This window comes from Planktothrix agardhii (assembly GCF_904830935.1).
In the GTDB taxonomy this organism is placed as follows: Bacteria; Cyanobacteriota; Cyanobacteriia; order Cyanobacteriales; family Microcoleaceae; genus Planktothrix; species Planktothrix agardhii.
In genome coordinates, this window is the sequence record NZ_LR882952.1 from 2,870,589 (window position 1) to 3,101,274 (window position 230,686).

The following is a 230,686-nucleotide window of genomic DNA, read 5'->3' on the forward strand; positions in this document are numbered from 1 at the left end:
AAGCCCTGCGTAACGGCCTAGAGATTCATGGCATGGCCCATATTACCGGAGGGGGTTTACCGGAAAACTTACCGCGCTGTCTGAGTTCGGGACAATCAATTAAGATTCATCCCGACAGTTGGCCGATTCTCCCGATTTTTCACTGGTTAGCTCAAGAGGGTGAAATTAGCTCTGTGGCGATGTTTGATACTTTTAATATGGGGATCGGTTTTGTGGTTTTGGTTCCGCCCCAACAAGCTGAAAGTACAAAAGAATGGTTTAAAACCCAAGGAATTGCCGCCTATTCTATTGGGGAAGTGGTGTCAGGAACGGGGGATTTAATCGGATTACCAACCAATTAATTGATAGAATGAAAGCCTGTTTTCTGATTTTCAACCCCTAATTAATTACCCATAATGTCAGTTGCATGGCAAATTGCCAAAACCTACGAAGATATTTTGTATCACAAAGCCGACGGTATCGCTAAAATTACGATTAACCGTCCAGAAAAACGCAATGCTTTTCGACCTAAAACTGTTTTTGAACTCTACGATGCCTTTTTTGATGCCCGGGAAGACCTGAATATTGGTGTGGTATTGTTTACAGGAGCCGGGCCCCATACCGACGGAAAATATGCCTTTTGTTCCGGCGGGGATCAAAGCGTGCGGGGGGATGGAGGATATATTGATGATACGGGTATCCCTCGATTAAACGTTTTAGATTTACAACGGTTAATCCGAAGTATGCCGAAAGTTGTGATTGCTTTGGTAGCAGGATATGCGATCGGGGGCGGTCATGTACTGCATTTAATTTGCGATTTAACTCTAGCTGCGGATAATGCAATTTTTGGACAAACCGGGCCGAAAGTTGGCAGTTTTGATGGGGGATTTGGAGCTAGTTATTTAGCTCGAATTGTCGGTCAAAAGAAAGCCCGAGAAATTTGGTATTTGTGTCGTCAATATAATGCTCAACAAGCCCTAGATATGGGGTTAATTAATCATGTTGTTCCTGTAGAACAATTGGAATTAGAAGGAATAGAATGGGCTCAGGAAATTCTGGAGAAAAGCCCAATTGCGATTCGCTGTTTAAAGGCGGCGTTTAATGCCGATTGTGATGGTCAAGCGGGTCTACAGGAACTCGCCGGAAATGCCACCCTACTATATTATATGACCGAGGAAGGAACGGAAGGGAAACAGGCTTTCTTGGAGAAGCGATCGCCTAATTTCCGTCAATATCCCTGGCTTCCTTAGTCTAGGATATGATGTTTGCGGGGACTAGGAATTCCTAGCCCCCAAATTTTTCAATTAAGCCAATAAGGATTCTACTTCGTCTAGCTCTTGAACCTGATGGGATGGCAACGGGATCACATCCCCCTTGCGAGGCGTTTCTTGGGGGAAGTGGATCAGGTTTTCTAGGGTTTCCCAAGATGGAGCAAAGGCGGGAAGTGCTAATTGACAAGACTTCCAACTGCCTTTGACTGAAACTTGAAGCAACTGACAATGCCCCCCACGATGGCCTTCGGGGGTGTATTTTTGGCAGTTACGGCAGACCGATATCAAGTTCCCAGACTCCATACTTTTAAATTCCCCAAGAAAATTACCTATCTATAATTATCGGGGATCATCAAATTCAGGTTTTTTATCGTCAAACTTCGATTCTGTATGGTTTTGAGTTAAATTTTTATGGACTAAGAACTTAACACTTATTTTATATTTTGTTTAAAATCAGATTCAAAATATTAAGAAATGTAAATTTGATAGACTGTACCTGAAACAAAGTAAAATATATAGGGATCAAGGATTAATTTAGATTAAGGGATTAATAAACTCAGTATAAATCCCGTTTAAAACGAGTTAATAGATCAATTTGTAATTACTCTCCGTTTTGGATTGAACAAAAGCCACAAACTGACCAACGAGACAATTCCCCTGGAGGTGTTGGACAGTGACATTGGGGACATAAGGGGAGAGGTTGTGATCGCTGCTTTAAACGATTAGCCCAACCTTCAAAGGCCGTTAACGGAGTCAGGGAGGAACGCCCGGGTACCTCGTCCACTGCTTTTGGAGTTGGAATCTCAACCCGACTGGGATGTTCTTGCCACATTTGAGAGAACTCATCGGTCGAAAAATCGAGAGAAACCGATTGATCTCCCTGGAGTTGATAGCGCCACCCCGCCGAGGAAAATCTGATATCCTGAACTGGAAATAACAGTTTTTGATGCAATTTATGGATAATTTGCACCCGTCTTAAGGTTAAATCCTGAGACCAAGTGGCACTAGAGGTGGCAACATTCAACACCCCTCGATGCCAAGTGACTGGACGGGTATGACGACTCGCTACAGTCCCCACAATTTCAGACCAACATTGACAGAGATCTTGAAATTGTTGCTGTTCTGGGGTAAGAATCTGAGATTGAAGGCGACCTAAAATACGATGGAGGGATTGCATTAATCACAAACACGGGTTCTAACCGATAGAGATTTTTGGACTAACTTGCCACAATTAAAACATAACAAACACAGTATTCCTGACAGAATCGTAAGCCTGAATTCATCAGTTAGTTAATCATTCTTTTCCTTTTCTGTTACTTTTTCAGCAAGCCCTAATTAAATTTAACAAGCGATCGCATCTTCAAAACCCATTGAGAATTTCCTAGTTTTTCAAGGGAATAGTTAAAGGAGAATACGGAATACTAGGCTCTATTCCATCGTTAGGTGCTGAGTTTATCGGGACGGTTTCTTCTGAAAGAATGCGAGATTGTGGTTCTACGGGAATGGTCGGTTCTGTGTAGTAATTAGGAGCAGATTCTTCAGAAACATAACCCCCTCCTTCGGGGGGTGGAACCTGTGGCGGTAGAGTTTCAGCCCCAGATTGAGAGTAATTGGGGTCAGTTGGAATATCGGGTTGAACCGTTGGATCACCAGAATAGCTATTGACAGGGGTAGAAACCGAGTAATCTGTAGTAGGAGTAGGAGGTTCCGATTCTACCTCGGAAGGTGGGAGTAAATATTGATCGATTTTAGATTCATCCGTTGACGGACTTTTTTCCAGGGTTTCAGCAACAACACCAGAATTACTATATTGATCAACGGGGGATTGTTCTTCGGTTTTCGCTTCTAAGTCCGCAGGTTTTGGTATGGAGTAATCTCCATCTTCTAATGGTTCTTCAACCGAACGTTGAGGGGCTACTTCACTCGGAGCTTGAGTTTGAATAGAGGGATTTTCAAACATTGGTTCCGTCGAATCTAAATTAGCAAAGGGATGATTGATCTGAATCTTGGTTTTCTGACTAACAATATATCCATAACGACGGGTCAAATCAAACCCAACCCAACCAAAAAATAAAGAGGTGACTAAGAATAAAATCGGAACTAAAAAACCCAAGGAAGGGTTATATTCTATGGTTTCCCAGTCAGGAATCTGGACAGGAACAGGTTGAATTTTAGGTTGGGGATGGGGCTGGGGAACGGTTACAAATACTGGAGTTTCAACAACAGGTTTCACCGCCACAGGTTTAGGGGGAATAACAACTGGATTAGGTTGAATCAAAGTATTAGGAGATTGAATTACCGTAGTAGTTGTTTCAATCGGTAAAAAAGCGATCCACTGATCAACATTTTGAGGCCGTCGTCCGGGTTCAATTTCTAATCCCCAATAGATCAACCGTTCCACCACGACACTGAGGGTAGGTTGAATTCGTCTTAAATTTGGTTTAGTGGCGTTTAGTAACTCCTGTGTGGCTTCATTGACTCTTAGGGGGGCTTCTAAGGGCGGTTCACCTGTTAATAAATAATAGAGTATGGCTGACAAACCATAAATATCCGTTGCTGGGGTCAATTGTTGATGGGGAAGATAATGTTCTAGGGACGCATAACCCACGGATAAAACGCGGTTACGAATAGGAAACTCCGGGTGATGTTGGATGAAGCCATTGGTTAAGCCAAAATCAACTAAGGTGAGGGTATTTCCGTGGAGTCGGATATTTCTGGGTTGGAGATGACAGTGGAGTAAACCTTGTTGATGGAGTTTCCGCAACGCTGAAGAAATCTGACTAATATAGTTTAGGGCTTGACCCACCGATAGCCTGGGACTCGATTTTAGTGTTTCTTCTAAGGTTTCCCCTGGAATATAATTCATCACCATATAGGGTAAACCCTGTTCTTCAAATAAGTCGAGGACACGCACAATATTTGGATGGTGACACTGACTTAAACCCTGAGCAAAGGTGATAAATTGTCGCTTAATTTTGGGAAAATCAACGGAGGTCATGAATTTCGGATGGAGGGTTTTAATCACCACCGTTTGATTCGTTAGAGGGTGAGTCCCTTGGTAAGTTACACCAAACTCCCCACGACCAAGAACCGCATCAATCCGATATTTGCCGTTCTGGAGAACCATTTCCTGCGTTAGATTCATTGCTTGATCACCAACTCCCCACCGTTTACTTATCTGCCCATACCATAACGAAACTATCGTTTTAGCATAGTCTACCTTTAGTTCCGGGATTGTAGCGCCTCTGTGGGACGAGCGCCAACTCTCCCAACGGTTAGACCTAGAAGTCCTCCACCATCCATTCCGAAGATCTCCCCCCTAAATCCAGGGGAATACTCACAGCTTTTCCTAAACGGGGTTTTTCTCGAGTATTTAGAATATAATGTCTTACCTGTTCCGTACTTCCCCAACTATTTAGATAGTTAGTGATCGCATTCAAATGGGCAATATAATCGGCTTCATTCAGGGGAAAGGATAATTGTTCTAAATATTTCCACATAATTTGCAGAAATATTTTACCCCTTGTCCGTCGCAGTTGAATATCGTAGGACACTCCCCATTTATTTAATAACAATTGACGCAGATCTTCACCAGTCATAGTTACGATTCACTCCCTAGATACGGCTCGATCCATTAACTACCAATTCCTAACCCGGTGGCCAAGGCAGGGGTGAGGGGAAATAGGGTTAAAATCATGAACAAGAAAACCAATAATCCCCAGGCGGCACGGGTATCATTGGGTTCAGTTAATTCATTTAAACTCGGTCGTTCTAAATTCCGTTGTAAAATCAAAATTACTAAAGCCCAATACAGGGCTAACGGATTAGAGAAAGAAGCGATCGCTAAAACAATAAATGTAGCAATGGTGGAACGTCCGGCAATTTTCCGGCCATAAATCGCCTGCATCATCCGTCCCCCATCTAACTGTCCGGCTGGCATTAAATTCAAAGCCGTAATCACTAATCCAAACCAACCGATTAAAGTTAGAAGATGCACGTCAACGCTGGTTTGATGGAGTTGGGAACCTAAAATTAATCGAGATAACATCCCGACTAAAACCGAGCCTTGAAAAAATTCCGTTGGTACTTGAAAAGCACTCCCCTGATGGGATAAAAATAACCCCATAATTAACAGGAATAACGATAATCCGCCAGCAGCTACCGGGCCAGCAAAAGCCACATCAAATAATACCGTCCGGTTAGGTAATACGGATTCAAACCGATTAAATGCTCCAAAACTTCCAATTTGAACCGTTGGGATAAAAAACGGCCAACTAAACTTAATATTATAGTGTTTGGCTATAACTTGATGGGCAATTTCATGGATGAATAAAACCGCTAAAATTCCGAGGGCGATCGGGATAATTTCCGGGTAGCGGGTTAAATTTTCAGAAAAATCGAATCCTAATAATAAACCTCCCGCTTCAAAAATTGTTCCTAGCGTCATTAAAAATAAAATAATCGCTAAAATTTTTTGAGGAATTGAAGTGCTTAAGGGTTCATTATTCTGGGGTAAAACAATAACAACGGGTTTGCCTTCGGGATTATCAACTAAAAATAATCGTAAGCGATCGCCAATGCTTTTTTTTAAATTTGTCGATAATTGTTGATAGGCAATTTCCGGGTCACTGCGAAGATTTCCTTTAAAAATCACCCCATCTTGATAGGGAATGGTTTCCGTGGCAAAAAAGGTATCAATACCAAAAATACCCTGAATAATTTTCAGGTCTTCTGGAGATAACGGAACCGATCCCAAGTTCAAAACCGGATCGGGGGTTGGGGGAATAATATTGAGTTCCGGTGGCAGGGGGGGTGGACTTCCTAACAGATCGGGTTTAAGCTCAGAGACCGAATCTTGATTCGCCACTTCCCTGAGTCGTCGGCCAATCATAATATATAATCCCGTCGAAGCCACGAATAAAAATAAAAGACTGACCAAATTTAGGTAAATTCCCGCCGCCGCCAAGCAGAAAAACAGAAATCCTGGAGACATTAAAGCCACGGATTGTAACCAGGACAACAAACCCAGTTTCCCATAGGGTAAGGCACGATAATACCCCCAACCCAGGATACCCAGGGTAATCAGGAGGACGAGAATAGTGGTGTTATCAGATGCAGTAAACATTATAGACCTTAATTTTGAACTAGAAAGGCGATCACCTTGAGAATTCATTGTAGCCCAGTCCATTCCCCCCTAATTCAATCAAGGCATTGTCGGAATGCTATCCAGGTCTTTAGGATGGGTCTTGATATCTGCCTGGGAAATGAAATCGGGATTGGTCGCCAAAATCGCTTTCGCTTCTGCCATATCTCGGCGGGTCGCTTCCCGTAGTTGTTCTCGCAGGGCGGGCATAGCAGCCAAAGCCCTTGTCCAGTCAGGAATTTGAGCCGTGACCGGATTTTGAAAAAATTCTTCACCCGCTTCCGCGATCACTTTTTCAAAGACATCAATGATCGCTTCTTCGTGGTGACGGTCATACTGCATATTATTAAACCGAGCATCGACAAAATATTGGCGGGTAAAATCCTGGGCCTCCCGTTTGAATTTAATTCGTAAGGTATGAATTTGTTCCCGGTTCACCACCACCCGTTCGGTTTCGATTAAGGTACGCAAAATCGACCTAAGAATATCAGCGCACATTTTCCGTAATCCTTCGGTGGGAGATTGACCAATATTTTGATGTTTATGGTCGAAGTTTCCTAAATCAATTTGAGCAATTCTTTGGGGAACAACATTGCGATAAACCTCCGCTAATAAACCAATTTCTAAGCCCCAATTGCTGGGAATTCGAGTATTGAGGGCGATATCATTGGTTAGGGCAAATTCCCCAGATAGGGGATAACGATAGGCACTTAAATAGCGCAGATAATTGTTATAGCCATATAAATCCATCAATGCCACCAGTAACGGGGTGACAAATAGACGCATTACCCGACCATGGAAACTTCTAGGTTCGCCGCCCAATCGGGCATAATAGGCTTTATTAAAGGAAATTCCGAGTTCTTTTTCTAGGAGGGGGAATAATAGTTTCAGGGGATAGGATTTATCGTAGGTAATAATATCGGCATCGTGCAGTGCGATCGCTTCTGCTTGCAGGGATGCTACCCCCAAACCAATCCAAACAGCCCGACCTTTGCCATTGAAGCTCATCAGGTCTAAGCCTTTTTCCCGCAATTTTTCTAAAAGTTGGTTGACTCTTGGGCTATTTTCCCAAATCACCAGGGTCGGTTGGGGTAAAACACTAAAAAAATGAACCGCTTTTGTATATTCCTCAAGGGTCTTTGCATACAGACAGACCACGATGGTATTGACGAAATGACAGTCCTTGAGGCAATCTCGAATCCGGGTTAAAGCGGGTCGTTCCAGTTCCTCGTATAAGGCGGGAATCAAGACAGCCGTGGGGCAAGTTTCACACAGTTGGGTGATTCTGGCTTCTAATAAGTCAAGATCGCAACCAAAGTCATGAATCGTGGTAATTAATTCTTGTTTATAGTCCATTATGGTGACCCAATTCCCAAGATAGCCAGTGCCTTATAGAGTCCATCCATCCTAACACTCAAGGAACAAATTGGACTAGCTCAACTGCTGCACATATATGGCGCTACGCATTACACTTAGGGTACTTCTAAATCCAGCAAACTCATTCACTGCTTACTGTTCCGGTGTTCCCTTGTTCCCTAGTGCGTAGCCCTATAGATCTTGCTGGTACATATAGCAGTTTTTTCTACCAATCAGTGCAGAGATCCCCCTAACAGTTTAGAGATCAATACCTCAAAATTACGCACAGAATTAGCCGATGGCATGATTTCTGGATCAACCATGGGTTCCACCAAAATTGTAAACATTCCCAAACGGTTCCCCGCCAATACATCGGTAAATAAGCGATCGCCCACCATCGCTACTTGTTCTATGGGCAAATTCATCGCTTCAACAGCCCGCTTGAGTTTCCGACGGGAGGGTTTACCCGCGCCGCTAATATAGGGCAAGTTCAAGGTTTCAGCAATATTGCCAATCCGAGTTTGACTAATATTGTTACTCACTAACCATAGACTCAAATGAGGTTTGAGGGTATCAATCCAACCTTTGAGATCTTCGGAAACCGACTTTTCTGTAATCGGAACTAAGGTTTCATCCACATCTAGCACCATTCCCCTAATCTGATGCCGTTGCAATAACTCTGGCGTCAAGTGCAAAACGCAATCCCCAAGGACTAAATCAGGCTGTAAGAGTTTCCCCCAAGACATAATAACCGTAGAATTTTAGCCCTTTTATCTTAACGGAAAACTGGGCAATATAGAGAAATTTTTTCCTGAAATCGTTGGATCACCAAGCAATAGGGGGCAAGGAAATCAGAATACTGCGATCAGAAATTTCCACTTCCGAGCGATTTCTTCCCCACTGTTCCAATCCCACCACAATTGTACTTGAAAGAATAGCATCTTCAGTCAAACGACGCTCAATTTTACCCTCGGCAATTAACCGTTCAAAAATAGCTTTAAAGGGAATATAAACATCCTGAAAAGGTAAATCTTTTAAAGGTAAATTACAATCCGACGATTTATCAACAGTAAACTTTAAATCCTTGGGGGTAACATTCCATGACTTGCCATTAACATGAATTTGAGACAAAGAATATTCAGCCACTTCAGGTTCACGAAATAACTCAGGTAAGGTGGATATTTTGCCCTGATTAATTACATAATCCATTAAATTAACAGAAACTCCAAACCCTTGACGGCTGTTTAAACTATAAAAAGTCATATCCGTATGCACCCTAATTTTCCGGTATAGATCTTCAGTTTTATCCGCAAAACACACCTTAGCCCGAAGTTTTAAACGGACACCCTGCACCCATTCATACAAGGGTGTCATGACTCGATTTCGGTGATCTAACCCGCCATAAGTCCCTGGATAGGTTTTCAGGTTTTCTTGTAGTCCAATATAGAAACTACCATAACCAAAGGGAATTTGTGGCAAGCTGGAACTGTCATTAATCAAATAAGCTGAGGGACTTTCTCCTACACCGTTGTTTTTCCAGTAAAAAAAGTAAGGACAGCGACCCTTTACTGGGGGAGTTCCAACAGGTTCAGAAGGGTGAGATTCCATTAAAACTCGATTATTCGGGGCGTTGGGGTTTTCAGCTTCATTGGGAATACAACTTAATTTTCCGGTTGGCCCTACTTTATCCTTGTAACTAAAAGATCCATAGGCTAGGGTATAAAACCCAGAACGATTCGGAATTGACCCATAACATTTTCCCCCAATTCCATCAGGACAACTCTCAAAATAAACAGGACTTTTAGGATAATAGCCAGCCACTCGGCGAATTTTCAACCCAGAATCCCAACCCCAAGGGATTAGAGAAGATGGGGAAATTGCCGCATGAGAATCAATAGCTGAATGCTCCGAAGATGGTAACGAAATTGAAGAATTTGGGGCCGTTAAGGAAAGATTAGATAGTCCAAACAAAATGGCTAAATACACAGCTTTTGTTTTCGATAAAAGACTGGGTTTTAGACTATAAAAATAATCACTAAAGCGCACGTTCTCTGGTTGTAGATGTAGATACAGGTTCAAAAAGCAATTATTTTCTATTTAGAAGAAAGATTGCGTTCAACTTCAGCAATCGCCGCTTGATGTTCCGCTTCCGTCCGGCTAAAAATATGGGTTCCGTCGTATCGCGCCATAAAATACAAATAATCCGTTTTTTCAGGAGTTAAAGTTGCTTTTAAACTGGCTAAACCAGGACTGGCGATCGCCGTTGGAGGTAATCCCACATTAATATAAGTATTGTAGGGAGATGGCGTTTCCACTTGTTTAAAGGTTAGGGGTTGTTCAACAGTTTGACGAATCCCCAAAGCATATTCTACTGTTGGATCAGATCCTAGTTGAATTCCTTTTTGTAAACGGTTATGAAATACCCCAGAAATTCGATTTCTTTCTTCATGAACAACCGCTTCTTTTTCCACAATACTCGCTAATGTTACCCATTCATTTAAACTCAAATTCTTTTGAGATTGAGCTTGTTGATAAATGGGTAAAGCCTGTTCTTGGAATCGATTTAACATCTGACGGACAACCGCCCGGGGAGTAACTTCCGTTGCTTCGACTTGATAGGTGTCGGGAAATAAAAAGCCTTCTAATAAGGGTAAATTCTGCGGAAGCCAAGGATAATCCTGATAGGGAATTTGACGACTAGCCGCGATAAATTCCTCCGCCGAGAAAAATCCCTGTTGCTCAAAATATTCGGCCATCTGTTGAATTGACCAACCTTCAGGAATGGTGAAACTCAGAGTCATTACCTCCCCATTCCAAATGGTAGACGCCACTTGACTCAGGGACTGGGTAGGAGCTAGGGAATAGCTTCCCGCTTTAAAATCTCCTTGGGGGTTTTGGAAGATTAACCACCGCGCCCATAGTCTCCAAGCCAAATCAGAACGAATTAATCCCGCCGCCTTCAAATCTTCACCAATTTGCTGACTGGAAGTTCCGGCTGGAATCAGGATTTTGACGCTGTTTCCCTGACCATGGGGCGCGGCACTGGCCCAACTCCACCAAGCCCAACCTTGCCATCCTAAGAATCCCCAAATAATCGGCAGAATCAGAAGGTAAAAAAATCCCTTAGAAAACCTTTTCATAGTTTGTTTATCTTGAGGTTTTTTCTGTTTTGTGTTTGCAATTCCCAAGCTAATTCTCCATAATTAAAATTTTAATAAAAACTGAAGTTATGTGAATTAAATTATTAGAAAAGATCTGCTCACAAAAAAGTAGAAACAGATCTAAATCCTTTAATCTAAAGCATCAAAAAGTTGATCTTCAATTAGGGGTAAAAGAGGTTCTAACCTTTTAAATTCTTCGGGGGATAGTTGTTTATATTCTCCTCCTTCATTGGTTTTAGCCAGAATAAAAAATGGATCGGCTGGGGTATAAATACCATATTCCTGTTCCTCATGGTAAAAACTGGCTAACCAGAGCAGTTCCTCATATTCTTGTTCATCGGGTTCAGCAGAATCGAGATCCAGATTCGAGTCTCCATCATCGGGAAAATCCGGTAATTCTCCGGCTGCGGTTAGGGTAATTCCTGTTCGCTTTAGATCCAAATTGTGTTCTGCTAAAACCGCTTTAGCCGTTTTAAAAATACTGTCAATTTCTTCTTCTGATTCCACCGGAACTGCGGATTCATCATCATCCTCATCGTCATTCCAAGTTAGAATTTCGATTGGTGAGTCCACAGGTAGCAGTAATCCATAATCTTGACCTTCTAACTCAATTGAGGATTGTAAGACGCAAACCAGCGATCGCCCCTGTTCATCCGTCAGGGTCACGGTCACTTGTTCTTCCTCAGAACGTCCATTTCCTTCAGAAAATTTAGGTGGGAACATCATTTATATCGTACTATTTTTAACCATATTAAACGTTACTGGTAACAAGTGTCAGTCATCAGTTCATTACCCATTACCCATTACCCATTCCCTTGTCTCCTCTGGTCTAACCATTGTTGCAAAATCAAGGCGGCGGCTTTGCGGTCAATCATGCTTTTATTACGAGAGAGAGAAATATTGTCCGCAATCATTAATTGTTCGGCTTGATAGGAGGTCAGACGTTCATCTACATATTCCAGGGGTAAATTCAAGCCATGGGCTAACCTTTGAGCATAGTTTTGGGTATATTTAGCCTGAGAACCCAAGGAACCGTCGAGATGATAGGGTAAACCTGCCACTAATAACTGTACTTGTCTGTGCTCTACCAGGTCTTGAAATTGAGCGATATCATGGGTAAAAGAACGCCGCAGAATTGTAGTGAGTCCGGTGGCAATTAAGCCCGTACCATCACAACCGGCGACTCCAATGCGTTTGCGACCAATATCTAATCCCAAGGCGGAAATAAACAGGGATTTTCCCATAATTACACAGGATCAGACGGTAAATCTAAGGACTTTTGGGTTGAGTTTTTCGGGTCTAATTCCGGTGTTTCCGAGATCCCCTCCACCGTAGATTTTTGCACGGGAGAAGGCTGTTTTACCGTTGGCCCCAACCAAGAGATATGCGTGGGTACGGGTTTATGGGCGGGTTGCCAACTAGGTAGGACATCGGATAATTGCAACCCTTCCAGGGAAGATTTAGATTCCCGTAATTTATGCCAAACGGAACGGGACATTAATAAGGTATGTTCCACCCGCGCGGCCCCAATTTTTTCTAAATAGGCTTCTCTTTCGGGTTGATAGTCAGCCGATGCTAATTTTAGGGACGCAGGGCCAAATTCCTGGGCTAAATGGGCCATCTGGGATAGCAATTCGGGGTAAAGCCAGGTATAGGCCGGATGCACGGTTAACTCAGCAACATGGGGTTGGCGACCATCACGGGATAACTGGACTTGAAAATAACCAATTGCCGCTTTGCGTTGGGGTTCAAACACATAACCACTAACCTGTTCACTCCGACTAAACCATTGTTTGATCCCATCTACAATTGCCTGAACAAAACTGGTTTTAAAATCTAAAATATGACGGTCAAATACTTGTCGCAACAACGGAGGCATGGAAACCGTATCTAGTTGATATAGTAGTTGAGCATCTGCATTACTAACGGGTAAGAGGTTGGGTAAATCGGGTTGAGAATTCGCCAAGGTTTGTAGCAATTCCGGTTCCACTACCCAATAGGTGATTTGAGCTAAGGGTTGAAACCCATTTTGCCGATAGAGAGCCATCAAACTGCTATCATTAACATTAACTTCTAATAGCCAGGTTCGTGCTTCCCAAAGGGTTTCAAAACAATAACGTAATAGTTGTGAACCGATACTACTGTGATTATTTAATCGATCTACAAATATTCGATCAATTCGCCAAGTGCTGCGGGTGGTGTTGAAAGGAGACACTTTAATCATCCCTAAAACTTGCCCGAACTGTTCAGCAATATAGGCATTAAATAAATTTTGACAGGGGTTAGGAAACCAACTTAAAAATTTTAGCAACCCATACCACCGACGCAGGTATTCTAACTCCTGGGCTAACACCGTATCATCAGCTTGGTCATATAGCTTTTCAACCGCCTCTAAGTCCCGGTATTGAAACGGGCGAATATTAAACTGGTTTTGATTTTGGGAAAGAAATAAATTCATTGGATGAAGTCGGGTAAAGAATCACCGTTCGCTTATCTTGGTTATCTATAAAGGGCGAATTAGCACCAGTGGGGTTTGCTCATCGGCATTTCCGGCGGGATTACCCCTTAAAGCTTGCTCGATCAAAGCCGTGGAAAGACCGGAGGTTGCCGCTAATATTTTAACCGCTTTTAAATCGTTTACGTCTACAATTGCCGCTCCTAACCCCGTTTCTTTTTGTAGGGTGTTAACCACGTTTTGAGGATCATCTGGCCCTAAGACAATAAATTGATCATAAGGTGGTAAAGTTCCGGTGACATCATCAATCAATCGGGCCTGCTCACCCGCTAATTGATAGAATACCCCTGGTTTCCCTAGAAGTTTGGCTATAGTTCCCACCACAATAGCAAATAATACCCGGACTGATCCGACCTGATTGACTAAGGTTTGCATTCCGCAGGCTGTGGCTAAACTGGAAGTAGGCATGAAGAAATAACAAACCCGTTGGGCTACCCATCCCGGCTTGATTTGGCTAGGATGGTAAAATCGCCCCTGCATTAAAGCGACCGGGGTTTCTCCCAAGGTGACAATATCCCCGGCTTGAGCATGGGGAAGCACATACCTTTTAATCACCTCGACGGGATCATCAATATGGGTTAATAAATGGGTACGAATCGGATAAACTTCGGCAACTCCTTCTACAACTCGTTTATTGGGGATAACTGCCGGATCGGGATATTGTAGAGGTAGGACAAGGTGGCGAACTTTGGGGATACGTCCCTGTGGCCCGTAGGTCATGTACTTAACTTTCACCCAGGCCGATTGTAAGGCTTTTAGATCAGTCCCTTCGATTTCAATTAAAACTTTAATTCTGGTGGTTTTTTGGGCTTTAACAATATAGCCAAACCAATAGTTATCTTCCCTAACACCTGCATCAATATGGGCGGGAATGACTTTAATTGTATGGTTAATCCCGTCTAAACTCGCTTTAGACAAAAGGGTTAATTGGGCACTGACTTCCGGTATCATGATCTCCAGATTTGATGTCAGATTCTGGAATTCCATTTCTCCCCGCAAGACATAATGGCGGTTGTCGGATAAATCCAGATTCCATTCTCCCCGCGTCAGTTCGAGTTGATTCCCCGGACGCAGACGATATTGAATTTCTAGCCCCAATGTTCCTAAACCCAGTAAAACCAATGCGGCTGTTGTTACCAGGCTCAAACCTCCTGCCATTACACCACTTCCCCTTTTAAATGTGCGTAGTTGATGCAAACCGATATCGGATTTGCACTCCCATCCTACCGCAGCAAGTCTATTCTAAAATTCTTAAGTTAAATTACAAAAACAACCTATAGGTGAACCAAAGTATTAATAAGACTTATCCCATAGGGATATCAGGGGGAGAGTACAACTAATCTAGCACAAAAGGGTATATCCTTATTTAAAGATTTGTAAAATTCACCCAAAACGCTTGACGTATCTTAATACTTTTTCAAGGAGTCCCATGAAGCACGAGTCAATTGCGGAAAGATTTTGCCTCACGGCTCACGTTGTGTCAACCCTATTTGGATTAGCGGGGTTATTGTTTATTCTCCCTAACCCTGAACTGGTCGCTAATTTACCTCCGATGGGGATGAATATTTTCGTCTGGAGTATGGCGACCGGAGGCGTAGCCTATATTGTGTTTGGGGCGGCGACCCTGGCATTATATGGCTATAGGACTTTAGGGTTAGGAACAACCTTAGCCTTTATGATTCCATCCCTATTCTTATCCCTATCCAGTGAACTTTTAGGAACTAGCACCGGATTTCCCTTTGGTCATTATCAATATTTGAGTGGTTTAGGTTATAAAATCGCCGGACTGGTTCCCTTCACCATTCCCTTATCTTGGTTCTATATGGGCTTAACTTGCTATTTGTTAGCCCGGGCAGGTTTAAAATTAAAAATGGGAGATAGTTGGGTACGTCAACTTTCAGCCTTGGCATTAGGGGCTATATTACTAACAGCTTGGGACTTAGTATTAGACCCAGCCATGAGTCAAGCTACTTTTCCTTTTTGGCAATTTCAAGAAGTTGGTGAATTTTTTGGAATGCCCTATCGTAATTTAGCTGGATGGATGGGAACGGGCTTTATTTTTATGAGCGTTGGGGCATTTTTATGGCGCAGAACTCCGATTGCTTTATCTCGCTCCCAATTAACTTTACCCCTAATTGTTTATATCACTAATTTCTTCTTTGGAGCGGCGATTACCGTTGTCGAATTAGATACCCGCTTCCTATTTCCCGTGGCTTTAAGTATTCTATTTGGAGTAGTTCCAGCGATCATTTTCTGGTGGAATGCTAAACCCTCTTTAGATACTATGGAAAGTTTATTATCTAGTGATAATATTACTACTCCCTCAGCCGTTGAAGTGGTTGCAAAGTAAGCATTAAGATTTAAAGAGGATGGGTAAAGCCCATCCTTTTTTATGGGAATATATTTAATTATCCTGCTTTGTGTCTTTGTACCTTTGTGTTTCCTATTCCCTTTTATACTAATTTTAATGTTGAATCTAACTTTATTAACAATTCCTGATTTTTTACAGACTAATTCCTGGGTTATATTATTTTTTGGGGTGATATTACTGTTACAAATCCCCGCCACAATAATTTTATTATCTCGGTTATTAAAAGGAGCGATTCGGGTTCCCCCTCTACAACCACAAAACCCGACTTTAGAACTCTTTGGAACGGTGAGTATTGTGGTTCCTACCTTGAATGAAGCCGTCCGGGTAACGCCCTGTTTAGAAGGGCTAACACGGCAAAGTTATGAAGTCCGAGAAATCTTAATTGTTGATAGTCATTCCCAGGATGGAACCCAGGATATTATTAAACAATTCGCTAAATCAGATCCGAGATTTAGACTGATTTTAGATGATCCTTTACCTCCCGAATGGGTGGGTCGTCCTTGGGCTTTAAATACGGGTTTTTTAAATAGTTCTGAAAAAAGTGAATGGATTTTAGGCATTGATGCGGATACTATACCACAACCGGGTTTAGTGGCGAGTGTGGTGAAAACTGCGATCGCAAATCAATATGATTTATTATCATTATCCTGTAAGTTTATTCTCAAATATCCGGGGGAATTGTGGTTACAACCTGCCCTATTAATGACTTTAGTTTATCGGTTTGGATCACCGGATTTATCGCCACAAAAACCCGAACGGGTGATGGCAAATGGTCAGTGTTTTTTATGTCGGCGTTCAGTATTAGAAAAAGTGGGAGGATATTCTAGTGCTAAAAATTCCTTTTGTGATGATGTAACTTTAGCTAGAAATATTGCTCAACAGGGTTTTAAAGTCGGGTTTTTAGATGGCGCCAATGTGTTAACGGTTAGAATGTATGATGGATTAAAAGATACTTGGGAAGGTTGGGGGCGATCGCTCGATCTCAAAGATGCTTGTTCTAAAACTCAACTCTGGGGAGATTTATTTCTCTTATTAGCAGTTCAGGCTTTACCCTTACCATTATTACTAATTAATATAATCTTTTCCTCTCATCTATCCTTACCCGGTTTTTTGAGTTCAACGCTATTAGGATTAAACGGTTTTTTAGTATTTCTACGGATAATATTAACCGCCGCAATTTCCTTATCTTATGATTTGAGTCAAGCTAAAATGCCTTGGGTATTTTGGTTATCTCCCCTAGCTGATCCGGTCGCTGTATTAAGATTATGGATATCCGCAACCCAGACTCAAATTCAATGGCGAGGGAGAACTTATGAAAAGAATTAAAACCCCAAAATTGATGATAAATTCTTGATTATCTGGATTTTTTTCCAAGTCTAATTTTGTGTTTGCAAATAATTGTTAAGTCTTAGAAAACTGTCCTTGCATCGTGTTTCTAAAGTTTTATATTTTGCAGATAAGGAACACTTAGAAAGATATGGGAGACTTATTTTTGGCGATATAGCAGTTGCCGCATCTATTAGGACATTCTTGAAAACTAAAAGCTGCTCATAGTAAGTATTTACAAGAGTGCCCATTGCCTATTCCCTATTGCCTCTTGCTATAGCTATTACGCCATGAAACATGGCCCCGTACCAAGTCGGATTTATGATTTACTGAAATTAGTGCGTGGAGATTTGTCTCCTAGCTTTCAGCCGCCGAGAGAAATATCTGAACAGGTTCTTCATGCTTTCAAGATAGTTGATAAGCATGACATCAAAAAACTAAACAGTGGAAAATATTTTATGTGCAATCTTGTCGCCATACAGCGAATACATAAAAACAGAATTTTAAAATAGGGCGATCGCTAAATATTGAACTTTGGACAAAATTAAAACCATATAAAATTCTCCCCCATTATGAGGAAGAACTTTACTAAATCAGCGCTTGATAATAAACAATCAACGGTCAGCAAACTGCTAGTTAACTCGTTCCAACTGCCAGAGAATTTGATTACCTTCTCGCCGCACTCTGGATACTTCCCAATTGCGCCAGGCCCAGTTATCCCCTCGACTGGTCACAGCACTAGCATTAATATCCATGAGATCGGCCAGTTCGGAACTACTGATTAAGTAGCCCTTGGTAGCAATTTCATCAGCAATATGCAGGGTTTCGATCAAATTGCGAAGTTGGTTCACCCTAACCTCGCGCGGTAGGTTTTCTAGTGAATCATTAATTAAGTCAGTCATGGCAAGATCTCAGACAGCAAGATTAGAGTCTATCACACAGCCTGTTAAGAAAAGGTTTAGTTCACACGGTTTCCTCAATTAACCCAGGGGGCGGGGTAATTTCAATCCGTTTTTGTTCTAAATCCACAATGGGAACAATCTCTTTAACAAAGGGAATTAAAACCGTAGGTAGGGGTTTAGGTTTACGTTTCTTTTTAGATTTACGATGAATTCCCTCTGGAATTGGTTCAGAAACGAGAGTATCTTGGGTGGAAGTTGGGGAATTTAACTCGACTTCGAGTAAATCATTCCCGGCTGAAATCACATCTATGACTTTTCCAATCACTTCCGCCTTTCTTTGGTCGAAGACTTCCAACCCAATTAAATCTAAAACATAAAATTCGCCTTCCTCTAAATAGGGACGATCTTGATCAGTAATCAACAAGGGACAGCCCTGTAACGCCTCCGCCTGATTTCGATCTTCAATTCCTTCAATTTCCACCACATAAATGCCTTTACTGGGCATTAAATAGCCGCCCAAAAATTCCACGGGTTCAGGTTCAGTTTGTCCGGGATGTAATAACCAGCGCTGTCCAGGTTCAATAAATCGTTCAGGAAAATCCGAATTGGGATAAACCCGCACTTCTCCTCTTAACCCATGAGCCGCAACAATAGTCCCGATCTCTATCCACTCAGACATGATAGTATTTCTTAATTCTTGCTGTTCTTTATTGATTTTATCCTGGGGATCTCCAATTTGGATTTCTTCGATTAACGCGCTTGGATGATATGAAAAACAAAAACAAATTTGCTCTTAGCTTCGCCTTTTGTCTATTTGGGACAGTCGGGAAGCTCACACCTAAGCTATTTGATCAACGGAGCTCGATTGCTGCCGCTACTATTTTACTATTTTTTACCACCTTATCCACATCTTCCCTGGCTCAGAATCCCACTTTATCAGAATCTTCTGTCCAAGAACAGGAGATTAAAAATCAAGTAGAAAATCAGGTTGATAATACCTTCCGTCGCTATCTGGCATTATTAAGTTTAATTTTACTATTGTTATTGCTGTTGAATACGATCGCAGCCTGTGGAGTTTGGTTTTTACTGAAAAAATTAGCCCAACAAACGGCATCCGCAGAACAGGAAATTGAAAGTCTTAAAACCGATACGCTGACGGAAATGGAACGGGTACTCACCGAAGCTAGACAAATTTTATATCAATTGCAAAATAAAAATGATTTAGCCCATGAAACCTTACAAACTCTAACGACTCAAACTCCTTTACCTGTGATTGAAGCGGTTTGGGTGGAACAGCCAGAAAACAATAAATCGGGTGCAGAGATTGGGGAATTATTACCCGAAACCCATGATCAATCTGTAACCAATGAAACAACAATCCCGGTAAATCTGGATCAGGCAGTCTTAGTCCCGATTATATTACCTATTACCACTGAAAACGACAAAAATCAAACTCTGTCTGCGGTTGAAGTTGAAGAAAAATCTTCGGAGACAACGGAAACAGAAACTCCAGCCGCAGAAGTTGAACCGGAAGAACAACTTAGACAAGCGATTAGTTTAGCCAAACAGGGAGATAAATTATTTTTAGAGGGGGATTTAGAAGGGGCTGTTCAAAGTTATGATGAGGGGTTAAAATTCAAACCGGATTTGGCAGAAGTTTGGAATAATCGAGGGGTAGCACTGACACGGTTACAACGGTATCATGAGGCGATTGTCTCCTATGAAAGTGCGATTCAATTGCGATATAATTATGCCGATGCTTGGAATAATCGCGGAGTGGCTTTAGGAAAACTCAATCATTATGAAGCTGCGATTTTATCCTACCAACGGGCTATTGATTTAAAGTCTAATTATATGGATGCCTGGAATAATCAGGGCTTTGCTTTAGCTAAACTGCAAAAGTATGATGATGCGATTTCATCATATAATCAAGCTGCAAAAATTCGTCCTGATTTTTACCGAATTTGGTATAATAAAGCCCGATGTTATGCGGTTCAAGGGCAAGTAGAGTTAGCCTTGGAAAATTTAAAACGGGCAATACGGTTGAATCCCGAAGCCTGTAAAAAGTTGGTTAAACGGGAAACGGATTTTGACCCGATTCGAGAGGATAAAAACTTTAAAAAGTTAAATTTTGATTCCTAATTATTGAAATTAAATGAATATAATTGAATTAATTTTGGTTGGTTTTTCTGCTTGTTTTAGTATTTTTTATCCAGATTTATTTGATTATAAATCTTCTAAATATCAAGATTTAATTAGTCAGGATTCTGACAATTTCTTGGCAATATCCTATACTAGCGGCAATGGCGTAGATGCTACCAGGCTGGATCGCATGGTAATTAGAGATTTAGTTCAAACTGAAATTTCTCAGAGTTTCAGGCGGGTTCACCCTTTATTATCAACTTGGATTTTAGTCGCTGTTTTGGTTCCCAGTGCTAGTGTGTTAAGTATTTTAATTTTGTTTTTTAAAATTACGCGAGATAGCCGGAAATTCTCTCAACATTTAGAGACTTTAAAAGATTATTTTATTCCTGAATTTTATGCTAGAATTGGCGAAGCCCAGGATATTGTTTATGATCTCCAAGATTCTTTTCAAGTCACTGAAGAAGCAATTCAAGGAATACAAGCAAGGCTAGACTCTCTTTCAACTCAAGATGATGATTTGGAAGAATATACGGTAGAAGATGATAAAAAAAGACTCAGAAATCGACGAGTTAACTCATCAAAAACTTAAATTTTTATAAATAACGAGAAATGTTTTTTGAAGACCAAAAAGAGTCTATTCTTAAAGGCATAGAAGATGGCAGAATCCTAGGAATTAAGCAAGGAATTATTGAAGGTAAATTATCATTAATTTTACGTCAAATTTCTCGATTATTGGGTGAAATATCATCAGAAACTAAGGCAAGTATCCGACAGTTAAACTCTGACCAATTAGAGAATTTAGCAGAAGCGGTTTTAGACTTTAAAACGGTAGAAGATTTGTTAGTTTGGCTGTCAAAAGTTAGATAAAGAAACTGTTATAGCCCCCCCTAACCCCCCGTGCACGGGGGGCTAGGGGGGGAGGGAATAGGGAATAGCCGCGTCGTGAGCCGTGAGCCTGTCCCTTTTGGTTCTGAGTTAATTAAATAAACACATATTGATCACTGTCTAATGTTGATGAAATATTGCCCTGAACAACTGCTAATAACTGTTGTGACCCATCACCATTCAGTTTGAAAATTGCCACTCCTGCGGGTACATTGGAGGGCAAATTACCAATAGTATATAAATCGGGAGTACCACCTAACAGTAACTTATCTTCATCCCCATTAAAATCCGTAATCAAGGTATAGCCCAAATTATCATTAGAAATGCCCACCAGGGTATCATTACCTCGGTCGCCTAAGAGCAAATCGTTTCCCGTCCCACCAATTAAACTATCATTACCCTGACCGCCATAAATGGAATCATCTCCACCATCACCAAACAGTGTATCCTCGTCGTTATTCCCAAATACGATATCGGGGTCTGGCCCCCCATAAACCGTATCAATTCCGATATCACCAAATAGAGTATCAATTCCTTCACTGCCTATGAGTAAATCATTCCCTTGACCGGAAAATAGAATATCATTTCCATTTTGTCCTTCAAGAAAATCATCCCCCTGGAAACCAATAATAGTGTCGTTTCCATCTCGAGCCGGGATGACATCACGAACATTAGTTCCTTCTAAAATATCATCATTTTTTGTCCCAATCAGCGATGCAGCCGGGGTTAAGGGTGCGATTTGATCTCCATTACGTCGTAAAAAGAAAGAGTCTGCACCCTCACCGCCGATGAGGGTATCCACTTCATCATTAAAGACAATTACGGCTGGGGTCGCAGGGATCGTTTCTCTGGAAACTGGGACAGATACAAATGGAAAGTTTGACATTGTACTTCGGGGTAAACAACAAGCGATGGTGTGAATAAAAAAAACATTTTACACTCAATTCACTATTTTTTATACCTTATAAACTTCTCTATAAATGGTTGTGTTGTTTTTTTGCTCTGCTCCTCTGAATCAATAGACTCCGATTAGTATACAAAATCAGGATTGTTTTTGACAATATTTGGGATAGGGAGTTTAAAGGGGTAAGGGCTGATAGGATCGAGGGATTTAATTATGGTATAGTATAGGACTGAATTAAATTTTCTAGGGTTGTTGTTTCAAAAACCCATTCTAATTCTTGATTGTTGATCGCTTTAATTAAGATAATATCTTGCGGTGAAATTTCCCCTAGGGGAAGTTGATAAGACCAAGAAGATTGAGTATCGGAATCAGTAGGTTTAAAAGCAAATAAACCGTTTTGAATGAACTTACCATTAATTGAAACCAGAATAGAGTCTAATTGACCGTTGGGATTAATTTCTGATAGTCTTCCGGTTAATAAAAGATTTCCCTCTAGGGTTAATTCACACCTTTCTATTTTTCCCTGGGGATGGTGACTAAATTTTAGGGAAGATAGGGGGTTTTGAGGTGTACGAGTAACTAAATATAAATCTTGATAGCCACAAATTCCTTGGGGAATGCGGGAATAAACTGCTTCCCCTTGACTAATGGTTTTTAAACTCTGGGCTACGAAACTTTCACCGACATAACTGGTGCCATATTCATTCACATCTAAACTGCGACTTTCACTATTGGGAATAAATAAAATATCTGAGGTAGAAATATTGAAATGGGGGGGTAATAATTCCCGGTCATGAACACTAAACATTAATATTCCTTGGGGAGATAATAAAGAATAGAGTTTTTGTAACCAAGTTAAAAAGGTGGATTCAGGAAGATGACTAAAAAACGAACAGGCTAAAATACCATCAAAGGATTGTTGGATCGGATAGTCCTGGGGATAGGTGGTAGAGATAATTCCCTGCACCCCAAATTGTTCGGTTTGAAACTGTACCGCCTGGGCATAAATATCAGAAATCCAAAGGTTTTGGGGCGGGATTTCTTGAACTAAAAAACGGGTAAACCGACCATAACCACTGGCAAAATCCAAGAAGGACGAAATCCGATCTAATTCTCCAAAATGCCACTGTAAAACCTGTCTGACGGTATCTAAAATTCGATGTCCATTAAAATAATAACGAATACAAGCGCGATCGGTTGTGCCGTGATTTGCCAAGGCAAATAAATACATTTCATCCTGATCACAAATTGCAGCATTAAAGGTATCAGGAAATCGAGTTTGATCTTGAATAAACTGTTTTAGAGCTAAGGATTGAGAAGATAAATTAACAAGCTGCATTGATTGTTTTAAAAAATATAAGTTTTCCGATCTAGTTCATCTTACCTAAGACTGGGAATCGAAACAATCTGATCCCCTTGTCAAAAATTTCCCCCTTTGGCAGTAAAATGGTAAAGCAATAGTGATCACAACTTCATCCAAAGCTATGCGAGTTTATGTACTACTGTTCAACGCCGGAACAGAAAATGAAGGAATTCATACGATTCAAATGGGCGATCGCAATAAGGTGTTAATATTTGAAGACGAGGATGATGCCACCCGTTTTGGCATACTTCTGGAAGCCCAGGATTTCCCCACGGCTACGGTTGAGGCGATTGATAAAGAGGAAATCGAAGAATTTTGCGTTTCGGTTGACTATGACTGGGAACTGGTGGGGTCTGGAGAGTTAGCTATTCCTCCCGAAAATAACGTTGATCAAACGGATTGGCAAATCGAGGAAGACCAACCCCCAGAGAAAGAGTCTGATAAAGAGTCTGATTTTGTCTCACCGGAACTTGATGATATTCGCAAACGGCTAGAAGGTTTATTATAGTTGGGTCTAAATAGTACAGATCGCAGGTTGAGTGAAATATGGAACAGTGGGAATCCCGGGGACATTTATTAACTGAACAAATCAACGTCAGCAGTCAAAACCTAGACCAGATGAGTTCCTTGGAGTTGGTGGATTTGTTCAATCGGGAAGATGTCCAAACTTTGTTGGCCATTGCCCGTTCCCGTGAATCCTTGGCTGCAGCCATTGACCTAACCACGGTGGCACTGCGTCAGGGGGGGCGTCTATTTTACGTTGGGGCGGGCACCAGTGGCCGTTTAGGGGTTCTGGATGCGGCCGAATGTCCCCCCACCTTCTGTACCCCTCCAGAACTGGTTCAGGGCATTATTGCCGGGGGTGCGGGGGCTTTAGTCCGCAGTTCGGAAGATTTGGAAGATCGAGCCGAAGATGGGGCTGGGGTGGTGGCCCTGCGTCAAATTACCCATTTAGATGTGGTGGTTGGAATTACGGCCGGAGGGACGACTCCCTTTGTCCAGGGGGCGTTACAAGCGGCTTGTCAACGGGGTGCCAAAACCGTATTTATTGCTTGTGTTCCGGTGGAGCAGGTGGAATTTGAGGCGGACGTGGATATTCGTCTGTTAGTCGGGCCAGAAATATTAGCGGGTTCGACAAGATTAAAGGCCGGAACGGTGACTAAAATGGCGTTAAATATTCTCTCGACTAGCGTTATGGTGAAGTTGGGGAAAGTCTATGGGAATCGGATGATTGATGTGGCGGTGACTAATAAAAAATTACAGGATCGTTCCTTAAGAATATTAATGGATTTGACCGAAATTGATCGAGCAGAGGCGGAAATTTTATTAGAAAAAAGTGGAAAATCTGTTAAGTTAGCTCTATTGATGCAGTGGACGGGACTAGATGCGGTATCCGGTCAAGACTTATTAAATCAGCATCAAGGACAATTAAGACAGGCGGTATTGAGTTGGAATTTGCCATATTAGATATAATTTAGGTATTTCCAAACAAGCCAAAGATGAACTAATCAGTCGGGGTGCAATATTTTAGGATGCTAATTTTAGGCTTTTGCCAGTTTCCTGATAGTGCTGAATATAGGCGTTTAAGGCAAAATTCCAATACCACCTTGCACAGCCAAATGACTTGGCTAATGCCAATTCCTGTTCTGATGTTGGATAGAGCCTGACCTTTGTTGCCTTCAGCACTTTAAATCACCTCCTTTTCAATTATATTAACACTCAAACAATCATAGTCCCTGACCGCAATTCATCCCACGCTGCCCTAGCGGGTCAGACGTGGGGCTTCGGCGCGGAGAAGCTAAATAGGTTGTATTCCCTATTCCCTACAAATTTTTACGCGAGAAAAGAATAAGTGCATCTGCCAAACTAACCAAGACCCCACCCGCCAAGCTCCCATAGAAAGGTTTTCTGTCGATGCTTGGGCAGATAATTCAAACTTCGGGTCATAGTGTAACCATTGGGCAGGTAAGTGTCCCATGGGTGTCATCGGGGACAATTTAAACGTTAGGGCTTCGTAGTCTAACCACTTGCCCTGTTTTCGCCACCCCAGGCGCTCGCCGAGTCTCTTTTCCGTTTCATAATCAACTTGACCTCCCATTTCACTCCAAATTGTTTGCTGAATACTAAAGCCAAAATAACCATAACTATATTGTTCCCAAAGTTGATCAATTGTCTGGAGATCTTGACTAGAAAAGTTATCAATATCTTCCTTATAAACTTCATTCCAATACTTCTTACCCATGACTTTTAGCATTAATTGAGTGGTCTCCATATCAGCTTCTTTCCAGCTATGTTGGGCAAGGAGATCCCGCAATTGGGTATAATCAATATTTCGATCACTGCGAAATTCTTGGGTTAATATAACAGGATGATTACTCAGTCCCATTGATCTTGTTTCTTCAACAGTCGATAGAGGGACTGTTGAAACAAACGTTACTTCTGTAATGCCTAGCATTTTTCTTTGATCAGTTAGTTGGTTAGAGATATAGTTAGAGATTAAATCAATACCCTGGTCTAAAAATATGCCATTTTCACTGCCATCAAAATGATGAATTTGCCAATCTAATAATTGAGATTGGATAAAAGCATCTTTTAATCGAGCTTTTTTCTCATAACTGGTCACCATAAAATCAAGAAAAGTTTCAGAAATCACCCCATTATCTTCAAGGTTTACTGAATTTTCATTATACTTTAAAATATTATCCCCTAAATTTTTAATATCTCCGACCGTTGCATAAAAATATTCATCTACTTTGACAATTTCATCAATTAAAGATTGAAAAGGACTAAAATAATCTTGTAAAGAATTATCAAAATTAATTGCATTATGGGCAATTTTTGCTATTTTTTGACGAACTTTATAGGCTTTGCTTTGATATTCATAAATCTCTTGATAGACTTCTAAATCTTTGACGATTTGCTTAACAATTTCTTTCTGATTTTTGGTGTCTTCTGCAAGTTTTTGGATTCCTTCACTAATCAATCTGATTTTTTCTAACATCAAAAAATAAGCATTGCTCAACAATAAAACTGCTTTGAAGTTTTCTTGTTTTTCCCACTTTAGTTCCCCCAATATTTTCGGGTTATTAGTGTTTTTTAACTCTAATTTTCTTCTCTCGTTTTCCAAGATTTTTATTTCAGAATATTTTTTTTTAAATAATTTTTTTAAGTCATCAGCCAGGGTGACTAAAAATTTATAATAACTATCCCTATATTTTTCTAATAAATCAATAATATGACTATAATTCTGAATAAATAATTGAATTTCATTAAAAATTTCTCCTTGGCTAATTTCTTCTTTTCGCTTAATGATTCCTCCCAAATAATAATGATATCGAACTCCCTCTTTAATTAATTTTTGATGTGTTCTAATTTTTTTCTGAACTGCTTTTACACCTTGATTTTTGAGAACGGGTAATCTATAGGTTTGTTCATAAATTAAGATAGTTTCGTAAGTAATGAGTTGTCTTTGCTGTTTAGTTAACATGATCTTAATTTTTATAGTTATACTGATTAGTGGAATCCATTTTAGCCCCTCGTGACGCTCCTTAGATGCACAGTGAAATTATAGCTACCATACAATTGTGCTATTATGACGAAGAAATTCGTCGGATTGCCTGCAAACTGATTGCTAATAACTAATTATTAAAATCAATGGATGAAATCGCAAAGAAAATCGCTGGCCTCGGTCTTCCCGGTATAGTTCTCCTGATTATAGCAGTCTCATCAGCCGGAAGTAATACCGCCATTGCTGCTGCTCTCACCGCCATGGGAGGGCCTTTTGGCATCGTTGGTGGCATAGGAATACTGGGTCTAATGACGGTGTTAGGAGATACTGTCTCAGGATATGGAATTGAAGCTGTTCTTCATGCTGTCTATGCGGAACGGAGTAAAACCGAATCTGTCATATATCTCCTCAAAGAAATCCAAGATTTACCCATTTCAGACGAGCTCAAACTCAAACTCACAAATCACCTTAGCTCAGAATCAAGCTATGGTGCTGAAGTATCTGAAGCACCAAGGACAGTTGAAATTATGGAAGATTAATTTCCTCTCAACTTCAACTAGATTTTAGAGTGAATAGCCCCAACTATACGATTCCCTAAGTTGTAAATTTTTTCGACTGGAAAATATTATCCTAGGCACAAAGAGGTTATAAAATTTCGGGTAAACCAACTTCTTTGGGTTTAACGAATTTACCGTCAAAACTGACGGCTTTATTTTCAAATGTCCTAGCATCGGCTAAGGCTTTGCGTAACTCGGCGCATTCCATGGGTTGCTGCATTCCCCCTAATAAATAGATGAGTAATTTGGCGGCTAAGTCTTTTCCGGCGACTCTGACCCGGCGTTTATTGGGGTCATATAATATTCCATACCAGAGGGAGTCGGGATATTCCATGCCGCTAAACCCTCCAGACCCATCAAAATTTTGCAATTTCTGAAAAATTTCTGTTAGGGGTTGTTGTTGATAAAAGACTAAGACTCCCAAGGCTGCGGCTACGGCTACTTGTCCGACGGGGCGAAATAATATATTTCCTTCTCCTGGGGGTTTCTCAAAACTAAACCTGCGCAGGTCGGGGGTTTCCCAACTGTCTTCTAAGCGTTGATAACTGGGTAAGGTTGCCAGGGCATCAAAAAGTTGTTGTAATTCCTGAATACCTGTTTCTAACTCTTGGGTTGTGGGGCGTCGGGGGACTAACCCGGGTTTGGCGGCTTTCCAGTGGGGAAATTTGGGGGTTAAGTAGCGTTGACCCATATCCGTTAGGGCTTGCAGGGTGGTTAATACGGTTGACTTGGAGGCGACGGTGGCGCTATCCCAATTAATTCTAGGGTTGCGTCCGGGTTTATCGACAAATAGAGGATGGGAAACGACGACCTGGCGAGTAACAATAGAAAACCCATCATCTTCGTCTAATAGGGCTAACTGGCCTTTACTGAGTTTAACGGCCATTAAGTTAACGTGAACAAAAATAGACCTCACCCGTTGTCTGGCTTGGGCGCGGGTTTCTCCTTTGACAACGGCGGGAATAAATTCTACTCCGATGGTTTCTTGGGATAACTGTTGTAACTGTTGGGGTGTGATACCGAATTTTTGGGTTAACTCCTTAACGGTAATAGCATCCCCGACGGGTTTTTTCTGTTTGCTATAGGGTTGTAAACGCCCTGTCCGTAGGAGTTGCATTAACCCTTGTATCCCCATGAGGCGATGTTGTCCATCTAGGGCAAATACGGATATATCCCCAGACATTTGCAATAGTCCGAGTTTTCCCTGACTATCCAGGGGTAAAAATTCAATGGCGGACTGGGTAGCTTGGCCCTGTTTATCCCATTGAGATGCTTGGGGGTTATCGACCCAGGCGGGACTGAGGACTACTAACACGGCGGGGAATTTATGGTCTTTGTGGTTGGTGAGATATTGGGTTAAGGTGGCTTGACGTGACCAGTCGAGGGGACGTTGCAGGATATCGTCAACGGTTTCGGTGTCTCTTTCGACGTTTCCTGTGGGGTCTAAATGGGGTTGAAATAGGGGCAGTTGGGAGGCAAAACCGACTCTTGCTGCTATCCATTCTAGGGTGACGGAGGTGATAAAGGTTTCGGTTTCGGCCATTTGGGTTTTGTGGGCCAGGATGCGATCGTCTTGTTGTAGATGGGGTTTGAGGAGATCGGCGATCGCTTCTAAGTCTTGTTTGAGTTGGGCGGGGGTGTTATTTTCCATTCTGGTTGCCAAGGAGTGCAATAGGCGTTAAACTGTTCTAAAACGGTTTTTAAAAACTTATTATTAATTTTTAAAAACTTATTCCTAGTCCTATTTTACCTAATTAGTGGGGTTTAGGGAATATCTGTAATTTCTGAAAAGAGGGCAAGGGGAAAATATGGAGAACACAGAAGAAACCCAAAATAAGCGCACCCTTGCAGATTATTGTAAACGCTTTGCTGAATTAAGGGTTAATAAAATTTGTCAACGAGGGGATGCTCCTTATAAACCTATCTTATTGTTGTCTGTTATTGATCTGATTTCACAAGGTATTATTGAGCAAAACGAAATTACGGTATCAGATCAATTAATTGCTACCTTCAAAAAGTATTGGCAACTTTTGGGAAATGAAGAATACCTAGGGGGGTTACACTATCCTTTTTTTCACTTGAAAAGGGAAAATTTTTGGCATTTGAAGTTAAGACCTGATTTTGATGGGTTTCAACCTAAGAGTATCAATAAATTGAAACAAGCAGTAGAATATGCTAAGTTAGATGAGCAACTATTTGAATTTATCAAAAATGGAGAAACGAGAAAAGAATTGGTAGATATTTTGATATCAGTTTGGTTTTCTGATACTCAAAAAGAAATCGAAGATATTTTAGGAGTGAATCAAACTTTACAAAATGAAGCCGAACAAGAACTAACACAGTTAGATCAATTAATCGAAAAAAAACTTAGAATCTATAAATCAGTTGTTAGAGATGCTTTTTTTAGAAAATCAATTGTTCATATTTATGATTATAAATGTGCATTTTGTGGTTTAAGGGTAACTCGTTCTATTAATCAAACTATTGTTGATGGAGCGCATATCAAACCGATGTCTTTATTTTATGATAATAAAATTGATAATGGAATTTCCTTCTGTAAAAATCATCATTGGGCATTTGATCGAGGTTGGTTTACACTAGATAATGATTATAAAATTGTTGTTGCAGAAGATTTACAAGAAATATCACCTCATGCTAGACCCATGACGGATTTTAATGGAGATTCTATATTTCTCCCCAACACTAAACAATTTTATCCAAGGCTTGATGCTATTCATTGGCATAGAAACAATGTTTTTAAATCTGAATTAGGGTGATATAAAAATGGCAATTGATCAACAAATATCTTTATTTCCATCTCGAAATATTGAAGCATTTATCAATGATCTCGAAATTCTTAACCAAGAAGTTCAGGATCTGTACTGTTTAGATGAAATTCCTTGGGTTATTGGCTATTCTGGAGGTAAAGACAGCACAGCCAGTTTACAACTTATTTGGAATGCGATCGCAACACTACCACCCGAAAAACTCAATAAAAAAATTTATGTTATCAGTACAGATACTTTGGTAGAAAATCCTATTGTTTCTGCTTGGGTTAATAATTCTTTAAATAGAATGAAATTAGTTGCACAGAAAAATAATCTTCCCATTGAGCCTCATTTGTTAACACCTGAAGTAACACAAACTTATTGGGTAGGTTTAATAGGAAAAGGTTATCCTGCACCCCGTCATAGGTTTAGATGGTGTACTGGACGATTAAAAATCGATCCTTCTAACCGTTTTATTCGTGATGTTGTACGGTCAAATGGTGAAGCTATTGTGATTTTAGGAACTCGTAAAACCGAAAGTTCTAACCGTGCAATGATCATGGCCAAACGGGAAATAAACAGAGTTCGTGATCATCTTTGTCCTCATCCTCATTTACCCAGTTCTCTACTTTATACGCCTATTGAAAGTTGGCGAACTGATGAAGTTTGGATGTATTTAATGCAATGGGAAAACCCTTGGGGTCTGGATAATAAAGAATTATTTGCGATGTATCGAGGTGCAACGGCTGATAATGACTGTCCGCTTGTTGTAGATACTTCTACCCCTAGCTGTGGAAGTTCTCGGTTTGGCTGTTGGGTTTGTACTTTGGTTGATAGTGATAAATCATTAACCGCAATGATACAAAATGATCAAGAAAAAGAATGGTTACAACCTCTGATTGATATTCGTTTAGAATTAGATATCCAAAATGATCGAGATAAACGAGATTTTAGACGACTTGTGGGAAAAGTTCAACTATTTGAACGTAATATTGATGGGGAAATATCCGTTGAACCTATTCCTGGGCCCTATACCAAAAAATGGCGAGAACATTGGTTAAGACGGGTATTAGAAGCGCAACAACAAATTAGAAAAACAGCACCCGAAGAATATCGAGATATAACCTTAATTACCATAGGAGAACTTAGCGAAATCAGGAGAATATGGTTAGAAGAAAAACACGAATTTGATGATAGTGTACCTAAAATTTTTACCGAAGTTATGGGAGAAACCTTTGAAGACCCCCGTTTGGGTGCAGGAAATACCGTTCTGGGTGTAGATGAATGGGAATTATTAGAAGAACTTAGTCAAGGAGATACAATGTATATGGAATTAATGGCAAAACTGATTGATACAGAACGTCAATATAAAACTATGGCCAGACGAAATGGCATTTATGATGATTTAGAAAAGTGTTTGGAAACCAGTTCTCGACCTCAAGAGCAAGCTATTAATAACGCTCATTATGAACGCAACTTAAAAGAAGCCGCCAAAACCGGAAATGTTGAACAAGTTAAGCACGCCATAGAAGACAAAAACCCCGAACCTCCACAACAGTTAAGTTGGGGAAGTTTGAAATTTCAAAACCCTACCTAACCCTCGTTCCCAGGCTCCCGCCTGGGAATGAATGATGCAGGCGGGAGCCTGCTATTATTGGAGGCGGAGCCTCTTTAAGAGCATTTCTAGGTAGAACCTAGAAACGAGATAAACGGGATAAAAATTAACCTTTAAACTTTTAATTTTATGATTTTCTTAGAATTAACCTTAGAAAACTTTGGCCCCTATCGAGGTAAACAAGTTATTGATTTACGTCCTAAAATTCATGATAATGTGATTAGTCCCATTATCTTATTTGGAGGTATGAATGGAGGCGGAAAAACTACCCTAATGGATGCGATGCGCCTCGCACTTTATGGACAACGCGCCCAATGTTCTACCCGGGGAAATTTAAGTTATCCCGACTTTCTTAAACAAGCAGTTAATAAACAGACCTTAGCCCATGAAGAAACCAGTGTAGAATTATTATTTGAACATATTGTTAAAAATATGCAAGTAGAATTTCGGGTCAAACGTCGCTGGACAAAAAACCCGAAAAATGGTAAGGATATTTTAGGCATATTAATTGATGATTGGCCGGACTCCGCTTGGGTAGAAACCTGGGATGAACGCATTGAAGATTTTTTCCCGATAGGAATTTCTAACTTGTTTTTATTTGATGGTGAACAGGTCAAAGAATTAGCAGATTTAGACAGTCCTCCTAATGTTGTGGTACAAGCAATTCAATCTTTATTAGGATTAGAATTATCAGAACGTTTAGCCGTAGATTTAGATATTCTAGCTAACCGCAAACGCCGACAGTTAGCCGACTCAAAAGAGTTAGCGTATTTAGAAGAAATTGAAACCAAATTAAATCAGTATAAATCCGAAAAAGATGCGGCGGAAATAGCGGTAGAAGAATTAAAAATCAAGGCTGGAATTGCTAAAAAAAAGTTAAATCAAGCTAAGGAAAAATTTAAACTAGAAGGGGGTAAAATAGCCGGAGAACGGAGTCAATTAGAAAAAAAATTAGAAGATGAGAAAGAAAAAGCCAAACAACAACGGGAACGTCTTTGTGAATTAGCAGCCGAAGGTTTACCTTTAAGTTTAATTCAACCTTTATTAATTCAAGCTCAAAAGCAAGGAAAACAGGAGTTAAACTGGGAAAAAGCCAAGGTAGCCCAGGATTTTATTAAAGATCGAGATCAACGATTATTTGAATATTTAGAAGAACTTAATATTGCCAAAAAACAGTTAGAAAGTGTTAAAATATATCTGGAAACCGATTATCAAAACTTAACCGAAAATCATCATAATCCCGAAAAGATATTTTTAGAAATTGATGATAAAATATTCAGTCAATTAGGAACATTTTTAGACCATCAACTTCCCAGTCAAATTCAACAATCTCAGGACGTTTTAGAAGCCCTAATAATAATTGAAGATACCCTATCTAGTCTGGATAGACAATTGGCTATTGCTGCACCTCCAGAGGTCTATGAACAACTGTTAGAAACGGTATCCCAAGCCCAAACAGAATACACCAAAATTGAAACTGCTATTGAAGACGCAGAACAGCGATCTAAAAAGTGTTATACTGAATATGAAAAAGCTAAAAAACACTTAGAAAAATATAGTCAAAATACCATTGATCGAAAAAATGCTAATCATATTATTGAGACTATTAGTAAAGTTCAAGACTCCTTAAAAATATTTAAAGAAAAATTAACTCTGAAAAAATTGAATAAATTAGAAGTAGAAGTGACCGAATGTTTCCGCTATTTATTACACAAATCAGACTTAGTGCATCGAGTGGTAATTGCTACCGAAGACTTTAGTTTATCCCTGTACGATCCCCAAGGACAACCCGTGGAGAAACATCGCCTATCTGCGGGAGAAAAACAACTCTTAGCGATCGCTTTTTTATGGGGTTTAGCCAGGGTTTCAGGACTAAACCTACCCATCGCCATTGATACTCCCCTAGGTCGTTTAGACTCCTCCCACCGTCAAAACCTAATTGAACGGTATTTTCCCGCAGCTAGTCATCAAGTTATTTTACTCTCAACCGATACGGAAATTGCGGAAAAGGAAATTAATAGTTTACGAGAACAAGATGCGATCGCCCGTGAATACTTACTCAAATATGATCCCAAACAACGCCAAACCTGCATAGAAATAGGTTACTTCTTTTAACAACAACTTCCATATTTCTTTGTGTCTTCGTGTCTTCGTGGTTAAATTAAACCTCAAAAAAAAATTAATCTGGAAAAAAATTTCGTTTTTTGGCTAGGGGGGGTTGACAAAACCCGCCACCTGGGAGACAATATCGTAGGGGGGAACACGCCCATACTCTTGACTAATTAGTCAACGAATCCTCACAGGACTTGATTTACCGCAGCAGCCCCTTCGTGTCTTTGTGCCTTTGTGGTTAAACCAGGAACATTTCTTTACCAAAATTTAATAAAAGTGGGTTATTTATGAAGATTTTGTAAAAAAGTCTTAACACTGGGAGCAATTCCTAAGTATTTAGGTATAAAATGTTTAATATATCAATCTGAAATCCACTGATAACGGATCACTGATCACTGGTCACTGAACAAATGGAACCCCCCGTAGAGCGAATTCGCCTATCCCAAGCAGCGAAGGAGCAACTAACCAAACTCAAACGAATTACCAAAATAGACAACTGGAATGTTCTGTGCCGTTGGGCGTTGTGCCGTTCCCTAGCCGAGTCAACCATTCCCTCCCCGGTTCCCATCCCCGCCGATAGCAACGTGGAAATGACTTGGCAAGTCTTTGGGGGAGAAGTGGGTGATTTATTCACCCTTGCCCTGAAGCAACGTTGCCATAACGACCATTTAGGAACCGATCCAGAAACCCTCGCCACCCAGTTTCGCCTACACCTGCACCGAGGAATTAGTTACCTAGCAGGTGATCCCAATCTCAAACAGATTGAAGATTTCATCGCCCTCACCCCCGCCCAAAACCCAGTTACCGCGTAAATGGTAGAGGAAAGCACTGTCACGCTCTCCCCCTAGAAAATCTAGGGGAACTCACCGCGCCGAACAAAATTGTTAAACCAGAAACTAGAGGATAATCTCCGTGATCACACTGAATGAAGAATCTGGAACGGTGAATACCATGACTATAGATTCTAAGCGCAGATATCATAATGTGATGGAAGACTTAGTTGCCCAGGAAGTCAAGATTCAATTAGCTACCCTAGCTCCTCGACTCTGCCAATACATTAAACGGTTTGAAGTCGAAACCTACGCCCTAAACCGTTTACCGCCCCTTTATGCTTCTTCCAAAGAAGGTTGGATGCAGCAACTCAAAAGGGGAAGGGATGAATTTTATACCCCGATTAAAACCGCCGTCCGACAGGCGATCGCAGCCGTTCAAAGGGACTTACTGCGGCACTCAACCCCATTATCCCCAGAAGAATCAACCCCTGTGAAGGAGGAGAGTCCAAAACCAGAGGCTGCACAGCAAATGTTACCCCGTCATGCTGCTGAGCCCTCTGTGCCTCCTCCCCCTGGGCTGGATCAGAAAGTTGTCAACCGTCACCGAGCTTTTGCCGATAATTACTCCCGCAAGGAAGGCTCAATTCGGGATGGATGGAACGGTTAACGGTTGGGAGGACGTCGCCGCCGTAAGAAGTCAGGAATATCGGGTTGTTGACCAGGATTAGCCGGGGTTGGGGGTTGGTTGGGGTTAGCTGGAGCCGGAATAACTGGAATATTACCCTGGGGTACGCCAGTATTCCGGGCCACGGGGATACCACTTTTGTTTTCTCCTGAGAACCCGGTGGCAATCACAGTAATTTTCACCTCTCCCTGCATCCGTTCATCAATTACCGCCCCAAAAATAATATTGGCATTGGGATCAACCACTTCATAGATAGTTTCGGCTGCCGCGTTCACTTCATGTAAGGTTAAATCCGTGCCTCCGGTAATATTAAATACAACACCCTTGGCTCCATCAATAGAAGATTCTAATAAAGGAGAGGCGATCGCAGCCACGGCGGCTTCTCTAGCCCGGGATTTTCCCGAAGCAATCCCAATCCCTAATAAGGCAGACCCAGCATCAGCCATCACCGCCCGCACGTCGGCAAAATCGACGTTTACTAACCCCGGAATCGTAATAATATCCGAAATCCCCTGTACCCCTTGACGGAGAACATCATCGGCATAACGAAAGGCTTCCTGTACGGGGGTTTGTTCAGCAATCACCTCTAATAACTTATTATTCGGAATCACAATTAAGGTATCAACCCGGGATTGTAATGCCAGGATTCCATCATCGGCTTGGGAAATTCGCCGTCTACCTTCAAAGTGGAAGGGACGAGTCACCACCCCAATAGTTAAAGCTCCGAGTTCCTTCGCCACCTCCGCCACAACAGGCGCTCCACCTGTCCCGGTTCCGCCTCCTAGTCCGGCGGTAATAAAAACTAAATCAGCCCCTTCCAAGGCTTTCTGAATTTCTTCCCGGGATTCCTCGGCGGCTTTTTGACCGATGGCAGGGTTTCCACCGGCTCCTAACCCCTTAGTTAATTTCTGACCCACTTGTAGACGTTTCTGGGCTTTGGATAGGGTTAAAGCCTGGGCATCGGTATTCATTGACCAAAACTCAATTCCGGCAACCTGGCTATCAATCATGCGGTTAACGGCATTACCGCCACTGCCACCCACACCAATCACCTTGATCTTTGCAGCATTGCTCGGAATAATATCGCTACTCCAAGAATCTTCACGGGGCATATCTTTAGAATCGTTATTAGGGTTAACTATTAGTTCTTTTCTACGGAATGGATTGGCTGAATCGTCTGTCAACCAGGGATTCGCTTTTCCTTCAGCATCAGAATTGCCAAGGGCAGACCCCAGATTATTCTTAACTGTCATTTTAATAGGGGGAGTAGATGAATAACGGTTCTATCACTTTAAACCAAATAAACACAAATACTATAGGGTAAGTTGGATTAGAAACCAAGTCCTTGAGGAGAGTGATTCTTCCTACAGCGATCCGTCTGTTAGTTCGAGGTAGACTCGTCCTCGGATAATCTGCTTTTATCCGTACTTTCCGGTTGCATTTGGAGTAAGGGTTGGTTGGGATTTTTCAGATCAAAATACATCATCTGAGTCCGATCTACCTGTTCTGGGATATTCCTCATTCGATCAATCACCCGCAACTGTTCCGGGAATTTGGAGGTATAGGCGCCCAAATGAACTGTACCAATTTCCGTCTCCAGAATCAGATTATTCGGATCTTCCCAATTAATTTGGGAGATTTTCACCGGACTGTGACTGATGGCTTGATAAACTGAGGGCCAGTAAGAATGATACTGCTTGAAGTTGCCAATCACCTTGAGGGTCGGGAGTTTCTGGGATTTTTCTAATTCCGTATAGTTTTCTAACGGCATCCAGTCCCCGGTAGCATCTAACCATCCGATGGCGTTATTGGCTTCAACAGGCGAAGGTGTGGCGGCGGGATGAGCGATCGCTACGGGCTGTCGTTCTCGAATATTCACCGTTAAACTGGGGGGGAATAACTCACGGGTGACGGAGGCAGAGGCAATCTGACCCCGTGATTCTAGGCTCGAGGCTAAGACCTGGGGCTGAATTTTCCATAAAGACTGAGGATAGGATAGCGGTAGTAAGGAACGAACCGCTTGATCGGATAATAGCTGATTGCCTTCGACTTTGATTTGTTCAGGTTCGCGAATCAACCAGAAGGGTTGGTTAATCAGCCAAAACAGACCTCCTGTCAAAGTCCCCAGTGCTATTGTTTGCCATAACAGTTGAACTAACTTTAGACGACGTTGACGTCGTAACTGCTGGCGGCGACGTCCTAATTGACGGGTTGAAAGAGAGTCAATATTGGTCAGATTGCCCATACGCGACAGGATTTTCCTCCTCACCACTGGTCACCGCCAACAATTTAGCATATTCTGTATCCCCCTATTTCTAATTGCTTTAGGGATTTTTTTACTGATAACTGATAACTGATAACTGATAATTGATAACTGATTATTCCCCCCTATCCCCGATACCCCCCATCCTGAAACTCAGCTTCCGCAGATAGAATAATACCCAGATTATCTATCCATTCAATTGATACAGAGGTTAAGAGTCTAATTGTGATCGAGCTTAACTTAAGCAGATTTTATAAAGCCTGTAACCCCAGTAAAACTATCGACATGGCGAACCCGGAAGATCGAAAGTATTATATCGATTTTTCTTCCGTCCGGGGTAGCGATATTATTCGAGAATTGAGTCGCACCATTACTTTACTGTCCCATGATGAACCCACCTGTCAATTATTTAGTGGTCATATAGGCTGTGGGAAATCGACTGAATTATTTCGTCTCAAAGATTTATTAGAACATCAAGGATATCATGTCGTTTACTTTGAATCCTCTCAAAACCTGGATATGGCGGATGTCGATATCAGTGATGTTTTATTAATGATTGCTCGTCAGGTAAGTGAAAGTTTAGAAGCGGATCAAATTCGTCTCAAACCCGGATATTTTTCTAACTTATTTACCGAAATTTCCGAGTTGATGCAAACCCCCATCCAACTCGCAGCCGAAGCCGAATTATCCGTAGGAATTGCTAGAATTACAGCTAAAACCAAGGATTCTCCCAAATTACGTTCCCAGTTACGACAATATTTAGAACCGCGTACCAGTAATATTTTAGATGCCATTAATGATGAAATATTAGGACGGGCTAATACTGCGTTACAAGCCAAAGGTAAAAAAGGCATTGTCGTGATTGTCGATAACTTAGATCGAATTGATAACTCTCCTAAACCCTGGGGAAGAACTCAACCGGAATATCTATTTGTCGATCGCGGTGAACAACTCAAACGCCTCAATTGTCATGTAGTTTTTACTATTCCCTTGACCCTGATGTTTTCTAATGATTATGATCGGCTATCAAGTCGATTTGGAGTCAAACCCAAAGTTTTACCTATGGTTCCAGTCTGCCTGCGTGATGGCACAGAAAACCCATCGGGGATGCTAAAATTACAACAAATGGTATTAGCCCGAGCCTTTCCTGATCTCCCTCCCGAAGATCGTTTTCAGTTGATATCCACTTTATTTGATAGTCCCGAAACCTTGGATCGTTTGTGTTTAATTAGTGGTGGCCATATTCGACGTTTATTAATGTTGATGTACAGTTGTTTACAACAAGAAGATCCACCATTTACCCGGGCTTGTTTGGATCAGGTGATTCAAGAATATCGAGATGATCTTTTGGGGGCAATTAGTCAGGAAGAATGGGAGTTATTGTTACGAGTAGTTAAAACACAAAAAGTTACCGGGGAAGATGAATGTCAAACCCTACTCCGCAGTATGTTTGTATTTGAATATCGGGATCAAGAGGGTCGTTGGTTTGGAATTAATCCGGCCTTGACTGAGAGTAGTCAATACAAACTATTGGTCAATTCCCTGAGTAAAAATATTTAACAGGAGCAGGGGGAGCAGGGGATGTAATTTTTTTGTTTATTTTCTTGTCAATTATAACCTGATGAGTTAGATTTATATAAGGGGAATAAAAGATATAAAGATATTAAAGATATTAAAGATTTAATATCTTCTAGGCACTCAACTACTTTTGGAAGTGTTCAAATTTTTTCTGGGATCAGATGCCCAATTTCTTAAATCTGAAATATTGGCTTTTGGGAACAGAAGCGAATGAGAGTATTTATGCTCGAAAACACTTATTACAATTATCATTAGTGTGCCGTTTTCCTATGGATAAACTTGTTGACCCCAAAATAGTAGCCTCTGTGAATGAACGAAGTTTGAATCGCTTGTTACGCGGTGTATCCTTGTCCCAAGGTCAGTTTTCCTTAGTGTTAGTTCGCTGTAATTCCAGTCAACTCAGACAAAAAGTTCTACAGGCCCTACAGGTTGATTCAGAAATCAAGATTGAGTCTTTAATTTTATCTCCTTATACCAAAACTCTCTATACAACCCTATTAGAAAACGTCGAGAAAAATTCTCCTTCAGCACTAATGATTTTAGGGTTAGAAACTTTGGAAAATCTGGATATTATTCTGAGTTCAACTAATCAGGTTCGGGATGAATTTAGAAAACAATTTAATTTTCCGATTATTATATGGATTACCGATGATATCGTTACGGGTCTAATTCGTTTAGCCCCTGACTTTAAAAGTTGGGCCGCCGCCACAATTAAATTTGAATTAACCACCACTGAATTATTAGATTACTTAAAATTACAAGCCAATACCCTATTTACCCTAGCAGAATTAAAAATTAAAGTCTGGGAACCCAAAACACAACGACCGTTTAAATCGACCGTATCCCGTAGTTTTCCATCTGATTTTGGTATGGGTTGCAACCGACGACGAGAATTAGAACTGCATTGGCAGGATTTACAAAATCGAGGTTATGAGTTAGACCCCGCTTTAGAAGCCAGTCGTCAGTTTATTTTCGGTCAAGATGGCGATGCCCATGACCAGATCGAAATTGCCCGCCAACATTATCAACAGAGTTTAGCCCTCCTCCAACACGAGGCGGGTTTACGAGGCTATACCGCCCAAGGTGAACTCCCAGGTCAAGTCTCCAGTGTCGATGTGATGACTCCCCCCACTTCGGGCCCCCTTGTATTTTGTTTAAGAGAACGTCAGGGAATTGTATTGTTTCATATTGCTTTAACCTATTGTATTCAAGCCACTCGAAATCCCAACTTAGTTCAGATTTTATTAACAGAAGCCAAACGCTATTTTGAGCAAAGTCAGCAAATTTTTCAACAAGCTGGACGTCCTGATTTAGTTGCAGGAGTGATTTCCCCTTTAGGTGAAGTATTGCAACGCTTACAATTATGGGAAATGTTGCAAGAATTAGCCCTGGGGGGCGTAAAAATGCACTTGGTTTATGGCACATCAAGTCAATTAGCTCAAGATTATGTGTTTATGGCGGAAGTGGCTCTAAAACGTTCGGAATGGCGTCGGGCTCTGATGTTAGCAAAATTAGCTTTAACTATTTTACCAGAGTCAAAACCAACGGTTAGTCAAGCACAGTGTTTATTATTATTAGCCCGATGTTATCAATATCAGGGAGAATGGCAACAAGCAAAGCAGAAATTAGAATTAGCTCTGACCCAAATACAACCCCAATATAATCCTCAGTTATATCTGAATATTTTGGAAGAATTACGCGATATTGACTATCAGCAAGGTCAGTATCGTCAAGCCTTTAGAATTAAGAAAAAACAACGGGAAATTGAGCATCAATATGGGTTGCGAGCCTTTATTGGAGCAGCCCAACTGCAACCTCCAAAACAAGCAATTAATCCCTCTAGTAACCAAGGCGAAAATATGGTTACAATTGCGGAAGAAATGATGGCATCCTGTCGCCAACATGATATTCAGAATTTGCTGCATCGCTTGAGTCGTGATGATCATAAATTAATTATTATTCATGGCCGTTCTGGGGTCGGTAAAAGTTCTTTAGTGAATGCGGGTTTAGTTCCAGCTTTAAAGAATACGGCAATTAGTGCGCGGGATTGTTTGCCCGTAGTGATTCAATCTTATATGGATTGGACTCGGGAATTAGAACAGAGTTTAGCGAGTGCATTATTAAATTGTGCTTCCTTTAAATATCCCGATGAGTCAATCAAAAAACTTTGGTATAAAGTGATTGCTCAATCCTCTATTCAAGATTGGAATAATCGCAATCCCAATCAAAGTTATGAAGAAATTCCGGTAGATTGTATTCTAAATTCGTCCTCTTTTGTGTTGAAACAACTCACCCAAAATGCCGAACAAAATTTACTCACAGTTTTAATTTTTGATCAGTTTGAGGAATTCTTTTTTATCTCCCATTGTCATCAAGAAAAGCGCAAAATATTTTATGATTTTCTAAAAATTTGCCTGGATTTACCCTTTGTAAAAATAGTTTTCTCTCTGAGGGAAGATTATTTGCATCATCTCTTAGAATGGGATCATTTATTGAACCTAGATGCCATTAATAATAATATTCTCGATAAAAAAATTCGCTATCATTTGCGAGATTTTACTTTAGCAGAAGCAAAAACGGTGATTGAGCGTTTAACCCAACGGTCTAAACTCCAATTAGAGCCAGGTTTAATTGATGCTTTAGTAACAGATTTAGCCGATGAACGGCAGGAAGTTCGTCCAATTGAATTGCAAGTTGTCGGGGCGCAACTTCAGGAAGAAGGAGAACATGGAATTACCACCTTAACGGCCTATAAACAATTAGGAATTAATCCCAAAACTGAATTAATTAAACATTCCATTGAACAGGTTATTAAAGATTGTGGGAATATCAATGAAGATGCAGCTTGGGAAGTTTTATTTACCCTAACGGATGAAAAATTTACTCGTCCGATTAAAACTAAAGCGGAATTAATTACGGCGGCAAGGAGAGCAGGGGGAGTAGGAGAGGCAGGGGAGGTAAACTCTTTCTGTTACCCATTACCCAAAACCCATTACCCAAAACCCATTACCCAAAACCCATTACCCAAAACCCATTACCCATTACCCAAAGGAGGAGAGGAAGCGGAGGCTTTTATTGATATCATTTTAGAATCAGGGTTACTATTAAGAAGACGGGAAGAACCTGAAGATCGATATCAACTGTTACATGATTATTTAGTTTTGCCAATTCGACAGCGCTACGGACTACAGGAAAAACAGCGCCAGCATGATATTAAGCAACGTTTACAGAAAGCCCAATCTGAAAAATCCAAGGCGGAAGCAGCCTTAAAAAAAATGAGTCGAGAGCAACTTTTGCAGCGTAATCAACGGTTAAAACAGTTGTTAGGGTTGTCGATAATTGTTGCCCTGTTATTGGGTTTTACCACAAAACTAGCCACCTATCAACAACAACGGGCCGACGAACAAAAGCAAATCGCCGATTTAGCCACCTTAACTGCCGCTTCCGACGCCCTATTCTTCTCCCAATATAAATTTGATGCTCTCCTCGAAAGTTTAAGGGCGGCTCGACAATTTCAACGCTTAAAAGCGACGACCCCAGATGGGTCGGAACTCAAAACCATGGAAACTAGAATTGCAGCCACCTTGCAACAGGCAGTATATGGGACAACTGAACATAACCGTTTAGAAGGACATCAGGATGTAGTTTGGGATGTTTCCTTTAGTCCCGACGGCAATTATATTGTTTCTGGGAGTGTGGATAAAACGGTGAAATTGTGGACACCCGAAGGTCAACTACTGCGAACCTTAGTCGGTCATCGGGGAAGTGTCACCAGTGTAAGTTTCAGTCCCGATAGTCAGATGATCGCGTCATCTTCTCAAGATGGGACGATTAAACTTTGGCCCGTCGCAGCCTTGTCTACAATAAAACGGCTGGTCACTCCCGTTACTATCCAAGCCCATCGCCAGGGTGTTTCCGCAGTCACTTTTTCACCCAATGGCCGTTTGATCGCTTCGGTGTCCGATGATCGTCGATTAAAATTATGGAGTCGAGAGGGGACTTTATTGCGAACTGTCTATCGGGCTGTGGCTCCTTTAACCTGGGTGGCTTTTAGCCCCGATGGTCAGGTGTTAGCGATCGCGGTGGCCGATGGGACGGTAAAACTGCTAAAACTAGATGGAACAATACTCCACACCTTGGATCACACTGCTAATCCGAATAAAACGGTTTATAAGGTGAGTTTTTCTCCCAATGGTCAACTAATTGCTACGGTGGGACAAGATCAAACGGTGAAATTGTGGACTCCTCAATGTCAACTTTTAAAAACTTTAAAAGCGGATCGTTCTAATATATATGGGGTGAATTTTTCTCCTGATAGTAAACTGTTGGCAACTTCTACGGACAATAAAAATATCTATTTATGGACGGTGGATGGAACTCTATTAAAGCAGTGGCAAGGACATGGGGATAAGGTGACAAATATTCAATTTTCCCCCGACGGCAAGACTTTAGTATCCTCAAGTTATGACAAAACAGTAAAACTTTGGAGTTCAGATTTAATTCCTCTAAAAACCCTAACGGGGCATCAACATCGGGTCTTAGGGGTGAATTTTAGCCCCAATGGTGAGATGTTTGCCTCGGCGAGTCAGGACAAAACGGTGAAACTTTGGAGCCGTACAGGGGCATTATTGACGACCTTAGCGGGGTATAAAGACCGGGTGACGACGGTGAGTTTTAGTACCGATGGAGAATTTTTAGCGACGGCGGGCTATGACCGGACGGTGAAATTGTGGAAACTGAGTCCTGATTTAGAAAGCTCAGAAAAATCCCAGGGGAGTTTGTTTAAATTCCCTGATAATTTTAGTCTTTGGGGTGTAGCAAAATTAAAATCAGCTTTGCCCTTAACAAAAAACCGGGTTTCGGTGGAATCTATTCAACTGCTTCAAAGTTGGATTGGTCATGACGATAGTATTCTGAATATTGCTTTTAGTCCTAATGCTGAACAAATTGCTACGGCGAGTAAGGATAAAACGGTGAAATTATGGAGTCGCCAGGGTCAATTATTGCATACTTTAATCGGACATGATTCCTGGGTTAATAGTGTTACCTTTAGTCCGAATGGGGAGATGATTGTAACTTCTAGTGATGATGGGACGATTAAACTTTGGGATGATCAAGGAAAGTTATTAAAGACAATTATCGCTGATCAGGGTTATGTTCTGAGTATCAGTTTTAGTCCCGATGGTAAATTTATTGCTTCTGCTGGCTATGATAATACGGTTAAACTTTGGGATAGTCGAGGGAACTATCTGAAGACGCTGTTAAAGGGATCTAGTGATAGTGTAACCAGTGTGGTGTTTAGTCCTGACAGTCAGTTAATTGCTTCGGCTAGTTACGATAGTACGGTGAAGTTATGGAGTCGTGATGACGGCACTTTGCTCAAAACCTTGGTGGGACATCGGGATAGTGTAATGGGGATTAGTTTTAGTCCCGATGGTCGGGTTTTGGTTTCTGCTAGTCGGGATCATACTTTAATTATGTGGAATCTGGATTTAGATAATTTGATTGATCGCGCTTGTGATTGGGTTCACGATTATTTACGAACTAATCCTAAAGTTCAAACGAGCGATCGCGATCTTTGTAATCAGTAAACAGTAATCAGTTATCAGCTATTTGACTTGACACAGAGCCAAAAATTAGTGTATTATCCTTGCTCTTTTTTGTTCCATTTCTTTAAAGCTCGAAACTTTTTAGCTTCTTGTGGAGATTGATAGATGGTTTCCCATTTGAGTACAGAAGCCGACACTGTACTTGGTACTCTAAGTCAGTGTGGGTAGTTCACTCTTTCGTCTGCAATCACCGCATCCATTTTTCCGTAATCCTAACTATTAATGGACTTAGTAGGAAGATCGTTTTTTATCCGTCAGCTTAGGAAGGGGAGAACGGGCAGAACTTGGGGGAAGAGCATATTCTGGGGCAGTTTCAGCTTGTTGTAGTTTAGACTTTTGCCACATCCACCACCGCAAAACCAAGATTACCCCAACGCTGGAAAGGCCAAAACTTAATAAGGATACACTGGAACTAACTCCACCAATCACAGCATCTACGGTTCCAACCGTTACCACAAAACTAACAATAGGTTCTCGACGATAGGCAGACCTGAGAACACGGGGCCATAAAGCATTCATCACAATTTTACTCTAAATTTTTAAGGGTTAACTTAAGTACAATCTTTCGGATTGGGAGCCGATAGCATTATCTTATAATCTTCTTCACTTGAAAGTTTATCTAATCCTAATTTAACCTAATTTATCGGGATTGACTGGATTTTGGTGATTGGTCATCCCTTCGATAGAGGGAAAACTTAGGATTGTGTTTAGCCCGGATTTGAGTTAATCATAAAAACTACTGCTAAACCCTGGAAATCCTAAATTACCCCTCACTCCTAAACGGAAGACTGATCACCAATAATCAATCAATTTGGTAAGATTAACTCAGCCCTAGCCAGGATAATAAACCTTGTCCGCTAAAATATTCAATTGCCAAGGTGATCAAAAAACCAATCATGGCGGCTCGACCATTTAATCGTTCAGTATATTGATTGAATCCAAATTTGGGTTCGTTGAGGTTGGGGGTTGTCGTAGGTTGTGGTTGGCTCATATTTGAATTCCTAGGATTTTTTCGGCTTTCCCATTTGATTTTAACCCCTGATTGTTTAAAAAATGTCCTATCTACCTGACCAATCACCAATTCCGAATTCGGTTCAACAAGTTGCCTCTGCCCTTCGTACCACAGGCTGGATTTGCTTTTGGATACAACTGGTTTTAGGGGTGATTTCGGCTGTGATTCAGCTTTTTGCCATTTTAGTCTTTAGTCGTGGGACGACAGGAACAACGGCCCCATCATCGGGAATTGGTGGGGGTTTGGTCTTTGCCCTCATCGGACTGGGGATTTTGGGATTTAGTATTTTTCAGGCTTTTGGTTATACTCGTTTGGCCCGTAGACTTAAAGCACCGGGCATTACCCGTCCCAGTCGAGGAGAAACCTTCAAACGTATCCGTACAGGCTTAACCAGTAATTTAACTGGAATGACGGTGACTTTAATAGCTTCGGAAGCAATTAATGGGATTCTCTTGGCAAAAGCCATCTCTCAGCCCCGTGGTTTGTTTAATGCTCCTGGCAACCTACAGGATTTTGTCCAACCCCTTGATTTTTTTGTAGTTCTGGCTAATACCCATACAATTGTGGCCCATTTTGTTGGGATCGCAGGTGGTTTGTGGCTGATCAATCGAATTTATAAGAATTAGGGAACACCGGAACACCGGAACAGGAAACAGAAAGAATGTACTTATAGACAAGGGTTTTGGGTTTTTGTCAATCTTTCTTAACAAAAAGTTGCAAACTTCTGGAAACTGTGTTAACTTTTATGTAGTTAGCTCAAGCAAGCAGGAGATTTTTTGATTATGGAAAGCAAAGATACCAAGTTTGGGTTTACAGAATTCGCGGAGACTTGGAATGGCCGTTTGGCCATGTTAGGGTTCGCTATCGGTTTAGCCACGGAACTTCTAACTGGTCAAGGGATTTTGTCCCAACTCGGCTTAATGTAATTTTTTTGTTAGTTTTCAACGCATTCAAGGGTTCTAGGACTTAACCTGAGAACCCCATTTACCCACTAAATAGTAAAAAATCCCTCAAATTTGTTTGTAGTGTTTGGGGGATTTTTGTGATTAGAAATAGGGCTTGATGAAAAAGTAACAGAAACAGAATTAGCTGAAATTGTTGGTCTGCCTGCAATTCGTTTTTTAGGTTTTTTTCTTTGGCGGTTATGGATTGTTTGGGAGGGGGGGATTTTTCCCAAGTTAAGGATTTTTGCGAGAAGGTTGGGGGCTGGAAGTTAGGCAGGGTAGGGGTTTAGTGGATTTTATGGAATTTTTCCTTAAGTTTTGTAAACTTTGGTTATGTTGACGGTAGGAAAACCTATATTATTGAGTTGTAACCCATTTTGAAAGGTAGAAAATTATGAGTACGAGAGTGAAACTTGTCGTTAAGAACAACACTGGGGTGGTGGTAAAGTGTACCAATATCCAATGTGAGAGGTTCGAGAATTTGTCTGAGGGCAACATGATAGCGCCCGGTGGAGAAAACGAATTCACGACTGAGACCAGTGATCGCATTTTTTGTACGTTCACTGAACAATCGCCTGGCGCTGGCAGCTGGCAGCTGGCCATGACATGTCCGAGATCGAGTCGGAACAGTGCTTGTGGTAGCTATAATGCGGGATTGCAACCCTATGAACGACGTGGAACTCCTGTGACGTTTACATTTATACTCGGGCAACCGAATGAAGCAGACTGGAATCACGGAGACATTAATGTGCTTGATGTGATCAGATATGGGGATTGCTCATAAATTGACGATCTCCATGATTTGCTGTTAGCCTTTGAAGTGCGATCGCTTACGAGTGTAGTGTGATCGTGGTCTTCTTGTTGATTAAACTTTAAGATTGTGATAGTTTTGGCTGTTGAAAGTGCGATCATTTTGGGCTGTTGAAAGTGCGATCGCCGATCTTGTAGGTTGGGTTGAGGTTACGAAACCCAACATTGCTTTTTCCCAAATTACCACCCAATATCTGAGTTATAATCAATACTATCAATTTTACCCCTTAATCAAATAATTTAACTTATGTCTGCTACAATTCGTGAAGAACTTCACCAACAGATTGACCGATTACCTGATGACATTGTTGAAAAAATTGCCAACTTTACCCGATTAATTTCCCCTGATCCAAATAACATTTCAGAATATACTAATTGGCAAGATGAAGACTGGCAAAAATTTTCATTAGAGCAATTTTTCAAAGAAGAAGATGAAATTGAATATTCCCTAGCAGATGCTCAAGAAATTTATCAACCATGAAACCTGGTGATATTGTTCTAATTCGTTTTCCTCAAGCAGACTTGAAATCAGGAAAACTACGTCCAGCCTTAATTATTGCTATTTCACCAAGTCGCCATCGTGATTTATTACTTGCTTTAATTTCTTCTCGTCTCCATCAAGCTACTCTAGGATTTGACGAAATTATTAATACCTCAGATTCTGACTATATTAATACTGGAATTAAAGTGGCTTCTTTAATTCGGCTAGGACGATTAACAAGTGTCGAATCATCTGTAATCAATGCACGTTTAGGAAATATCTCACCAGAAAGACTAATACGCATTAAAAATCTTTTAATCAATTGGCTAAGAAAATAAAATTAGTGAGATCGCCGTCATCTTGTTGATTAAACTTTAAAATTTCGATCATTTTGGCTTTTGAAAGTGCGATTACTTTGGCTGTTTAAGGTGCGATCACGGTATAATAAGGGAAATACTCTTTAAACACCTTAACCGATGAAAATCAAAGTCATTGTTCACACAGAAGAAACGGGTTATTGGGCTGAAGTTCCTGCTCTTCCTGGCTGTGCTACCCAAGGTAATACCTTTGAAGAACTCTTACAAAACTTATATGAAGCGGTTGAAGGTTGTTTGTTAGTAGATACGGAGCAACTACAACTTGATGAATCTTCCCAAATTTTAGAAATTGCCGTATGAAGTCTATTTCAGGCAAAGAGTTTGCAAAAATATTAGAACAAAATGGTTGGCAACTACTACGCATAAATGGTAGCCATCATATCTATGGGAAACCAAATAATCCAGCCCGAATTTCCGTACCGATTCATGGCAATCAAGCCCTAAAACCTGGATTATTAAGATATTTTCTAAAAGTTGCTAATCTCACTGATAATGATTTGTAACTTTTGGCGGCGATCGCCGATCTTGTTGATTAAGGCTTAAAAACGTGATCGCTTTAGCTTCTGAAAGTGCGATCGCTTTTATTGTCATCAGTGCGATCGCTGATCTTGTAGGGTGCGTTAATGAAATATAACGCACATTATTTGTTCGAGATTTGTTGTACAATAGGTAAATGAAGACTTTAGGGGTAATCAAAATGTTAAGTATTGATACTATTAATGAAAATATTGCTCAATCTTCTTTGCCTTCATTACAAGAAATTGCTCAACTTTCTCTATCAGAAAGATATAAACTTTTACGTCCTCTTATTCAAGAAATAGCTGAAGATGTCAATAATGATCCTGAACTAGATTTCTTTTCAGAAATTGAGGGAGAAGGATTAGAAAACGATGACGATTAACCAAAAACGCGGCGAAATCTGGCAAGTTAACCTTGAGCCAACCATCGGACAAGAAATTAGGAAAAAACGTCCTGTTGTTGTTATTAGTTCAGATTTATATAGTCCGATTGCTTTAAGAATTGTGATTCCATTAACAACTTAGTATTGATTATTCGATAGACAATTAAATAGTGCGATCGCCATCATCTTGTTGATTAAACCTTAAAACCGCGACATTTTGGCTTTTAAAAATGCGATCGCCGTTACCTTGTCGATGATGGAGCGAAGCGAACGCTTACAATAGAGGGCAACCTTTATTGCTATTCTTAGCTTATGCCCACTCTATCAAGCTTCTTTAGTATGGGAATGGCTTGATCTGCACCAATCTGAACTATTGGAGAACTGGGAAAATGCGCGTCAAAGAAAACCTCTTAACAGAATCGATCCCCTTCCCTAAAAAGGATATCTTGCTTAATGTTGTCTCTGTGGAATATCTGGATAACTATCAATTAAAGCTAACGTTTAATAATGGAATAGAAGGGATTGTAGATTTAGAACAAGAATTGTATGGAGAAATCTTTGAACCCTTGAAAGCTAAAAGTTTATTTCAAAAGGTATTTGTAACCAGTCGGACTATAGAATGGCCAAACGGAGCAGACTTTGCCCCTGAGTTTTTATTTGAAATTGCTTTTGACAAGCAATCTATTGGTAATATTAAAATTAACCCAAGTTAACTTCTTCAGGCATATAAACTTTATATAAACGCCACAACCCCAGTACAATCAGAATTTGAAGGCTCCAGTGGGCGAAGGCAAACCCCCAGACTAAGCAGATGAGTCCAATTACTCCAGCTAACACGAAGGGAATATCATTAGAGGTTTGTGTATAGATCCAGATAGAACCCAGGGCAAAAGTCAGAAGCATAAGATAGACTGAGGGCATAATCTCCACCTCCTAGGTGAGTTGCGTTGAGTCTTGCTGCAAGTGCAGTGGACTACACTATTCAGGATAGGAGGGAAATATGAAGATTCTGTGAAGAAAAGAAAAATAGTGATAGAAATTCGTTTTTTTTACAAAACTTTATATTATTGAAAATCAATATCTTCTGCAACTTCCGATGCTACAGGTAAACGCACAAAAAAGGTGCTTCCCTGGCCTAATTGACTTTCTGCCCAAATGTGACCCCCATGTTGCTGCACAATACTGCGACAAATAGCTAGTCCCAGTCCAGTCCCTCCTTTCTGGCGGGAGTCGGAGGCGTCCACCTGTTGAAAACGACCAAAAATGGTTTCTAGTTTATCGGTGGGAATTCCCCGTCCTTGGTCTTGGAGGGTAATCAAAACTTCTAAGCAGGAACGGGATAGACTGGAATGGTGGAGTGTGGCATCAAACCAAATGCAACTATCAACATCAGAAAATCTGATCGCATTACTTAATAAATTAGTGAATACTTGAATAATTCGGTCTGGGGCGACCCAAAGATGAACTTCTAGGGGTTTTATTGATAAATTTACACCGGATTTTTCCGCCATTCCGATCATTTCATTATTGGCTTGAACCATTAAATCGGCTAAATTACAGTATTTTTTATCGAGGGTAATTTGCCCGGCTTGCATCCGTTCTAAATCAAGAATATCGTTAATCAAACGGACTAAACGGGTTGTATTGGTAACGGCAATTTCAAACATTCGTTTAGCGCGTTCGGGTTGGGTATCTAATAATCCACTGGCTAATAATCCTAAAGCACCATGAATTGAGGTTAAAGGAGTCCTAAGTTCATGACTGACAACGGAGATAAATTCATCTTTCATTTTTTCCATGGCTTGCCTTTCGGTAATATCTTTAAAGATGACCACAGCCCCAATAATTTCCCCTTGATTTTGAATGGGAGTGCTAACATATTCGACGGGAAAATAAGACCCATTTCGATGCCAAAAAACTTCGTTATCAACATGACGAACTAAACCATTTTTTAGGGTAGAAAAAATTTGGGAACTTTGTTGATTAGTTAATGATTGATAACCAGAATAGACGTTTTTTTTGGGGAGAGTCTCGGACGCAGAAACAGCGATAACTTCTGCGGTGATTTTTTGCCAATTACTCATCAGTAATTCTCGGACAGTGTATCCGGTGATTCTGGCGGCGGCCGGATTAGCAAAAGTGATTTTTCCCTCTTGGTTTAAACCACAAATTCCTTCTCCGGCTGAATCTAAAATTAATTCATTTTGATGACGGAGTTGTTCTAGGGTTTTTTCGATTCTTTTTTGATAACTAATATCCCTAGAAATTGTAGAAATTCCCGTAATATTTCCCAGTTCATCTTTCATCGGAGAAATGGTTAAAGAAACATCAATATGTTGTCCATCTTTGCGAATATGAACGGTTTCATAATGATCAATACTGCCCCCGGATTGAATACTGGCTAAAATTTGAGGAACTTCGCTGGCTCTTTCAGGTAAGGTTAATAAACCAAAGGGAAAGTCTTTAACTTCAGTTTCGGAGTAACCATAAATTTGTTCCGCCCCTTTATTCCAGCTAATAATTTTTCCTTCTAAGGTTTTGCCAATAATTCCATCTTCGGAAGATTCTACAATGGCAGCTAATTGTTTATAAGCATTTTCAGCTTTTTGGTGTTCGGTAATATCTCTCCCCAATATAACTAATCCTTTACGTTCGCCATTGGGATGAAATAAAGGAACTTTAATCAGATCAAAAATTCTGGGGTTGCCATTAACATCGGGAATAATTTCTTGTTGTTGGGAAGGTTGTTGATTTTCCCAAACTTCTTGATCGGATTTTTGAAAATTAATTAAGGCATTTCTATAGAAATTTTTACCATGAATCTGTCCTACTAATTCTACTAATTCAGGATCGGATTTTCCTTGATAATCTAAAGTCTGGATTTGAAATAGTTCTAAGGTTGCTTGATTGGCTTCTAACCAACGTCCTGAAGCGTCTTTAAAGCAGACTAAATCCGGCATGGCATTAATTAAGGTTTTCAACCTTTCTGAACTCTCTCGCAATGCTTCTTCTACCCGTTGTCGTTCTTGCATTTCTTGAATTAATCGTTGATTAATTGCTTGTAGGGAAGCAATCAATTGAGTTTCAGTTTCGGAATTTTGATTAATCATTTAAGCTACGGTTTTGACTAAAGGTATCGATCATGAGTTTAATCATTTGTTCTGAAGTGATGGGTTTTTCCAAGAATCCTTGGCGTCCCAATTGAGCAACTTTTACCCGTTGATTTGGGTTCTTTTGTTGAGTTATAACAATCACAGGAATTGGCGGGGTCTGTTGAGTAAGTTTGGTTAATAAATCGTAGGAGGAATATAAGTCAAAATCTAAAAATACTAGGGGAGAATATTGTTGTTTTTTGGATGATAATTTGAGTTCTGTAATTAATGATAAATCCGTGAGAATTTTGGTTTCAACTCCCAAACTTAAACTCGCTTTTTGTCCAGCTTCAATTAATAATTTATCTTGACTGATTATCCAAACTTGATGGTCGGATTTAATCGAGGTCGGTTGAGGGTTTTGTATTGTGGAAGGGGGAGAATATTGTTCAACTTCTTTTCTAAGTTTAAAGACTAATTCTTGCAATAGGGTAATTTCTGCTAAATTTAAGGTTTGATTTTGACAGAGTTGTTCGATTTCTTTAGCGATAATCGAGCCTCCTCCTAGGCCAAATGTTCCTAAAGATCCGGCAAGTTTATGAGCTTCTTGTTGAGCTTTTTGTTTGATATTTTGATCGGGTTTTCCCTGTTGGTTGGCGAGAGAAAATTCTTCTAAAATGGTAATGCGATCGCAAATTTTGCCTTGATATCTATGCCAAATTTCAACAATAGCTTGATCCAGTTTGTTTTGATCGAGTTCGGGTTTTTTACTGGTTTTTTTAGGTTCAATTTTAGGGTGAGATTGCTGTTTAAGACGATAACCTAAGCCATATACTGTTTCAATCAAATCTGCGTGGGCACCGGCATTTTTAAGTTTATTTCTTAATCCTTTAATATGCGCCCGGACAGTATTTTCCGTTGGTGGGTCTTCAAATGTCCAGAGTTGCTCTAGGATTAGGTCTAAACTAAAAATTTGTTGATGATGTTTGAGAAATAGTTCTAATAATCCATACTCTTTAGGGGTTAAATTGAGGAGCATTTCCCGATACATAACTTCACAGGTTTTCGTATTCAAATGCAGATCTTCCCATTCCAAAAGAATTGAAACCGTGGGTTGACGTCGGCGAAATATAGCCCGAATTCTGGCTAATAATTCCTGCACATCAAAGGGTTTAACCACATAATCATCCGCGCCCGCATCCAAGCCTTTAACTTTATCTTCTTGATGATTGTAAGCGGTTAATAAAATAATCGGATTTGTAATATTTTGCGATCGCAGTTTTTTACATAAATTTATCCCATCTAATTGAGGTAATTCCACCTCTAAAATCATCAAATCGTAGGTCAATTTTTGTGCTTTTTCCCACCCGGCTATGCCATCTGTCACCCTGTCAACAGTATACCCTTGGTGAACTAAAGCCACCACCAAAGTCTCAGCCAGATCCTGATCATCTTCTACCAATAAAACACGCATGGAGGGGACGGAATTTAGGGAAGGGGAAAAGAAAGTTAAATCCAGTCCAAAGTTGATAATTTTTAATTATTAAACTTTGGACAATCTGTTAGGAAAAAAATCCCCTAAGCAACGGATTGAACTTCGGAAATTTCAGGAATTCTTTCGCGCAAACGGCGTTCAATTCCCATTTTTAAGGTCATCGTAGAACTAGGACAAGAACCACAGGCTCCTTGTAGTCGGACTCGAACAATCGGGCCATCGAGTTCAACGATTTCTACATTTCCCCCATCCGACATTAGATAAGGACGGAGTTCATCTAAAACAATCTCTACGTTTTTTTCAGTTAGTGCTAGTGTATCCATAATTTACCTTGATTTGAGAGTACAGAAATCGAGTTGGGATAGTTTCATCCTAACGTTATTTTTGGATCAATTCATCCCCCTTTAGGCGTCACTGATTGCGATTAAACCGCAACGGGCTCAAGAAGTTTGACTTGGGAATAGTTAAACTCCGTGATCATCACTTTATCGGCTTCTTTAGAATGAACTACTTGGTGAGTCATAATGTAATAGTTGCCAAATTTTTCAAAGGTATCTTCAAACTCAAGTTCTTTAATAATTTCTTGAGTTTGAGGGTTACGGAATACCGCATCATAACGGGCTGCTGCGTAACCTTTTCCGGTGTCCAAACTTTCATGGGTATTAATCACAAATGCCATCCGACCCATGACGCGGCTAACCCGAGAAATTTGATCGCCACGCACGGAATAATTTGATCCCATGGCATCACCTTCGACTAGGATTTGTAAAGCCCCGGTATCGTCAATTTCTCCTAAACTAAATTTATTTTTTCCATGGGCTTGTTCAAAAGAACTGCGTTTACGGTGGGTAACTACATCCCGCAGTTGGGTATAGACGCTTTGCTTGACTTCTTCGTCAGCAATTTGGCTAACTTCCACCGTCAAGTCTGGGTTAATTTGAATCTGTCCGGTGTAGACTTCATCCCCCTGTTTAAGTTCAATCTCAGCCTGATAACCGGGGAAGTTAGAGTCCCAGGTATAACGATTTTCATAGGCATTCCGAAATAAATCTAAAGCGTTTTTTGATTCGGTCATAAAATAGCTAGGGATGAACAGCACTATAATCTCTATTATAGAATATTAAGGGGTTCCTGAGTTCAGTCTCGAAAAAAATAGACTAAACTTAAGGATTAGAGATTAAAACTCACCTATTTTTATTGGCAATAATTATGTCTAAACGTCCAATTTATCTGGATTGTAACGCTACAACCCCCGTTGATCCCTTGGTTTTAGAAGCAATGTCACCCTATTTTACGGAATATTTTGGTAATGCCGCCAGTATTAATCATATTTATGGGTGGGAGGCTGAAGCCGCTGTTAAACAGGCTAGAGAAATTATTGCTAATGGAATTAACTGCTCTCCCGAAGAAATTATTTTCACCAGTGGAGCTACGGAATCTAATAATTTAGCCTTAAAAGGAGTAGCTGAAGCCTATTTTAATAAAGGTAGACATATTATTACTGTCATAACCGAACATAATGCTGTTCTTGATCCTTGTCATTATTTAGAATCTTTGGGGTTTGAAGTTACTTATCTGGGGGTAAAATCCGATGGACTGATTGATTTATCTGACCTAAAAATAGCCCTGCGTCCCGATACTATTTTAGTTTCGATTATGGCAGCTAATAATGAAATTGGAGTGCTGCAACCCTTAGCTGAAATTGGAGAACTTTGTCATAATCATGAGGTTTTATTTCATACTGATGCCGCCCAAGCTATTGGTAAAATCCCTCTGGATGTTCAGCAATTAAATATTGATTTAATTTCTTTAACCGCCCATAAAATTTATGGCCCTAAAGGAATCGGAGTATTATATGTACGGCGGAGAAATCCTAGGGTGAAATTAGCACCTCAACTTCATGGTGGGGGCCATGAACGTGGAATGCGTTCAGGAACTTTATGTACCCCCCAAATTGTCGGATTTGCTAAAGCAATTGAAATTGCCTTATCCCAAAGGTTAATTGAAACTCAAAGGTTAATTCAACTCAGAGAAAACCTCTGGAATAAATTATCAACCCTAGAAGGAATTTATTTGAATGGTCATCCAACCCAACGGTTAGCTGGAAATTTAAACATTAGTATTGACGGCGTTGATGGTCAAGCATTACTATTAGGATTACAAACTATGATGGCGGTATCTTCTGGTTCTGCTTGTACCTCGACAAAAATTGAACCCTCCCACGTTTTAAAAGCATTGGGTCATTCGGATAATTTAGCCTATGCTTCGATTCGTTTTGGTTTGGGTCGATTCACTACAGAATCAGAAATTAACCAAGTAGCAGAGCATACGATAAACACTATTCAAGCCTTGAGAAAAGTCGCATCTCGCTCAACAAATATTTCAATTTTGCCTAATTAGAATTCTGTTTTTCCAGCCAACTTAAAACATCTTCCTCCGAGTGTAAATCATAGGTTAGACCACTTTTGGGATCATAAATATGCCATTGGGCGGAACCTAACAAATTAGAACTTTTCCAAACATAAGGTTCTGATTTTGTTGAGAGATTAGAGAATTGAATGGGTTGATTTAAAATCAGCCAAAGGGTTCGGAATAAATGAAATCTTTTTGTTGAATTAGGATCGGAAAAATCGAGTTTAAAACAGTCCTCGATAATGCCATATTTTACCTTGATAAAATCCCGATATTCCCTGTTCATTTGAAGGAAATAAAACCGTATCAGGAATTAATTCTAATTTGCGATAAATTTCCCATTGAGTTTTCATAATAAACACTCCTTTTTAAAAAAGTTTAGGTGCTACAAAAGACCCTGAATTTTTGAGTCGGAGTATCAAGTCTTTTATAGCAGGGAACAGCCCCCCAAACCCCCCGTGCACAGGGGGCTAGGGGGGGAGGGAACAGGGGGGAAATACTTCACCGTCTGGGTTTTAAGATCCGTCTGGTGTCTTAATGTATTTATTGTTACAGAAATTTCTGAACTTATCAAGGAAATGTCAAGGTTTCTTGAATAATTCTGGGCTACCGACTGCTACCGGGAAGGTAACCTCCCTCCTCAAACACTGGTATCGTCACTGGATTACTGGATTGTCACTGGATTGTCACTTTTTAGATTTATCCCCAAGTTTAGATAAAAATGGCTTTAAATAATCCTGAAGCTTTGGCATTTCAAAAATGCGATCGCACTATTTTAGTAGAGGATGTGTAATTAATTTTGTTTAGGTACTTATAAGCTATTGTCCCTAAATCAATAGGACAACCCAAAATATCCTCTTACCACCGAACCTGGTTTCTTCGTGTAAAATTGTAAAATCACCCTTTCTCCCTATGATTAACCTTCTATGAAAAGCGCATTTTTAGACCGTCTGCATAGTCCTGAACGTCCCGTTATCGTGTTTGATGGGGGAATGGGAACTAACCTACAAACCCAAAATCTCACCGCCGAAGACTTTGGCGGGAAAGACTACGAAGGTTGTAATGAATATTTAATATATACCAAACCCGAAGCCGTTGCTAATGTTCATCGAGGCTTTTTAGAAGCGGGTGCAGATGTTATTGAAACCGATACTTTTGGCGCCACTTCTATTGTTTTAGCTGAATATGATTTAGCTGATAAAGCTTATGATTTAAACAAAACCGCCGCCGAATTAGCTAAAGGTTTAACAGCAGAATATTCTACACCAGAAAAACCCCGATTTGTTGCGGGTTCAATTGGGCCAGGAACAAAATTACCTACCCTCGGACATATTGATTTTGACACCTTACATCATGCTTTTGCAGAACAAGCGGAGGGATTATTTGATGGAGGTGTGGATTTATTCATCGTTGAAACTTGCCAAGATGTGCTGCAAATTAAAGCCGCATTAAACGGAATTGAAGACGTTTTTACTAAAAAAGGAGAACGTCGTCCGATTATGGTTTCCGTCACAATGGAAGCCTTTGGAACCATGTTAGTCGGGTCAGAAATGAGCGCGGCATTAACAATTTTAGCCCCCTATAATATTGATATTTTAGGTTTGAATTGTGCCACTGGCCCCGATTTAATGAAAGAACATATTCGTTATTTATCGGAAAATTCCCCGTTTATTGTTTCCTGTATTCCTAATGCTGGTTTACCGGAAAATGTTGGTGGAAAAGCCCATTATAAACTTACGCCACTTGAACTAAAAATGGCGTTAATGCACTTCGTTGAAGATTTGGGAGTTCAGGTGATTGGCGGCTGTTGTGGAACCCGTTATGAGCATATTCAAGCCTTAGCTGAAATTTCTCAAACCCTGAAACCCAAACAACGGGAACCGCAATTTATTCCCTCGGCGGCTTCAATTTATAGTCCCCAAAGTTATGAACAAGAAAACTCGTTTTTAATTATTGGTGAACGTCTCAATGCTAGTGGGTCTAAAAAATGCCGAGATTTACTTAATTTAGAAGACTGGGATGGGTTAGTTTCCTTAGCAAAATCTCAGATAAAAGAAGGGGCGCAAATTTTAGATGTTAACGTCGATTATGTTGGGCGAGATGGCGTAAGAGATATGAAAGAATTAGTCTCTCGCGTTGTGACTAATGTTAATTTACCCTTGATGTTAGACTCGACAGAATGGCAAAAAATGGAAGCGGGGTTAAAGGTATCTGGGGGAAAATGTTTACTCAATTCTACTAACTATGAAGATGGGGAAGAACGCTTTTATAAAGTGTTAGAAATTGCTAAAAAATATGGTGCTGCTATTGTGGTGGGAACCATCGATGAGGAAGGAATGGGAAGAACCGCCGAGAAGAAATTTGAAATTGCTCAACGGGCTTATAATGCGGCCGTTAATTATGGTATTCCTGCTTATGAAATCTTTTTTGACCCCTTAGCATTACCGATTTCTACGGGTATTGAAGAAGACCGAAATAATGGCAAAGCCACGATAGATTCTATTCGTCAAATTCGTCAAGAATTGCCCGGATGTCATATTGTTTTAGGGGTTTCTAATATTTCCTTTGGTTTAAATCCGGTGGCGCGGCAAGTCTTAAATTCGGTGTTTCTGCATGAAGCTATGCAAGTGGGGTTAGATGCGGCTATTGTTAGCGCCAATAAGATTTTACCCTTGGCAAAAATTGACCCCGAACATCAAGAAGTTTGTCGCAAATTAATTTATGACCAGCGAGGATTTGATGGGGATGTTTGTGTTTATGACCCATTAGGAGAACTGACCAATTTATTTCAGGGTAAAACCACAAAACGAGATCGTTCTGGAGATATTAACCTTCCGATAGAAGAACGTTTAAAACGTCATATTATTGATGGAGAAAGAATTGGATTAGATGATGCTTTAGCCGCAGGTTTAAAACAATATCCTCCCCTAGAGATTATTAATAATATTCTTTTGGATGGGATGAAAGTGGTGGGAGAATTGTTCGGGTCTGGACAAATGCAGTTACCTTTTGTATTACAATCAGCCCAAACTATGAAAGCCGCCGTTGCCTATTTGGAACCGTATATGGAGAAGTCAGAAACGGGGAATAATGGCAAAGGAATGTTTTTAATTGCTACCGTTAAAGGGGATGTGCATGATATTGGTAAAAATTTAGTTGATATTATTTTATCAAATAATGGCTATCGGGTGCTTAATTTAGGGATTAAACAACCCGTGGAAAATATTATCAATGCTTACAAAGAACATGGCGCGGACTGTATTGCCATGAGTGGATTATTAGTTAAATCCACTGCTTTTATGAAGGAAAATTTGGAAGCATTCAACAAAGAAGGTATTACAGTTCCGGTGATTTTAGGCGGTGCAGCATTAACTCCGAAATTTGTCTATGAAGATTGTCAAAATGCCTATCAAGGTCAAGTTATTTATGGCAAAGATGCTTTTTCTGACTTGAATTTTATGGATAAATTAATGCTTGCAAAAATAGCGGGAAAATGGGATGATTCCCAGGGATTTTTAGGGGAATATGCAGAAGTCAAGAAAATTAAAGTTAAGTCAGAAACAGTTAAAAATGCTTCAGAAAATCCTGAAGAAATTGTGATTGATACCAGACCTTCTGAAGCCGTTGATGTTAATATTGAACGTCCCACCCCTCCTTTTTGGGGAACGAAAATTTTACAACCGCAAGATATTCCTATAGAGGATATTTGGTGGTATTTAGATATACAAGCGTTAGTTGTAGGTCAATGGCAATTTCGCAAACCCAGGGAACAATCAAAGGAAGAATATAATCAATTTTTAGCTGAAAAAGTCTATCCGGTTTTAGACGAATGGAAAATCAAGATTTTAGCGGAAAATTTATTACATCCTACGGTGATTTATGGATATTTCCCCTGTCAGTCGGAGGGAAATTCGCTATTAATTTTTGACCCAGAAAATTATCAAAAACAGGTTGCCCGATTTGAATTTCCTCGACAAAAATCAGGAAAACGCTTGTGTATTGCGGACTTTTTTGCCTCTAAAGAAAGTGGCAAAATTGATGTTTTCCCGATGCAAGCGGTAACTGTTGGAGAAATTGCTACGGAATACGCGCAAAAATTGTTTGCTGAGAATGACTATAAGAATTATTTGTATTTCCATGGAATGGCGGTGCAAACGGCTGAAGCGTTGGCAGAATGGACTCATGCAAAAATTCGTCGGGAGTTAGGATTTGGAAATGAAGAACCGGATAATGTGCGGGATGTTTTAGCCCAACGTCATCGGGGTTCTCGCTATAGTTTTGGATATCCGGCTTGTCCGAATATTCAAGACCAATATAAGCAGGTGGAGTTATTACAAACTGACCGAATTAAGATGTATATGGATGAAAGTGAACAGATTTATCCAGAACAGTCTACAACGGCTTTTATTACCTATCATCCTGTTTCTAAATATTTCAATCTTTAACCCCATCTTTCATTTTTACTAACCCATTATGGGTTAGATGTGTTAAGATGAGTGTAGAGTGTCCCTGAGAAGGTAGATTTATTTTTAAGTTCTACCTTTTCGGAGTATTCATTTGACCATCAATTTACAATATCTTTCGCCCTTTTTGGAGGCAAAAAAAGATTCCTTATGAAAACTACAGTAATTGATGTAACTGGACTCAGCGACAAGCAAATTGCTCTTGTCGAAGAAATTGTAACAGCACTTCGGTCTGTTCCTGACAATCAACAAATTAATCAAGGAGGTAATGATGACGTAACCGTAACTCCAGAAGATGATGAACTCAGGCAACTTCATGAAGAATTTAGTTGGCTGATTGCCAATATTGGCGTTAAAGAACCCATCAACAGAGCAAACATATGTGACACAGGATAAAATGCAAAAAAGCTTCCTAGATACAAATATATGGGTCTATTCTGTAGACACCCAGAGTGGGGATAAACACAGAGCATCATTAAAGATTTTAAGACCCAGTGAACGTGAAATATTGTGCGTTTCAGATCAAATTCTTTCAGAATTTTATTCTGTTATGACCAGTAGTAGCCAAGTCAAAAAACCCCTTACACCAGTAGACACAATATGGAGAATAAAAAGACTGATTCAAATGCCCAATATCCAACTGTTACCAAAACCCTCAAACTTGACTAATCGTTTGCTGGAATTGTTGGAAAATCATCCGGTAACTGGTGCAACCGTTTTTGATGTTATGCACGTTGCTACAATGATGTCACACGGAATCAGGCGAATATATACTTTTAATGTTGATGATTTTGCTTGGTGTAGAGACATGGATATTGAAGTGATTGTCCCAGAGTAACTAATGTATTCCTGATGACTAGGTTGAACCTAGTCATCAGACGACGATGCTCTGCCTCATCGTTATATTGAAAAACTAGAGATGGAATTTCACTCGTCTAAAGGGGGTGTTGTATCCTTAATTTTTTGACCTTGTTTTTCTTCAATAATTTGTTTAAATCTTTCAATTTGCTCTTGTTTTTCCTGCTGATTTTTAGCAGGATAGAATGTTAAATCTTGGGCATAGGGTTTCCGACGGCGGAATAACACGCGCAACGCTTCAACATCTTCCTCGCCACGATGTTCTAAAGCATAAGCTTTGAGTTCAGCATTGGTCATTTTTTCAAAATCTGATATCATAAAAACTCCCAAATTCCAGTGCTTAAAACAATAATTTCTATGTCCTCACCTGCTAGAATATAAACTTCTCCAGTTTGGGATTATGACATAAATACTATACTAAAGATTAAGCCCTGAAGGGCTTACTACGGGTTTAGTTTTTTAGGCGTTTTCCTTCTCCTTGAATGCGTAAATATTCGCCAAATAATGCTAAGAATCCAGATGCTAAAATTAGGATGACGCTCAAGGCATTAATATCGGGTTTGACTCCAGTTCTAATTCGACTAAATATTTCCATGGGTAGGGTATTTGCCCCACTTCCGGCGGTGAAACTAGCGATTAAAAAATCATCCATACTTAATACAAAAGCTAGTAAACAACCTGATATAATTCCGGGCATTAATTGGGGTAATAAGACTTGAATAAAAGCCTCTATGGGTGTTGCTCCGAGATCTAAGGCGGCTTCTTCTAAATGGGGGTCTAAATCGGCTAAACGGGTGGAAACAACTAAGGCAACGTAGGCTAAACAAAAGACAACATGGGCGGATACAATTGTCCATAAACTGAGGGGAATGGCAACGGCGGCTAAAAATACTAGGGTTGCCACCGCCATGGCAATATCAGGAATAATTAATGGTAAATAGGACGCTCCTTGATATAATCCTTTTCCTGGGAAATGATAACGGGCTAATCCTACGGCCATTAATGTACCAATAATCGCGGCAATTCCTACCGCACAAATTCCCACGATTAAACTATTATTTAAAGCGGTTAAAATTCTGGTATCTTGGAATAATTTGACATACCATTCTAATGTAAATCCTTCCCAGCCTGCACTATATCGAGATTTATTAAAACTAAAAAATGTTAATACAAAAATCGGCAGGTACATATAAAAAAACATCAAACAGACAAAAACTACCTGCCAAGAAATTCTAAACTTTGGTTTAGCAGCCATATCAAGGATCTCCTCTGGTTGTTGTTGGATTTCTTCCATAAATTTTTCCTAATTTATTTTAATTAACGAGACGGTTTAGGATCTCCATATTTAATTAAAAGTGCGATCGCAATACTCACCCCCAAAATTAATACCATACTCAAGGCTGAACCAAAACCCCAATTTTGAGTCGAGCCTAAAAATTGGTTATAAATTAATCGAGAAACCGTCATACTTGAGGCTCCTCCTAATAGTTCAGGATCGACAAAATCCCCCATTGAACTAATAAAAACTAGCAGAGATCCGGCGGCAATTCCGGGCAATGTTTGGGGGACGGTGACTTTCCAAAATGTTTCTACAGGTCTCGCTCCTAGGTCGGCGGAGGCTTCTAATAATCGTCGATCTAATTTTTCTAAAGACGCATATAAAACCGTGACCATATAGGGTAAATAACTATAGGCCATGCCAATTAAAACCGCCGGAGTTCGATTTAATAGTTCTAAGGCGGGTAATCCAATTAATCCTAAAACGGAGTTTAATACTCCGGTTGGTCTTAATATAGTAATCCAAGCATAGGTTCTTAATAAAGAAGATGTCCACAGGGGTAAAATAAAGGCTAATAGTATTATATTTCGCCACTGTTTCGGGGCTAATTGAGCAATCCAATAGGCGACGGGAAATCCGAGAAGTAAACAAATTGTGGTAGTCCCAAAGGCATAAAATAGCGATCGCCAAATCACTAATAAATTAATCGGTTCAAATACTCTTAAATAATTATAAATGCCATTGGGAATTACCAAATCCCCAGGGCGAATATCCTTAACTAAACTGAGTTGAAAAATCAATAAAGTTGGTAGGATTAATAAGAGTAATAACCATAAACCCGACGGCCCTAATAATGCCAGTGGGCCAATTAATTGAGAACCCAGTTGTCGCCAGCCTTTTTTAATCGGGGGTGGAGAAGAAGTTATCGGAGTTTTTGTTGAAATAGTCATAGATCAGGGAATTACGAATTACGAATTAAGAATGAGGAAAAAAATCATTTTTCTCTGAGAGTTTGACCCTGGTTGAATATTCTAATTACCTTAACAATTGCTATAGATTAGTTAAGGGTTAGCAGTTAACAATTAACTGGTTAGCCGTGTCCAATACCGTTCATAAATTTCATTGGCTTCACCCAAATCATGAATCATTTCACTGCGAGCTAGGATTGATTCTGGAGGAAATAAAGTTGGATCATTTCTCAAAACATCGGGTAATTTTTCATAAGCTAATCTCGAAGGAGTGGCAAATTTTAACCGATCTACTAAGGTGGCGGCGACATCGGGTCGCAACATAAAATCAATCCATTTATAGGCACCTTCGGGGTTAGGAGCACTTTTAGGAATGACCATTGTATCAATCCATACAGATGATCCACTATCAGGAGTAATATATCTTAAATCCTCATTTTCCTCCCGAATTTCCGCCGCATCGGAGGAATAACACATTGCTATTGATAAATCCCCGACAATCATTTGAGGTCGCCAAGAATCCGTGGTAAAAGAAGCGATTTTTGGTCGTAATTCTACTAATTTCTCATAGGCTTGTCGAATTTGATTGGGGTCAGTAGAATTATAGGAATAGCCTAACATAATTAACGCTGCTCCCATGACTTCCCGCACATCATTAAGTAACGTGAACCGCTTTGATAACTTATCTTTATTTTCCCATAAATAACTCCAATCTTTCGGGAGAGTTTCTAATTTATTCGGGTTATAAATTAACCCCGTTGTTCCCCAACTAATTGGCACACTATGAAGACCGCCCGGATCATAAATCGGGTTTTGAAATTGGGGAAATAAATCCTCTAATCCCACTAATAAAGAGTGATCGAGTTGCGCCAATAACCCTATTTGGATCATTTTTTCTACCATATATCCCGAAGGATAGATGACACTATAAGCACCTGCTCCTCCGGCTTGGAGTCGGGCTAACATGGCTTCATTAGAATCGAAGACATCCGCCACAACTTTTAACCCAGTTTCCTCTCTAAAATGATCTAACAAATCTTGATCCGTGTAGCCAGACCAAGTGTAAATGTACAGAGTATCGGAGGAAATCTGAGTGTTTGGGGTGGTTTTGACCTCAGCTAATGTCCAACCACAGCTTGATAGGGACGATGCTACCATCGCAGTAACGGAAGTTTGCAAAAACTGACGTCGTGTTTGAGCAACCCTAAAATTCCGATGTTTTTGTGGATAAGTCGGAGACACTGTTTTTTCTCAGTGGAAGTTTAACAAATTCAACAATTGATGTAATTTTCCCATAGGATAGGGAAAAAATGTACATCAATTGAGAATAATATCCCGCAACTGGGCTAACTCATACAACCAAATTAACTGAGCTTCTGAATTTGATCTAGGAAATAAAACCTAGACTTGAGCTTCAGAAACCCGTTTTCTCAAAAGACTGAGTTTCTCAGTTATGGCGTCACACTTGATAGTTGACGTAGACTTTCTACTTGTTGTTCTTTGAGTTGCTGTTCAATTTGATCCTTAACAATTTGGCGGTATTCATAGAAATGTTCTACCTGTCCACAAACCACTAAATAATGATCTAAAACCCTGGGTTTGTGTCGTAAAATATTCCATAAATATCGCCAAAACGTCGAGCGAGTTTCCCGCACAACCCCTTGATACCAACATAAAATAAAGAGCGCTCGCATTGTTTTCATATCCACTAATTTCCGTCCGATAGAATTAGTTTTTGGCTCTCCAATCATCATAAAATGACGGTAAGTGCGATCCAAATATCGTTGAGGATCATATAATTCATAAAATCCATTGACATATTCTAGGGCGATTTCTTCAATTGGTCGAGTGGGCAGAAAATTCATTAAGGTAGTTTGATTCGCATTCCCAGTTTCCTTAATTAATCGTCCTTCTTTTTCTAAACGATGCCAAAGGGCGGTATTAGGTAAAACCTGCAACATACTAAACATAGCAATGGGAATGGTGGTTTTTTCCACAAACCGGACAATTCGATCGCCCGCCCCGGTTTCTTCCCCATCAAAACCAATAATAAATCCCGCCATCACCCGTAACCCAGATCGGATAATTTTTTCCACGGAATCACTCAAAGATCCGCGAGTATTTTGGAATTTTTTAGTTAAATTTAAGCTATCTTCATCGGGAGTTTCAATTCCCAAAAAGACAGCCCGAAAATTACACTCAACCATCAAATCCATTAATTCTTGATCCTGGGCTAAATCAATGGAAGCCTCCGTGGTTAAACGGAAAGGATAATTATTATCCTTCATCCAAACTTTTAATTCATGCAGCAATAACTTAACGTTGCGTTTATTGCCGATAAAATTATCATCCACTAAGAAAACACCCTGACTAAAATTTAACTCTTTTAACCGATCCAATTCTGCTAAAAGTTGAGCCGGAGTTTTAGTTCGAGATTTCCGTCCATATAATACAATAATATCGCAAAACTCACACTGAAACGGACAGCCGCGGGAGTATTGCAAAGAAATCATATCGTATGCTTCTTTCTCCAATAAATCAAAGCGAGGGATAGGAGATGTCGTAACATCGGGTTTGTCTCCTTCTATGCGAAAAACCCCTTTTTCATCCCCTCTTTCAATCGCTTCTACTAATAACGGTAAAGTAATTTCTCCTTCATCTAAAACCAAATAATCCGCCCCGGCAATTTCTGCCGATTCGGGTGTGGATGTGGGATAGGGGCCCCCTACAGCCACTTTTTTACCCCGTCGTTTTGCCTCGCGAATTTGCTCCAAAAAATCATCTTTTTGGACAATCATGGCCGAAACCATCACCAATTCTGCCCAATTCCATTCGGCTTCGGTGATCTCTCGAACATTACGGTCTACTAATTTAAACTCCCATTTTTGGGGTAAAATAGCCGCTACCGTAATTAAACCTAAAGGCGGAAGTAAGGCTTTTCGGTTGACTAAGGCAAGGGCTTTTTCAAATGACCAGAAACTTTGGGGGAAAATGGGATAAATTAAAAGAACACGCATTATAATTAACCCTGTAAAAGATCAGACTCCTAAGTTTAAAAACTCTATGAAAATCATTGATTTTCCTATAGTTTTGCCACTTCTTCAGCAAGAGTATCTACAGTATAACGAATTTGTTCTTCCCTGTGGTTACAAGTAATAAAAAATCGCAAACGCGCCGCGTTTTTAGGCACTGAGGGATAAAACATAAAAGGTACATTAATTCCCCGCTTGAACAAATTTTGAGAGAGTTGTACTGATTTCCAAGAATCTCCAACAATAATAGGAATCACGGGAGAATCTTGACTTAACCCGGTATTTAAGCCTTGATCTTTCGCTAAAGTTAAAAATAATTTAGCTCTTTGATGTAACTTTTCTACCCGTTGAGGTTCATTTTTTAATACCTGAATTGCCGCGATCACAGAAGCCGCATTAGGTGGAGAAATTCCCACACTAAAAACAAATCCGGGGGCGGTATATTTCAGATATTCAACTAATGATTTAGATCCGGCAATATATCCTCCACAACTGGCAAAGGATTTGCTTAAAGTTCCCATCCATAAATCTACATCATGGGGATTAATTTCAAAATGTTCTCCAATTCCCCGACCGTGTTTTCCTAATACCCCTATAGAGTGGGCTTCATCCACCATTAAAAAGGCTTTATGATGTTTTTTAATCTGAATAAATTCGGGTAAATTGGGAATATCTCCATCGGTACTATAGACCCCTTCGACAATAATTAAAACCCGTTGATAACGAGGGCGCCGTTCTCGTAATATTTGATCTAAAGCTTGCCAATTATTATGGGGAAAGGCGATCGCCGTAGCCCCAGATAATAAAGCTCCTTGCAATAAACTATTATGACTCAGGGCATCATGTAAAATCAGATCATGTTGTCCGAATAAATGCCCCACGGTGGTCACATTAGTCGCATGACCGCCAACAAAAACAATACTATCTTCTACCCCAACAAAATCAGCGATCGCCCGTTCTAATTCTTGGTGAATTACCTTTTCACCCGATAATAAACGACTGGCACAGGCTGAGGTTCCATAGCGATCAATTGCCTCTTTTACAAACTGAGAAATAATCGGATCACCACACATTCCTAAATAATTATAGGTGGCATAATTAATATAGTCTTGACCGCGAATTCTAGCCCGATCATTGGCAATTCCCTCCTGGGGTGTAAAAAAGGGATTTCCTAATCCTAAATCTGCCAGTTCTTGCTGTTGTTGTTTCAGATGTAGATATTCAGGAAAGTATTCAATTTGATAATATTCGGCTGGAATTTCAGGCAGAGGGGCAGATTTCGCTTTTTTTTCCAGTAATTCTGCGAGAAGCGATCGCTTTTCTTGACAAGATAACTGACTAACAGAAGGTAATAAACTAATCATTGATTTCTTCCTGTTCTGATAATAAAATATTTAATAACGTATCGACATCCGTATCCGACAATTGATCTAAATGTTGTAAAAGATGTTCCGCATCTTTCGGGGAAATCCCGTTTTGATATTGGGTAATATCCAAGGTGTTGTGATCGGCTAAATATTTAGCCAAAGTACAAATATTGGGATAATCCCATAACAGGGTGGGGGGAAGTCGGCGTCCCAAAATCGTTTCCAAGTCTCCAGAGAGGTTAATTGCTTCAATAGAGTTGAGGCCATAATTAGTAAAATCCTCCTCTAAATCAATCTCTAAAGCTTCTAACTCTAACCGTTCCGCGAGTTGACTGACTAACCACCCCTCAATTGTGGCGACAGACTCGAAAGACTCAATGCCCTTCACCAATGATTCTGGATGATGCACCGTTACCGATGGTTGTTGGGGTTTTGTCCCATTCATAGACGCATTTAACACTTGCATGAATCACTCCTCCATCACCCTAAAACTTTAGCATCCCAAGATAGCAGAATCCTGTTTTACTTACCAATTCCCCATTCGTAATTCGTAATTCGTAATTTGTAATTCCCTATTCCCCCAATTTGCCCGCTATAAAACTAGCACGACAGGCATGGCGTTGAATTTTACCACTGGAGGTTTTAGGTAAAGTTCCGGGTTTTAGTAACACCGTTTTATAAACCTGTAAATCATGGTTTTGAGACACGGAGCGACGGATGGACTGAAGAATCACCTGTTCAGGGGAGGTTTTGGCAGAACCGTTATGATTATCCCAGGTGCGGATTTGTTGCCAATATTGACGTTCTACTTCCACTGCAACGACTAACCGTTCTTCCCCCTTGATATCAATAGAAAATCCCGCAACTCCACTGGGTCTAATTAGGGGGTGACTTTGTTCAACTGTCCATTCAATATCTTGGGGATAATGATTCCGACCATTAATAATAATAATATCTTTAATTCTTCCGGTAATAAATAGTTCTTGATCGTCTAAAAATCCCAAATCCTCTGTCCTTAAAAACGGCCCTTCTCCCGTTGTTAAGTAGGCGTTAAACAGAGTTTCTGTTTCTTGATGTTTATTCCAATATCCCTGTCCCACACTCGGCCCAGAAACCCAAATTTCGCCGACTTTTCCCGGTTCACAAATATTCAAGGTTTCAGGATTAATAACTAATACCTTTTGATCTGATAAACACTGACCGCAACCGACTAATATTTTGGTATTGGCTGTTAAATTAGTAGTCACTTCATCAACTTCTACAATCTGATGATTTTCTAAAGCAATACCATCAACGGTTTTAAAAATTGGTGATGCTGTTTTTAAACCTCCCGTAATAATTAAAGTTGCTTCAGCCATACCATAACAGGGATAAAAAGCCTTTCGCCTAAATCCGTAGGGGGCAAAAGTTTGAATAAATTTTTCTATAACTTCGTGATAAATGGGTTCAGCCCCATTAAATGCAACTTCCCAACTACTTAAATCTAAATTTTCTAATTTTTGGGATGAATTTATCCCCCCATTTCTTAATACTTTTCTTACACATAAATCATAAGCAAAATTCGGCCCCCCACTGGTTGTTCCCCGATATTTGGAAATAGTTTGTAACCAGCGTAAGGGATTTTGAACAAACATTAAAGGAGACATTAAAACCACCGGAAATCCCCCGAATAAAGGTTCTAAAACCCCACCAATTAATCCCATATCATGATAAGGAGGCAACCAAATTACCCCCGTACTTTCCGGGGAATGACCAAAACAATCATAAATTGCTGTTAAATTATGTAATAGATTTTGATGGGAAATCATTACCCCTTTAGGGGTAGCAGTAGAACCGGAAGTATATTGTAAAAAGGCAAGAGTTTGACGATTAATAACTGGAGGTTGCCAAGTCTTTCCAATTTCACTATCTAAGATATCTGTTGCAAACCAATTCAACGGCGCAATATCAGACATAGTTGGAAAAAATCGCTGTAAACCCGATAATGTAGCTTCAGTAGTTAAGGCAACCGTGGCATTTGTATCAGTAATAATCGCTTGTAAACGAGGCAAAGATCGATCGGGTCGAGGGGGATAGGCGGGAACGGCAATCACTCCGGCATATAAACAACCGAAAAATGCGCTAATATAATCTAACCCCGGTTGATATAGTAATAAAACTCGATCTTGAGGTTGACAAATAGCTTGTAATTTACTCGCAATAGTTTGAGCTTTTTGGTTTAATTGTTGATAAGTTAATGTAACCGTTTCCGATTCTCCATCAACTAAAAATGTATAAGCAATCTGATTCGGTTGCTGGATTGCCCGATGTTGTAAAAGTTCAATTAAAGTGGTGGCTTTTAAAAAATCAAATGAATCAGTCATGAAAAAAAATAGGTAATGTTTTGTGATCTATCCTATCATTTATAGGGTTTTTTTCCCTCCATCCGTAGTTCGTCATTATTCAAGAATTAAGGATTTTCTTAACTCTTAAATCTTGAATGAATGAGCGATTGTTGATCACGGATCATGGGTTACGGACAGGGACATTTTGCCTCTAGGGTGAGGTAATACTGTCCTTCTGGGCAGCAAAGATTTGTTCTAAGCGAACATCCCATTTCCGTTGATTCGTGTAGCCATCTTGAACAAAGGGAGATATTGTAATTAATTTGAGAAACAGTTCATTAATAATCGACAGAGGGAAGCGTAAAGGACGCATAATATCTAAGAATAAAACGACTCTCACGCCATCGGTTTCGTTCCAAGCTTCATGGGGAAAAGAATCATCAAAAATCATACATTTTCCTTCTTGCCAATGGCGGGTTTCTTCTCCGACTCGAATTCGGCATTTTTCGCGGGGTTCAGGGATTTTTAATCCTAATAAACAACGAATCACTCCTTTATAGGGCCCTCGATGTTCAGGAATATGTTTTCCAGGTAACAAAATTGAAAAAAATGCCGTTTTCATCCCTGGAATTTGTTCTATTAAACGGGTGGTTTCTGGACAGCGTTGGCAATTTTTATCGACTTTAATTCCATAGCCATAGAAAAAATAGGTTTTCCATAAATTATCCTGAGTGGTGCTATAGCCTTGATCGGGGGAAATATCTTGAAAATTGGGTAGTTGTTCTTGAACTTTCAGAATTTGCTCTAATTCTTGCTGAATTAAATGCCAATTGGTTTCTAACTCTTTTGACCACTGAAATTGAGTAGAGTCAAAAAAAGCTGTATTCCCAATTAATGAATATTCAGGAATTAATTTTTCAAATGTCCATAATATTTTTACTCCGACTTTATACAATAGAAAATACCTGATTTTTTCTGATATTTTTTCTTGTTTCATGTTGATTGTAATGATAGGAAATCAAAGGTTTTTGGTGGGTGCGTAGGGGCGGGAGAACCCCGCCCCTACGCACCCTACGGTTGACTTTTAAGAACGATTGGCTAATTCTGACAATTGACTGGTTTCTGTGTCTAATCTCCATTGTCCAACACTATCTAAACTCCCTTCTAAAAATTTAGTCCGACAAGCACGACGTTGAATTTTACCACTGGTGGTTTTAGGAATAGTTGTGGTTTTTAATAATACAATTGCAAAGACATCCACGGTATTCTGTTCGGCGATCGCCTGACGAATAGCATTGACGACTTCCTCAACGTTCAAGTTTCGTAAATACCGCCGTTCGATTTCTGCGGCAATAATTAACTGTTCTCCGAGTTCCGTTTCCACCGAAAACGCCGCACTATGTCCAGCACGAATAGCCGGGTGACAGGTATCTAGGGTAGCTTCAATTTCCTGGGGATAACGATTTCTTCCCCACAAAATCATCATGTCCTTGATCCGTCCCGTAATATACAATTCCCCGTCCTGTAAAAATCCTAAATCTCCCGTGCGTAAATAGGGCCCCCGTCCCTCGACATAAACCCGAAAGGTGGTTTCCGTGTCTTCGGGTTTATCCCAATATCCCAAACCCACACCTTTCCCCGATACCAAGATTTCACCCACTTGATCCGCGTCCCGGGGCGTTAACTCTTGCGGATCAACAATCATCACCTCATCTGCCAACCAGGGGAAGCCACAACTGACTAGCGATCGAGTTTTTCTGGACTGTGGGTTATTAGCCAGTGATGTTTCCTGTGTTTGGATGACTTGATTGTGTTCTAGGGCGACGGGATCAACCCAGAGAATATTAGGGGTTTGGTGTTTGTGTCCACCGGAAATAAATAGGGTAGTTTCGGCCATTCCGTAGCAGGGATAAAACGCCTCCGGTTTGAACCCACAGGGGCCAAAAATTTCTGCAAACCGTTTAAGGGTGTCCCAGCGTACAGGTTCAGCCCCGGAAAAGGCCACATCCCAGGAACTTAAATCTAACTGTTCTAACTTTTCAGGCGTCGCTGTCCTACAGACTAAATCATAAGCAAAATTTGGCCCGCCACTGGTGGTAGCCTGATATTCAGAAATCGCTTCTAACCAACGAAAGGGTTTTTGGACTAAAGCAACTGGGGACATCAAAGTAACGGGAAATGATCCATATAAAGGTTGAACAACTCCCCCAATTAATCCCATATCGTGAAATAGGGGAAGCCAAATTAACCCCTTACTATTATTGTGATGGCCAAAAGCCTTATAAATAATTGCCGAATTATGCAAAACATTTCCATGGGTAACAATTACCCCTTTTGGGGTTCCGGTGGAACCAGAGGTATATTGTAAAAAAGCGACGGTATCCCCGTTAATTGGCGGTTTTTGCCAGTCTATAGCGAGGTTTTGATCCAAAAGGTCATCGGTCGCCACCCACCGTAGAGACGTGCCACGGCGCGTCTCCTCCTCTTTCTCCACAGAAAATTGTATTTTTAACTGTTCAATTAATGCTTTTGTGCTTAAAATTGCCCGACATTGAGAAGATTCTAAACGGGTTTGTAGCTTAACAATTGCTTGGGGGGAGACTGGAGGGTTATCGGTAACGGCGATCGCACCCGCATATAAACAGCCAAAAAACGCCGCAATAAATTCTAATCCCGCACTATAGGGATAAACGACTAAAACCCGATCACCTGGGGATAAAAATGATTGTAAATAAGATGCAATTTGGACAGCTTGTTGATGTAACTGTAGATAGGTCAGGGTTTGCTGACTCGTTTCTCCGTCGGCTAAAAACCGATAGGCGAGTTGATCTGGTTTATGTTCAGCGCGATCGCGCAATAAATCGACTAAATTAGAAAAACTGCTCATACCTTAATATAGAGTCCTAAAGGACTCACTACATAGAGTCCTAAAGGACTCACTACGATCAAGGTACAGTTTAGTATGAAAATTGCCATTATTTCCTCTGGTTTTTTCCCCGTGATTGATGGGGTTACGGTTAGTGCGATGATGCGACTCCAGAAGTTAAGTCAATGGGGACATGAGGTTTTATTTTTTTGTCCCGACTATAGCACCATTGAAAGTGTTTATCCCAATTGGCGAGAATATAGCGGCAATATTTTACCAGGTGTGCGAGTTTATAATTTACCTAGTACGCCATTTTTAGGATTAGATTTTGAACGTAACCCTTCTATTAAATCCTATTCTATTTTATTAAAAGAATTAGAAAAATTTCAGCCCGATTTAGTTCATGTTGATGAACCAGAAAGGCTATTTTTTGGATTTTTTAGACGGGCTGGAATAGACTATGCTAAAAAAGCAAATATTCCCTGTATTGCGTTTTTTAGAACTTGGTTTTTATCCTACGCTGAAGATTATATTCCCTTACCTAAATTTGCGGTAGAAATCATTAGAGAAATTTTTAGAAGGATTTTTGCTTGGATTTATAATGGCTATGATGTCACCTTATTTACCAGTAAAATCACCTATCAACTCGCCCCCCAAATGTCAATTCATAATGCGGTTTATGAGAATTTAGCCGGATTTGATGCCCAACGCTTTAACCCTAATTTAAAAGAAGAAGATTTTTTTAAAAAATATTATAATTTACCCGAATTAGATCGTTTAACTAAATTGATTTTTGTCGGTCGTCTAACCCCCGATAAAGGTTGGAATTTTACTTTAAAAACCATGGCAAAAGTTGCAGAAAAAATTGATTTAGAAAAAGTCGGTTTTATTATTATTGGGGATGGACAAATGCAGGACGAAATCATCGCAGGTTTAACAAAATTTACCCGTCATGTCTATTTCCTGGGTCGGGTAGCCTATGACCAAGTTCCGGCGGTTTATGCTAATAGTGATATTCATATTACCACCTCGGAACGGGAATCGAGAGGATTAACCGTATTAGAGGCTTTTGCGTCCGGTATTCCCGTATTAGCTCCCCGGGCGGGAGGGTTAGTTGAAAATGTTATAGATGGGGAAAATGGATTTTTATATACTCCTCAAGATCCAGAAGATTTTACACACAAATTAAAGCAATTAATCGAAGATCCTCTATTAAGAAAAACCCTAGGAAATCAAGGAATGAAATCCGTCGGTAATTATAGTTGGGATGTAGTAATTAAAAATTTAGTTGATATTTGGGAACAAAAAATTTCAGAATAGTTAACTGTTTGAATCCGAATCATTGGGGGAATTAAGAATTAAGAATTAAGAATTACTAGAGTCAATCAACAAACTGATATAGCAGGGAACAGGCTGCGTCGTGAGCTTGTCGAACGAGAACAGGGAACACCGGAACAGGGGGAAACACTTTACCGTCTGGGTTCCAAGATCCGTCTGGTGTCTTAACTGCCTTGGCGGTTGCTATAACTGATGACTGATGACTGATGACTGATGACTGTTAACTGATACTAGAGCGATCTGTTAAAATTTCATAGCCGGTTTCGGTGACTAAAACCGTATGTTCAAATTGAGCAGATAAGGCATTATCAATGGTTACGGCTGTCCATTTATCCGATAAAATTTTAGTAAATCGAGAACCTGCATTCAGAATCGGTTCAATGGCTAAAGTCATTCCCGCTTTCAATTTAACATTGGGTAAAGAATGGGTACGAGCATTAAAAACCGAGGGTTCTTCGTGTAGATTTCTTCCCACTCCATGACCTGTAAATTCTTCTACGATTTTATAACCATTGGCTTCTGTATAGTCTTGAACCGCCCCAGCAATATCGAGTAAATAAGCTCCCGCTTTGACCTGTTCAATGCCTTTATATAAGGCTTCTTCAGCCACTTTAATTAATTTTTTTGCCTCTGGAGAAACTTCACCCACCCCAATTGTAATACAAGAATCCCCATGAAATTCTTGATAATAAGCCCCGGTATCAACTTTTAAAACATCCCCGGTACGAATCACCTTGCGACGGTTAGGAATACCATGAACCACTTCATTATTAATCGAAGCACAAATAGAAGCCGGAAATCCATGATATCCTTTAAAACTTGGGGTTGCTCCCATTTCCCGAATCCGTTTTTCTGCATAAGCATCTAAATCCGCCGTAGTCATCCCTGGTTGAACCCGTTGGGAAATTTCTTTTAATACCGTAGCCACAATTTTTGCAGCTTGTCGCATAGTTTCTATTTCTTGAGGTGATTTAATATAGATTCCTCTGCCACTTTTTTTAACTTGAGGGGAATTAGTTTGAGTCGGTTTAGATAGAAAATCAGCAAGAATATTCATCGTGTTCGGAGTTAAGTGTGTTCAGAGAAAATACCTTTAATAAATTACCCTAAAATTTCAAGTTTTGGGTTACAGTTCCAGACTAAAACTCCAACCCTGCTGTTTAAACCCTAAAGACTTATAGAATTGATGGGCGTTAGTCCGTTTTAAATTAGACGAAAGCATGGCTTTATAGCATCCCGCCTCGCGGCTGAGTTTGAGGGCTTCGTGCATCATGGCTTTACCTATTCCTTGATTTCTATAACCACAAGTGACAATCACGGCATCAATAACCGCAGATTTGCTGTGATGCAAAATCATGGGAATAAATAATAAGCTGAATGTACCGACTGGTTCATTGTTTAGCCATGCAATATAAATATTGTAGTTGGGAACTTGCTGAATTTGCTCAAAAATTTGTTCAACCTCCAATAGAGACATAGGCAATTCTCCATCCATTTCTGTATATAATTGGTTTAATAAATCTAAATCGCTAGATGTTACCCGTTTAATTTCTAATCGTATTGACACAATTCTCCTCGATCTTCAAAGAGAAAAAAAGAGACGTGCAAAGGCGCGTCTCTGGGGGCGGTAATGATATTTAGTTCGTGAACCCGTCTAAATTGAAGACCTTTTCTTCAGAACTACTCCCTAAATCTGTGTTTTCGTTTTCAGTTAAATTAGGATTTTCTTCTGTTAAACGAGTGGGCGTTTCGGGAAGCGACGATTCACTATTTAAAGCTGTCCAAGTTGTTTGATTAACTTGATTACTGGTTTCTAAGCCTTGGGCAATTTGAAATTCATGCAGTGCGGCCAGGGTGCGAGAACCCAAAATCCCATCAATTCGGCCAGGATTATATCCTTTCGCCTCCAAACGTTCCTGTAATATACGAACGTCCGTTCCCCGGGAACCTCTGGATAAAACAGTATCCTCTTTAACTGTAACCGAACTAGCAACTTGAGGCTCCGCCGATAAAGCTTGCCAGGTGTCGCGGTCTACAACCCCGGTCACTTCTAATCCTTTAGCCTGCTGAAACGCCTGCACCGATGCCGTTGTCCGAGGGCCAAAAACACTATCAATTTTACCTGGGGTGAACCCATGGGCTTTTAAGCGTTGTTGTAACCCCGTGACTTGGGAGCCTTGAGTGCCTTGGGATAATACCCGTTCCCGATGGCGAGGGGGTTGAGTTTCAGGTTGATAAAAGGGTTGAGAAAACAGTTCCCGTCTGGCTGTTTCTGCGTCTGTAACGCTTGAGTTTACCCCGGAATTACCGTATTCCTGCCAGGATTCTGTGATTCCTGAACCAGAATTCGATGTTGCGAAAGCAACGGGAACAAATACAGGAAGAACTAAAGAAAACAAGCCGGCAATAATAGCAGTTTTAATCCCCATGGCTTTTACCCTATTTTTATAAAGTTTAACTTTACTAAATTCAAGTTTCTGAATTGAATCTTAGCATCAGGAGGCGATGAAGAAAAGAGTAAGTTGTTAAATTTTTACATAAAATTAGCCCTCTCGATCATCAAGGGGGGTAATAATATAGAAAAATCCGATCAAACTCAGATTAATGAAATCCAATTATAGATGCTACAGATTATCCCTCTACCCACGGTGTAGAGACGTTGCATTCAACGTCTCTACGGGAGGAATCTGTAGCCAACATTTCATGATGGAATATTAGACTGTTGCTAACTCAGGAGTAGGGCGTTTACTATGGCGAATTCCTTCAATAGCTTTAGCATAATCAGGAGCATTGAACACCGCAGAACCCGCAACAATGGCGTTAGCCCCGGCTTCCAACACTTGCCAAGTATTATCCCCTTTCAGACCGCCATCAACTTCAATCCAAGGATTTAAACCCCGTTCGTCGCACATTTGACGTAAGGCGCGAATTTTCGGCACAATTCCGGGGATAAACTTCTGTCCGCCAAAACCAGGGTTAACACTCATAATTAACACCAAGTCACAAAGCTCTAAGACATATTCAATTAATTCTAAGGGAGTAGAAGGATTCAAAACCACACCCGCTTGTTTACCCAGTTCTCGAATTTGGCCAAGGGTTCGATGTAAGTGGGGAGAAGCATTGTGTTCGGCGTGAACCGAAATAATATCAGCGCCAGCTTTAGCAAAACCTTCGACATATTTTTCCGGTTCCACAATCATTAAGTGGACATCCAGAGGTTTTTTTGTCACCGGACGAATAGCTTCCACAATTAATGGCCCAATAGTAATATTGGGAACGAAGCGACCATCCATCACATCAACATGAATCCAATCGGCGCCAGCTTCATCCACTGCCCGAATTTCTTCACCAAGACGACTAAAATCTGCTGATAATATAGAGGGGGAAATAACAATCGGTTTCTGGGTTGCGGTCATGGGATAATCTGTTCTCCTGCATCTCAAGTTGTCACCATTGTATCAGAATTGGGGTATTGAGTTGGCTGGTTTTAGAGGTTGAGAAAATATTTTCTGTTTTCGGTGCTTACTTTATTTTTTTCCTATGAAAACCAATCACATCTATGAGAATCCTGAACATGAAAGGTTACAGTTGTTTGTTTATTTAATTCCGATATTGGGTTTCTTCCCGGCATTGTGGACATTATATCGACGGTCAGGCACAAAACAACAACAAGCCGCCAGTCGATTAGTGATTGTGTTAGCGTTCAGTTGGTTAACAGCACTGATATTGTTAGAAACTGGAGCCAATAGTGCGGAATCGATCGCCTTGCCGATGTTATTAACCAGTAGTCTATTGACAACCAGTTATTTTATTGTCAGTTTAGGCTTAATGATTAAAGTCTGGAAACGTCAACCGATATGGCTTCCTGGGATTAGCCAAATTGCTGAACAAGGATTAGGCAAACATCTGCCATAATAGGTTGGTTCTAAAAGCATCCCCGATTTTACCATCAGTGTATTATCTCTAAAAATTATTTATTAAGTGTGTGAGGAAGTCCGTGTCAGCACCAAGATATCAGAGTCAAAAACCATTGCCAAACCCGTCCAAACCCAATCTCAGGAAATTAGCTCAATCTAGTCCCGGACGATGGTTAGGACTGGGTTTAGGTTTAGCTGGAGTCGCCATGATTTCGGCCACCGCCGGAGCTTTATTAGCCGTGTCTCTATCGACAACACCCCTATTACAGCAAAAATTAACCCCCGAAGAAGCGGCGGTTTTTTCTCAAGGTCAAATGGCTACTACCAACATGAGACTGCCAGAATTAACCCGCCCGGTGAATATTCTGGTGATGGGGGTGAAGGTTTTAACCTCAGATTTAGAAGATGATTCCCACCCGGAAGTCGGATACCATGCTTTGGTGGATTCCTTTAAGGGGTTATCGGATACAATGCTATTGATCCGTTTTGATCCGGCTAATAAACAGTTAAAAGTATTATCCATTCCCCGTGACACTCGGACGTATGTAGAGGGTCGGGGAATGACTAAAATTAATGATGCCAATTATTATGGCGGCCCGGCGTTAAGTGCAAAAGCCACCAGTGAATTATTAGGCGGTGTGGGAATAGACCGTTATGTGCGAGTGAATGTCCAAGGGGTAGAAAAATTAATTGATGCGATGGGAGGCGTGAGTATTTACGTCCCCAAAGATATGAAATATCAAGATGATAGCCAACATCTCTATATTAATTTAAAACAAGGGGAACAACACCTAAATGGAGCGCAAGCCTTACAGTTTTTACGGTTTCGTTATGATGCTTTAGGTGATATCGGACGGGTACAACGTCAACAAATGCTAATTCGGGCGTTCATGGAACAGTCATTAAATGTGAGTACCATTTCCAAACTGCCTCAAGTTATGTCAATTGTTCAATCTCATATTGATACTAATTTAAGTTTGGAAGAATTAGTTGCCTTGGTTGATTTTGCCACTAATATTAAACGGGAAAATGTACAAATGTTGATGGTTCCCGGTCAATTTAGTGACCCGAAAGAATATCGAGCCAGCTATTGGTTACCCGATGCAGCCCGCTTAGAAAATGTAGTAGCTCAACATTTTGATTTTGGTCAGGATGTTTGGAAATTTGATAATATTGATCCCAAAGATTTAAGAATTGCTATTCAAGATAGTAATGATAGTTCTGAGGCGATTGATAAATTAGTTGGCACTTTAAATGATGGGGGTTTTTGGAACGTAAAAATTTCTAAACCTTGGACAGAACCCTTAGAAGAAACTAAAATTGTTGCTCAGGATGGTGATATTAAGAGCGCTGAATCTTTACAAAAATCCCTGGGTTTTGGTAAGGTTGTCGTCGAAAGTACGGGATTTTTAGAATCTGACTTAACAATTCAAGTGGGGAAAGATTGGTTAAAAAAATACAGTCAACCTAGTCCTGCTGCCTCTCCAGGGCTTGAATTAACTCCTAATTCAACAAAAAAATGATTATAGGGGTTTGGTCTGCAAACCCTCTTAATAGTTTCAAAATTACGCTCAAGAAACCGGGTTTCTAATTAAGATTGATTGGATTAAATCAATATTTGTTAAGAAACCCGGTTTCTAACGAGGGGTAATTTTAATTGTATGAAAACAGCGATCTAACTTTTTCTGAAGGGAAGCAGATGTTTCTTCAAAAAAGTCCTGAGCTTCACGATTAATAACAATTTCATACATAAAATTAATATTTCCGTTTTAGTTTATCAACAGAAATCAATCTATCTTCTAAAACATCTTCCTTGCCTTTTTCAAAAGATTCTTTAAACCCAGGAATTTTAAGTAATTCTTCTGTTGCTTCTTGACTTTCTCGTTCTGCTAAATACGATAAAAAATCCGCAGCTACCACGAGTTTTTCTGGAGATAGCTGATCAACATACTGTTTAACTTGATTGCGAATATCAGTAACATTCATAAAGTGCTTTTGAATTAGCTTATTATCTATTATATAATTTTTTTGAAGAATGCGATCGCACTAATTTTCATTATTCACCCAATTTGTCATATCTACAGAATCATGTTCATCATATTTTTCAGGCGAATAAAATTTTTTACTAATTTCTTTCATCTCTTGATCACTGACATCAGGGATTAAAACTTGCATTAACGAGAAACGTTCTTCTCTAAGAACTTCTCGAATGCTTTCTTTTATCAGTTGTTTTAATATTTCCATTTACATAAGTTTAGAAAAGCGATCGCTCTTATAATTTAAGCATCTGAATTGTTGCTGATTCGGCTAATATAATCAAGGATTTTTCCTAAATTATTGCGGATTTTTATAAGTTTTTGCAACCCAGTATTAGAAGCTGCTATCGCCTCTTGTTGGTCTTGGCGGGCTTGAGCTATTTTCTTGTCAATTTCTTCATAAACTTCCTGCTCAAAATCCTTCTCTTGCTGCAAGATTTGATCTTCTAAATCTTTAGCAATGACTTGAAACTGGCTCGTAATATTTCTGCGACTATCAGCCATTTGTTGTTGACGTTGATTCTCTTTTTGCATTTCTACCAAGTCAACACCAACAGAAACAACTGCAAGAATAGGGCCTAAAAAACTAGCAACATTTCCAATATCTTTAGCAATTCCCACTGCTTGCCAAGGTTTAAACTTAAATCCGACAAATTTGCCAACTTCTAAAACAGCTTGATGCAAACTACTACCCGCTACATCTATAGAATGTAAAAAGCCTTGTCCTCCAGTTTTTAGTAAATTGTTGGTAGCCAGTTTAGAAACTTCTACTCCTGCGGTTTCGCCAATCGCTTTAATCCAGGTGACTTGACCTTTTAAACGTTCCATATCTATGCCTGCACTAACATTATTAGCCGAAACTGTTTGATTTTTGTCGAGGCAAGCAACAAAAGACTGAACTAAATTATCCTGAAAAATGGCTTCAAATTCTTGACGAACATCCTCTACCGCAGCATTAATAACATTTTGTAATTCGGCTTCGGCTGTTTCATAATGTTTTTTAACATTCAGTTCACTTTGTTGATTTAAGAGAGCAAAATCTTCATCTGTTCCTACCGCATTTGCTAAAACGGTTCCTTGTTTGACAATTTGTGAGGACATTTTCAAAGCAATATTTTTAACTTTCGTTTGTAAACGACTGCGTTCTTTACGAAGAACACGGGAAAGACGAGTTAAAATCTCTAAAAAAGCATTATCTTCAGGAGAATTTCGAGTAAAAATTAATTCCGCTTCATCAACAAAACCTAAAGCAATCCGAATGGGAGTATCGAATTTAACAAAAGCAGATTGAGTCTAAAAAGTTTTGGATTTTACTGGCTTGAAAAAGCTGATCTTGATGATGCTGATGTTCAGGTTCACGCGACATTTGAGCCGCCAATAACATTACAGGAATAATATCAAAGTAATCATTGGCATAATATTCTTGAGCATAACGTTGAATTCGATCAATATGTCCTCTTAAACCACTTTGACCTTCCAGAGCAAACAGTTTATTAGGATCTTTGAGAAATTTATCTAATTCATAAGGGCCACGTTTTGAGTCTTTAAAGTTTTTGTGAACGTTCAATAGAATAATTAAAGGCTTGGCTTTTTCTTTTAAAAGTCGTAAAAAATGAAATTCGCTTTCTTGAATACTATCATCGGTAACAACATAACAAATAATATCTGATTCATCAATGATACTTTCAGTAATTTCTTCATCGCTTTTCCCTCCAGGCGCACCAATTCCAGGGGTATCAATAATTCTGATATTTTTCCATTCATAAATACGATTAAATCGGGTTGTTCGTTGTTTTCCGACCCCGATTGCATTCCACCCATCATTAGTAATAATAGCGTGAAGTGTCGTTTTTCCGGCTTTGGTTCGACCCATAAAAGCAATACTAAAGTAATTTAATGCTTTTCTGTAAATTTTTTAAAGCCGAGTCAGTTTTCACTAATGCCAAATCCGCATATTTATAATCTTCTTCTGCAATAGCAGCACATTGACGAATTGCTTGATCATATTCTGGGCCGGATAATAAAATTTCCTGTCGTAGTTGCTCAACTTTTTCGGTTTTCCCTACAAATTTAGCTAAATTATCAATGAGTGATTGGGATAGAAAAGTACCCGCTTTTTTCAGTAAACGCGCTCCCATTGAAAGTTCTTGCTTCTCACTACCAATAATTGAATGAGTATCGGAAAATGCACCCGCTTCGATTAATTGTTTCTGAACTTCTCCCTCTGGCCAATTCCAAAGTTGAGCGACCTGTTGCGCCATTTTTCGCTCCAACACAGAACAAAATCCATCGACATAAGCGAGCGCTAAAATTTGGTTCATCGCTTCTTGTTGCTGACCGGGTAGGATCTGCTTTGCGATCTCCTCAACCGATAGCTGATCGTCCTCTTGACCTAATATTTTTTCCATTTCTGCGATCGTGCGTTCTCCGATCTGAACTTCAACTGCAAGTTCATGAAGTGTTTTGGATTCTTCACTGTGAATCTGTTGATCAGCACAGACCATGTGAGTCACCAGCAAAAACTGATAGTCGAGGGACGGGTCAACGACTGGGGAATAATTAGACATAATTTAGGTTAGGACTGGACGAATGGAAAAGCGCAGAAGATGTGGAGCAGTCTTAACGTTTTGAATTATACAACAGAAAGAAAATTTTTCAAATCCTTACCTTAATGGGCTGCGGGAGCTTTTGCACCTTTACCTCCCTTACCTAAAAAGAATAATAAAGAATTAAAATGAGATTAGCGATCGCATAATTCCTGACCCACCCCCGAACTTGCTTAACTATCCGTTAGGACATATCCGCCTGAGAGGATCAAAATCAAGGGCCTACCCAAGTCAAAGTTCGCAATCCTGTATCGATCCGAGGGAGCAATGGCAACCCCATATCAAAATTACGGGTGTCCTCACTGCACATTTACCGCAATAACGTTACATTAGGTTGTAGTATCTCAATAAAAATTTACATCGGGACATTAAAACCTATCATCGTCCCCCACCAGGGATGACAACCCCATAAAAATAAACGTCATAAGGGAGTGAGCATAAAAAATGTTTGAATACTTCTCGGATAAGGCAATTAAGGCGGTGATGTTAGCTCAGGAAGAAGCCCGACGCCTGGGACATAACTTTGTAGGAACAGAACAAATTCTTGTGGGCTTGATGAGTGAAGGAACCAGTGTTGCTGCCAAAACCTTGAAGGCGCAAGGGTTAGCCCTCCGTGAAGTCCAAAAAGAAGTTGAGGCAATTATTGGTCGTGGGTCAGGTTTCCTGCCCGTGGAAATTCCCTTTACCCCCAGGGCCAAACGCATCTTTGAAACCGCGATGAAAGAAGCGCGACAAATGGGCAATAACTATATCGGCCCCGAACATATCTTACTCGGATTACTCCAAGACAACGAAGGAGTGGCATCAAAAGTCCTAGAAAATCTGGGGGTTGACCGTTCTCAAGTGCGGACTGAGGTAATTCGATCCCTGGGAGAAGAAGCCACCGTCGCCCCGGGGGGAGGAAGTCGCAGCAAGTCCACCAAAACCGCCACCCTGGACGAATTTGGCACAAACCTCACCCAACTGGCCGCCGAAGGCAAACTTGACCCGATGATCGGTCGTCAACGGGAAATTGAGCGGGTAATTCAAATTCTGGGACGCCGCACCAAAAATAACCCCGTGTTGGTGGGTGAACCCGGCGTCGGAAAAACCGCCATTGCGGAAGGCTTAGCCCAACGCATTGTTAATAACGATGTTCCCGATGTCCTGGAAAACAAACAAGTGATCAGCTTGAGCATGGGAACTTTAATTGCTGGAACTCGTTTTCGGGGGGAATTTGAAGAACGCCTAAAAACCATTGTCGAAGAAATTCGTACCGCCGGAAATATCATTTTAGTGATTGATGAAATTCATACCATTGTGGGTGCGGGTTCCATTGAAGGGACTATGGACGCCTCCAATATGCTCAAACCCGCCCTCGCCCGGGGTGAGTTGCAATGCTTAGGGGCGACGACCCTGGATGAATACCGCAAATATATTGAACGGGATGCGGCCCTGGAACGGCGGTTCCAACCCGTGATGGTCGGTGAACCCACAGTGGAAGAAACCGTGGAAATTCTGTTCGGGCTGCGTCGAGCTTATGAACAACACCATCAATTAACGATTTCCGATCAGGCATTATACGCGGCGGCGACCCTATCCGATCGTTATATTAGCGATCGCTTTTTACCCGATAAAGCCATTGATTTAATTGATGAAGCGGGTTCGCGAGTTCGGGTGATGAATTCCAAAGTTCCCCCCGAATTACGGGAATTAAAACGGGAATTAACTAAAGTTATTGGCGAAAAAGAAACGGCGGTCAAACTCCAAGATTTCGATCAAGCTAGTGAACTGCGCGATCGCGAATTGGAAATCAAAGATAGACTGGAAACCCCCACTGAAAAAACCAATATAGCGGGTACGGGTTTAGTTGTAACTGAAGACGATATTGCCGAAATTTTAGCGGCTTGGACAGGTATTAATGTCAATAAATTAACCGAATCGGAATCGGTAAAATTATTGAAATTGGAAGATATCTTACATGAACGTTTAATTGGTCAAAATGAAGCGGTTGGCGCCGTTTCTCGTGCTATTCGTCGCGCCCGGGTGGGATTAAAAAATCCCGATCGCCCCATTGCCAGTTTCATTTTTTCTGGCCCCACGGGAGTCGGAAAAACCGAATTAACTAAAGCCCTAGCCACCTATTTCTTTGGGGCAGAAGAAGCGATGATTCGCTTAGATATGTCGGAATATATGGAACGACATACGGTGTCTAAATTAATCGGTTCTCCCCCAGGATTTGTTGGCTATGAAGAAGGAGGGCAATTAACTGAAGCTGTCCGTCGTCGTCCCTATACGGTGGTGCTATTTGACGAAATTGAAAAAGCCCATCCCGATGTCTTCAATTTGTTATTACAAATCTTAGAAGATGGTCGTTTAACCGACGCTAAAGGTCGCACAGTCAGTTTCAAAAATACCTTAATTATTATGACCTCAAACGTGGGTTCTAAGGTGATTGAAAAAGGCGGCGGCGGTTTAGGATTTGAATGGGGTGCTGCTTCTGAAGCAGATCAGCAATATAACCGGATTAAAAATTTAGTCCATGAGGAACTCAAGCAATATTTCCGGCCGGAATTTCTTAACCGTTTGGATGAAATTATTGTCTTCCGTCAATTGCTGAAATCTGAAGTTAAACAAATTGCCGAAATCTTACTCCGAGATCTGCTAGCCAGGTTAATGGAAAGGGATATTACTTTAACGGTGAGTGAAGGGTTTAAAGATCATTTAGTCAATGTGGGTTTTGATCCTAAATATGGGGCGAGACCGTTACGTCGGGCTTTAATGAATCTGTTAGAAGATGCCTTAGCTGAAGCCTTATTAGCTGGAACAATTAAGGATGGCGATCGGGCATTTATTGATGTGGATCAAGAGGGGAAAGTCACAATTTCACCCGGAGATCATGCCCCGAATTCTATTAATGAATACGCCGTTACCAATTCCTAATTCACTTTAATTCTTATCTAACCCGTCTTACTCCGGTAGGGCGGGTTTTGTATATTAAGTTCACTGTCTTAGTTGAAGATCAATAATTGAGCCCTGAAGGACTCACTACGATTTACGACTTGAAGATCAATAATTGAACCCTTCAGGGCTCACTACGGTGTTAAGATACAATACAAATCAATTAACAAGAATCATTCAGGATACTGTTGTGACAGAAGCCAAATCCTATAAAGATAGCGTCAACTTGCCCCAAACAAAATTTGATATGCGGGCAAATGCCGTGAAGCGAGAACCGGAAATCCAAGCCTTTTGGGCTGAACAGGAAATTTATCAACGCCTATCACAAAATAACCCCGGCGAATTATTTATTTTACATGATGGGCCCCCCTATGCGAACGGGACGCTGCATATTGGTCATGCTCTAAATAAAATTCTTAAAGATATTATTAATCGCTATCAAATTTTACAGGGTCGTAAAGTTCGTTATGTTCCCGGGTGGGACTGTCATGGTTTACCCATTGAATTGAAAGTATTACAAAACATGAAAGCTGGGGAAAGGGAACAATTAACCCCCTTAACTTTGCGTCACAAAGCCAGGGATTTCGCCTTACAAGCCGTTGAACAACAGAAAACCGGTTTCAAACGCTATGGGGTTTGGGGCGACTGGGAACACCCCTATTTAACCTTAAAACCCGAATATGAAGCCGCCCAAATTGGTGTATTTGGCAAAATGGTTTTAGAGGGATATATTTACCGAGGACATAAACCCGTACACTGGAGTCCGAGTTCTAAAACCGCCTTAGCGGAAGCGGAATTAGAATATCCAGAAGGTCACATTTCCCGCAGTTTATTTGCCGCTTTTAAACTATTAACAGTATCTGAACCTTTGCGGGAATTATTAGCGCCCTTTCTATCAGAATTAGGGGTAGCAATTTGGACAACAACTCCTTGGACAATTCCAGGTAATTTAGCCGTTGCAGTTAACCCCGCCTTAAATTATGCCGTTGTGGAAGTGGGGGAAAGTGAAAAACCCCCGGCGTTTAAGTATTTAATTGTGGCAGAAGATTTGGCTGAACAATTATCAGCAACCTTGGGTTATTCCTTAACAGTTAAAGCCACGTTTAAAGGGCAGGATTTAGAAAATTGTACCTACAAACATCCCCTATTTAATCGGAAAAGTCCGATAGTTATTGGTGGGGATTATATTACCACCGAATCCGGTACGGGATTAGTTCATACCGCCCCCGGTCATGGTCAAGAAGACTATATTGTGGGTCAAAAATATGGTTTACCAATTTTATCCCCTGTGGATGATCAAGGAAACTTTACCGATGAAGCTGGAAAATTTGAAGGATTAAATGTTTTAGGTGAGGGAAATGGGGCTATTATTGATGCTTTAACAGAAGTTAATTCCCTATTAAAAGAAGAACCCTATCAACATAAATATCCCTACGATTGGCGCACAAAAAAACCGACAATTTTTCGGGCTACAGAACAATGGTTTGCCTCCGTTGAAGGGTTCCGAGATGCAGCTTTAAAAGCAATTTCTGAGGTTAAATGGATTCCCGCCCAAGGGGAAAATCGGATTACTTCTATGGTAAGCGATCGCAGTGATTGGTGTATTTCTCGACAACGGAGTTGGGGGGTTCCCATTCCGGTTTTTTATGATGAAGAAACCAACGAACCCCTATTAAATGAAACCACAATTAATCACGTTCAAACTATTATTGCGGAAAGGGGTTCGGATGCTTGGTGGGAGTTATCAATTGAGGAATTATTACCCCCAGAATACCGCAATAATGGCAAGAATTACCGCAAGGGAACCGACACCATGGATGTGTGGTTTGATTCGGGGTCTTCCTGGGCAGCGGTGGCGAATCAACGCCCAGAATTAAAGTATCCGGCGGATATGTATTTAGAAGGTTCTGATCAACATCGGGGCTGGTTTCAATCGAGTTTATTAACCAGTGTAGCTAACTATGGTCATGCTCCCTATAAAACCGTATTAACCCATGGATTTGTCCTCGATGAAAAGGGGATGAAAATGAGTAAATCCATAGGAAATGTCGTTGATCCTGCAATTGTAATTGAAGGGGGGAAAAATCAACAGCAAGAACCGCCTTATGGGGCTGATATTCTGCGGTTGTGGGTGTCCTCGGTGGATTATTCTTCGGATGTTCCTTTGGGGAAAAATATCCTCAAACAGATGGCAGATGTTTACCGCAAAATTAGAAATACTGCCCGATTTTTATTAGGGAATTTGCATGATTTTGATCCGATAAAAGATACAGTTAAATACGAGGAATTACCGGAATTAGACCAATATATGTTACACCGGATTACGGAGGTTTTTACTGAGGTAACAGAATCCTTTGAAAGTTATCAATTCTTCCGATTCTTCCAGGTGATTCAGAATTTCTGTGTGGTGGATTTGTCTAATTTCTATTTAGATGTTGCCAAAGATCGGTTATATATTAGTGGGGCTGATGGGTTTCGGCGTCGGAGTTGTCAAACGGTTTTAGCGGTGGCGTTAGAAAATTTGGTAAAAGCGATCGCCCCCGTATTATGTCATACAGCCGAGGATATTTGGCAAAATATTCCCTATTCTACACCCCAGACTTCTGTGTTTGAAGCGGGTTGGGTAAGGTTAGAAAAACACTGGGAAAAGCCAGAATTAGGGACGTTATGGCAACAGTTACGACAAATTAGAAGTGATGTTAATGTTGTCATGGAAAAAGCCCGTCAGGATAAAATGATTGGTGCATCCTTAGAGGCTAAAGTGTTGTTATATATTGCGGATGAGGATTTGCGTCAACAGATGCAACAAATGAACCCCGAAACCATCGAATTAAAAGCAAATAATGGGGTGGATGAATTGCGTTATTTGTTGATTTGTTCCCAGGTTGAACTATTAGATACCCCTGAACCTTTAAACGGTTTACAGTATAACCAACAGTTTGAAGATTTGGGAATTGGTGTGGTGAAAGCAGATGGGGAAAAATGCGATCGCTGTTGGAATTATTCCGTCCATGTTGGAGAATCAAAAGAAGATCCTACAATTTGTGAACGTTGTATTGAGGCGTTAGCAGGAACCTTTTAAAACCTAGAAATACCAGAAACCCGGTTTCTCAAAGAAACCGGGTTTCTAATCACAACTTAATTAAAAATTAAGTCGAACAGAGTCTCACTAATTCTTGGGTTGCATTAATTAGAGATTCATGTTATAATATAATCAATGTATCGCCTAAAGTAAAGCCAGTAATGTATGGAAACAAACTCGGCTGATAATTTAGCTCGATTATATGGCGAACTTTTTGTCCTACTTCAGCAAGAAGAAAAACTTCGTCAAGAAACAGAGCGCAAATTGGAAAAAGCTAAAGCAGTTATTGATCCTAGAAAACAGTTTAATAACTGGCTAAAAACCAATTCAGGTCAGACTTGGAAGCGTAAGCAATTTGAACTTCAAGGAAGTATGTGTGCAGCTTGTAAAACCTCACTCCGGTTTGAAGATGCAGTTGTACATCATGTTCTTCCACTAAAAGATTTTGGATCTGCTGCTAACAAACCTGAAAATTTTAAGCTATTACATCCGGGTTGCAATTTAGCAATTGGCACAAAAATTGTTGATTTTTAAAAGAGGTTGTCATTATGCCGAGTAAAGAAGAATTAATCAAACAACTGGCTAACGAGTTTAACTGGACACAAGCAGATATGAGAAGGGCGCTTGATGCTTCTCAAGAGAATGTAAACACAAGGGAAGAAGCTATTTTGTGTATGATGCGCTATGCTGGCCAAGATTTAAAAAAACGTAATTATGAAGTGGGCGCTCAAAAAAGAATCAATAATCAACAGAAACAGCAAATTAGTGGCCTAGTGGAACAATTAACTAAGATTCAGAATTTTTATGCTAATCAATTAGTTCCATCATTAAGATCAACAATTCAAGAACAAGCCAATTATATTAGCGATCTTCTTAAACAATTTGGTCAAGATCAAGGAGGTAAAAATGGGTAGTAATTTAAACACAATTACTAAACTTCATCTTCAATCTTTTGGTTTTTCTGAATACTATATCAAAGAGCTAGTCAGAGAATTGAAAGCGGTATCAACAAACGGAGGTTTAAAAGAATATTCTGCATCAGATATACAATTATCTGTTGAAAATAGGCTCTCAAATTCAAAAATTAAAGCAGAAAATCGAGAAAAACTTCAGCGATTTTTGACCTGGTTAAAGGGTGAGTCTAATGTTATTGCAGTAGACTTCCTTAAAGGCTTATCTCCTGAAAAAAGGATAGAAGTTTTGATGGGTCGTCTTCAAGAATTAGAAAAACAGGAGCAAACTTTAAAAGAAGAAACAGCATCAATTATTATGAAAGCTCGACAAATGGTTGCCACTCAGTAAATACATCCCATTAACTATCATAAACCCGTTCTCTATACTGATTCAATAAAAATTCATCCCTTGAAACCCGGTTTCCGAATCTTGTGAAGCCGGGGGATACTTTGGGTTAAAATGGGAAAACCACTGTATGTTAAGTGTGCCTAGATGGACAAAATTGGTGATTCTGATTCCTAAAAAATGTCCGATCGGGTGAACAGCAATAGCAACGTCAATAAAAGATGCGATTCTCAAAAATATTAATTGCCAATCGAGGGGAAATAGCTTTACGGATTCTTCGCACCTGCGAGGAAATGGGTATTGCGACGGTTGCTGTTCATTCAACGGTGGATCGCCACGCCCTTCATGTCCAACTAGCCGATGAAGCCGTTTGTATCGGGGAACCCAGCAGCAGTAAAAGCTATTTGAATATTCCCAATATTATCGCCGCCGCCCTGACTCGTAACGCCACGGCCATTCATCCCGGCTACGGATTTTTAGCCGAAAACGCCCGATTTGCCGAAATTTGTGCCGATCATGATATTGCCTTCATTGGCCCCACACCCCACGCTATGCGGTCAATGGGAGACAAATCAACGGCCAAGGAAACCATGCAACGGGTCGGAGTTCCTACTGTACCGGGCAGTGATGGACTCCTGAGTGATGACAAAGAAGCCCTACAACTGGCCTGCAAAATCGGTTATCCGGTGATTATTAAAGCCACCGCAGGGGGGGGAGGTCGGGGAATGCGGTTAGTTAGGGAAGATTCGGAACTCCCCAAACTCTTTGCCGCCGCCCAAGGGGAAGCGGAAGCCGCCTTTGGTAACCCGGGGGTTTATTTGGAGAAGTTTATTGAACGTCCTCGCCATATTGAAATTCAGATTTTAGCTGATAATTATGGCAATGTAATTTACTTAGGAGAACGGGATTGTTCGATTCAAAGACGTCACCAAAAACTATTAGAAGAAGCACCAAGTTCTTTTATTACTCCTAAACTGCGTCAAAAGATGGGAACGGCGGCGGTAAAAGCGGCTAAATCTATTAATTATACCGGGGCAGGAACCGTTGAATTTCTAGTTGATCAGTCGGGCAATTTCTATTTTATGGAAATGAATACCCGGATTCAAGTAGAACATCCGGTTACGGAAATGATCACCGGATTAGATTTAATTGCTGAACAAATTCGCATCGCCCAAGGGGAAAAGTTATTATTAACTCAAAATCAAGTAATTTTGCGCGGTCATTCCATCGAATGTCGGATTAATGCCGAAGATCCTGAACATAATTTCCGCCCCCACCCCGGACGAATTAGTGGTTATTTACCTCCTGGGGGAAATGGGGTGAGAATTGATTCCCACGTCTATACGGATTATGAAATTCCTCCCTATTATGATTCTTTAATTGGGAAATTAATTGTTTGGGGGCCAGATCGTCCGACGGCGATTTTAAGAATGAAACGGGCGTTACGAGAATTTGCAATTACGGGTGTTCCGACAACGATCGGATTTCATCAAAAAATATTAGAAAATCCCGAATTTCTCCGAGGGGAAATTTATACTAATTTTGTGGAAAAAATGATGAAAAAAGGGGAATAAAAAACCCGGCAATTATGGGATAATGGAAGCAAGGGCAACTCGCCCTCATAACCTAAAATCTAACTCAGACCCTAAGTATCGGGAGTAAGTGAGGCAAAAACAATCAACATCCAATCCTTTCTAGGATATGAAAAACCGCCGGTGGTGGAGGTCGTTTGTGGCATTTTGTTTCAGGATCTACAATTGCTACTAACTCCTCACATTGGCTTGCTGTGGCAAAAATTTCAACACGAGTACCCCGAATTCGAGGAACTTCCCCCTTTAGCACCAGCTATAGAGTTTTTTGACGAATCACCGGATATCAATGTTGTTTTTTCTGAAATCCCACCAACACCGAGAATCTGGTTTATAGAAACTAACGGTAACAAAGATGATGGTGATTACGTTACAGTACCTACTATTCGGGTTTTTACGGCTAACAATAATGTGATTTCAGCCGCCAGACATCAAGGTAAATTAGTAACACGCTAATTTGCCTCTGATTTTTGTAAAGATTTATGAATAAAGTTTAGATTTTGCAAAGATTTCGGGTTCAAATTTAAAGATTGAGTGAAATTAAGACTGATCAGATGCTGAATTGATATTTCATGAGGGTGATTAGAGTATATTAGAGAATATTAAGGGTATTATCAGCACGTTCTCTGATGCGGAAGCGGGTTTTTAGCCAAGATCAGTCACAAATCGGACTAACAATTAGCTCTGCATTCGAGGAGTAAACCGATATCCCACAAACCATAGGGGGTAGACTATGACAGGATTAGAATTAGCAATTTTTATTGTAGGGCCGTTAGTATCATTTGTATTTGCGATCGCCCTAACACCTAACAAAGCTGAAATTATTTCCGATCAAGAACATTCTCATATTTAGTCAAGATTTACGGGACTTAGGGGGAAAGTCTCGTAGTCTATAGTCAGATTATCTTGACGCTTAAAATCAATGATAGGTTCCCTAAATGTTAAACGGTTTTCACAGATTCTACTTGGTGGTATCAGTGGAATATTTATACTGAGTTTTAATCACGGACAAGTGGCTGTTTCCTTGCCTATTGTTGGACTGCAAGCTGAAAATTCGGTGATCACACAACCGATTTATTCTGCTGAAAATGGGATGGAAGATCCGATAATTCCCCCATTAGGAAAACCAGACTCTTTTATTCCTAGAAAACCTTTTCCACCACCAAATTTAAAGAAACCAGAAAAACCCTATTATTCTTTAATTCCAGAACGCTATAAAGGCAAAACTGTTCATAATGTTTCCCCTCGAAATCAAGAAAAAGTTATTGCCTTAACCTTTGATGATGGCCCCTGGCCGGAAACACCCAAGGTCTTAACTATTTTAAGACAGTTTAATGTTAAAGCTACCTTCTTTATTTTAGGTCAAAATTTACTGTTATATCCTGACATTATCGAACAAGTAGTTCAAGAAGGTCATGGGGTTGGGAATCATACTTGGACGCATTCTTATCCAAAAATGGAACCGCAAAAAGCTAAAGCTGAAATTGAAAATACATCGGCAAAATTAGAGTTAATGACGGGGTTAAAAACCCGGTTATTTCGGCCTCCTGGGGGAATTTTAGATAATGGTGTTGCCGACTATGCCCGCAGTAAAAATTATGCGGTTATTATGTGGTCTATTGATACGAAAGACTTCCAAAAACCAACGGCGACCGTATTAGCAAATCGGGTTTTAAATCAAGCCCGTCCAGGGGATATTGTGTTAATGCACGATGGTGGCGGAAATCGTTCTGAAACCATAGCATCGTTAAAAATTATAATTCCTGAATTACAAAAACGCGGCTATCGGTTTGTAACAGTTTCCGAATTATTATCATTATCAGAATAAAAATTTTGCTATAACAGGGAACACCGGAATAGCCCCCCCAAACCTCCCGTGCACGGGGGGCTAGGACAGGGCTGTTTCATTTTCCATTGCCAACCCCTAAGACCTAACCCCCCAACCCCCTTCCCTAGTAGGGAAGGGGGAGTAATAAATAATTTTTTATGTTTAATAGTAATAATTAGTCCCCCCTCTCCCCTCAAAAGGGGTTGGGGGAGAGGTGACACAGTTTTTCCTAGAGAATGAAACAGCCCTCGGGGGCTAGGGGGGGGAGGGAACACCGGGGGAAAACACTTTACCGTCTGGGTTCCAAGATCCTTCTGGTGTCTTAACTACCTTGGCGGTTGCTATATAATAAATGAGGGACTAAATTAGAGGCTAAGAACTCATGATGGTGGAAACCGTTACTAAAACCTATAGCTTTGAAGACTATCTCAATTATAAAGATGATACCGATCTCAAGTCTGAACTATTTAATGGAGAATTAATTCAGATGACTCCTGCAAGTGGATTGCATTCGGATATTGTTGATTTTATACAAGAACAATTCAAAATAGAGATCCGTCGCTTAACATTAGATTGGGTAGTGCGACCTGGAACTGTGGGAGTCAGAACCGGAATCAGAAAATCACGCATTCCTGATATATTAGTAATGACAGAAACTCATCGCCAAATTCTCAGAACATTATCCTCAGCTATTCTGGAAGAACCTCCTTTATTAGTCGTTGAAATTGTTAGTCCGAATAACCCCGATGATGACTACCGTTATAAACGTTCAGAATATGCCGCATTAGGGATTTCTGAATATTGGATTATTGACCCCCAAGCATTAAAAATATCAATTTTAACCTTAGTTTCGGGTTTATATGAAGTTATAGAAATAATAGAAAAAGATCCTATAAATTCTATAACTTTTCCTGAATTAAAATTAACTGTTGAACAAATTTTAAATCCTTTTTAGACTTGTTCCCCCTCGTTTCTAGGTTCTACCTAGAAATGCCAAAAAGGCTCCGTCTCCTATTATAATATATAATAAGATTAGAGGCAGAGCATAGGAACGAGGAAAACCGTAGTAAGCCCTTTAGGGCTGAGTCCTGAAGGACTCACTACGAGGTTAAGATTAGAGGCAGAGCATAGGAACGAGGAACTAATCAATTAAACGGATAAATTTCTTCTTCCCAACTTGCAGAACTTTACCCTTTAATTCATCAATAGAATTAAAGATTATATCAACTTCAGAAATGCGATCGCCATCTAACTTAACCGCCCCCCCTTGAATTTCTCGCCGCGCTTCACTGCTGGTTTTACATAACTTACTCGCACTGAGAATATAAAATAACTTAGCCGGAAATTGAATCTCATCTAGGGAAAACTCTGGGACAGCTTCTGCCGTTTTAGCATCCCCTTGAACTAAGGTTAAAGACGCTTTTTGAGCCTCTAATGCCGCTTCTTTTCCATGGAATTGAGACGCGATTTCTAACCCCAATAACTTTTGTTTTTCCCTGGGATTTTCTGGTAATTTATCTAGGGGAAGATTAGTTAATAGTTCAAAATATTGGTTTAAAAGATTATCTTGCACTTTCTCCAATTTAGAATACATGGCTAACGGATCTTCCGATAACGCCACATAATTTTCCAGGGACTTCGACATTTTTTGTACCCCATCCGTCCCAATTAAAATCGGCATTAATAACCCAAATTGAGGTTTTTGTCCAAAATGTCTTTGTAAATCCCGTCCCACGGCTAAATTAAACTTTTGATCTGTGCCACCGATTTCAATATCCGCTTCCACCGCGACGGAATCATAACCCTGCATTAATGGATAGAGAAATTCATGCAAATAGATCGGATTTTCCTGTTCAAACCGCAGGGAAAAACCCTCTTTGGCTAACATTTGTCCGACGGTCATGGTTGCCAATAATTCTAATATTTTAGGTAGATCTAATTTTGATAACCATTCCGAATTGTAGCGAATTTCCAACCCTCCGGGGGTATCAAAATCTAAAATCGGACGCAGTTGCTCTAAATAGGTTTGAGCATTTTTCTGTACATCTTCCGAGGTTAATTGACGGCGAACTTCCGATTTTCCGGTAGGGTCGCCAATTCTAGCAGTAAAATCCCCAATGATTAATACAGCGATATGGCCCGCATCTTGAAAAGCGCGTAACTTGCGAATCGGGATACTATGACCCAAATGAATATCCGACGCCGTGGGGTCAATGCCAAATTTAACTCTTAGGGGTCGATTGGTTGTCAATAATCGTTGACCTAAATTCTCGTCGGGGTTGTGAGAATTGATAATTTCAGGGAAAATTTCAGTAATCCCTCGGCGAAGGGTGGGAAAATTTTGTAGAGACGCCGCCAATTCGATTGGTACAGACGAGGGACTAATAGCCATGATCTTAAAATTCTTTTGCCAATTTGGGGTAAAATCCGTTAACCTTGATCCCGGATAGGAAATTTTTTTGATTTATTATGTAGGTACTTCACCTGCACAATGTCAATCTTATATGCTATCACTCGAAGCTAAAAAAAGTTATATTTCTATTACCAGCCCTAGATGTTGTGTAGCCCTGTTTTCATTGAGGGAGTAAATTAAAGTGTCATCAACTAATGCAATCCCACGCGATGTTAGGGTCAACAACCCCTCAACGTTGTTTGACTTTGTGCAGTCGGTCAGCAAAGTAACGGCCGGAACCTTACTCGGCGTTACGATGTTAACCAGTTCGGTCGTGGCTGGAGGGTTAGTCGGTTTGGCGGTCAGTTTCCGCAATCTTCCTGATGTGCGGGTCTTACAGAACTATGTGCCCACGGAAACCACCCATATCTATGATATTAAGGGGGTTCCTCTGGCCAGCCTCCATGATGAAGCCAACCGTGAAGTAGTCTCCCTCAACGAGATATCTCCCCATCTGAAACGGGCTGTGATTGCAATTGAAGATAGCAATTTCTTCTATCACAAAGGCATTAACCCCACGGGGATTGTACGGGCATTTATCGCTAACTTTGAACGGGGTTCCACTGTGGAAGGGGGTTCTACCCTGACCATGCAGTTGGTGAAGAACCTATTTTTATCCCCGAATCGTACCATGAGCCGAAAAGCCGCGGAAGCGGTGATGGCGATTCGTTTAGAGCAGATTTTATCAAAAGACGAAATTTTAGAACTCTATCTGAATCAGGTCTATTGGGGTCATAACCTTTATGGGGTAGAAACCGCGGCCCGCAGTTATTTTAATAAATCGGCGAAGGACTTAACCCTGGCGGAATCGGCAATGATGGCGGGTATGATTCCAGCACCGGAGGATTATAGTCCCTTTGCGAATTACAAAAAAGCCAAACAAAGACAGTTAACGGTTTTGAAGCGGATGCGGGAACTTCAGTGGATTACCCCCCAAGAAGAAGCCGCGGCCAAAAAACAAACCTTACTGGTGGGCAAAATCACCTCCTTTAGCAGTAGCCGTCTTCCCTATGTGACGGAAGCAGTTGTCCAAGAGCTTTCTGAACGTTTTGGTCGGGAAGCGGTGATCAAGGGCGGAATGCGGATTCAAACCACCATTGATATGAATTTTCAACGGATGGCGGAGAAAACCGTCAGTGAGTGGCATCAGAACTTATACTATCAAGGGGTTTATAACAATTTACAAAATGGTCAAATTGCCCTGGTAGCCATTGACCCCCGCACCCATTTTGTTAAGGCTATGGTGGGGGGGGCTGATTATAAAACCAGTCAGTATAATCGGGCGATTCAAGCCCTGCGTCAACCCGGCTCTGCCTTCAAACCCTTTGTTTATTATGCTGCCTTTGCCAGTGGCAAATATGGCCCGGATTCCACGGTTTATGATAATCCGGTCAGTTATCCCGATGGCTATGGCTATTATTCTCCCCAAAACTACGGGGGTGGTTTCTCCGGGGCCGTGAGTGTGCGCTCGGCTTTAGAAAATTCCTTGAATATTCCGGCGGTCAAACTGGGTCAGGAGGTGGGACTAAATCAGGTAATTGAGGTTTGTCGAGTCCTGGGAATTAAGAGTCCCATTGAGCCTGTCGTTTCCCTACCCTTGGGGTCGGTGGATTTAACCCCGATGGAAATGGCCGGAGCTTATGCCACTTTTGCCAATGATGGCTGGCACTCTGAACCCACGTTTATTGTCCAAGTTACTGATAGTCAGGGCAATATTCTACTGGATAATACCCCTAAACCTCGATTAGTCTTGGATCAATGGGCCGTGGCATCCCTGAATAGTGTGTTACAAGGAGTAATTAATCGGGGAACAGCAACTCGCGCCCAAATTGGACGTCCGGCGGCGGGAAAAACTGGAACGACGTCTTCTGAACGGGATATCTGGTTTGCCGGATATACTCCTGATTTAGCAACGGCTGTTTGGGTGGGAAATGATGATTATACTCCCCTAACCTATGGATCAACCGGAGGAACAATTGTGGCTCCGATCTGGCGTGACTTTATGTTACAAGCCTTAGATGGAAAACCTGAAACTTCTTTTAAACCATCTTCTGCCTATACCAAACCTTAATTCTGAATCGGGTTCTCACCCGGGTGAACAATTTTTCCCTAGAGGAGAGTAGAATCAGAGTAGAACCACTTGCGAAGTATGCCTGTGTCTGGCTCCATGAGAATCGGCTGAAAAGTTATTCTTTGAGTTTTTGATATATGGGAATTTGCTGTAGTCGCTATTCCTTATTTGTTGGGAATTTTTTTTATACGTTAGGATCTAACTTGTTATGGAAAAAAATACATTTTCTTCGCCAAATGTGACTCAGAAAGTAGAAGTTTCAATTCACATTGATTCTGAGTTACTCGATCAAATTAAACATCTCACTAATGACCCCAGCAAGGTGATTGAGACAGCCCTACGCCAATGGCTTAGAGGAGAGCGTCCAGAGGATGAACTGGCTTTGACACTGCAACGAAACCCTCCGGTTCCGCCTCGGGGGGAATGGAACGATTAAATCAGTGATGACTGGTAGAGACGTGCCATGGCGCATCTCTACCAGTTATAAGTAAAGAAGTGAATACCTCCAAAAAACTCGCCATATTGATTATAAAATCCATTTTAATATCTTTTAAACTTGTTTTTTTCAATCAGCAAGCGAACAGAGACAGATTCAGATTAACCCGACCTCCCCAGAATGACGGATTTCCGAACTAGCACTCGAAACCCTTGAGTGCTAAAGTGACTTATTGGTGATTAATGATATTGTAAGATGGCTAAAATTGTTTCGTTTGGTGAAGAATCCCGTAGAGCCTTAGAAAAAGGTGTAAATGCCCTAGCCGATGCGGTGCGAGTCACCCTTGGCCCCAAAGGTCGGAATGTCTTATTAGAGAAGAAATTTGGCGCTCCCGAAATCGTCAATGATGGTATTACCGTCGCTAAAGAAATTCAACTGTCCGACCCCCTGGAAAATACTGGCGCCCGACTGATGCAGGAAGTCGCCTCCAAAACCAATGAAGTCGCCGGAGATGGGACAACCACCGCCGCCATTTTAGCCCAAGCCATGATTCGTGAAGGGTTAAAAAATGTCGCAGCCGGGGCTAATCCTGTGGCCCTGAGACGGGGAATGGACAAAATTACTCAGATTTTGGTCGAAGAAATTCAAGCCATTGCTAAACCCGTGGAAGGGGATGCAATTGCTCAAGTCGCAACGATTTCGGCGGGAAATGACCCAGAAATTGGTCGGATGATCTCCCTGGCGATGGACAAGGTAACGAAAGACGGGGTAATTACCGTTGAAGAATCCAAATCCATCACTACAGAATTAGATGTAGTCGAAGGAATGCAACTCGACCGGGGATATATTTCTCCCTATTTTATCACCGATAATGAACGGATGGTGGTGGAATTTTCTAACGCTAGAATTCTAATTACCGATAAAAAAATTAGTTCCATTCAAGACTTAGTTGCGGTCTTAGAAAAAATTGCCCGTTCGGGTCAACCTCTGTTAATTATTGCTGAAGATATTGATGGGGAAGCCTTAGCAACTTTGGTGGTGAATAAAGCCAGAGGCGTGTTAAATGTGGCGGCAATTAAAGCCCCTAGTTTTGGTGAACGTCGTAAAGCTTTATTACAGGATATTGCGGTTTTGACAGGCGGACAATTAATTTCTGAAGAAGTGGGATTAAGTTTAGATACCGTTTCTTTGGATATGTTAGGAACTGCCAACACAATCACCATTGAAAAAGACAATACAATTATTGTTACGGATAGCAAAACTCAAGCCGATGTGAAAAAACGGGTTGAACAAATTCGTCGTCAACTGGAAGAAACCGACTCTGAATATGATGCGGAAAAACTCCAAGAGCGAATTGCAAAATTAGCCGGAGGGGTGGCTGTAATCAAAGTGGGGGCTGCCACCGAAACGGAAATGAAATCTCGGAAACTGCGGATTGAAGATGCCTTAAATGCCACTAAAGCCGCCGTAGAAGAAGGGATTGTTCCTGGGGGCGGGACTACTTTAATTCATCTGGCGAAAAAAGTTGATGAACTGAAAGCTCAACTGAGTGATGAGGAAAAAATTGGGGCGGGAATTATTGCCAAAGCCCTAGAAGCTCCTTTATTTTATATTGCCAGTAATGCTGGGGCTGAAGGCGCTGTGGTGGTGGAAAATGTCCGCAATACCGAGTTTAATATTGGTTATAATGCCTTAACTGGAACCTATGAAGATTTAATTGCTTCTGGGATTATTGACCCGGCAAAAGTGGTACGTTCGGCGTTGCAAAATGCCTCCTCAATTTCAGGATTAGTATTAACAACTGAAGCCTTAGTTGTGGAAAAACCTGAGAAGAAATCCGCCGATATGGATGCCATGGGCGGCATGGGTGGCATGGGCGGTATGGGCGGCATGGGCGGCATGGGCGGCATGGGTGGCATGGGCATGATGTAACCTATCCCTGGCGATTGGAAATCGCGGCTAAACAGATAAAACCCACCTTTGTGGGTTTAAAAACCTGAATTTTCTCTTAGTCCACGCAGGTGGACTTCGTTTGTGTAGTAGCGAATTATATTCGCCGAATACTATCTGGAGATTGCAAATCGCGGCTACACAGACAAAACCCACCTGGGTGGGTTAAATTTTGGATTAGTAATAGATGATTAATTCTGCCTATCAAATTGGGGGAAGTTTAGCTCAAGATGCTCCGACTTATGTAGTCAGAAAAGCGGATTTCGATCTGTATTCTCAATTACAACAGGGGCATTTTTGTTATGTTTTAAATTCTCGGCAAATGGGGAAATCTTCTCTGTTAGTTAAAACTCGTTATCGTTTACAACAAGAAGGTTTTCAGTGTGCGACCTTGGATATGACTCGCATTGGTAGCGAAATGGTGACGGAACAACAATGGTATAAAGGAATAGTTACTGAATTATGGCGCGGATTTAATCTTTTAGGTAAATTTAATTTAAAAAATTGGTGGAAAGAACAATCAGAAGTTTCTGTGATTCAACGTATTAGTAATTTTATAGAAGATATTTTATTGGTTGAATTTCCTGGTCAAAAATTAATTATTTTTGTTGATGAAATTGATAGTATTTTAAGTTTAAATTTTAAAGTAGATGATTTTTTTGCTTTAATTCGTTTTTGTTATAATCAACGGGCAATTAATCCTGAATATAACCGGATTAGCTTTGCCTTATTTGGAGTTGCTACCCCTTCAGCTTTAATTTCCGATCGCACTCGTACCCCCTTTAATATCGGAAAAGCCATTGAATTATCGGGTTTTACCCTGAATGAAGTTCAACCTTTAATTGAAGGTTTGGAGCCAAAAATTACTAATGCTAAAGCCATTATGCAAGAAATTATCGCTTGGACAGGAGGACAACCTTTTTTAACACAAAAAATATGTCAATTGGTGATAAATTTTACCGAAAAAACAATTAATCAAATATTAATTATTCCCCCCGGAACCGAAGGATTTTGGGTAGAATCATTGGTGCGATCGCAGATTATTTATAAATGGGAATCTCAAGATGAACCCGAACATTTAAAAACCATTCGTAACCGAATTCAAAATAACCCCGATCATATCGGCAGAATTTTAGGAATCTATCAAGATATTCTGCGAAATTTAGAAGTTTTAACCGATGATAGTAACGAACAATCAGAACTAATATTATCCGGTTTAGTGATCAAATATACCGGGTTTCTGCGGGTAAAAAATCGGATTTATCAAGAAGTCTTTGATTTAGATTGGGTTAACCAACAATTGAGGAACCTGCGACCCTATTCTCAAGGCTTTGATGCTTGGATAGAATCTCAACAACAAGATAGTTCTCGACTATTACGGGGACAGGCCTTAAAAGAAGCCCAAAATTGGTCAAGTGGTCGCAGTATTAGTGATTTAGATTATCAATTTTTAGCTAAAAGTGAAGAATTAGATCGGCAAGAAGTTCAAAAATCCTTAGAAGCTGCCAGAATGCTGGAAGTAGAAGCCCGACTAACCGAAGAAAAAAAGACCGCAAAACTGCAAAGATTTTTACTTATATCTGTTAGTAGTGCCCTAGTTATTACCATTATATTAGGTCTAATCTCAGGGTTTCAATATCATCAAGCTAGGGTGAATGAACACCAGGCAAAAATCAACGAAGTTAAAGCTATAAATCAATCATCTGAGTCCTTATTTGCTTTAAATCAAAGGTTTGAAGCCTTAATTCAATCCATGATAGCCTATCGAAAATTGCAAACCCTATCGGATGTGGATACAAAAATTCACCAGAATGTACAATTGACATTGCAAAAAGCGGTTTATGGGATTCAAGAATATAACCAACTGTTGGGGCATACCAGTATTATTCATGCGGTAGAATTTAGCCCCAAAGGAGATTTAATTGCTTCTGGGAGTCAGGATAAAACCATTAAACTTTGGAAACCAGATGGCACACTATTGAAAACTCTGATTGGACATCAGGATGGAGTTCTTAACGTTGCCTTCAGTCCCCGTCAACCCCTTCTCGCCTCAGCTAGTAACGACAAAACTATTAAACTCTGGAACACCGATGGCACCTACTTAAGAACCCTGACCGGACATCGGGAAGCGGTGATGGCTGTGAGTTTCAGCCCGACTGAGGATAAACTGATTTCTTCGAGTTTTGATCAAACCATTAAATTATGGACAACAGAGGGAAAACTCTTAAAAACCATCGCCGCCCATCCCGACAAAATTAAAACCGTTGTCTTTAGTCCCGATGGTCAGAGATTCGCCTCTGGAAGTGCTGATCATACGGTTAAAATCTGGAATGCCGATGGCACACTATTGAAAACCCTGACCGGACATCAGGCTGAAATTATGGCTGTGGCTTGGAGTCCCGATGGTCAAAGGTTAGCGTCCGCCAGTCGAGATAAAACCCTGAAACTGTGGAGTCGGGAAGGGGAGTTAATCCAGACTTTCGGCTCCTTTGAGGATGAAGTTTGGGATGTAGCCTTTAGTACCAATAGCAAATTTTTGGCGGGGGCGATTCGGAATAAACAAATCCAAATCTGGCGTAAAGACCTAACAAATTTCTCGTATAACCCCTATGAAACATTCTGGCAACATCAGGCAGAAGTGAGTTCCGTTGCCTTCAGTCCCGATAGTCAAACCATTGCTTCCGCCAGTTGGGATAAAAGCGTTAAACTCTCGAAAACCGAATATTCTTTGGTCATGCCCTTGATAGGACATCAAGATACGGTTTGGGGAATCGCCTTTAGTCCCGATGGTCAAACTATTGCTTCATCTTCCTTAGATAAGACAATTAAACTGTGGACAAACAAAGGGCGATTATTACAAACCCTGACCGGACATCAGTGGCGGGTGAATCAGGTTGAGTTTAGTTCCGATGGTCGTTGGTTGGTCTCAACCTCCGATGATAATACCATTAAATTGTGGCAGAAAAATGAGAATGGACTGTTTAAAACCCATCCCGATCAAACCTTATTGGGAAATAAATGGGGGGTTTGGGGGGTGAAGTTTACTCCCGACAATCAATCAATTGTTTCTGGAAGTTGGGATAAAACTGTTAAAATTTGGGGTATTGATGGCAGACTTCGCCAAACCTTTAGCGGTCATACTGGTCAGGTTTGGGGAATTGCAATTCAGCCAGAGGGTAAATGGATTGCTTCGAGTTCTTATGATAATACAATTAAACTCTGGGGATTTAATGGTCAACTTCTACAAACATTAATTGGTCATAAAGATGGTATCTGGGGACTAGATTTGAGTCCCGATGGACAAGTTATAGCTTCCGCTAGTCGAGATCAAACGGTAAAATTATGGCGCTGGAATCCTCAGCTTAAATCCTTTATTGATCAAAATACCTTAAAGGGACACACAGCCAACGTGATGGCGGTGGCGTTTAGTCCTGACCAAAAGTTATTAGCATCAGCCAGTCAGGATAAAACCATTAAACTTTGGAAACTCGATGGTACTTTGGTTAAAACCCTGAATGGTCATAATGATGAAGTTTATAATCTTAAATTTAGTCCTGATGGTAAAACTTTGGCTTCCGTTAGTGAAGATAAAACGGTGATATTATGGAATTTAGATCGAATTTTAAACTTGAATGAATTCGCCTATGCTTGTAACTGGATAAAGGATTATTTAAAAACTAATTCCCAACTAAGTCCCGAAGATCGAATATTATGTCAGTAGTCAGGGAATAGGGAATGGGTAATAGGTAATAGGTAATGGGTAATGGGAATAAGCACTTAACCGTCAACAAACAATAACAAGGTAAAAATCATGATCAAATTATTAGGATTTTTGGCTATTGCAGGAACGTTTCTGAATGTTGCACCTCAGATAAATTCTTTAGCCTCCTTTGTACCCAATTCTTCCATACAATTAGCTCAAAATTCTAGCCCCGCTTCCTCCATTCAAGGCTATTGTTTTTCTATTGCTGATGATAATATGGACTCCATCGCCCGAATTTATCTTGATGGAAATAAAGTCACGGGTCGGGTTGAAGCTACGATTCATAATCAAAAAGCATCCTACTATACGTCCTATACCCAAATATTACAAGGAACGAAAAATGGCAATAAATTAAACCTAAATATTACCACAAAAATTGAGTTAGATACTCAAAAAACTAAGGAAACTTGGACGTTAAATGCAGACTCTTTAAATACGGGACGAATAGTTTATAAAAAACAACCCTGTTTAGTCTCTCAAATTCGTTTTGCACCTGGGAAAAATTCAGCAACTATGAGTCAGTCGGTGGTGCGAGGAACTCGCAATATCTATTTATTAAAAGCCAACCAAGGTCAAAGAATGGATCTTAAAATTACCGCTTTAGAAAATAACGCTGTTTTTGATGTAATTGCCCCCAATGGGCAGGTTTTGAAAACCGAAGCTACCCAGTCTAGTTTGAAATTACCCGCCACCGGAAATTATGAGATTATCGTCGGTGGAACCCGAGGGAATGCTAGTTATCAATTAACTGTTAAAATTCAATAATTCCAGGAAAAAAAACGGGTTTTTGCCGTAGGTAGGGGGTAATTCATGAATTACCCCTACTACCATAAATCATTTAGGATACAAACCCGGTTTCTGGTTTATAGTTAATCAACGGTTTTGTCAGCTTTCCAACCTGATTGATAATAGACTTTTGACCCGTTATCAGGAACAAAATGACAAGACCAGTAGGATTGAATAAAACTTTTCCAAATCGGTTCATCAGAACAATGATAATAGTCACCCAGTAGGGGTTTAATTGCTTCCGTTGCTGTTTTTAAATGATAGTGGGGCATATTCAAGAAAATGTGATGAGCAACGTGAGTTCCGATATTATGATGAATGGGATTAATAAAGCCATAATCTCGGTCAATAGTTGATAAAGCCCCTTTCAAGAAATACCAATCTTCCCCCCGATACCAGGGAATATCAGCCTCAGTATGATGTAAGTAGGTGACTAAATCCAGCCACATCACAAACACGAAATAGGGCATGAAATAGTATTTCAGGAAAAACACCCATCCAAACTGATAAGTGATCAACCCTAAAAAGCTTACCATTACGATCATCAAAGATGTACTGGTAATAATATCCCATTTTTCGGACTCTTTAAACATAGGGCTACTCGGCAAAAAGTGAGAGCCTTTACGAAGGGGAGAAGAACTTCGGAATAGATAAACCGGATAGGCAACTAAGGGGATATAAAAGGGCAACAGCTTTTCATACCAAACCATCTTATTGAACGTACTTTCCGTTACCGGATGCCAACTTTCATCGGTATCAATATTTCCGGTATTGGCGTGATGGGTTCTGTGGCTGATGCGCCAACCGTGATAGGGAACTAGAATCGGAATATGGGACAAATGGCCAATTAAGTTATTTAGCCATTTGATTTTGGAGAAAGACCCATGACCGCAATCGTGGCCCACAACAAATAACGCCCAAAACATCGTTCCTTGCATCACCCAAAAAATGGGGAAAAACAGCCAAGAATCGAGTTTATAGGCGATAAAATACAGACCTGCGATGATCGAAATATCAATAAAGAAGTAACTCAGAGATTTCCAGACCGAGGGTTCAAAACACTGGGCAGGAATTGCCGCCCTGATATCTTGGAGAGTAAAGGGTAACTCTGATTTCTTGGTTGCTGATGAGGCACTAATCGTGGCTTGGTTAGACTTATTGGATGATTGCACAGATATTGTGATTGAATCTGAGTGAGTAGTCCCCAGTTGTGTTTTTACCCCAAACTGAATCGCAAACATCAGGGTTTGGGATGCTAACCTAAACTGCGGTTCTGAACGGCTTTTATTTTACCTTGATTAGATGTTAATTTTCGCAACAAATCTTAAATGATCGAAATTATTTAGCCAATCTCGGCCAGGGGTGGGTCTTCCATACCTTCAGATTTGTTGTTGGGCTTTAGCCCTCTCCGGAGGGCTAAAGCCCAACAACGTTTTATATTTGGGAATTATTATGACCAATTAGGGTAACTCCCCAAATTGTTCTCGATATTTTGCTAATAGTGTTTCTGCTGCTATTGCTGCTTCTTCGGGAGTGGGGAGAAGTTGACCATCTGAGGTAAAAAAACGCAATTGGGAGTTATAAACACCCAAAAATAATTCTAATTGTTGACTCCATAACCATCCTTGAGAATTAGATTCAAGGGGTTGATATTTACCCTCAACTAAATGAAATCCGGCTAATTCTAAGGTATCAGGATCAAACCAAAAATAATCAAAGGTGCGAAAGTTATCTTGATAGAGTTGTTTTTTTAATCCTTTATCAATTTCTGCCGTGGATGGAGATAAAAGTTCAATAATAATATTAGGATATTTGCCTTCTTCCCAAATCATCCAACTGCGTCTGGGTTTGCGTTCTGTGTCTAAAACTACAAAGAAATCTGGCCCTCTAAAATCCTGTGATTTTTTTTGATTCGGGTTAAAATAGATAGTTAAATTTCCAGAAACATAAAAATCTTGACGGTTTCGCCACCACCACTCTAAAAGATGAATCAGGAGATCAATTTGTCTGCGGTGTAAATCACTTTCCACGGGAGGTTCCTCACTCCATAAATCACTAGGTGGAAATATAATATCATCAAATTCTTCTGGTTGTTCTAATCTTTGAAGGTTAGCGGGTTCGTGATCAACAATAAACATAAACAGGTTAACCCAATTAGGATAAATATAGTTTAGCGTAACTTTGAATCATTTGTCGAATAGATTGATATTAAATCGACAAAGATTGTTTTTATTGAGGAGGAGTTATTTTTGATAAGGGTTGAATGGCATTTTTTAAAGTTTCCTTCTTGTTTAACTCAAGTTTGGGCTTAGGAACAGAACTTATATTAGTTAGAGGTAAACGAGCTAATGCTAATTCTGAAGTTGATGTTTTTTCAGAATCGTTATTAATTAAAATATAACTATTCAGAATTTCTAACTGAGCATCAACAATATCATCATAGTTTTCATACCAACTAGCGATCGCAATTGACAATGTTTCAATATCATCGGGTAAGGGTTCAATTAACTCGATTAATTCTTGACGGTGTGAGTCAATAAATAATTGAGGCTGTTCTTCTAGTAATTTCAAAAAAGCCTCTAGGTTTTGATGGTAAAAAGACATAGACTAATCCTCCAACTTAATATAAAATTGATTATATCAAATTCAAGGTTAATTTTGTAACCCGACCTCAAAAAAACCGTTTTTTTCAGAAACTGGGTTTATGTACTGTTATACTAAGAGAACATCCTAAACCGCAGGATATAATAATTGAGGTAAAATCACCGATGACATACCTAGAAGAAATTACAATTAAAGTTCCTGTTGATATTGCTGAAAGTTACCGCCAGGCTAACGAACAAGAAAAACAACAGATAGAAACTAGAATTGCCTTTTTATTGAAAAGTCAAACGATATCTCGAAAAATGGCTATTAATAAATTGCGACAAACGATGAGTGAAATCGGTCAAAAAGCCGTTGCGAAAGGATTAAGTCCTGAGATTTTAGAAGATATATTAAAAGATCATGAAGGATAAACTGTTTGTTTTTGATGCGAATATTATTATCAGTGCAGTTTTAATCCCTCAAAGTAAGCCAGATTTAGCTATCCGTAAAGCTCAAGATTCAGGAAGTATTTTAATGTCTCCTGAAATTTGGGCGGAATTAGAACAAGTTTTAGCACGACCAAAATTTGATCGATATATTTCTTCGGAAGATCGAAGCAAGTTTTTAGGAGATTTTTTAGATACAGTTATTCTGGTTATGGAAATAACAGAAAAAATTCAAGAATGCCGTGATCCCAAGGATAATAAATATTTGGAATTAGCTGTTAATGGTCAAGCTGATTGTCTTATAACTGGAGATGCCGATTTATTGATTTTAAACCCATTTCGAGAAAAACCTGTGATCACTGTATCTGATTTTTTAAATTTAAAATCAGTTTAATTAAAAGTTTTCATTAACTTCAGAAACACAGTCCTAACTGTCGTGACCTCTCCCCCTTACCTTATGGTTTTGGGGGTTAGGTCATACATTTACAAGGAATAATTAAACAGCCTTGAAGGGCTTAAAAAGACGGATTGACGAATATTAGATCTAATGACCCCCCACACTAAAAACAGCCCGTTTGTAGGCTTCATCAAGCACTTCTGAAAGAGTGGGATGGGTATGAACCGAGAATACTAAATCATGGACAGATTGACGGTGATACATGGCATTTGCCGCTTCCTGAATTAAATCAGAAGCATGAAGACCAAAGATATGAACCCCTAAAAGTTCCCCCGTATCTTTACGATAAATCACTTTAGCCATACCTTCGGTTTCTCCCTCCGCAATTGCTTTAGAATTACCCTTAAAATAGGTTTTTACTATCGCAATTTCAAACCCTTCTGTTTGTCCTAATTCCTTTGCAGCAGGTTCAGTTAAACCCACATAACTAATTTCAGGATGGGTAAAAGCAGCCGCCGGAATACTACGATAATCTACGGCGCGAGGACGTCCGCAAATAGTCTCTACAACGGCTACTCCCTGGGCGGATGCGGTATGGGCTAACATCATTTTACCCGTCGCATCTCCAATCGCCCATAAATGGGGAACAGGTTCGCCTCCAGACAATACCTCTAAATGATCATTTGTAGGAATAAAACCGCCCCGAATAGGTTCAACATTCACCGATTCTAAACCTAAATTTTTACTCACCGGAATCCGCCCGGTAGCAACCAAACAAGCATCCACTTCTAGTACTTCTTCTACTTCTTTAGTTTTGGTATCGGCTAACTCAATAATAACCGGAGAACCAGGCGTTACTTTTAAGGCTAATTTTCCGACTTTAGTTTCAATATCCCTGGGATTAATTAAAACCCGTTGAGCTAATTTAGCAATATCAGGATCAAAAGTTGGCATTAATTGATCTAAGGCTTCAATCATGGTAACTTCACAACCTAAAGCCGTATAAATATCAGAAAATTCTAATCCGATATAGCCACTTCCAATAATAGCAATCCATTGGGGCAGGGATTCTAATTTAACCGCATCATCACTGGTAAAAACTGTTTTGTGATCAATCGTAATTCCGGGGGGAACAAACGGCACAGAACCGGGGGCTAAAATAATATCTTTAGCGGTAATTGTTTTTTCCCCATTTGCCGTTTCCACCGTCACTTTATTCGACCCGGCAATTTTACCCCAACCTTGGATCACATCAACCCCTAACCGCTTCAAACTATTGGTCAAGTCACCCCGAAGTTTAGTTACAATATTATCAGCATGGTTGGCAATTTGTTCGCGATCAAAACTGACTTGTCCTAACTGAATCCCCAAATTTTTTAAGTGATGGGTATTATGTAATTCTCTGACCCGTCCCGACGCCGCTAATAGAGCTTTAGAGGGAATACAGCCTCGGTTAACACAAGTTCCCCCCATGTCCGCCGCCTCAATAATTGCGGTTTTCAAGCCACAACCGACGGCGTGGATAGCAGCACCATGTCCGCCCACTCCCGCACCAATAATCACTAAATCGTAATCCATATTCTGTTACTACTCTATTGGGATTAAAAAATATTACCGTTTTCCCTGTCCCTTGCCAACTCAATCGCCTTTACAAAAGCCAAATTAGTTTGGTCTGCCTCCTACTTTTTGCGGTAAGCTAGACTCGATTACTGTGTTTATCACCCTGATCATAACATGAAAACCAAACTTGCGACTATTACATTAAGTCTGATTTTATCGGTACTTTTCCCTTTACAAAGTTTTGCGGGAACCGTTTTAGAAGACATTAAAAGAACCGGAGTTTTAAAAGCAGGAGTCCGACAAGATGCACCCCCATTAGGATTTGTTACATCCGATGGAAAGTGGGAAGGATATTGTATTGAATTAATGGATTTATTAGGAGAAAGATTGCAAAAACAGTTAAAATTAAGTAAACCCATAGAGGTACAATTAATTCCTTCAAATTTACAAAATCGCGAACAATTAGTCAGGGAAGGAAAAGTTCATTTAGAATGTGGCCCTAATACAATTTTGAGGAATCCAGAACCAGGTATTACTTATTCTGATCGGTTTTTAGCCACGGGAGTTCACTTATTAGTTAGACCGGATAATCAATCTTATATTCAACCATCGGGAGCTTTAGAAGCTATTTCCATTGGAGTTTTACCTGCATCCTTAACCCAACAGTTTATTAGCAGTCGCTATTCCTTAGCAAAAGTTGTAGAATACCCAGGAGTTGATGGTCGAAAAAATGCCGCCGAAGATGTAGTTCAAGGTCGTTTAAATGCCTTCGCTAGTGATGGATTATTATTAATTGGAGAAGTGCTCAGAAATCCAGAAATAAAACCTCAAGATTACGCTTTAATTCCCAAAGAACCCTTAACCTGTGAATTTTATGGAATGATTCTCCCCGCCGGAGATATGTCTTGGATTAATACGGTAAATTCCTTGATCTTAGTCGAAGAAACAGTTAATATTTTAACGGGATTATACGGAAAAGATTCAGACTATGTAAAAACCCTCGAAGCGGCTCATAATAAATGTTTACAATAAACCGGGAAAATTGCTAAGTCAGCCAACCACAAGGTTTAATCTTTAAACGGGTATCCTTGAAAATATCCAGGGATACCTCGATATATCCCCGATGATCGATATCAACTTACCCATGATTATTTAGTCGCTTTGATTCGTGAACAAAAAGGAGAACGATTAATTGCTAAATTAGAACTAGAACGAGATCAAGCTCAACGCAAAATTATTGAGGAGAAACCCAATAGTTTTGTCAACCGGGCGATCGCTTCTGTATTTCGTTGGATTAATGCTGATTAGTATGGACAATAAACCTCAAACAGAACAGGAAAAAATGCTGGCGGGAGAATTATATCTCGGCAACGATCCAGAGTTAGTTTTAGGACGGAAACGTGCTTCCAAACTCACTCGTTTATATAATAGTACCACAGAAGATGAGTTAGAAACTCGTCAATTAATTCTCTTGGAATTATTCGATAAAATCGGAAATAATCTGTTCATCACTCCCCCATTTTATTGTGATTATGGCTGTTATATTAAACTGGGGAATAATGTTTACATGAACTTTAACTGTATTATCTTAGACTGCAATTATGTTGAAATTGGGGATAATGTTTTATTAGCGCCTAACGTTCAAATTTATGCCGCCTATCATCCAATTGATCCCGCATTACGCCTAACCGGAAAAGAATTAGCAGCACCGATTAAAATAGGTGATAATGTTTGGATTGGCGGCGGTGCGATTATCTGTCCAGGCGTAGAAATTGGTGATAATACCACCATTGGCGCAGGTAGCGTAGTGGTTGATAATATTCCTTCAGGAGTTCTAGCAGCCGGGAATCCTTGTCGGGTAATTCGGAATTTATAGGGAACAGGGAAGATCCCCCCAAACCCCCCGTGCACGGGGGGCCAGGGGGGGAGGGAATAGGGAACACTGGGGGGAAAGAGTTTATCCCTCGATTCCTTGGATTAATCGGCTAATTTCTGGATAGGTTCCCAGTGTTGAATGTCCTGTAACAACGCCTCATATCCAGCAACATTGGGGTGTAAACCATCAGAACATAACCGAGATTTCCACCAATGTTCCCCTCGATCTGTCCAAATTTCTAATAAATCTAAATAGGGAATATTGCGATCTAAACAGGCGAGACGAGTGGCATCTTTGTAGCGAAATTGATCGGCTAAAGTATAATATAAACAGCCCTGAAAGGGCATTTTACTTTCATCAACTGGAACCATTCCCACAAACAGAACCTGACACATTTTTTCAGCTTGATCTAATAAATGATTTAGGGTAGTTTCAAAATGATCAAATTCCGTGTAATTGCGACCTTGAAACGATTGTACCCGCGCCGAATCATTTAATCCCACAGAAAAAATACTCACATCCGGTAAACGGTTGCGTAATTCTCCCCGATGGCGCAATTCTTGGTCAAGGCGATCGCAAACTTGAATCACCCGATTTCCCCGTACCCCCAAATTGTAGAGAATCGGGCCAACGCTCTCCGGTGACATCCATTGACGCCGCAGTCGTTCCACCCAGCCGCCCCCTTCAGGATCACCAAATCCATAGACGAGACTATCTCCTAACACCACGACTTTCAGAGGCTGACGTTGGGGCACAATGGACAAATTAGCTAGGGTGGGATTGATCGCTGCTTGCATTTTGCTGGAAAATCCTGATGGATGGACAGTTTACCCGGTCAGAATCGCAATTGGTTTCTACAGGGGGTTTATAAAAGTTAACATCTCAAGGAGCTTTTCACTAGATTCCCTACCTAAATATTTCGCAAATTTTTGCACTGATTGACCATAAGTTACTTGCAACTGGTATGCTCAATGTGAGTTCTGTCTTCTGACAGCCCATCGGCTTTACGACAGCACCGGGAGCATCTTCGCTCTATGACTTCAACCGAAAGATAACTAGCCGTGGAATCTTGGCTAAAAGCTGTTTGGATGTCCCAGGGGAATATTCCCTGCTATATATAAACTGAAACTGATTTGCAGGAGGCAACTTGCTAAATGCAAGGCTCTTTAAACGAAATTGATATTCGTAGTATTTTACAACTGATTGAGCTTGGCCAGAGGACAGGGGAACTCATGGTAGAAGCTTACAGTTCATCCCAGACGACGATGGAAATGGAACGCCATCCCATTCGTCTCACGGGACAGTGTTGGCTGGTTTTTTCTTGGAATGGTCGAATTATCTATGCCGGCCAAAGCGAAGGCAGTCTCCAGAGATTACGGGATTATTTACGGCGCTATCAAGCTGAAACCGTCCTTTCGGAGTTGGAAATTCCTTCGATCACATCGGTCAATGCACCGGAATACGGATATTTATGGGCGTTGTTAGAAAATCAAGTGATTACCCCAGAAATTGCCCGTAATATTATTCATTGTATGGTTCAAGAAACCCTATTTGATTTGCTAAGTTTACATCAAGGTGCTTTTATTTTTGAAATGGGATCGGGATTAGCACCCCAGTTAACCACCTTAGAAATTAGTCCCTTATTAGCCAATACTTTCAAACAAGTTCAAGAATGGAAAAAATTCCATCCCCATATTACTTCCCCAAACCAATGTCCTTTGATTACCGATCAGTCAAAATTACAAAAAACAGTCCGACCTAAAGTGTTTGAAAGCCTGAATCATTGGGCGGATGGTCAAACCTCAATTCGTCAAATATCCCGTTACTTACACCGAGATATTGTCACGGTGGCAAAGGCTATTTATCCCTTTGTACAACAGGGACTTGTACAATTGTTGGCTCTCCATCCTGAAAACGTTTTTAACGAGCCAGAACCTTTTACTGATAGGACTAGAACTCCGAGAATTGTTTGTATTGATGATGATCTAGTAATTCGAGAAAGCGTTGAAATTATTTTAAGAGAACAAGGCTATGAAGCCACAGCAATTGGCAACCCTTTAAAAGCATTGAGTTTAGTTTTTCAGCTTAAACCCGATTTAATTCTTTGTGATATTGCCATGCCCGAATTAAATGGGTATGAAATCTGTGCCATGTTAAGAAATTCTACCGCTTTCCGTCAAACTCCGATTGTTATGTTAACAGGAATTGATGGATTTATTGATCGACTCAAAGCTCGTATGGTCAGGGCAACAAATTATTTAACAAAACCCTTTGGAGATGCCGAATTATTAACATTAGTCGAAACCTATATTGGGCCAGGAAAAACAATAGATGCTTCTATTAATACAGATTTAGAAGATGAATTTATGACAGAGTTAGAAACCCTTTGACCTAATATAGCAATCCTAAATAGGTTGTAACATTTTAATGCTGATATGAAACAGCCAGAAGTATTATCTGGTGTTCCCTGTTACCTGTTACCTATTCCCTGTTACCTATTCGGCTATCAAGCTCCCGTACTATTGACGTATAATCGAAATAGAATCACATCTTTTGAGATACTTAGGTTTTCTTACACTCTACGATAAATTTGTAATGCAGCATAAACCTCGTTCCACTTGGACTCAAACCGCCAACCTGACTACAGGTAATTTGGGAGTTTCTAATGGAGAAGAAAAATGAATACAGTTATGGTTGTCGAAGATAGTGTCACTCAACGGGAGATGATTTGTGGTCTTCTCAAGGAAAATGGGTTACAAGTCAGTATCGCCACCGACGGTGTGGAAGCACTTGAAGAAGTGCAAAAAAACCCCCCCGATTTAATGGTGCTAGATATTGTTATGCCCAGGATGAACGGCTATGAACTCTGTCGTCGCCTAAAATCCGATCCCAAAACCCGAGATATTGCCATTGTCATGTGTTCTTCTAAGGGGGAAGAATTTGACCGCTATTGGGGGATGAAACAGGGGGCAGATGCTTATATTGCTAAACCCTTTCAACCCAGTGAACTCATCGGAACCGTTAAACAGTTACTTAGATAATAGGTGAAAAATAACCATGGTTGGGAATTCTGATTTTTTAACCGGGCAAGGAACAGACAGTCCAGAATTTCAAGAACTGGCAACCCCCGAAGGCGAACCCCATCTTCGCTTTTTCGTCCCTTCACGGAATGAATTTGCCATTCCCGCCATCGGGATTCGGGAGGTACTCTTTCAATCGCCAGATCGGATGACCCCGATTCCTAATGTTTCCCCCCTGTTGCTGGGAACCTTCAATCTCAGGGGTCGAGTGATTTGGGTCGCTGATTTAGGCCAATTTTTAGGGGATGCAACCCCCTTAAATACGGATCGAACAGAGATCCATGTTATTGCCGTTGAAGATCAAGACATTATATTAGGATTAGCTGTTGATGAAGTCAATGACATGGCATGGCTTGACCCTGATAAAATGCAAATGCCCACCCAAGTCAGTGATAGTATGACTCCTTTTATCAAAGGAGAGTGGCAAGTTGGAACTGAAGGCAGCGTCCTGCGACTTTTAGACCAAATTGCAATTCTGCGATCGGCTCGTTGGGCAACGTGACCAGCCATCAATCGGGTTTATCCCATAACCATTGAGGAAACCGACTATCAATTGATTATAAAACTGTTTAAGCTAAAGCTTTTAACTTGGGAAACCCAAAACCCCCACCAGAGGTTTTGTCATCCTAATGTTAAATCTCCAATCCTCACTCACCCAGCCCAGGGTAGGGATTATTAGAAAATCTACTACAGACCGGATTACATCCTTATAATTCGTGTTTCTACATCGAAATCTTAACTATTAAGCACGAGCAAAACTAAACTTGAAAGTCAAAAGGGGAATCGCTCATGGCAACAAGCACAGACTTCCTACAAGAGTATCAGCAAACCGAGGAAGCATACTGTCAGGGGAATTATGAACAGGCGGCGGCGCTGGTTTATCAACTGGTAGAAGATTATCCAGAAGATCCATCTGCCCGTCTTCTCTGTGGTCATATCTATGGCTACGGGTTGCAACAGTATGATGTCGCCCGTGAGCAGTATGTCGCCGTCATCAACTTAACCCATGACTCCGAATTACTCGAACAAGCCCATCAAGCCTTAGCCGATACTGACCAATACTTAATAGAATCTCCTCCGGGTAGTTTCGAGGATAGCCTTGATTCCCCAGAAATTTTTAATGCCTTGGTAAACGAAGAAATCGAGGGCGAGGAAATGGATTTAACCCAGGATTTAGATTGGCTCTCAGAAGAAACCAATGGTTCATCCAATGGCACATCCTCCATACCTAATTTAGATTTGGAATCCGCCGATACTCATGGACTGAATGGGTCATCCACCGAAGAAACCCTGATGGATTTTAATGATTTGCAGGATGATAACTTTGATTTTCAAGACTTAGACGATGCTGACTTGGATTTATCCACTTCTGATCTGGATGCTTCCATCGGTTTGGGGTTCAATAATTTAGAGGATGAACCCGATTATGTAAAATCCAATGGTAGTCAATCTCCCCTAAGTTTCACCGAAGATAATCCTTTTGCTTCGGGGGGCGACTTAGAGGAAGGCACAGAAATTTTAAACCCCCTAGACCCGGAAAATTCTTTCACTGAATTAGAAGCCGATCCGTTTACACTGGAAGAAGATGAATCCCTGTCGGTGCCAAACTTTGCCACCGATGAATCTAGCACCAGTGATATTGAACAGTTAAGTGGGGATTTATTCTCTCCCGAGGATGAGTTAGATTGGCTCGATTTCCCAACCGAAAACCCCGAAGACGAATCGGATTCAGTCCACTCACCGGAAACTCTGAATGGGTCATCCCCGGATTATTTATCTCAACCGACTCAATTCCTCGAATTCGATAGCTTCGATGACGATGAATTGGGGGGCTTAAACAATCCAGAGGCCTATGAATCTCATCCGGCAGATCAAAGAGAACTCAACGGTGCTAATCATGAGTCCTCTAGCCCATCCCGTGCCGTGGGTACAGCTTCCTCAAGTTTTGAGGCAGAACTTGACGATATTTTTGCCCCTTTAGAAGATGCAGCCGATTCAGATGGATCGTTGTCACCAGATGAACACCCACCCCAAAATGGTTTCGTCTCGGTCAAGGAAACTTCACCCTTTCAGGAAGATGAATTTGACCCTGATTTAGATTCAGCTTTTAGTTTTTCAGATGAACTCTTCGTTAATGATGCCGATGATTCTGTTTCTCTACCCCCGAACACTACTAATATGAAGGCTAACTATAAGGTTCTGGATGCTGAAGAAAGCAACGAAGAAGAAACACTATTAACCAATAATAATGCGGTCAATGATTCCTACTTGTCCGATCCCGACGACTCTGGCCCCTCAAGGAGTGTGAATGGTGCTTTCAGTTCCAATTATGCTGATGCGGAAGAAGATGAAGAACCAGATGATCTGGTTTTTGATTCGGCAGATATTCCCAATAGTTTTGATCTCGATCCCGATGAAGATACCTTTGGAAATTCCTTTGATGTCACGGTTGAGGCCAATGATACCAATGGCCGTTCCCAAAATGGCAAGGTGGTGGCTCAGACCCCCAATGATTTCTTAGAGGATTTTGAAGAATTTGATGATATTGGGGATTTTGTCATCACCGACAGTGGGGATAATGACCTGTACGTTGATTCAGATTTCAGCAGCGTAGATAGTAAATTTGGTAATACCACCAACAATAGCACCCTCGATAGTGATAGTTCAGCGATTCAGGATGATGAGATTTTTAATACTGCCTACGCTGCATCGGCTGTAACCACCCTAAGCCCGGATTTGGGGGAAGGGATAGATACGATGGTCACCACAGAGCAGGGGGTATTCTCTTTCTTGGAAAATGCTTCCTTGAAACGTAAACCCTTATATATGGCACTGGGGACGGGACTGGCTACCCTGGTTTTAGTGGCAACGGCTACCAATATTTCGACTCGTACCGCCTCCTTAAATGATAAGTCCGAAGTCGTAGACTATCTACGAGGTACAGGATGGCTGTTGACCGCCGTAGCTGGGGGAACCAGTTTTCTGGCGACCTGGGGATTGGGTCGGATCAGTGCCCAACAAATTGCTAAGGCTACAGATGACTTACAAGCTCAATTTGATGCGATTAGTAAGGGGAACTTAGATGCCCGCGCCACGGTTTTTGCTGAGGATGACTTTGGCAAAATGTCCTCTAAATTTAACCATGCAGCCCAATTTATTCAAAGTATTACCCGAGAAGCCCAACGCAAAGCTAAGGAACAAGAAGACGCTAGAGATGATTTACACCGTCAGGTGATTCGGCTTTTGGATGACGTGGAAGGGGCAGCCCGGGGAGATTTAACTGTAACCGCAGAAGTGACGGCAAACGTTTTGGGAGCGGTGGCGGACTCCTTTAACTTAACCATTCAGAACCTGCGGGAAATTGTGGTACAGGTCAAACAAGCCGCCCGTCAGGTCAGTAAGGGAGCTACCGATAGTGCTACCTTTGCCAAGGATGTCGCCGGGGATGCTTTCCGTCAGGCGGAGGAACTCGCTGCTACCCTCAACTCAGTACAGGTACTGACCGATGCCATTCAACGGGTGGCTGAAAGTGCTCGGGAAGCCGAAGAAGTGGCTCGGTCGGCGGCAGCCTTGGCCACTAAAGGCGGGGAAGCGGTACAAATGACCGTGGCGGGGATTCTGAAAATTCGGGAAACCGTAGCAGAAACTAGCCGAGAAGTCAAGCGTTTGGGGGAATCTTCTCAGGAAATTTCTAAAATTGTCGGGCTTATTTCTCAAATTGCCTCCCGAACTAACTTACTGGCTTTAAACGCTAGTATTGAGGCAGCTAGGGCAGGAGAAGCGGGTAAGGGATTTGCGATTGTTGCGGATGAAGTCCGACAGTTGGCAGATAAGTCGGCTAAATCCTTAAAGGATATCGAGCAAATCGTGATGCAAATTCAAAGCCAAACCAATACGGTGATGATGGCGATGTCCCAAGGTCATCAACAGGTGATTGAGGGGACTCGCCTCGCGGAACAAGCTAAACGAGCACTCGATGACATTATTCAAGTGACCAACCGGATTGATGTTCTCGTCCGTTCGATTACGGCGGATACCGTTGAACAGAATGAAACTGCCCGCGCCGTCGCCCAGGTGATGCGAGCGGTGGAACATAGTGCCCAAGAAACTTCCACTGAAGCCCAAAAGGTATCCAGTGCCTTAACTAAACTCGTGGGTGTGGCACGAGACTTGCTGACATCGGTAGAACGCTTCCGTGTCGATTCCTCGGAGAAAGCTTAGGGAGCAGGGGAAGCGGTTTTGATAACTAATGACTAATAACTAACTGATGACTGATAACTGATAACTGATAACTGATTACTGATTACTGATATGCAACTCGAACAGCAACAACGGATTATGGGCTATTTTATTGAGGAGGCGAAAGACCACCTCAATACGATTGAACAGGGATTGCTCAATCTGCAAGCGACGATTGAAGATCCAGAATTGCTCAATGAAGTTTTCCGAGCGGCTCACTCGGTCAAGGGTGGGGCGGCGATGTTGGGACTTAATAGCATTCAACAAACGGCTCACCGTTTAGAAGATAGTTTTAAAATTCTTAAAGAAAACCGTCTTCCGACTCAATTTATTGATCAACAATTAGAATCATTATTTTTACAGGTTTTTGATACATTACAAGCCTTAATTGATCAGTTATCAGGGCCCTATGGCTTAACGGAAGAAGCAGCCAGTGCTATTTTGAAGGATGTCGAGCCTGTTTTTGAAGCTTTAAATTATCATATAAAAGTGGTTCAACAACAGGGGACAAAGCGACCGCCCGAAGTGGAAACCGGAGCCCCGTCCTCTGCATCTAATCGCCCTATTCCTACGACCGTTATATCTAAAGAATCTCCTAGTAGTGCGAAGGATTTGGTATTTCGTAGTGATATTCCCGAACGTCTGAGGGAAATGTTGCAACAGTTCAAACAGTCAGAAACCCAAAAAACTCGTCAAGGGTTAATCGAAACCTGTCGGAGTTTAGCTCGGGCTGGGGAACTCTTTGAGTTGCCCAATTGGGTTAAGTTTATCGAGATCCTAGAAAAAGTGATTGCCAATCCTGATAATCACTATCGGAGTCTAGCACCGATAGTGATTAAATCAATTAAAGAAGCCCAAGAACTGGTTTTAGTGAATCGAGAGGGAGAAATTGTTGTAACAGAAGGAATTACAAAACTTTTGCCTAAAACGGTTATCTCTGCAAAAACAGATAAAAAAACTAAATCATCGCCTCCATCCACGTCCGCATCTAAAACATTTCCAAGTCAATCTAAACCCTCTAAAACTACGACGGAGACAGCCACAAAACCGGGTCAATCGAAACCGGAGAATGGTAAGAAGAAACCCCCTAAATCCGCAACACCGAATAACTCTTTCTCCGATGTGAACTGGTCAGATTCAGCAACAAACCCTAGTAATACCCCACCCCGTTTACAGAATGGCCCAGAAATTACTACCGAAGAATATAACAGTCTCAGAGACTTATTTGAAGGTTTAGATCAATGGGAAAATGAGGTGAATGAAGAAGTCCCCACGTCAACGTCCCCATCCTTGGCAACCGAAACAGAATCAATGTCAGGGGACTTTTTTGATTTGTTGGGAGACGAAAAACCTGAGTTCAATCGGCCAGAAACGTCGAGCCATATACCCCAAATTCAACCAGGGAAAACCCAACAAAATCCAGGTTTAGTGACTTCTGGAGCCGATGATGATCTGGCAAGTTTCTTTGATCACCTTAGTGATGGGGACTCCGCCATCTCAGAAACGGGAACCACAACCAAGCCGACATCGGTAGAAACCAAACAGCATGACCTTGTAGATAGTTTTGGGGATTTATTCGATGAGTTGTTAATTAATCCCCAAGAGGGGATGCCATCTGCCCGTTCTGCCGACCTTTCCCCGACTCAAATTACGGAGTTATTGGAAGATGCAGAAAATTTAGATGATCTATTCGATCAGTTTGACCCCCAAATTCAAACCAGTCAGGAAAGCGACAGCAGCACATCGGGTCAGATCAATGCCCAGGAAGATTGGTTTGAAGAACTTTTACAAGGGGAACTCGAAGAAGCCCCAGATATGGTCTGGGATCAGCCAAGTACCCCTGAACTCCCCAAAACGTCCCCAAAATTAGAACCAGTAGCCACGGTGCAGACCACCCTAGAACTGCCGGAGGATGATTTTGCCAGTTTGGATGCCTTACTCAATTTAGGAGGGGTAGAGAGTCAACCAGAGGAACAGGGAACAGGGAACAGGCTGCGTCGTGAGCTTGTCGAACGAGAACAGGGAACAGAGAACGATGAGGATTTCTTGGATTTAGATGAACTGCTCCATACCCCCGTGGCTGAACCCCTAACACCTAATCCTCCTAAAAATATTAAGTCTCAGACCGCCCGCAAAGCCGTAAATACAGAATCACAACTTTCGGAGGAGGATTCGGAATTTAATGATTTAATCCGATTAATTGAAGATGCTCCTCCTCGATCTCGTTCCACAACTCCTCCTAGGGGGACGTTTGCCAAACCCATTACTGAACAAATTGTTAAGGTTCCGGTCAAACAACTTGATGGTCTTAGTAACTTGATGGGGGAACTGGTAGTTAACCGGAATAGTTTGGAACAAGACCAAGAACGGATGCGACAGTTTTTAGATAACTTGCTGCATCAGGTTTCTTTGTTAGGAGATGTGGGTCAACGGATGCAGGATTTCTATGAGCGATCGCTCTTGGAAATTTCCTTACTCTCCCATCGTCGCAAACCCTTCTGGTTTTCTGACAGTGCCTCGATTCATGATGATGATCCCAATAATGATTTGGACTCAACAGAACTGGATCGGTTTACGCCCTTCCATACCCTGTCCCAAGAGATTATTGAGTTAATTGTGCGGGTACGGGAGTCGAGTGCAGATATTGGATTTTTAGTCGAAGAAGCCGACCAAGTAACTCGGGAGTTGCGACGGATTACAACAGCCTTGCAAGAAGGCCTAAATCGCGCCCGGATGGAACCCTTTGGCAGTGAGGCGGATGCCCTGAAACGTCCCGTGCGGGATATTTCAATTAAGTGTGGGAAACAGGCGGAGTTATTTGTTGAGGGTCGAGATACCTTAATTGACAAAATGTTACTGGGTAAACTCCATGACCCCTTAATTCATTTGGTTAATAATGCCATTACCCACGGGATTGAACCGGCGGATGTGCGGACGGCGGCGGGGAAATCTGCCGTGGGTCGGATCTCGATTCGGGTATTTCACCAAGGAAACCAAACGATTATTGCGATTTCCGATGATGGGGGCGGCATTGACGTGAATCGGGTTAAAGATAAAGCCATTCAGAAAGGCATCATTACCGCCGAGGATGCTGAAAGTATGAGTAACCCAGAAATTTATGATCTGTTATTCCTACCCAACTTTAGTACCAAGGATGTGGCGGATGAATTCGCGGGTCGAGGGGTGGGGATGGATGTGGTGCGAACCAGTTTAACCGATATTCGGGGCGTGATTACAACGGATTCTAACTTGGGACGCGGGACGACGTTCACGATTCGTTTACCCTTGAATATGAGTATTTCTCGGGCGTTGTGCTGTGTGAGCGATCGGGTTCGGATTGCTTTCCCGATGGACGGGGTAGAAGATATGATTGACGTTCCTCGGGAACAAATCCGCGTCGAGTCCGATGGAAGTAAGGTGTTGGAATGGCGGGGTACAATTTTGCCCCTGCGTCATTTGCGGGAACTGTTGACCTATCATCGCCATTTGGGTCGGGGGAATGTCTATGGTGCCAGCACTGAAGAAGACATGATTTCGGTGATTATCCTGCGGTCTTCTAATAGTTATTTGGCGGTACAGGTGGATCAAGTGTTGATTGAACAGGAAATCGTGATCAAACCCTTGGAAGGGCCAGTGCCGAAACCGATTGGGATTGCTGGGGCGACGGTGTTAGGGGATGGTCAAATTGTAGCGATCGCCGATGTCCTAGAACTGATTGATTTGGCCATGGGTCGGATTCGTCGGGATGCTTCGGGCAAAATTTGGCAAATGGGCAGTGCCACGGCTGAACCTGTGGTTCAGAAGTCGGAACCGACGGTATTAATTGTGGATGATTCGATTACGGTGCGATCGCTGCTCTCGCTTACTTTTGAAAAATCCGGTTATCGAGTCGAAGAAGCCCGGGATGGTAAGGAAGCTTGGGAAAAACTAAAATCGGGTTTACCCTGCGATATTGTCTTCTGCGATATTGAAATGCCCCGGATGGATGGGCTGGAATTATTATCTCGGATGCAAAAAGATCCGGCACTAACGAATTTACCTATTGCGATGTTAACGTCTCGCGGTGCGGATCGTCACCGTCAAATGGCTTTTAATTTGGGAGCGAGAGGTTACTTTACGAAGCCTTATTTGGAGGAACAATTATTGGAAGCAGCCGGACGAATGTTACAGGGTGAAGTGGTGGGAAATACCGTCGTTGCTGCGGGGTAAAACCTTGTCGCATGGGTAATAATTTATTACAAAATATTAAGCTGTATTGCAAAGCGTCACAACTACCGAGGGAAAAATGGTTTCCAGGTGGGGGTTTGTGATACCATCACTCATGAATAAAAAGACAAGATAGATTGGGGGAAGACCGTTGACACTACGGGTTGCTGTTGTTGGTTCTGGCCCTGCGGGTGCTTCCGCGGCCGAGACGCTAGTTAAAGCAGGTATTGAAACCTACCTGTTTGAACGCAAGCTGGATAACGCCAAACCCTGTGGTGGGGCGATCCCGCTTTGTATGATCAGTGAGTTTGACTTACCGGCTTACGTCATTGATCGGCGGGTGAGAAAGATGAAAATGATCTCTCCCTCAAACCGTGAGGTTGATATCTTCATTCAAAAAGAAGACGAATATATTGGAATGTGCCGTCGGGAAATTCTCGATGGTTTTATGCGTGATCGCGCTGTCTCTCTGGGGGCGATTTTAATAAATGGTACTGTTCATCAATTAAAAATTCCTCAAACTAATTCCGCACCTTATGTGCTCCATTACCATGATCACAGCACGGCTGAGGGTGGAGTGGGTACACCGAAAACCCTAGAGGTGGATGTAGTCATTGGGGCGGATGGGGCTAACTCCCGCATTGCTAAAGCCATTGATGCTGGGGATTATAATTATGCGATCGCTTTCCAAGAGCGCATTCGGATTCCCGAAGATAAAATGGCCTATTACGAAGATCTGGCGGAAATGTACGTCGGTAACGATGTTTCCCCCGACTTCTACGCTTGGGTATTCCCCAAACATGATCACGTTGCTGTGGGCACGGGGACAATGAAACCCAACCAAGCCATGATCAAACAATTGCAAGCGGGAATTCGCGCCCGGGCTGCTCACCGGATCGAAGGCGGTAAGATTATTAAGGTGGAGGCTCACCCCATTCCCGAACATCCCCGTCCCCGTCGGGTTGTGGGACGAGTGGCTTTAGTCGGAGATGCCGCCGGGACAGTTACCAAGTCCTCTGGAGAAGGCATCTATTTCGCCGCTAAGTCTGGCCGGATGTGTGCGGAAACTATTGTGGAACGCAGTAATGGCGGTCAACGCATTCCGACGGAAGCGGATCTGAAGGACTATATTAGACTCTGGGATAAGAAATATGGGATTACTTATCTGGTGTTAGATATTCTGCAACGGGTCTTTTATCGGACGGATGCGACCCGTGAAGCCTTTGTGGAGATGTGTTCGGATAAGGATGTGCAGAAGTTAACTTTTGATAGCTATTTGTACAAAACCGTTGTTCCGGCTAACCCTTTAACACAGATGAAAATTACCGCCAAAACCCTAGCGAGTTTATTACGCGGCAATGCGTTAGCACCCTAATTAGTTATCATTGATCATTGTAGAGGCGTGCCATGGTACGTCTCTACAAGTTAGTAGTTAACCGATCAATTTTTTTCTTGACTGATAACTAATTATACGGAGAAATTAAGTATGAGTTCAACAAATCCGTCTGAAAACCAACTGAATGCCACGGAGATTTTACAATTAGTACAACAGGAAAAAACAGCAACCTTGAGTCATTTAGTTTCAAGTGTTGTTCATGAAATTAATAATCCCTTGGGGTGTATTGCTGGAAATATTACTTATATTAAAGATTATGTTAAGGATTTATTGAATTTAATTGAATTATATCAAGAACATTATCCTAATCCGGTGGATGAAATCACCGATGAAATTGATTCTATTGATTTAGAATATTTAATCGAAGATGTGCCGAAATTGTTATCTGCGATGGAAAATGGGGCAGAACGGTTACATCAAATTAGTAATTCTTTACGGACATTTGGAAGATTTGAAGGCGATCGCCAAGTGTTATTTAATATTCATGATGGCATTAATAGTGTGTTATTAATGTTAAAAAGTCGCTGCAAAGGCACTAAAATTAGGTCTCCGATTGAAGTTGTTAAAAATTATGGGAATATTCCTGAAATTAATTGTTACCCAGGGCATTTTAATCAAGCTATATCTTATTTAATTAATTATGGGATTAATTCCCTAGATAAAAAAGCAGAAGCTCACCCTGGCGATCCTGAATTTAAACCTACAATTACTATTAAAACCGACTTAAACCAAGATTCTGTACTTTTATCAATTCAAGATAATAGTTTAGGAATATCTGATGACGTTCAAAATGCAATTTTTGAGGATTTATTAATTACAAAACCTGTATTACAAGGCAGTGGGATTGGTTTATCGGTGAGTCGTCAAATCATTGAAGATCGGCATCAAGGCAAAATTATCTGTCGGTCATTGGTGGGAACTGGAACAGAATTTATCATTGAACTTCCTCTGTCTTCATGAGTTAATAAAACTCAATCTATCCCTGGGATTGGAGATATAACCGAGGAGGAAATAGCCACAGAAATAGAAGCTTATAGGAAGTGAAAAATTAAGACAGTTTTGTTGGAAAAACTTTAGGTAAAACCCCGATCTTAAAATCCGTGTAAATCCCATTAATCCGTTAAATCCGTGTTCGGAATTTGTGTAAGTTAAGCGGTTGCTATATGATCGAATTTTATAGGGTTTAATTGTTAAGATTAAAAATAGGATTTAAGTCTAAAATAAAACCCTTTAAAATATTTTCTCCTGATAATTGAGCATGGTTTTGTAGGATTTCAACAGGTTGATTGATTCGATATATTTCTACTTTTTTTTGAATGGGATCAATTAGCCATCCTAATCCTACCCCATTTTGTTGATATTCTTTCATTGTTCAAAAAATTGTTCATCGGTTAAAGTGTGAATAGAGGGTAAATTCAGAGTTAATATTTCCACCATAAAAGTTACCCTTTTGGGGACTATTAAAAGATGATTTAATTATAACTGTTTTTAGTGGAATTACCAATAGTATTATCAACAACTCCCCAAATTCCTGATAAAATTATCCAACTCAAGGTATTTACTCTAAAATCAAATAAACTGACATCAAAACAGTTAAACAAAATTAATCCTAAAAATGTGATTAAATAGCTATAATAAACTAATCGCTCTGAAGGATTAGTTAAGCTATTTGTTAACAATAAAAATCCTTGACTTAAAATCCAACATATTATTACCATAAAAAATAGTGCTGTGGGGATTCCAATTTCAGCAAACATCATTAAAAATAAATTATGGGGATGACCTAACCAAACGTTCATTTTAGCTTCATATAAGGGCGTAAAATTTCTTAATCCCCATCCGGTTAACGGTCGAGTTTGGGCTAAATTTAAGGCAAATTTCCATTGGGTAATTCTTAGAGTTTCTACCGGACGCACAAAATTTTCATCGGTAATTCTTTGCCAAAAATAAGCGGGGATAATCATTCTTAACCCGTCTTTAATCGGAGAAGGTGCAAAAGCTGACCCTAAAACGGCCGTTACTCCCGTAGTCACTAATAAGATTAACCACCACCATCCTAAATATAAAGCATAAGCTAAACTTGATAAAACTGCTAATCCCCAAGCATTACGAGAATTAGTTAAAATTAAGTCAATTGCTGTTAACAATAGTGTAATAATTAATAGTGTTATTTTCTGGTTTTTATTCAGAATATAACCATCATTATTCTCGGCTTTATTTTGCCATTCTTCAATTAATAATCCTAGGGTTAATGTGAAAATAATTATTAAATATGCTGCCAAAATATTAGCATACATAAATACCGATGACATTCGACCCACCGGGTTACCATTTAGTTGTAAACTCCAACCTAAAATTCCCTGTAAAATATCAATTCCCGACCAGCTTAAATACTGTTGTCCTAGTCCCAAAATTATCACGGGAATAGCACCAAATATCATTAACCACGATAACTGTCGCAATTGACTAGGGGTTTGGATAATTTCACTTAACCCCGCAAACATAATAAAATAGGGAATAAAATTAAATAAACCCAGAAAAGACTCCAGGGAATTATTCGCTAAAATAGAAATAATAACTAATAAAATACTTAAAATAGCTAACCCTTGGTTAACGGGATTTTTCCGAATTGATTTGAACTGATGTCTATAACTGAGAATCATTCCTAAAAAAATAGAAATGCTGCCAAATATTGGTAAAATAGGTAATAAAAATACCCCCCATTGTAAACAATTCCAAGGTAAATGTAACCGTCGTTCTGGGTGGGGTAAAAGTATTGATTGCATGGGTTAAAATCAGTCAAAAAACCTTAAATCAGTATTAAGAATAAGCCCAATCTGAACGGGTTAAACGAATTTGTGCTAAAGTAAATATGGTGGGAATAATCCGGGCATAATTAGTAGAAATTGCTCGCCATCCTAAGTCAGCAACTAACCACGTCCATAATAACGGCCCCAGGAAAGAAAATACACTGCGAGTTACGCCATATTTTGTCGCAGTAACCGCCATTCCTCGGTTTGCTGTTTGAATAGCAACATAATTTTGAAATTGAGTTGCTGCGGTTGCGCCTCCTGTGATTAAGGCTTCTTTTGCTACTTGATATTTAGCAAAATGTAAAGCAAATTGACTGGCTATTTGTCCTAAAATTATCGGTCGGATAACAGAATTAACTGCTACCAAACTTCCCGCTTTAAATAACCATCCTAACGGATCTTTTTGGGCAGAAATTGGTAAGGGTTGTAAAGGTTTTGTTTCGGTTAATGCTTTTTGAACTTTTTGGGTGAGGTTGGTTTGTTCTGACTGAGGTAAACGTTTCCAAGCTTGACCTAAAAGGTGTAAAAAAACTTCCGCTTCTAAGTCAGCCGTTGACAGGTTTTTTGAATAGGGAATTTTCAAATAACGACAGACTTGAATTAACGCTTGGCGGTAAGTCACCTGTTGAGTTTTTCCCCGTAAAACCGTTACCCCATCGGCGGCGAGATAGCGAAAACGCTGTTCTAAGGCGTCTAACCAGGCTTCCCGGTCTCGACTTTGAACGTCGATGGGGGTGGGAGTTTGTACATAGTCTAAAGGGTTCAAACCCCGACTAAACAAGAGTTTTGTTAACTGTTCTAACTCATCTTCTGTTGCCAGTTCTAATCCAGATCTAAGTTCGTCCAAGGTTGATATCCTCCTCAATTGGGAGTTTTTCCGTTTCCTATTTTACTACTTTTTGGGAAAATTTGTTATTTTTGAAGTTATCCATAATCCGTTTATTTTAAGCGTAATATCTGAATCAACAAGGAATTAACAATACCCATGAATTCAATCATATTTGATGTCGCCGTTATTGGTGCTGGAGTTTCGGGTTTAATCTGCGCTCAAAAATTACAAAAAGCCGGATATAACGTTATTGTTTTAGATAAATCAAGGGGTGTGGGAGGGCGGATGGCGACTCGACGAGTATCAGGAACTCGTGCAGATCATGGCGTGCGTTATTTGGAACCCAAGGGGGAACTATTACAACAGTTAATTCAAGATTTACAAACTCAGGAACCCTTAGAAAATAAATTACAACTTTGGACAAATACCCTCTATGAGTTTAAACAAAATCAACTCCAACCTCAAACTATTTATCAACCCTATTATATTATGCCTTCTGGTATGAATACCGTGGGAAAAATTATGGCTGAGGGCTTAAATATTCAGGTTAATAGTCGAGTTGAATCTGTAACAATTACAACCGAAATTAATTGGCAATGTCATATAGAATTAATTGATAAAAATAATCCAGAATTGCCTGAAATAGTGACAGCAAAATCTCTGGTTATTGCCATTCCTGCCCCCCAAGCATTGATGTTATTAGAATCTTCTAACATTGAGTTTGAATCTATTTTTTTAAATCAGATCAAATCCGTTGAATACGATCCTTGTATTACGGTAATAGCAGGTTATTCTCAAGAACATAATCCAGATATTCCAGATTGGAAAGCGGTGAATTTCTCCGATGATTCCATATTAGCTTGGGTAGGAATAGATAGCAGTAAACGATTAAATTCTACCAAGCCTGTTTTTGTAATTCAAAGTAATAGTAATTTTGCTCAACAATATTTAGAAGAAACTGATTTAAACGCCGTTGGACAAAAATTAATTGACCAAGCTGCAAATACCTTATTACCCTGGTTAGATACTCCTGAATGGATACAAATTCATCGCTGGCGTTATGCCTTTTGTCGAACACCTTTAAGCGTTTCCTGTTTAACAAATACAACTCCATTACCCCTAGTTTTTGCGGGGGACTGGTGTGGCCGAAATCAAATTGAAGGAGCGTTAAAATCGGGAATAGATGCCGCCAATTGGTTACAAAATCAACCTATTTAAAGGGAACAGGGAATAGGCTGCGCCGTGAGCGTTGGTCTTAAACAATATGGTCAGGCTCCAGGGGACAAGGATACTGCTGATCTCCGGTTTCCACTTGTAGGGTAGGATGGTCGATGTCAAAGTGATGATGCAATTCCTCGCTGATATGGGTTAAAAAGCTATCCCCTGGGCAGCCTTCGGGCATCACCAAATGGGCTGTCAGGGCTGTTTCTGTGGTACTCATGCCCCAAATATGAAGATCATGGACTTGTGCCACCCCGGGTAACTCTTGCAGAAAAGTCCGTACTGCCAGGGGTTCGATGTGCTTGGGTACTCGATCCAAAATTAATCCTAGGGCATCCCGCAGTAGGTTCCAAGTCCCTACCACAATTACTACCACAATCACTAAACTGATAGCGGGATCAAACCATAGCCACCCCGTTAACAGAATGGCTATGCCCGCGAACACCACCCCCAGAGAAACCAGGGCATCGGCCGCCATGTGCAGAAACGCACCCCGAATATTAATATCTTTCTTACCCCCAGAGAAAAATAATAGGGCGGTCAGGGTATTGATCACGACCCCCACCCCAGCCACCCAAATTAGGGTCATACCCGGCACGGGAGTGGGTTCTTGGAGTCGGCGCAGGGCTTCCCAGGTAATGCCTCCCATCGCCAGTAGGAGCAGAATTCCATTGAGTAGGGCGGCTAAAATTGATGATCGCCGCCAACCATAGGTATAGGTTTGATTGGGCGGAAGCTGCCCCAGGTAACTAGCACCCCAGGCTAGTAACAGCCCCAGCACATCACTTAGGTTGTGTCCGGCATCAGCTAGTAGTGCCAGGGATTGGGTAATTAATCCAAAGGCAACCTCAATCAACACAAAGCCTATATTTAAACCAATACCGATTTGAAAAGCCCGGTTATAGGTTTTTGGAACATGACTATGGGAGTGATGATCAACCACAACAGATATCCTCAATAACTATTTATTCATAATATTAACCCTGGGAAGTCGATGTTTGAATCCACAAAGGATTTCCCATGAAATTGTACCAATGGTATTCGCCCAATCATCGGCAGAAATCGAATATTCTCCATCTTCACCTAATAATGTAACAACTTCCCCAACTTGTAAATCAGGAATTTCACTCACATCCAACATGATTTGATCCATGGTAATTGTGCCGATTTGATTCACCCATTGACCCCGAATTAAGACTTTTATTTTATTAGAAAGATTCCGAGGAATGCCATCGGCATAACCAATGCCAATCACGGCAATTTTAGTTTGTTTTTTGGCAATAAATTGATAACCATAACTGACTCCAGTTCCGGCTTCAATGGTTTTAACTTGTGTTACCCGGGCTTTAATTTGCATAGCGGGTTTTAAAGTAACTACAGAGGTTAAATGAGTGGCAGGATAAAGACCATAAACACTTAATCCAATTCGCACCATATCATAATGTAAATTCCGATCTGCTAATGTTGCTGCGGAGTTGGCAATATGTAATAATGGAAATTGGGGATCAGCATCCGATTGCCAATGATCGCGGATTTCATTAATTACATTTTCATAGCGATAATGTTGTTGTCGCATCACCGTGGGATCCCTACTGTCGGCCGTGGCAAAGTGGGAATAAATTCCGGCTAATTCTAAATTAGGTAATCGTTGAACTAATTTAAAAAATTCTAACCCTTGTTGCCAGGGAGTTCCTAACCGTGACATTCCGGTATCAATCTTAATTTGAACTGCTAAAGATTGATTTAATTGATTTAAAGTTTCTGAAAATAATAATGCCTGTTGAGGTGTGCATAAAGTGGGTTGCAGTTGCCAATGGGCGATCGCTTGCACTTCTTCGGCCGTATGGATCGCCCCCAATAGTAATATCGGTTGCTTAATACCCGCCTCTCGCAATTCTATCCCTTCTGGGAGGGTGGCAACGGCTAACCACTCAGCCCCCGCCTGAAAAACGGTTTTAGCAACGGAAACCGCCCCATGTCCATAGGCGTCGGCTTTGACCACCGCCATTAATTTTGTTTGGGGAGATAATAAACCCTTAATCTGGCGGATATTTTCAGCGATCGCATCTAAATCCACTTCCACCCACGCCCGTTGACGAATCCCAACGTCTATTTCCGAATTGAGCAAAGTCGTGTTTTTAATAGAAATAGATTTTCCACTCAGCATATTTTTGTCGTTTAACCCCTGAAGGCGTTAAGCTGTGTTAATATCGGTCAAATCTTATCGCAAAATCTAGCCAATGGGTAGTGTTTTGGTATTGAACGCCTCCTATGAGCCTCTCAATATTACGACTTGGCGACGGGCGGTTGTCTTATTACTCAAAGAAAAAGCCGAGCAGGTTGAGCATAATGGAAAATTCCTTCTTCCCGATTTTCCCTTGCCCACCGTGATTAGGCTGCGACACTATGTTCGAGTTCCCTATAAAGATATTCCCCTTACCCGAAGGAATATACTGCACCGAGATAGCCACTCTTGTCAATACTGTGGTCATACCGGAGAGGATTTAACCCTAGATCATGTTATTCCCAGGTCTCGTGGGGGCGGGGATACCTGGGAAAATTTAGTTTCAGCCTGTGTTTGCTGTAATATCAGAAAGGGCAGCCGCACCCCCAAAGAAGCCGGAATGATTTTGCGGATAACACCGCGTAAACCCCATAGCAGCCTCTATTTTGAGGTGACTCGGCACGTTAAAAGCGGTATGAACAAAGAATGGCAAAAATATGTAATTGGTCTTTAATTTTGCATTCAGTTGAATGGGGAGTAGGGGGAGTAGGGGAGGCAGGGGAGGCAGGGGGAGCAGGGGCAGGGCTGTTTCATTCTCTAGGAAAAACTGTGTGACATCCCCCCCAACCCCTCTCCTGCGAGGAGAGGGGGGACTAATTATTACTATTAAACATAAAAAATTATTTATTACTCCCCCTTCCCTAGTAGGGAAGGGGGTTGGGGGGTTAGGTCTTAGGGGTTGGCAATGGAACATGAAACAGCCCTGGGAGCAGGGGGAGCAGGGGGAGCAGGGGGAGCAGGGGGAGCAGGGGGAGCAGGGGGAGCAGGGGAGGTAAACTTTTGCTATTACCCATTCGTAATTCGTAATTCGTAATTCCTTCAGCAATTTAAAATCGTTCTGTTTCTGACCTACCGGGGGTTTGAATGCTTCCGGGTTGATTAATAAACAGGTTAGCTGCACCATCATTTTGATAAATACAGTTAATGGTGGGATTACTTTCTAATTCCCCCGTAAATCCAAAGGTATTCATTCGTTGTCTACAATCTCGCTCTTGTTCATTATTCAGCAGATTCCGTTGTTTTAAAATTGCCCAATTACTTGTGCGGAGAACGCATCCTGGTTGCAGTTTCGGTTGTGTTACATACACATTGAAGGGGTTAAGGGTGACAAAGACACGCAAATCCGTGACCATTGCACTCGCGCCAAATTTAATACAGGTTTCGGTATTCGGTGCATTTTGGTCAATAAATTGGCTAGAGGCCACGTTAGATGGATTTAAGGTGGTGGTGGAACTAATTGCAATTCCAATCCCAATTCCTAAAATCAGTACCCCGCCAATTACTGCTAAAGCCGTGTAATTAAATAGCGAAGATTTAGCAGGTGCCATTTTGGTTCTACGTCTCATATTAACTCAACAGGGTTGAAACACTCAAACTAGAGTAGAGTATATTCCTTCTGATATGTTATCGCGTTTGGCCGTTGGTTGTGAGTTTTTAGCGTTGTTGGTTAGTGTTGTTGGTTGTTAGCGAGCGAGGACGCTCGCACTACTGGCTCCGTAACTTTCAACCGCCAATATTCAGTAACCTTGTCGCCATCGCAATGATTCATTAAACTATGTACAGTCTAATAATTCATAAATTCTGTTAACCCTCAACCCTTTGATTTTTTCAAAAAGGAGAAAAAGCCGTGTCTGTTGAGACAGTACAAAAGAGTGCCACCGTTAGAAAAATTGCCCCCCGTTATCGGGTTTTGCTACATAACGATGATTATAATTCCATGGAGTATGTTGTCCAAGTGTTGATGACAACGGTTCCCAGTTTGACTCAACCCCAGGCGGTGAGTATTATGATGGAAGCCCATACTAATAATCTTGCCTTGGTGATTACTTGTGCTCAAGAACACGCAGAATTTTACTGCGAAACCTTAAAAAATCATGGACTCATTAGCACTATTGAACCCGATGAATAAACCATCTTAACTATAGGATAATGGGTTTGAAATACGATCTTGAATTTCTAAGAGAATATCCTGCTTTTCTGAGAATTGTTATTTTTCTCCTGGTTTTGGTGTTGCTTTGGCTTCCCCTGGCGGCACCTTTTTATTTTTTTATTAGCGATCGCAATTTTGTTAGTATTATTACGTTAATTTTCCTTTATGTCGAGTTTATTATATTAATTCACTTCTGGGCAAAAATAATTTATCGTGAATCTCACCCACTAACTCGCTATGGTTTAGTTTTTAATCCTAAAAATTATCAAAATTATCTCAAAGGATTATTATTAGGATTATTCAGTTTAATGGGATTATTTATCATAGAATCCCTGTTCGGTTGGGTAATATGGCAACCTGCAAACCCTAATTTTTTAAGCATTATTTTAGAAGGGTTTTTAGTTGCCCTGGGAATTGGGTTTGCTGAAGAATTATTTTTTAGGGGATGGTTACTAGATGAACTAAAACGAGATTGTAACCCTAAAATTGCTTGGGGAATTAATAGTATAATTTTTGCGGGTTTACATTTTATTAAACCCTTGGCAGAAATTCAAAGAACTGCTTTACAATTTCCTGGTTTAGTGTTATTAGGATTAATATTAGTTGTCTCAAAACTAGCTTGGTTTCCCGCTTCTTCTAATAGTTTGCAGTTAAGTCCCTCCGGTTGGTTGGGTTTGCCGATGGGGTTGCATGGGGGTTTAGTTTGGGGTTATTATATAATTAATGTTGGGCAATTAATTAATTATTCTGATACGGTTTCTGAGGCTATTACCGGAATTGATAAAAACCCCTTAGCGGGGGTGATGGGGTTGTTTTGTTTGGGGGCAATTGGAATTTTTATCTGGTATAAATCGTTATTTAGAAAATTAAAATAGGGAACACCGGAACAGCCCCCCCAAACCCCAGGGCTATTTCATTGAATAATTTATCAGGAAAATTACCATTTTAAAAAATCTTTCAATTTTGCCCCACTCAATTTGACATTATTCAGGTCTAGTCCACTAAAATCAATTTCTTCTAAATCTAATCCATTCAGAAATGCACCATTCAAGGTGACTCCGTTTAACTGTGCCCCTCTTAAATTCGCCCCACTTAATCTAGCTCCGGTTAAATTTGTCCAGTTTAAATTGGCTTTTTCTAAATTAGCAGACCGGAGATTAATTCCCTTTAAGTTCGCGCCACATAAATTCACTCCGGTTAAATTGGCACGAAATAAATTTACACAAAATAGAATCGCACCACTCAGTTTTGCATTAGTCAAATTGACGCCATTTAATTGGGCACCTTGGAGGTTAGCTTTAGTTAAATCGGCTTCAATTAATTGGCTGCCTTTCATTATTAGTCAGTATACAACAACAATTGGAATTTAATGGTTTATAAATTTTTGTAAACTTTTTGAAAGACTTAAACATCTCAATTCTTAGATTTTCCCTGGTTTGGGAAAGGGGGAAATGGACAGTAACCCGTCTATGCTCAAAAATAGCATGGCTAGTTTCCACCCTAGAAATTATAGGTAATTTTACTATCTGTAGATTCAGAATTTATTGTCTGGAAGACTGAGGAAATCAGAAAAATAAGATAGCGATCGCGCCTTTTTTGGTACAATGGCGGTAATTTGTTTGGTGCAACTAACAGCGACTATTAACCGTGAGTAAAGATTTATTTGCCCGTGAAGCCTTAACTCAAATTCCTAAAATTTTAACGTTATTGGATAGAAATCCCCATAGTCCAACCTATGGCTGTTTTGATCGAAATTTTTGGCATTATAAAACTAAAGATTTTGCCAATGGTAGAATGCAAGAATTAGTATTACCTCTGGCTTTAGTTTATGATCTACCTATTTCTGATAATCCCTATTATCAACAACCTGCGATTAAAACCTGGGTAGAATCGGGTATTATTTACCAGACTAATAACGTTTATAATGATGGTTTTTGTGATCAAAATTTTCCATTAGAACATTCTACGAACGCCACGGCTTTTTCCCTATTTGCAGGTTTAGAAAGTTATCATTTATTGGGGTTAATGAATTATGAAGCCCTACAATGTTTTGAACATCAAGCCCAGGGGTTAGCCCATCGTAAATTTAGTCAGAGTGCGAGTCAAGAAGCGTTAATTCTTCTGTGTTTAGAGCGTTTGGGTCAAATGTTACAAACCTCTAAATGGCATCGAATTAAAGCCTCTCGTTTAGAACGGTTATTATCTTTACAAAGTCAGGAAGGATGGTTTAAAGAAAGTGATACGTTTGATCCAGGTTATCATAGCTTAACCATTTCTTTTTTAGCTCAATTAGATGATTTGAGATCGGATTTACGGTTAAAAGAGTCCTTAATTAAAGCCGTAGAATTAGCTGCCTATTTTATTCATCCCGATGGGTCGCATGGTGGGGAATATGGCAGTTTGAATACCTATCAATTTTTTCCCTATGGGTTTGAATTGGTGGGGGAATGGCTACCGGATGCGCTACGAATTAATGACCGATTTTTACAAGGAATTAAAAATGGTTTATCCGCTTGTTATGGGGATGATTATTCGTTAGGAAATCAGGTTTGGAATTATTTACTTACTTGGCGCGATTTTGTCCCTGGAAGACCCCAACCTTTAGCGCGAGATGTAGCAAGTATTTGGTTAAAGGAAGCAGAAATTTTAATTAAACGTCGTCCCCATGTTGAATTATATGTAGCTTTAAATAAAGGCGGAGTTTTTAAACTATTTCGGGAAAATAAACTGCTATTATCAGATACTCATTTTTCCCTTAAGGTTCGTCAGGGTCGTCAAATTAAAAATGCTGTAGCCCATTTAATGAGTGCTTATACAATTCATGTTGAACAGGATGATATTTTAATTGAAGGAGGATTAAGTTGGGTTAAATCTAATCAATTATCTTCGTTTAAATTAGTTTTAATGCGAGTTTTAATGTTAATATTAGGTAGGTTTTTCTCAAAGCAAATTCAGAGGTTAAATAGTTCTAAAATTGTTCTAGGAAAACAAGATACACCCTTTAGATTTACCCGGCGATTTCGTTGGGAAAAAAATCAATGGCAGATTATTGATGAATTATATGCTGATTCTTGGCGAGGGGTGATTTCCGCCGGAATAGGTTGTGATCAAACTTCGATGGATATTCCCCTAAGTCGCACATTTCAACGGGGACAATTACAACCCTGGTTAGATGTAACCGATGAGATTAGAAAGTTAACTCCAGGTCAATGTTTGAAATTAGAAAGACGGTTTTAAGAAATAATTTGTTTTTATCATGGGTTTACTTTGTGTGAGGATTATTTTCAGTGATTAAAATAATGAATAACCGATGGTTTCATCCTGCTTTACTATTATTTTGGGTAGGACTAGGAATTTTATTGCGCTTTCTGGGTTTAGGAAATAAGTCAGCATCTAGTATTGAAATTTCCACTTTAGTATTTAGTTTGGGTCACGGTCTAAAAACTATTCCTTTAGATCAAATTATTTCAGCAGATATTTTATTATCGCCTTTGCGGTTTGAAACTGCTAGTCAACCGGCGGATATTCTTAATCATTTATTGAGTGAAAGTAATCATCCCCCCTTATATTTTTTAATCAATCATTTCTGGATGAATTTATTTTCCAATCAGGGAGAATTAGTTTCTTTAACGGTGGCGCGTGCTCTCAGTTCTATTTTAGGGGTTTTATCAATTCCGGCTATTTTTATTTTAAGTTATTTTGCCTTTAGGTCGCTGATTTTTGCTCAAATTACCGCCGGATTAATGGCGGTTTCTCCCTACGGAATTTATTTATCACAGGAAGCCAGACATTATACATTAACCATACTTTTTATCATCGCATCTTTAGGCTATTTAGTCAAGGCAATTAGAAGTTTAGAGGGAGACAAATCTTTATCTATGATTCAAGTCATAGGTTGGATTATTGTGAATGGATTAGGAATAGCCAGTCACTATTTTTTTATAGTTTTTTTAGGGTCATCAGGGTTAGTTATAGGGGGATTTTGGTTAAAGGATTGGCGAAATAAATTAGGCATATTTAGACCATCTTGGCTGAGGATTTATGGAGTAATTTTAGGAACATTAATCAGTGGATTAGTTTGGATTCCAATTTTACAAAGTATTCCCAATGATCAACTCACAGACTGGATAGAAACTCAATTTAAGGGATTAGGATTTATAGAGCCTTTATTTCGGTTATTTGCTTGGTTAATTACCCAAATATTTTTATTACCCGTCGAAGCAACACCAATAATTATAACTATAATTTCAGCCGTGATTTTATTAACGGTTTTCCTTTGGATTAGTCCGGGTATAATTCAAGGAATTAGGTTAAATTTTCAATCCTCCGAAACTCAACTAGAGACTAAAATTTTTTCTGGTGTGTTTATTAGTATTATTTTACTGTTTTTAATTTTAATCTATGGACTCCAAAAGGATGTATCCCTGGCGGCTAGATATCAATTTGTTAGCTTTCCTGTGTTTATTTTAATTTTGGGTTCCGCATTGGGTATAATTTGGAAAAATCCCACACTTGCTAATTATTCTTGGGTTTCACTTCCGCCTATTTTGCAAGCGAATGGCAAAAAAATTGTGATTGTCACCTTAATCATGGGATGTTTGGGTGCTTTAACGGTTGCGGGAAATTATGGGTTTCAAAAATCCCAAAGATCGGATCTTTTAGCAAGTTATATTATTAATCAAGCTAAAACATCTGTGATTATTGCTACAACCCAACAAACCCACGCAGAAACTCGATCTTTGATGGGATTAGGATTAGAATTTAAGCGTCAGCAGGCTAAAAATTTACCTGAATTTATGTTAGTGAAAAAAACAGATACTCCTTCCCCTACTTTTACAAATGCTTTAACTAAAGTTCAACGTCCCTTTGAGTTATGGGCGGTGAATTTAAAAGATAATACGGATTTTAGTCAATTCCGGTGTCAACAAGATCCCCGTCCTCAACCTAAATTTAATGGATATAGATATCGACGATATTATTGTCGATAGTTGGGTTATGATTTGAGGTTGATCAAATAGGATAAGTTCAAATGCAATTATCTCTAACCCTGTCTCCGATAAAATTAGCTAAACGCCTAACAATGGGAGTAGGATTTTTTACTTTCACCAGTATTCTGATACAAATTGGTAGGTTTGGATTTAACTATCGAAAAGATTGGACAGCGATGTTTAATGTTGATCGAGAAATGAATTTACCCACTTGGTTTAGTGCATTTATGTTAGCGTTTTGTGCTTGGTTATTGGGGGCGATCGCCTCTGCAAAACAAGCTGAACTTGAACAACAAAACAGCTTAACTGATCCTAATGATAATTCTTCGGTAAAATATCGTTATTTCCAACAATGGAAATGGTTATCAATTATTTTTTGGTTATTCGCTATTGATGAAGTAGCTACCATTCATGAAATTCTAATTATTCCTGATATTGCTAAAGGGTTAAATTTACCACCTTTTTTACGTTCAATGTGGGTAATTCCAGGCATAATTTTAGTCATAGTTTTTCTGCGTAAATACTGGAAATTTTGGTTACATCTTCCCCGAAAAACCCGTGATCATTTTATTTTAGCAGCATCTTTATATATTGGCGGAGCTTTATTTATGGAAATGGTTGGGAGTGTGGTGGCGTTTTATTACCATCAACAAAGTCTAATTTATTCATTAGTAGCCATTGTCGAGGAAATCATGGAAATGATGGGAGTAATTGTGTTTATGTATGGACTGTTAGTTTATATTCGAGAATGGCAAGAAAAAATTGATCTTGAGATTAAAATTTTGCCACAATAGGCTATATAATAAAAGGATATGATTTAAGTGGGAGCATAATATGGTTATGCAAGTGAAACCTCTCCTCTATTCTCCAGAAGAGTATTTCAAACTCGAAGAAACCGCAGAATTTAAACATGAATATCGAGATGGAGACATTATTCCCATGAGTGGAGGTACAACAAATCATAATCAAATTATAGTGAATCTTTGCGCTCATTTATATTTTGCTCTAAGAAAACAAAATTATCGGGTATTTACCAGCGATGTCCGTCTATGGATAGCCGAACATCGGTTATACACCTATCCTGATTTAATGGTGATTAAAGGGGATGTTATTTATCACGAAAATCGCACGGATACGGTTTTAAACCCCTTAGTAATTATAGAAATTTTATCTGAATCAACGGGAAGTTATGATCGCGGAGATAAATTTAAGTATTATCGTTCTATTCCCGAATTTCAAGAATATATTTTAATCGATCAATATCAATATTCCGTCGAACAATTTGTAAAAACAGAAACGGGAAAATGGCAAGTTAATTTTTATGAGTCGGCGGATTCTATTTTAACATTAAGCACCCTTGACTTTTCCATCAATTTAACCGATCTCTATGAGCAAGTTAACTTTGAAACCTCAGAAGCATAAAATTCTAACGTCCCATATTCCGTTTCAAATCTTCTAATTCTTCATCCATTTCCCATTGTTTGAATTTCCGCTCTAAGGAATCATTAAAAGAATTAGAACTACCAGAGGATTTACTCTGATTCCAACCCTGGGTTTCCCTGGAATTTTGAGGGTTTTCTTGAGCTTTTGATTTGCTACGGTTAGCTTCAACTTCTGCGGCTTTAACCTTAACTTCTTTGTGACGTTGTTGAACTTGATAATAGACTTCTTTAGATTTTTGAATCCGGTCTTTAACTCCTTGCATTTGTCCCCAAAGTTGATTCCCTTGACGCAAAAATCCCGCCTCTCGCTCTTGAGCCGCCGCCACTAAATCTAAACGATTGGCTGCTTGTGCTTTTTGTACCCATTTATGCCATTTTTGGACATCTTGAGCCACTTCTAAAATTTCCGCTTGTAGCTTTTTTTCCTTTCGGTTCAACTCAGCAATTAATTTTAAGGTATCCTCCTCCTGTTCCCGCAACTGTTCTTCTAAAGCTTGCAATTCTAAATGAGGATTATCCTTGAGAAACTCCTCTAACCGAGTCTCTAAAAAATTACTAAAATCTTCAAATAAACCCATAATTAAATATTAAATAGAAAAGAACAGTAGAGACGTGCCACGGCGCGTCTCTCTCCCAGGATTAACTGAATTAACCCATTTAGAATTGTTGTCCCACAAAAATTGTTTTAACCTCCCCATTCCGACGAATAACGGCTTGCTGGTTTACCACTTCCACCAGTGACCAACCACTCGCACCAATGGTTTCACCGACATAAATCCGACGGGCTACTCCATTAATTTCAAACAGGGCCGCCGAACGATCGCCCAATTCCAGAGTTCCCACCAAGGTATGGGCCGTTATTGGGGCAGGGTTCGCTGCCGTTGGCTCTTGTGCTGGCGTTTCCGTTACCCCAGGTGAGGGGGGTAATGGAATAGTTGCCGCCGGGACTTCCTGCCGAACTTGAGGAGTTGTGGGAGTAACTTGGGTCGGTGTAGCGGGTTTAGCCTGGGTTGTGGGGGTTGAAGCTCCTGTTTTTGCAGGAGCTACGGGAGCAGCACCCGAACCTTGTCCACCTGGAACCGCAACAGAAGCAGGTGCGGGGGGCTGGGTTTGTTGTCCCTTAGCCAAGTTTTTCATCACCTGTTGAGACAGAGATGCGGTTTGATTAGAGGCATCTTGAATCGCCCCAGCCACTCGGTTAATAGCTGCGACGAGGTTATTGGTATCCACCACGGGAGCCGCGGGAGCCACGGGCGGAGTCCCAGGAACGGGCAGGGTCGGTAGGGTGGCATTGGCCACGGGAGGAGGTAATAGGGGCAAGCCTAACCTTGTTTGTTGATTCTGTTGTTCAATATTGGTTAGCGATCGCTCAATATAATTGGAAAATTGAATATCCGCTTTGGTCTTGGCATCTAATACGGGTTCGGGGGCAACCGCCACAGGTTCCGGGGCAAATAAACGCCCTAGCCCTCCCCTGGTCGCCAACCATAATAATAGTGTGATAAATAGCGATGAAAACGCCGCAATTAATAGAATCCGATCCAACGAGGTAGAGGGCTTTTTAACACTCGCATCGCGTAATTTGTCTTTGTCTTCTTCTTCCTCCCGTGGCATCGGGGGTAGAATAATTTGAGGGACTTTAATCGATTTTAGGGAGACAAATTCTGATTTGACCGCTTCCTTGGGCAGCCGAGATTTTCCCTCGATCGCCCGATCAACATCAGAAAAAAGGTCATCCATCAGTTCATCGGCCCATGCTTCTACCGATATTGGTGCTTTGGCAATTGGCACTTGGGAGAATTCCAACCGGGTTTTACTCATTGTTTCTTGAGGCATTGATCGCTCCTGTTATCTGTAAATCCTTAACCTCGATTTATTGATGATACAGCTATTTTATTGATATTTTTATATCATTTCCGACATTTAGCCCATTGTTGAACTAAAAATTAGACTTTATTTCTGGGCTAGGATAGCTTTTGCTTGTTACCAGAGGGCGTCTAAATTCCTCTAAACTGTATTCCGATAAAGGGCGACCGCAATATTCCTCAACCTTGGATAACCTTTTAATAAAACGATGATTAGTTTCCTGTAACCCAATATGGGGATCTAAATCATACCAACGGGCTAAATTAATTAAGACAAATAAAATATCCCCTAATTCTGCTGTTTATCCTCAAAAGATAATTGGTCAATTTTTTCGGCAAATTCACGAACTTCTAAAGATGGCATAATAACTTACCACAAATAAATATTGATAAATTTCTCCTATTATAGCATTATTTTGAATGTTATGCTAAAATAGGTTAAAAAAGTACAGAGTCAGATAGCTATTATTATATACTTGAATCCAGTTTTAATCATGCAAAATTCAACTTTACCCAAACTTGAAACTTTACCTGAAAATTTTTCCTTAGAAGGAATAATTAGCATTACCTTAATAGAAGGAATTACTATCTTTCGTGCTTCTGAAAAGATTCAAAGTAGAATTGAAACTTTACTTGAGAGACAAAAGAAAGCAGTATTAACTCTTGAAGAAGAAAAAGAATTAGATGCTTATGAAGAATTAGATGATTATTTAAGTTTAGTAAATCGGACGATTCGCAATCTTTATAATTATTACACAGATCAGTAATTATTAGATTTTTCTCCTATTGTTCTCACATACTCCCGAAAAAGAAAGGACAAATTAAATAAAATTGTATCGACTTTAATTTTACTAACTAAATACCGTTGTTGTAAAGATTTTAACCCATTAATTAAGTCCATTGAGGACAAGTCTAAATGTTGTCTTAAATCTTCTCTGGAAACAGGTTGCTCAAATTTGCTCAATTCTAAAACAATTTTTTCTTCGACGGGTGAAAGTCTGTTGAATAATTGCTTAAAGTGCGATCGCATTTCTTTAGTAATTACCAAACTATCCTCAGCTAAAAACTCAGCCACATCCCCATCAAAAACATCTTTAATTAAAAGAGCAATATCTTTCAAATACATCGGATTTCCTTGATATTTTTCAATCAATTTTAACCCGCTATCCTGATCTTGTTTTAATCCTATCCCTGACAAAATTTCTCCATCCTCTAAACCGGATAATTTTAAAGATTTTATCGGATATAATTCCTCATCCAAACATTCCATTTCCGCACATTGTTCTTGACTAATTAAAATTAGATGACTTTGATGTTCAACTTCTGTTACCATTTTAAAAAAATTTTGATAATCTTGATAAACACCTTGATATTGTCCAGAAAATTCACCCTGGGTAAAAATATTATGAACGTCATCAAGGATAATCAAACATTTTTTATCCGTGAAAACATCAAATAATTGCTTTAAATTATCATCTATAGTTGCTTTTAATTCTTGCTTACAAGCATTTAATAAATCATTCATAAGTAATTCTAAAGGTTTGGGATATTTTAAACTTTTCCAGATAATTACCTCAAATTTATCTAAATTCAAATCAACCCATCTTTTAACTAGAGTCGTTTTTCCTATTCCAGATAATCCTAAAACTGAAATTAAACGAATATTATTATCTAATATCCAACTAGAAAGGGCTTTAAGTTCTGATTCTCTATTATAAAAATTTATTATTTTGGGAGTTAAGTTTAAATCATAATTAGTTGATTTAAACTTATTATTAGTTAATATTTGGTGATTATCTTGCTTGGAATCATATAGTATTGATGGACTATAATTAAAACTATGATTACTACCACTTACATGACAAATACGCTGATTTTGAGATGATAAAATATTTAACCTATTAAAAGTAGAACGAAAATTAGTCTTTTCAATATCTTCTCCTAATTCTTCAGATAACAATTGTAATAATTTGGCAGCGATATTTCTAACCCTACTCTCACTACGGTTGCATTCATCAGCAATTTCCTGATAGCTCTGGCCGTCCCAAACTCCCTTAATAATTGATTCTTGGAGATCATCTAAGTGTTTTCCCTTCTTGGCAAAAATTAACTGATCAGCAAATTGTAAAATTTCTGTCATAGTCATAAGATCCCCTCATGGTAAGGATTTCATCTATTATACACTTCTTAATAAAGATATTTCAAGATAGTTTAAGATATTACAGTAAATATTCTGTAACAAAAGATAAGATAAAATAATATACCTTACACTAGAAAAAATAAGTTTTTTGATCTATAATATTCACAACAGCTAACCTACTTATCCTAATTTAACCCCCGTCTGTATTGTTTAAATGGATTCAAAAATTATGTCTTTTCAATCTGGCAATGATAATCTTGATCAAGCTAAAAATAGTATATTTTCTTCTTTCAAAGAAGGGTTTATATTACAGTTATCTGATGTGATTAAATGGTTGGGAAGAATCAGCGTTATAGCTATACCAATTTTAATCTTATGGTTTTCCAAAGGAACAAGTGTTGGCGATCATTGTATCATGAGTTTCCCAAATGTCCCAATTATAGGAGGAGTAATTACATCAGTAGGACTGCTTTTGATGTTAGGAAACCCTTTCATTGCTATTTTGGCAGGAACCTTTTTAGGAGTAATTCTTAATATTCCTTTTGTTCAGCAGTTATTGTGTTAAGTATATGTAAGTTAATGTACCTTGAGGGAAAAAACATGAATGTAGTACAACTAAAGAATATATCCAAAAGTTTTAATCAATCTCTATTCAAAAGAAAAGAGATATTAACAGAGATTAATCTTAATATTCAACAAGGTGAGTTTGTTGTTTTAAAAGGGGCAAATGGTTCGGGAAAAACCACTTTACTTAATCTAATTTTAGGACTTTTAGCACCCACTCAAGGGGAAGTTAAGTTATTTGGGGAAAATCCTAAAAGTTTTCACTCAAAAATCCGCCTTGGTGTAGTTTTACAAAAAGTTTCCCTTCCTAAACATTTAACAGTTAAAGAATTAGTAAACTTATTAAGAAGTTATTATCCTAATCCTTTATCAACCGAAGAAATTTTAAGCACGGTTAATCTCAAATTAAAAGAGAATAATTGGGCTTCAAAATTGTCTGGGGGTGAAGAACAAAGGTTATTTTTTGCTTTAGCTTTAGCAGGTAATCCAGAATTATTAATTTTAGATGAACCCACCAGAAATTTAGATGAAGAAGGATTTATTGAATTTTGGGAACAAATCAAAATCTGTCGTGAAAAAAATATTACTATCCTAATGGTGACAAATAATCAAGCAGATTTTACATATTTAGATAACTTAGTTACTAAATATGTAATTTTAAAAGAGGGTAAATTAGAGGAAAATATTATTAAGACAGTTTTGGTAGAGGAAAAAGAATCATCCAAATTCAAGGAAACAAACAGAAAAATTAATTATACTTATCTTTTGTTAAAACAGACTTATGCTGAATTATTACAGCTTGTGAGAACACCATTGTATTTATTGGGGATTTTTCTGCTTCCTTCTCTAATTGTCCTTTTCCCCATGAATCAAAAATCCGCTAAAGTCATGTTAATATTTTTTTGTGGACTAATGTTATTAATATTAGCAATTGAAAGATTAGGAAAAAGAATTGCTATTGAAAGAGTAGAAGGATGGTTAAAGTTATTAAAAGTTACCCCACTTCCTCCCAGTGTATTTTTCAGAGCTAAAATTATTATTACTTTGTTACTTTCGACAATTATTTTATCGTTAATGTTTGTTTTTGGAGCATTCAAGCTAGGAATTGATGAGACTTTAATAAATTGGTTGGCGATGTTTTTATCTTTGCTTTTGGGCATAATTCCTTTTGCTATTTTTGGTTTAGCAATGGGTTATTTATTTAATCCTAAAAGTCTTGATTCTATTGTTGGTTTATCTGTTCCAGTTGCTGTGTTAACTTGTGGTTTACCAATTTCAAAAGCAAAATGGTTTAGCGATCTAATAGATTTTTCTCCTGTGTATCACTATGGTCAATTAGTTTTGTACAGTGCTAATATAAAAAACGATAATAATATCATATTACATCTTTTATCTTTAGGAGTATTTAGTTTGATTTTTTATCTTGTATCTATTTGGGCTTATAAAAAAGATCAATCTTTGAATTAATAAAGATTAAATTCTTCTATCATTAATTTAATCTCTGATCATGATTGATTGCTGTATCAGTATAACCGCTTCCTGGTACAGCAGGAGTAATATTAAATGTCTTTTTAACCTCATTCGTCAAAGAGTTAGATGGGCTCAGTTCAGAATTGTGAGAAGTAGTAATTTCTTGCATTAATTGTTGTAATAACCATTGTTTATCCTCAAGGGATAACTGGTTAATTTTTTCGGCAAATTCACGAACTTCTAAAGAGGGCATAGCAACTTACCAAAACTATTAATAAACCTCCTCTATTTTAGCACAATTAGGCTTTATTTCTGGGCTAGGATAGCTTTTGCTTGTTGCCAGAGGGCGTCTAATTCCTCTAAACTGTATTCTGATAAGGGGCGATCGCAATATTCCTCAACCTTGGATAACCGTTTAATAAAACGATGATTAGTTTCCTGTAACCCAATATGGGGATCTAAATTATACCAACGGGCTAAATTAATTAAGACAAATAAAATATCCCCTAATTCTGCTTGTTGATGCTCTTTATCCGATCCTTGAATTGCTTCTTTAAATTCAGCAACTTCTTCCTCAAATTTATCCCAAACCCCCTCAATATTATCCCATTCAAAACCGATAGATGCAGCTTTTTGAGAAATTTTCATTCCGGCAATTAACGGGGGTAATTGTCGCGCATAACGGCTTAATTTAGAACTAAAAGTTTTAGTTTCGGGTGTTTCTCCTCGCTCATTTGATTTGATTTCTTCCCAATTTTGCCTAACTTCTTCGACACTATTAACTTCCACTGCCCCGAATACATGAGGATGGCGACGAATTAATTTTTCTGTAATATTATTGGCAATTTCTTCTAAGGAAAATTGATTTGATTCCCCGGCAATTTGGGCTTGTAAAATTACTTGTAATAGTAAATCCCCTAATTCATCAGCAATAGCATTTTGATCCCCGCTCCGAATTGCGTCTACTACTTCATAGGCTTCTTCAATAATATAGGGTACTAAAGTTTCTGGTGTTTGTTCCAAATCCCAAGGACATCCCCCCTCTGGCGATCGCAATTTGGCAACAACATCAATTAAGTTTTGTAGAGCGATTAATGTAGGATTCAGGGTAATATTTTCGGTGTTACTCATTTTAAATCCTTGAATTTTATGATCAAAAAAGGTTTATTTTTTAGGACGACGAGGAGATTTTTTAGCATTTGTGGGATTAGATTTTTGACGTTTGGGTTTAATTGGGGGAAGCTCCAATTGGGGAAATTCAGACACTTGACGCTTGGTTTTTTGGGGTTTGGGTGTTTCCCTGATCTCTGTTTGAGTTTTCCCTGTTTTTAGCCATTTTCTAAATTCTTTATATAAAGAGTTAGACCAGTCACTAAAAGAATGACTCATGGCTCCCATTTCTAATCCTAAATAAATGGCGATACATTCTCTGGGATAATTGGAGAGCGATCGCAAACTATTCTGCAATATTTCTAAAGGTTCCCTATTTAGTAATCCTAAATATTGTGCCACCATTAACCCCAAAAATCCCAAAATTCCCAGACCTCCTCCTAAATAAAGAATCCTCAACGCCGTCCCAATAAAGGGCCCATGGGATAAAAAGGAGCGATGGCGCAAACTGTTTTGGTAGGGCGCCCAGAAACACCGCAACATCCCCCACCGTTGAAACTGTCGGGAGTTGATATCTAAATCGGGGCCAAACATGAGGCCACTAAACAGGAAACTCCCCGTCACCAGAAAGGTGAGGTGACTGCTGCGGGTTTGGCTCCATGTTAAGCCCGCAATAAACGGTAAGCTCCAAAGGGTTATCTGGTCGTGGGTTTGACCTGATGGCATGGGGTGAAATGATCAATCATGAAAAATAGGGTTGTGATTCTAAAAGTTTATGCTATAATAGCTAAATGTGTTAATCGGGCGGTTAACTCAGCGGTAGAGTGCTTCCCTTACAAGGAAGAGGCCACAAGTTCGAATCTTGTACCGCCCATGATTTTAAATCTTAATAGAATTCATCAACTCGAATAATAGCAGGGTAATTATGTCCAAATTACGTTATTTTCCCTTATTATTTTTAGGATTATTAATCGGTTGTCAACAAAATAGCGATCGCACCCCAACAAATTCCTCCATTTCCGTTGCGACCGCAACCCAAAATAATATTACCATAAAACCATTATCCCCCCAACCAATTCGGATTAATTTAGAAGACTTACCGCCACCTTTCCATAGTGAGAGTGCATCTAAACCTCCCCAAGTTATTCCCATTCCTAATAACCCCGTTTTAAATGTTCCCCCCGGATTTAAAGTTAATATCTTTGCCGAAAATTTAGATAATCCTCGCTGGTTAGCCTTAACTCCCGATGGTGATGTATTAGTAACAGAAACCAAACAAAACCGGATTCGGTTATTAAAAGATACCAACAAAGATGGGGTAGCTGATCAAATTACAACCTTTGCAGACAGCAAAAATGGCTTAAATATTCCCTTTGGAATGGCATTTTCACCCGGTTATTTTTTCTTGGGAAATACAGACGAAGTTAGACGTTATTCCTATAATAATCAACAGCAACTCACGGGAACAGGCGAAAAAATAGCGGAGTTACCTGGAGGCGGATATAACCAACATTGGACACGCAATGTTATTGTTTCTCCTAACAATCAAAAACTCTATGTTTCCATTGGTTCAAAAACAAATGTCAGTCAAGAAAATCCTCCCCGTGCATCAATTCAAGTGATGAATTTAGACGGGTCTAATCAACAAACATTTGCTTATGGATTAAGAAATCCTGTGGGGTTAGACTTTCATCCAGAAACCAAAGAACTTTATACAACTGTTAATGAAAGGGATGGGTTAGGAGATGATTTAGTTCCTGATTATTTTACCCGTATTCGTTCAGGAGAATTCTATGGCTGGCCCTATAGTTATTTTACACCTAATAATTTAGATCCGCGTCATGTTCAAAATGGTCAAAGTGTCCGCCGGGATTTAGTTAAAAAAACCTTAAAACCCGATGTTTTATTTCAAGCCCATTCGGCGGCTTTAGGATTACAATTTTATGATGGTAATACCTTCCCAGAACCCTATAAAAAAGGCGCATTTGTAGCGTTTAGAGGTAGTTGGAATCGCAATTCTGGTACGGGATATAAATTAGTTTTTATTCCTTTTAATCAAGGTCGTCCCCAGGGATATTACGAGGAATTTTTAACTGGATTTTTAGTTAATCCTGCTATTCCTGAAACTTGGGGTCGTCCGGTGGGTTTATTAGTATTACCCGATGGCAGTTTAATTTTTACTGAAGAAAGTAACGGCTGGATTTATCGGGTTCAATATTCTCCATAGATTGGGTTGAGAATAATATGAAATCTGATTATAAATGCTACAGATGATCCCCCCTGTTCCCTCCCCACCTAGCTCCCGGGGGCTGTTCCGGTGTTCCCTGCTATATACGTCTTTTTAATCCAGCTTCTAAATTTTTTCATTGTGGCGTTTCGTCCCAATATTTTAATTTTTTGTAAATATTGGGGAATAATATCAGTTAAGGGTAAATTAGGGAAGGTGGGACTGTATTGTGTTTCTTGATAGTTACCATCTTGCAAAATATAGATTTTTAATATGCCGTTTTCAAATCTCCAAAGTTCAGGAACCCCTAATGTGGCATAAATATTAAGATGGGTGCGGGAAGTAATATCAATTTCTAAAGCCAAATCTGGAGGGGGATCAATTGTTAAATCTAATCGGTTTTTATTTCTAATTAAAGCTTCATTTTGAATAAAAAAACAGTTATCTGGTTCTATTCCTTGTCGCATAAGTTGATTTTTGAATGTAGTTGAACCCAAAGGGAAAAATTCTATATCGAGTTCTTCTAGTAAAGCTTTGATCAAATCACTAACAAGTTCTTTGCTAAATTCATGTTCAGGTAAGGGAGTCATAATTTCTAAGGTTTCATTTGCATAAGCAATTCGGGATGAACGATGTTCACCTAATTCATCTAATAGGGTTTCAAATTCTTGCCAAGTAATCTGATTAAATATCACGGTTTGTCCAGGGGGAACGGTGATTTGTTTCAGTTCTAACAACATCGTTAAACCTTCGGTAACAATCAGGAGCCTAGTTAAATTGTAGAAGCAATTCCCCCGTTCCTCCCGAACCCACTTAACTATCCGCGATGGGTAATTCCCTAAATGCCCCTTTTGTGGCAATCTATTAATCAATAGGAGAAAAAATTCCGATCGCTATATTGACAAAAATCAATTATTAACTATGCAAACTTTACCTATTTCCACCCAAACCCCGGCTAGTCAAACATCGGTGGATACGATGATTCACCGCCGTCAAACCCGTCCTGTCCAGGTAGGGACGGTTACTATTGGGGGCGGTCATCCCGTGGTTGTCCAATCAATGATTAATGAGGATACGATGGACATTGAGGGGGCGACGGCGGCGGTGCGTCGTCTGCATGAAATTGGCTGTGAAATTGTGCGGGTGACGGTTCCCAGTGTGGGTCATGCCACCGCCGTAGGGAAAATTAAACAGAAATTAGCCCAAACCTATCAACCTGTGCCCCTGGTGGCGGACGTTCATCATAATGGCATGAAAATTGCTTTGGAAGTGGCAAAATATGTGGACAAAGTAAGAATTAATCCGGGGTTATATGTATTTGAAAAACCGAAAAGCGATCGCACGGAATATACCCCAACTGAATTCAATGAAATTGGTGATAAAATTAGACAAACTTTAGAACCTTTAGTTGTTTCTTTGCGCGATCAAGGTAAGGCGATGCGGATTGGGGTAAATCATGGTTCCTTAGCCGAAAGAATGTTATTTACCTATGGTGATACCCCTGAAGGCATGGTGGAATCGGCGTTAGAATTTATTAAAATTTGTGAATCTTTGGATTTTCAAAATATTGTTATTTCCCTGAAAGCTTCCCGGGTTCCGGTGATGGTGGCGGCTAACCGTTTAATGGTGAAACGGATGGATGAATTAGGCATGGATTATCCCTTACATTTAGGGGTGACAGAAGCCGGAGATGGAGAATATGGCCGAATTAAATCAACGGCGGGAATTGGCACTTTATTAGCAGCAGGAATTGGTGATACAATTCGGGTTTCTTTAACTGAAGCTCCTGAAAAAGAAATCCCGGTTTGTTATAGTATTCTGCAAGCTTTAGGACTGCGGAAAACCATGGTTGAATATGTGGCTTGTCCTTCCTGCGGTCGAACTTTATTTAATTTAGAAGAAGTCTTACATCAAGTTCGTGAAGCCACAAAACATTTAACGGGTTTAGATATTGCGGTGATGGGATGTATTGTGAATGGGCCGGGCGAAATGGCCGACGCCGACTATGGTTATGTCGGTAAACAACCGGGTTTTATTTCCCTATATCGGGGTCGAGAGGAGATTAAAAAAGTCCCTGAAACCCAAGGGGTTGAAGAATTAATTAGTTTGATTAAAGCCGATGGTCGTTGGGTTGATCCTTAATTAATTCAAAGCAGTGCGAGCGTCCTCGCTCGCTAATTAATATTGATAACTACTTTTATATCCTGAACCAAGAATCAATACCGGAAAGCTGAAACCTGTGCTAAATTGGGCGTATTGATATTGAAATTTCTATTTTCTAGTTCAGCAAACCGATGATTATTTCGAGAAGTGGGCTGGTTCTTGGGGCGACGGCAATGATGTTAACGGCTGTAACCGTTGCCGGAGCAGGAATTCATCTTTCTAGTCAGGCATCCTTTCGGGAAAGCCCAAAGGAGTTGATTGATGAAGTTTGGCAGGTGATCCAAAAAAGTTATGTTGATGGAACATTTAATCAGGTGGACTGGTCTGCTACTCGCACCGAATATTTAAACCGGAACTATACCGACGACGAACAGGCTTACAAAGCCATTCGGGAAATGTTGAAGAAGCTAGATGACCCCTATACTCGCTTCATGAACCCCGAAGAATTCAAAAATATGCAAATTGACACCTCCGGGGAGTTGACGGGGGTAGGGATTCAATTAACCCAGGATGAAGACACGAAAAAGTTAGTGGTGATTTCACCCATTGAGGATTCCCCCGCCTTTAGTGCTGGGGTTCAATCCCAGGATATTATTACTGAAATTGATGGTCGCAGTACCGAGGGCATGGATATTAATGCAGCGGTGAGTTTAATTCGCGGGCCAGTGGGTACGAAGGTTAATATTAAAGTTCTTCGGGGCGATAAACCTTTGGATTTTAATATTACTCGCGATCGCATTGAAATCCATCCGGTTCGTGCTTCTAAAAATCCTAGTTCTAGGGGAGATATTGGTTATATTCGCCTAAATACTTTTAGCGCCAATGCTTCAGAAGAAATGCGAGAAGCGATTAATGATTTAGAAAAACAAAATGTCTCCGGTTATATCCTAGATTTACGCTCAAATCCGGGGGGGTTACTCTATTCTAGTATTGAAATTGCGCGGATGTGGCTGAATCAAGGAGATATTGTTTCTACGGTTGATCGTCAGGGTGAAACTGACCGTCAAAAGGCAAATAATCGGGCTTTAACCACTAAACCTTTAGTAATTTTAGTCGATGGTGGATCAGCCAGTGCCAGCGAAATTTTATCTGGTGCATTACAGGATAATAAACGGGCAGTTTTAGTCGGAACAAAAACCTTTGGAAAGGGGTTAGTTCAGTCGGTCAGAGGCGTGGGAAAAGGTTCGGGTTTAGCCGTAACTATTGCTAAGTATTTTACCCCCAGTGGTCGAGATATTAACCATGAAGGAATTCAACCGGATGTTAAAGTTGAACTCACCGAAAAACAACGGGATGAGTTAAGGAAAGATCGGACTAAAGTGGGGACAACGAGTGATCCTCAATATGTGAAGGGGTTGGAAATTCTTGGGGCTGAAATTTCTAAGGCTAAACAGGGAACTCAAGCTCAATCTAAATAATTAAAAGTTGTTGGTCTTGTTGTTGGGCTTTATCCCAACAACGAAAGATTATTTTAAAACAGAATCTTGTTCAAATAACCAAACATCATCCTGATGATATTTTAATTGAAAATCAGGATGATTTTTTAATCGATTTACTAATTCGATCACTAATTCGGGAGAACTCGGCCATCCGGGGTGACGTTGGTTTAATAAAACATATTGAAAGGGTTCTAAATCCGTCTGTTCTCGCCCTTGGATAGCTAATTGGAGGATAGGACGGTGGGTAAGGTGGGGGGCAATTTTATCCGTGGTTAAAACAGGATTTTGGGTTTTAATATAGGTTAGGGCTTCCCGTGTAGCTTGCCAATTATCGAGGGTTTGGAGATATCGGGAGGCGAAATAACCATATTTTGCTAGGGCGAAAAAGCAAATTAAAGACCATAAAATTATCCATTTTTTTTGTTTTATCCATCCTCCCCCTGTCGATAAATTGGCAATAATAGCTAATAAAAGAAAGGGGAAAATAGTTAAGGAATATTGTTGCGTTAAGTTCTTCATTTGGGGATTTTCTGCTAACAGATTTAAAAATAAAATGGGTGCCGCCCCCATTAAAGGAGTTAAATGTCGCCAAGAGAGTCCCCAAATTAAGGGAATTAAGAGTAAAAATAAATACTCTAAATTAGCTAAGGTCAAGATTTTACTTAATACTAATCCAGGTTTTAATATAATATTTAAGCTGATTTCAAATAGAGAATTTCCCAGGAAACTATAGACTCCAACGGCGATGGGTGGCGCTTGGGAAAAGTGGGGGATAATCCATTCTGTAGAGAGGAAAAACCAGCATATTCCTGAAAGAATTGCGATCGCAGCACAACGGCGTTTTTTTTCAAATATCCATAACCAAATCCCCATGGCTATTAATACTAAAGATAAAACTTCTTTACAGCCTAAAATAATAAAAATCGAGATAATAAATCCTAAAATATGATTATTTCTAGCTGCTAAAACAGCATATAAAATCGCAGGTAAGGCGATTACTTCGGGGTGAAAATCAAATAAATTAACATTAAAAATTAAAGGATATAATAGATAGACAAAAGCCAGGGTTTGAGCTTGGGTTTCTTTTAATCCCGCTTGTAAAGATAGTTGATAGGTGGGTAATGCACCGAGAGAAAGGGAAATCGCTTGAATAGCAAATAACCAATGAATATCGGGGTAAAGTTTATAAAATAGGGCAATAATATAAAGAATATAGGCGGCATGATCCCCTAGAATATGTAACCCTCGAAAATAAACAAAGGGTTCTTTTCCTTGACTAATTAAGTAAATTCCATTATCAAAAATCCCTAAATCATAGGCATTAGATTGAAAGAAAAAATGCCGTAAACTACTACAAGCAAATAAAATTAAGCTACTGATAATAACTCCCGTTAATACAGGATGAACTTTAATTTTTTTTTCTGAAAATAATATCATTTTTTATCTTATTTATTAAAGATTCTATATTTTCCTGTATTGCCCTTTTTATATTAACTTACCCAAAGATGTTGGGCAAAGCGAATTGAAAAACTAATCAGTAAGAGGGCAAAAAATCCCAAGGTTAGATAACCCCAACGGCGATGATGGGATAACATCACTCCTAACGCTAAACTAATAGAAATAATACCATAGGTTAAACGACTTAGAGAAATTGTACCCCCAGAGGCTAATAATAAACCCAAGGCAAAAAAGCCATAATTAACCGATACTAAACTAAGTTCATGGCGTAAATACCAGAGTAAATAAACTCCTCCCAAAATAATAGTTGTATTCAGGAAAGGATCACCAGCAATTAGCCATAAAATGATGATTAATAAAAATAAAATATAATCAAATTTTGCCTTTCCTAATTGATGCCGATAACGCCAAATACAATATCCTATTATAGCAATTATTATCACTAAAAGTGGATGCCAAGGGTCAACAATTGTGCCTTGTTTCCAATTTTGAGAACCGATCAAAATTTGCATAATCATTTTTAACCATCCCTGACTATCAAATCCAGTTTGGCGTTGCCATTGGGTATGTTGGACGGTAATAAAAGCAATGGGATTATTGAATTTAATCCAACAATATAGGCTATAAAATAATAAACCACCACCACTTAAAAATCCTGAAAAATATGCGATCGCAGGCTTTCGTTTTTGCCAGGATGTAATTAAAAAAGCCGGAATTAAAGCCAGTCCAGTAATGCGGGTTGCCGTGGCTAAACTGCCCCATAAAATCACTTGAGGATATTTTTTTAAATCAAATGCTCGGAGGGCGGCGGTACTCAGAAATAAAAACAAACCTTCAGTATAAATAACACTCCCAAAAATAGATAACGGACACCAAGCTAAAACAGCCGTTGTCCAACGAGCAGCTTGAGGATTATTAGTAGTTTCAACCCATTTATACAGTAAAATTAAAGCTCCAAAAAAAGCTAAATTATTAATTAAAGTTCCCGCTACTTCAAAGGGTAAACCTAAATTCATTAACCCGCGAATTAACAAAGGAAATAGGGGGAAAAATGCCACATTTCCACCGGGTTCATTTTGATTAATTACCTCATATCCAGAGGTGGCAATACCCTGATATAATGGACTATCCCAAGCCGAAAATATTTGCCAACCCCAGGCAATTTTTACCGTTTCTGTTTCCGAGGAAACTTGCTGCAATTGGGCTATTATAAAAAAAACTAATAAAATAAGACTGCGACTAAGTACCCCCATGGTGATGGCAAAAATCACGCCTTGGGATTGACAAAATTGGCTGATTTGGATTAAATAATACCTTAACTTTGCTAGAATTTGAGTTAGACTATTAATTAAATTCATCGGTTAAATTTTCTGCCCCGTGTACGGGTGAATAATTATTGGTTTTAGTTTATAATTAAAGTAATTGTATCAAGAATGAGGCAATTATAAATCGGTTGTAATCATTAAAAGCTATTGTCCCCATTACCCATTACCTATCACGGATTTAAGCAGATTACACAGATTAAAATCCATGAAATCCGTGAAATCCTCTTAAATCCGTGATCCTATTTCCTGTTATGCCAAAATAGGGTAAACTACTGTAGGTTTTCAGGTTTCGATTTTTCCCATGAGCAATTCTGTATTTTCACCCTTACAAAATCGTTTACTCACTTGTTTGCTTATTTTAGTAGTGGGTTGGTTAAGTTTTCAATTATTAGGTTATGTTGGAGAGTTAATTAGTTTATTAGTAACCTCTGGATTAATTGCTTTTTTACTTAACTATGCAGTGGCAAAATTAGAGCGCTTTATTCCTAGGGGAATAGCGGCAGCTTTAGTCTATTTAGTTGCTATTTTAACCTTTGTAATTATTGGGTTAACTATTGTCCCTCCGGTCTTTAATCAAGGACGACAATTGATCACACGCTTACCAGAATTAATTGAATCAGGACGACAACAGTTAGCTGAATTTCAAGTCTGGAGTGTTGACCGTAATTTACCCTTTGATGTGGGGATTTTACAACAACAACTGTTATCTAAAATTCAGGGAACCATTGAACCTATTTTTGCCGGAAGTTTGGGGATAGTTTTAGGAACCTTTAATTGGTTTTTTGACTTAATTTTTATCTTGGTAATTGCCTTTTATATGTTATTAGATGGGGAGCGGTTATGGAAAATTTTAATCACTATTCTATCCCCACAAATTCGAGAAGTGATCACGATTTCCTTAAAACGAAATTTGAAAAAATTTGTCCTGGGACAAACCTTGCAAGGAATATTTATGACATCCATTTTAACCGTTGCCTTTTTTATGCTTAAAGTTCCCTATTTCCTATTATTTGCAGTTGTGATTGGATTACTGGAAATTATTCCCTTTGTGGGGGCAACATTAGGCATTGGAAGTGTCACTTTTATTGTAGCTTTTATTGATTGGTGGATGGCTTTACAGGTGTTAGCAGTTGCCGTTTCCGTTCAACAAGTGAAGGATAATATTGTTGCTCCTCGAATTATGGGGGATTTAACTGGATTAAGCCCCGTTGTTATTTTCAGCGCTTTATTATTAGGAGGAAAAATTGGGGGATTATTAGGATTTATTCTGGCAATTCCCATGGCAGGAGTAATTAAAAGTATCGTTGAGGTGGTTTTTGATCCGACTTTACCCCCTCAAACGGGTTCATTTTTTTATAATCCCTTAAACCCACAGGAATAGGTAATAGGTAATGGGTAATGGGGGAAAATGTTTTCAAAAATAGAGATGAATTTTATTGTTTTGAGAGTGAAAAAAGCTGAACTATGAAATGGTGGCAACGACTAAAAACGAATCCTTTAGCTCAATTTGGGGCTGGAATTTTACTGTTATTTTATTTAGTGGTAATTGCGGCAAATTTTGTTGCACCCTATAGTCCTTATGAATCCCAACTTAACGCTTCTTTATTACCCCCGACCCAAATTTATTGGTATGATCAAAAAGGGCAATGGATAGGCGCCCATGTTTATCCCACTACTCAAGGCCCGGTTGATATTGAAACCGGAAAACGTGAAATTAATCTTGATAAAAGTCAGCCTAGTCCAGTGCGATTTTTTGTGCCGGGAGAACCTTATAAAATTCTAGGAATAATTCCTTTTGATCGTCATTTATTCGGGACTGTAGGGGCTGGAAAAATTAACTTACTCGGCACAGATGAACAGGCTAGAGATCAGTTTAGTCGCCTAGTTCATGGGGGGCGAATTAGTCTAAGTATTGGATTAGTAGGAATTATGATTTCTTTTCCGTTAGGAATGATTTTTGGCGGGATTTCTGGGTATTTTGGCGGATGGTTAGATAGCTTAATTATGCGAATTGTTGAAGTTTTAATGACGATTCCAGGGTTATATTTATTGGTGGCATTAGCAGCCGTTTTACCGCCCCAAATTAGCAGTACCCAGCGTTTTTTGTTAATTGTGGTGATTATTTCTTTTATTAGTTGGGCTGGTTTAGCGCGGGTGATTCGAGGGCAGGTTTTATCAATTAAGGAACAACAATTTGTGCAAGCATCAAGGGCAATTGGTGCAAGTCCGTTGTATATTATCACCCGTCATGTTCTGCCCCAAACGGCTACTTATTTGATTATTTCGGCTACCTTAGCGATTCCTAGTTTTATTATTTCAGAATCGGTTTTAAGTTTAATTGGACTAGGGATTCAACCCCCCGATCCCTCCTGGGGAAATTTACTTTCTTCTGCTACCAATGCCTCAATTTTAGTCCTACAACCTTGGTTGATTTGGCCGCCCGCTATTTTAATTATTTTGACAGTTTTAGCCTTTAATTTATTAGGAGATGGGTTAAGAGATGCCCTTGATCCGCGCAGTATTCAACGATAAAATTCTAGGCTAATTCCATCACCACATCAATACTATGTCCTAATACTTCATAAACTTTCCGTTGTTTAAATAGCTCTAAACAATCGGCATTAATGGTATTTTTAGAGGCTTCTTGTTGTAGAATTTTCAATGCGGTAACGGTGGGTAATCCGCTTTTATAAGGGCGATCGCCAGCCGTTAAAGCATCATAAATATCGGCGATCGTAATGATTTGAGCTTGAATCGGAATATCGGCGCTTGTTAACCCCAAGGGATACCCAGTTCCATTCAGTTTTTCATGATGGCGATAGGCAATCATGGGCACATTTTTTAAATCATTTGTCCAAGGAATTTGTTTTAAAAATGCGTAGGTATAACTAACATGGGATTCAATCCTTTCCCGTTCTTCTGGGGTTAAAGTCCCTTGATGGATCAACAGTTGATCAATTTCTTCTGGAGTTAATAAAGGTTTCATTTCTCCATCTAAATCGCGGTAGGTTATTTGGGCAACTTCTCGCAGTTGATTTAAGGGAATTTCTGCTAAAACTTTAGGTTCATTAGCTTCTAATAAAATCGTCCAATATTTACTTAATTTAGTGACAGATTGCGATAATTTTTGATCCGATTCTTGCAAAGATTGACAGAATATACATTCTTCTTCCTGGGGTAGCTTTTGGGCAGAATGTTGCAATAAATGTTCATATTTTCTCTGAATTGATTCTGCTTCTAAGGTGCGTTGAGCTAAGGCAAATCGATGACGGATTACTTCTAATTGAGTAGGATAGAGTTTTTTGGGTTTGGTTAAAATGGCTTCGGGAACCCCGACTTTTCCAAAATCATGTAATAGGGCTGCATAGCGTAATTCTTGCAATTGACGCTCACTAAATGTAATTTCAGAGAGGGAACCAAAGTTAGTTTGACTCACTTCTTGACTTAAACGCACAGCTAATTCTGCGACTCTTTCTGAGTGACCACAAGTGCAGGGATCTCTGGCTTCAATCACTTCTACCGATGCTTTAACAAATCCCTCAAACAAATTTTCAATACTTTCTTGTAAATGATTTCTTTCAATCGAAATAGCAGCCTGGGAAGCCAGCGATCGCAAAACTCGCTCCTCCCATTTAGAATAGGATTTTGTTGCTTCTATGGCATTTTCTGGCGTAATCTTGATATCAGGGTTAACCTTACGATTAATTAATTGTAATACCCCGATCACTTCCCCCTTGCGGTTTTGCATTGGAACCACTAAAACTGAACGGGTACGATAACTAATATTTTCATCAAAACTCCGATCTAGTTGATAGGGTTCATGTATGGGTAAATCATAGGCATCGGGAATATTTAAAGAAACCGAATTTAAAGCCACATATCCGGCTAAACTGCGAGGGGTTAAGGGGATAGCAAATTCTTTAAAAGATAAGTTAGGTAAAGACGCATTTTGAGCAATTTTAAACAGTAATTTTGAGTTATTATCACTGTGATCCAAAAGATAAACACTTCCCGCATCACTGGACGTAATTTCACGACTTTTAGCTAAAATTAAATTCAGCAGGGAGCTTAAATCTTCAGTTCCAGATAAGGCAGTACCAATATCGAGAAGTTTCTCAATTAGTTCCGCTTGTTCATCAAATTCAGGCAAGAACTTGGGGTTATTAAAAATCATCTTTCTTCAACACAGCTAAAGCTGCGAATTCAAATGGGGAAATAGCAAAGGCTTATGGGGTATTCTATCATAAAAAAAACGGCAGTATTCTTAAGATTAAAGCAGTGTTGAGATTTGTCGCGCTAGGGCAAAATCTTTTTCGGTTAAGCCCCCAGCATCATGACTGGTTAAGCTAATGGTCACTTTATTGTAGGAAATTTCTAAATCCGGGTGATGTCCCGCCGTTTCCGCAGGTTCAACAAGTTTGTTAACAAATGCAATCGCTTCAATAAAATCTTTAAAGGTTTTGACTATTTTTAAATGCTTTCCTTCCACTTTCCAGTCGGGAATTTGACTAGAAAGTTCTTGAATTTGGCTAGAATTGAGTAGTGCAACCATGGGATTATTGGGGATAAAAATAAATTGATTATAAAAAAAATACTATCCGCCCTCACCCAGCCCTGGTTTTAGCCGTTGCCATTCCAGATCGGGCGAGAGCGGTAAGCGCGGGTCTCTTGAATCGGAACCTGACTGCCGGAAGATCACTCTAATAAGTCCGGTTATCTAGGTCAACAAGTGTCCTAAAAGAACACAAACTTAGCACTAGAGGACAGCCCCGGCGCACAGCCGGCATTTTCCAATCAAGTGACCCATGGGTTTACTACCTTCAATCATGGGCATCACCTCCTTGATTCCCTAAACGGTTTAATTCGTTCAGTGTTTATGCTTTTTAAGATAACACAATATTTCAGAATTGTACACCCCAATTGGTAAAAAAATCAAATACTTTCCAGAGGTGAAATTAAGATTTTGCAATCTAACAGATCGCTCATAATTAGGTAATGGGTAATAGGTAAATAGGTAATAGTTAATAGGTAATAGGTAATAGGTAATTCGTAATTCGTAATTACCCATTACTCATTTTCGATAAACAGCGTTCTAAATAAATTTGAGCCACTTGATCTTGGGGATTGCGATCTAGACATTCTTGGAATAACTGTGCCGCCTCTGAGTAACGTTCTAAATAATACTGCATTAATCCATACTCAAAGGTAGTTTTTGTAATTAATTTCCCCGCTTTAATTTCGGGTAAATCTGCATCAAACACCTCATAGACAGTAACAGCATCGGATTTTCCTTTGACTTTTACCCGATCAATAATTCTAAACGCATATTGATTAGCGTCTTCTAAAGCCATAAAAGTCCAATGGGTAATTAATAAAGAAACCCCATAATTTTTAGTTAAATTTTCAATCCGAGAAGCCACATTCACCGAATCACTAATCACCGTACTATCCAGGCGATTTTTACCCCCGACAATTCCCAACATTAATCCCCCGGTATTAATGCCAATGCCAATTTTAATTGGGGGACGATCGGGGCGTTGGCGGGTTTCATTATAGTCATTAAGTCGATTAATCATCTCCACTCCAGCTCGTACAGAATCATCGGCAGATCCGCCAAATAATGCCATAATTTCATCCCCAATATATTTATCAATAAACCCATAATTATCAACAATTGCAGGCTCCATACGACTTAAAAAAGCATTAATAAATTTAAAATTATCTTCGGGTGTCATATCTTCAGATAGGCTAGTAAAATCCCGAATATCAGCAAATAAAATCGACATTTCTTTTTGAACTGCCGCCCCTAACTGCACTTCTACAATACTTTCATAACCCAAAAAAGAAAGAAATTCATGGGGAACAAATCGCGCCGCTGCGTCGGTTAATTCAAATTCAGAATCTAGGGCTTCATCTAAATGAAGATTCAATTCTGAGAGTTTTTGCATAAATTGAATTCGATCTTCTTCGGCTTTTTTTCGCTCGGTAATATCAACCACAAAACCTTCATAATAAAGTAATTGATTCTGCTCATTAAATACAGACCGGGCATTTTCAGAAATCCAAATAATACTGCCATCTTTACGATAGGCTTTAAATTCAAATCCTGAAACTTCTCCCTGCTGATCAATTAATTGTTTAAAATCCTTTCGCCTTTGGGAATCAACATAAAGTTCTTCTTGAACATTAGTAATCATCGACATTAAATCCCAGGGAGAATCATAACCTAAAATTCTGGCTAGGGCGGGATTTGCACTAATATAACGTCCGGTGGGTGTAGTTTGAAATAAGCCTTCACTAGCATTTTCAAAAATACTGCGATATTTTTCTTCCGCCTGTCTTAATGCTTGTTCAGTTTGCTGACGTTTAGTAATATCTTGAAAGGCGAGAATTGCATAGGCTAAATCCCCATGTTCGTCATAGGTTGGTGTCACCCAATTTTCAATCAAAATGGTTTTATCCCCTTGATTGACTTCTAAAATAAAGGTGGTGTCTTGGGTCGAGTTAGAGAAATTATCATCGGAAATTGGGGCATAGGATAGATGGTTTTGAAACCCGTTAAGATAGGCTTGGTAAATATTAGATAAGGCATCACAGACCACTCCAGGAATCACTTTAGTTTTGAGTAATTCCTGAGCTTTTTGATTGGTATAATAGGGCTTTCCTGTGGGATCTAAAACAGCAACACCCACGGGAATTCCTTCTAAAAATTGTGTCATCTGTCGTTCATTATTTCTAACCTGGGAATACAGTTTAGCATTATCAATGGAAATTGCAGCTTGAGAAAATAGGATTTTCAGAACTTCTAATCTTTCTGGGGTAAACACTGCGGTTGTTAAGTTATTTTCAAGATACAGAATTCCAATCAATTTTCCTCTATTTTTAATCGGAGTCATTAAAATAGATCGGGATTGATGATGTTCCAAATAGGGATCATGACGATATCGCGGTTCTTGACGAGCATCGGATAAAATCACAAATTCTTGGGTTTGAATCACCGTATTCAGAATTAAAAGCGGTAGGTTTTCACTCTCCTCTATGGGTAGGGATTTTAATAAGGAATGAATTTCAATGGAGTCCCCATTTAAAGGATTTAAACTAGCGATCGCTTCAATCACTAAGTTGCCCGATTTAAACAAAAGAATACAACATTTTTCTGCTCCAGCATTTTGAATCACCACTTGAATTAATCGCCTCAAAAGCTGCTCTAAATCAATTTCTTGAGATAGGGCTTGAGAGGCTTTGGTCACCGTTGCTAAATCAAGAGCAGCCGAACCCCCATTACTACTTGATATAATTGTTTCTTCGGTATTTGTATTGATTGTGACTCCAGTTTTAGGGACAATAATTTGTTCCAAAATAGAATCTAACAGTTGAGAATAACGAGATTCTAAAATCTTAACTTTAGCAAAAGCGCCCCAATGAGCATAACCATAATAGGCATCAATTAGGTATACCCGAGCAATTTTTTCTTTTCCCCAATCTAAATAAAATTGAGCCGCTAATTCATAACCGAGGGCTTCTTCCTGAATAAATTGATGGGTTTGAGCCCAATCGATCGCTTGTTCAAAGGCTTCCATCACTTTAACATAATTCCCTTGAATTCGGTTATATTCGGCTTCTACCAAATAAAAATAATGGGAAAAATTTACCGGAGTCAAGGTAGCATAGATTTTTAGTTTTTCAAGATTTAAGGAAATTGTTTCTAAAATACGAGCCTGTTGCTCCCCAGAATATTCAGAATAGAGGGCTAGATTAATTAAAGATTGATAACAGTAAAAAATCGGTAAGAAAATGAAATAGGTTTGTCTATCTAAATATAATTCGGCTTGTTGACACCACTCCCGCGCCTGTTGAAATTCCCCTAATCTATAGGTTAAAATCATAAAATTTAAAGCCAATTGAAACGGTATTTCTTGGGAAGAATGTCCAATTTCACTCATTTTTTGGATTTGGGTTTCAGCCTCAATTGAAAAATTAAGTAGGGTTTGGGGATCTAATTTCCCATTTAAAATTTGTAACTTTTGCTCATAGTGGGTCATAACCATAAGTTCCGATGGAGATTTAAAATCTCGAAACTGATTTAAGAAATACTCAATTTCTGATTCTAATTCCGATATATCTTTACCAACAATATCCGCTATTTTAATATAGGATTGAGCTAGACAATACCCTTGTTCAATATTCCCAAGTTCTTGAATTTGGTATGAGTATAGTTGTAGAGGTGATAACAGATTTTTTAAGGAATATTTATAGGGTTTAATTAGGGTATAAACTAATTTTTTGACATTAATTTTTAACTCATAATTCCCTAATTTAGCAGATAATTCTAAAGCCAATTCTCCCATTTCATTCCCTAATTCTATATCTCCTTGGGTACAAAGTATAAATCCGAAAGCTGCATAAACTAAACTAGATAAAGCGGTATTTCCCCGTTGACAGGATAAATTTACTAATGTGATTACCCTTATGGGAAATTGTTCAGGTATGGTAACGTAAGCTGAAGGAAAACTGGCGGTTAAAATAGTGAATAAACTCACTAAATTAGGATCGGATAATTCGGGCAAATCTAATAATTCTAAAGGGGATCTTCCCGCTAAATAATTGATAAAATTTTGCTTTAATTCTTGCCAAGATTCTAAAGGGGAATCATCTCCCAAACTCACATCAAGCTGTTGACAAACAGTTAAAGCAAGATTCACCGCATTTTGATCTTGATGTTGACTTCTATACCCTTGAATCAATAACTCATAAATTCTAACTTGATCCGATAGGGTTTTAGCCTGTTCTAATATAATCCTACCCCAATCATTTAGGGATTCAAAATCTTGACTTAAAGCCGCAACTTCTGTGGCTTCTGTATATAATTCTAAGGTTAATTGATAGTCGGTTTCCCAACTGTTGGCGGTTAATAATCCCATCCCGATCGCTAAATGTCCAACGGCCGTTGGATAGGCGGTGGTTATCTTTGCTTTGCGTCCTGCTATTAAGTTAAATAAGGCTAACTGATGACGTTCTTTTAGATTTTTAATTAAACCTACGCCTAAATTGAACTGATTAATAATATTCAATAAAGTTTCTGGCAAAAGTTCAGTTAAAATTGTTTCTATGGGTTGATCAAACCGTTTTTGAATTTGATTTAATAATAATTTTCCTATTTTTAAATGGGTCGCTTGTCGTTGAGAACTGGGAATTAAAAGATAGGCAGCTTGTTGAATTCGATCATGAATAAATTTATATTGATCAACTCCCGATTGTAATAGGGGTAAAGTTTCATCGGGATCAAATTGTGAACCCAAATCTACACCCATTTCTAGGGAATAAAATGGATAAATTTCTTTAACAATAACAATCAATTGAGCCTGAGCAGCAACTTCTAAGGCTTGTAAGATTTCTAAATAGGATATTTCTGTCACCGTTGCTAAATCAAAGGCATTAAATTGATGGCCTAAACAGGCAGCAAATTTTAAAATTTCCTGGGTTGCTTCTGGTAATTGTTGTAATTTATGAATAATTAAATCTAAAATATTAGGATTGACAAAACGAGTTTTGATTTCCGTTAAATCACATTGCCAACCCCTCAGTAAATCTTGATTACCAAGGGAAGATTGAGGCGGATGAAACCAGATTAGTTCTTCTGTATATAATGACTGGAGAAATTGACTCACAAAAAAAGGATTTCCTTGGGTTTGTTGGTTGACTAATTCCGTTAGGGGTTGAGCTAATTCTAAGGAACAAACTAATGTTTCTGCTATGATTTGATTAATGGCAGATTCTTCTAAAGGATTTAAAACAATCTGTTCAATCGGAATTCCTAAATTTTCTAAGGTTTTTAAGGTTTCTCTTAAAGGATGGGTTTCTCCGATTTCTTGATCCCGATAGGCTAGAATTAAAACTAGGGATTGGGATGAATTTTCAGGACTCATTAATACCTGAATTAATCTTAAAGATTCTATATCCGCCCATTGTAAATCATCCAAAAAAATAATTAAGGGATGGGGCGGTTGAGCAAAGACCTGAATTAACCTGAGAATTAAACGATTAAACTGATTTTGATCAAGATTTGCTTCTAATTCAGGAGTTAAAACTTGCTGATTTAATAAAGATTTAAGTTCGGGAATCACATCAACGAGAATCTGGGTTTTTTCTCCTAATACTTCTATTAGTTTGGTTTTCCAATCTTCAACTTTTGCGGGAGTTTCTGTTAAGATTTGTTGAATTAACTGTTTAATCCCTTGTACCCATCCCCAAAAGGGGGTATTATTTCTAAATTGATCAAATTTACCGGATATAAAATAAGCTTGATTTTGGATTGTTTTTTGATAAAACTCTTGAACCAGGGACGATTTTCCAATACCCGATTGACCCGTAACAACGATAATTCTGGATTGAATCTCTGGAAAGATTGAACTTAAATGAGCTAGTTCTGATTCCCGTCCATAAAACTTATCAGGAATAATAAAACGATCATTTAAGTCCATGCTGGCTAAAGGAAATAGAGGAATATCCCCGATTGTTTCCCACTGTTCTAAACATAATTCTAAATCATGTAATAATCCTGATGGGGTTTGATACCGTGCCTCTGGATTTTTAGCCATCAATTTTAAAATAATATTATTTAACATCAAAGGTAAAGAAGGTCTGATTTCAATTAAAGGCAAAGGTAAGAGGGCTAAATGGGCATGAATTAACTCTAAAGGTTCGGAAGACTGGAAGGGAAGTTTGCGCGTGAATAATTGATAAAGGGTAACACCCAAAGAATATAAATCTGTTCGATAATCAATACCTCGATGGGTTCTTCCTGTCTGTTCAGGGGACATATATGCTAAGGTTCCTTCTAACCCTTGAGAATTGAAAACTTCCTGATTTTGGCGGTCAAATTGGGTGGAAATACTAAAATCAATCAGTTGAATTTTTAGGGTTTCGGGATGTACTAAAATATTTTGCAGCTTCACATCTTTGTGAATAATTCGATGTTGATATAACTGTTCTAAAATTCGGGTAATTTCAATGGCAATTCTCAATAATTCACCCAAGGTTAATTCTCGACTCACCCAATAATCTGCCAAGGAAATATAACCTTGATCCTCCATAATTAAGGCAAACCCATTACTATAAGGTTCCAAATCCAGAATCGGAACAATTCCCTCTATATTTAGGTTTTTAGTAATCCGATATTGGTTCCTAAATTCGATCAAGGATGCGATGGTGGGGTATTCACTGCGTAATAATTTAATCACCACGGGGCGCTGGTCGGACAAACGAATTCCACGATAAACGAGTGTTCTCGAACCGTTATAAATAGGGTGAAGAATCTGATAGCCAGGTAAAGTGATCATAACGGGATTCTCGCTTATCGAAACTGGAAAGGAGTGTAGGTTAATCAACACCTCACCAGTTCAGTTGTTATCGGTTAGAAAAGGCAAGTTACGAAGCAATTGGGAATTAACGAACAACGGATATGATATCCCAAACTCTTTTAATCATAGTGGATCAGCGAGGGTTATTCAGGGCTTGGTGTTAATATCCGACCATCGGGTAATATTGCGCCAGTTAAAATCGCCTCTGTGCAGTTTACCCCAGTTAGAACAGTTCCCTGAAGATTAGCGCGGGAAAGGTCAGCCAGAGCTAGATTGGCCCCACTTAAATTAGCGTCTTTTAAGTTAGCACCGATTAATTGTGCTTGACTGAGATCGGCATTGCTCAGGTCTGCTCGTCTCAAATCACAAAAATTTAATCGGGTTTGTTGTAAATTGGCACTAACTAACTTGACTCGCTGTAAGTTAGCACCCGTCATTTCCGCTTGGCTTAAATTCGCTACGACTAATTTAGCCTGTTTTAAGTTGGCTTGGGTAAGATTGGCATTTTGGAGATTAGCTCCAATTAAATTAGCATAACTTAAATTGACTCCGGTTAAATCCAGACCAGATAGGTCGATACCTTGAAAATTGCGATCGCCATTTTTATATCTTCGCATCAGTTCCCCCCGGGTACTAATACTAATATCCCTTTGAGGTAAAAATAACTGGGGAAAGGTGAAGGTATTGCCACTTTTGATCACCTGTGAAACTTCTTCATAAAGCGGATAGGAACCTAAACCACTTAATCGTAACCAACCTCGAGAACGAGTCATGGCGACAAATAATTGATTACGAAAATTGAGGTTATTTTCAGCGATCGCAACTTGCTCTAAACCGACAATATAAACCATATCTGCTCCCTGTCCCTTAGCTCGATGAATCCGAGAAATTGTCACCCCACCTTCACACCAAAATTGATTGCCATGGGCATTATGATAACTGGGTTTTAGTATATTACAATCAGAGGTTCCAGGGATAAAAATATCAATGCCTTGCTGAATTAAAAAGTTGGCAATATAGGTTTGTAGTTGTATCGCTTCCCAACCGATTCCTAAAACAATAATTAAAATTTCTCGACTGGGGCGCAACCCGTCAATTTTTAGATTATAAACCAGGCGATCGCTTAAATCAATTAATTCCTCTGAACGAGAATGATAGGCCTCAAATTCAATCAAAGGTTGTTTCCATAACTGAGCCATGGGATTCAGGGAATTTTCTTCAGAACGTTTTAAAGTAATGGTTTCTTCTGTTTTCAAATAAGCATTAATAAGAGATTTTTCCTTTAGTTTTGGATTAGATAAAATTACTTCATAACCCAGCATTGTCCAGTCTTCTACCCAAGCAGTTCCGGTTAATAATCCTTGGGGACGTAATAATCCCAAATCCAGGCTATGAGCCGCAGTTAAAATTTCTCCAGGGACTCGATAACATCGAGACATAATCTCTGTTTTTTGAATCCCATTGCTATATTCCCCTGTTACTAATTGTCCCAATTCATCCCCAAATAATTCACTCGCCGTCGGAATTTTTAAACTATCTAAACTTTGGATTTCATCATAGGCCCAAATTAATCTTTTTTGTGGAATTTCCCCAATATTCCCATCGGCAACTGTCACCGGACGTAAAGCTTGATAGGCCATCCAATAAAAAGGCTGTTTTCCCTCAAATTTCAGGTCATCCTCCACCATAAAATCCTGACCTTCATCAATTAAAACCGCATCAAAAATAGCTGGAATTATAGCGGATTTCAATAAATGTAAACAAGCCTCTGCTAAAGATTCATTGGCTTTTAAACGAGTAGTTTGTTGTAAACTTTGGCTCCAAATCCCCGCCGATTGACAAATAGTTCTATAAAAACCCTGTTGATCTTTAGCTCCCCAAGCATGGAGAACTTTTAACTTAGAATTTTGAGAATCATAGCTAATTTGATTACAACTAAATCTTCTTAAATATTGATCCACCTGTTGTAAAATAGGTTCATATAAACTGCGACTAAAAAATACTAATGCAATATCCCACTCTGGATATTTAAGGTGCATTTGCACCGCTTTTTGACATAATAAAACAGTTTTTCCTGAACCCGCAACTCCTCGGATGCGTTGTGGCCCTGGGGGAATCACCTTAGCAATTTGTTCCTGTTGTAAATCCAATTCAGAAATACGTTTTCTAACCGTTTCTAATACCGCACTACGGGTTAAAGAAGGTTCCAAATAATCCTTTGGACTCAAAAAAAATCGACGAGTCGGCGTCCTAAATAACGGCGTCCCACTAATTACCGCCTTTAACACCCGCCATTGTTCCGGGGAAAGTTCCGCACCTTTTGCCAGCAAGGGTGCGGTTTTGATCCGTTCGATTAAACCCAACTTTTCCCCAGTTTTCCCCGATTCTGTGATTAAATCTTCTCTAAATAAAATTGGCGGACAACTCGGTAACAGGTCAAATCCCCGATACTGCCATTCAGATTCAAGAATCCGGGGTAGGGCGACCAATACACGACCAGGAACGGCTCGACGGAGAATTTCCTCTAAATTGCAATATTCTAATAAAGCATATAATTGATTTTCAGCCTGTTGATAAGGGTTGGCTTGGGTAGTATAAGATTCTTGTAGTTCCCAGCAATGACCTCTAATCCCTAGAATTTGCTCAATTGTTATTGATTTCACCTCAATAATAATTAATCCCCATTCTGCATCTACGATTAAAATATCAGGTTCCTTGCGAAACCGTCCCAGTTTCGAGAAAATCGGATAGCGCCAATAGGCAATACAATCTCGTTGGACAAAGCTTTGAGAAATGCCAGTCCAAACTTGAGATTCTGCCCGTTCTCCTGCTAAAAATAGAGGTTCAGTGGCAATGAATTTGCGTTCTTGGGATTTGCTATCTCCGATCATTTTTATCCGGTTTCTTACGGCTACAGGTTAAACTAACAAAACGATTGATTCCCATAATATCCACCCTAGCCGATCACAAATTTATTGAGTCTTATGGCTCCTTTTTATCGCCTGACCCTATTTCTATTGGTCTATATTGCCTCCTGGGGTGGAACTTCCTACTTCAGTAGTAGGACTATGGCCGCGGTTGCCAACAAAACCGAACCCCTGACACACACAAGTGATCGCTCCTCCACCAACCCGTTAGGGAGTTCCGATTTATCCTGGCAACTCGCCCAAACTAACCCAGAAAAACCCCCTACCCCAGACGCTAAAACACCCCCACCTCCAAAAAAATCAGGTTTCCGTCTCCCCTCAAAAACATTAATTCTTGGAGTAGGGGCTTTAATTATAACGGTCGGAGCCATTTTAATCTTAATTCGACTAATCAGTCCCTCCGATCCCGAAGAAGGTAAAGTTATTGATATTCAGGCGCAAACCCTGCCTAAATCTCACCCTGAACCCTCTCCATCGGTCAAGGAACAGCCCCAAACCGCCCCCACCGTGATCCAGCCGGGACAACCTTCTGTGTTCTCAGAAGTGAATAGTCATCCAGAGGCGACATTACAAATTTCTAAAACCGATACACCACGGTCAGAATACCCGGCGAGTTCCTCATTAATAGATGCGCCGTATCCGGCTAAACTCGATCCCCAGGAACAATGGATTAATGATTTAAAACAGACTAACCCCAATATTAGGAATAATGCTATTTGGGAACTGGCTCAAGCCGGAGATTCACGGGCAATTCAAGCCTTATTAGAGTTATTAATTAATTCTGACTCAAATCAGCGCAGTTTAGTTTTAGCTGCTCTTTCAGAAATTGGAACTCGCACCTTAAAACCCTTAAACCGAGCGTTAAGTTTGTCCCTTCAAGATGAAAATGCGGAAGTCAGAAAAAATGCAATTCGAGATTTAACCCGAATTTATGATTTAGTCACCCAAATGAGTCAAATTTTACAACGAGCTATTGATGATCCTGATCCTGAAGTTCAGGAAATGGCAAAATGGGCAACGGATCGATTAAGTCGTTTGCGTTCTACTAATAGTCGTGATGAACCTTTAGGATAATTACAAATTACGAATTACGAATGGGTTTTATTTTAATTCTTCCGTAAAATCAACGCTCGCACCGCGAGTATATTCACCATCTGAAACACCGTCCCGATTAGAGTCAAATAAGATAACCCCAGCCTGAAAATAACATTGTAAACTGACTGTTTCTTTCCCATCCTCAGAAACTAAGATATTAATATCACCTCCATGGGTTGCACATTTAAAACTCATGCGTTCGACTTGTTGACTATTTTGTTTTAAAATAGCCTGAATTTTAGGATCATCACTGGCTATTTTTACGCCAAATTCTTGTTCATGACCCGGAAAAGGAAGAACCCCCAATTCTTGTCCCAACCGTTCTCCTCTCTTTATTTTAGCTTCCCAACAGGTCAAATAAACAACTTTACTTTTATTTTCATTGGAATAAACTAATAATCCTAATCTTTGAGGCGGTAAACATTGTTTTTGATAATCCTGGGTTTTTTTAGGAAAATTAGACTGTAGTTTTTTCCAGAGGGTTTTACAGGATTCTGTTCCACAGTTTCCGACAATTTTGTTAGTAGGTTCAGCCGAGGAAAGCGGACTTAAAACCAAACTAATTCCAGTAAAACAAATAGATAAACCCAATAATTTTAATAGTTTCATATTAATTTTAGTTCTTTCATTTGGGATAATAACCAACTTGCCATGGTGGCGCGTCGAGTATCTCTGGGGTTAAATTCCCCGATTTTATAACCCTTAAAACCCAATTCTTCCTTGAGCAATTGTTTATTCTCTGCGGGAATAGAACGAGTTAATTTTACCGTTGCGGGACGACTTTCGATAAAATCAGGAGGTGCGGGATATTCGGTTTTCCAATGGGGATCGGCATTTGTCCCATCCCATTGATCGGTTTCAGGATCATACCGATATCCCAGATAATACCAAACCAATTGATTAACAGTAGCATCATCAAGATCTTGATTCATAATCGCCCAAATTGTATCGGTATTTAAGGGGGGAAGTTCCAGGGAATGGGTCATAGTCAAAAATTGAATTTTTCAGCTATTCTCTATTTAACCATAATTTTGCTTTTGGGGCGATCGCTTTTCCTAATTTAACTCAATTTTAACCAACTAAAAATCATCTCTGCTGTTAATTCTAATTCAATTCCTGCTAAAACAGGCAATTTTTTGTCACCTTGATATAATTCAATTCTTTGCCCAGGAAATAGGGCTAAAATACTTTCTGCTTCTGGATCAATTAACCAGCCTAATTCCGTCCCATGGCTTAAACAATGGAGTAATTTACCTAAAATTTTAGTTTGGCTTTGTTCAGGAGAAAGGATTTCAATTGACCAGTCAGGATGAATTTCAAATCGATTAACAATTCTTCCCGATGGCAATAAAGGAATTCTTTCCCATCTAAATACAGTAACATCTGGAACAATAGATACTCCCCCAAAAGTACAGCGTAGCTCTGGGAAAGCATAAGCTATTTTTGAGGTTTCAGTTATCTGGTTAATGACGGCACAAAGTTTACCCTGTAATCTACTATGTTCACCTTGAGGCATGGATTTTTGAATAATTTTTCCTTGAAAAAATTCCGATGCTGGTTTAGTTTCGGGAAATTTCAGGAACTCCTCTAAAGTCAGTTGAGGCTGAATAACTGGAGTCATTATATCCATTTTATTAAGCGTGAATTAAATAATATAATTATATCTGATCAGTCGAAAAACTAGGTTTCAGCAAGCTATCTTGAGAAACCTAGTTGCTGGGAATTGTTGATGGATTAAAAAACTCACACCGACGTTTTAATAAGCTAAGGTTTCCAGGGTTTCACGCAAGTACAAACTCACTAATTGATCTAAATTATTGGTGGGTTCAATTAGGTTTAAATCCCGTTCTAATTCCCAGCGTTGAAAACCGGAACTAGATGCGATCGCCACTTTCAAACTTTTCCAGATTTGAGAATCTTCACCCCACTGATTTGAAGCTGAAGCGGCGTTATTCTCAAGGGTTGAATTTGCCATAGTTCTGTACCTCTTTAACAATAGTATCGACTTGATTGATAGAAAAATTCACCTCCCCCGTGATACAGATTATCATTTAAACTGAGACAACTCAGTTGGATGAGGAATCAGAATGCACCGAAGACAGGAATTAATGTAGCACTATTTAATATTACACAATTTTTGTCAGATTGGGTCAAGAAATCCTGATATTGAAATTATATAGCAGTTTTTGTAGCTATATTTACAAAGATCAAGCCTAATTTAACCACAAAGACACGAAGACACAAAGAAGTTGTCAACACTAAGATTGATTGCTATAGCATTTTCTCTAAAAACTGCTTTGCCCGTTCAGATTCGGGATTTTTAAAAAACTGTTCTGGGGGAGAATCTTCAGCTAGTAAGCCACTATCTAGGAATAAAATCCGGTTAGAAACTTCCCTGGCAAATCCCATTTCATGGGTGACAATTGCCATCGTAATTCCGGTTTTTGCTAAGGCTTTCATCACTTCTAAAACTTCTTTAACCATTTCAGGATCAAGGGCGGAGGTGGGTTCATCCATTAATAAAATATCGGGCTGCATGGCCATGGTTCGAGCGATCGCTACCCGTTGTTTTTGACCTCCTGAAAGTCGGGAGGGATAGACGTCTGCTTTGTCTGCCAAGCCGACTTTTTGTAATAACTCCATCCCTAAATCTTTGGCGGCAGATTCGGAGATTTTCTTGACTTTTATCGGAGCGTAAATCACATTTTTTAAGACACTTAAATGGGGAAATAAATTAAAGTGTTGAAAGACCATGCCTACGGACTGACGAATTTTATAAATTTCGGCTTTCGGGTCAGTAATTTCCATCCCATCAATGAAAATATGCCCAGATGTCGGGGTTTCCAGAAGATTAAGACAGCGTAAAAAGGTGGATTTCCCACATCCTGAAGGGCCAATAATAGATACAACTTGCCCTTTTTGAATCTCGGTTGAAATCCCTTTTAAGACTTTTAAATCGCCAAAGGATTTATATAAACGGTCAACTTTGACCGCCGGATCAACTGTTACTTTTGAGTTTGCGTTCAAGTCCATTTGCCCCCCAAGTTAAGGTAATAATCATGATATAATAAATAATCGCCACAAAAATCAAGGGTTCAAAGTAAATATACTTTTCCGCCCCGACAATTTGCGCCCGCCGTAACATATCTTCTACCCCAATAACGGATACTAAGGTTGAATCTTTTAACAGGTTAATACTTTCATTGACTAAGGCGGGAAGAATGTTTCTCAGGGCTTGGGGTAAAATAATATCTACCATCATCAGTTGATATTGAATACCCAAGGCTTCACAGGCTTCTTTCTGACCTTTATCAACGGCTTGAATGCCCGCCCGAATGGTTTCGGAAATATAGGCTCCAGAATTTAAGGAAAAGGTTAATATCCCCGCTTGAAAGGCGGTAATATCATATCCGGTGAGTTGGGGTGTGGCAAAATAAATTAAGGTTAATTGTACCAGTAAGGGTGTGCCTCGAAAAATGGATGTATACGCTTGGGAAAAAATATTCAGGGGTTTGATAGTTGAAATTTTAAATAGGGCGAGAATTGTTCCCCAAATAAATCCGAAGAAAGCCGAAACCAAACTAAATTGTAAGGTAATAAAAATCCCAGCTAAGATATAGGGAATATTGGGAGCAATTTTATTAAAATCGAGTTTTAATCCGCTTTCATGGGGAACTTCTGGGGTTTCTAGGGTAGCTTGACGATCAAACCATTTCTTGGCAAGTTCCTCAATTTTACCACTGGCTTGCATCTGTTGAATCACCTGATTAAAGGGTTGTACTAAAGGTGAGTTTTTGGGAAAAGCGATCGCCGATCCTGCCGCTTCGGTATTGGGAACTTCGTGATAGACTAACCCTGGATTTGCTGCAATATATCCCCTAACAATAGTATTTTCTAAAACCCCCGCATCCAGCCGTTTTGATTTTAACTCCTGAATAATATCACTGGTTTTATTTAAAGGAATAGCCGTTACCCCCGACCAATTTTTAACGGCTTCCTGCTGAATTGATCCCAGTTGGACACCGACTTTTTTGCCTTTTAATTGTTCGGGATTAGTATAGGCTTTAGGATCAAGACTAACAATGGTATTTTTAGCTTCAAAATAAATATTAGAAAAAGCTACATTTTTTTTTCGCTCAGGAGTAGGGGTCATTCCCGCCATGACAAAATCTGCTCGTTTAGCGGTTAAAGCTGGAATTAAGCCATTAAAATCTATGCCATTAATTTTTAGATCGTAGCCTAATTGCTGAGTAATATATTCGGCAATATCTACATCAAAACCCACAATTTTATCACCACTGGTTGCCGTATCTTTAAACTGATAGGGGGGATAGTCTGGGGAAGTTGCCATGATTAGGGTTTTGGTTGTCCCCGATGGTTTTTCCTGGGCAGAAATGGGAAGATGATGGCTAGTAATAATCCCCCCAATTACTAAGGTTGTCAGAAATAAAAATAGTAGATATTTGAAGGTTTTTTTCAAAATCATGTTGGGTTGATGTTTTCGCTTTGAATGGATGCGCTCAAGCGCAACAACGAGTTATACGTTTTTATACTGATTACTGTTTAAACTACATTATTCAAAGAAATTCTGTCAAATTTGATAGTTTTCACAAGGGAATACAAATTATTGTTTAAATGTCAAGTCCACTAAACCGAGAATTAAGATTTTGGTTGACTCGCGCTGCAATCTCGACTTACCATAATCTATTGGATATCTGAACGAATAATCACGGGAGAAAAAACCTGAATGCAGCATCGAGGTGTAACAGTATGGTTTACGGGTTTGAGTGGTGCGGGAAAAACCACCATTAGCCAAGCGGTTGCTCAAATATTCCAAGAGAAGGGATGTAAACTAGAGATTTTAGACGGGGATATTGTTCGGGAAAATCTCACCAAAGGTTTAGGATTTAGTAAACCGGATCGGGATGAAAATATCCGTCGGATTGGATTTGTTGCTAATCTCTTAACCCGAAATGGGGTAATTGTCCTGGTTTCTGCTATCTCTCCCTATCGAGAAATTCGCGAAGAAGTGCGGGGCAAAATTGGGGATTTTGTGGAAGTTTATGTGAATGCGCCCTTAACAGTTTGTGAAGGTCGAGATGTCAAAGGATTGTATAAAAGAGCCAGAGCGGGTGAACTTAAAGGCTTTACAGGTATTGATGATCCCTACGAAGCCCCAACAAATCCAGATGTTGAATGTAATACGGATCACGAAGATTTATCCGAAAGTGTTGCTAAAGTCTTAAAAAAATTAGCGGATTTAGGTTATATCTCCAACGATTAGGAAAGGAGTTGACGGTTAACTGTTAGGATAAAAAAAACGATGGGAACAAAGGATTATGAACATCTCTAGGACAAGACAACAACTTTATCGTCAATCAAGGTTATGGATCACAATAGTTTTGATCGTTGGTGTGACTTTGATGAGTTGTTCAAAATCCGCCCAGTCCGATCAAACCGTTAAAGTTAGTCCTCAACTGGAACAGCAAATCCTGCAAGTAATTCGACAGCATCCAGAAGTGATTTTAGAGTCCGTCCAAGCCTATCAACAGCAACAGGACGGCCAACTAAAACAGGCGCGACAAACTTTCCTAGAACAGATCAAAACTAATCCGAAAGCGGTGATCGGGAATTCTCCCTTTACGGGTTCAGATGCTAAAAATATTGTCCTGGTGGAGTTTTCCGACTTTCAGTGTCCCTTCTGCGCCCGTGCCCACGAAACCATTCAGAAGTTTATGAAGGCTAACCAAGATCAGGTGACTCTGGTTTATAAGCATTTTCCCCTGACTCAGATTCACTCAGAGGCTCTACCCGCGGCCAAAGCATCCTGGGCGGCTCAACAGCAGGGCAAATTCTGGGAATACCAAAACGCTTTATTTACACAACAGAATCAATTGGGAGAGGCTTTATATCCGGCGATCGCAAAACAGTTAAATCTGGACGTGGAGAAATTCAATCGCGATCGCCAAGGCCCAGAAGCCCAAGCTGCGATTCAGAAGGATATCCAATTAGGGGAAAGTTTGGGGATTTCGGGAACACCATTTTTTGTGATGAATGGCGAAACCTTCTCCGGTGCGGTGGAACTCTCTAAAATCGAAGAAGTTTTAGCTACGGTTAAGGCATCCCAAGGCCAGAAAAAGTAACCCCTAACCTCGACTTTTCAACCTAAACTATTTAACCAAGCGCGTGAATCAAGAACTTGCACCCTTTGTCAGAAGCCGGGAACCCCTTTCTAGTTTGATTCTGTATCACTTGTTCAAGTGGTCGGTGATCAGCCCGATGTTGCACCTATACTTTCAAGGTCGGATTTATGGTGCGGATCGGGTTCCCCTGGCGGGGCCATTAGTGGTTGTGAGTAACCATGCGAGTGATTTTGATCCGCTCCTACTGTCAAATTGTATGGGACGCCCGGTTTCCTATATGGCAAAAGAGGAATTATTTGAAGTTCCTATCTTGAAACAGGCGATTTCCCTGTATGGAGCCTATCCAGTTAAGCGGGGTTCCCCCGATCGCAGTGCGATTCGGGCGGCTTTACAACAATTAGAAAATGGTTGGGCTGCGGGGGTATTTCTCCAAGGAACCCGCACCATTGATGGTCGAATTACGGAACCCAAATTGGGGGCGGCCTTAATTGCAGCCAAGGCGAAAGTTCCCTTATTACCTGTGTGTTTGTGGGGAACCCATGCAATTACTGATCGGGGTTCTCATTTTCCCCGACCGGTTCCCATTACGGTACGAGTCGGCGATTTAATTCCGCCTCCGGATTCTACTGACCGGGACGAATTATTGAAATTAACCCAACATTGTACCGATGAAATTAATGCCTTGCATGATCTCGGACGTTAACTTTTAATCAGTAATTAATTCTACAACCAAATTTTTTATGGAAACTGAATTTTTAAGATCCCAACTTACAGAAAACCTTGATGAAGCGGAATGGGATTGGTTAACGCCGCACCTGGAACGGGAGATTGTAATTATTGTGGAATCTCAATTGGATTTATTAACTGTAGGGGAAGCGATCGCCCAGGATAACGCCCTTTCCGTCCAACATTGGATTAGTGAATCTTTAATTCATAAACCCTCCCCCGACCAAGTTTTACAATGGAATGATCAACCAAAAAAACGATTTAAAGCCCTAATTGTGCAACCTTTTGTTTTAATTCAAGAGTTGTAATTTTTGGGTCAGTTGTTGCAAAATCGCCAGACTTTTTAAACCACTTTTAATCAGTTTTAATCCCTGAACTGGATGTTGTAATAACACTTTAATTAAGGGAAATATTTTTAATCTTCCATGATGATCAATCGCCGGGGTTAAATCTGGTAAATCTTGAGAGAAGTCATCACTGACAACCCTGACCATGGCGGCTTTAATTCCGGCTTTTGTTAAAAATTCTAATATAATTAATCCTTCCATATCCACTACTTCCACGGGATCAAGTTGGCTTAATTTTTGTTTTTCGGTGGCGGTGGTAATCACCCTGTCAGTAGTTAACCCCCTGACTAAATGGGAGGAAATTAATTTTTGGTGTAAGAATAAAGCTAAATCATAATCCCAGGGAAATGTAATATCCTTGGGATCTTCACCGAAATCTCTTGACATTAAAGGTAAACAATTTTGATAAATAACAACATCCCCAACCTGGAGATTAGGGGATAAACTGCCACATAATCCCAGAACTAAAACCTGTATAGAAGACCGACTGTTAACTACCTCTGAATTGAGCCATGTTTTTAAATAAACGGTTAAATACTGAGAACCAATCGGAATTGGTAAAACCTTAATTGTGGATGAGTTAATCGGCTGTAATCCCTTTAACACCGCCCGGTATTCCTGACCTTGAGGAACAAGAATAAAATTGAATGGTTCCATCCCCTATCTTAACCCTGGTAATAGCTAAAAACAGACAACCTAATCAGACACAGGCATTAATTCTGTTAAATCTAGCTAGGAACTTGCCTATTGTTCCATGATTCTATCATTTCATTTAGGCGAGAGCTAATTGTTTAATTCTTCTTTCCAAGGACGAAGTATAGTTAAGCTTAAAGGATTGGGTAGCACTTAAGTCAGGCATTTCTTGCCAACAGTGGCGACATCTCCAAACCAGATGACCTTTACGAATATGTTGGAGCATGGGTGATGCACAGCAGGGACAGGTAGGCATATAAGTTTATTAAACCTCGTATGAATTAGCAACTGATGAGTTTCGGGGATAGGGAGCAAACTCTATCGTTAACACTTAGATAATGATTTCAGAATAAAAAACAAATTTGAAGAAGTTTTGAAGATCGGAAAAATCCTGAAAATTTGTAACAAATCTATACATTTAAGATAGAAAACGGACTTAAGTATAGTGATCAAAATTAGAGCCAAAAACACAAACTCGGTTTCTTCCTTCTTCTTTGGCTTGGTATAAAGCCGTGTCCGCCGCCCGCATAATTGACTCTCCGGTTAAACCTTGGTTGGGGAACATAGAAATACCTAAAGAAAGGGTAATTTGACCTAAATCTTGATCCCGGTGTTTGGGCTTTAATTCTTGCACTTCAACTCGGATTTGTTCTGCTCTTTCTTTCACAAATTCCAGAGAAATTTCTGGTAAAATCAGGGTAAATTCTTCACCCCCATAACGACAAGCAATATCTGACCCCCGGACATTTTTTTGTAAGATATTTCCCAGTTGTTGCAAGACAATATCTCCGCCATTATGACCAAAGGTATCGTTATAATTTTTAAAATGATCAATATCAATCATAATAATTCCTAAGCCAAACTTTTGACGTTGAGCGCGGTTAATTTCTCGTTCTAAGGATTCTTCTAAATAACGACGATTATATAACCCAGTCAAACCATCTCGGATACTTTGATATTCTAAGGCTTCTCGTAATTTCAAGTTAGCTAAGGCTAAAGCAATATGTTCAGCCACGGCCGTTGCTAACCGTTGTTGGTCTTCCGAAATTTGTCCCGATTCTTCGGAGGCTAAACACAATAATCCTAACGCATCTCCCTGGGCAATCATGGGTACACAAAGATGTTCAACCATCACCGGATAAGTAGCCGGAAGTTTATTTTTTTCAGGGGGTTTAGGAATGATTTCACTGGAATTATTAGAATTTAATTGATATTGACGATAATTTTTTTGATGAATATGTTTACACAATAAATTACTGGTTGTAGCCGGAACAAAATGGGATCTACCTCGCCGTAATGCCCAGCAATCTTGAGGAGAAAAAACCGCATCACTGATTCCCTGTAAATCTCCCCAAATCGCTACCATTTCTACTAGATTTTTAGAATTTCTAGCCACAAATAACCCCCCCGATATTTTTGGGAAAAAAGGCTTGAGTAAATCATTCATCACTTGATAGGCTTCTTCGGTAGAATTACAGGCTTGTAAAAATTCACTCATTTGACCTAAAAGCATGGTTTCACGGTTGCGTTGTTCCAAATCATTCACCCAGCGTGTGAGGTTTTGATTGGCTTGTTGGGCGGCTTCTTCGTTTTTCTTGCGTTCTGTAATATCACGACAAGTAAGGGCGATGCCATCATCCAGAGGAACCACTTGTATTTGTAGCCATTTCGCTTTAATATTGGGGTTAGAAACTTCTAATTCTTCCTCAAAGCCTTTTCGAGTTCTAAAGGCACGCAAATAATGATCAAAATATCCTAAGTTGCTCTCTTGATAAAACACATCATTTAGTTCTTTTCCTAACAAATTATCTTTGTTTTGTGAAAGTAGTTCTTCGGCTTTAGAATTCATATCTACTAAAACAAAATTTGTTAATTTTCCCTCGGCATCTCGATAGCTTTGTAAGAGAAAAAACGCATCTAAACTGCCATCAATAGCAGCCCGGAATCGGGCTTCTGATTCCTGTAAAGCCAGGGTGGTTTTTTGACGTTCAATCGCTTCTTGTTTGAGATCATTAATGGCTTTAGCTAATTCATTAGTGCGTTGTTCTACCCGTTGTTCGAGTTCTTCATTAACTTCATGAAGTTGATTTTCTAAAAGTTTCCGTTCGGCAATTTCTCGGACTAATTCATCATTGGAAGTTGCCAGTTGCATTGTCCGTTCTTGAACTTTGATTTCTAGGTCTTCTTGAGCTTTTTGAATCGCAATTTCAACCCGTTTGCGATCGCTAATATCTCGCATAAAAACCGTTAAAATTTTTCCGGCTTCTAAGGATAACCGAGAGATAGAAACTTCGGCCGGAAATTCCGTACCATCTTTACGATAACCCGTCACTTCCTGATATTCTCCAATGTCTTGAATTAGACGATTTTCGGGTAATAATTCGGGATGATATTGACAATCTTTTTGAAATGAAAATTCAGAAATCAATAAGCTAAACGGCCGTTTTAAAATTTCATTTGCCCTATAACCAAATATTTTCTCCGCTCCTTGATTAAATAGGGTAATTTGTTGTTGCTCATTAATCGAAATAATCGCATCCTGAGCCATATCTAAAATCCCAGCCAAGCGTAAACCGGAATCTATAATTGCTTGTTCCGCTTGTTTGGCTTTGGTAATATCTCGATTAATTTTTAGAATCGCAATTGGATTTCCCTCGCTATCTTTCTTGAGTGACCAACTACTATGAATAATCACAGTATTTCCCTGTTGATTGGTTTGAATTAATTCTCCTTCCCAGTTGCCTTTTTGTAGCACTTCCTGTTTGATTTTTTCTAAGGATTGAGGAGATGGAATTTTGAGCAATTTAACTAAATTGTTTCCTAATGCTTCTGATTTAGAATAGCCATAAAGTTTTTCCGCACCCTGATTCCAATAGTTGATATGATCATTCAAATCAATCGCAATAATACCATCATTTGCTAAGTCTAAAAGTTGAGCTTGATCCTGTAAAATCTGTTGAGTTCGGGCTTGTTCTACTAATTCTTGTTTTAACCGACTATTTAAAGATTCTAACTCAGCCGTCCGTTCAGAAACTTTGATTTCTAGTTCTTCATTAATTTTTTTTAAAGATTCCTCTGACCATTTTCGCTCCGTAATATTGGTCAGAATCACCACACAGCCTTTAAAAACACTATGGGGTTTTGATAGAGGACTAGCACTTAATAAAAAGTTAATTTTTTCTCCATCTTTTCTAATAAACAGAACTTCCCTTCCTTTATAGGGATGACCATTAATCACGGGGGCAATGGAAAAAATAGAATTAGAACTTTTCTCCTTTTTTCGCAAGGAATGACCACAATTTTGTTGCGGTAAAAGTTCAAGTTTAATCAGGTCATCGAAATCAGAAAGCAGTAAATTTGCCCCTAAAATTCTCTGAGCTTCTTGACTAGCACGAATAATTTTTCCCTGATGATCACAAACAATAATAGACTCGGCTGCTTGTTCTAAAAGTAATCGAGTTAACCGCTCTTGAGCAACAATATCTTCATCTCGTTTCTGCTCTGATAAATCGGTAATAATTAAACATCCGACCTCCACACCTTTTTGATTCAGAATATTAATAGAAAGATAAACCGGAACTTCCGTCCCATCCCGAGCAATTAAGGTTAATTCCGCCTTTCCCGAACCTAAATTCGCCTTCTGAGATAGGGATTCAAATAAGGTTAAATCAGAGGGAGAAATAAATTCTTTAAAATCCGTCCCAATTAAATTTTTTAACGGGGTTTTAACTAAAGACGCTAATCGTTTATTACAATAGAGTAATAATGTACTATCGGTGGTAATGGTAGCGGCACCTTCTTTCATTTCTTCCACCAGCATTCGATAGGAAGAATCAGCCCCTTGCAGCGTATAAACCTGTTCTCCTTCTAACCCAGCAATTACTAAAGCATCAACTTCTCCATTACCAATCGCTCGTAATGTTTCCTTGGCAATTTCTAATTGGTAACGAAGATCTTGAACTTCCTGTTCTAATTCTTCTTCTGATTGCTCTAAGTCAACCATAGTTAACCGTTCATCTAAAAAATAACATTTTTTTCAAAAAGATAAATTCAAAGCCATCATAATTTTATCGGTTTGAGATAAATCCCCGATAATTCTTTGTAAAGGCAAGGGAAGAATCCGAATCAAAGTCGGGACAGCGACAATTTTTTGTCCTTCCGTGAGTTCCGGTTGTTGATATACGTCAATCACTTCTAAATCGTAATTGTCTTTTAAGTAGGTTTCACAAATATACTTGATTGTTTTCAGCGCCAGAATTGATTTAAGATTGGTTCCAGCGATATACAGACGAAAACAATAATATCCCTCCTTTGCCGGGGGCTGCAAGTCCTGTTTGGGGGCAGAGAAATAGGATTTCATAAAATAACTTCTCCTCTTATTTTAAATCAAGGATTTTCCCAACCACCTCCTTTGCACAATTCTAACCCCATCAAAATTTTTTCAGGACTGGACAAGTCCCCAATAATTTGTTTTAAGGGGGGAGGAATTTTACGAACTAAGGCGGGAAGGGCGAAAATGTGATCTTGCTCGGCGAGTCGAGGGTCATTTAACGCATCAATGATTTCAATTTGATATTCACCCTGAAGATACTGTTCACAAACTTTTTTCAAGTTGATAAATGCTCTGATGGCTTTAGGGGTTTGTCCGGCAATATACAAACGCAATTCCCAGAGTTTAGGATCACTGGGTTTCAAGTATTTTTGATTATCCATGGTCGTGGCAGCTTTTCTGGGTTCAAGACATTAACTTTCAGAGAAAGATAACTTTTGATTAGCGGTAGTAGTAACAGACAGTAGCAGAGGTTTATGTGGATATCTTACACCATTGATCATTAACTGGTAAGTGTTTAATTACAAAAATTCACGAATTTTTATAGTTAACTTCCCAAGTTTCAGATAGACGCTGTAAATCCGGTGAACACCTTACAATAATTCCCTGAGTTCGGGGGGAAACGGTTTTTTCTTTAGGCAATTTCAGCAGTAATAGATTTTGATCTAATTCTGCTGTTACGTTTTCAGGATGGACGGAATAGGGTAAGGGAATCAGACATTGAAATTGTTGGGATGGATAGGTAAAATCACAGTACCCTGGCACTTCTACCTGTTCAATTTTTTCCCCGGATAAAAACACAGTTTCTGAGGTAACACGAATTGACAAATCCTCGGGGTTGAGGCTGGGAATAGAGACTTTTAAAATAATATGACTTGAGGTTTCTTGCATCTGCACATCCCGAATCGGTGTGATGCCTTCCTGAGCAACCCAGATGGTTAAGGGGGGATCATTAGAGATGGGTTGATCCTTAATAACTTGCATCCGTTGATACAAATTGTTCAGAAATTGCCAAGGGTTCAAATTCTCGAAAATCATAGCTTAATTTTGCTTGAGTTGGTTTAAAAACAGGGCATAAAGCCCTGGGTTTTTATTTGGGATTCTTGCAACTTACCAAACAAATTTGAAGAATTTTTGAAGTTAGCTTTATTAAGATTAGAGGGAATAGGGAATAGGGAATAGGGAATAGGGAATTGCCGTTGATCTCAAATTATTTTATAATGGTGGGTCTGGGTTAGGATTTTGGGGTTTTGAACCGTCCTATCGTTACGTTTCCTCCCCGGTTCTGATTCCACTATTCTTTGATGAGGTGTTTATGATCTTCTCCCAGTCTTCCGGGTACCGAATTGATAACTATTCCAATTTTGAAGTCACAAGCGATAGTCGGATTGAAACCTTCTCTCCGAGTAATATTGTGCCGATTGTGATTGAGCAGTCGGGGATGGGGGAAAGGGCTTTCGACCTCTATTCCCGTCTGTTGAGAGAACGGATTATTTTTCTAGGGACTCCGATTGATGATGATGTGGCTAATGCCCTGAGCGCCCAACTGTTGTTCCTAGAAGCCGAAGACCCGGAAAAAGATATCCAAATCTATATTAATTCTCCGGGGGGTTCTGTGACCGCAGGTATGGCGATTCTGGACACCATGCAGCAAATTCGCCCCGATGTGGTCACCATCTGTTATGGCATGGCCGCTAGTATGGGGGCTTTTTTATTAGCCGCCGGAACCCCTGGAAAACGGATGTCTTTGCCCAGTTCCCGAATTATGATTCATCAACCCCTTGGCGGAGCCCAGGGACAGGCCGTTGATATTGAAATCCAAGCCAAAGAAATCCTATATCATAAACGGGTACTAAATGAGTTATTGGCTGAACACACGGGTCAACCGATTGAACGAATTGAGGAAGATACGGAACGGGACTTCTATATGTCCGCAGAAGATGCTAAAGAATATGGTCTAATAGATAAGGTGATCGACCGCACCCAAAATCTTCCGATTCCCGGAGAATCCGTTTCTGTAACCTAAGATGAGGTAACTATGTCCAAGTACGACTCCCATCTAAAATGTTCTTTCTGTGGTAAGTCCCAGGAGCAAGTTCGCAAGCTCATTGCAGGGCCAGGTGTTTATATCTGTGATGAATGTGTGGAACTCTGTAATGAAATTTTAGATGAGGAGTTATTCGACAGCAGTTCGGCTACACCCCCCCCAACGTCCCCCCGTCCCCAAGTCCCCCAAGCTCCCCAACGGCGACAACGGACGGGACGAGTGGGTTTAAATCAAATTCCTAAACCGAGAGAAATTAAATCCTATCTCGACTCCCACGTTATTGGCCAAGATGAGGCGAAAAAAGTTCTCTCGGTTGCGGTTTATAACCATTACAAACGGTTAGGGTTTCTACAAACGAAAACTACCGGACGTCCGGCTGAAGATAGTAATGTTGAGTTACAAAAATCTAATATTCTATTAATTGGCCCCACCGGATGCGGGAAAACCCTATTGGCGGAAACCTTAGCTAAAATGTTAGAGGTTCCCTTTGCTGTTGCTGATGCCACAACCCTCACCGAAGCTGGTTATGTGGGGGAAGATGTGGAAAATATTTTATTGCGGTTATTACAGGTTGCCGATTTTGATGTGGAAGAAGCGCAACGGGGAATTGTTTATATTGATGAAATTGATAAAATTGCCCGCAAAAGTGAAAATCCATCTATTACCAGGGATGTATCGGGGGAAGGAGTACAACAGGCTTTATTAAAAATGTTAGAGGGAACCATTGCTAATGTCCCACCCCAGGGCGGACGCAAACATCCCTATCAAGATTGTATTCAAATTGATACCAGTAATATTCTATTTGTCTGTGGGGGGGCCTTTGTTGGATTAGATAAATTGGTGGAGCAGAGGACGGGCAAAAAGTCCATGGGATTTGTCCAACAGGGAGATGTTCAACCGAAAGATAAACGCACCGTTGATGCCCTCAAACAGATGGAACCCGATGATTTGGTCAAATTTGGTCTAATTCCTGAATTGATCGGTCGGATTCCGATGATAGCGGTCTTAGAACCCTTAGATGAAGCTACCTTGGTCGCCATTTTAACTGAGCCACGCAATGCTTTAGTGAAACAATATCAAAAACTATTGCGGATGGATAATGTGCAGTTAGAATTTGATGAAGATGCAATTAAAGCGATCGCTCAAGAAGCCTATCGTCGCAAAACTGGAGCCCGAGCGTTACGGGGAATTGTGGAGGAATTAATGTTAGATGTCATGTATGAAATTCCCTCTCGCAAAGATGTCAAACGCTGTCGGGTGACGCGAGAAATGGTAGAAAAACGCTCCACAGCAGAATTATTATTACATCCATCTTCCTTACCCAAACCCGAATCAGCATAATCAGTTATCAGTCAACAGTTATCAGTTATCAGTTTAGGAGTTACTAATTATCAATTTATGACATTAAATCTATTAAATTCGGTGCATCTAAAATTCAAAGAATCTCAATTCAAACTGAAAAAACTGATCCCCGTTTTCGTGGGTTTACTCACGTTATTAAGTATTTTAGGGGTCGGACAATTTCAAGTTTTAGGACAACAACAAAACGATATTACGATTGATTTTGGAGCTCAAAGAACTGGCTTGAGTTCCGTAAGTGGCTTTTTATATGGGAAAAATGCCACCCAACCGCCAGATAGTATGATTAAGCCCTTAGAACCTAAACTGTGGCGGACTTCCCAACTGGACTTGTATCCGCGAGTGATTGGACTGGGGGCCCAATTTCAACTGATTTTAAGTGATACTTGGGGCTATGGCTCCCCCAGAGGATGGCCCTATAATAATTATGCTAAATGGGAAGAACACGTCCGACAAATCGCCCGCCAACATAAAGATAAAGTCATATTATGGGATGTTTGGAACGAACCCGACTTAAAAGAACCCTTTTGGAAAGGAACAAGAGAACAGTTTTTTGAAACCTATAAACGAGCCTATCAAGTATTACGTCAAGAATTAGGCCCAAATGTGATGATTGGTGGCCCTAGTATTGCCAAATATGATCAAAATTTTTTTACCGCATTTTTAAATTATTGTAAAGCTAATAATTTAGAAGTTAATTTTTTGTCTTGGCATGAACTCAATGATCAAGATATTACCTCAATTACGGCTCGAATTAATAATGCTCGTCGGAGTTTTCAACAAAATCCCGATTACCAAAGTTTAAAAATTCAGAAAATTTATGTTAATGAAATTATCGGCCCTACGGCTCAATATCGTCCGGCGGAAAATTTAGGCTTTTTGTATTACACCGAATTAGGACGGCCCGATGGTGCGGCTAGAGCCTGTTGGGATCCAATTAATAAAGGCAGTGGAACCAATAATTGTTTTAATAATAGTTTAGATGGTTTAGTTACCCCGGATTTATCTTTACCCAGAGCCGTCTGGTGGGTTTATAAAGCCTACACAGATGGGTTTAATTCCCGGGTTGCGAGTCAGTCTAGTAACCCTAAAATTGTTGCCTTAGCTAGTCGTGCTAATCGAGAAGGAAAGGCTCAAATTCTATTCGGTTATTTTGAACAAGCCTTTTCTGCGCCGACGGCGGGAGTCACATTAATTCTGAAAAATTTACCTAATTCCAGTGGAAATTCAACCTTCAAAGTCCAAAAAATTCCCGATTCTGGAGAACAAGTAATCAAGGAATTGGTCACAGTCCGACAGGAGAATATTACCGTAAATAATCAACAGTTAGTCCGGTTAACAATTCCTAATATTCAACTGCATGAAGCCTATATTTTAACTATAGAAAATTCAACAAATTCGCCAGGAATATCAGGGAGAAATCCGCCAACAACAACAACAAATACGTCAACTTCAGCAAGAATTAAATGGGTTGATGGCTAAAAATGCACCGGAAAGCGAACTGCGCCAAAAACATGATCAGTTTATGGCCTTAAAACAACAGATGGGAGACATTCAGTTTAATATGATGTTAAAAACCCGAGAAATTTTAACCGCAGAACAACGCACTCAACTGGCTAATTTGAGGCAAGAGCGTCGTCAAAGTCCTCGTCGCGATCGCTAATTTTTTTTAACTTTCCTATCGGTTCAAATCACAGAATCAATCATCGCAGGATATGGGAACAAAAACTTATCTTTACTTACATGGTTTTGCTTCTAGTCCTGCTTCTAACAAGGCGGAGTATTTGCGCGATCGCTTTGCATCCTTATCAATTAATTTAAACATTCCTGATTTGAACCAAGGAGATTTTTCCCATTTAACTTTAACTCGACAACTCCAACAAATTCCCACAGAATTATCCCCGGATACTTCTGATATTGTGGTGATTGGTTCAAGTTTTGGTGGTTTAACGGCGGCTAGATTTGCCGAACAAAATTTATCAGTTAAACGGTTAATTTTACTGGCTCCTGCTTTCAATTTTTTATCAGAATGGTTTCCCAAGTTAGGGGAAGAAAAATTAAATCTATGGAAAACCCAAGGGTATTTTTCTATTTATCATTATGCTGAAAAAAGGGATTTACCCTTACATTATGATTTTTTAGAAGATTTAGCTCAATACCCCGATGAACAGTTACAGCGTCAAATTCCTACATTAATTTTACATGGAATTAATGACGAAGTTATCCCGATTCAAGCCAGCCGAAACTATTTAAAAACCAGACCTTGGGTAAGATTAATTGAACTGAATAGTGATCATGGCTTAGAGAATGTTTTAGATGTAATTTGGCAAGAAATTAGGGATTTTTTAGGTTGATAAGCTGTTAAGCATTTAAACTGTATTATGAAGCAATGTGTCAAGTGTGGGGTATCTATCAGGGATTTGTCGTTATGTAATTGAGATGAAGATTAGCTTAGTTAATGTTTGATTTTTTGAATTTTGACTTTCATATTTGTGAATTTTTGTTGGATGAATTGCTTGACTTTTGTTAAAGTTTCACTCATCCCACTAGGACGAATAAACTTCTGAGGACGTTGCTCAGGAAAGTTTAAATAACGATAGTATAAAAACAAATTTTTATAGGCAATATCCACATCATAACCTTGACAAAGCTCGGTAAATTTGCTAGAGGGAATACTCATATAATGTAGATAGGTCAGCCTTTTGCCGTGATCATAAAGAACGTGATCAATGTCCTCAAATTGAGAAGACCAATGATTTCCCGTTGCGTGTTCAACATGATGATAAGCAAAATTATAATAGGGAATTTTACTACGAAGAACCATATAATTAAAAAGGGATTGATCCGGCCCAAATAAAGCCATAACATCTGCCTCACCTGATTTTAAACCCTCTAATAGTTGCTCCAATTGTACATCCAAAAAAACCCCTTTTTTGGATGCAAACCAACCCGCGCAAAAAATATTAGATTTTAGTTCTTCCCCTGGAAAAACTTTGACTAATTGTTCTAAAGGCTGATCAAAAATATATTTTAGATCTGACTTGTATTGAAAATCATAGGTAACCCAATCATAATCATTCAATTTATCATAAATCAGAGTCAAAGAACCCATTAACAAAGTATCTGCATCAAAATAGATAAATTTATCAAAAGGGCCATCAATTCCGCAAAGTTTTCGGTGCATTGCTAAACGATAAACAGGGGGTAAACCCCTTTGTTTCCAAACTTTTTGCGCTCTTTTATGATATTTCCATGCTTGAGTTGAGAAATTTTCCCAGCGTTCTATTACAGACTTATCTTCAAATAACATTACGTTTTTTCTTGTTGAAATTTCAGCTTTAACTTTCTCTAAACGATCATCATAAGGAATCACACAAACGGGAATTTCTTGACCTGCATTCGCTTCAATGCTATTCAATAAAGCCACTAATTGATCATAAACAACATCATTTGCTAATGTATAAATACCGTTAGTCATCGTTTTTGATCCTTAATTTAGAAGTTACTGGAACTGGACAAGAAGGGAAATAAACGAGTTAGTTTTCTTTTCCAAGTGGGTTTTCCTTCATGTAAATAACGATAGTATTCCCAAATATTCCAATAGGAACCTCCGGGTTTTAAGGGGGTTCCTGCCCAGTGTAAATACTTGAGCCGTTTGCCATTATCATAAAGGATATGATCTTTTTCTTTAAAATGTTTAGAACCTCCCCAACTCCCTGGTGCATTTTCTGGGGGTTTTACTAAATTTCCCCGTTTAGAAATTTGTTTAAGAACCAGATAGTTTAAAATGGGCTGATCGGTTACTCCTTGGCTAAAATCAAAATATTCTCGATGTTGGGAACAGTCTCTTAGGATATCATAAAGTTGTTCTAGGGTAAAAATTCCAGTTCGAGATGCCCAAAATCCACTGTTAAAAACATCCTCGATTTGTTCATCGCTGAAAATACCTTGTTCTTTAACCAGGGGGGAAAAGATATTGCTGATTTTCTCTCCAACAAAGTGATAATCACAACAGAAGAAATCCCATTGTTTCAGGTAATCTAAGTTAGCAACAATATCCTCAAAAACGATAATATCGGTATCAATATATAGAAATTCGTCTAAGGGCCCAAACCAAACGGCTAATTTCCGCATTTTATTGGGAAGTTTCAGAAAATCTCGATCAAAAATTTCCCCAATTTTCTGAGTTAATTGTTCGAGAAAGTTTAAATCTGGAAAGACTTGCACCCCATGTAATTTTCCCAATGTTTCTGCCACTTCTTGGTAATCTTCATTAAATGGGATGAGAAAAATGGGAACCTCTGAGTTATAATGGCGAATGCTATTAAGAAGGGCGATTGCATTTTCCATCACCCGGTTATTAGCAACAATATAAATGCCTCGGTTCATAACTTCTCCTTAACTTAATAATTTTAATTTTCTTAAAACTCGTTTTAAGAGATTGGGTTGAGAATTCGGGTAGGGCGATACGGGTGGGGTTGTAAATACAGGACGTTTTTCGGGTTCATGTAAATAGCGATAATACAAAAACAAATCTCGATAAGGGAAATCCAAATTTTCTCCTGAACAAACCCTGGTCATCATATTGGGCTGAACACCAATATAATGTAAATAGGTGAGTTGATTCCCTTTATCATAGAGAATATGTTCCTTTTCCTGAAAGTGTTTAGAGGTTGCACTGCACCCTGTCTTTTCAGTATCCGGTAGGCTATAAGCAAAATTATAACTGGGAATGCCTGAGCGCATCACCATGTAGTTAATTAAAGGTTGTTCTCCGGCTCCTTCATAGAGGATTTCTGATTCTCCTGCTTGTAAATAGCCAATTAACTGATTTCTCACTTCAGCCGAGAATACTCCTTTTTTAGAACCATAAAACCCCGAACAAAAAATTTCAGAATCAATACGTTTTTTGTCAAAGACTTGGAGCAGTTTAGGCGATTTAAGGTTATAAACTTTGGTTGGATCAAAGAATTGGAAATCATAAACGATCCAATCATAATGTTGTAATTTCTCAAAAACATGATCTAATGAGTTCATTACTAAGGTATCTGCATCCATGTAAATAAACTCATCAAAAGGGCCATCAAACGCACAAAACCGTCTATGGGCGCCATACAGTCGGTATTTACGGTTTAACCGTTGGGGTTGAGATTCTAGCATAAACTCATCCCACCGTTGAATTGATTCTAAATCATCATAAATAAAAACATTGGGACGGTGTTCAACTTCTGCTTTAACCCGTTCTAATCGATCATCAAAGGGAAACACACAAACGGGTGTTTCTGGGCCTAAAATGGCATCAATACTGTTGAGTAGCGCCAGCAGTTGGTCATAAACTACATCATTGCCAAGAGTACAAATTCCCTGCATACTGACTCCTCTGTTTCTATAGCGTGTTTAGATGGTGCAGCCGAGCATTCAAGATTGAGCAAATTAGAGACTAGAATTCTCAGCAAACTCAGATAACCAATTCAATAAATTCAGTTTGTGTAAAATAATCTGTCGAGCTTCTGCGATCGCCGCTTTTGCTTCAAACCAAGCATCAGGACTGCTAATAACCTCCTGAATATAGGATATTCCTTTTTCATCTAAACTCGGTAATCTTAAGAAACTGCCTGGAGGCAATAATCGATCTGCTGCTGGCCCTCCATAATAAATCGGGAGACACCAAGCGAGTAAAGAATCCCAAAGTTTTTCAGTAACATACCAATCATTATCGGCATAATTTTCAATCGCTAAATTGTAAGAATAAGGAGCCATTCCATACCATTTATTTTTTAATTCTCCCGATGCTTTCACCCAAGTCGGTAATCCCCGACCATAAAAATCGATTTGCCCATTTTGAGCTTGTAACGCTTGCAAAAAATCTAATCGTTTCCGATGATTAGCCGTGCGATTAATTCCTGATGTAATCCAACTACAAGCTTTCACTTTTTCAGGAGGATTCATTTCATTTAACTCTCGAAAGGAGTTGGAATGATACCAAATCGCAGGCATATAATCGGGTGTTGGAGCTAAATCATCAGGGCCAGAAATGTAACCACAATACTGTTTCGCTTTTTCATAATTAGTTTGATTAATTTCTACAATTTCTGCTAAGGGGGGTTCTCGCAATAAATAAATCATCCGGTCTTTGGGAACTCCTCTAAACTTTTCCTGAATATCGGGTTCAGGAGGTTGGGGTTTGAGGGTTTGTTTTAAGCGTTCTTTCCATGATAATTTTTTAGGAGGTTTAAAAAAATCAAATTGATAAAGTAACAGAAAATCCGGCTGAGGATGATTCGCTTGAATCCTAATATTACCCCACTTGCCAAAATGATAAGGCGTTTGTTGACAAAGCCAATCACTTTGGTTTACCCCTGGATAGCTGGTGATCATGCCTACAATTTTTTCAGTCATCGGTTTATCCTAATCTAATTACAAGGCAACGGTGGGACGCATCGGTTCTGGAACGTGAGCTAAAATTTTAGAAATCCGATTTTCCCAAGAAAACTGACGAGCAAATTCTATATTTTCTGTATATCCCTCTAGTTGGCGTGGATATTTTTCCAAAACTTGCTCAAGACATTGAGCGAATAAATGGGGCTGATCCGGTTCACACCAACCTGATTTGATATTAGCAGATTTAAACTCCATCAAAGGGGGAATTTCGGTCGATATGATAGGAGTTCCTGATGCTAAATAATCAAAAAATTTCAGGGGAGAGGTAAATGTCGCGGCTTGAGTTAAGCAATGGGGATGAGCTAGAATATCCGCCGATTGTAATAAACTAGCGAGTTGATTTTGAGGCAGAAATCCTAAAAATTCAACGTTATCGACCTGTTTTTCTTGCGTTTGGGTTTGATAAGCTTTGACCTGGGATGGATCACCACCTGCAAAAACAAACTGAATTTTAGGTAAGGTTTTAGCCACATCTATCAATAGATCAATACCTTTAAAAGAATATAATCCTCCTGAATAAACTACTAAATACTGTCGCTGATTGTGTATAAGTTTTTCTCGCCATTTTTGGGCATCTTCAGGTTGCCGAAATAGAAAAAAATCATTACAACCGTTGTGGAGGGTAATCACTTTTTCGGGAGGCATTCCATTATTAATCATGCTGTCTCTCACGGTATCAGCAATGGTAACAGTAATAGTTAATAAAGGACTATTGACTATTTCAGGTTCAAATTTCCATTTTTCATGATGATGCTGTTCATAAATGGCGGGAATGCCAGAACGAATGGCTAATTTGGCAAAGCTCCAATCACGAGTATGGACAATTTTTGCAACAGGCTTAATAAAGGCCGGAAAATAATATTTAGAAATAATTGTATTCGAGTGAGTCCATTTTCCGCCCCAAGGGCGATCAACAGGCCAGGGCCGAGGTAGGGGAGCCACTTTTAATTTATTTTGGACATTATAAGCTTGGACGATTTCTGCTTCTGGTGTTTGGGGTGAAAAGGGATGCAACAATTTCTGGGGATTAAAAGAAGTTATTGCTTTCTGAAGATAAACTAAGACCGTTGAGTAGCCTAAGTTAGCGGCTGCATTGGCAGAATTAACAACCTGTACCAAACTGGCTACATTTGTTTGTGGCAAAACATTCCGAGTGTAAAAAATATAATATTTAGGGGGTGACATAAAATTTATACCTCTGAGTCTATATTGTAGCGTTAGGTTTTGCTATTCAAGCGAATTTTTACACTTTGTTCAATAAATTCCAGGCTATCTAGGATATAAGTTGCTGAACGATAGGACTCATTGAGAAGTTCCTGCCGTTCTTCAGGATCATCGACTAACTCATCTGCAAGTAACTGCAAAAAACCCATCATGGGGTTGAGACGACTACGGACATCATAGGAACTGCGAATAATGGCTCGATCTCGCGCTGCTTCATCGGCAAATTGCAGGGTGTATAGTTGAGCATATTTTTCGCCTTTGGCCAGCAGTTGATCATGGGTTCCCACCTCTGCCACACACCCTTGGTCTAAAACGGCAATTTGATCTGCTTTTTGAATCGTAGATAAACGGTGGGCAATCACAACTGTTGTGCGATCACGACTGAGTTTTTCAATAGCTTCTTGAACTAATCTTTCTGAAACAGTATCTAAAGCACTGGTAGCTTCATCTAAAATCAGAATATCAGGATTTTGTAAGATAGCTCTAGCAATAGAAATGCGTTGACGTTGACCACCGGATAGTAATACACCCCGATCACCAATGGGGGTCATAAACCCTTCGGGTAAATTGACAATAAATTCCTCGGCATTTGCCTGCTGGGCGGCAAGAATAATTTCTTCATCGGTAACATTGGGTCTGGCATAGGCGATATTATCTCGAACTGAGGCATTAAACAAGAATGTATCTTGACTAACAATACCCATTGATTTTCGTAGGTTTTGTAAGTCAAAATCGCGTAAATCACAACCATCGAGTTGAATACAACCCTCGACTGGATCATAAAATCGAGGCAGAAGATCTGCTAAAGTAGACTTTCCCGCCCCGGAACCTCCTACTAATGCTAACGTTGTCCCACACGGAACATATAAATCGATATCCTGAAGGGCAAGTTTGTTATGACCAGGATAGGAAAAAGAAATGTGATCAAAATGAATCCCTTCTTGAAGTCCTGTAAACGGCATGGAACCGGACTTCATAATCGGTTTATTATCCCGTTTTAAAAACTCGCCGATAATGTTAATCGCGGCTATCCGTTGAGCTAAGTTACTACGAGCATTATTCAATTGAGAAATCAGGGGTAAAGTGCGGAATAAGATAAATAGATAGGTGAGTAAAATGGTAGATAATGCTGTGATTTGATCTTGGGATAAAAAGAATTTTCCGATTACAATCAGCACTAATAACACCAGCATATTCACCACTTCATTGATGGGTGCAATTGCTGCGGTTGCCATTTGAGCTTTATAATCTGCCTTTTCTCGTTCTCGAATTAAATGTTTAAGCTGCTCATATTCGGATTTTTCATTAGCAGTGGCTTTGACTAAGCGAATTCCATTCAGGACTTCCATCTGCTTAATGGAATAATTTCGAGATATTTTTGACAGTAAATTTCCTGATAGTCTAGATTTAGAAATAATATATTGATTTAATAAAGTGACGATAAACAGCAAGACGGCTGTTGCTAATGTCAGTTGCCAAGAAATGGACAGGAGAATGATCACAAAGACAAAAATGGTTATGGATGTGGTAAACATTCCCACATAAATACTAATAGCACTGGAAGCCCGGCCAATTTCTCCTCCTAATTGGTTAATTAAATCACCAACTTTTGTTTTTGCATAGAAATCTAAATCCACATCCAACAGTAACTTTAATCCCGCTTCTCTCATGTCAGATGTTAAGGCGCGACTGAGAGAACTGGAAACTAAGCTACTCCAATAGGTTGTTAAATTTTTTAAAATTAACGCTAATAAGATTGCCCCTGCCATTAACCCCAAGCGATAGGATTCTGGAACATCACTAAAGGGTATTAATATCTTTTGGATTAAGGGCGGAGCACCCTTCATTTCCATTTCTTGGCCTAGTAAATTTAAGACAACAGGAACAATTAAGGTGGTACTGACCCCACTAAAAATTGCTCCAGAGAAACCTAACACAATTGTCAAGATAATCCTAATCGGATATTGCCGTGCATATTTGACTAAATAGTTTTGATTAAGCATACTAACGTTTAATAATTTATTGCCTGATAGCCAGGGAATTTATTTTACTCTATCCCATCGAGTCTTGACTAAAATTCTAACGCAGTTTATTAATAACCTCCTCTAAAATGATCGCCATTGCATCTATACTATAGTTCTCAATACATCGTTGGCGAGCTTGCAAACCTTTAGCTTGTGCATCTCCAAAATTATTGAAAATCTCCGTTAGGGTTTGAGCAATTTGTTCGGGTGAACCCGACTCAACTAAATATCCTGTTTCACCCAGAATTTCTGGAATATCTCCCACTTTGGTTGCCAGAATCGGTTTTGCCATAGCCATACCATCGGTTAGCTTCAGAGGAAATTGAGCTTGCGCTGCGGGAACATCTCGTTGAGGAACCACAACAACATGGGCTGCGGCAACGACTTCAGGCATCATTATAGCTGGAGTTTTTGGTAACTGAATAATCCACTTCCCCCATCTTTGGATTAATTGATCGTCATACTCATCATAGGGGCTTCCTCCCACAATTACTAATTTAATATCGTCTTGATTGAGTTGTTCTAAGGCAATTAGAATATCTTCTAATCCTTTATAGGGTCGTGGAGCTCCAGGAAACATTAAAATTCGATATCCCTTTAACCCATAACGCAGGCGACTTGCTTCTGGATCATAACGCTGGGGATCAAATAATGTGGTATCTTTTCCATTGGGTAAATAAATTCCTCCAAAGCGTTGCTTTAAAAATTCAGTATGAAGGGTGACACAATTGGCTTGAGAAACCAACCGTTCTATCCATTTTAGATAAAGGGGATAGTCGGGTTGTCTTAAAGAACCATCAGATTTGAGAATATCTCTTCCCAATTGTTTGAGGGAAGGTTTGTATTGGTATTGTTCTCCCCCATACCAGCTTAATTCCCAATCATCTATGTCCAAAATTACAGGACGATGGGTTTGTGTTCTTTTTAGGAGAGAGACCCCAAGGCTTGTTGGTTTGAGTTTATAAGCATAGATGATGTCCCCATTAATCTGCTGCAAAAGTTCTTGAGCCGACTTCAGAAATTGAGGATAGTAGTTTTGTTTCACCACTGAAACAATCGGAATATCTTTACTAAGGGTTAAGGGTTCATCTGTTGCTTGAATAAAGCCGACCATTTCGACTTCACAGTTAATTGTCTTCAGGGCTTGAGCTAGTAAAAAGGGTCGGACGGCTCCTCCCCACCTTCCGGCTCCACTACTGGATAGATCGCCAACAACAATTGAAACTTTCATAATATAATTTGCTAGTTTTTGGGTACAATCAGTTATTAGTAATCAGTGTAAGAGTTAAGAGTTAACGGATAAACTGTCTACTATTCACTGCTTGACTGATTACTGTTGTTTTTATGACAACAACTTCTCTCCCTCAACCCTATACTCGCCTGAGTGAACTGTTACCCAGTCTAAAAGCGATCGCAATTCTTTGGATTGTCCTGTATCACATTTGGGCTTATACAAAAGGATATCTCAAATTTTCAGAAATCACGGAGATTTTTACCGGAAATGGTCTTAAAGGGTTGGCGGAAGGATTTCTTAATTTATTCTGTTCAATGGGAGAACAGGGGGTGCATATTTTTCTAATTGCCAGTGGGTTTGGACTAGCAACATCTTGGTGGAGAAGTTATCAAAAAACACCCAATAATTCTAATATTATAGCATTAATTCCCTTTTGGATAGGAATGAGTTTTATCTCCTTTTATTGGTTGCGCTTATTTTTGGTAGTAGCGATCGCCTGTTTTTTGGGAGGATTATTTGATATTGCTGGAAATTGGATAATAAAAAAGGGGTTAAAAAATAGTCTTTTTTCTTCTGCTAAATAACCCCAAAACCTATAATTACTTAACTTCCGTTACCCGCCAACTCAATTTTAAATTTAGCCAGAAATTCCAAAAAGTCACAATAGCGATCGCAATTACCTTGGCTAAATAGGCATTCATCCCAAACACATTAAACAGAATATTCACCAATAACACATTTAAAATCAACCCCGATAAACAAATTAAGTTAAACTTCAAAAATCGTTTAAACCGTTTTCCTGTGCCTTTTTGATGACTAGAAATATCTCCAAATGTCCAAAGATCATTCCAGATAAAATTATTAATAATTGCTACTTCTGCCGAGAATATAGCACTACGAGTTAAAGCTAAACCAACAACGGTATAGAGGAGATAAAACACTCCCATATCGACAAAAACGCCACTAAAACCCACAACTCCAAACCGCAAAAACCGCGTTACAGGCCATCTAGCTAAACGCAATTTAACTAAATGTTGTAAATATTCAATATATTGTTTCCAAGTGACTTTGCTTTCCCCTTCCAAGCGTTCTTGGAACACATAACCCACTTCTCCCACCCAACGAATTTGCCCCCGACCTAACACTTCAATTAAGATTTTATAACCAATAGGATCAAGAGTTCTTCCAGCAATTGCCTCCCTTCTCACCATAAAATAACCACTCATCGGATCAGACACTCTACCAATCACACCAGGTAAAATAATTAATCCTAAAACCTGCGCCCCTCTCGATAAAAAGCGCCTAATCACACTCCAATCACTAACGCCTCCCCCTTCAACATGGCGACTACCAACCGCTAAATCCGCACCCCGTTCTATTTCAGATAAAAGTTGTAATAAACTCTCTGGAGGATGTTGTAAATCCGCATCAATTACCCCTAAAATTTCCCCTCTTGCCACTTGCCAACCCCTAATCACCGCAGTTGATAATCCCCGTTCTTCCTGACGTCGCATCACCCGCAATTGAAGAAATTCTGGGATTAACTCCGCCGCGAATTTCCAAGTTAAATCCGGGCTATCATCATCAACAATAATTAACTCATATTCATTCGGAATTGCTCCGTCTAATAACTGAGTTAATTGTTGAACAATGGGTCTAACATTTTCGCTTTCTTTGTAAGTGGGAATGATCAAGGATAATCTAATCGCAAACTCACTAATTTCCGTTAAAATATTGGCTTGTGTGGGAATCTGTAATAGCCCAGTTGGAACCGGAATTAAATTATTGACTTCGGGAAAATTCATATCGGGTTTGACCTCATTAATTGTTACTGTTTACATATCATTAAATCTAACACGACCCGTCTGAACATAATCAAATACTCGATTAATTTGGTTACGTTCAGATTCGGTAATATCTTTATCAGATAAAATAGCCGACATTAATCTCAAATAATCAGCATGACCCAGTTGACCAGAATTGACAATCCGATCCGTCACTTGACTAATTGAGATTTTAGAGCGAGTGGGAAGTGTCCACAACATTTTAATCTTAACCTCTCTAATTTAACTATTGACTAATTTTGCGATAAAATTTGCTAGACTAACGAATTAGGCTCCGCAAAGTCTTAACTATTCTAAACCCTAATCAACTCATTTGGTGGAGATTGCTTTTTATGCAAATTGAACGAATTCCAGTCCTCTGTGATAACTATATTTTTTTACTGCATGATCCTGATCGGAAAATTGCCGCCGTTGTTGACCCCGCAGAATCCGATCCCGTTTTACAGCATTTACAGAGATTAGACGCCGAATTAGTGGCAATTTTTAACACTCACCATCATAGCGATCATGTTGGGGGAAATACTCAACTAATTAAAGAATATCCCCATCTTACCGTTTATGGAGGTGAAGAAGATCGAGGCAGAATCCCCGGTCAAATGGTATTTTTAAAACCAGGTGATCAAGTTCAATTCGGCGATCAAATCGGGCAGGTTTTATTTGTTCCCGGTCATACAAAAGCCCATATTGCCTATTATTTTCCGCCCCAATATCCCTATCAACCGGGGGATTTATTCTGCGGGGATACCCTATTTGCCGGGGGCTGTGGCCGTTTATTTGAAGGTACTCCCCAACAAATGTTGATATCTTTAAATCAATTCCGAAATCTCCCAGAAACTACTAGGGTTTGGTGTGCCCACGAATATACTCTTAATAACCTAAAATTTGCCTTAACGGTTGATGCTGATAATCAAGATTTACAGGATCGTTTTCAAGAAGTTACGGTAGCCCGCAGTCAAAATCAAGCCACAATTCCCTCCAATATTGGCTTAGAAAAACGCACTAATCCTTTTTTGCGTTGGGATATTCCCAGTCTACAAATGGCGGTGAATAGCCATGATCCCGTTCAAACCTTTGCTCGTTTACGGGGAATGAAGGATCAATTTTAAGGTTAAATCAAAGTTCCCAATCTTCAATTTGTAAGTTGGGAACTCGACTAAATTCTGTGCCACCAATTACCTCCTCAAAAAACCCAGGTTGCCAATTTTCATGTTTCAGGTTTTCACTCTTAGCTTGAAAGATCACAATAGCTTCTAAGTCTCTATCTTTAAATTCTGCTGGCATTTGTACTCGTAATATTCCATGACTTGCGATCGCACCCTAATTTTGTTAACATAGAGTGTTTGGGTTAAAAAAAATATAGGAACTGATCATGGCAAAGCGGACTCAAGTGGTTCTGACCAAAGATGTGATTAAATTGGGAAAAAATGGGGATCTCGTAGAAGTCGCCCCGGGTTATGCTCGTAACTATTTGATCCCTCAGAGTATAGCAGTTCGGGCTACCCCTGGCATTCTCAGACAGGTAGAACGGCGTCGGGAAGAAGAACGTCAACGTCAACTAGAACTGAAACAACAGGCTGAAGGTCAGAAAAAAGCCCTGGAAGCGGTGGGTGTGTTCAAAATTGCCAAACAAGTTGGGGAAGAAAACGCAATTTTTGGTACTGTTACCGAAAAAGAATTAGCAGAATTGATTCAACAAGCAACGGGTCAAGAAGTTGATCGTCGGGAAATTACTCTCCCCAGTATCAGTAAATTAGGAACCTATAAAGCCAATATTAAGTTACATTCTGACGTGACGGCTGATGTGGAAGTTGAAGTGGTTTCTCTGTAAATTTCATCAATTTCAAAGTTTTTTTCCCTAAGCCCGAACTTGAGTTCAGGGCTTATTTTTATTCTTGTTCTTTGAAATAAGGTTCTTCATAAACTGATTATTAGGGCTAAAAACCACAGTCCAAACAGCCGATGGATGAACAATAGTATTAATTTTCTTACCTTCTAAATCCCAAATTTTTACTGTTTTATCGTCGCTGGCTGATGCAATCATTTTTTGGTCAGGACTAAAACTGACATTATTAACCGTATCACTATGACCCCTAAACGTCTGTTTTACTTCTCCATTTAAAGTCCATAATACAACAACATGATCATTGGTTCTTAAATCTTTGCCAGGAGAAGCAACTAAATCACTATTTTTACCCAAAAAATTACTACTATAAATTTTATAATCTTTCAGTTGAATCATTCGAGGTAGGGCTTGTAAATTCCAAACTCTAACGATACCATCTTGACTTGCAGAAACCAACATCTCTTTTTGCTTAGAAAAACTGACTTGATTAATCCCACCCTTGTGTCCTTGCAGAGTCGAAATTAACAAACCTTCCTTAATTTAATCGTTTTATCTTCACTTGCAGAAGCAATCAGTTGATTATCAGGACTAATACTCACACTTAAAACATTATTTTTGTCATGTCCATCTAAAATATTTTCCTCTTGAATCACTTGAACAGCAATACTTAATTTGCTCTGAGTTTCTTGCTCAATGGCAGATTTAGGGGTTTGATGAGATAACAACTTTCCGGCGGTGACTAAGGTTAATAAGGCTTCAAGCTGATTATTTTCTGTGGTTAAAGCTGTGTATTTAGTATTTTCTAAAGCTAAGTTAACTTGTTTATTTTTAACTTCTGAAATTCTTAAAAATCCTAATGCTAAGGTTAATAAAAGTGCCATTCCACCACCAATTATCGTCGAACGGGCAAAAAGTTGCCAAAGTTCTTTATTTTTGGCTTCTGCTTGTTGGCGTTTTTTGGTTTCTATCTCCAACTGTTCTAAAATTACAGAACCACGATTTTGACGAATTAAACCGACTAAATAATCATGTACCAGTTGATACCGTTCCACCGGAATTTCAGGTAAAAGAAAAACTAAACCAGAGAGGACAAAAATCTTCAGAACCGTATCCAAATTTTGATTAATATTGTCAAAATGGTTGGTTATTTCTTTGATTCCTCGGACTAAATCAGCGCGAGTTTTTAAAGGACGAGTATTATTTTCATCCGTTAGTAAATAAAGCACTAACTCCGCTAAACTTTTATTACTTAAACCACAATCTTGAATCACTTCATCTAAATAGTCTTCAACTAACTGTTTCTTTTTTCCCGCTTGTTGATATTGTTGTAATGTGTTAATATTTTGAGCCTGCAACTGAGAACCCACAACTTGTAATTCTATTGGTCGAATTTCTCCTAAATCTTCAGCTAAATCTTCAACTAATTTTTCAATTAGAGCAGGTTCAAGGACACATTGAGTTCTTTCTGTTAAACTTTGAATCACAGATTTAGCTTCTTCTCGTGTAAAGTTCCCAATATATGATAGAATGTTTTTATCTAAAATATTATTCCCAATACTTTCTAAATAGCCTTGACGACTACATTCTAATAAATAGTGTAAGTAATCTTCTCGTAAGGATAAAACAATTTTTACATAGGGAATATCTAAGCAATCTTTGATGAATTTATAACAGGTTTGTCGCTGTTGATTATCTTTGCAAGCAAAGAAAAATTCTTCAAATTGGTCAAAGATAATAATCACCCAGAAATTTTGATTGACTAAAGCTCTAATTTGCTCTAAAATTATCTCTTGATTATTGAAAATAGAAGAATCTAACTCAATATTTTTAAACTCCCTAATTCCCTTGGCTAAAGCCCGAGAAAATTCCCGACTAAAATTGGTATAAACTTGCAGTAATACTGGGATACAGTAACGAGTTTCAATCGTATTTTTTTGTAATTCTGGAATAAATCCCGCTTGCAAAATCGAACTTTTACCCACTCCAGACTGTCCATAAATCACTGTTAATCGACAATCATTTCTTCTAATGCGTTCACACAGCCAATTTACCACGGATAAACGACCGGAAGCACTAATTTCGGGATTAATAATTTTGGGGTAGTTAACTGGGGGTAAACCGGGGTTAGTAATGCTTTGAATATGTCCGAGTCTTCCGGCTCCGATAAACGCTCTTAATCTAAATTGTTGTTCAATTTCCCGACGTTTTTGTTTGATTTCATAAGCCATTAAATATTCGCCTTTTTGGAAATATAAATCCTGTAAAAGTTGTAAAATTTTAATATAGAGGTCTGGGTCATAGTGAGGTTTAGTTCGAGCTTTGGCTTTTTCCAGAATATTAATCGCTTCTTGCTGTTGATTCAATTGTTGATAGGCGTGAGCTAGGGTAAATAAATACCATCCTTGATGATAGGAGGTTTCCCAGTCTAAAATCGACTGTTGCTCTGATGTTTTAGCCTGATAAGTGGAGCAGGTTTTAATTAACAAATTTTGAGCTTTTTCTGCTAAATTTCTGGCTTCTGAGGGAGAATTTTGAGCCAAAGAAACTTCTGCCAAAAAATGATAAGCCCGAGCTTCTCGGAAGGGATAACCGTAAGTCCGATTATAATGAATCGATTCTTTAGCAACGGTTTCTAATTCTTGCCATTGTTTTAATCCAAATAAAATATCAGCTAAAGCATTAATAAATTTAGCCACTAAATCCCAACGGTCAGCTTGTTTAAACCCTTCGATAGATTGAGTATAATAGGTTTTAGCTTGATGATAAGCAGATTCTTTTTGAAATCGATGTAAAATTCCGTAACTGTGCCACCAAAATCCAACATAAAATAATAACTGACTATGGCGAATTAAATGATTAGTTTGTTTCCAAAGCTGCAAACTTCGTTCATAATGTTGTAAAGCAACTGGATTAAAATGATCAGAAATTCGACCCAATATAAACTCTAAACCAGCCTCTAGTTCAATATCTAAGGGTTCTCCCCGCTTCTGTAACTCTTGGCGAGCCGATTCTAATTCTAATCTTAAAGGTGAACCAAACTCTAAATTAAAAGAAGAATTCGCCAAAAAAATACCAGCACCACTATCTAATACTTTAACAGAAACTTGCTCTGTCATTTGTTTGATAAACTGTAATAAATCCTCCGTACTAATTTCAAAAGAAACTGAGGTTGACCAACTATGGAAATCAGGAGCCAAGCGAATTAAAGATTGTAAGAGAGAATCTGTAACCCACAATACCAAAGGAAATTCAAATTTCCGGCGAAATTCCTCTCGCATTTGATTCATAATTTTAATCAAAATTTCCAGTTGTTCGTTAGACTCCAAACCGGATATGATTAAAGCTATCGGGGGATTTTCTTCTGTTTCAATGGCTTTAACCAATGTATTATAAAGATTAGTAACATCGGCATCTATGACAATATTTTTAATTAAGTTAGAATGTTGTTCTTCTAATTGTTTAATAAATTTTTCTCTAACCATTCTATAATTACAATGGGCTAAAATCAGAGAAAAATCGTGATTAAATCTGGTGAAAATTCGATTTAAAGTTTTTAAAGAATTTTGGTTATTTGCTTGTATTGCTTTCATAAAATTTGGTTGGCTTCCTTTTCCATAAGGCGATAACTGTACTCAAATGTTTAAGTTGATAGGTCGAATCAATCAGTAAACGTTTACTAGACCACCCTCACATCTCCCACAAGGATGATTCTTGTCGGTTGATTAATTAATCCCCATCTACTGAGTACGGCAATTGATCATTCAATTCAGGAATCGGAATGCACCCAATACTGCGATTTTACTTTTACGTTCGCAGTTCTATTGATTTTTCCATGTTATAACTTATCCAAACTTTCTACGACAACACGACGAAAGATTTCTGTAACTTCCGCCGCCATTCGGGCATCTAATTCCAATGCTTGTTGAGTAAAATCCTCCTTATTATTAATAGGAATTACACCCCTTAAAGTAATTGCTAGGGTTCGGAATTCCGCAGGTTTTTGATTAGCATTGGGTAGGGGGTCAATAAACTGTACAAATGCCACATAGCAGAGTTCTACCGTTTGCCGAACTGTACTATCTCCATAACCCATTTTAGAAAGAATAACTGGAGACGTAATCACCTGTTCAATTCCCAAAGTTTTTAACGCCACATCCACATAACGGGCCGGGTCTTCACCTAGGGCTTTAATCAAACAATTGAAGTTTTTTTCTGGAAGGTTAGGAAGTTGAGATTGGGCGGGTAAATAATTATGCCATCCAATTAAAGAAATCAGACGAGTTAAATCATAAGTCGAATACTTGCTGTCTATTTTTGGCTTGTTCTAAACTGTCGCTATTCATTGAGCATATTTCCTAAGTTAAAAGAAAATTGAGTGCTTCAGTAGAGACGTGGCTGAGCGCAGCGATACCGTAGGCTATTGGCACGTCTCTACTTTTACTTACAACAAATACAGCAAAATGAACAGAATAATCCAAACTACATCAACGAAGTGCCAATATAATTCAGCCGCTTCTGGGCCAAAATGGGACTCTTTGCTATAATGGTCAGTATTGCGCCCGCGCCAGAGAACCGCTAAAATTAATACCACTCCAAAGGTCACGTGCAAACCGTGAAACCCGGTTAAAACATAGAAGCAACTGGCGTATAAATTGGTGGTTAATCCAAACTCTAACTGGCTGTATTCGTAGGCTTGACCTGCTAAAAAGGCTAACCCCATAATTGCTGTAGCAATAAACCAATTTCGCAACCCCGCAGAGTCATTTTTCTTAATAGCAATTGCCCCTTGGTTCATGACAAAACTACTAGAAATCAGAACCACAGTGTTAATCGCTGGTAGTAGTAATTCTCGTTCTGTTCCTTCAGGGGGCCAAACCGGGGACATGGCTCGATAAATTAAATAGGCAGAAAATAACCCCAAAAAGATCATACTTTCCGCCACCAGGAAGACCACCACCCCCAACATTCGCAAATCGGGATGTTCTTCGTGTTCATGTCCAGAGGCAGTTGCCTCCTGTGCATATCCCAGAACAGTTTGAGAATCGTTAATGGCTGAACCTTGCATGAATTAACTCGGTAAAGTTGACAGATAAATAATTACGAATTACAAATTAATAATTACGAGTTATTAGAGACACGCTGCTAGATAGTCTGCACAATAATTCCCAATTCGTAATTCGTAATTCGTAATTCATTGATCGTTGGTATCCTTTTCCGCTTCTAACACCGTGGTTGAACCGGAGTCTGTAAATAAAGTCGAAGATTTCGCTTGAGACATCGGAATCCCAACCTCTTTGGGACGGTCTCCGGTCATTTGTTTTAACCGTTGACGAATAGCCAAGGTTTTGCGACTACCGTAGTCATAGGGCCCAGTTTTTAATACCGGGGTAACTAAGAAATTTTCAATCGGAGGGGGAGAAGACGTCATCCATTCTAGGGTTAGGGCTTCCCAGGGATTATCGGGGGCTTTCGGCCCTTTGAACCAACTCCAAGCCGCATTAATTAAGAAAGGGAAGGTAGAAACGGCCAGAATATAACTACCCAGGGTACAGACCTGATTCAGCGTGGTGAATTGGGGGTCATACATCGCCACCCGACGGGGCATTCCCATTAATCCCAAGGCGTGCATGGGCATAAAGGTTAAGTTCGTACCCACAAAGGTGAGAGCAAAGTGAACGATTCCCCAGGGTTCATTCATCATCCGTCCGGTCATTTTCGGGAACCAATGATAAATAGCGGCAAACACCCCAAACACCGCCCCACCAAAGAGAACATAGTGGAAGTGGGCCACGATAAAATAGGTATCGTGAACGTGAATATCAAAGGGAACCGACGCCATCATAATTCCGGTGACACCGCCTATAACGAAGGTAGCCAGAAACCCCATGGCAAAGAGCATGGCACTATTCAGGCGCAGTTTTCCGCCCCAAATGGTGGCTAACCAGCCAAACACCTTAATTCCAGTCGGTACGGCAATGATCATTGTGGTGATCATAAAAAACATCCGTAACCAGCCCGGAGTTCCACTGGTGAACATATGGTGCGCCCAGACAATTAAGCCTAAAAAGCTAATGGCTAAACTGGAATAGGCGATCGCTTGATAACCAAAAATCGGTTTGCGAGCATGAACCGGAAGCACATCGGAAATCACCCCAAAAAAGGGCAAGACCATGATATATACCGCCGGATGGGAATAAAACCAGAATAAGTGCTGATAAACGATCGGATCACCGCCCCCGGTGGGGTTAAAGAAACTGGTTCCGGCAATTAAATCAAAGGATAGAAGAATTAAAGCTGCTGCTAAAACCGGAGTAGATAACAGCACTAAGGCGGAAGTAGCGATCATGGCCCAACAAAATAGGGGCATATCGTTCAATCCCATGGTGGGAATCCGCATCTTGAAAATTGTGACGGAGAAATTCACCGCCCCCAAAATCGAAGAAGTTCCCAACAATAAAACGCTGAGAATCCAAACTTCCTCTCCGAATTGGCCCGATAACAGACTTAAAGGCGGGTAAGATGTCCAACCAGATTGGGGAGCTTCCACCAAGAAACTAGCTAACAGCAAAATTCCCCCCGGAGGAATTAACCAAAAACCCACGGTATTCAAACGGGGAAAGGCCATATCCTTCGCTCCTACCATTAAGGGGATCAAATAGTTGGCCAAACCGCCACCAGCCGGAACGATCCAAAGGAAGATCATCACCGTGCCATGAACCGTGAATAGGCTGTTATAGACTTCAGGAGTCACAAAATCGGGATCGGGGGTTGCCAGTTCTGTCCGAACGGCCGTGGCCAAGGCTCCACCGACTAAATAAAAGAAAAATGCCGTGACGAGATATTGAATCCCGATGACTTTGTGATCCGTACTAAAACCAAAAAAATCTTGCCAACGTCTTTCTTCCTCATGATGAGGTTTAGGAACATTAGCCGTGAGATCAAGTTGTGCTTGTGCCATAGGAATTCAGTAATCAGTAATCAGTAATCAGTAATCAGTGTTAGAAACAAAATCAAGATTTTGTTGACTCGAAGCAACAGTCAACTGTCTCATCACTGATAACTGTTCACTGTTGACTGATAACTGATTTTCGTTGGCATAGGGGGCTAAAAATTCGCCCTCGCTGAGTTCTGCGGGATTAATCGCAACGGCTGTTTGCAGGTCAGGGTTACTTGCTACTAAATTTTCTGCAACCCAGGCTTGATAATCCTCTGGGGTATCGACAATCATTTGCGATCGCATCGCCCCATGATAACTACCACACAATTCGGCGCAGACAATCGGATAGGTTCCTAGTTTGTTAGGGGTAAACCGGAGTTCTGTAATCCGACCGGGGATAGTATCTTGCTTTAACCGTAATTGCGGAATCCAGAAGGCATGGATCACATCTTGGGCGCTCATATTTAACTGCACTTCTTGACCGATGGGGACATGAAGTTCCCCCGCGTTAATGCCTGTTTCTTTGTAGTTGAAAAGCCAGGCAAACTGTAACCCGGTAACATCCACATTCACGGCCGCGGCTTTCCCTTCTTGGCTAGGAGATGCCCCAATTCCCAAGGCAATTTGGGTGAGTTCTGGCTTCCCCCCCACCCCTCGTTCACGGGGGGCTTGGGGGGGCTGACCGTCGATTAAGGGGGCTGCGATCGCCGCTCCATTCATTTTGCCGTGGGCGTGCATAGAGTGTTGACCCGATGCCATCGGATCAAGTCCCCCCATATTGTTATAGATTTCAAAACTATAAATACCAATTCCCAAAACTACCACCGCCGGAATTGCTGTCCAGACGATTTCTAGGGGAATATTCCCGTGAATCGGAGCCGCGTCGGTGTTGTCATCCGGGCGACGACGAAACTTAATTGCCGCGACTACTAGGACTCCTTCTACCAGAAGCACTAGGCCAAAGCTAATGGTCATCATAATATCAAATAGACCATCGACTTGCGCCGCTTGTTCAGTGGCAGCCACGGGTAATAAATTGTGGTTTTGACCATACCAGAGAGATACGAGAGTAATCCCGATCCCCACCAGTAGGGTCAAAATTGAACTCGGAATTTTCACGTTGATTCCTCCTTATTGACCATCCCCAACACCGATATCGGATGGGAAGATACACTTATATACATACACGCTTGTTTAATCTTAATAGCTGGTTGAGAAAATAGCTGGTTGAGAAATCTGAACATCAGGGTTGATTGTCTATCTAAAATCCCGCCTCTACGGTAAAACAGATCACAAAACTCATAGAACGAGATTGAGTAATATTCACAGATTTTCTTTAGAATTGGGCTGTCGGGTCAACGGTCAACGCCGAGCGTACTGCCCAAAATCGGAAAACTTATCTTAAGTCTGTTCAACTGCATACCACATTTTCGACTGAGATAGGTAGAATTAACCATCATGTTTCAATTAGCATTAGTCCAGTTAAATCGGTAGAACTCATGACCCAGACTCTCCTTCATGATCCCAGTTTATCAACCCCCCAGACCCAACAGAACGGCTCTAAAGCCCAGGATAGAATCCGCCGTCTGGTCTGGAAACTGAGTATTGCTACCTTACTATTGATGGCCGTGGGCAGTGCAACCCGAGTGATGAATGCTGGATTAGCCTGTCCTGACTGGCCCTTGTGTTACGGGAAGTTAGTGCCCACCGCCCAAATGAATCTGCAAGTCTTCTTGGAATGGTTTCACCGTTTGGATGCGGCTGGGATCGGACTGGGTGCGATCGCCCTAGTGGGATTATCCTGGTGGGATCGACGGGATTTACCTAAATGGTTGCCTTGGGCTGCTTTATTCGCCCTGGCTTTAATTATATTTCAAGGGGTTTTAGGAGGACTGACGGTGACGCAACTCCTGCGGTTTGATATTGTGACCGCCCATTTGGGAACCGCCTTGCTATTTTTCACCATTCTGCTGATTATCGGTTGTTTGCTGTTACCCTATCAAGGCGCGGCTGGGGTGGGAAAGCTACCGGAAATCAGTCTTACCGCAGCAATTTTAGTCTATTTACAAAGCATTTTAGGAGCCTTAGTGGGTTCTCAATGGGCTTTACATCAATGTTTGGGAACCTCCCAACTCTGTACCGTGATGAATAGTCATCTTTTCGGGGTAGTTCCCCCCACCCTGGCCACCCTAATTCTGATTGTCTTGGTTTGGCGAACTTCTGCCTTACATCCTAAACTCAGAACTTTAGGAAATATCGCCGGAGTTTGTTTAATCGCTCAAATTCTTTTGGGGGTAGCTACCTATAAAATGCGGTTACAGGTGGAACCCTTGACTGTTGCTCATCAAGCCATGGGTGCTACACTTCTGGGAACTTTAGTTTGTTTTAGTATTCTCGCCCTACGGGATCGTCAGTCATCAGTTATCAGTTATCAGTCATCAGTCATCAGTCATCAGTGATGAGTTATCAGTGATGAGTTAATAGTTAATAATTGATGACTATTATGTTTACTTATAACTAATTACTTATCGCTGATTACCGTCAGAAAATCAACAAATTCTATAGGTCATAAATTCATGCAAGAAGTGATTCAAACCCAGGTATCCCGACACCACGAGAATATTTTACAAGTGCTGCAAAGTTATTATCAACTGACCAAGCCTAGAATTATTCTGTTGTTATTAATTACAACCTCCGCCGGAATGTGGTTAGCCTCAAAAGGAGAAGTTGATCCCCTATTGTTATTGGTAACATTAACTGGGGGTGCTTTAGCGTCGGGTTCTGCTAACACCATCAACTGTTTGTATGACCGAGATATTGATTATATTATGGAACGGACTCGTTGGCGGCCGATTCCTTCGGGTCGAGTTAAACCCATTGATGCTCTAATTTTTGCGATCGCTCTTGCTATTACTTCTTTTACCTTACTGACGGTTTTTGCTAACTTATTAACAGCTTGTCTCGCCCTATCGGGAATTGTTTTTTATGTCCTGATCTATACCCATTGGTTAAAGCGTCATAGTGTCCAAAATATCGTAATTGGGGGAGCCGCTGGAGCGATTCCTCCTTTAGTCGGATGGGCGGCAGTTACCGGGGATTTAAGTTGGGCAGCGTGGCTATTATTTGCGATCATTTTCCTCTGGACACCGCCTCATTTTTGGGCTTTAGCCATGATGATCCGAGATGAATATAAGGAAGTTGGGGTTCCGATGTTACCTGTGATTGAAGGGGATGAAGTTACAGCTAAACAAATTTGGATTTATAGCTTAATTATGGTTCCCTCAACGTTATTGTTAGTTTATCCCTTACATACCAGTGGTTTTGTTTACGGGGCGATCGCTCTGATATTAGGGGTGATTTTCCTACAAAAAGCTTGGCAATTATTACAATCTCCCTCGGAACGAGATGTAGCGCGATCGCTGTTTAAATATTCCATTTTTTATTTAATGCTATTGTGTTTGGCAATGGTAATAGATAGTTTACCCGTTACTAACTCTATGGTGATGGCATTGAGTGAATCTTTGCCCATGGGATTGCTATAAACCCAATATTTTTAGGGTGGGTGATACCGGAAAGACAACTTAAATTCTGATGTCACCCACCCACTCTGACACTGCTTCGCAAAAGTATAGCAGTCGCCAGACCTATTAGGACAAAGAGTGATGCAGCAAAGCTAGACGGTGAAGTCTTTTCCTCCGAGATCCGGCGTTCCCTCCCCCCCTAGCCCCCCGTGCACGGGGGGCTAGGGGGGCTGTTCCCTCTTCCCTGCTATATCAATTTAATCGTCCGGAATGCTCAACAAGCAGCGATTTTAGCTCAAGCGGTGAATCAATTAGTTAATCTTAAGTATGGTCGTAAAGATGAATTAGAAAGCGATCGCTTGGGGTTTGAATTCATGACGAAAGCTGGTTACAGCCCCAAAGGTTTAGTAGAACTAATGCAGATTTTAGGGTCTGCTAATTCGGGGGGGTCTCCACCAGAATTTTTGAGTACCCATCCTAACCCCGGTAATGGGGTAGAACTCCTACAGGCTATAATTACTAAAACTTATCCTCAAGGGATTCCCCGGAATTTGGAAGAAGGACAAGAGCGCTTTGCTCAAGCGGTTCTCACTAACCACTCAAAAAATTAACGCACCATGAACTATTGGATTTTATATTGGATTTTGATTGCTTTTATGATGGTGGGTATTATTGGAATTGTTGTTCCTTTATTACCTGGAACCAGTTTAATTTTAGGTGCTATTTTAGTTTGGGGAATTGCCACAAAATTTACGGGAATTGTGGGGCCGATGATTGTGGTAATTTCGATTTTAATTTTAAGTATGGTGATTGTCTATTTAGCGACAATTTTGGGATTACAACAGTTTGGGGCGAGTAAATGGGCGCAGTTTGGAGCAATTATTGGATTGGTTGTGGGATTATTCGGACTTTTACCCGCTTTACCCTTTGGAGGGCCGTTATTAGGGGTTTTAATTGGGCCGATTTTGGGTGCTTTTATTGGGGAATTTCTATATCAACGGGATGTTAAATTAACGGAACGAATCAAGCCAGCTTTTAAGGCTAGTATTGGGGTTTTTATCGGTTCAGTTTTAGGCAATGTGATTGAATTGGTCTTAGGAATTGTTGCCGTTGGTATTTTTGTTATTAAGACTTGGCCGTTGGTTTCCACATTGCAACCCTAAATAGTTAGGTAATGGGTAATGGGTAATGGGTAATGGGTAATGGGTAATGGGTAATGGGCAATACTGATAACTCTTAAACTGATAACTGATAACTGATGACTGATAACTGATTAGGGATTGATTTTGAGTGTGGCTTGAATTTCAAGTAATCCAGGGGATAAAATTAAGTCTTGAATTTTGATATCTGAACCTAGATCAATGATATAATTATCTAGGTGCAGTTCAGTATCAATGTCATAAATTTGGACTTGGGGCTGAACCAACATCAGTTCACGGAAATTAGCAATTTCCAATCCGGTTTTTAATTGAAAAAATAATAGTTCACCTGAGTCGAAAAGCAGTTGGGCGTTTAAAATTAGATGACCGGTTTCTAGGGTAATTTGGGGGTTTTGAATCCGTTGAACCGATTGCACCCAAGAGTCATTTTGCTGCTTTTGGAGATCATAAGTAGACTGGGATGAAGATTGGGTCAAAGCGATCAACAGTGACAAAACAAACTCGTTTAATGCCTGGACTAACATTGGAGCTTGTAGGGATTGATTCAGATCCAATTGATGTAAGTGTAGATTTCCGGTGACAAAAAAAGGTTCTAACAGGTGTAAAGGTTGACCTTTTAAAATTTGACCCAGATTAAACCGAATATTTGACCCTTGTAATTGGACTTGAGTTAAATGTAACCCCTGATAGATGGCATTCTCCGCAGCGACAGACACCCCTGGAATATCCCCGGACAGCAAAGAACGATTACTACCTTCGATATTGAGTTGTAGGTGATCAATTTTGTCAACTTGCGATCGCAACCAAAGCCCAATTGCCTTTGATAATATACTTCCAATTAAGGGTTTAGCCCCAGTCTGAATCAATGCCATAGCTACTCCAGAATCACCCATCCCCACATTATTCCACACCAAACTCAGATTGATAGTAGGATTAATTGCGGATTGCTGTAATATTTGTACATAGTCTCCCTTGGTTTGAATAGATCTACCATTAGTCAAGGACAGTTACCGATCAGCATGGATGAAAGGCTACAAAAAATTATGGCTCAATGGGGTATTGCCTCCCGCCGTCACGCCGAAGAAATGATTCAAGCGGGACGGGTACGGGTGAATGGCAATTTAGCCCAGTTGGGACAAAAAGCCGATCCGAATTGCGATCAAATTGAGGTCGATGGGAAGTCAATTAAACCCAACTACCGACCTGAGCCAGTCTACTTATTACTCCATAAACCGATAGGAGTTGTATCGACTTGTTTAGACCCCAACGGACGACCTGCCGTTTTGGATCTACTTCCGCGTAAAATGCGAGTAGGTCAAGGCATTCATCCGGTTGGACGCTTGGATGTCGATTCTACAGGGGCATTATTACTGACCAACGATGGAGAATTAACCTTTCGTTTAACTCATCCTCGTCATTTGATTCCTAAAACTTATCAAGTCTGGGTTGCCGGAAATCCATCGGATTCAATATTACAGGCTTGGCGTCAGGGTGTGCTATTGGCAGGAAGAAAAACATTACCTGCTCAAGTTCGGTGTATTCAACAAAATTCAGATCACCAGACTTTATTGGAAGTGATTTTATATGAGGGTAGAAAGCGGCAAATTCGCCGAGTTGCCGAACAGTTAGGTTATCCAGTAATTAAATTACACCGAACTGCCATTGGCTCAATTCAACTCCAACCTCCTGAAAAATCCCCATTGCCAGAGGGTCAATATCGTTCTCTGAGTGCCTGGGAAATTGAGTTCTTACGAAATCCCATTTCATCCCCATTGGTTAGTGTGCCCGTTCACCCTGTAGACATCAAGGAGTAAATGATTATGAAAACTGATTTATTTGTCTTACCGTTTAAAATGGCTAAAAATCCTAGCCCAACCCTTAATTCCTATGATCCTGAACTGATTCAGCGATTAGTAGAAATTGGAGGACAACTCAGAGAAACTCGTCTCGGTCATTCCCTCTCTTTAGATATGGTAGCGGCTTACACTCGAATCCGTTCCCATTTATTACAATCTTTAGAAGAAGCTAGGACAGAACAACTCCCAGAACCAGTTTATACTCAAGGGTTAATCCGTACCTATGCTGATGCTTTGGGTTTAAATGGAGTAGAACTGGCTAACTTTTTCCTCCCCGAACCTCAAAAAGTGGGGATGAAATCAAAACTTAATTTCTTGACCCTTCCACAATTAAGACCCACCCATCTTTACTTAACTTATATCCTATTAATTATTTGTGCGATTAACGGGGTTTCTTATCTGAATAAAACCGCTAATTTTGCGAGTGTATCGGGTGAACCCGTTGCCACAACTAACCCACCGGAGGTTAATCCTCAACTGCGTCAGGCGGTAGTTCAGCCAAAAAAACCATCCACTTCCGCTAGTCAATTCGTTTCTTCTCCCCCATCTTCAACGACCCAAAAGGTAACAACAACCGTTGAAAAAGTATATGAAACGGAGTCCCCCGCCCAATCAAAAACTGAAAAGACAGTAGAAGTGGGGATAGTGGCGAAAGATCCCTCCTGGGTAGTTATTGAAGTGGATGGTAAAACCGCATTTGAAGGTACCTTAGAAGGGGGAACACAACGCAGTTGGAAAGCGAAAGATAAGGTTGTTGTGTTTACTGGAAATGCTGGAGGAGTTCTCGTAACCGTTAATAACGGAGAAGCCAAAAGTCTTGGGGAACCCGGTCAGGTTCAAGAAGTGGTTTTCAAAGCTGAAGATTTATCGAAGTTATAATTCCCACCTTCCTCCAGTCATCAGTTAACAGTCATCAGTTAACAGTCAACAGTCATCAGTTAAGAAGTTTACAGTTAAGAAGTTTACAGTTAAGAAGTTTACAGTTAATTTATTAACTCCTGAACTGATAACTGATACCTCTTACACTGTTAACTGATGACTGATCACTGATAACTGATTTAACGGCCGTAGGTTTCGGTTAGAAACTTGAGGCGTTCTCCGATTTCTTCGGTTAATACTCCCGGTTGAAAACGCCAAGCCCAGTTACCTTCAGCTTCTCCCGGCATATTCATTTTTGCTTCACTCCCTAAACCCAAAATATCCTGTAGGGGGAAAATCGCTTGATTTGCCACACAGGACATGGCTAACCGAATTAAATCCCAGTGAATGCCATAACCGGAGGTGCAGCCCAAATAGCGGGTGACTCGGGCTTGTTCCTGTAAGCTCCGACGGTTAAACCAACCCACCGTTGTATCGTTGTCATGGGTTCCGGTATAAACCACCCAATTTGCTGAACCGTAATTATAGGGTAAATAGGGATTACCGGAACCGGAATCAAAGGCAAAATGTAGAATTTTCATCCCGGGTAAACCATATTTATCCCGCAATGCTTCCACTTCTGGGGTGATAACTCCCAAGTCTTCGGCGATAATTGGTAATTCGCCTAATTTCTCATTTAATAAACTAAAAAAGGCATTTCCCGGTGCGTCTACCCATTGACCATTCATAGCGGTTGTTTCCCCTTGAGGAACGGCCCAAAATGATTCTAAACCCCGAAAATGATCAATTCTAACTAAATCTAAATAGCCTAATAAAGATTCAATTCGTTGCAGCCACCAATAGAATCCGTCCTGTTGCAAACGTTCCCAATTATAAACTGGATTTCCCCACAATTGACCGGTGTAGCTAAAATAATCCGGTGGAACTCCAGCCATTAATGATGCTTCTCCGGTTTCTTCATCTAAACAAAAGATTTCAGGATGTGACCAAACATCGGCACTATCATGGGCAACATAAATCGCTAAATCTCCAAAAATTTGGATGCCTTGTTCATTGGCATAATGTTTGAGTTTTGACCATTGTTTGAAGAATTGAAATTGGAGAAATTTATGATAATAGATAGGTTTAGCTAACTTTTCTCCCCATTTATGTAAGGATTCCTGTTTTCGCAGGGCAATTCCTGTTTCCCATTCATTCCAACTTTCTCCATTAAATGCCTCTTTCAATGACATGAAAATGGCGTAATCATCTAACCAATAGTTACTGCGAGAACAAAATCGATTAAATTCTTCTTCCTGTTCTTCTGTGGCATTGGCTTGAAAAGTAACACAGGCTTGATGAAACAGTTTCTCTTTAAAGGCTTTAACCGCGTCAAAATTAACAATATGGTTGGGGAAATTCGGCGGATTTGCTAAGTCTTCATCGGTCAATAATTCATCCTCTTTTAAGATTTCTAAACTAATTAATAAGGGATTTCCCGCAAAAGCAGAATAGGATAAATAAGGAGAATTGCCAAATCCAGTCGGGCCAAGGGGTAAGACTTGCCAAAGTTTTTGGGCACTTTGTTTTAAAAAGTTAACGAACTGATAGGCAACCGGGCCAATATCTCCAACGCCAAAGGGACTCGGTAAGGATGTGGGATGCAGTAAGATACCGCTAGAACGGGGAAATGACATAAGGATTAACGATAGAGGTTATACAAATTTGCCAGGGATCAAGTCAAGTTGCAATTGAACATCACATCAATGTCTAAGATCCATCTTCTGATCTTACGACTAAGGGGAATATCCGGTTGGATAAATTTTGTCAAGGAAAGGATGGATTTGTGATGGTTCTAGCCAACTCTAGGGATAAAGGGTTTAAGGATTGAATTTTTAAAAGATGTTTATTAAAATTTTATGGGTTAAATAAAAATGAATTGATTATGAAAATATTGTGATTCATTTATGAATAAAATCAGAATTTTAAATCTATAAAAATACTTAAATATTCAGGGATTTTCTGATAAACTAATCACAGCGAAAGCCTAATCCTGTGCTTTTAACTATCCTATTTGTTAATATTGAAATTATGCTCACTGCTTTTACGGCTGCACTGTTACTGATTACTATTTCTGAACTTGGGGATAAAACATTTTTTATCGCGGTTATTTTATCTTTAAAAAATGATAGAAAATTAGTTTTTATCGGGGTAGTAGCTGCCTTGGCAACAATGACAGTTCTTTCGGTTTGTGTGGGGCGGATATTTTCTTTCTTACCTCAGATTTATATTCATTATGCCGAGATTGTTCTGTTTGCATTATTTGGATTTAAGTTATTATATGATGCTAGTAAAATGCCGAAAGGTGCGGGGGTTAGTGATGAACAAGAAGAAGCGTTAGAAGTAGTAGAAAAAGCCGAAAATCAGTTTCCGAAACGGAAAAGTAAATGGGGGGTTTTATTAGAAGCTTTTGTGTTAACATTTGTGGCAGAATGGGGCGATCGCACCCAAATTGCTACGATTGCATTAGCTACATTTCATAACCCTGTAGGGGTGATTATTGGGGGAATTGTTGGACATACAATTTGTACGGCTATTGCGGTATTAGGTGGGAAATTAATTCAGGGAAAAATTTCAGAACGGACTATTACGGCTATCGGAGGTTTTCTATTCCTTATTTTTAGTGCGGTGGCATTATTTGAAGGGGTGAGAATTACCGCCGCTTGATATTAAGTGTAGTGCGAGCGTCCCCGCTCGCTAAGGAATGAAAAACCAATAAGGTGACTAATTGAGCAATAGTTTACAGTAGATCGAGGTTTCCAGGGTGTAATTGTGCAAGTTATTTATTTTTCATTCCTAACTAATCCAATCAACTATAGCAATCCGCGCCTTCAAGACCAGAGGTTGTAACATTTTATCGTAGGGGTTGGGTCTGGTCAACCATCTTTGCGCCTGGGTTGGGAGACCCAACCCCTACAGGTTTTTATCATAAATCCTACACGGATTGCTATATTAATCAAATTAACAAGAATTAAACTGCTAAAATAAAATAGGATCATCAAGGATCTGGGTGTAGTTAGCCAGCGAGGACGCTGGCACTACAGATGAGATGTTATCCATTACAATTAGATAAATTAACGGTTAATCATCAAACCCTTGATTAACTCTAGTTTTTTCATTAACCCTTCCTGATCTATCCAACCCACATAGCCACCGAATTGCAGTTCATCATCACCATCTAATACATAAACATGATGGACGTTAATAGCATTAACAAATAAATAAATTTTCCCACTTTGATCAGGAAATTTCAAATAAAGATCTCCCTTTTGAATATTATAGTTATTATAATGGCGTTGAATTCCCTTAACTTGGGATATAGGTGTCATCCCCTTAACTTGAGATAAATGGTGAATTACGGTTTTTAAGAAATTTTGAAAAATCACTTTTTGTTGATTCAAAATATTATTAGTAATTAATCGAGCAGTTTCAGGACAATTCCAATAATTACTATGGGCATCACTAGAACCTAAAACCATTGCTAAGTCAGTTTGACCTAAAGTTCTAGCTGTTTTTTCAGCCAAGTTAACATCGTCTAATAAATACTCATCTGTAAATTTCAGACAACTATTTTCAGCTAGATGTAAACTCGCTTTTAAAGGATAAGCAATTAAATCCGAAGCATGAATTAAATTAAGCCATCTTAAAGGCTGTTCAGAAGAATAGGAATGAGCAAATTGCTCGACTTTTTCGGGACGCACATCTAACATCATATTAATAAATAAAATGGGCGAACCCATGATCGTGATACTGCTCAAATTAACCTGATGTTTAAGTTTCACATCTGTCTGATTTTGTAATTCTCGAATCATAGCTCGAATAGATAAAGCGGGATCTTTCGCTGAAAATCGATCTGAAAATAAAATATCCCATAGAATCACAGTTCCTAACGAATGGGCAACAATATGAAGTTCAGAATCATTGGGGTTTTGCTTAATAAAATTATAGAGTTGTTGAGCGATTGTTTTGCGAATTTCTCGACCCTTATCAGGATTCATATAGGTAAAGAAATCCCCAAGAAATTGAGAAAATAAGCCTTCTCTAAAGGTTCGATATCGAAAAATCTCTTCACGATCAATTTTAGGATATTTCTTTTTAACGGCTGCTAAATCTTCATCAATACCATTCCATATTTTCCCGATATCCGTTAAGGCAGAACCCCAAAAACTAGCGTAAAAATGAGGATTTTTTTCTTCCCTGTGACTAAATTCTGTTTTGATAAGTTGTTGTAAATTTGATGAGTAGCAAGCATCTCTTGTGGCGACACCATGAATAAAAAATACAAGCATAATCAATAATAGGTAAAGTGTTCTAGGGTTGGGTTAGTGTTTAATTATAGCTCAAACAGTTATCAAGCCTAAAGTTATAGCAATTATTATCGTGGTGAGGTGCTTGGACAGCTTTATTAATTTCTGTAATATCATTGGAATAATAGGGGATTGATTCATTGTTTGATAAGTTGCGATCGCATCAAACTACTATGCTAAACTATAAGTCACAGGCATCTATCCTAAAACCGAGGTAAAACGTGAAACAGTGGAAACGACTTTCCTTGATGTTGACTATTTCTCTAGTGGCTTGTGCGCCTATTGAAAGTAAGATGAACAATAATGAGGGCTTCGCACTTTATCAGGAGGGAAAATTAGAAGAAGCTATCGAAAAATACCAGAAAGCTATTGAACTTAATCCTAAATTTGCTATTGCTTACAATAATCTATGTCTGGCACTAGCGAGTCAAGGAAAATTAGAAGAAGCTATCGAACAATGTCAGAAAGCTATTGAGCTTGATCCTAAATTGGCGATGGCTTACAATAATCTAGGTTTTGCATTAGCTAGTCAATCAAAATTTCCAGAAGCTACCGAACAATACCAGAAAGCCATTCAACTAGACTCTCAATTAGTTGAGCCTTACAATAATTTATGTCAGGCACTTGTTAGTCAAGGAAAATCAGAAGAAGCTATCGCACAATGTCAGAAAGCTATTGAGCTTGACCCTAAATTAGCTCTTGCTTACAATAATCTAGGTTCTGCATTAGCTGGTCAAGGAAAATTTCCAGAAGCTATCGAACAATACCAGAAAGCTATTGAACTTGACCCTAAATTAGCGCAGCCTTACAATAATTTATGTCAGGCACTTGCTAGTCAAGAAAAATTTCCAGAAGCTATCGAACAATGTCGAAAAGCTATTGAGCTTAACCCTAAATTAGCGACCGCTTATAATAATATGGGTGTTGCACTTAGTGGTCAAGGAAGATTTCAAGAAGCAATTACTGAGTATCAAAAATCATTAAACCTTGACCCCAATCAGGCTATAGTGCAGCAGAACTTAGAAAAAACCTTTCAACTTTTGTCCTATCAACTTATGCAACAGCAACTTATACAACAGCAACTTTCAAGATAGTGTTAACAAGGAAAGAGCGAGGTTTAAAAAATTAAAAAAATCTAATGCTAAAGCAAATCAATTTAAAAAACTGGAAAAGTTTTAAAGAAGCGACCTTATATATAGATCCAATTACTATTTTAATTGGAACTAATTCTAGTGGCAAATCTAATATTATTGATGCTTTAGATTTTTTAAGTCGCATTCCTGAAGCTAAATCTTTAGAATCTGCTTTAATTGGTGATAGTCATACCCCAGGAATTCGAGGAGGGTTAGAATGGGTAGTTAGAAAACCAGAAACTCAGTTTACTTTAGAAGCGGTTATTAGTGGAAAATATAAACAATATAAACGGCCAGGTAAGGAACTTGAGCAATTTGAATTTGATTGTCTTTATAGTATTAAAACAGAAATAGAACCTAAAATACAATCAATTAAAGAATTTATAAAATTCCTTAAATCTAATGAAAATAACAAAAGTAATAACTCATCAGAAAATACGATTAATAGATCGTTTCCTAGACCTAAATTCTTTTTGGGATCTCTAAAACCTTTATCTTTTTATGATTGTGATGATTTAAGTATTCAGATACAGATTTACAGAGCTACTAAAATAGTTCTCAAAAAAATATTTATTATTAACCCAATTCCTCAGAACATGAGAGACTATTCTCCCCTATCAAAAATTTTAGAACAAGATGGCTCAAATATTGCTGGAGTTTTAGCCGATCTTCCTGAAGCAGAAAAAGAAAAAATAGAACAAACCTTACTGAGTTATTTATCCCAACTTCCTGAAGGAGATTTACAACGAGTTTGGGCTGAACCCGTTGGCAGATTAGGCAGTGATGCCATGTTATATTGTGAAGAAAAATGGGGTGAAAATCAAGAACCTTTATTATTAGATGCAAGAGGAATGTCCGATGGAACATTAAGATTTTTAGCCATTTTAACCGCTTTATTAACCCGTCCCGAAGGCAGTTTAATTGTGATTGAGGAAGTTGATAATGGTTTACATCCTTCCCGCGCTGGTTTGCTTTTGAAAATGTTAAAGGAAATAGGAAAAAAACGGAATATTGATATTTTAGTCACGACCCATAACCCGGCTTTAATGGATGAATTAACCCCGGATTTTATTCCTTTTGTCATGGTTGTTTATCGAGATCAAGATACAGGAGAAAGCCAGTTAATTCCCTTAGATGAAATTGAAAATTTACCGAAATTGATGGCTTCAGGTTCTTTAGGAAAAATCACCCAACAGGGATTATTAGAAAAAAGTTTAGCTAAACATCGGGAATAGAAATAATGATAAAAGTATTGATTTTTGATACTTCTATCCTTTGTGTCTGGTTAGGAGTTCCGGGTAAAGTAACCTGTGGTTCAAAAGAAAATTTTTGGGATAAAGCCAAAGTTGAGAAAATTTTACAACAGGAAGAAAAATTAAAAACAACGTTTGTTTTACCGTTAGCTTCTATTATTGAAACGGGAAATCATATTGCCCAATCTTCTAATCTACGATATGAAACTGCTCTAAAATTAGCAGAATTAATGAAATTAACGGCTGATAATCAAACCCCTTGGGCTGCATTTACCCAACAGTCAGAGTTATGGAATTCTGAACAAATTAAACAACTGGCGGATGAATTTCCTCAGTTAGCCACGCAAAAATTATCCCTCGGAGATGCAAGCATTAAGCGAGTTGCAGATTATTATGCAAAGTCAGGTTATGAAGTCGAAATTCTGACAGGAGATGGAGGATTAAAGTCCTATGAACCTGCAAAACCTCCCTTAATTCCTCGGCGCAAGCAAAAGTAACTACTTTCCCTAAACTTGGGATAAGTGGGTTCAAATAAATCGCTATTGGAAGGAATATTTAAGGATTGGTTCATTGTTTTAGAAGTTGCGATCGCATCAAATTACTATGTTACACTATAAGTCACAGACATCTATCCTAAAACCGAGGTAAAACGTTAAACAGTAAAAACGATCTACAACTTTACAATAAAAATATGCACATCAAGGAAATTCAGATTAAAAATTTTAAATCTTTTCAAGATACCAAAATTCAATTAAATTCTGATATCAATATTTTTACTGGTAAAAATAATTCCGGTAAAACAACCATTCTGGAAGTCGTTTCTCTGTGGCATGAATGCTTTAATAAATTGATTCGTCAGGCAGGAAGAAAAACTAAAAACTATAGAAAAGGCGATTACATCTTGGGGAATACTCAGGAAAAATATTTTCCTTTTGAAGAAATTCATAGTGTCTGTAATCCGAATTTTGAAGATATTTTTAATCAATGTGATAAAAATAAAAAAATAGAAATTGATGCAGAATTAGAACATGAAAATGAACAGATAAAAATAGGATTTAGAATTAGTTCATCTGGATTAAATTATGTGATTGAACTGATGGATTTTACGACTTATGACTTTGAAAAATTTAATAGATTCTTTAGAAGTTTTCCTTTCCCCATCGGATTATATTATGCTTCTCCTGTGTTAGCTATTCGCCAACGCGAGAATTTTGCAACTAATCCTCAAATTCGGGAAGCGATTCAAATGAGAGAGTCGGCAACGGTACTGCGTAATCGTTTATATTCTTTATATAAGCAGCAACAAGATTTATCATTATATAATAATTTTATTTCTGATTTGTCTTATATTTTGTTTAATAATCAAGAACAAATCGAGTTTTTTACTTCCAGCGATATTCAGAAAGATACTAGGGTAATTATCAATTACAAACTCAATAGTAGAGATACTGAAAAAGATATTGCTTTATTGGGAAGTGGTACATTACAGATAATAGAAATTTTGTTAAATTTATATTATTATGAACAGAGAACTGATATGAATCTAGTTTTGCTTGATGAACCGGATAGTCATATTCACAGGGATATTCAACAGCGTTTACTAGAAATACTGACGAGGTTTTCTAACCAAAATCAATTATTAATCACGACCCATAATGAAACCATCATTCGGCATTCATCCCTACATCATTTATTTCATTTAGATCAAAATAGTGCTGAAAATTATTATAAACCCCTGGGTCATACTGAAATCCAGAGGTTGGGCGAGCGTTTTAAGGGTATTTATCCGATTCCGATAAATCCTATCCTCAGTTCTTTAGGAAGTCCTAATGGTTTAGACTTTATTAATGCCATTGAAGCTAATCACTTAATTTTTGTGGAGGGTGAAGATGATGCTAGGGCAATTGATTTGCTTTTGCAAAAAAGTGTATCTCCTAGAAATACGAAAAAATATGTTTTTTTGGTATTAAATGGAATTAACAATATTTTTAAAGAAATACTACACTATAAAACGGTTTTTTCCGCTATTAAAAATACTAGAACTCTCTGGGAAAAATCTGTTTTAATTATAGATAGGGATTTTTTGATAGATGAAGATCGTGTAAAACTTGCTCAAAAAATGGAAGAAAAACTAAGTTTAAAAACCTATATTCCACAAGCTTATACGTTTGAAGCGATTTTGCTGACGGATTTAGATTTACTCAGTCGTTTATTAGTAAAATGGGTTAAAAATAGGTATTCCCAGGATATTGTTCAAGAAGAACTGTTGGGTTCTTTGAATACTGCATATCAGAATATAAGACAGAATTTAGTAGAAAAATATTTGAATGATAACTGTCTTAAAGAAACAACGTACAGATATATAGCGATCCAAGAAAGTCTATATACAATATTCAAATATAAATTTATTAATAAAACTGATGTTGATCTCACTATTTCATGTAAGAATCATATCAATAATACTCTGAAAAGTGGAGCGTTTTTTAAACTCACTAGAAAAGAAGATGTTAAACAGATATTAGATGAATCTTTACAAGCGTATCATATTTCATTTAATATAGAAAGGGATTTTCTGGATTTACTTAAAGCTGTAGATAGATCAGTATGGTTTGATGAGTGGGACTTTTTAAGACAACTTTGAAATGTCAACCGTTGGAGGATATTAAAGACAGTCTTAGTCTTGCAAAGCTAAAACTATCTGTGATTTAATAACAAATTAATCACGAAGATACAAAAGGTTTTATTGTCAACTTTTTACACCTGAATATCTAGTCCCCTGTTCATCAAAGGAGACTAGATATGTTGCATTTTTTGAATGATTTGGAATTACATTGCCCGGAAAAAACTAGCCTTTACTCATAGGCATCCATGGGTAAGCAGGAACAGACAAAATTACGATCGCCAAAAGCATTATCAATTCGTCCCACAGACGGCCAGAATTTATGTTCTTTTGTCCAGGGGGCGGGATAGGCGGCTTGTTCCCGGGAATAGGGACGATTCCATTCGCCACAAAGCAGGGAAATTGCCGTATGGGGCGCGTTTTTCAACATATTATTAGTGGCATCCATCGCCCCCGATTCTATCTGGGAAATCTCCTGATAAATGGCAATCATCGCATCACAAAACCGATCTAATTCCGGTTTAGATTCGCTTTCAGTTGGTTCTACCATCATGGTTCCAGCTACTGGCCAAGAAACCGTGGGGGCATGGAATCCATAGTCCATTAATCGTTTAGCAATATCATCAACTTCAATACCCGCAGATTTCTTCACGCCCCGCAAATCTAAAATACATTCATGGGCAACAAATCCCTGATTTCCCTTGTACAAAATCGGGTAATATTTATCTAAACGACTGGCAATATAATTCGCATTTAAAATTGCCAATTTTGTCGCTTCTGTTAATCCCTTTGGCCCCATCATGGCAATATACATCCAAGAAATCACCAGGATACTCGCACTCCCCCAAGGGGCGGCGGAAACAGCCCCAGTTTGACTTCCTGGGATGTCTACAACCCCATGACCGGGGAGGAAGGGAACTAAATGGGAGGCGACCCCAATCGGCCCCATTCCTGGCCCACCGCCCCCGTGGGGAATACAGAAGGTTTTATGCAGGTTGAGGTGGCAGACATCGGCGCCAAAATCCCCAGGGCGACATAACCCGACTTGGGCGTTCATATTTGCCCCATCCATATAAACCTGTCCGCCATTGCTGTGAATGATATTACAAATGTCTTCAATTCCGGTTTCAAATACGCCGTGAGTTGAGGGATAGGTAATCATTAATGCAGCTAAATTTTCGTGATATTTTTCGGCCTTAGCTTGCAAGTCATTAATATTAATATTTCCTTGATCATCACAGGCAACAGAAACTACTTTAAACCCGCACATCACGGCACTAGCAGGGTTTGTACCGTGGGCAGATTCGGGAATTAAACAGATATTTCGGTTTATCTCTCCCCGACTTTCATGGTAGTGACGAATTACTAATAATCCGGCATATTCCCCCTGGGAACCTGCATTTGGTTGTAAAGAAATCCCGGAAAATCCTGTTATTTCTGCTAACCAGTTTTCTAATTGTTCAAACAGAATTTGATAGCCTTGGGTTTGGTCTTTTGGGGCGAAAGGATGGAGTTTACCAAATTCCGGCCAAGTTACCGGAATCATCTCCGCCGTGGCATTCAATTTCATTGTACAGGAACCCAAAGGAATCATGGAAGTAGTTAAGGATAAATCCTTAGTTTCTAAACGATGAATATAGCGTAGAAGTTCGGTTTCTGAATGGTAACTGTTGAAAACCGGATGGGTTAAATAGGCAGATTTTCGGATAAATGGGGTAAGATTTTCTGATGGGTTTAAGACATCTTCAACCGTAAACTTTAATTCAGATTCGGCAAAGATTTCCCATAAATTAATGATATCATTAATTGTGGTAGTTTCATCTAAACTAATACCAACGGTTTCGGAATCAATCACTCGGAGATTAATTTCTTTGGTTTGGGATGCTAACAGAATTTCCGTTAAGGATTTTTGCCCTAATTCTACTTTAATTGTATCAAAAAATGGTTCTGTTCCCATTGCGTAGCCTAACCGTTTTAAGCCTTCTGCTAAGGTTAGGGTTAACTGATGAATATTTTGGGCGATTTCTTGAAGTCCAGATGGCCCATGATATACCGCATACAAACTCGCAATTACCGCTAATAATACCTGGGCTGTACAAATATTACTGGTAGCTTTATCACGGCGAATATGTTGCTCACGGGTTTGTAATGCTAACCGTAACGCCGGGTTTCCTTGAGCATCTTTAGACACACCCACCATCCGACCCGGAACGTTGCGTTTATAGGTTTCTTTGGTAGCAAAATAGGCTGCATGGGGGCCGCCATAACCCAAGGGAACTCCCAACCGTTGGGTACTTCCGACGGCAATATCTGCTCCCAATTCCCCTGGAGGAGTTAATAGGGTTAAACTTAAAATATCCGCCGCCACGGTGACTAAAGCGTTATGTTTGTGGGCGGTTTCTATAAAGTTTCGATAGTCATAAATTGTTCCATCAGTAGTAGGATATTGCAGTAGACATCCAAAGATAGATGTGCTAAAATCAAAGGTATGATGATCTCCAATAATAATCTCAATGCCTAGGGGAATTGCCCTGGTTTTAACTACATCAATAGTTTGAGGGTGACAATCTTGGGAGACAAAAAATCCCGTAGCTTTGGTTTTAGAAACCGCATAACTTAGACTCATGGCTTCGGCGGCGGCTGTAGCTTCATCGAGTAGGGAAGCGTTAGCTATTTCTAATCCAGTTAAGTCAATAATTAGGGTTTGAAAGTTTAGTAATGCTTCTAAACGACCTTGGGCAATTTCCGCTTGATAGGGGGTATAAGCCGTATACCAACCGGGATTTTCTAGGATATTTCTTTGAATCACTCCGGGTGTGATACAATCGGAGTATCCCATGCCAATAAAAGAACGATAGACTTGATTTTGAGAGGCGATCGCTTTTAATTGATTTAAAGCCGCATATTCGGTTTGAGCTTCTGGTAATTTTAAGCTATAATTGAGGCGAATAGTTGAGGGAATTGTTTGATCAATTAAAGTTTCTAAACTAGAAACCCCTAACAATTCTAACATTTGTTGAATCTCAACAGGATTGGGGCCTAGATGCCGTTTGGCAAACCCCTGGAATTGAGGAGCTTTTTCGTTACCCTTGGGGGCGGAAGATACTATGGTTTCCATCTGGGTGCTCGCTGAGGAAGTAATCTCTAACATGAAACTCCGAATGATTCAACTATTTACTTTTCCTAAAATTAGTTTAGCAAAGTTTGAAGAAAAGAGATAGGAATAGTCGATAAATTCTCTGTGTCTTTGTGTCTTCGTGGTTAAATTAATCTTGATCCTCGCTCCTACTTTTGAATCATTAATTGATAGCCTTGAGGATTAACTTAACCACAAAGACACAAAAGAGTTGTTAATAATAACCTGATTATTATCTATTTCTGGTTATGAAAGTGTTCAGAAGCTTCTCCTGGGAAAAAGTTAGTGTCTAAAACTTGGTCTAGGGTATAGGGACATTCTGTGGGAAAATCCTGATCATTCAGGCAGGTTTCGCGTACAGCTAAGTCAATACCACTTTGATAACCTTTGTGTAATGCTTCAGGAAGATAGGGTTTTAAACTGGGATTTTCTGTTAATAAATAGCCAATCTCTCGGCGTTGTTCGCGCAGGGTCACAAACCAACTTTTAGAGCGTTTATTGGGTTGAAACTGCCACTTGAGTAAATGACCGAGTAAAATTCCTAAACGGTTTTTTAACTCCTGGCGTTGTTGCTTTCCCAAAGATTGAATCTCCTCAGCCAAATTGATAATATCAAGGTGATCTAATGCGCCTTCCCGTAACAGTTTGGCTTGTTGCTGTGTCCATCCATAAAAGTCTTGTTCATAAAGAGAGAAACCTGTTTGAAAGGATGCGCTCTGTTTTGTATCCATAATATTAATTCAGAGGATAGTAGGAATTATATTGTTTTTTAAAATAGGTGTCAAATTGTGCGATCGCAACTTCAACAAAAAAGCAAGCACATCTTTCTTCCGGCTTCGGGATATTACCAGAGAATAAAAAGTACGAGGAGAAAATATAAATTTTCTGCTATAATGGGTAAATAATGGCGTTCCACTAGATGGCTATGTCTTCCATAGAAATTACACAGGCAATTTCACAAATTTCGGAATTATTTGATTTAGCTTTAAATGGAGAAGAAATTATTATTACAGAAAATAAAAAACCTTTGTTGAAATTGGTTTTATTTCGGCAAAAACAATCTCAACGTCCGGCTTTATTTGGAACAGATAAAGGAATTATTTCTATTACTGATGATTTTGATGATCCTTTAGAAGAATTTCAAGATTAGAAATGCAAGTTTTATTAGATACTCATGCACTGATTTGGTTTTTCTCAGGGAATGAAAAACTCAATGGGACGGCGCGAAATTTAATTGAAGATATAAACAACATCAAATATATTAGTGTGGCAAGCGTTTGGGAGATGGCAATTAAGCAAAGTCAAGGAAAACTAACTTTATCGGTATCATTAGAGCACTATATAGCAGAAAAACTCCAGCTAGAAGATTTTAATTTACTACAAATTAAACTGAGTCATTTAAACTTGGTTTGTCAATTACCTTTTTATCATAAAGATCCCTTTGATCGATTGTTAATTGCACAAAGTATCGTTGAAAATATTTATATTATTAGTCAAGATTCTATATTTAATTTATACCCAATTCACAGAATAGAGTAAGTGTTTGTGCATAGTGATCGCTCCGTTTCATTCTACTCTTATTTCTAAGTAG

Annotated in this window: 211 protein-coding genes, 1 tRNA gene and 4 pseudogenes (1 of these 216 running past the window's edge); 103 read left to right on the top strand and 113 right to left on the bottom strand. The window is 39.6% G+C overall.

Going from position 1 to position 230,686, the window contains the following annotated elements:
* Both purM and menB read left to right on the top strand, forming a co-directional pair.
* Nucleotides 1–341 carry the 3' end of a phosphoribosylformylglycinamidine cyclo-ligase gene (gene purM / locus NMG88_RS13475; RefSeq protein WP_042154732.1) on the top strand. It extends 691 nt beyond the left edge of the window, so only the last 341 of its 1,032 coding nucleotides appear in the window; its start codon lies beyond the left edge, outside the window; it ends in the stop codon at nt 339–341.
* Between the two features lie 54 nt (nt 342–395).
* Nucleotides 396–1,229 carry a 1,4-dihydroxy-2-naphthoyl-CoA synthase gene (menB, locus tag NMG88_RS13480; RefSeq protein ID WP_026787975.1) on the top strand — a complete coding sequence of 278 codons (834 nt, stop codon included), beginning with the start codon at nt 396–398 and terminating at the stop codon, nt 1,227–1,229.
* Nucleotides 1,230–1,283: 54 nt separating this feature from the next.
* Here the strand turns inward: menB and NMG88_RS13485 are convergent, their stop codons facing one another.
* The 13 genes from NMG88_RS13485 to NMG88_RS13545 form a co-directional block, all read right to left on the bottom strand.
* Nucleotides 1,284–1,472, bottom strand: coding sequence for a hypothetical protein (locus tag NMG88_RS13485; protein WP_141292822.1), 189 nt, complete (start codon nt 1,470–1,472; stop codon nt 1,284–1,286).
* A gap of 379 nt (nt 1,473–1,851) precedes the next feature.
* A complete protein-coding gene (locus tag NMG88_RS13490) occupies nt 1,852–2,427 on the bottom strand; it encodes a DciA family protein (protein WP_026787977.1) in 576 nt (191 codons plus the stop codon).
* 204 nt (nt 2,428–2,631) lie between these two features.
* The gene (locus NMG88_RS13495; protein WP_052369593.1) at nt 2,632–4,395 is read right to left on the bottom strand and encodes a serine/threonine protein kinase; all 1,764 of its coding nucleotides are present in this window, start codon (nt 4,393–4,395) and stop codon (nt 2,632–2,634) included.
* 136 nt (nt 4,396–4,531) lie between these two features.
* Nucleotides 4,532–4,849: a DUF3067 family protein gene (locus NMG88_RS13500; RefSeq protein ID WP_026787978.1), complete on the bottom strand. Its 318-nt coding sequence runs from the start codon at nt 4,847–4,849 to the stop codon at nt 4,532–4,534.
* Nucleotides 4,850–4,884: 35 nt separating this feature from the next.
* Entirely contained in the window at nt 4,885–6,375 is a 1,491-nt protein-coding gene (locus NMG88_RS13505; RefSeq protein ID WP_026796641.1) for a site-2 protease family protein, read from the bottom strand.
* A gap of 78 nt (nt 6,376–6,453) precedes the next feature.
* A complete protein-coding gene (locus NMG88_RS13510) occupies nt 6,454–7,749 on the bottom strand; it encodes a glycosyltransferase family protein (protein ID WP_227397626.1) in 1,296 nt (431 codons plus the stop codon).
* Nucleotides 7,750–7,982: 233 nt separating this feature from the next.
* Nucleotides 7,983–8,495 carry a YqeG family HAD IIIA-type phosphatase gene (locus NMG88_RS13515; RefSeq protein WP_042154727.1) on the bottom strand — a complete coding sequence of 171 codons (513 nt, stop codon included), beginning with the start codon at nt 8,493–8,495 and terminating at the stop codon, nt 7,983–7,985.
* Between the two features lie 79 nt (nt 8,496–8,574).
* The gene (locus tag NMG88_RS13520) at nt 8,575–9,735 is read right to left on the bottom strand and encodes a hypothetical protein (protein ID WP_227381494.1); all 1,161 of its coding nucleotides are present in this window, start codon (nt 9,733–9,735) and stop codon (nt 8,575–8,577) included.
* A 107-nt stretch (nt 9,736–9,842) separates the two neighbouring features.
* Nucleotides 9,843–10,889, bottom strand: coding sequence for an endolytic transglycosylase MltG (gene mltG / locus NMG88_RS13525; protein ID WP_254035523.1), 1,047 nt, complete (start codon nt 10,887–10,889; stop codon nt 9,843–9,845).
* Nucleotides 10,890–11,039: 150 nt separating this feature from the next.
* Nucleotides 11,040–11,636: a DUF3727 domain-containing protein gene (locus NMG88_RS13530; protein ID WP_081846388.1), complete on the bottom strand. Its 597-nt coding sequence runs from the start codon at nt 11,634–11,636 to the stop codon at nt 11,040–11,042.
* A gap of 77 nt (nt 11,637–11,713) precedes the next feature.
* On the bottom strand, nt 11,714–12,154 hold the full coding sequence (ruvX, locus tag NMG88_RS13535; RefSeq protein ID WP_042154721.1) for a Holliday junction resolvase RuvX: 441 nt from the start codon (nt 12,152–12,154) through the stop codon (nt 11,714–11,716).
* A 2-nt stretch (nt 12,155–12,156) separates the two neighbouring features.
* Nucleotides 12,157–13,368 (bottom strand): GNAT family N-acetyltransferase, encoded by a 1,212-nt coding sequence (locus tag NMG88_RS13540; protein WP_227350770.1) that lies wholly within the window; start codon nt 13,366–13,368, stop codon nt 12,157–12,159.
* 45 nt (nt 13,369–13,413) lie between these two features.
* Nucleotides 13,414–14,583, bottom strand: a complete 1,170-nt coding sequence (locus NMG88_RS13545) for a F420-0:Gamma-glutamyl ligase (RefSeq protein WP_235760366.1) — start codon at nt 14,581–14,583, stop codon at nt 13,414–13,416.
* A 271-nt stretch (nt 14,584–14,854) separates the two neighbouring features.
* Between NMG88_RS13545 and cruF the strand changes: the two genes are divergently transcribed.
* Nucleotides 14,855–15,775 (top strand): gamma-carotene 1'-hydroxylase CruF, encoded by a 921-nt coding sequence (cruF, locus tag NMG88_RS13550; RefSeq protein ID WP_227350769.1) that lies wholly within the window; start codon nt 14,855–14,857, stop codon nt 15,773–15,775.
* 117 nt (nt 15,776–15,892) lie between these two features.
* Entirely contained in the window at nt 15,893–17,122 is a 1,230-nt protein-coding gene (gene cruG, locus NMG88_RS13555) for a 2'-O-glycosyltransferase CruG (protein WP_235760367.1), read from the top strand.
* A gap of 632 nt (nt 17,123–17,754) precedes the next feature.
* Here cruG and NMG88_RS13560 read toward each other — a convergent pair.
* A complete protein-coding gene (locus NMG88_RS13560; protein WP_026787989.1) occupies nt 17,755–18,024 on the bottom strand; it encodes a hypothetical protein in 270 nt (89 codons plus the stop codon).
* Between the two features lie 61 nt (nt 18,025–18,085).
* Nucleotides 18,086–18,703 (bottom strand): ribosome maturation factor RimM, encoded by a 618-nt coding sequence (rimM, locus tag NMG88_RS13565; protein WP_254035524.1) that lies wholly within the window; start codon nt 18,701–18,703, stop codon nt 18,086–18,088.
* An 89-nt stretch (nt 18,704–18,792) separates the two neighbouring features.
* On the opposite strand from rimM, the gene NMG88_RS13570 reads away from it, so the two are divergent.
* From NMG88_RS13570 to NMG88_RS13580, 3 genes are read left to right on the top strand one after another with little or no spacing between them, the layout of a single operon-like run.
* A complete protein-coding gene (locus NMG88_RS13570) occupies nt 18,793–20,166 on the top strand; it encodes a tetratricopeptide repeat protein (RefSeq protein ID WP_254035525.1) in 1,374 nt (457 codons plus the stop codon).
* Nucleotides 20,167–20,179: 13 nt separating this feature from the next.
* A complete protein-coding gene (locus NMG88_RS13575) occupies nt 20,180–20,758 on the top strand; it encodes a hypothetical protein (protein WP_227365402.1) in 579 nt (192 codons plus the stop codon).
* A 20-nt stretch (nt 20,759–20,778) separates the two neighbouring features.
* Nucleotides 20,779–21,036, top strand: coding sequence for a DUF4351 domain-containing protein (locus tag NMG88_RS13580; protein WP_227350762.1), 258 nt, complete (start codon nt 20,779–20,781; stop codon nt 21,034–21,036).
* 112 nt (nt 21,037–21,148) lie between these two features.
* On the opposite strand, the gene NMG88_RS13585 is transcribed toward NMG88_RS13580, so the two are convergent.
* The gene (locus NMG88_RS13585) at nt 21,149–21,940 is read right to left on the bottom strand and encodes a calcium-binding protein (protein WP_254033921.1); all 792 of its coding nucleotides are present in this window, start codon (nt 21,938–21,940) and stop codon (nt 21,149–21,151) included.
* Between the two features lie 229 nt (nt 21,941–22,169).
* Nucleotides 22,170–23,297 (bottom strand): class I SAM-dependent methyltransferase, encoded by a 1,128-nt coding sequence (locus NMG88_RS13590; RefSeq protein WP_254035526.1) that lies wholly within the window; start codon nt 23,295–23,297, stop codon nt 22,170–22,172.
* A 145-nt stretch (nt 23,298–23,442) separates the two neighbouring features.
* Here NMG88_RS13590 and NMG88_RS13595 point away from each other — a divergent pair, with 145 nt between their 5' ends.
* Entirely contained in the window at nt 23,443–23,829 is a 387-nt protein-coding gene (locus tag NMG88_RS13595; RefSeq protein ID WP_254035815.1) for a DUF3110 domain-containing protein, read from the top strand.
* Between the two features lie 38 nt (nt 23,830–23,867).
* On the top strand, nt 23,868–24,788 hold the full coding sequence (gene murQ / locus NMG88_RS13600) for an N-acetylmuramic acid 6-phosphate etherase (protein WP_042154697.1): 921 nt from the start codon (nt 23,868–23,870) through the stop codon (nt 24,786–24,788).
* A gap of 60 nt (nt 24,789–24,848) precedes the next feature.
* On the opposite strand, the gene NMG88_RS13605 is transcribed toward murQ, so the two are convergent.
* Nucleotides 24,849–25,007: a helix-turn-helix domain-containing protein gene (locus NMG88_RS13605; protein ID WP_227350760.1), complete on the bottom strand. Its 159-nt coding sequence runs from the start codon at nt 25,005–25,007 to the stop codon at nt 24,849–24,851.
* Nucleotides 25,008–25,137: 130 nt separating this feature from the next.
* Entirely contained in the window at nt 25,138–26,808 is a 1,671-nt protein-coding gene (locus tag NMG88_RS13610) for a GUN4 domain-containing protein (protein ID WP_235751585.1), read from the bottom strand.
* A 167-nt stretch (nt 26,809–26,975) separates the two neighbouring features.
* Here NMG88_RS13610 and NMG88_RS13615 point away from each other — a divergent pair, with 167 nt between their 5' ends.
* A complete protein-coding gene (locus tag NMG88_RS13615; RefSeq protein ID WP_227350758.1) occupies nt 26,976–27,368 on the top strand; it encodes a hypothetical protein in 393 nt (130 codons plus the stop codon).
* 106 nt (nt 27,369–27,474) lie between these two features.
* Here the strand turns inward: NMG88_RS13615 and NMG88_RS13620 are convergent, their stop codons facing one another.
* Nucleotides 27,475–29,037, bottom strand: a complete 1,563-nt coding sequence (locus tag NMG88_RS13620; protein ID WP_254035527.1) for a DGQHR domain-containing protein — start codon at nt 29,035–29,037, stop codon at nt 27,475–27,477.
* Between the two features lie 157 nt (nt 29,038–29,194).
* Here NMG88_RS13620 and NMG88_RS13625 point away from each other — a divergent pair, with 157 nt between their 5' ends.
* The 5 genes from NMG88_RS13625 (at nt 29,195) to NMG88_RS13645 (ending at nt 35,321) form a co-directional block, all read left to right on the top strand.
* Entirely contained in the window at nt 29,195–30,163 is a 969-nt protein-coding gene (locus NMG88_RS13625) for an HNH endonuclease (RefSeq protein ID WP_042154685.1), read from the top strand.
* Between the two features lie 7 nt (nt 30,164–30,170).
* Entirely contained in the window at nt 30,171–31,751 is a 1,581-nt protein-coding gene (gene dndC / locus NMG88_RS13630; protein ID WP_254035528.1) for a DNA phosphorothioation system sulfurtransferase DndC, read from the top strand.
* A 147-nt stretch (nt 31,752–31,898) separates the two neighbouring features.
* Complete coding sequence (dndD, locus tag NMG88_RS13635; RefSeq protein WP_254035529.1) at nt 31,899–33,884, top strand: DNA sulfur modification protein DndD; 1,986 nt, start codon at nt 31,899–31,901, stop codon at nt 33,882–33,884.
* 407 nt (nt 33,885–34,291) lie between these two features.
* Entirely contained in the window at nt 34,292–34,693 is a 402-nt protein-coding gene (gene dndE / locus NMG88_RS13640; protein ID WP_026796655.1) for a DNA sulfur modification protein DndE, read from the top strand.
* Between the two features lie 100 nt (nt 34,694–34,793).
* Entirely contained in the window at nt 34,794–35,321 is a 528-nt protein-coding gene (locus tag NMG88_RS13645; protein WP_254035530.1) for a late competence development ComFB family protein, read from the top strand.
* Here NMG88_RS13645 and ftsZ read toward each other — a convergent pair.
* The gene (gene ftsZ / locus NMG88_RS13650) at nt 35,318–36,592 is read right to left on the bottom strand and encodes a cell division protein FtsZ (RefSeq protein WP_042154680.1); all 1,275 of its coding nucleotides are present in this window, start codon (nt 36,590–36,592) and stop codon (nt 35,318–35,320) included. The two genes, NMG88_RS13645 and ftsZ, sit on opposite strands and share 4 nt — an antisense overlap.
* A 128-nt stretch (nt 36,593–36,720) precedes the next feature.
* Nucleotides 36,721–37,575: a cell division protein FtsQ/DivIB gene (locus NMG88_RS13655; RefSeq protein WP_042157587.1), complete on the bottom strand. Its 855-nt coding sequence runs from the start codon at nt 37,573–37,575 to the stop codon at nt 36,721–36,723.
* Between the two features lie 252 nt (nt 37,576–37,827).
* On the opposite strand from NMG88_RS13655, the gene NMG88_RS13660 reads away from it, so the two are divergent.
* Both NMG88_RS13660 and NMG88_RS13665 read left to right on the top strand, forming a co-directional pair.
* The gene (locus NMG88_RS13660; protein WP_235765851.1) at nt 37,828–39,162 is read left to right on the top strand and encodes an AAA family ATPase; all 1,335 of its coding nucleotides are present in this window, start codon (nt 37,828–37,830) and stop codon (nt 39,160–39,162) included.
* 179 nt (nt 39,163–39,341) lie between these two features.
* The gene (locus NMG88_RS13665; RefSeq protein ID WP_346732951.1) at nt 39,342–44,771 is read left to right on the top strand and encodes a WD40 domain-containing protein; all 5,430 of its coding nucleotides are present in this window, start codon (nt 39,342–39,344) and stop codon (nt 44,769–44,771) included.
* Nucleotides 44,772–45,017: 246 nt separating this feature from the next.
* Here NMG88_RS13665 and NMG88_RS13670 read toward each other — a convergent pair whose 3' ends face one another.
* Nucleotides 45,018–45,308 (bottom strand): hypothetical protein, encoded by a 291-nt coding sequence (locus tag NMG88_RS13670; protein WP_026788009.1) that lies wholly within the window; start codon nt 45,306–45,308, stop codon nt 45,018–45,020.
* Between the two features lie 301 nt (nt 45,309–45,609).
* Entirely contained in the window at nt 45,610–45,780 is a 171-nt protein-coding gene (locus tag NMG88_RS13675) for a hypothetical protein (RefSeq protein ID WP_026788010.1), read from the bottom strand.
* 62 nt (nt 45,781–45,842) lie between these two features.
* Here NMG88_RS13675 and NMG88_RS13680 point away from each other — a divergent pair, with 62 nt between their 5' ends.
* The 7 genes from NMG88_RS13680 (at nt 45,843) to NMG88_RS13710 (ending at nt 48,916) form a co-directional block, all read left to right on the top strand.
* A complete protein-coding gene (locus NMG88_RS13680) occupies nt 45,843–46,427 on the top strand; it encodes a DUF3611 family protein (RefSeq protein ID WP_042154673.1) in 585 nt (194 codons plus the stop codon).
* 156 nt (nt 46,428–46,583) lie between these two features.
* Nucleotides 46,584–46,727, top strand: coding sequence for a chlorophyll a/b-binding protein (locus tag NMG88_RS13685; protein ID WP_254033925.1), 144 nt, complete (start codon nt 46,584–46,586; stop codon nt 46,725–46,727).
* Between the two features lie 920 nt (nt 46,728–47,647).
* A complete protein-coding gene (locus NMG88_RS13690; protein WP_254033926.1) occupies nt 47,648–47,794 on the top strand; it encodes a hypothetical protein in 147 nt (48 codons plus the stop codon).
* An 8-nt stretch (nt 47,795–47,802) separates the two neighbouring features.
* Nucleotides 47,803–48,036 carry a hypothetical protein gene (locus NMG88_RS13695; protein ID WP_026795262.1) on the top strand — a complete coding sequence of 78 codons (234 nt, stop codon included), beginning with the start codon at nt 47,803–47,805 and terminating at the stop codon, nt 48,034–48,036.
* Nucleotides 48,033–48,374: a type II toxin-antitoxin system PemK/MazF family toxin gene (locus NMG88_RS13700; protein WP_227350749.1), complete on the top strand. Its 342-nt coding sequence runs from the start codon at nt 48,033–48,035 to the stop codon at nt 48,372–48,374. Before NMG88_RS13695 ends, NMG88_RS13700 begins: the two co-directional genes overlap by 4 nt.
* A 138-nt stretch (nt 48,375–48,512) precedes the next feature.
* Nucleotides 48,513–48,713, top strand: coding sequence for a type II toxin-antitoxin system HicB family antitoxin (locus NMG88_RS13705; protein ID WP_026795263.1), 201 nt, complete (start codon nt 48,513–48,515; stop codon nt 48,711–48,713).
* Nucleotides 48,710–48,916: a type II toxin-antitoxin system HicA family toxin gene (locus NMG88_RS13710; protein WP_026795264.1), complete on the top strand. Its 207-nt coding sequence runs from the start codon at nt 48,710–48,712 to the stop codon at nt 48,914–48,916. The genes NMG88_RS13705 and NMG88_RS13710 overlap by 4 nt, the downstream gene beginning before the upstream one ends.
* Here the strand turns inward: NMG88_RS13710 and NMG88_RS13715 are convergent.
* Entirely contained in the window at nt 48,897–49,052 is a 156-nt protein-coding gene (locus NMG88_RS13715) for a hypothetical protein (RefSeq protein WP_155806314.1), read from the bottom strand. The two genes, NMG88_RS13710 and NMG88_RS13715, sit on opposite strands and share 20 nt — an antisense overlap.
* A gap of 58 nt (nt 49,053–49,110) precedes the next feature.
* On the opposite strand from NMG88_RS13715, the gene NMG88_RS13720 reads away from it, so the two are divergent.
* The 3 genes from NMG88_RS13720 (at nt 49,111) to NMG88_RS13730 (ending at nt 50,027) form a co-directional block, all read left to right on the top strand.
* On the top strand, nt 49,111–49,314 hold the full coding sequence (locus NMG88_RS13720) for a hypothetical protein (protein ID WP_051319656.1): 204 nt from the start codon (nt 49,111–49,113) through the stop codon (nt 49,312–49,314).
* Complete coding sequence (locus NMG88_RS13725) at nt 49,304–49,456, top strand: type II toxin-antitoxin system PemK/MazF family toxin (protein ID WP_081692370.1); 153 nt, start codon at nt 49,304–49,306, stop codon at nt 49,454–49,456. The genes NMG88_RS13720 and NMG88_RS13725 overlap by 11 nt, the downstream gene beginning before the upstream one ends.
* Nucleotides 49,457–49,703: 247 nt before the next feature.
* Nucleotides 49,704–50,027: a DUF2442 domain-containing protein gene (locus NMG88_RS13730; RefSeq protein ID WP_235765850.1), complete on the top strand. Its 324-nt coding sequence runs from the start codon at nt 49,704–49,706 to the stop codon at nt 50,025–50,027.
* On the opposite strand, the gene NMG88_RS13735 is transcribed toward NMG88_RS13730, so the two are convergent.
* From NMG88_RS13735 to NMG88_RS13755, 5 genes are all read right to left on the bottom strand, one after another.
* A complete protein-coding gene (locus NMG88_RS13735) occupies nt 50,014–50,235 on the bottom strand; it encodes a hypothetical protein (protein WP_227350748.1) in 222 nt (73 codons plus the stop codon). The two genes, NMG88_RS13730 and NMG88_RS13735, sit on opposite strands and share 14 nt — an antisense overlap.
* A 143-nt stretch (nt 50,236–50,378) precedes the next feature.
* A complete protein-coding gene (locus NMG88_RS13740; protein ID WP_042154666.1) occupies nt 50,379–52,424 on the bottom strand; it encodes a PAS domain-containing sensor histidine kinase in 2,046 nt (681 codons plus the stop codon).
* On the bottom strand, nt 52,417–53,880 hold the full coding sequence (locus NMG88_RS13745) for a response regulator (RefSeq protein WP_042157585.1): 1,464 nt from the start codon (nt 53,878–53,880) through the stop codon (nt 52,417–52,419). Before NMG88_RS13745 ends, NMG88_RS13740 begins: the two co-directional genes overlap by 8 nt.
* 104 nt (nt 53,881–53,984) lie before the next feature.
* Nucleotides 53,985–54,224 (bottom strand): NifU family protein, encoded by a 240-nt coding sequence (locus NMG88_RS13750; RefSeq protein ID WP_027255135.1) that lies wholly within the window; start codon nt 54,222–54,224, stop codon nt 53,985–53,987.
* 101 nt (nt 54,225–54,325) lie between these two features.
* Nucleotides 54,326–54,976: a DUF3386 domain-containing protein gene (locus tag NMG88_RS13755; protein WP_027255136.1), complete on the bottom strand. Its 651-nt coding sequence runs from the start codon at nt 54,974–54,976 to the stop codon at nt 54,326–54,328.
* Nucleotides 54,977–55,110: 134 nt separating this feature from the next.
* Between NMG88_RS13755 and NMG88_RS13760 the strand changes: the two genes are divergently transcribed.
* Complete coding sequence (locus NMG88_RS13760) at nt 55,111–56,301, top strand: IscS subfamily cysteine desulfurase (RefSeq protein WP_026788021.1); 1,191 nt, start codon at nt 55,111–55,113, stop codon at nt 56,299–56,301.
* Here the strand turns inward: NMG88_RS13760 and NMG88_RS13765 are convergent.
* The gene (locus NMG88_RS13765; RefSeq protein ID WP_254035531.1) at nt 56,294–56,599 is read right to left on the bottom strand and encodes a hypothetical protein; all 306 of its coding nucleotides are present in this window, start codon (nt 56,597–56,599) and stop codon (nt 56,294–56,296) included. The genes NMG88_RS13760 and NMG88_RS13765 overlap by 8 nt on opposite strands.
* Entirely contained in the window at nt 56,538–56,666 is a 129-nt protein-coding gene (locus tag NMG88_RS22505; protein ID WP_278047054.1) for a hypothetical protein, read from the bottom strand. The genes NMG88_RS13765 and NMG88_RS22505 overlap by 62 nt, the downstream gene beginning before the upstream one ends.
* Nucleotides 56,667–57,239: 573 nt before the next feature.
* Between NMG88_RS22505 and metH the strand changes: the two genes are divergently transcribed.
* The 3 genes from metH to NMG88_RS13780 all read left to right on the top strand — a co-directional run bounded on the left by metH (nt 57,240) and on the right by NMG88_RS13780 (nt 61,614).
* On the top strand, nt 57,240–60,758 hold the full coding sequence (metH, locus tag NMG88_RS13770; RefSeq protein WP_235751580.1) for a methionine synthase: 3,519 nt from the start codon (nt 57,240–57,242) through the stop codon (nt 60,756–60,758).
* Nucleotides 60,759–60,926: 168 nt separating this feature from the next.
* Entirely contained in the window at nt 60,927–61,172 is a 246-nt protein-coding gene (locus tag NMG88_RS13775) for a hypothetical protein (protein ID WP_254033928.1), read from the top strand.
* Entirely contained in the window at nt 61,159–61,614 is a 456-nt protein-coding gene (locus NMG88_RS13780; protein ID WP_231516719.1) for a type II toxin-antitoxin system VapC family toxin, read from the top strand. Before NMG88_RS13775 ends, NMG88_RS13780 begins: the two co-directional genes overlap by 14 nt.
* Before the next feature lie 89 nt (nt 61,615–61,703).
* Here the strand turns inward: NMG88_RS13780 and NMG88_RS13785 are convergent, their stop codons facing one another.
* From NMG88_RS13785 to NMG88_RS13830, 11 genes and pseudogenes are all read right to left on the bottom strand, one after another.
* A complete protein-coding gene (locus NMG88_RS13785; RefSeq protein WP_227350745.1) occupies nt 61,704–61,952 on the bottom strand; it encodes a DUF6887 family protein in 249 nt (82 codons plus the stop codon).
* Nucleotides 61,949–62,020: pseudogene (locus NMG88_RS22710) on the bottom strand (DUF6888 family protein); the annotation flags it as partial. The gene NMG88_RS13785 and the pseudogene NMG88_RS22710, both read right to left, overlap by 4 nt.
* 65 nt (nt 62,021–62,085) lie before the next feature.
* Nucleotides 62,086–62,928 (bottom strand): ABC transporter permease, encoded by an 843-nt coding sequence (locus NMG88_RS13790; RefSeq protein WP_026788025.1) that lies wholly within the window; start codon nt 62,926–62,928, stop codon nt 62,086–62,088.
* A gap of 23 nt (nt 62,929–62,951) precedes the next feature.
* The gene (locus tag NMG88_RS13795; protein WP_042154659.1) at nt 62,952–63,863 is read right to left on the bottom strand and encodes an ABC transporter permease; all 912 of its coding nucleotides are present in this window, start codon (nt 63,861–63,863) and stop codon (nt 62,952–62,954) included.
* A gap of 132 nt (nt 63,864–63,995) precedes the next feature.
* Nucleotides 63,996–65,039: a polyamine ABC transporter substrate-binding protein gene (locus NMG88_RS13800; RefSeq protein ID WP_081846469.1), complete on the bottom strand. Its 1,044-nt coding sequence runs from the start codon at nt 65,037–65,039 to the stop codon at nt 63,996–63,998.
* Nucleotides 65,040–65,332: 293 nt separating this feature from the next.
* A complete protein-coding gene (locus tag NMG88_RS13805) occupies nt 65,333–66,898 on the bottom strand; it encodes a B12-binding domain-containing radical SAM protein (RefSeq protein ID WP_227350743.1) in 1,566 nt (521 codons plus the stop codon).
* Between the two features lie 65 nt (nt 66,899–66,963).
* Nucleotides 66,964–68,277 (bottom strand): aminotransferase class I/II-fold pyridoxal phosphate-dependent enzyme, encoded by a 1,314-nt coding sequence (locus NMG88_RS13810; protein WP_042154653.1) that lies wholly within the window; start codon nt 68,275–68,277, stop codon nt 66,964–66,966.
* Complete coding sequence (locus tag NMG88_RS13815; RefSeq protein WP_027255137.1) at nt 68,270–68,746, bottom strand: acyl carrier protein; 477 nt, start codon at nt 68,744–68,746, stop codon at nt 68,270–68,272. The genes NMG88_RS13810 and NMG88_RS13815 overlap by 8 nt, the downstream gene beginning before the upstream one ends.
* A 106-nt stretch (nt 68,747–68,852) precedes the next feature.
* Nucleotides 68,853–70,643, bottom strand: a complete 1,791-nt coding sequence (locus NMG88_RS13820) for a fatty acyl-AMP ligase (RefSeq protein ID WP_235751578.1) — start codon at nt 70,641–70,643, stop codon at nt 68,853–68,855.
* Nucleotides 70,644–70,815: 172 nt separating this feature from the next.
* Nucleotides 70,816–71,601, bottom strand: coding sequence for an aspartyl/asparaginyl beta-hydroxylase domain-containing protein (locus NMG88_RS13825; RefSeq protein ID WP_042154650.1), 786 nt, complete (start codon nt 71,599–71,601; stop codon nt 70,816–70,818).
* Between the two features lie 87 nt (nt 71,602–71,688).
* Nucleotides 71,689–73,491, bottom strand: coding sequence for a fatty acyl-AMP ligase (locus tag NMG88_RS13830; RefSeq protein WP_042154647.1), 1,803 nt, complete (start codon nt 73,489–73,491; stop codon nt 71,689–71,691).
* A gap of 75 nt (nt 73,492–73,566) precedes the next feature.
* Here NMG88_RS13830 and NMG88_RS13835 point away from each other — a divergent pair, with 75 nt between their 5' ends.
* The gene (locus NMG88_RS13835) at nt 73,567–74,790 is read left to right on the top strand and encodes a glycosyltransferase (protein ID WP_026788033.1); all 1,224 of its coding nucleotides are present in this window, start codon (nt 73,567–73,569) and stop codon (nt 74,788–74,790) included.
* Between the two features lie 238 nt (nt 74,791–75,028).
* Here the strand turns inward: NMG88_RS13835 and map are convergent, their stop codons facing one another.
* From map to rpe, 4 genes are all read right to left on the bottom strand, one after another.
* Nucleotides 75,029–75,865: a type I methionyl aminopeptidase gene (gene map / locus NMG88_RS13840; protein ID WP_026796673.1), complete on the bottom strand. Its 837-nt coding sequence runs from the start codon at nt 75,863–75,865 to the stop codon at nt 75,029–75,031.
* Nucleotides 75,866–75,934: 69 nt separating this feature from the next.
* Nucleotides 75,935–76,375, bottom strand: coding sequence for a GNAT family N-acetyltransferase (locus NMG88_RS13845; RefSeq protein ID WP_227350741.1), 441 nt, complete (start codon nt 76,373–76,375; stop codon nt 75,935–75,937).
* A 70-nt stretch (nt 76,376–76,445) separates the two neighbouring features.
* A complete protein-coding gene (locus NMG88_RS13850; protein ID WP_052369590.1) occupies nt 76,446–77,237 on the bottom strand; it encodes a peptidoglycan-binding domain-containing protein in 792 nt (263 codons plus the stop codon).
* 285 nt (nt 77,238–77,522) lie between these two features.
* Nucleotides 77,523–78,224: a ribulose-phosphate 3-epimerase gene (rpe, locus tag NMG88_RS13855; RefSeq protein WP_026788036.1), complete on the bottom strand. Its 702-nt coding sequence runs from the start codon at nt 78,222–78,224 to the stop codon at nt 77,523–77,525.
* Between the two features lie 124 nt (nt 78,225–78,348).
* Here rpe and NMG88_RS13860 point away from each other — a divergent pair, with 124 nt between their 5' ends.
* Both NMG88_RS13860 and NMG88_RS13865 read left to right on the top strand, forming a co-directional pair.
* Entirely contained in the window at nt 78,349–78,723 is a 375-nt protein-coding gene (locus tag NMG88_RS13860) for a hypothetical protein (protein WP_026788037.1), read from the top strand.
* 115 nt (nt 78,724–78,838) lie between these two features.
* Nucleotides 78,839–80,248 carry an LCP family protein gene (locus NMG88_RS13865; protein WP_254035532.1) on the top strand — a complete coding sequence of 470 codons (1,410 nt, stop codon included), beginning with the start codon at nt 78,839–78,841 and terminating at the stop codon, nt 80,246–80,248.
* Nucleotides 80,249–80,480: 232 nt separating this feature from the next.
* Here NMG88_RS13865 and NMG88_RS13870 read toward each other — a convergent pair whose 3' ends face one another.
* The 5 genes from NMG88_RS13870 to NMG88_RS13890 all read right to left on the bottom strand — a co-directional run bounded on the left by NMG88_RS13870 (nt 80,481) and on the right by NMG88_RS13890 (nt 83,328).
* Nucleotides 80,481–80,711 carry a hypothetical protein gene (locus tag NMG88_RS13870; protein ID WP_026788039.1) on the bottom strand — a complete coding sequence of 77 codons (231 nt, stop codon included), beginning with the start codon at nt 80,709–80,711 and terminating at the stop codon, nt 80,481–80,483.
* A 60-nt stretch (nt 80,712–80,771) separates the two neighbouring features.
* Nucleotides 80,772–80,969: a hypothetical protein gene (locus NMG88_RS13875; RefSeq protein WP_254035533.1), complete on the bottom strand. Its 198-nt coding sequence runs from the start codon at nt 80,967–80,969 to the stop codon at nt 80,772–80,774.
* Between the two features lie 35 nt (nt 80,970–81,004).
* On the bottom strand, nt 81,005–81,862 hold the full coding sequence (locus NMG88_RS13880; protein ID WP_254035534.1) for a LeoA/HP0731 family dynamin-like GTPase: 858 nt from the start codon (nt 81,860–81,862) through the stop codon (nt 81,005–81,007).
* Nucleotides 81,863–82,034: 172 nt separating this feature from the next.
* Nucleotides 82,035–82,634 (bottom strand): GTPase domain-containing protein, encoded by a 600-nt coding sequence (locus tag NMG88_RS13885; RefSeq protein ID WP_254035535.1) that lies wholly within the window; start codon nt 82,632–82,634, stop codon nt 82,035–82,037.
* A gap of 10 nt (nt 82,635–82,644) precedes the next feature.
* On the bottom strand, nt 82,645–83,328 hold the full coding sequence (locus NMG88_RS13890) for a TerB family tellurite resistance protein (protein ID WP_254035536.1): 684 nt from the start codon (nt 83,326–83,328) through the stop codon (nt 82,645–82,647).
* Between the two features lie 483 nt (nt 83,329–83,811).
* On the opposite strand from NMG88_RS13890, the gene NMG88_RS13895 reads away from it, so the two are divergent.
* From NMG88_RS13895 to NMG88_RS13935, 9 genes are all read left to right on the top strand, one after another.
* Complete coding sequence (locus NMG88_RS13895) at nt 83,812–86,289, top strand: ATP-dependent Clp protease ATP-binding subunit (protein WP_254035537.1); 2,478 nt, start codon at nt 83,812–83,814, stop codon at nt 86,287–86,289.
* 208 nt (nt 86,290–86,497) lie between these two features.
* Nucleotides 86,498–89,389 carry an isoleucine--tRNA ligase gene (gene ileS, locus NMG88_RS13900; protein ID WP_254035538.1) on the top strand — a complete coding sequence of 964 codons (2,892 nt, stop codon included), beginning with the start codon at nt 86,498–86,500 and terminating at the stop codon, nt 89,387–89,389.
* A 165-nt stretch (nt 89,390–89,554) separates the two neighbouring features.
* A complete protein-coding gene (locus NMG88_RS13905; protein WP_042154627.1) occupies nt 89,555–89,923 on the top strand; it encodes an HNH endonuclease in 369 nt (122 codons plus the stop codon).
* A gap of 14 nt (nt 89,924–89,937) precedes the next feature.
* Nucleotides 89,938–90,303 (top strand): hypothetical protein, encoded by a 366-nt coding sequence (locus tag NMG88_RS13910; protein ID WP_042154625.1) that lies wholly within the window; start codon nt 89,938–89,940, stop codon nt 90,301–90,303.
* The gene (locus NMG88_RS13915) at nt 90,296–90,691 is read left to right on the top strand and encodes a hypothetical protein (RefSeq protein ID WP_227350732.1); all 396 of its coding nucleotides are present in this window, start codon (nt 90,296–90,298) and stop codon (nt 90,689–90,691) included. The genes NMG88_RS13910 and NMG88_RS13915 overlap by 8 nt, the downstream gene beginning before the upstream one ends.
* Before the next feature lie 218 nt (nt 90,692–90,909).
* On the top strand, nt 90,910–92,262 hold the full coding sequence (gene accC / locus NMG88_RS13920; RefSeq protein WP_042154621.1) for an acetyl-CoA carboxylase biotin carboxylase subunit: 1,353 nt from the start codon (nt 90,910–90,912) through the stop codon (nt 92,260–92,262).
* Nucleotides 92,263–92,445: 183 nt separating this feature from the next.
* Nucleotides 92,446–92,733, top strand: a complete 288-nt coding sequence (locus NMG88_RS13925; RefSeq protein ID WP_144390463.1) for a hypothetical protein — start codon at nt 92,446–92,448, stop codon at nt 92,731–92,733.
* 466 nt (nt 92,734–93,199) lie between these two features.
* The gene (locus NMG88_RS13930) at nt 93,200–94,105 is read left to right on the top strand and encodes a polysaccharide deacetylase family protein (protein WP_227365446.1); all 906 of its coding nucleotides are present in this window, start codon (nt 93,200–93,202) and stop codon (nt 94,103–94,105) included.
* Nucleotides 94,106–94,487: 382 nt separating this feature from the next.
* Nucleotides 94,488–95,060 carry a Uma2 family endonuclease gene (locus NMG88_RS13935; protein WP_254035539.1) on the top strand — a complete coding sequence of 191 codons (573 nt, stop codon included), beginning with the start codon at nt 94,488–94,490 and terminating at the stop codon, nt 95,058–95,060.
* Nucleotides 95,061–95,246: 186 nt separating this feature from the next.
* Here NMG88_RS13935 and tyrS read toward each other — a convergent pair whose 3' ends face one another.
* Nucleotides 95,247–96,497 carry a tyrosine--tRNA ligase gene (tyrS, locus tag NMG88_RS13940; RefSeq protein ID WP_254035540.1) on the bottom strand — a complete coding sequence of 417 codons (1,251 nt, stop codon included), beginning with the start codon at nt 96,495–96,497 and terminating at the stop codon, nt 95,247–95,249.
* 202 nt (nt 96,498–96,699) lie between these two features.
* Between tyrS and NMG88_RS13945 the strand changes: the two genes are divergently transcribed.
* The 5 genes from NMG88_RS13945 (at nt 96,700) to NMG88_RS13965 (ending at nt 105,542) form a co-directional block, all read left to right on the top strand.
* A complete protein-coding gene (locus NMG88_RS13945) occupies nt 96,700–98,628 on the top strand; it encodes a transglycosylase domain-containing protein (protein ID WP_436799459.1) in 1,929 nt (642 codons plus the stop codon).
* A 208-nt stretch (nt 98,629–98,836) separates the two neighbouring features.
* Nucleotides 98,837–99,064: a type II toxin-antitoxin system CcdA family antitoxin gene (locus NMG88_RS13950; protein WP_026788050.1), complete on the top strand. Its 228-nt coding sequence runs from the start codon at nt 98,837–98,839 to the stop codon at nt 99,062–99,064.
* A gap of 255 nt (nt 99,065–99,319) precedes the next feature.
* A complete protein-coding gene (gene groL / locus NMG88_RS13955) occupies nt 99,320–100,996 on the top strand; it encodes a chaperonin GroEL (protein WP_026796686.1) in 1,677 nt (558 codons plus the stop codon).
* A 205-nt stretch (nt 100,997–101,201) separates the two neighbouring features.
* Nucleotides 101,202–104,735 carry an AAA-like domain-containing protein gene (locus tag NMG88_RS13960; RefSeq protein WP_254035541.1) on the top strand — a complete coding sequence of 1,178 codons (3,534 nt, stop codon included), beginning with the start codon at nt 101,202–101,204 and terminating at the stop codon, nt 104,733–104,735.
* 90 nt (nt 104,736–104,825) lie between these two features.
* Nucleotides 104,826–105,542: a hypothetical protein gene (locus NMG88_RS13965; RefSeq protein WP_174235992.1), complete on the top strand. Its 717-nt coding sequence runs from the start codon at nt 104,826–104,828 to the stop codon at nt 105,540–105,542.
* Between the two features lie 104 nt (nt 105,543–105,646).
* On the opposite strand, the gene NMG88_RS13970 is transcribed toward NMG88_RS13965, so the two are convergent.
* The 3 genes from NMG88_RS13970 to NMG88_RS13980 all read right to left on the bottom strand — a co-directional run bounded on the left by NMG88_RS13970 (nt 105,647) and on the right by NMG88_RS13980 (nt 108,167).
* Complete coding sequence (locus NMG88_RS13970; protein ID WP_254033941.1) at nt 105,647–106,735, bottom strand: DUF3474 domain-containing protein; 1,089 nt, start codon at nt 106,733–106,735, stop codon at nt 105,647–105,649.
* 288 nt (nt 106,736–107,023) lie between these two features.
* Nucleotides 107,024–107,701 carry a Uma2 family endonuclease gene (locus tag NMG88_RS13975; RefSeq protein WP_036843449.1) on the bottom strand — a complete coding sequence of 226 codons (678 nt, stop codon included), beginning with the start codon at nt 107,699–107,701 and terminating at the stop codon, nt 107,024–107,026.
* Nucleotides 107,702–107,792: 91 nt separating this feature from the next.
* Nucleotides 107,793–108,167 carry a hypothetical protein gene (locus NMG88_RS13980; RefSeq protein WP_026788056.1) on the bottom strand — a complete coding sequence of 125 codons (375 nt, stop codon included), beginning with the start codon at nt 108,165–108,167 and terminating at the stop codon, nt 107,793–107,795.
* 164 nt (nt 108,168–108,331) lie between these two features.
* Between NMG88_RS13980 and NMG88_RS13985 the strand changes: the two genes are divergently transcribed.
* Entirely contained in the window at nt 108,332–108,580 is a 249-nt protein-coding gene (locus tag NMG88_RS13985) for a hypothetical protein (RefSeq protein ID WP_026795299.1), read from the top strand.
* Entirely contained in the window at nt 108,570–108,989 is a 420-nt protein-coding gene (locus NMG88_RS13990) for a putative toxin-antitoxin system toxin component, PIN family (protein WP_026796689.1), read from the top strand. The genes NMG88_RS13985 and NMG88_RS13990 overlap by 11 nt, the downstream gene beginning before the upstream one ends.
* Before the next feature lie 150 nt (nt 108,990–109,139).
* On the opposite strand, the gene lpdA is transcribed toward NMG88_RS13990, so the two are convergent.
* Complete coding sequence (lpdA, locus tag NMG88_RS13995; RefSeq protein WP_254035542.1) at nt 109,140–110,570, bottom strand: dihydrolipoyl dehydrogenase; 1,431 nt, start codon at nt 110,568–110,570, stop codon at nt 109,140–109,142.
* A gap of 156 nt (nt 110,571–110,726) precedes the next feature.
* Between lpdA and NMG88_RS14000 the strand changes: the two genes are divergently transcribed.
* The 3 genes from NMG88_RS14000 (at nt 110,727) to NMG88_RS14010 (ending at nt 112,428) form a co-directional block, all read left to right on the top strand.
* Entirely contained in the window at nt 110,727–111,584 is an 858-nt protein-coding gene (locus NMG88_RS14000) for a transporter substrate-binding domain-containing protein (RefSeq protein WP_042154602.1), read from the top strand.
* A gap of 129 nt (nt 111,585–111,713) precedes the next feature.
* Nucleotides 111,714–111,860 (top strand): hypothetical protein, encoded by a 147-nt coding sequence (locus NMG88_RS14005; RefSeq protein WP_158442898.1) that lies wholly within the window; start codon nt 111,714–111,716, stop codon nt 111,858–111,860.
* A gap of 1 nt (nt 111,861) precedes the next feature.
* Entirely contained in the window at nt 111,862–112,428 is a 567-nt protein-coding gene (locus NMG88_RS14010) for a sugar O-acetyltransferase (protein WP_254035543.1), read from the top strand.
* Between the two features lie 101 nt (nt 112,429–112,529).
* On the opposite strand, the gene NMG88_RS14015 is transcribed toward NMG88_RS14010, so the two are convergent.
* Nucleotides 112,530–113,225 (bottom strand): GDSL-type esterase/lipase family protein, encoded by a 696-nt coding sequence (locus NMG88_RS14015; RefSeq protein WP_254035544.1) that lies wholly within the window; start codon nt 113,223–113,225, stop codon nt 112,530–112,532.
* A gap of 357 nt (nt 113,226–113,582) precedes the next feature.
* Between NMG88_RS14015 and NMG88_RS14020 the strand changes: the two genes are divergently transcribed.
* From NMG88_RS14020 to NMG88_RS14050, 7 genes are all read left to right on the top strand, one after another.
* Complete coding sequence (locus tag NMG88_RS14020) at nt 113,583–114,818, top strand: response regulator (protein ID WP_026796691.1); 1,236 nt, start codon at nt 113,583–113,585, stop codon at nt 114,816–114,818.
* Between the two features lie 288 nt (nt 114,819–115,106).
* Complete coding sequence (locus NMG88_RS14025; RefSeq protein ID WP_026795306.1) at nt 115,107–115,469, top strand: response regulator transcription factor; 363 nt, start codon at nt 115,107–115,109, stop codon at nt 115,467–115,469.
* A 16-nt stretch (nt 115,470–115,485) separates the two neighbouring features.
* Nucleotides 115,486–116,010, top strand: coding sequence for a chemotaxis protein CheW (locus NMG88_RS14030; RefSeq protein WP_026788064.1), 525 nt, complete (start codon nt 115,486–115,488; stop codon nt 116,008–116,010).
* 287 nt (nt 116,011–116,297) lie between these two features.
* A complete protein-coding gene (locus NMG88_RS14035) occupies nt 116,298–119,729 on the top strand; it encodes a methyl-accepting chemotaxis protein (protein ID WP_227381515.1) in 3,432 nt (1,143 codons plus the stop codon).
* A 90-nt stretch (nt 119,730–119,819) separates the two neighbouring features.
* Nucleotides 119,820–123,956, top strand: a complete 4,137-nt coding sequence (locus NMG88_RS14040) for a hybrid sensor histidine kinase/response regulator (RefSeq protein ID WP_254035545.1) — start codon at nt 119,820–119,822, stop codon at nt 123,954–123,956.
* Between the two features lie 148 nt (nt 123,957–124,104).
* The gene (chlP, locus tag NMG88_RS14045; protein ID WP_042154596.1) at nt 124,105–125,328 is read left to right on the top strand and encodes a geranylgeranyl reductase; all 1,224 of its coding nucleotides are present in this window, start codon (nt 124,105–124,107) and stop codon (nt 125,326–125,328) included.
* 111 nt (nt 125,329–125,439) lie between these two features.
* Complete coding sequence (locus NMG88_RS14050) at nt 125,440–126,309, top strand: sensor histidine kinase (protein WP_235751568.1); 870 nt, start codon at nt 125,440–125,442, stop codon at nt 126,307–126,309.
* Nucleotides 126,310–126,532: 223 nt separating this feature from the next.
* On the opposite strand, the gene NMG88_RS14055 is transcribed toward NMG88_RS14050, so the two are convergent.
* The 3 genes from NMG88_RS14055 to NMG88_RS14065 all read right to left on the bottom strand — a co-directional run bounded on the left by NMG88_RS14055 (nt 126,533) and on the right by NMG88_RS14065 (nt 129,009).
* Nucleotides 126,533–126,718 carry a Uma2 family endonuclease gene (locus NMG88_RS14055; protein ID WP_042154594.1) on the bottom strand — a complete coding sequence of 62 codons (186 nt, stop codon included), beginning with the start codon at nt 126,716–126,718 and terminating at the stop codon, nt 126,533–126,535.
* Between the two features lie 103 nt (nt 126,719–126,821).
* On the bottom strand, nt 126,822–128,135 hold the full coding sequence (locus NMG88_RS14060; RefSeq protein ID WP_042154592.1) for an O-antigen ligase family protein: 1,314 nt from the start codon (nt 128,133–128,135) through the stop codon (nt 126,822–126,824).
* Nucleotides 128,136–128,169: 34 nt separating this feature from the next.
* Nucleotides 128,170–129,009, bottom strand: a complete 840-nt coding sequence (locus NMG88_RS14065; protein WP_027249969.1) for a YaaW family protein — start codon at nt 129,007–129,009, stop codon at nt 128,170–128,172.
* A 138-nt stretch (nt 129,010–129,147) separates the two neighbouring features.
* Between NMG88_RS14065 and NMG88_RS14070 the strand changes: the two genes are divergently transcribed.
* Nucleotides 129,148–130,209, top strand: coding sequence for an NAD(P)/FAD-dependent oxidoreductase (locus NMG88_RS14070; protein ID WP_042154589.1), 1,062 nt, complete (start codon nt 129,148–129,150; stop codon nt 130,207–130,209).
* 37 nt (nt 130,210–130,246) lie between these two features.
* Here the strand turns inward: NMG88_RS14070 and NMG88_RS14075 are convergent, their stop codons facing one another.
* Nucleotides 130,247–131,155, bottom strand: a complete 909-nt coding sequence (locus NMG88_RS14075; RefSeq protein WP_042154587.1) for a cation diffusion facilitator family transporter — start codon at nt 131,153–131,155, stop codon at nt 130,247–130,249.
* Nucleotides 131,156–131,173: 18 nt separating this feature from the next.
* Nucleotides 131,174–132,379 carry an alanine racemase gene (gene alr / locus NMG88_RS14080; protein ID WP_042154586.1) on the bottom strand — a complete coding sequence of 402 codons (1,206 nt, stop codon included), beginning with the start codon at nt 132,377–132,379 and terminating at the stop codon, nt 131,174–131,176.
* Nucleotides 132,380–132,452: 73 nt separating this feature from the next.
* Here alr and NMG88_RS14085 point away from each other — a divergent pair, with 73 nt between their 5' ends.
* On the top strand, nt 132,453–132,950 hold the full coding sequence (locus tag NMG88_RS14085; protein ID WP_042154584.1) for an HNH endonuclease: 498 nt from the start codon (nt 132,453–132,455) through the stop codon (nt 132,948–132,950).
* Between the two features lie 373 nt (nt 132,951–133,323).
* Here NMG88_RS14085 and NMG88_RS14090 read toward each other — a convergent pair whose 3' ends face one another.
* On the bottom strand, nt 133,324–133,842 hold the full coding sequence (locus tag NMG88_RS14090) for a DUF3172 domain-containing protein (protein WP_042154580.1): 519 nt from the start codon (nt 133,840–133,842) through the stop codon (nt 133,324–133,326).
* Nucleotides 133,843–134,123: 281 nt separating this feature from the next.
* Here NMG88_RS14090 and clpS point away from each other — a divergent pair, with 281 nt between their 5' ends.
* Nucleotides 134,124–134,405: an ATP-dependent Clp protease adapter ClpS gene (clpS, locus tag NMG88_RS14095; RefSeq protein ID WP_042154579.1), complete on the top strand. Its 282-nt coding sequence runs from the start codon at nt 134,124–134,126 to the stop codon at nt 134,403–134,405.
* Between the two features lie 26 nt (nt 134,406–134,431).
* Nucleotides 134,432–135,301: a CPBP family intramembrane glutamic endopeptidase gene (locus NMG88_RS14100; protein ID WP_227357969.1), complete on the top strand. Its 870-nt coding sequence runs from the start codon at nt 134,432–134,434 to the stop codon at nt 135,299–135,301.
* Between the two features lie 83 nt (nt 135,302–135,384).
* Here NMG88_RS14100 and NMG88_RS14105 read toward each other — a convergent pair.
* Nucleotides 135,385–135,762 (bottom strand): annotated as a pseudogene (locus NMG88_RS14105) (pentapeptide repeat-containing protein); the annotation flags it as partial.
* 311 nt (nt 135,763–136,073) lie between these two features.
* On the opposite strand from NMG88_RS14105, the gene NMG88_RS14110 reads away from it, so the two are divergent.
* The 4 genes from NMG88_RS14110 (at nt 136,074) to NMG88_RS14125 (ending at nt 140,836) form a co-directional block, all read left to right on the top strand.
* Nucleotides 136,074–137,663, top strand: coding sequence for a hypothetical protein (locus NMG88_RS14110; protein ID WP_042154574.1), 1,590 nt, complete (start codon nt 136,074–136,076; stop codon nt 137,661–137,663).
* 62 nt (nt 137,664–137,725) lie between these two features.
* Nucleotides 137,726–139,414, top strand: a complete 1,689-nt coding sequence (locus tag NMG88_RS14115) for a glycosyltransferase family 39 protein (RefSeq protein WP_254035546.1) — start codon at nt 137,726–137,728, stop codon at nt 139,412–139,414.
* Nucleotides 139,415–139,455: 41 nt separating this feature from the next.
* On the top strand, nt 139,456–140,208 hold the full coding sequence (locus NMG88_RS14120) for a hypothetical protein (RefSeq protein ID WP_026796703.1): 753 nt from the start codon (nt 139,456–139,458) through the stop codon (nt 140,206–140,208).
* Nucleotides 140,209–140,248: 40 nt separating this feature from the next.
* On the top strand, nt 140,249–140,836 hold the full coding sequence (locus NMG88_RS14125) for a Uma2 family endonuclease (protein ID WP_254035547.1): 588 nt from the start codon (nt 140,249–140,251) through the stop codon (nt 140,834–140,836).
* Nucleotides 140,837–140,840: 4 nt separating this feature from the next.
* On the opposite strand, the gene NMG88_RS14130 is transcribed toward NMG88_RS14125, so the two are convergent.
* The 3 genes and pseudogenes from NMG88_RS14130 to NMG88_RS14140 form a co-directional block, all read right to left on the bottom strand.
* A complete protein-coding gene (locus NMG88_RS14130; RefSeq protein WP_042154570.1) occupies nt 140,841–141,434 on the bottom strand; it encodes a TIGR04376 family protein in 594 nt (197 codons plus the stop codon).
* Between the two features lie 79 nt (nt 141,435–141,513).
* Nucleotides 141,514–142,692: a hypothetical protein gene (locus NMG88_RS14135; protein WP_042154568.1), complete on the bottom strand. Its 1,179-nt coding sequence runs from the start codon at nt 142,690–142,692 to the stop codon at nt 141,514–141,516.
* Nucleotides 142,693–142,839: 147 nt separating this feature from the next.
* Nucleotides 142,840–143,020: pseudogene (locus NMG88_RS14140) on the bottom strand (nucleoside triphosphate pyrophosphohydrolase); the annotation flags it as partial.
* 195 nt (nt 143,021–143,215) lie between these two features.
* Between NMG88_RS14140 and NMG88_RS14145 the strand changes: the two are divergent.
* Nucleotides 143,216–143,488 (top strand): hypothetical protein, encoded by a 273-nt coding sequence (locus tag NMG88_RS14145; RefSeq protein ID WP_254035548.1) that lies wholly within the window; start codon nt 143,216–143,218, stop codon nt 143,486–143,488.
* On the opposite strand, the gene NMG88_RS14150 is transcribed toward NMG88_RS14145, so the two are convergent.
* A complete protein-coding gene (locus tag NMG88_RS14150) occupies nt 143,482–144,867 on the bottom strand; it encodes a helix-turn-helix domain-containing protein (RefSeq protein ID WP_254035549.1) in 1,386 nt (461 codons plus the stop codon). The genes NMG88_RS14145 and NMG88_RS14150 overlap by 7 nt on opposite strands.
* Nucleotides 144,868–145,090: 223 nt before the next feature.
* Between NMG88_RS14150 and NMG88_RS14155 the strand changes: the two genes are divergently transcribed.
* Nucleotides 145,091–145,426 carry a hypothetical protein gene (locus tag NMG88_RS14155; RefSeq protein ID WP_254035550.1) on the top strand — a complete coding sequence of 112 codons (336 nt, stop codon included), beginning with the start codon at nt 145,091–145,093 and terminating at the stop codon, nt 145,424–145,426.
* Between the two features lie 35 nt (nt 145,427–145,461).
* Nucleotides 145,462–146,892: an ABC transporter ATP-binding protein/permease gene (locus NMG88_RS14160; protein ID WP_254035551.1), complete on the top strand. Its 1,431-nt coding sequence runs from the start codon at nt 145,462–145,464 to the stop codon at nt 146,890–146,892.
* Nucleotides 146,893–146,914: 22 nt separating this feature from the next.
* Here the strand turns inward: NMG88_RS14160 and NMG88_RS14165 are convergent, their stop codons facing one another.
* From NMG88_RS14165 to NMG88_RS14175, 3 genes are read right to left on the bottom strand one after another with little or no spacing between them, the layout of a single operon-like run.
* Nucleotides 146,915–147,148, bottom strand: a complete 234-nt coding sequence (locus tag NMG88_RS14165) for a hypothetical protein (RefSeq protein ID WP_254035552.1) — start codon at nt 147,146–147,148, stop codon at nt 146,915–146,917.
* 53 nt (nt 147,149–147,201) lie between these two features.
* Nucleotides 147,202–148,026 (bottom strand): nucleoside triphosphate pyrophosphohydrolase, encoded by an 825-nt coding sequence (gene mazG / locus NMG88_RS14170; RefSeq protein WP_026796710.1) that lies wholly within the window; start codon nt 148,024–148,026, stop codon nt 147,202–147,204.
* A 33-nt stretch (nt 148,027–148,059) separates the two neighbouring features.
* Nucleotides 148,060–148,731 carry a metal-binding protein gene (locus NMG88_RS14175; RefSeq protein WP_072005202.1) on the bottom strand — a complete coding sequence of 224 codons (672 nt, stop codon included), beginning with the start codon at nt 148,729–148,731 and terminating at the stop codon, nt 148,060–148,062.
* A gap of 76 nt (nt 148,732–148,807) precedes the next feature.
* On the opposite strand from NMG88_RS14175, the gene NMG88_RS14180 reads away from it, so the two are divergent.
* Together NMG88_RS14180 and NMG88_RS14185 are read left to right on the top strand one after the other, a co-directional pair.
* Nucleotides 148,808–148,879: transfer RNA gene (locus NMG88_RS14180), tRNA-Val, on the top strand.
* A 51-nt stretch (nt 148,880–148,930) separates the two neighbouring features.
* Nucleotides 148,931–150,232 (top strand): PQQ-dependent sugar dehydrogenase, encoded by a 1,302-nt coding sequence (locus NMG88_RS14185; protein ID WP_254035553.1) that lies wholly within the window; start codon nt 148,931–148,933, stop codon nt 150,230–150,232.
* 68 nt (nt 150,233–150,300) lie between these two features.
* Here NMG88_RS14185 and NMG88_RS14190 read toward each other — a convergent pair whose 3' ends face one another.
* A complete protein-coding gene (locus tag NMG88_RS14190) occupies nt 150,301–150,972 on the bottom strand; it encodes a Uma2 family endonuclease (RefSeq protein WP_042154564.1) in 672 nt (223 codons plus the stop codon).
* A gap of 181 nt (nt 150,973–151,153) precedes the next feature.
* Here NMG88_RS14190 and ispG point away from each other — a divergent pair, with 181 nt between their 5' ends.
* A complete protein-coding gene (gene ispG, locus NMG88_RS14195; protein ID WP_042154562.1) occupies nt 151,154–152,374 on the top strand; it encodes a (E)-4-hydroxy-3-methylbut-2-enyl-diphosphate synthase in 1,221 nt (406 codons plus the stop codon).
* A 152-nt stretch (nt 152,375–152,526) separates the two neighbouring features.
* Entirely contained in the window at nt 152,527–153,813 is a 1,287-nt protein-coding gene (gene ctpC / locus NMG88_RS14200) for a carboxyl-terminal processing protease CtpC (protein ID WP_042154560.1), read from the top strand.
* A gap of 48 nt (nt 153,814–153,861) precedes the next feature.
* Here the strand turns inward: ctpC and NMG88_RS14205 are convergent, their stop codons facing one another.
* Nucleotides 153,862–155,271 (bottom strand): DUF2079 domain-containing protein, encoded by a 1,410-nt coding sequence (locus NMG88_RS14205; RefSeq protein WP_235765834.1) that lies wholly within the window; start codon nt 155,269–155,271, stop codon nt 153,862–153,864.
* A 53-nt stretch (nt 155,272–155,324) separates the two neighbouring features.
* Nucleotides 155,325–156,650, bottom strand: a complete 1,326-nt coding sequence (locus tag NMG88_RS14210; protein ID WP_254035554.1) for a mannosyltransferase family protein — start codon at nt 156,648–156,650, stop codon at nt 155,325–155,327.
* 268 nt (nt 156,651–156,918) lie between these two features.
* Between NMG88_RS14210 and NMG88_RS14215 the strand changes: the two genes are divergently transcribed.
* Together NMG88_RS14215 and NMG88_RS14220 are read left to right on the top strand one after the other, a co-directional pair.
* Nucleotides 156,919–157,998 (top strand): AI-2E family transporter, encoded by a 1,080-nt coding sequence (locus NMG88_RS14215; RefSeq protein WP_026788102.1) that lies wholly within the window; start codon nt 156,919–156,921, stop codon nt 157,996–157,998.
* A gap of 83 nt (nt 157,999–158,081) precedes the next feature.
* The gene (locus NMG88_RS14220) at nt 158,082–159,149 is read left to right on the top strand and encodes an ABC transporter permease (protein ID WP_026788103.1); all 1,068 of its coding nucleotides are present in this window, start codon (nt 158,082–158,084) and stop codon (nt 159,147–159,149) included.
* Between the two features lie 4 nt (nt 159,150–159,153).
* Here the strand turns inward: NMG88_RS14220 and NMG88_RS14225 are convergent, their stop codons facing one another.
* The 4 genes from NMG88_RS14225 to NMG88_RS14240 form a co-directional block, all read right to left on the bottom strand.
* Complete coding sequence (locus NMG88_RS14225) at nt 159,154–160,791, bottom strand: HD-GYP domain-containing protein (RefSeq protein WP_141293084.1); 1,638 nt, start codon at nt 160,789–160,791, stop codon at nt 159,154–159,156.
* Nucleotides 160,792–160,887: 96 nt separating this feature from the next.
* The gene (locus NMG88_RS14230) at nt 160,888–161,169 is read right to left on the bottom strand and encodes a 4a-hydroxytetrahydrobiopterin dehydratase (protein ID WP_042154552.1); all 282 of its coding nucleotides are present in this window, start codon (nt 161,167–161,169) and stop codon (nt 160,888–160,890) included.
* 508 nt (nt 161,170–161,677) lie between these two features.
* Entirely contained in the window at nt 161,678–167,956 is a 6,279-nt protein-coding gene (locus NMG88_RS14235) for an AAA family ATPase (protein ID WP_235765832.1), read from the bottom strand.
* Nucleotides 167,957–168,120: 164 nt separating this feature from the next.
* Nucleotides 168,121–170,868: a pentapeptide repeat-containing protein gene (locus NMG88_RS14240; protein WP_235751559.1), complete on the bottom strand. Its 2,748-nt coding sequence runs from the start codon at nt 170,866–170,868 to the stop codon at nt 168,121–168,123.
* Nucleotides 170,869–170,961: 93 nt separating this feature from the next.
* Here NMG88_RS14240 and NMG88_RS14245 point away from each other — a divergent pair, with 93 nt between their 5' ends.
* The gene (locus tag NMG88_RS14245) at nt 170,962–171,978 is read left to right on the top strand and encodes a HEAT repeat domain-containing protein (RefSeq protein WP_052338585.1); all 1,017 of its coding nucleotides are present in this window, start codon (nt 170,962–170,964) and stop codon (nt 171,976–171,978) included.
* Nucleotides 171,979–172,005: 27 nt separating this feature from the next.
* On the opposite strand, the gene NMG88_RS14250 is transcribed toward NMG88_RS14245, so the two are convergent.
* From NMG88_RS14250 to NMG88_RS14275, 6 genes are all read right to left on the bottom strand, one after another.
* Entirely contained in the window at nt 172,006–172,608 is a 603-nt protein-coding gene (locus NMG88_RS14250; RefSeq protein WP_051340315.1) for a hypothetical protein, read from the bottom strand.
* Nucleotides 172,605–172,985, bottom strand: a complete 381-nt coding sequence (locus NMG88_RS14255; protein ID WP_042154548.1) for a DUF1823 family protein — start codon at nt 172,983–172,985, stop codon at nt 172,605–172,607. The genes NMG88_RS14250 and NMG88_RS14255 overlap by 4 nt, the downstream gene beginning before the upstream one ends.
* Nucleotides 172,986–173,059: 74 nt before the next feature.
* Nucleotides 173,060–173,620: a Uma2 family endonuclease gene (locus tag NMG88_RS14260; protein WP_042154546.1), complete on the bottom strand. Its 561-nt coding sequence runs from the start codon at nt 173,618–173,620 to the stop codon at nt 173,060–173,062.
* Nucleotides 173,621–173,755: 135 nt separating this feature from the next.
* Nucleotides 173,756–173,974, bottom strand: coding sequence for a hypothetical protein (locus tag NMG88_RS14265; RefSeq protein ID WP_026788109.1), 219 nt, complete (start codon nt 173,972–173,974; stop codon nt 173,756–173,758).
* 296 nt (nt 173,975–174,270) lie between these two features.
* Nucleotides 174,271–175,032, bottom strand: a complete 762-nt coding sequence (locus tag NMG88_RS14270) for an amino acid ABC transporter ATP-binding protein (RefSeq protein WP_026795342.1) — start codon at nt 175,030–175,032, stop codon at nt 174,271–174,273.
* Nucleotides 174,998–176,485, bottom strand: coding sequence for an ABC transporter substrate-binding protein/permease (locus NMG88_RS14275; protein ID WP_227373494.1), 1,488 nt, complete (start codon nt 176,483–176,485; stop codon nt 174,998–175,000). The genes NMG88_RS14270 and NMG88_RS14275 overlap by 35 nt, the downstream gene beginning before the upstream one ends.
* A 261-nt stretch (nt 176,486–176,746) precedes the next feature.
* Between NMG88_RS14275 and cysC the strand changes: the two genes are divergently transcribed.
* From cysC to NMG88_RS14295, 4 genes are all read left to right on the top strand, one after another.
* Nucleotides 176,747–177,283: an adenylyl-sulfate kinase gene (gene cysC, locus NMG88_RS14280; RefSeq protein ID WP_026795344.1), complete on the top strand. Its 537-nt coding sequence runs from the start codon at nt 176,747–176,749 to the stop codon at nt 177,281–177,283.
* 139 nt (nt 177,284–177,422) lie between these two features.
* Complete coding sequence (locus tag NMG88_RS14285) at nt 177,423–178,142, top strand: DsbA family protein (RefSeq protein WP_227350706.1); 720 nt, start codon at nt 177,423–177,425, stop codon at nt 178,140–178,142.
* A gap of 136 nt (nt 178,143–178,278) precedes the next feature.
* Nucleotides 178,279–178,845, top strand: a complete 567-nt coding sequence (locus NMG88_RS14290) for a lysophospholipid acyltransferase family protein (protein WP_081846383.1) — start codon at nt 178,279–178,281, stop codon at nt 178,843–178,845.
* Nucleotides 178,846–178,882: 37 nt separating this feature from the next.
* Entirely contained in the window at nt 178,883–179,176 is a 294-nt protein-coding gene (locus tag NMG88_RS14295; RefSeq protein ID WP_042154538.1) for a DUF2288 domain-containing protein, read from the top strand.
* On the opposite strand, the gene NMG88_RS14300 is transcribed toward NMG88_RS14295, so the two are convergent.
* From NMG88_RS14300 to NMG88_RS14325, 6 genes are all read right to left on the bottom strand, one after another.
* Nucleotides 179,159–179,872 carry a 5'-methylthioadenosine/S-adenosylhomocysteine nucleosidase family protein gene (locus NMG88_RS14300; RefSeq protein ID WP_042154537.1) on the bottom strand — a complete coding sequence of 238 codons (714 nt, stop codon included), beginning with the start codon at nt 179,870–179,872 and terminating at the stop codon, nt 179,159–179,161. The genes NMG88_RS14295 and NMG88_RS14300 overlap by 18 nt on opposite strands.
* Before the next feature lie 115 nt (nt 179,873–179,987).
* A complete protein-coding gene (locus tag NMG88_RS14305) occupies nt 179,988–180,164 on the bottom strand; it encodes a P-loop NTPase family protein (RefSeq protein ID WP_227357965.1) in 177 nt (58 codons plus the stop codon).
* 180 nt (nt 180,165–180,344) lie between these two features.
* Complete coding sequence (locus NMG88_RS14310; protein WP_214559766.1) at nt 180,345–183,911, bottom strand: PAS domain S-box protein; 3,567 nt, start codon at nt 183,909–183,911, stop codon at nt 180,345–180,347.
* A gap of 33 nt (nt 183,912–183,944) precedes the next feature.
* The gene (locus NMG88_RS14315) at nt 183,945–184,268 is read right to left on the bottom strand and encodes a circadian clock KaiB family protein (RefSeq protein WP_227357963.1); all 324 of its coding nucleotides are present in this window, start codon (nt 184,266–184,268) and stop codon (nt 183,945–183,947) included.
* A 26-nt stretch (nt 184,269–184,294) separates the two neighbouring features.
* A complete protein-coding gene (locus NMG88_RS14320; RefSeq protein ID WP_227357962.1) occupies nt 184,295–184,621 on the bottom strand; it encodes a circadian clock KaiB family protein in 327 nt (108 codons plus the stop codon).
* 148 nt (nt 184,622–184,769) lie between these two features.
* The gene (locus NMG88_RS14325; protein WP_042154531.1) at nt 184,770–185,276 is read right to left on the bottom strand and encodes an Hsp20/alpha crystallin family protein; all 507 of its coding nucleotides are present in this window, start codon (nt 185,274–185,276) and stop codon (nt 184,770–184,772) included.
* A 277-nt stretch (nt 185,277–185,553) separates the two neighbouring features.
* Here NMG88_RS14325 and clpP point away from each other — a divergent pair, with 277 nt between their 5' ends.
* From clpP to NMG88_RS14350, 5 genes are read left to right on the top strand one after another with little or no spacing between them, the layout of a single operon-like run.
* Nucleotides 185,554–186,264 carry an ATP-dependent Clp endopeptidase proteolytic subunit ClpP gene (gene clpP, locus NMG88_RS14330; protein ID WP_042154529.1) on the top strand — a complete coding sequence of 237 codons (711 nt, stop codon included), beginning with the start codon at nt 185,554–185,556 and terminating at the stop codon, nt 186,262–186,264.
* Between the two features lie 12 nt (nt 186,265–186,276).
* Entirely contained in the window at nt 186,277–187,626 is a 1,350-nt protein-coding gene (clpX, locus tag NMG88_RS14335; RefSeq protein WP_042154527.1) for an ATP-dependent protease ATP-binding subunit ClpX, read from the top strand.
* 57 nt (nt 187,627–187,683) lie between these two features.
* On the top strand, nt 187,684–189,126 hold the full coding sequence (locus NMG88_RS14340) for a GH39 family glycosyl hydrolase (protein ID WP_072005201.1): 1,443 nt from the start codon (nt 187,684–187,686) through the stop codon (nt 189,124–189,126).
* Complete coding sequence (locus NMG88_RS14345; RefSeq protein WP_052369574.1) at nt 189,119–189,307, top strand: hypothetical protein; 189 nt, start codon at nt 189,119–189,121, stop codon at nt 189,305–189,307. Before NMG88_RS14340 ends, NMG88_RS14345 begins: the two co-directional genes overlap by 8 nt.
* 52 nt (nt 189,308–189,359) lie before the next feature.
* Entirely contained in the window at nt 189,360–189,998 is a 639-nt protein-coding gene (locus NMG88_RS14350) for a YqiA/YcfP family alpha/beta fold hydrolase (protein WP_042154525.1), read from the top strand.
* Between the two features lie 101 nt (nt 189,999–190,099).
* Here NMG88_RS14350 and NMG88_RS14355 read toward each other — a convergent pair whose 3' ends face one another.
* The 7 genes from NMG88_RS14355 to NMG88_RS14385 form a co-directional block, all read right to left on the bottom strand.
* On the bottom strand, nt 190,100–191,122 hold the full coding sequence (locus NMG88_RS14355) for an Npun_R2821/Npun_R2822 family protein (protein ID WP_227365482.1): 1,023 nt from the start codon (nt 191,120–191,122) through the stop codon (nt 190,100–190,102).
* Nucleotides 191,123–191,139: 17 nt separating this feature from the next.
* Nucleotides 191,140–192,033 carry an Npun_R2821/Npun_R2822 family protein gene (locus NMG88_RS14360; RefSeq protein WP_026788123.1) on the bottom strand — a complete coding sequence of 298 codons (894 nt, stop codon included), beginning with the start codon at nt 192,031–192,033 and terminating at the stop codon, nt 191,140–191,142.
* Between the two features lie 9 nt (nt 192,034–192,042).
* Entirely contained in the window at nt 192,043–193,014 is a 972-nt protein-coding gene (locus NMG88_RS14365; protein WP_026795355.1) for an Npun_R2821/Npun_R2822 family protein, read from the bottom strand.
* 63 nt (nt 193,015–193,077) lie between these two features.
* Nucleotides 193,078–194,043 (bottom strand): glycosyltransferase family 10 domain-containing protein, encoded by a 966-nt coding sequence (locus NMG88_RS14370; RefSeq protein ID WP_235751558.1) that lies wholly within the window; start codon nt 194,041–194,043, stop codon nt 193,078–193,080.
* 18 nt (nt 194,044–194,061) lie between these two features.
* A complete protein-coding gene (locus NMG88_RS14375) occupies nt 194,062–195,270 on the bottom strand; it encodes a glycosyltransferase family 4 protein (RefSeq protein ID WP_254035555.1) in 1,209 nt (402 codons plus the stop codon).
* Nucleotides 195,271–195,302: 32 nt separating this feature from the next.
* On the bottom strand, nt 195,303–197,312 hold the full coding sequence (locus tag NMG88_RS14380) for an ABC transporter ATP-binding protein (RefSeq protein ID WP_227381530.1): 2,010 nt from the start codon (nt 197,310–197,312) through the stop codon (nt 195,303–195,305).
* A gap of 76 nt (nt 197,313–197,388) precedes the next feature.
* On the bottom strand, nt 197,389–198,564 hold the full coding sequence (locus tag NMG88_RS14385; RefSeq protein WP_042154511.1) for a glycosyltransferase family 4 protein: 1,176 nt from the start codon (nt 198,562–198,564) through the stop codon (nt 197,389–197,391).
* Nucleotides 198,565–198,677: 113 nt separating this feature from the next.
* Here NMG88_RS14385 and NMG88_RS14390 point away from each other — a divergent pair, with 113 nt between their 5' ends.
* On the top strand, nt 198,678–199,151 hold the full coding sequence (locus NMG88_RS14390) for a hypothetical protein (protein ID WP_042154509.1): 474 nt from the start codon (nt 198,678–198,680) through the stop codon (nt 199,149–199,151).
* Nucleotides 199,152–199,166: 15 nt separating this feature from the next.
* Here the strand turns inward: NMG88_RS14390 and NMG88_RS14395 are convergent, their stop codons facing one another.
* Entirely contained in the window at nt 199,167–200,372 is a 1,206-nt protein-coding gene (locus NMG88_RS14395; RefSeq protein ID WP_042154507.1) for a glycosyltransferase, read from the bottom strand.
* A 30-nt stretch (nt 200,373–200,402) separates the two neighbouring features.
* The gene (locus tag NMG88_RS14400) at nt 200,403–200,612 is read right to left on the bottom strand and encodes a hypothetical protein (protein WP_026788132.1); all 210 of its coding nucleotides are present in this window, start codon (nt 200,610–200,612) and stop codon (nt 200,403–200,405) included.
* Between the two features lie 131 nt (nt 200,613–200,743).
* Between NMG88_RS14400 and gloB the strand changes: the two genes are divergently transcribed.
* Nucleotides 200,744–201,517 (top strand): hydroxyacylglutathione hydrolase, encoded by a 774-nt coding sequence (gene gloB / locus NMG88_RS14405; RefSeq protein ID WP_042154504.1) that lies wholly within the window; start codon nt 200,744–200,746, stop codon nt 201,515–201,517.
* Between the two features lie 7 nt (nt 201,518–201,524).
* Here gloB and NMG88_RS14410 read toward each other — a convergent pair whose 3' ends face one another.
* The gene (locus NMG88_RS14410) at nt 201,525–201,692 is read right to left on the bottom strand and encodes a type II toxin-antitoxin system VapC family toxin (RefSeq protein WP_141293060.1); all 168 of its coding nucleotides are present in this window, start codon (nt 201,690–201,692) and stop codon (nt 201,525–201,527) included.
* 88 nt (nt 201,693–201,780) lie between these two features.
* Between NMG88_RS14410 and rplI the strand changes: the two genes are divergently transcribed.
* Complete coding sequence (gene rplI, locus NMG88_RS14415) at nt 201,781–202,239, top strand: 50S ribosomal protein L9 (RefSeq protein WP_141293058.1); 459 nt, start codon at nt 201,781–201,783, stop codon at nt 202,237–202,239.
* Nucleotides 202,240–202,284: 45 nt separating this feature from the next.
* On the opposite strand, the gene NMG88_RS14420 is transcribed toward rplI, so the two are convergent.
* The 7 genes and pseudogenes from NMG88_RS14420 to NMG88_RS14445 all read right to left on the bottom strand — a co-directional run bounded on the left by NMG88_RS14420 (nt 202,285) and on the right by NMG88_RS14445 (nt 210,310).
* Nucleotides 202,285–202,713, bottom strand: a complete 429-nt coding sequence (locus tag NMG88_RS14420; protein ID WP_254035556.1) for a WD40 repeat domain-containing protein — start codon at nt 202,711–202,713, stop codon at nt 202,285–202,287.
* A 6-nt stretch (nt 202,714–202,719) separates the two neighbouring features.
* A pseudogene (locus NMG88_RS22715) lies at nt 202,720–202,782 on the bottom strand (hypothetical protein); the annotation flags it as partial.
* The gene (locus tag NMG88_RS14425; protein ID WP_254035557.1) at nt 202,776–205,844 is read right to left on the bottom strand and encodes an nSTAND1 domain-containing NTPase; all 3,069 of its coding nucleotides are present in this window, start codon (nt 205,842–205,844) and stop codon (nt 202,776–202,778) included. The pseudogene NMG88_RS22715 and the gene NMG88_RS14425, both read right to left, overlap by 7 nt.
* 245 nt (nt 205,845–206,089) lie before the next feature.
* Nucleotides 206,090–206,449 carry a hypothetical protein gene (locus NMG88_RS14430; protein WP_227365493.1) on the bottom strand — a complete coding sequence of 120 codons (360 nt, stop codon included), beginning with the start codon at nt 206,447–206,449 and terminating at the stop codon, nt 206,090–206,092.
* 246 nt (nt 206,450–206,695) lie between these two features.
* Complete coding sequence (locus tag NMG88_RS14435) at nt 206,696–207,319, bottom strand: cytochrome c oxidase subunit 3 (RefSeq protein ID WP_026795365.1); 624 nt, start codon at nt 207,317–207,319, stop codon at nt 206,696–206,698.
* 126 nt (nt 207,320–207,445) lie between these two features.
* Entirely contained in the window at nt 207,446–209,212 is a 1,767-nt protein-coding gene (ctaD, locus tag NMG88_RS14440; protein WP_042154502.1) for a cytochrome c oxidase subunit I, read from the bottom strand.
* 27 nt (nt 209,213–209,239) lie between these two features.
* Nucleotides 209,240–210,310 (bottom strand): cytochrome c oxidase subunit II, encoded by a 1,071-nt coding sequence (locus tag NMG88_RS14445; RefSeq protein WP_026795367.1) that lies wholly within the window; start codon nt 210,308–210,310, stop codon nt 209,240–209,242.
* A 380-nt stretch (nt 210,311–210,690) separates the two neighbouring features.
* On the opposite strand from NMG88_RS14445, the gene NMG88_RS14450 reads away from it, so the two are divergent.
* From NMG88_RS14450 to NMG88_RS14465, 4 genes are all read left to right on the top strand, one after another.
* Nucleotides 210,691–211,650: a COX15/CtaA family protein gene (locus NMG88_RS14450; RefSeq protein WP_042154498.1), complete on the top strand. Its 960-nt coding sequence runs from the start codon at nt 210,691–210,693 to the stop codon at nt 211,648–211,650.
* A 117-nt stretch (nt 211,651–211,767) separates the two neighbouring features.
* Nucleotides 211,768–212,733, top strand: coding sequence for a heme o synthase (locus NMG88_RS14455; protein ID WP_027255174.1), 966 nt, complete (start codon nt 211,768–211,770; stop codon nt 212,731–212,733).
* Between the two features lie 188 nt (nt 212,734–212,921).
* A complete protein-coding gene (locus tag NMG88_RS14460; protein WP_278047055.1) occupies nt 212,922–213,323 on the top strand; it encodes a M48 family metalloprotease in 402 nt (133 codons plus the stop codon).
* Between the two features lie 6 nt (nt 213,324–213,329).
* Nucleotides 213,330–213,875: a DUF456 domain-containing protein gene (locus NMG88_RS14465; RefSeq protein WP_027255176.1), complete on the top strand. Its 546-nt coding sequence runs from the start codon at nt 213,330–213,332 to the stop codon at nt 213,873–213,875.
* 110 nt (nt 213,876–213,985) lie between these two features.
* Here NMG88_RS14465 and NMG88_RS14470 read toward each other — a convergent pair whose 3' ends face one another.
* Nucleotides 213,986–214,873 (bottom strand): LmeA family phospholipid-binding protein, encoded by an 888-nt coding sequence (locus NMG88_RS14470; protein ID WP_052331089.1) that lies wholly within the window; start codon nt 214,871–214,873, stop codon nt 213,986–213,988.
* A gap of 18 nt (nt 214,874–214,891) precedes the next feature.
* Between NMG88_RS14470 and NMG88_RS14475 the strand changes: the two genes are divergently transcribed.
* Entirely contained in the window at nt 214,892–215,686 is a 795-nt protein-coding gene (locus NMG88_RS14475) for a pseudouridine synthase (protein WP_026796737.1), read from the top strand.
* Nucleotides 215,687–215,692: 6 nt separating this feature from the next.
* Nucleotides 215,693–216,607: a helix-turn-helix domain-containing protein gene (locus NMG88_RS14480; RefSeq protein WP_026788149.1), complete on the top strand. Its 915-nt coding sequence runs from the start codon at nt 215,693–215,695 to the stop codon at nt 216,605–216,607.
* A 179-nt stretch (nt 216,608–216,786) separates the two neighbouring features.
* Here the strand turns inward: NMG88_RS14480 and malQ are convergent, their stop codons facing one another.
* Complete coding sequence (gene malQ / locus NMG88_RS14485) at nt 216,787–218,283, bottom strand: 4-alpha-glucanotransferase (protein WP_042154495.1); 1,497 nt, start codon at nt 218,281–218,283, stop codon at nt 216,787–216,789.
* Nucleotides 218,284–218,677: 394 nt separating this feature from the next.
* Here malQ and NMG88_RS14490 point away from each other — a divergent pair, with 394 nt between their 5' ends.
* The gene (locus NMG88_RS14490; RefSeq protein WP_042157539.1) at nt 218,678–219,313 is read left to right on the top strand and encodes a TMEM165/GDT1 family protein; all 636 of its coding nucleotides are present in this window, start codon (nt 218,678–218,680) and stop codon (nt 219,311–219,313) included.
* A gap of 407 nt (nt 219,314–219,720) precedes the next feature.
* Here the strand turns inward: NMG88_RS14490 and NMG88_RS14495 are convergent, their stop codons facing one another.
* Nucleotides 219,721–220,935, bottom strand: coding sequence for a hypothetical protein (locus NMG88_RS14495; protein WP_254035558.1), 1,215 nt, complete (start codon nt 220,933–220,935; stop codon nt 219,721–219,723).
* 239 nt (nt 220,936–221,174) lie between these two features.
* On the opposite strand from NMG88_RS14495, the gene NMG88_RS14500 reads away from it, so the two are divergent.
* The 4 genes from NMG88_RS14500 (at nt 221,175) to NMG88_RS14515 (ending at nt 225,980) form a co-directional block, all read left to right on the top strand.
* A complete protein-coding gene (locus NMG88_RS14500) occupies nt 221,175–222,047 on the top strand; it encodes a tetratricopeptide repeat protein (protein ID WP_254035559.1) in 873 nt (290 codons plus the stop codon).
* 44 nt (nt 222,048–222,091) lie between these two features.
* A complete protein-coding gene (locus tag NMG88_RS14505) occupies nt 222,092–223,321 on the top strand; it encodes an AAA family ATPase (protein WP_235765825.1) in 1,230 nt (409 codons plus the stop codon).
* Between the two features lie 5 nt (nt 223,322–223,326).
* Nucleotides 223,327–223,836 carry a hypothetical protein gene (locus NMG88_RS14510; RefSeq protein ID WP_235751549.1) on the top strand — a complete coding sequence of 170 codons (510 nt, stop codon included), beginning with the start codon at nt 223,327–223,329 and terminating at the stop codon, nt 223,834–223,836.
* Between the two features lie 194 nt (nt 223,837–224,030).
* On the top strand, nt 224,031–225,980 hold the full coding sequence (locus tag NMG88_RS14515; RefSeq protein WP_235751548.1) for an ATP-dependent nuclease: 1,950 nt from the start codon (nt 224,031–224,033) through the stop codon (nt 225,978–225,980).
* Between the two features lie 211 nt (nt 225,981–226,191).
* Here NMG88_RS14515 and gcvP read toward each other — a convergent pair whose 3' ends face one another.
* Nucleotides 226,192–229,077 carry an aminomethyl-transferring glycine dehydrogenase gene (gene gcvP, locus NMG88_RS14520; RefSeq protein WP_235765824.1) on the bottom strand — a complete coding sequence of 962 codons (2,886 nt, stop codon included), beginning with the start codon at nt 229,075–229,077 and terminating at the stop codon, nt 226,192–226,194.
* Between the two features lie 254 nt (nt 229,078–229,331).
* Nucleotides 229,332–229,826 carry a DUF29 domain-containing protein gene (locus NMG88_RS14525; RefSeq protein WP_254035560.1) on the bottom strand — a complete coding sequence of 165 codons (495 nt, stop codon included), beginning with the start codon at nt 229,824–229,826 and terminating at the stop codon, nt 229,332–229,334.
* A gap of 188 nt (nt 229,827–230,014) precedes the next feature.
* On the opposite strand from NMG88_RS14525, the gene NMG88_RS14530 reads away from it, so the two are divergent.
* Both NMG88_RS14530 and NMG88_RS14535 read left to right on the top strand, forming a co-directional pair.
* A complete protein-coding gene (locus NMG88_RS14530; protein ID WP_233423098.1) occupies nt 230,015–230,245 on the top strand; it encodes a type II toxin-antitoxin system Phd/YefM family antitoxin in 231 nt (76 codons plus the stop codon).
* A gap of 2 nt (nt 230,246–230,247) precedes the next feature.
* Nucleotides 230,248–230,634: a type II toxin-antitoxin system VapC family toxin gene (locus NMG88_RS14535; protein WP_026795379.1), complete on the top strand. Its 387-nt coding sequence runs from the start codon at nt 230,248–230,250 to the stop codon at nt 230,632–230,634.
* Nucleotides 230,635–230,686 lie beyond the last annotated feature (52 nt).

Excerpts from the sequence above, each read along its gene's own strand:
- rimM (WP_254035524.1), bottom strand. The coding sequence starts at position 18,703 with ATGTCTGAGTGGATAGAGATCGGGACTATTGTTGCGGCTCATGGGTTA.
- NMG88_RS13745 (WP_042157585.1), bottom strand. The coding sequence starts at position 53,880 with ATGCGTGTTTTATTGGTAGAAGATGATCAGGATCTGGCTGAGACTTTG.
- NMG88_RS14400 (WP_026788132.1), bottom strand. The coding sequence starts at position 200,612 with ATGTTGTGGACACTTCCCACTCGCTCTAAAATCTCAATTAGTCAAGTG.
- NMG88_RS13530 (WP_081846388.1), bottom strand. The coding sequence starts at position 11,636 with ATGATGTTCCCACCTAAATTTTCTGAAGGAAATGGACGTTCTGAGGAA.
- NMG88_RS14210 (WP_254035554.1), bottom strand. The coding sequence starts at position 156,650 with ATGAATTTAATTAATAGTCTAACTCAAATTCTAGCAAAGTTAAGGTAT.
- NMG88_RS13760 (WP_026788021.1), top strand. The coding sequence starts at position 55,111 with ATGTCTAAACGTCCAATTTATCTGGATTGTAACGCTACAACCCCCGTT.
- NMG88_RS14355 (WP_227365482.1), bottom strand. The coding sequence starts at position 191,122 with ATGACTAACGGTATTTATACATTAGCAAATGATGTTGTTTATGATCAA.
- mazG (WP_026796710.1), bottom strand. The coding sequence starts at position 148,026 with ATGAGTAACACCGAAAATATTACCCTGAATCCTACATTAATCGCTCTA.
- NMG88_RS14315 (WP_227357963.1), bottom strand. The coding sequence starts at position 184,268 with ATGAAATCCTATTTCTCTGCCCCCAAACAGGACTTGCAGCCCCCGGCA.
- NMG88_RS13805 (WP_227350743.1), bottom strand. The coding sequence starts at position 66,898 with ATGCGTGTTCTTTTAATTTATCCCATTTTCCCCCAAAGTTTCTGGTCA.
- gcvP (WP_235765824.1), bottom strand. The coding sequence starts at position 229,077 with ATGGAAACCATAGTATCTTCCGCCCCCAAGGGTAACGAAAAAGCTCCT.
- tyrS (WP_254035540.1), bottom strand. The coding sequence starts at position 96,497 with ATGGCTATTAGTCCCTCGTCTGTACCAATCGAATTGGCGGCGTCTCTA.
- NMG88_RS22505 (WP_278047054.1), bottom strand. The coding sequence starts at position 56,666 with ATGAAAACTCAATGGGAAATTTATCGCAAATTAGAATTAATTCCTGAT.
- NMG88_RS13850 (WP_052369590.1), bottom strand. The coding sequence starts at position 77,237 with ATGGGGATTAAAACTGCTATTATTGCCGGCTTGTTTTCTTTAGTTCTT.
- NMG88_RS14020 (WP_026796691.1), top strand. The coding sequence starts at position 113,583 with ATGCAAGGCTCTTTAAACGAAATTGATATTCGTAGTATTTTACAACTG.
- NMG88_RS14015 (WP_254035544.1), bottom strand. The coding sequence starts at position 113,225 with ATGCAAGCAGCGATCAATCCCACCCTAGCTAATTTGTCCATTGTGCCC.
- NMG88_RS14455 (WP_027255174.1), top strand. The coding sequence starts at position 211,768 with ATGCAAGAAGTGATTCAAACCCAGGTATCCCGACACCACGAGAATATT.
- groL (WP_026796686.1), top strand. The coding sequence starts at position 99,320 with ATGGCTAAAATTGTTTCGTTTGGTGAAGAATCCCGTAGAGCCTTAGAA.
- NMG88_RS14215 (WP_026788102.1), top strand. The coding sequence starts at position 156,919 with ATGAGCAATTCTGTATTTTCACCCTTACAAAATCGTTTACTCACTTGT.
- dndC (WP_254035528.1), top strand. The coding sequence starts at position 30,171 with ATGGCAATTGATCAACAAATATCTTTATTTCCATCTCGAAATATTGAA.
- ctaD (WP_042154502.1), bottom strand. The coding sequence starts at position 209,212 with ATGGCACAAGCACAACTTGATCTCACGGCTAATGTTCCTAAACCTCAT.
- NMG88_RS14120 (WP_026796703.1), top strand. The coding sequence starts at position 139,456 with ATGCAATTATCTCTAACCCTGTCTCCGATAAAATTAGCTAAACGCCTA.
- NMG88_RS14000 (WP_042154602.1), top strand. The coding sequence starts at position 110,727 with ATGAAAACCAAACTTGCGACTATTACATTAAGTCTGATTTTATCGGTA.
- NMG88_RS14040 (WP_254035545.1), top strand. The coding sequence starts at position 119,820 with ATGCAACTCGAACAGCAACAACGGATTATGGGCTATTTTATTGAGGAG.
- NMG88_RS13815 (WP_027255137.1), bottom strand. The coding sequence starts at position 68,746 with ATGCAAGTGTTAAATGCGTCTATGAATGGGACAAAACCCCAACAACCA.
- NMG88_RS14225 (WP_141293084.1), bottom strand. The coding sequence starts at position 160,791 with ATGATTTTTAATAACCCCAAGTTCTTGCCTGAATTTGATGAACAAGCG.
- NMG88_RS13775 (WP_254033928.1), top strand. The coding sequence starts at position 60,927 with ATGAAAACTACAGTAATTGATGTAACTGGACTCAGCGACAAGCAAATT.
- NMG88_RS14010 (WP_254035543.1), top strand. The coding sequence starts at position 111,862 with ATGGACAATAAACCTCAAACAGAACAGGAAAAAATGCTGGCGGGAGAA.
- NMG88_RS13935 (WP_254035539.1), top strand. The coding sequence starts at position 94,488 with ATGATGGTGGAAACCGTTACTAAAACCTATAGCTTTGAAGACTATCTC.
- NMG88_RS14085 (WP_042154584.1), top strand. The coding sequence starts at position 132,453 with ATGGGTAGTGTTTTGGTATTGAACGCCTCCTATGAGCCTCTCAATATT.
- NMG88_RS13755 (WP_027255136.1), bottom strand. The coding sequence starts at position 54,976 with ATGACCGAATCAAAAAACGCTTTAGATTTATTTCGGAATGCCTATGAA.
- NMG88_RS13510 (WP_227397626.1), bottom strand. The coding sequence starts at position 7,749 with ATGGACTATAAACAAGAATTAATTACCACGATTCATGACTTTGGTTGC.
- NMG88_RS13875 (WP_254035533.1), bottom strand. The coding sequence starts at position 80,969 with ATGGAAATATTAAAACAACTGATAAAAGAAAGCATTCGAGAAGTTCTT.
- NMG88_RS14035 (WP_227381515.1), top strand. The coding sequence starts at position 116,298 with ATGGCAACAAGCACAGACTTCCTACAAGAGTATCAGCAAACCGAGGAA.
- NMG88_RS14230 (WP_042154552.1), bottom strand. The coding sequence starts at position 161,169 with ATGGTTGCACTACTCAATTCTAGCCAAATTCAAGAACTTTCTAGTCAA.
- NMG88_RS14480 (WP_026788149.1), top strand. The coding sequence starts at position 215,693 with ATGAAAACTGATTTATTTGTCTTACCGTTTAAAATGGCTAAAAATCCT.
- NMG88_RS14250 (WP_051340315.1), bottom strand. The coding sequence starts at position 172,608 with ATGAAACTATTAAAATTATTGGGTTTATCTATTTGTTTTACTGGAATT.
- NMG88_RS14370 (WP_235751558.1), bottom strand. The coding sequence starts at position 194,043 with ATGACTGAAAAAATTGTAGGCATGATCACCAGCTATCCAGGGGTAAAC.
- NMG88_RS14070 (WP_042154589.1), top strand. The coding sequence starts at position 129,148 with ATGAATTCAATCATATTTGATGTCGCCGTTATTGGTGCTGGAGTTTCG.
- NMG88_RS13965 (WP_174235992.1), top strand. The coding sequence starts at position 104,826 with ATGATCAAATTATTAGGATTTTTGGCTATTGCAGGAACGTTTCTGAAT.
- NMG88_RS14305 (WP_227357965.1), bottom strand. The coding sequence starts at position 180,164 with ATGCCTACCTGTCCCTGCTGTGCATCACCCATGCTCCAACATATTCGT.
- NMG88_RS14255 (WP_042154548.1), bottom strand. The coding sequence starts at position 172,985 with ATGACCCATTCCCTGGAACTTCCCCCCTTAAATACCGATACAATTTGG.
- NMG88_RS13890 (WP_254035536.1), bottom strand. The coding sequence starts at position 83,328 with ATGTCTAATTATTCCCCAGTCGTTGACCCGTCCCTCGACTATCAGTTT.
- NMG88_RS13625 (WP_042154685.1), top strand. The coding sequence starts at position 29,195 with ATGGAGAACACAGAAGAAACCCAAAATAAGCGCACCCTTGCAGATTAT.
- NMG88_RS14395 (WP_042154507.1), bottom strand. The coding sequence starts at position 200,372 with ATGAATTTTCCCGAAGTCAATAATTTAATTCCGGTTCCAACTGGGCTA.
- NMG88_RS13705 (WP_026795263.1), top strand. The coding sequence starts at position 48,513 with ATGAAAATCAAAGTCATTGTTCACACAGAAGAAACGGGTTATTGGGCT.
- NMG88_RS13710 (WP_026795264.1), top strand. The coding sequence starts at position 48,710 with ATGAAGTCTATTTCAGGCAAAGAGTTTGCAAAAATATTAGAACAAAAT.
- NMG88_RS14130 (WP_042154570.1), bottom strand. The coding sequence starts at position 141,434 with ATGGGTTTATTTGAAGATTTTAGTAATTTTTTAGAGACTCGGTTAGAG.
- map (WP_026796673.1), bottom strand. The coding sequence starts at position 75,865 with ATGAATATTCTTGCTGATTTTCTATCTAAACCGACTCAAACTAATTCC.
- NMG88_RS13750 (WP_027255135.1), bottom strand. The coding sequence starts at position 54,224 with ATGGATACACTAGCACTAACTGAAAAAAACGTAGAGATTGTTTTAGAT.
- NMG88_RS14260 (WP_042154546.1), bottom strand. The coding sequence starts at position 173,620 with ATGACTCCAGTTATTCAGCCTCAACTGACTTTAGAGGAGTTCCTGAAA.
- NMG88_RS14375 (WP_254035555.1), bottom strand. The coding sequence starts at position 195,270 with ATGTCACCCCCTAAATATTATATTTTTTACACTCGGAATGTTTTGCCA.
- NMG88_RS13990 (WP_026796689.1), top strand. The coding sequence starts at position 108,570 with ATGAAGGATAAACTGTTTGTTTTTGATGCGAATATTATTATCAGTGCA.
- NMG88_RS13915 (WP_227350732.1), top strand. The coding sequence starts at position 90,296 with ATGGGTAGTAATTTAAACACAATTACTAAACTTCATCTTCAATCTTTT.
- NMG88_RS14420 (WP_254035556.1), bottom strand. The coding sequence starts at position 202,713 with ATGTTGGTTTCTGCAAGTCAAGATGGTATCGTTAGAGTTTGGAATTTA.
- NMG88_RS14425 (WP_254035557.1), bottom strand. The coding sequence starts at position 205,844 with ATGAAAGCAATACAAGCAAATAACCAAAATTCTTTAAAAACTTTAAAT.
- NMG88_RS14220 (WP_026788103.1), top strand. The coding sequence starts at position 158,082 with ATGAAATGGTGGCAACGACTAAAAACGAATCCTTTAGCTCAATTTGGG.
- NMG88_RS13975 (WP_036843449.1), bottom strand. The coding sequence starts at position 107,701 with ATGTTTATTGTTGATCACGAACCCGCTAACCTTCAAAGATTAGAACAA.
- NMG88_RS14340 (WP_072005201.1), top strand. The coding sequence starts at position 187,684 with ATGACATTAAATCTATTAAATTCGGTGCATCTAAAATTCAAAGAATCT.
- NMG88_RS14205 (WP_235765834.1), bottom strand. The coding sequence starts at position 155,271 with ATGATATTATTTTCAGAAAAAAAAATTAAAGTTCATCCTGTATTAACG.
- NMG88_RS14490 (WP_042157539.1), top strand. The coding sequence starts at position 218,678 with ATGCTCACTGCTTTTACGGCTGCACTGTTACTGATTACTATTTCTGAA.
- NMG88_RS14115 (WP_254035546.1), top strand. The coding sequence starts at position 137,726 with ATGAATAACCGATGGTTTCATCCTGCTTTACTATTATTTTGGGTAGGA.
- NMG88_RS14055 (WP_042154594.1), bottom strand. The coding sequence starts at position 126,718 with ATGAAAGAATATCAACAAAATGGGGTAGGATTAGGATGGCTAATTGAT.
- NMG88_RS14505 (WP_235765825.1), top strand. The coding sequence starts at position 222,092 with ATGCTAAAGCAAATCAATTTAAAAAACTGGAAAAGTTTTAAAGAAGCG.
- NMG88_RS14325 (WP_042154531.1), bottom strand. The coding sequence starts at position 185,276 with ATGATTTTCGAGAATTTGAACCCTTGGCAATTTCTGAACAATTTGTAT.
- NMG88_RS13870 (WP_026788039.1), bottom strand. The coding sequence starts at position 80,711 with ATGAATGTTACTGATATTCGCAATCAAGTTAAACAGTATGTTGATCAG.
- NMG88_RS13735 (WP_227350748.1), bottom strand. The coding sequence starts at position 50,235 with ATGCCCTCAGTCTATCTTATGCTTCTGACTTTTGCCCTGGGTTCTATC.
- NMG88_RS14350 (WP_042154525.1), top strand. The coding sequence starts at position 189,360 with ATGGGAACAAAAACTTATCTTTACTTACATGGTTTTGCTTCTAGTCCT.
- NMG88_RS13910 (WP_042154625.1), top strand. The coding sequence starts at position 89,938 with ATGCCGAGTAAAGAAGAATTAATCAAACAACTGGCTAACGAGTTTAAC.
- NMG88_RS13570 (WP_254035525.1), top strand. The coding sequence starts at position 18,793 with ATGAAAAACAAAAACAAATTTGCTCTTAGCTTCGCCTTTTGTCTATTT.
- NMG88_RS14385 (WP_042154511.1), bottom strand. The coding sequence starts at position 198,564 with ATGAAAGTTTCAATTGTTGTTGGCGATCTATCCAGTAGTGGAGCCGGA.
- ispG (WP_042154562.1), top strand. The coding sequence starts at position 151,154 with ATGCAAACTTTACCTATTTCCACCCAAACCCCGGCTAGTCAAACATCG.
- NMG88_RS14410 (WP_141293060.1), bottom strand. The coding sequence starts at position 201,692 with ATGCCAGCAGAATTTAAAGATAGAGACTTAGAAGCTATTGTGATCTTT.
- NMG88_RS14155 (WP_254035550.1), top strand. The coding sequence starts at position 145,091 with ATGTCTTTTCAATCTGGCAATGATAATCTTGATCAAGCTAAAAATAGT.
- NMG88_RS13575 (WP_227365402.1), top strand. The coding sequence starts at position 20,180 with ATGAATATAATTGAATTAATTTTGGTTGGTTTTTCTGCTTGTTTTAGT.
- NMG88_RS13985 (WP_026795299.1), top strand. The coding sequence starts at position 108,332 with ATGACATACCTAGAAGAAATTACAATTAAAGTTCCTGTTGATATTGCT.
- NMG88_RS13725 (WP_081692370.1), top strand. The coding sequence starts at position 49,304 with ATGACGATTAACCAAAAACGCGGCGAAATCTGGCAAGTTAACCTTGAG.
- NMG88_RS14295 (WP_042154538.1), top strand. The coding sequence starts at position 178,883 with ATGGAAACTGAATTTTTAAGATCCCAACTTACAGAAAACCTTGATGAA.
- NMG88_RS14320 (WP_227357962.1), bottom strand. The coding sequence starts at position 184,621 with ATGGATAATCAAAAATACTTGAAACCCAGTGATCCTAAACTCTGGGAA.
- NMG88_RS13895 (WP_254035537.1), top strand. The coding sequence starts at position 83,812 with ATGTTTGAATACTTCTCGGATAAGGCAATTAAGGCGGTGATGTTAGCT.
- NMG88_RS13595 (WP_254035815.1), top strand. The coding sequence starts at position 23,443 with ATGCGAGTTTATGTACTACTGTTCAACGCCGGAACAGAAAATGAAGGA.
- NMG88_RS14030 (WP_026788064.1), top strand. The coding sequence starts at position 115,486 with ATGGTTGGGAATTCTGATTTTTTAACCGGGCAAGGAACAGACAGTCCA.
- NMG88_RS13500 (WP_026787978.1), bottom strand. The coding sequence starts at position 4,849 with ATGACTGGTGAAGATCTGCGTCAATTGTTATTAAATAAATGGGGAGTG.
- gloB (WP_042154504.1), top strand. The coding sequence starts at position 200,744 with ATGCAAATTGAACGAATTCCAGTCCTCTGTGATAACTATATTTTTTTA.
- NMG88_RS14530 (WP_233423098.1), top strand. The coding sequence starts at position 230,015 with ATGGCTATGTCTTCCATAGAAATTACACAGGCAATTTCACAAATTTCG.
- malQ (WP_042154495.1), bottom strand. The coding sequence starts at position 218,283 with ATGTCATTTCCCCGTTCTAGCGGTATCTTACTGCATCCCACATCCTTA.
- NMG88_RS13580 (WP_227350762.1), top strand. The coding sequence starts at position 20,779 with ATGTTTTTTGAAGACCAAAAAGAGTCTATTCTTAAAGGCATAGAAGAT.
- NMG88_RS13795 (WP_042154659.1), bottom strand. The coding sequence starts at position 63,863 with ATGACTATTTCAACAAAAACTCCGATAACTTCTTCTCCACCCCCGATT.
- NMG88_RS14245 (WP_052338585.1), top strand. The coding sequence starts at position 170,962 with ATGGCTCCTTTTTATCGCCTGACCCTATTTCTATTGGTCTATATTGCC.
- metH (WP_235751580.1), top strand. The coding sequence starts at position 57,240 with ATGAAAAGCGCATTTTTAGACCGTCTGCATAGTCCTGAACGTCCCGTT.
- NMG88_RS13515 (WP_042154727.1), bottom strand. The coding sequence starts at position 8,495 with ATGTCTTGGGGGAAACTCTTACAGCCTGATTTAGTCCTTGGGGATTGC.
- NMG88_RS13800 (WP_081846469.1), bottom strand. The coding sequence starts at position 65,039 with ATGGTAGCATCGTCCCTATCAAGCTGTGGTTGGACATTAGCTGAGGTC.
- NMG88_RS13785 (WP_227350745.1), bottom strand. The coding sequence starts at position 61,952 with ATGATATCAGATTTTGAAAAAATGACCAATGCTGAACTCAAAGCTTAT.
- NMG88_RS13560 (WP_026787989.1), bottom strand. The coding sequence starts at position 18,024 with ATGACTGACTTAATTAATGATTCACTAGAAAACCTACCGCGCGAGGTT.
- NMG88_RS14525 (WP_254035560.1), bottom strand. The coding sequence starts at position 229,826 with ATGGATACAAAACAGAGCGCATCCTTTCAAACAGGTTTCTCTCTTTAT.
- dndE (WP_026796655.1), top strand. The coding sequence starts at position 34,292 with ATGGAACCCCCCGTAGAGCGAATTCGCCTATCCCAAGCAGCGAAGGAG.
- NMG88_RS14290 (WP_081846383.1), top strand. The coding sequence starts at position 178,279 with ATGTTGCACCTATACTTTCAAGGTCGGATTTATGGTGCGGATCGGGTT.
- NMG88_RS14535 (WP_026795379.1), top strand. The coding sequence starts at position 230,248 with ATGCAAGTTTTATTAGATACTCATGCACTGATTTGGTTTTTCTCAGGG.
- NMG88_RS14450 (WP_042154498.1), top strand. The coding sequence starts at position 210,691 with ATGACCCAGACTCTCCTTCATGATCCCAGTTTATCAACCCCCCAGACC.
- NMG88_RS14150 (WP_254035549.1), bottom strand. The coding sequence starts at position 144,867 with ATGACTATGACAGAAATTTTACAATTTGCTGATCAGTTAATTTTTGCC.
- NMG88_RS13810 (WP_042154653.1), bottom strand. The coding sequence starts at position 68,277 with ATGATTAGTTTATTACCTTCTGTTAGTCAGTTATCTTGTCAAGAAAAG.
- cruF (WP_227350769.1), top strand. The coding sequence starts at position 14,855 with ATGAAGCACGAGTCAATTGCGGAAAGATTTTGCCTCACGGCTCACGTT.
- NMG88_RS13825 (WP_042154650.1), bottom strand. The coding sequence starts at position 71,601 with ATGAAACAAGAAAAAATATCAGAAAAAATCAGGTATTTTCTATTGTAT.
- lpdA (WP_254035542.1), bottom strand. The coding sequence starts at position 110,570 with ATGGATTACGATTTAGTGATTATTGGTGCGGGAGTGGGCGGACATGGT.
- NMG88_RS14365 (WP_026795355.1), bottom strand. The coding sequence starts at position 193,014 with ATGCAGGGAATTTGTACTCTTGGCAATGATGTAGTTTATGACCAACTG.
- NMG88_RS14515 (WP_235751548.1), top strand. The coding sequence starts at position 224,031 with ATGCACATCAAGGAAATTCAGATTAAAAATTTTAAATCTTTTCAAGAT.
- NMG88_RS13685 (WP_254033925.1), top strand. The coding sequence starts at position 46,584 with ATGGAAAGCAAAGATACCAAGTTTGGGTTTACAGAATTCGCGGAGACT.
- NMG88_RS13830 (WP_042154647.1), bottom strand. The coding sequence starts at position 73,491 with ATGAGCAGTTTTTCTAATTTAGTCGATTTATTGCGCGATCGCGCTGAA.
- NMG88_RS13620 (WP_254035527.1), bottom strand. The coding sequence starts at position 29,037 with ATGGAAAATAACACCCCCGCCCAACTCAAACAAGACTTAGAAGCGATC.
- NMG88_RS13885 (WP_254035535.1), bottom strand. The coding sequence starts at position 82,634 with ATGGGTCGAACCAAAGCCGGAAAAACGACACTTCACGCTATTATTACT.
- NMG88_RS13880 (WP_254035534.1), bottom strand. The coding sequence starts at position 81,862 with ATGTCCTCACAAATTGTCAAACAAGGAACCGTTTTAGCAAATGCGGTA.
- cysC (WP_026795344.1), top strand. The coding sequence starts at position 176,747 with ATGCAGCATCGAGGTGTAACAGTATGGTTTACGGGTTTGAGTGGTGCG.
- NMG88_RS13675 (WP_026788010.1), bottom strand. The coding sequence starts at position 45,780 with ATGAGCCAACCACAACCTACGACAACCCCCAACCTCAACGAACCCAAA.
- NMG88_RS13820 (WP_235751578.1), bottom strand. The coding sequence starts at position 70,643 with ATGACTGATTCATTTGATTTTTTAAAAGCCACCACTTTAATTGAACTT.
- NMG88_RS13905 (WP_042154627.1), top strand. The coding sequence starts at position 89,555 with ATGGAAACAAACTCGGCTGATAATTTAGCTCGATTATATGGCGAACTT.
- NMG88_RS13665 (WP_346732951.1), top strand. The coding sequence starts at position 39,342 with ATGCCCAATTTCTTAAATCTGAAATATTGGCTTTTGGGAACAGAAGCG.
- NMG88_RS14345 (WP_052369574.1), top strand. The coding sequence starts at position 189,119 with ATGGCTAAAAATGCACCGGAAAGCGAACTGCGCCAAAAACATGATCAG.
- NMG88_RS14435 (WP_026795365.1), bottom strand. The coding sequence starts at position 207,319 with ATGCAAGGTTCAGCCATTAACGATTCTCAAACTGTTCTGGGATATGCA.
- NMG88_RS13540 (WP_227350770.1), bottom strand. The coding sequence starts at position 13,368 with ATGAATTTATTTCTTTCCCAAAATCAAAACCAGTTTAATATTCGCCCG.
- NMG88_RS14465 (WP_027255176.1), top strand. The coding sequence starts at position 213,330 with ATGAACTATTGGATTTTATATTGGATTTTGATTGCTTTTATGATGGTG.
- NMG88_RS13720 (WP_051319656.1), top strand. The coding sequence starts at position 49,111 with ATGTTAAGTATTGATACTATTAATGAAAATATTGCTCAATCTTCTTTG.
- NMG88_RS14510 (WP_235751549.1), top strand. The coding sequence starts at position 223,327 with ATGATAAAAGTATTGATTTTTGATACTTCTATCCTTTGTGTCTGGTTA.
- NMG88_RS13730 (WP_235765850.1), top strand. The coding sequence starts at position 49,704 with ATGCGCGTCAAAGAAAACCTCTTAACAGAATCGATCCCCTTCCCTAAA.
- NMG88_RS14380 (WP_227381530.1), bottom strand. The coding sequence starts at position 197,312 with ATGCTTAATCAAAACTATTTAGTCAAATATGCACGGCAATATCCGATT.
- NMG88_RS13670 (WP_026788009.1), bottom strand. The coding sequence starts at position 45,308 with ATGAATGCTTTATGGCCCCGTGTTCTCAGGTCTGCCTATCGTCGAGAA.
- NMG88_RS14160 (WP_254035551.1), top strand. The coding sequence starts at position 145,462 with ATGAATGTAGTACAACTAAAGAATATATCCAAAAGTTTTAATCAATCT.
- cruG (WP_235760367.1), top strand. The coding sequence starts at position 15,893 with ATGTTGAATCTAACTTTATTAACAATTCCTGATTTTTTACAGACTAAT.
- NMG88_RS14185 (WP_254035553.1), top strand. The coding sequence starts at position 148,931 with ATGTCCAAATTACGTTATTTTCCCTTATTATTTTTAGGATTATTAATC.
- NMG88_RS14390 (WP_042154509.1), top strand. The coding sequence starts at position 198,678 with ATGACAACAACTTCTCTCCCTCAACCCTATACTCGCCTGAGTGAACTG.
- dndD (WP_254035529.1), top strand. The coding sequence starts at position 31,899 with ATGATTTTCTTAGAATTAACCTTAGAAAACTTTGGCCCCTATCGAGGT.
- NMG88_RS14275 (WP_227373494.1), bottom strand. The coding sequence starts at position 176,485 with ATGATTTTGAAAAAAACCTTCAAATATCTACTATTTTTATTTCTGACA.
- NMG88_RS14265 (WP_026788109.1), bottom strand. The coding sequence starts at position 173,974 with ATGGCAAATTCAACCCTTGAGAATAACGCCGCTTCAGCTTCAAATCAG.
- NMG88_RS14475 (WP_026796737.1), top strand. The coding sequence starts at position 214,892 with ATGGATGAAAGGCTACAAAAAATTATGGCTCAATGGGGTATTGCCTCC.
- NMG88_RS13740 (WP_042154666.1), bottom strand. The coding sequence starts at position 52,424 with ATGATTAATCAAAATTCCGAAACTGAAACTCAATTGATTGCTTCCCTA.
- NMG88_RS13615 (WP_227350758.1), top strand. The coding sequence starts at position 26,976 with ATGGATGAAATCGCAAAGAAAATCGCTGGCCTCGGTCTTCCCGGTATA.
- ctpC (WP_042154560.1), top strand. The coding sequence starts at position 152,527 with ATGATTATTTCGAGAAGTGGGCTGGTTCTTGGGGCGACGGCAATGATG.
- alr (WP_042154586.1), bottom strand. The coding sequence starts at position 132,379 with ATGCTGAGTGGAAAATCTATTTCTATTAAAAACACGACTTTGCTCAAT.
- NMG88_RS14240 (WP_235751559.1), bottom strand. The coding sequence starts at position 170,868 with ATGATCGGAGATAGCAAATCCCAAGAACGCAAATTCATTGCCACTGAA.
- NMG88_RS14310 (WP_214559766.1), bottom strand. The coding sequence starts at position 183,911 with ATGGTTGACTTAGAGCAATCAGAAGAAGAATTAGAACAGGAAGTTCAA.
- NMG88_RS13700 (WP_227350749.1), top strand. The coding sequence starts at position 48,033 with ATGAAACCTGGTGATATTGTTCTAATTCGTTTTCCTCAAGCAGACTTG.
- NMG88_RS13930 (WP_227365446.1), top strand. The coding sequence starts at position 93,200 with ATGATAGGTTCCCTAAATGTTAAACGGTTTTCACAGATTCTACTTGGT.
- mltG (WP_254035523.1), bottom strand. The coding sequence starts at position 10,889 with ATGAAAAGGTTTTCTAAGGGATTTTTTTACCTTCTGATTCTGCCGATT.
- ruvX (WP_042154721.1), bottom strand. The coding sequence starts at position 12,154 with ATGGGAAAATCCCTGTTTATTTCCGCCTTGGGATTAGATATTGGTCGC.
- NMG88_RS13835 (WP_026788033.1), top strand. The coding sequence starts at position 73,567 with ATGAAAATTGCCATTATTTCCTCTGGTTTTTTCCCCGTGATTGATGGG.
- NMG88_RS14495 (WP_254035558.1), bottom strand. The coding sequence starts at position 220,935 with ATGCTTGTATTTTTTATTCATGGTGTCGCCACAAGAGATGCTTGCTAC.
- ftsZ (WP_042154680.1), bottom strand. The coding sequence starts at position 36,592 with ATGACAGTTAAGAATAATCTGGGGTCTGCCCTTGGCAATTCTGATGCT.
- NMG88_RS13610 (WP_235751585.1), bottom strand. The coding sequence starts at position 26,808 with ATGTTAACTAAACAGCAAAGACAACTCATTACTTACGAAACTATCTTA.
- rplI (WP_141293058.1), top strand. The coding sequence starts at position 201,781 with ATGGCAAAGCGGACTCAAGTGGTTCTGACCAAAGATGTGATTAAATTG.
- NMG88_RS14270 (WP_026795342.1), bottom strand. The coding sequence starts at position 175,032 with ATGGACTTGAACGCAAACTCAAAAGTAACAGTTGATCCGGCGGTCAAA.
- NMG88_RS13680 (WP_042154673.1), top strand. The coding sequence starts at position 45,843 with ATGTCCTATCTACCTGACCAATCACCAATTCCGAATTCGGTTCAACAA.
- menB (WP_026787975.1), top strand. The coding sequence starts at position 396 with ATGTCAGTTGCATGGCAAATTGCCAAAACCTACGAAGATATTTTGTAT.
- NMG88_RS13765 (WP_254035531.1), bottom strand. The coding sequence starts at position 56,599 with ATGAACAGGGAATATCGGGATTTTATCAAGGTAAAATATGGCATTATC.
- NMG88_RS14025 (WP_026795306.1), top strand. The coding sequence starts at position 115,107 with ATGAATACAGTTATGGTTGTCGAAGATAGTGTCACTCAACGGGAGATG.
- NMG88_RS14360 (WP_026788123.1), bottom strand. The coding sequence starts at position 192,033 with ATGAACCGAGGCATTTATATTGTTGCTAATAACCGGGTGATGGAAAAT.
- clpP (WP_042154529.1), top strand. The coding sequence starts at position 185,554 with ATGATCTTCTCCCAGTCTTCCGGGTACCGAATTGATAACTATTCCAAT.
- NMG88_RS14235 (WP_235765832.1), bottom strand. The coding sequence starts at position 167,956 with ATGATCACTTTACCTGGCTATCAGATTCTTCACCCTATTTATAACGGT.
- NMG88_RS14165 (WP_254035552.1), bottom strand. The coding sequence starts at position 147,148 with ATGCCCTCTTTAGAAGTTCGTGAATTTGCCGAAAAAATTAACCAGTTA.
- NMG88_RS14300 (WP_042154537.1), bottom strand. The coding sequence starts at position 179,872 with ATGGAACCATTCAATTTTATTCTTGTTCCTCAAGGTCAGGAATACCGG.
- NMG88_RS13585 (WP_254033921.1), bottom strand. The coding sequence starts at position 21,940 with ATGTCAAACTTTCCATTTGTATCTGTCCCAGTTTCCAGAGAAACGATC.
- rpe (WP_026788036.1), bottom strand. The coding sequence starts at position 78,224 with ATGACCGCAACCCAGAAACCGATTGTTATTTCCCCCTCTATATTATCA.
- NMG88_RS13490 (WP_026787977.1), bottom strand. The coding sequence starts at position 2,427 with ATGCAATCCCTCCATCGTATTTTAGGTCGCCTTCAATCTCAGATTCTT.
- clpX (WP_042154527.1), top strand. The coding sequence starts at position 186,277 with ATGTCCAAGTACGACTCCCATCTAAAATGTTCTTTCTGTGGTAAGTCC.
- accC (WP_042154621.1), top strand. The coding sequence starts at position 90,910 with ATGCGATTCTCAAAAATATTAATTGCCAATCGAGGGGAAATAGCTTTA.
- NMG88_RS13545 (WP_235760366.1), bottom strand. The coding sequence starts at position 14,583 with ATGGCAGGAGGTTTGAGCCTGGTAACAACAGCCGCATTGGTTTTACTG.
- NMG88_RS13950 (WP_026788050.1), top strand. The coding sequence starts at position 98,837 with ATGGAAAAAAATACATTTTCTTCGCCAAATGTGACTCAGAAAGTAGAA.
- NMG88_RS14135 (WP_042154568.1), bottom strand. The coding sequence starts at position 142,692 with ATGCCTCAAGAAACAATGAGTAAAACCCGGTTGGAATTCTCCCAAGTG.
- NMG88_RS14050 (WP_235751568.1), top strand. The coding sequence starts at position 125,440 with ATGAGTTCAACAAATCCGTCTGAAAACCAACTGAATGCCACGGAGATT.
- NMG88_RS14175 (WP_072005202.1), bottom strand. The coding sequence starts at position 148,731 with ATGCCATCAGGTCAAACCCACGACCAGATAACCCTTTGGAGCTTACCG.
- NMG88_RS13860 (WP_026788037.1), top strand. The coding sequence starts at position 78,349 with ATGAAAACCAATCACATCTATGAGAATCCTGAACATGAAAGGTTACAG.
- NMG88_RS13495 (WP_052369593.1), bottom strand. The coding sequence starts at position 4,395 with ATGAATCTAACGCAGGAAATGGTTCTCCAGAACGGCAAATATCGGATT.
- NMG88_RS13695 (WP_026795262.1), top strand. The coding sequence starts at position 47,803 with ATGTCTGCTACAATTCGTGAAGAACTTCACCAACAGATTGACCGATTA.
- murQ (WP_042154697.1), top strand. The coding sequence starts at position 23,868 with ATGGAACAGTGGGAATCCCGGGGACATTTATTAACTGAACAAATCAAC.
- NMG88_RS14145 (WP_254035548.1), top strand. The coding sequence starts at position 143,216 with ATGCAAAATTCAACTTTACCCAAACTTGAAACTTTACCTGAAAATTTT.
- NMG88_RS14060 (WP_042154592.1), bottom strand. The coding sequence starts at position 128,135 with ATGCAATCAATACTTTTACCCCACCCAGAACGACGGTTACATTTACCT.
- NMG88_RS13505 (WP_026796641.1), bottom strand. The coding sequence starts at position 6,375 with ATGTTTACTGCATCTGATAACACCACTATTCTCGTCCTCCTGATTACC.
- NMG88_RS13590 (WP_254035526.1), bottom strand. The coding sequence starts at position 23,297 with ATGCAGCTTGTTAATTTATCTTCTCAATCCTTAGCTCTAAAACAGTTT.
- NMG88_RS13960 (WP_254035541.1), top strand. The coding sequence starts at position 101,202 with ATGATTAATTCTGCCTATCAAATTGGGGGAAGTTTAGCTCAAGATGCT.
- NMG88_RS14285 (WP_227350706.1), top strand. The coding sequence starts at position 177,423 with ATGAGTTGTTCAAAATCCGCCCAGTCCGATCAAACCGTTAAAGTTAGT.
- NMG88_RS14190 (WP_042154564.1), bottom strand. The coding sequence starts at position 150,972 with ATGTTGTTAGAACTGAAACAAATCACCGTTCCCCCTGGACAAACCGTG.
- NMG88_RS13980 (WP_026788056.1), bottom strand. The coding sequence starts at position 108,167 with ATGTCTTTTTACCATCAAAACCTAGAGGCTTTTTTGAAATTACTAGAA.
- NMG88_RS14090 (WP_042154580.1), bottom strand. The coding sequence starts at position 133,842 with ATGAGACGTAGAACCAAAATGGCACCTGCTAAATCTTCGCTATTTAAT.
- NMG88_RS13790 (WP_026788025.1), bottom strand. The coding sequence starts at position 62,928 with ATGGAAGAAATCCAACAACAACCAGAGGAGATCCTTGATATGGCTGCT.
- NMG88_RS14125 (WP_254035547.1), top strand. The coding sequence starts at position 140,249 with ATGGTTATGCAAGTGAAACCTCTCCTCTATTCTCCAGAAGAGTATTTC.